The sequence below is a fragment of the Micromonospora sp. NPDC049048 genome (assembly GCF_043197615.1).
GTDB lineage: Bacteria > Actinomycetota > Actinomycetes > Mycobacteriales > Micromonosporaceae > Micromonospora.
In genome coordinates, this window is the sequence record NZ_JBICTM010000001.1 from 112,629 (window position 1) to 337,253 (window position 224,625).

General features: G+C 74.0%; 213 protein-coding genes, 1 tRNA gene, 3 pseudogenes and 1 riboswitch (2 of these 218 running past the window's edge). Of the genes and pseudogenes, 131 read left to right on the forward strand and 86 right to left on the reverse strand.

Going from position 1 to position 224,625, the window contains the following annotated elements; all coding sequences use genetic code 11:
- The 6 genes from ACGFIG_RS00530 to ACGFIG_RS00555 all read left to right on the forward strand — a co-directional run.
- Window positions 1-503: the 3' portion of an adenosylcobinamide amidohydrolase gene (locus tag ACGFIG_RS00530; RefSeq protein WP_392997944.1), read on the forward strand. Its footprint begins 160 nt before the window's first position; the window shows 503 of its 663 coding nt (coding positions 161-663); its start codon lies beyond the left edge, outside the window; its stop codon occupies window positions 501-503.
- 56 nt (window positions 504-559) lie between these two features.
- On the forward strand, window positions 560-1,714 hold the full coding sequence (locus ACGFIG_RS00535) for a CapA family protein (protein ID WP_392997945.1): 1,155 nt from the start codon (window positions 560-562) through the stop codon (window positions 1,712-1,714).
- A 61-nt stretch (window positions 1,715-1,775) separates the two neighbouring features.
- Window positions 1,776-2,564, forward strand: a complete 789-nt coding sequence (gene nth, locus ACGFIG_RS00540) for an endonuclease III (RefSeq protein ID WP_392997946.1) — start codon at window positions 1,776-1,778, stop codon at window positions 2,562-2,564.
- A gap of 55 nt (window positions 2,565-2,619) precedes the next feature.
- Entirely contained in the window at window positions 2,620-3,237 is a 618-nt protein-coding gene (locus ACGFIG_RS00545; RefSeq protein WP_392997947.1) for a TlpA family protein disulfide reductase, read from the forward strand.
- Window positions 3,238-3,364: 127 nt separating this feature from the next.
- Window positions 3,365-4,057 (forward strand): NUDIX hydrolase, encoded by a 693-nt coding sequence (locus ACGFIG_RS00550; protein ID WP_392997948.1) that lies wholly within the window; start codon window positions 3,365-3,367, stop codon window positions 4,055-4,057.
- Between the two features lie 63 nt (window positions 4,058-4,120).
- Window positions 4,121-5,299 (forward strand): MarP family serine protease, encoded by a 1,179-nt coding sequence (locus tag ACGFIG_RS00555; RefSeq protein WP_392997949.1) that lies wholly within the window; start codon window positions 4,121-4,123, stop codon window positions 5,297-5,299.
- Window positions 5,300-5,302: 3 nt separating this feature from the next.
- Here the strand turns inward: ACGFIG_RS00555 and ACGFIG_RS00560 are convergent, their stop codons facing one another.
- The 3 genes from ACGFIG_RS00560 to eccCa form a co-directional block, all read right to left on the reverse strand.
- Window positions 5,303-6,070, reverse strand: coding sequence for a phosphatase PAP2 family protein (locus ACGFIG_RS00560; RefSeq protein ID WP_392997950.1), 768 nt, complete (start codon window positions 6,068-6,070; stop codon window positions 5,303-5,305).
- 48 nt (window positions 6,071-6,118) lie between these two features.
- Entirely contained in the window at window positions 6,119-7,525 is a 1,407-nt protein-coding gene (gene mycP, locus ACGFIG_RS00565; RefSeq protein WP_392997951.1) for a type VII secretion-associated serine protease mycosin, read from the reverse strand.
- 74 nt (window positions 7,526-7,599) lie between these two features.
- Window positions 7,600-11,562, reverse strand: coding sequence for a type VII secretion protein EccCa (gene eccCa, locus ACGFIG_RS00570; RefSeq protein ID WP_392997952.1), 3,963 nt, complete (start codon window positions 11,560-11,562; stop codon window positions 7,600-7,602).
- Window positions 11,563-11,663: 101 nt separating this feature from the next.
- Between eccCa and eccD the strand changes: the two genes are divergently transcribed.
- Window positions 11,664-13,064 carry a type VII secretion integral membrane protein EccD gene (gene eccD, locus ACGFIG_RS00575; protein ID WP_392997953.1) on the forward strand — a complete coding sequence of 467 codons (1,401 nt, stop codon included), beginning with the start codon at window positions 11,664-11,666 and terminating at the stop codon, window positions 13,062-13,064.
- 34 nt (window positions 13,065-13,098) lie between these two features.
- Here eccD and ACGFIG_RS00580 read toward each other — a convergent pair whose 3' ends face one another.
- Entirely contained in the window at window positions 13,099-13,605 is a 507-nt protein-coding gene (locus tag ACGFIG_RS00580; RefSeq protein WP_392997954.1) for an inorganic diphosphatase, read from the reverse strand.
- 633 nt (window positions 13,606-14,238) lie between these two features.
- On the opposite strand from ACGFIG_RS00580, the gene dacB reads away from it, so the two are divergent.
- The 4 genes from dacB (at window position 14,239) to ACGFIG_RS00600 (ending at window position 19,587) form a co-directional block, all read left to right on the forward strand.
- Window positions 14,239-15,669, forward strand: a complete 1,431-nt coding sequence (gene dacB, locus ACGFIG_RS00585) for a D-alanyl-D-alanine carboxypeptidase/D-alanyl-D-alanine-endopeptidase (protein ID WP_392999358.1) — start codon at window positions 14,239-14,241, stop codon at window positions 15,667-15,669.
- Window positions 15,670-15,800: 131 nt separating this feature from the next.
- On the forward strand, window positions 15,801-16,871 hold the full coding sequence (locus ACGFIG_RS00590) for a zinc-dependent metalloprotease (protein WP_392997955.1): 1,071 nt from the start codon (window positions 15,801-15,803) through the stop codon (window positions 16,869-16,871).
- A 10-nt stretch (window positions 16,872-16,881) separates the two neighbouring features.
- The gene (tilS, locus tag ACGFIG_RS00595) at window positions 16,882-17,874 is read left to right on the forward strand and encodes a tRNA lysidine(34) synthetase TilS (protein ID WP_392997956.1); all 993 of its coding nucleotides are present in this window, start codon (window positions 16,882-16,884) and stop codon (window positions 17,872-17,874) included.
- Window positions 17,875-17,946: 72 nt separating this feature from the next.
- Complete coding sequence (locus ACGFIG_RS00600; protein ID WP_392997957.1) at window positions 17,947-19,587, forward strand: gamma-glutamyltransferase family protein; 1,641 nt, start codon at window positions 17,947-17,949, stop codon at window positions 19,585-19,587.
- Window positions 19,588-19,659: 72 nt separating this feature from the next.
- Here ACGFIG_RS00600 and ACGFIG_RS00605 read toward each other — a convergent pair whose 3' ends face one another.
- Window positions 19,660-20,619: a GlxA family transcriptional regulator gene (locus tag ACGFIG_RS00605; RefSeq protein ID WP_392997958.1), complete on the reverse strand. Its 960-nt coding sequence runs from the start codon at window positions 20,617-20,619 to the stop codon at window positions 19,660-19,662.
- Window positions 20,620-20,769: 150 nt separating this feature from the next.
- On the opposite strand from ACGFIG_RS00605, the gene ACGFIG_RS00610 reads away from it, so the two are divergent.
- The 4 genes from ACGFIG_RS00610 to folE all read left to right on the forward strand — a co-directional run bounded on the left by ACGFIG_RS00610 (window position 20,770) and on the right by folE (window position 24,804).
- Entirely contained in the window at window positions 20,770-20,907 is a 138-nt protein-coding gene (locus tag ACGFIG_RS00610; protein ID WP_392997959.1) for a hypothetical protein, read from the forward strand.
- A 101-nt stretch (window positions 20,908-21,008) separates the two neighbouring features.
- Window positions 21,009-21,584, forward strand: coding sequence for a hypoxanthine phosphoribosyltransferase (gene hpt, locus ACGFIG_RS00615; RefSeq protein WP_392997960.1), 576 nt, complete (start codon window positions 21,009-21,011; stop codon window positions 21,582-21,584).
- A 491-nt stretch (window positions 21,585-22,075) separates the two neighbouring features.
- On the forward strand, window positions 22,076-24,100 hold the full coding sequence (ftsH, locus tag ACGFIG_RS00620) for an ATP-dependent zinc metalloprotease FtsH (RefSeq protein WP_392997961.1): 2,025 nt from the start codon (window positions 22,076-22,078) through the stop codon (window positions 24,098-24,100).
- A 38-nt stretch (window positions 24,101-24,138) separates the two neighbouring features.
- A complete protein-coding gene (gene folE / locus ACGFIG_RS00625) occupies window positions 24,139-24,804 on the forward strand; it encodes a GTP cyclohydrolase I FolE (RefSeq protein ID WP_121401600.1) in 666 nt (221 codons plus the stop codon).
- Window positions 24,805-24,848: 44 nt separating this feature from the next.
- On the opposite strand, the gene ACGFIG_RS00630 is transcribed toward folE, so the two are convergent.
- Both ACGFIG_RS00630 and ACGFIG_RS00635 read right to left on the reverse strand, forming a co-directional pair.
- Window positions 24,849-25,637 carry a hypothetical protein gene (locus ACGFIG_RS00630; protein WP_392997962.1) on the reverse strand — a complete coding sequence of 263 codons (789 nt, stop codon included), beginning with the start codon at window positions 25,635-25,637 and terminating at the stop codon, window positions 24,849-24,851.
- Complete coding sequence (locus tag ACGFIG_RS00635) at window positions 25,634-28,180, reverse strand: FtsK/SpoIIIE domain-containing protein (RefSeq protein ID WP_392997963.1); 2,547 nt, start codon at window positions 28,178-28,180, stop codon at window positions 25,634-25,636. The genes ACGFIG_RS00630 and ACGFIG_RS00635 overlap by 4 nt, the downstream gene beginning before the upstream one ends.
- Window positions 28,181-28,375: 195 nt before the next feature.
- Here ACGFIG_RS00635 and ACGFIG_RS00640 point away from each other — a divergent pair, with 195 nt between their 5' ends.
- Window positions 28,376-28,930, forward strand: coding sequence for a hypothetical protein (locus ACGFIG_RS00640; protein WP_392999360.1), 555 nt, complete (start codon window positions 28,376-28,378; stop codon window positions 28,928-28,930).
- 5 nt (window positions 28,931-28,935) lie between these two features.
- Here ACGFIG_RS00640 and ACGFIG_RS00645 read toward each other — a convergent pair whose 3' ends face one another.
- From ACGFIG_RS00645 to ACGFIG_RS00675, 7 genes are read right to left on the reverse strand one after another with little or no spacing between them, the layout of a single operon-like run.
- Window positions 28,936-29,535, reverse strand: a complete 600-nt coding sequence (locus ACGFIG_RS00645) for a hypothetical protein (protein WP_392997964.1) — start codon at window positions 29,533-29,535, stop codon at window positions 28,936-28,938.
- A gap of 13 nt (window positions 29,536-29,548) precedes the next feature.
- A complete protein-coding gene (locus ACGFIG_RS00650) occupies window positions 29,549-30,718 on the reverse strand; it encodes a M23 family metallopeptidase (protein ID WP_392997965.1) in 1,170 nt (389 codons plus the stop codon).
- Window positions 30,715-31,272, reverse strand: coding sequence for a hypothetical protein (locus tag ACGFIG_RS00655; protein ID WP_392997966.1), 558 nt, complete (start codon window positions 31,270-31,272; stop codon window positions 30,715-30,717). Before ACGFIG_RS00655 ends, ACGFIG_RS00650 begins: the two co-directional genes overlap by 4 nt.
- On the reverse strand, window positions 31,269-33,227 hold the full coding sequence (locus tag ACGFIG_RS00660; protein ID WP_392997967.1) for an MFS transporter: 1,959 nt from the start codon (window positions 33,225-33,227) through the stop codon (window positions 31,269-31,271). The genes ACGFIG_RS00655 and ACGFIG_RS00660 overlap by 4 nt, the downstream gene beginning before the upstream one ends.
- Window position 33,228: 1 nt before the next feature.
- Window positions 33,229-36,585, reverse strand: a complete 3,357-nt coding sequence (locus tag ACGFIG_RS00665) for an ATP-binding protein (RefSeq protein ID WP_392997968.1) — start codon at window positions 36,583-36,585, stop codon at window positions 33,229-33,231.
- A gap of 49 nt (window positions 36,586-36,634) precedes the next feature.
- Window positions 36,635-36,997: a hypothetical protein gene (locus tag ACGFIG_RS00670; protein ID WP_089003089.1), complete on the reverse strand. Its 363-nt coding sequence runs from the start codon at window positions 36,995-36,997 to the stop codon at window positions 36,635-36,637.
- A gap of 13 nt (window positions 36,998-37,010) precedes the next feature.
- Window positions 37,011-37,325 (reverse strand): hypothetical protein, encoded by a 315-nt coding sequence (locus ACGFIG_RS00675; protein WP_392997969.1) that lies wholly within the window; start codon window positions 37,323-37,325, stop codon window positions 37,011-37,013.
- Window positions 37,326-37,665: 340 nt separating this feature from the next.
- On the opposite strand from ACGFIG_RS00675, the gene folP reads away from it, so the two are divergent.
- From folP to ACGFIG_RS00710, 7 genes are all read left to right on the forward strand, one after another.
- Entirely contained in the window at window positions 37,666-38,598 is a 933-nt protein-coding gene (gene folP, locus ACGFIG_RS00680) for a dihydropteroate synthase (protein ID WP_392997970.1), read from the forward strand.
- On the forward strand, window positions 38,595-38,960 hold the full coding sequence (gene folB, locus ACGFIG_RS00685; protein WP_392997971.1) for a dihydroneopterin aldolase: 366 nt from the start codon (window positions 38,595-38,597) through the stop codon (window positions 38,958-38,960). The genes folP and folB overlap by 4 nt, the downstream gene beginning before the upstream one ends.
- Window positions 38,957-39,484, forward strand: coding sequence for a 2-amino-4-hydroxy-6-hydroxymethyldihydropteridine diphosphokinase (folK, locus tag ACGFIG_RS00690; RefSeq protein ID WP_392997972.1), 528 nt, complete (start codon window positions 38,957-38,959; stop codon window positions 39,482-39,484). Before folB ends, folK begins: the two co-directional genes overlap by 4 nt.
- A gap of 73 nt (window positions 39,485-39,557) precedes the next feature.
- A complete protein-coding gene (locus tag ACGFIG_RS00695) occupies window positions 39,558-40,046 on the forward strand; it encodes a DUF3180 domain-containing protein (RefSeq protein ID WP_392997973.1) in 489 nt (162 codons plus the stop codon).
- 114 nt (window positions 40,047-40,160) lie between these two features.
- Window positions 40,161-41,372 carry an ABC transporter permease gene (locus tag ACGFIG_RS00700; protein ID WP_392997974.1) on the forward strand — a complete coding sequence of 404 codons (1,212 nt, stop codon included), beginning with the start codon at window positions 40,161-40,163 and terminating at the stop codon, window positions 41,370-41,372.
- 52 nt (window positions 41,373-41,424) lie between these two features.
- Window positions 41,425-41,739, forward strand: coding sequence for a hypothetical protein (locus tag ACGFIG_RS00705; RefSeq protein WP_392997975.1), 315 nt, complete (start codon window positions 41,425-41,427; stop codon window positions 41,737-41,739).
- Between the two features lie 60 nt (window positions 41,740-41,799).
- On the forward strand, window positions 41,800-42,297 hold the full coding sequence (locus ACGFIG_RS00710) for a hypothetical protein (RefSeq protein ID WP_392997976.1): 498 nt from the start codon (window positions 41,800-41,802) through the stop codon (window positions 42,295-42,297).
- A gap of 12 nt (window positions 42,298-42,309) precedes the next feature.
- Here ACGFIG_RS00710 and ACGFIG_RS00715 read toward each other — a convergent pair whose 3' ends face one another.
- Window positions 42,310-43,302, reverse strand: a complete 993-nt coding sequence (locus tag ACGFIG_RS00715; RefSeq protein ID WP_392997977.1) for an ABC transporter ATP-binding protein — start codon at window positions 43,300-43,302, stop codon at window positions 42,310-42,312.
- A 2-nt stretch (window positions 43,303-43,304) separates the two neighbouring features.
- On the opposite strand from ACGFIG_RS00715, the gene ACGFIG_RS00720 reads away from it, so the two are divergent.
- From ACGFIG_RS00720 to ACGFIG_RS00735, 4 genes are all read left to right on the forward strand, one after another.
- Window positions 43,305-43,988, forward strand: a complete 684-nt coding sequence (locus ACGFIG_RS00720) for an ABC transporter permease (RefSeq protein WP_392997978.1) — start codon at window positions 43,305-43,307, stop codon at window positions 43,986-43,988.
- Between the two features lie 164 nt (window positions 43,989-44,152).
- Window positions 44,153-44,884: an ABC transporter permease gene (locus tag ACGFIG_RS00725; RefSeq protein ID WP_392999362.1), complete on the forward strand. Its 732-nt coding sequence runs from the start codon at window positions 44,153-44,155 to the stop codon at window positions 44,882-44,884.
- A gap of 251 nt (window positions 44,885-45,135) precedes the next feature.
- On the forward strand, window positions 45,136-46,140 hold the full coding sequence (locus tag ACGFIG_RS00730; RefSeq protein ID WP_392997979.1) for a glycine betaine ABC transporter substrate-binding protein: 1,005 nt from the start codon (window positions 45,136-45,138) through the stop codon (window positions 46,138-46,140).
- 166 nt (window positions 46,141-46,306) lie between these two features.
- A complete protein-coding gene (locus ACGFIG_RS00735) occupies window positions 46,307-48,034 on the forward strand; it encodes a hypothetical protein (RefSeq protein ID WP_392997980.1) in 1,728 nt (575 codons plus the stop codon).
- 174 nt (window positions 48,035-48,208) lie between these two features.
- On the opposite strand, the gene ACGFIG_RS00740 is transcribed toward ACGFIG_RS00735, so the two are convergent.
- Together ACGFIG_RS00740 and ACGFIG_RS00745 are read right to left on the reverse strand one after the other, a co-directional pair.
- On the reverse strand, window positions 48,209-49,378 hold the full coding sequence (locus tag ACGFIG_RS00740) for an NADH-quinone oxidoreductase subunit D (protein WP_392997981.1): 1,170 nt from the start codon (window positions 49,376-49,378) through the stop codon (window positions 48,209-48,211).
- Window positions 49,375-50,514 carry an SAM-dependent methyltransferase gene (locus ACGFIG_RS00745; protein ID WP_392997982.1) on the reverse strand — a complete coding sequence of 380 codons (1,140 nt, stop codon included), beginning with the start codon at window positions 50,512-50,514 and terminating at the stop codon, window positions 49,375-49,377. The genes ACGFIG_RS00740 and ACGFIG_RS00745 overlap by 4 nt, the downstream gene beginning before the upstream one ends.
- A 191-nt stretch (window positions 50,515-50,705) precedes the next feature.
- Here ACGFIG_RS00745 and ACGFIG_RS00750 point away from each other — a divergent pair, with 191 nt between their 5' ends.
- The 11 genes from ACGFIG_RS00750 to ACGFIG_RS00800 all read left to right on the forward strand — a co-directional run bounded on the left by ACGFIG_RS00750 (window position 50,706) and on the right by ACGFIG_RS00800 (window position 64,454).
- The gene (locus ACGFIG_RS00750; protein ID WP_392997983.1) at window positions 50,706-51,659 is read left to right on the forward strand and encodes a Rossmann-like and DUF2520 domain-containing protein; all 954 of its coding nucleotides are present in this window, start codon (window positions 50,706-50,708) and stop codon (window positions 51,657-51,659) included.
- Between the two features lie 29 nt (window positions 51,660-51,688).
- On the forward strand, window positions 51,689-52,537 hold the full coding sequence (gene panC / locus ACGFIG_RS00755) for a pantoate--beta-alanine ligase (protein WP_392999364.1): 849 nt from the start codon (window positions 51,689-51,691) through the stop codon (window positions 52,535-52,537).
- Between the two features lie 31 nt (window positions 52,538-52,568).
- Window positions 52,569-52,994 carry an aspartate 1-decarboxylase gene (gene panD / locus ACGFIG_RS00760; RefSeq protein ID WP_392997984.1) on the forward strand — a complete coding sequence of 142 codons (426 nt, stop codon included), beginning with the start codon at window positions 52,569-52,571 and terminating at the stop codon, window positions 52,992-52,994.
- A 190-nt stretch (window positions 52,995-53,184) separates the two neighbouring features.
- On the forward strand, window positions 53,185-54,066 hold the full coding sequence (locus ACGFIG_RS00765; RefSeq protein ID WP_392999366.1) for a septum formation family protein: 882 nt from the start codon (window positions 53,185-53,187) through the stop codon (window positions 54,064-54,066).
- Between the two features lie 157 nt (window positions 54,067-54,223).
- Window positions 54,224-55,918 (forward strand): L-aspartate oxidase, encoded by a 1,695-nt coding sequence (locus ACGFIG_RS00770; RefSeq protein ID WP_392997985.1) that lies wholly within the window; start codon window positions 54,224-54,226, stop codon window positions 55,916-55,918.
- The gene (gene nadC, locus ACGFIG_RS00775) at window positions 55,915-56,811 is read left to right on the forward strand and encodes a carboxylating nicotinate-nucleotide diphosphorylase (protein WP_392997986.1); all 897 of its coding nucleotides are present in this window, start codon (window positions 55,915-55,917) and stop codon (window positions 56,809-56,811) included. Before ACGFIG_RS00770 ends, nadC begins: the two co-directional genes overlap by 4 nt.
- A 32-nt stretch (window positions 56,812-56,843) precedes the next feature.
- Window positions 56,844-57,602, forward strand: a complete 759-nt coding sequence (locus ACGFIG_RS00780; protein WP_392997987.1) for a type III pantothenate kinase — start codon at window positions 56,844-56,846, stop codon at window positions 57,600-57,602.
- A 130-nt stretch (window positions 57,603-57,732) separates the two neighbouring features.
- The gene (gene lysS / locus ACGFIG_RS00785) at window positions 57,733-59,241 is read left to right on the forward strand and encodes a lysine--tRNA ligase (protein ID WP_392997988.1); all 1,509 of its coding nucleotides are present in this window, start codon (window positions 57,733-57,735) and stop codon (window positions 59,239-59,241) included.
- Window positions 59,242-59,350: 109 nt separating this feature from the next.
- Complete coding sequence (locus ACGFIG_RS00790) at window positions 59,351-59,701, forward strand: Lsr2 family protein (protein ID WP_392997989.1); 351 nt, start codon at window positions 59,351-59,353, stop codon at window positions 59,699-59,701.
- Between the two features lie 463 nt (window positions 59,702-60,164).
- Complete coding sequence (locus ACGFIG_RS00795) at window positions 60,165-62,696, forward strand: ATP-dependent Clp protease ATP-binding subunit (RefSeq protein WP_357722695.1); 2,532 nt, start codon at window positions 60,165-60,167, stop codon at window positions 62,694-62,696.
- Between the two features lie 1,104 nt (window positions 62,697-63,800).
- Window positions 63,801-64,454, forward strand: a complete 654-nt coding sequence (locus ACGFIG_RS00800; RefSeq protein WP_392997990.1) for a C39 family peptidase — start codon at window positions 63,801-63,803, stop codon at window positions 64,452-64,454.
- A gap of 154 nt (window positions 64,455-64,608) precedes the next feature.
- Here ACGFIG_RS00800 and ACGFIG_RS00805 read toward each other — a convergent pair whose 3' ends face one another.
- Window positions 64,609-65,508: an A/G-specific adenine glycosylase gene (locus tag ACGFIG_RS00805; protein WP_392997991.1), complete on the reverse strand. Its 900-nt coding sequence runs from the start codon at window positions 65,506-65,508 to the stop codon at window positions 64,609-64,611.
- Between the two features lie 143 nt (window positions 65,509-65,651).
- Between ACGFIG_RS00805 and ACGFIG_RS00810 the strand changes: the two genes are divergently transcribed.
- The 3 genes from ACGFIG_RS00810 (at window position 65,652) to ACGFIG_RS00820 (ending at window position 67,619) form a co-directional block, all read left to right on the forward strand.
- Window positions 65,652-66,164, forward strand: coding sequence for a glycine cleavage system protein R (locus ACGFIG_RS00810; protein WP_392997992.1), 513 nt, complete (start codon window positions 65,652-65,654; stop codon window positions 66,162-66,164).
- Window positions 66,161-66,745 carry a peptide deformylase gene (locus ACGFIG_RS00815; protein WP_392997993.1) on the forward strand — a complete coding sequence of 195 codons (585 nt, stop codon included), beginning with the start codon at window positions 66,161-66,163 and terminating at the stop codon, window positions 66,743-66,745. The genes ACGFIG_RS00810 and ACGFIG_RS00815 overlap by 4 nt, the downstream gene beginning before the upstream one ends.
- A 148-nt stretch (window positions 66,746-66,893) precedes the next feature.
- Entirely contained in the window at window positions 66,894-67,619 is a 726-nt protein-coding gene (locus ACGFIG_RS00820; RefSeq protein ID WP_392997994.1) for a hypothetical protein, read from the forward strand.
- Between the two features lie 61 nt (window positions 67,620-67,680).
- Here the strand turns inward: ACGFIG_RS00820 and disA are convergent, their stop codons facing one another.
- The 4 genes from disA to ACGFIG_RS00840 all read right to left on the reverse strand — a co-directional run bounded on the left by disA (window position 67,681) and on the right by ACGFIG_RS00840 (window position 72,284).
- The gene (gene disA / locus ACGFIG_RS00825; protein WP_392997995.1) at window positions 67,681-68,862 is read right to left on the reverse strand and encodes a DNA integrity scanning diadenylate cyclase DisA; all 1,182 of its coding nucleotides are present in this window, start codon (window positions 68,860-68,862) and stop codon (window positions 67,681-67,683) included.
- 142 nt (window positions 68,863-69,004) lie between these two features.
- On the reverse strand, window positions 69,005-70,459 hold the full coding sequence (gene radA / locus ACGFIG_RS00830) for a DNA repair protein RadA (protein WP_392997996.1): 1,455 nt from the start codon (window positions 70,457-70,459) through the stop codon (window positions 69,005-69,007).
- Between the two features lie 88 nt (window positions 70,460-70,547).
- Window positions 70,548-71,300 (reverse strand): hypothetical protein, encoded by a 753-nt coding sequence (locus tag ACGFIG_RS00835; protein ID WP_392997997.1) that lies wholly within the window; start codon window positions 71,298-71,300, stop codon window positions 70,548-70,550.
- A 138-nt stretch (window positions 71,301-71,438) separates the two neighbouring features.
- Complete coding sequence (locus ACGFIG_RS00840; RefSeq protein WP_392997998.1) at window positions 71,439-72,284, reverse strand: UbiA family prenyltransferase; 846 nt, start codon at window positions 72,282-72,284, stop codon at window positions 71,439-71,441.
- Between the two features lie 45 nt (window positions 72,285-72,329).
- Here ACGFIG_RS00840 and ACGFIG_RS00845 point away from each other — a divergent pair, with 45 nt between their 5' ends.
- From ACGFIG_RS00845 to ACGFIG_RS00860, 4 genes are all read left to right on the forward strand, one after another.
- On the forward strand, window positions 72,330-73,103 hold the full coding sequence (locus tag ACGFIG_RS00845) for a methyltransferase domain-containing protein (protein WP_392997999.1): 774 nt from the start codon (window positions 72,330-72,332) through the stop codon (window positions 73,101-73,103).
- A 44-nt stretch (window positions 73,104-73,147) separates the two neighbouring features.
- Window positions 73,148-74,314 carry an acyl-CoA dehydrogenase family protein gene (locus ACGFIG_RS00850; protein ID WP_392998000.1) on the forward strand — a complete coding sequence of 389 codons (1,167 nt, stop codon included), beginning with the start codon at window positions 73,148-73,150 and terminating at the stop codon, window positions 74,312-74,314.
- 99 nt (window positions 74,315-74,413) lie between these two features.
- Window positions 74,414-75,472, forward strand: coding sequence for a type III polyketide synthase (locus ACGFIG_RS00855; protein ID WP_392999368.1), 1,059 nt, complete (start codon window positions 74,414-74,416; stop codon window positions 75,470-75,472).
- Window positions 75,473-75,503: 31 nt separating this feature from the next.
- Window positions 75,504-76,259 carry a hypothetical protein gene (locus ACGFIG_RS00860; RefSeq protein ID WP_392998001.1) on the forward strand — a complete coding sequence of 252 codons (756 nt, stop codon included), beginning with the start codon at window positions 75,504-75,506 and terminating at the stop codon, window positions 76,257-76,259.
- 30 nt (window positions 76,260-76,289) lie between these two features.
- Here ACGFIG_RS00860 and ACGFIG_RS00865 read toward each other — a convergent pair whose 3' ends face one another.
- Entirely contained in the window at window positions 76,290-76,985 is a 696-nt protein-coding gene (locus tag ACGFIG_RS00865; protein WP_392998002.1) for a hypothetical protein, read from the reverse strand.
- A gap of 328 nt (window positions 76,986-77,313) precedes the next feature.
- On the opposite strand from ACGFIG_RS00865, the gene ACGFIG_RS00870 reads away from it, so the two are divergent.
- From ACGFIG_RS00870 to ACGFIG_RS00885, 4 genes are read left to right on the forward strand one after another with little or no spacing between them, the layout of a single operon-like run.
- Window positions 77,314-77,799: a CarD family transcriptional regulator gene (locus tag ACGFIG_RS00870; protein WP_007073334.1), complete on the forward strand. Its 486-nt coding sequence runs from the start codon at window positions 77,314-77,316 to the stop codon at window positions 77,797-77,799.
- A 55-nt stretch (window positions 77,800-77,854) separates the two neighbouring features.
- Window positions 77,855-78,550, forward strand: coding sequence for a 2-C-methyl-D-erythritol 4-phosphate cytidylyltransferase (ispD, locus tag ACGFIG_RS00875; RefSeq protein WP_392998003.1), 696 nt, complete (start codon window positions 77,855-77,857; stop codon window positions 78,548-78,550).
- A gap of 16 nt (window positions 78,551-78,566) precedes the next feature.
- Complete coding sequence (gene ispF / locus ACGFIG_RS00880; protein ID WP_392998004.1) at window positions 78,567-79,049, forward strand: 2-C-methyl-D-erythritol 2,4-cyclodiphosphate synthase; 483 nt, start codon at window positions 78,567-78,569, stop codon at window positions 79,047-79,049.
- A 10-nt stretch (window positions 79,050-79,059) separates the two neighbouring features.
- Window positions 79,060-80,088 carry a tetratricopeptide repeat protein gene (locus tag ACGFIG_RS00885; protein WP_392998005.1) on the forward strand — a complete coding sequence of 343 codons (1,029 nt, stop codon included), beginning with the start codon at window positions 79,060-79,062 and terminating at the stop codon, window positions 80,086-80,088.
- On the opposite strand, the gene ACGFIG_RS00890 is transcribed toward ACGFIG_RS00885, so the two are convergent.
- A complete protein-coding gene (locus ACGFIG_RS00890) occupies window positions 80,085-81,251 on the reverse strand; it encodes a homogentisate 1,2-dioxygenase (RefSeq protein ID WP_392998006.1) in 1,167 nt (388 codons plus the stop codon). The two genes, ACGFIG_RS00885 and ACGFIG_RS00890, sit on opposite strands and share 4 nt — an antisense overlap.
- A 94-nt stretch (window positions 81,252-81,345) precedes the next feature.
- Between ACGFIG_RS00890 and ACGFIG_RS00895 the strand changes: the two genes are divergently transcribed.
- The 6 genes from ACGFIG_RS00895 to ACGFIG_RS00920 all read left to right on the forward strand — a co-directional run bounded on the left by ACGFIG_RS00895 (window position 81,346) and on the right by ACGFIG_RS00920 (window position 86,092).
- A complete protein-coding gene (locus ACGFIG_RS00895) occupies window positions 81,346-82,221 on the forward strand; it encodes a hypothetical protein (RefSeq protein WP_392998007.1) in 876 nt (291 codons plus the stop codon).
- Window positions 82,222-82,297: 76 nt separating this feature from the next.
- The gene (gene fahA, locus ACGFIG_RS00900; RefSeq protein ID WP_392998008.1) at window positions 82,298-83,497 is read left to right on the forward strand and encodes a fumarylacetoacetase; all 1,200 of its coding nucleotides are present in this window, start codon (window positions 82,298-82,300) and stop codon (window positions 83,495-83,497) included.
- A gap of 178 nt (window positions 83,498-83,675) precedes the next feature.
- The gene (locus ACGFIG_RS00905) at window positions 83,676-83,885 is read left to right on the forward strand and encodes a DUF397 domain-containing protein (RefSeq protein WP_392998009.1); all 210 of its coding nucleotides are present in this window, start codon (window positions 83,676-83,678) and stop codon (window positions 83,883-83,885) included.
- Window positions 83,886-83,987: 102 nt separating this feature from the next.
- Window positions 83,988-84,464, forward strand: a complete 477-nt coding sequence (locus ACGFIG_RS00910) for an SRPBCC family protein (RefSeq protein WP_392998010.1) — start codon at window positions 83,988-83,990, stop codon at window positions 84,462-84,464.
- Window positions 84,465-84,537: 73 nt separating this feature from the next.
- The gene (locus ACGFIG_RS00915) at window positions 84,538-85,791 is read left to right on the forward strand and encodes a PQQ-binding-like beta-propeller repeat protein (RefSeq protein WP_392998011.1); all 1,254 of its coding nucleotides are present in this window, start codon (window positions 84,538-84,540) and stop codon (window positions 85,789-85,791) included.
- Between the two features lie 58 nt (window positions 85,792-85,849).
- Window positions 85,850-86,092 carry a hypothetical protein gene (locus ACGFIG_RS00920; protein ID WP_392998012.1) on the forward strand — a complete coding sequence of 81 codons (243 nt, stop codon included), beginning with the start codon at window positions 85,850-85,852 and terminating at the stop codon, window positions 86,090-86,092.
- Between the two features lie 49 nt (window positions 86,093-86,141).
- On the opposite strand, the gene hisC is transcribed toward ACGFIG_RS00920, so the two are convergent.
- From hisC to hppD, 4 genes are read right to left on the reverse strand one after another with little or no spacing between them, the layout of a single operon-like run.
- Window positions 86,142-87,245: a histidinol-phosphate transaminase gene (gene hisC / locus ACGFIG_RS00925; protein ID WP_392998013.1), complete on the reverse strand. Its 1,104-nt coding sequence runs from the start codon at window positions 87,243-87,245 to the stop codon at window positions 86,142-86,144.
- Complete coding sequence (locus ACGFIG_RS00930) at window positions 87,242-88,273, reverse strand: RDD family protein (protein WP_392998014.1); 1,032 nt, start codon at window positions 88,271-88,273, stop codon at window positions 87,242-87,244. The genes hisC and ACGFIG_RS00930 overlap by 4 nt, the downstream gene beginning before the upstream one ends.
- 22 nt (window positions 88,274-88,295) lie before the next feature.
- Complete coding sequence (locus ACGFIG_RS00935) at window positions 88,296-89,021, reverse strand: RDD family protein (protein ID WP_392998015.1); 726 nt, start codon at window positions 89,019-89,021, stop codon at window positions 88,296-88,298.
- Window positions 89,022-89,032: 11 nt separating this feature from the next.
- Entirely contained in the window at window positions 89,033-90,238 is a 1,206-nt protein-coding gene (gene hppD, locus ACGFIG_RS00940) for a 4-hydroxyphenylpyruvate dioxygenase (protein WP_392998016.1), read from the reverse strand.
- A gap of 213 nt (window positions 90,239-90,451) precedes the next feature.
- Between hppD and ACGFIG_RS00945 the strand changes: the two genes are divergently transcribed.
- From ACGFIG_RS00945 to ACGFIG_RS00955, 3 genes are all read left to right on the forward strand, one after another.
- Window positions 90,452-90,940: an Lrp/AsnC family transcriptional regulator gene (locus ACGFIG_RS00945; protein WP_392998017.1), complete on the forward strand. Its 489-nt coding sequence runs from the start codon at window positions 90,452-90,454 to the stop codon at window positions 90,938-90,940.
- Between the two features lie 139 nt (window positions 90,941-91,079).
- Window positions 91,080-92,504 (forward strand): PQQ-binding-like beta-propeller repeat protein, encoded by a 1,425-nt coding sequence (locus tag ACGFIG_RS00950; protein ID WP_392998018.1) that lies wholly within the window; start codon window positions 91,080-91,082, stop codon window positions 92,502-92,504.
- 67 nt (window positions 92,505-92,571) lie between these two features.
- Complete coding sequence (locus ACGFIG_RS00955) at window positions 92,572-94,239, forward strand: fumarate hydratase (RefSeq protein ID WP_392998019.1); 1,668 nt, start codon at window positions 92,572-92,574, stop codon at window positions 94,237-94,239.
- 58 nt (window positions 94,240-94,297) lie between these two features.
- Here ACGFIG_RS00955 and ACGFIG_RS00960 read toward each other — a convergent pair whose 3' ends face one another.
- Together ACGFIG_RS00960 and ACGFIG_RS00965 are read right to left on the reverse strand one after the other, a co-directional pair.
- Entirely contained in the window at window positions 94,298-96,118 is a 1,821-nt protein-coding gene (locus ACGFIG_RS00960; protein ID WP_392998020.1) for a hypothetical protein, read from the reverse strand.
- Window positions 96,119-96,308: 190 nt separating this feature from the next.
- Window positions 96,309-98,708, reverse strand: a complete 2,400-nt coding sequence (locus tag ACGFIG_RS00965) for a hypothetical protein (protein ID WP_392998021.1) — start codon at window positions 98,706-98,708, stop codon at window positions 96,309-96,311.
- A 153-nt stretch (window positions 98,709-98,861) separates the two neighbouring features.
- On the opposite strand from ACGFIG_RS00965, the gene ACGFIG_RS00970 reads away from it, so the two are divergent.
- Window positions 98,862-100,271, forward strand: coding sequence for a class II fumarate hydratase (locus ACGFIG_RS00970; RefSeq protein ID WP_392998022.1), 1,410 nt, complete (start codon window positions 98,862-98,864; stop codon window positions 100,269-100,271).
- A 62-nt stretch (window positions 100,272-100,333) separates the two neighbouring features.
- Here ACGFIG_RS00970 and ACGFIG_RS00975 read toward each other — a convergent pair whose 3' ends face one another.
- The gene (locus tag ACGFIG_RS00975) at window positions 100,334-100,876 is read right to left on the reverse strand and encodes a CGNR zinc finger domain-containing protein (RefSeq protein WP_392998023.1); all 543 of its coding nucleotides are present in this window, start codon (window positions 100,874-100,876) and stop codon (window positions 100,334-100,336) included.
- Between the two features lie 75 nt (window positions 100,877-100,951).
- Here ACGFIG_RS00975 and ACGFIG_RS00980 point away from each other — a divergent pair, with 75 nt between their 5' ends.
- Together ACGFIG_RS00980 and ACGFIG_RS00985 are read left to right on the forward strand one after the other, a co-directional pair.
- Window positions 100,952-101,914 carry a DMT family transporter gene (locus ACGFIG_RS00980; RefSeq protein WP_392998024.1) on the forward strand — a complete coding sequence of 321 codons (963 nt, stop codon included), beginning with the start codon at window positions 100,952-100,954 and terminating at the stop codon, window positions 101,912-101,914.
- 94 nt (window positions 101,915-102,008) lie between these two features.
- Complete coding sequence (locus ACGFIG_RS00985) at window positions 102,009-103,697, forward strand: S8 family serine peptidase (protein WP_392998025.1); 1,689 nt, start codon at window positions 102,009-102,011, stop codon at window positions 103,695-103,697.
- A 125-nt stretch (window positions 103,698-103,822) separates the two neighbouring features.
- Here the strand turns inward: ACGFIG_RS00985 and ACGFIG_RS00990 are convergent, their stop codons facing one another.
- Window positions 103,823-105,031, reverse strand: a complete 1,209-nt coding sequence (locus ACGFIG_RS00990; RefSeq protein WP_392998026.1) for a hypothetical protein — start codon at window positions 105,029-105,031, stop codon at window positions 103,823-103,825.
- Between the two features lie 124 nt (window positions 105,032-105,155).
- On the reverse strand, window positions 105,156-105,803 hold the full coding sequence (locus ACGFIG_RS00995; protein ID WP_392998027.1) for an IclR family transcriptional regulator: 648 nt from the start codon (window positions 105,801-105,803) through the stop codon (window positions 105,156-105,158).
- Window positions 105,804-105,866: 63 nt separating this feature from the next.
- Here ACGFIG_RS00995 and cysS point away from each other — a divergent pair, with 63 nt between their 5' ends.
- Both cysS and rlmB read left to right on the forward strand, forming a co-directional pair.
- Window positions 105,867-107,282 (forward strand): cysteine--tRNA ligase, encoded by a 1,416-nt coding sequence (gene cysS, locus ACGFIG_RS01000; protein ID WP_392998028.1) that lies wholly within the window; start codon window positions 105,867-105,869, stop codon window positions 107,280-107,282.
- The gene (gene rlmB / locus ACGFIG_RS01005) at window positions 107,282-108,415 is read left to right on the forward strand and encodes a 23S rRNA (guanosine(2251)-2'-O)-methyltransferase RlmB (protein WP_392998029.1); all 1,134 of its coding nucleotides are present in this window, start codon (window positions 107,282-107,284) and stop codon (window positions 108,413-108,415) included. The genes cysS and rlmB overlap by 1 nt, the downstream gene beginning before the upstream one ends.
- A 58-nt stretch (window positions 108,416-108,473) precedes the next feature.
- On the opposite strand, the gene ACGFIG_RS01010 is transcribed toward rlmB, so the two are convergent.
- Window positions 108,474-109,565, reverse strand: coding sequence for an ABC transporter ATP-binding protein (locus ACGFIG_RS01010; protein ID WP_392998030.1), 1,092 nt, complete (start codon window positions 109,563-109,565; stop codon window positions 108,474-108,476).
- 333 nt (window positions 109,566-109,898) lie between these two features.
- Between ACGFIG_RS01010 and ACGFIG_RS01015 the strand changes: the two genes are divergently transcribed.
- Window positions 109,899-109,975 (forward strand) — tRNA-Thr (locus ACGFIG_RS01015).
- A gap of 110 nt (window positions 109,976-110,085) precedes the next feature.
- Here the strand turns inward: ACGFIG_RS01015 and ACGFIG_RS01020 are convergent.
- The gene (locus ACGFIG_RS01020) at window positions 110,086-110,313 is read right to left on the reverse strand and encodes a hypothetical protein (protein WP_392998031.1); all 228 of its coding nucleotides are present in this window, start codon (window positions 110,311-110,313) and stop codon (window positions 110,086-110,088) included.
- Window positions 110,314-110,410: 97 nt separating this feature from the next.
- Here ACGFIG_RS01020 and ACGFIG_RS01025 point away from each other — a divergent pair, with 97 nt between their 5' ends.
- The 3 genes from ACGFIG_RS01025 to ACGFIG_RS01035 are packed head-to-tail and all read left to right on the forward strand — an operon-like array spanning window position 110,411 to window position 112,042.
- The gene (locus tag ACGFIG_RS01025) at window positions 110,411-111,130 is read left to right on the forward strand and encodes a TetR/AcrR family transcriptional regulator (RefSeq protein ID WP_392998032.1); all 720 of its coding nucleotides are present in this window, start codon (window positions 110,411-110,413) and stop codon (window positions 111,128-111,130) included.
- Window positions 111,131-111,153: 23 nt separating this feature from the next.
- Window positions 111,154-111,567, forward strand: a complete 414-nt coding sequence (locus ACGFIG_RS01030; protein ID WP_392998033.1) for a helix-turn-helix domain-containing protein — start codon at window positions 111,154-111,156, stop codon at window positions 111,565-111,567.
- Window positions 111,568-111,622: 55 nt separating this feature from the next.
- Window positions 111,623-112,042 (forward strand): VOC family protein, encoded by a 420-nt coding sequence (locus ACGFIG_RS01035; protein ID WP_357713243.1) that lies wholly within the window; start codon window positions 111,623-111,625, stop codon window positions 112,040-112,042.
- Window positions 112,043-112,139: 97 nt separating this feature from the next.
- Here ACGFIG_RS01035 and ACGFIG_RS01040 read toward each other — a convergent pair whose 3' ends face one another.
- Window positions 112,140-112,640, reverse strand: a complete 501-nt coding sequence (locus tag ACGFIG_RS01040) for a hypothetical protein (RefSeq protein ID WP_392998034.1) — start codon at window positions 112,638-112,640, stop codon at window positions 112,140-112,142.
- A 183-nt stretch (window positions 112,641-112,823) separates the two neighbouring features.
- Between ACGFIG_RS01040 and ACGFIG_RS01045 the strand changes: the two genes are divergently transcribed.
- Window positions 112,824-115,217 carry a M4 family metallopeptidase gene (locus tag ACGFIG_RS01045; protein WP_392998035.1) on the forward strand — a complete coding sequence of 798 codons (2,394 nt, stop codon included), beginning with the start codon at window positions 112,824-112,826 and terminating at the stop codon, window positions 115,215-115,217.
- A 123-nt stretch (window positions 115,218-115,340) separates the two neighbouring features.
- Complete coding sequence (locus tag ACGFIG_RS01050) at window positions 115,341-116,114, forward strand: enoyl-CoA hydratase/isomerase family protein (RefSeq protein ID WP_392998036.1); 774 nt, start codon at window positions 115,341-115,343, stop codon at window positions 116,112-116,114.
- A 229-nt stretch (window positions 116,115-116,343) separates the two neighbouring features.
- Here the strand turns inward: ACGFIG_RS01050 and ACGFIG_RS01055 are convergent, their stop codons facing one another.
- The 4 genes from ACGFIG_RS01055 to ACGFIG_RS01070 all read right to left on the reverse strand — a co-directional run bounded on the left by ACGFIG_RS01055 (window position 116,344) and on the right by ACGFIG_RS01070 (window position 120,458).
- The gene (locus ACGFIG_RS01055; protein WP_392998037.1) at window positions 116,344-116,787 is read right to left on the reverse strand and encodes an HNH endonuclease; all 444 of its coding nucleotides are present in this window, start codon (window positions 116,785-116,787) and stop codon (window positions 116,344-116,346) included.
- A 296-nt stretch (window positions 116,788-117,083) separates the two neighbouring features.
- Window positions 117,084-118,268, reverse strand: coding sequence for a hypothetical protein (locus ACGFIG_RS01060; RefSeq protein ID WP_392998038.1), 1,185 nt, complete (start codon window positions 118,266-118,268; stop codon window positions 117,084-117,086).
- Between the two features lie 70 nt (window positions 118,269-118,338).
- The gene (locus ACGFIG_RS01065) at window positions 118,339-119,871 is read right to left on the reverse strand and encodes an FAD-dependent oxidoreductase (RefSeq protein ID WP_392998039.1); all 1,533 of its coding nucleotides are present in this window, start codon (window positions 119,869-119,871) and stop codon (window positions 118,339-118,341) included.
- A 95-nt stretch (window positions 119,872-119,966) separates the two neighbouring features.
- The gene (locus tag ACGFIG_RS01070) at window positions 119,967-120,458 is read right to left on the reverse strand and encodes an MSMEG_6728 family protein (protein WP_392998040.1); all 492 of its coding nucleotides are present in this window, start codon (window positions 120,456-120,458) and stop codon (window positions 119,967-119,969) included.
- A gap of 100 nt (window positions 120,459-120,558) precedes the next feature.
- On the opposite strand from ACGFIG_RS01070, the gene ACGFIG_RS01075 reads away from it, so the two are divergent.
- Window positions 120,559-122,337 (forward strand): NAD-binding protein, encoded by a 1,779-nt coding sequence (locus ACGFIG_RS01075; RefSeq protein ID WP_392998041.1) that lies wholly within the window; start codon window positions 120,559-120,561, stop codon window positions 122,335-122,337.
- A 3-nt stretch (window positions 122,338-122,340) separates the two neighbouring features.
- Here the strand turns inward: ACGFIG_RS01075 and ACGFIG_RS01080 are convergent, their stop codons facing one another.
- On the reverse strand, window positions 122,341-123,579 hold the full coding sequence (locus tag ACGFIG_RS01080) for an APC family permease (RefSeq protein ID WP_392998042.1): 1,239 nt from the start codon (window positions 123,577-123,579) through the stop codon (window positions 122,341-122,343).
- 9 nt (window positions 123,580-123,588) lie between these two features.
- Window positions 123,589-124,356 carry a phosphatase PAP2 family protein gene (locus ACGFIG_RS01085; protein ID WP_392998043.1) on the reverse strand — a complete coding sequence of 256 codons (768 nt, stop codon included), beginning with the start codon at window positions 124,354-124,356 and terminating at the stop codon, window positions 123,589-123,591.
- Between the two features lie 112 nt (window positions 124,357-124,468).
- Here ACGFIG_RS01085 and ACGFIG_RS01090 point away from each other — a divergent pair, with 112 nt between their 5' ends.
- A complete protein-coding gene (locus ACGFIG_RS01090) occupies window positions 124,469-125,680 on the forward strand; it encodes a DUF4032 domain-containing protein (protein WP_392998044.1) in 1,212 nt (403 codons plus the stop codon).
- 5 nt (window positions 125,681-125,685) lie between these two features.
- On the opposite strand, the gene nagA is transcribed toward ACGFIG_RS01090, so the two are convergent.
- The 3 genes from nagA to ACGFIG_RS01105 are packed head-to-tail and all read right to left on the reverse strand — an operon-like array spanning window position 125,686 to window position 128,641.
- The gene (nagA, locus tag ACGFIG_RS01095; protein WP_392998045.1) at window positions 125,686-126,795 is read right to left on the reverse strand and encodes an N-acetylglucosamine-6-phosphate deacetylase; all 1,110 of its coding nucleotides are present in this window, start codon (window positions 126,793-126,795) and stop codon (window positions 125,686-125,688) included.
- Window positions 126,795-127,667 carry an ROK family protein gene (locus ACGFIG_RS01100; protein WP_392999370.1) on the reverse strand — a complete coding sequence of 291 codons (873 nt, stop codon included), beginning with the start codon at window positions 127,665-127,667 and terminating at the stop codon, window positions 126,795-126,797. The genes nagA and ACGFIG_RS01100 overlap by 1 nt, the downstream gene beginning before the upstream one ends.
- A 44-nt stretch (window positions 127,668-127,711) precedes the next feature.
- Window positions 127,712-128,641 (reverse strand): SIS domain-containing protein, encoded by a 930-nt coding sequence (locus ACGFIG_RS01105; RefSeq protein WP_392998046.1) that lies wholly within the window; start codon window positions 128,639-128,641, stop codon window positions 127,712-127,714.
- Between the two features lie 195 nt (window positions 128,642-128,836).
- Between ACGFIG_RS01105 and ACGFIG_RS01110 the strand changes: the two genes are divergently transcribed.
- The 19 genes and pseudogenes from ACGFIG_RS01110 (at window position 128,837) to ACGFIG_RS01200 (ending at window position 141,867) form a co-directional block, all read left to right on the forward strand.
- A complete protein-coding gene (locus ACGFIG_RS01110) occupies window positions 128,837-129,622 on the forward strand; it encodes a DeoR/GlpR family DNA-binding transcription regulator (RefSeq protein WP_392998047.1) in 786 nt (261 codons plus the stop codon).
- Between the two features lie 133 nt (window positions 129,623-129,755).
- The gene (locus tag ACGFIG_RS01115; RefSeq protein ID WP_392998048.1) at window positions 129,756-130,766 is read left to right on the forward strand and encodes an ATP-binding cassette domain-containing protein; all 1,011 of its coding nucleotides are present in this window, start codon (window positions 129,756-129,758) and stop codon (window positions 130,764-130,766) included.
- Window positions 130,763-131,779 (forward strand): ABC transporter permease subunit, encoded by a 1,017-nt coding sequence (locus ACGFIG_RS01120; protein ID WP_392998049.1) that lies wholly within the window; start codon window positions 130,763-130,765, stop codon window positions 131,777-131,779. The genes ACGFIG_RS01115 and ACGFIG_RS01120 overlap by 4 nt, the downstream gene beginning before the upstream one ends.
- Before the next feature lie 147 nt (window positions 131,780-131,926).
- A complete protein-coding gene (locus ACGFIG_RS01125; protein WP_392998050.1) occupies window positions 131,927-132,484 on the forward strand; it encodes a DUF3263 domain-containing protein in 558 nt (185 codons plus the stop codon).
- 290 nt (window positions 132,485-132,774) lie between these two features.
- Window positions 132,775-133,467, forward strand: coding sequence for a hypothetical protein (locus tag ACGFIG_RS01130; protein ID WP_392998051.1), 693 nt, complete (start codon window positions 132,775-132,777; stop codon window positions 133,465-133,467).
- Window positions 133,464-133,856: a phage holin family protein gene (locus tag ACGFIG_RS01135; RefSeq protein WP_392998052.1), complete on the forward strand. Its 393-nt coding sequence runs from the start codon at window positions 133,464-133,466 to the stop codon at window positions 133,854-133,856. Before ACGFIG_RS01130 ends, ACGFIG_RS01135 begins: the two co-directional genes overlap by 4 nt.
- A gap of 22 nt (window positions 133,857-133,878) precedes the next feature.
- Entirely contained in the window at window positions 133,879-134,550 is a 672-nt protein-coding gene (locus tag ACGFIG_RS01140; protein ID WP_392998053.1) for a DUF3618 domain-containing protein, read from the forward strand.
- On the forward strand, window positions 134,519-135,418 hold the full coding sequence (locus ACGFIG_RS01145; RefSeq protein ID WP_392998054.1) for a hypothetical protein: 900 nt from the start codon (window positions 134,519-134,521) through the stop codon (window positions 135,416-135,418). Before ACGFIG_RS01140 ends, ACGFIG_RS01145 begins: the two co-directional genes overlap by 32 nt.
- A gap of 194 nt (window positions 135,419-135,612) precedes the next feature.
- Window positions 135,613-136,122 carry a GNAT family N-acetyltransferase gene (locus ACGFIG_RS01150; protein ID WP_392998055.1) on the forward strand — a complete coding sequence of 170 codons (510 nt, stop codon included), beginning with the start codon at window positions 135,613-135,615 and terminating at the stop codon, window positions 136,120-136,122.
- A 278-nt stretch (window positions 136,123-136,400) separates the two neighbouring features.
- Window positions 136,401-136,814 carry a hypothetical protein gene (locus tag ACGFIG_RS01155; protein WP_392998056.1) on the forward strand — a complete coding sequence of 138 codons (414 nt, stop codon included), beginning with the start codon at window positions 136,401-136,403 and terminating at the stop codon, window positions 136,812-136,814.
- 2 nt (window positions 136,815-136,816) lie between these two features.
- Window positions 136,817-138,028, forward strand: coding sequence for an SRPBCC family protein (locus tag ACGFIG_RS01160; protein ID WP_392998057.1), 1,212 nt, complete (start codon window positions 136,817-136,819; stop codon window positions 138,026-138,028).
- A pseudogene (gene gvpJ / locus ACGFIG_RS01165) lies at window positions 138,025-138,240 on the forward strand (gas vesicle protein GvpJ); the annotation flags it as partial. The gene ACGFIG_RS01160 and the pseudogene gvpJ (ACGFIG_RS01165), both read left to right, overlap by 4 nt.
- A gap of 218 nt (window positions 138,241-138,458) precedes the next feature.
- Window positions 138,459-139,214, forward strand: coding sequence for a GvpL/GvpF family gas vesicle protein (locus ACGFIG_RS01170; protein WP_392998058.1), 756 nt, complete (start codon window positions 138,459-138,461; stop codon window positions 139,212-139,214).
- 3 nt (window positions 139,215-139,217) lie between these two features.
- Window positions 139,218-139,592, forward strand: a complete 375-nt coding sequence (locus ACGFIG_RS01175; RefSeq protein ID WP_392998059.1) for a gas vesicle protein GvpG — start codon at window positions 139,218-139,220, stop codon at window positions 139,590-139,592.
- Window positions 139,552-139,902 (forward strand): gas vesicle protein, encoded by a 351-nt coding sequence (locus ACGFIG_RS01180; RefSeq protein ID WP_392998060.1) that lies wholly within the window; start codon window positions 139,552-139,554, stop codon window positions 139,900-139,902. Before ACGFIG_RS01175 ends, ACGFIG_RS01180 begins: the two co-directional genes overlap by 41 nt.
- Before the next feature lie 46 nt (window positions 139,903-139,948).
- Window positions 139,949-140,101: pseudogene (gene gvpJ, locus ACGFIG_RS01185) on the forward strand (gas vesicle protein GvpJ); the annotation flags it as partial.
- A 154-nt stretch (window positions 140,102-140,255) separates the two neighbouring features.
- Window positions 140,256-141,194, forward strand: a complete 939-nt coding sequence (locus ACGFIG_RS01190) for a GvpL/GvpF family gas vesicle protein (protein ID WP_392998061.1) — start codon at window positions 140,256-140,258, stop codon at window positions 141,192-141,194.
- Window positions 141,191-141,445: a gas vesicle protein gene (locus tag ACGFIG_RS01195; RefSeq protein WP_392998062.1), complete on the forward strand. Its 255-nt coding sequence runs from the start codon at window positions 141,191-141,193 to the stop codon at window positions 141,443-141,445. The genes ACGFIG_RS01190 and ACGFIG_RS01195 overlap by 4 nt, the downstream gene beginning before the upstream one ends.
- The gene (locus ACGFIG_RS01200) at window positions 141,442-141,867 is read left to right on the forward strand and encodes a gas vesicle protein K (RefSeq protein ID WP_392998063.1); all 426 of its coding nucleotides are present in this window, start codon (window positions 141,442-141,444) and stop codon (window positions 141,865-141,867) included. The genes ACGFIG_RS01195 and ACGFIG_RS01200 overlap by 4 nt, the downstream gene beginning before the upstream one ends.
- An 82-nt stretch (window positions 141,868-141,949) precedes the next feature.
- Here the strand turns inward: ACGFIG_RS01200 and ACGFIG_RS01205 are convergent, their stop codons facing one another.
- Genes ACGFIG_RS01205 through ACGFIG_RS01235 form a run of 7 tightly spaced genes read right to left on the reverse strand, consistent with a single transcriptional unit; the run spans window position 141,950 to window position 150,365 of the window.
- On the reverse strand, window positions 141,950-144,259 hold the full coding sequence (locus tag ACGFIG_RS01205) for an AAA family ATPase (protein WP_392998064.1): 2,310 nt from the start codon (window positions 144,257-144,259) through the stop codon (window positions 141,950-141,952).
- A gap of 22 nt (window positions 144,260-144,281) precedes the next feature.
- The gene (locus tag ACGFIG_RS01210) at window positions 144,282-144,830 is read right to left on the reverse strand and encodes a hypothetical protein (protein WP_392998065.1); all 549 of its coding nucleotides are present in this window, start codon (window positions 144,828-144,830) and stop codon (window positions 144,282-144,284) included.
- Window positions 144,831-144,884: 54 nt separating this feature from the next.
- A complete protein-coding gene (locus tag ACGFIG_RS01215; protein ID WP_392998066.1) occupies window positions 144,885-145,643 on the reverse strand; it encodes an ATP/GTP-binding protein in 759 nt (252 codons plus the stop codon).
- Window positions 145,621-146,079 carry a DUF742 domain-containing protein gene (locus ACGFIG_RS01220; RefSeq protein WP_392998067.1) on the reverse strand — a complete coding sequence of 153 codons (459 nt, stop codon included), beginning with the start codon at window positions 146,077-146,079 and terminating at the stop codon, window positions 145,621-145,623. The genes ACGFIG_RS01215 and ACGFIG_RS01220 overlap by 23 nt, the downstream gene beginning before the upstream one ends.
- A complete protein-coding gene (locus ACGFIG_RS01225) occupies window positions 146,076-146,546 on the reverse strand; it encodes a roadblock/LC7 domain-containing protein (protein ID WP_392998068.1) in 471 nt (156 codons plus the stop codon). The genes ACGFIG_RS01220 and ACGFIG_RS01225 overlap by 4 nt, the downstream gene beginning before the upstream one ends.
- Window positions 146,543-149,215 carry a nitrate- and nitrite sensing domain-containing protein gene (locus tag ACGFIG_RS01230; protein WP_392998069.1) on the reverse strand — a complete coding sequence of 891 codons (2,673 nt, stop codon included), beginning with the start codon at window positions 149,213-149,215 and terminating at the stop codon, window positions 146,543-146,545. Before ACGFIG_RS01230 ends, ACGFIG_RS01225 begins: the two co-directional genes overlap by 4 nt.
- On the reverse strand, window positions 149,202-150,365 hold the full coding sequence (locus tag ACGFIG_RS01235) for a hypothetical protein (RefSeq protein WP_392998070.1): 1,164 nt from the start codon (window positions 150,363-150,365) through the stop codon (window positions 149,202-149,204). Before ACGFIG_RS01235 ends, ACGFIG_RS01230 begins: the two co-directional genes overlap by 14 nt.
- Window positions 150,366-150,725: 360 nt before the next feature.
- Between ACGFIG_RS01235 and ACGFIG_RS01240 the strand changes: the two genes are divergently transcribed.
- Both ACGFIG_RS01240 and ACGFIG_RS01245 read left to right on the forward strand, forming a co-directional pair.
- The gene (locus ACGFIG_RS01240) at window positions 150,726-153,590 is read left to right on the forward strand and encodes an alpha/beta fold hydrolase (protein ID WP_392998071.1); all 2,865 of its coding nucleotides are present in this window, start codon (window positions 150,726-150,728) and stop codon (window positions 153,588-153,590) included.
- The gene (locus ACGFIG_RS01245; RefSeq protein WP_392998072.1) at window positions 153,587-154,462 is read left to right on the forward strand and encodes an ABC transporter permease; all 876 of its coding nucleotides are present in this window, start codon (window positions 153,587-153,589) and stop codon (window positions 154,460-154,462) included. The genes ACGFIG_RS01240 and ACGFIG_RS01245 overlap by 4 nt, the downstream gene beginning before the upstream one ends.
- Here ACGFIG_RS01245 and ACGFIG_RS01250 read toward each other — a convergent pair.
- On the reverse strand, window positions 154,459-154,740 hold the full coding sequence (locus tag ACGFIG_RS01250; protein ID WP_392998073.1) for a DUF4232 domain-containing protein: 282 nt from the start codon (window positions 154,738-154,740) through the stop codon (window positions 154,459-154,461). The genes ACGFIG_RS01245 and ACGFIG_RS01250 overlap by 4 nt on opposite strands.
- 441 nt (window positions 154,741-155,181) lie before the next feature.
- On the opposite strand from ACGFIG_RS01250, the gene ACGFIG_RS01255 reads away from it, so the two are divergent.
- A complete protein-coding gene (locus ACGFIG_RS01255; RefSeq protein ID WP_392998074.1) occupies window positions 155,182-156,105 on the forward strand; it encodes a hypothetical protein in 924 nt (307 codons plus the stop codon).
- A gap of 85 nt (window positions 156,106-156,190) precedes the next feature.
- Here the strand turns inward: ACGFIG_RS01255 and ACGFIG_RS01260 are convergent, their stop codons facing one another.
- A complete protein-coding gene (locus ACGFIG_RS01260; protein ID WP_392998075.1) occupies window positions 156,191-156,943 on the reverse strand; it encodes a hypothetical protein in 753 nt (250 codons plus the stop codon).
- 164 nt (window positions 156,944-157,107) lie between these two features.
- On the opposite strand from ACGFIG_RS01260, the gene ACGFIG_RS01265 reads away from it, so the two are divergent.
- The 4 genes from ACGFIG_RS01265 (at window position 157,108) to paaN (ending at window position 162,080) form a co-directional block, all read left to right on the forward strand.
- Window positions 157,108-157,539, forward strand: a complete 432-nt coding sequence (locus ACGFIG_RS01265; RefSeq protein WP_392998076.1) for a DoxX family protein — start codon at window positions 157,108-157,110, stop codon at window positions 157,537-157,539.
- A 119-nt stretch (window positions 157,540-157,658) separates the two neighbouring features.
- Window positions 157,659-157,794, forward strand: a riboswitch (SAM riboswitch).
- Between the two features lie 10 nt (window positions 157,795-157,804).
- Complete coding sequence (thrC, locus tag ACGFIG_RS01270; RefSeq protein WP_392998077.1) at window positions 157,805-159,091, forward strand: threonine synthase; 1,287 nt, start codon at window positions 157,805-157,807, stop codon at window positions 159,089-159,091.
- 243 nt (window positions 159,092-159,334) lie between these two features.
- A complete protein-coding gene (locus ACGFIG_RS01275; RefSeq protein WP_392998078.1) occupies window positions 159,335-160,354 on the forward strand; it encodes a GNAT family N-acetyltransferase in 1,020 nt (339 codons plus the stop codon).
- A 52-nt stretch (window positions 160,355-160,406) separates the two neighbouring features.
- Complete coding sequence (paaN, locus tag ACGFIG_RS01280; protein ID WP_392998079.1) at window positions 160,407-162,080, forward strand: phenylacetic acid degradation protein PaaN; 1,674 nt, start codon at window positions 160,407-160,409, stop codon at window positions 162,078-162,080.
- A gap of 51 nt (window positions 162,081-162,131) precedes the next feature.
- Here paaN and ACGFIG_RS01285 read toward each other — a convergent pair whose 3' ends face one another.
- On the reverse strand, window positions 162,132-162,665 hold the full coding sequence (locus ACGFIG_RS01285; protein ID WP_392998080.1) for a GNAT family N-acetyltransferase: 534 nt from the start codon (window positions 162,663-162,665) through the stop codon (window positions 162,132-162,134).
- 210 nt (window positions 162,666-162,875) lie between these two features.
- Here ACGFIG_RS01285 and ACGFIG_RS01290 point away from each other — a divergent pair, with 210 nt between their 5' ends.
- From ACGFIG_RS01290 to groL, 3 genes are all read left to right on the forward strand, one after another.
- A complete protein-coding gene (locus ACGFIG_RS01290; protein WP_121656584.1) occupies window positions 162,876-163,079 on the forward strand; it encodes a cold-shock protein in 204 nt (67 codons plus the stop codon).
- Between the two features lie 325 nt (window positions 163,080-163,404).
- Window positions 163,405-164,427, forward strand: coding sequence for a hypothetical protein (locus ACGFIG_RS01295; protein ID WP_392998081.1), 1,023 nt, complete (start codon window positions 163,405-163,407; stop codon window positions 164,425-164,427).
- Window positions 164,428-164,701: 274 nt separating this feature from the next.
- Complete coding sequence (gene groL / locus ACGFIG_RS01300) at window positions 164,702-166,324, forward strand: chaperonin GroEL (RefSeq protein WP_392998082.1); 1,623 nt, start codon at window positions 164,702-164,704, stop codon at window positions 166,322-166,324.
- A gap of 57 nt (window positions 166,325-166,381) precedes the next feature.
- Here the strand turns inward: groL and ACGFIG_RS01305 are convergent, their stop codons facing one another.
- The 3 genes from ACGFIG_RS01305 to ACGFIG_RS01315 form a co-directional block, all read right to left on the reverse strand.
- Window positions 166,382-166,579 carry a hypothetical protein gene (locus ACGFIG_RS01305; RefSeq protein ID WP_392998083.1) on the reverse strand — a complete coding sequence of 66 codons (198 nt, stop codon included), beginning with the start codon at window positions 166,577-166,579 and terminating at the stop codon, window positions 166,382-166,384.
- Between the two features lie 80 nt (window positions 166,580-166,659).
- A complete protein-coding gene (locus ACGFIG_RS01310; RefSeq protein WP_392998084.1) occupies window positions 166,660-167,586 on the reverse strand; it encodes a GNAT family N-acetyltransferase in 927 nt (308 codons plus the stop codon).
- A 46-nt stretch (window positions 167,587-167,632) separates the two neighbouring features.
- Entirely contained in the window at window positions 167,633-170,176 is a 2,544-nt protein-coding gene (locus tag ACGFIG_RS01315; protein ID WP_392998085.1) for a S8 family serine peptidase, read from the reverse strand.
- A 77-nt stretch (window positions 170,177-170,253) separates the two neighbouring features.
- Here ACGFIG_RS01315 and ACGFIG_RS01320 point away from each other — a divergent pair, with 77 nt between their 5' ends.
- Together ACGFIG_RS01320 and ACGFIG_RS01325 are read left to right on the forward strand one after the other, a co-directional pair.
- Window positions 170,254-172,071, forward strand: a complete 1,818-nt coding sequence (locus ACGFIG_RS01320; protein ID WP_392999372.1) for a glycerol-3-phosphate dehydrogenase/oxidase — start codon at window positions 170,254-170,256, stop codon at window positions 172,069-172,071.
- Window positions 172,072-172,160: 89 nt separating this feature from the next.
- Complete coding sequence (locus ACGFIG_RS01325) at window positions 172,161-172,685, forward strand: hypothetical protein (protein WP_392998086.1); 525 nt, start codon at window positions 172,161-172,163, stop codon at window positions 172,683-172,685.
- Between the two features lie 82 nt (window positions 172,686-172,767).
- Here ACGFIG_RS01325 and ACGFIG_RS01330 read toward each other — a convergent pair whose 3' ends face one another.
- Entirely contained in the window at window positions 172,768-174,168 is a 1,401-nt protein-coding gene (locus ACGFIG_RS01330; protein WP_392998087.1) for an FAD-binding oxidoreductase, read from the reverse strand.
- A 67-nt stretch (window positions 174,169-174,235) separates the two neighbouring features.
- Here ACGFIG_RS01330 and ACGFIG_RS01335 point away from each other — a divergent pair.
- A pseudogene (locus ACGFIG_RS01335) lies at window positions 174,236-174,451 on the forward strand (DUF4031 domain-containing protein); the annotation flags it as partial.
- 259 nt (window positions 174,452-174,710) lie between these two features.
- Here ACGFIG_RS01335 and ACGFIG_RS01340 read toward each other — a convergent pair.
- Window positions 174,711-175,352, reverse strand: coding sequence for a metal-dependent phosphohydrolase (locus tag ACGFIG_RS01340; RefSeq protein ID WP_392998088.1), 642 nt, complete (start codon window positions 175,350-175,352; stop codon window positions 174,711-174,713).
- A gap of 97 nt (window positions 175,353-175,449) precedes the next feature.
- On the opposite strand from ACGFIG_RS01340, the gene ACGFIG_RS01345 reads away from it, so the two are divergent.
- Window positions 175,450-176,688, forward strand: coding sequence for an aromatic acid exporter family protein (locus ACGFIG_RS01345; protein ID WP_392999374.1), 1,239 nt, complete (start codon window positions 175,450-175,452; stop codon window positions 176,686-176,688).
- A gap of 20 nt (window positions 176,689-176,708) precedes the next feature.
- Here the strand turns inward: ACGFIG_RS01345 and ACGFIG_RS01350 are convergent, their stop codons facing one another.
- Window positions 176,709-178,100, reverse strand: a complete 1,392-nt coding sequence (locus ACGFIG_RS01350) for a PLP-dependent aminotransferase family protein (RefSeq protein WP_392998089.1) — start codon at window positions 178,098-178,100, stop codon at window positions 176,709-176,711.
- Here ACGFIG_RS01350 and ACGFIG_RS01355 point away from each other — a divergent pair.
- On the forward strand, window positions 178,099-179,037 hold the full coding sequence (locus ACGFIG_RS01355; RefSeq protein ID WP_392998090.1) for a DMT family transporter: 939 nt from the start codon (window positions 178,099-178,101) through the stop codon (window positions 179,035-179,037). The two genes, ACGFIG_RS01350 and ACGFIG_RS01355, sit on opposite strands and share 2 nt — an antisense overlap.
- Before the next feature lie 63 nt (window positions 179,038-179,100).
- Entirely contained in the window at window positions 179,101-180,549 is a 1,449-nt protein-coding gene (locus ACGFIG_RS01360; protein WP_392998091.1) for a PrsW family intramembrane metalloprotease, read from the forward strand.
- Window positions 180,550-180,613: 64 nt separating this feature from the next.
- Here ACGFIG_RS01360 and ACGFIG_RS01365 read toward each other — a convergent pair whose 3' ends face one another.
- Entirely contained in the window at window positions 180,614-180,781 is a 168-nt protein-coding gene (locus ACGFIG_RS01365) for a hypothetical protein (RefSeq protein ID WP_165947924.1), read from the reverse strand.
- Window positions 180,782-180,879: 98 nt separating this feature from the next.
- On the reverse strand, window positions 180,880-181,218 hold the full coding sequence (locus tag ACGFIG_RS01370; RefSeq protein ID WP_088998164.1) for a co-chaperone GroES: 339 nt from the start codon (window positions 181,216-181,218) through the stop codon (window positions 180,880-180,882).
- A gap of 88 nt (window positions 181,219-181,306) precedes the next feature.
- On the opposite strand from ACGFIG_RS01370, the gene ACGFIG_RS01375 reads away from it, so the two are divergent.
- A complete protein-coding gene (locus ACGFIG_RS01375; protein ID WP_392998092.1) occupies window positions 181,307-182,674 on the forward strand; it encodes an AI-2E family transporter in 1,368 nt (455 codons plus the stop codon).
- 5 nt (window positions 182,675-182,679) lie between these two features.
- Here ACGFIG_RS01375 and ACGFIG_RS01380 read toward each other — a convergent pair whose 3' ends face one another.
- Window positions 182,680-184,854, reverse strand: a complete 2,175-nt coding sequence (locus tag ACGFIG_RS01380) for an ATP-dependent DNA helicase (RefSeq protein ID WP_392998093.1) — start codon at window positions 184,852-184,854, stop codon at window positions 182,680-182,682.
- Window positions 184,855-184,989: 135 nt separating this feature from the next.
- Between ACGFIG_RS01380 and ACGFIG_RS01385 the strand changes: the two genes are divergently transcribed.
- A complete protein-coding gene (locus ACGFIG_RS01385) occupies window positions 184,990-185,496 on the forward strand; it encodes a DUF402 domain-containing protein (protein ID WP_392998094.1) in 507 nt (168 codons plus the stop codon).
- 87 nt (window positions 185,497-185,583) lie between these two features.
- On the opposite strand, the gene sigJ is transcribed toward ACGFIG_RS01385, so the two are convergent.
- Window positions 185,584-186,540, reverse strand: a complete 957-nt coding sequence (gene sigJ, locus ACGFIG_RS01390; RefSeq protein WP_392999376.1) for an RNA polymerase sigma factor SigJ — start codon at window positions 186,538-186,540, stop codon at window positions 185,584-185,586.
- 435 nt (window positions 186,541-186,975) lie between these two features.
- On the opposite strand from sigJ, the gene ACGFIG_RS01395 reads away from it, so the two are divergent.
- From ACGFIG_RS01395 to ACGFIG_RS01405, 3 genes are all read left to right on the forward strand, one after another.
- Window positions 186,976-188,010, forward strand: coding sequence for a PPK2 family polyphosphate kinase (locus tag ACGFIG_RS01395; protein ID WP_392998095.1), 1,035 nt, complete (start codon window positions 186,976-186,978; stop codon window positions 188,008-188,010).
- A 143-nt stretch (window positions 188,011-188,153) separates the two neighbouring features.
- Window positions 188,154-188,780, forward strand: coding sequence for a DUF47 domain-containing protein (locus tag ACGFIG_RS01400; protein WP_088998168.1), 627 nt, complete (start codon window positions 188,154-188,156; stop codon window positions 188,778-188,780).
- A 4-nt stretch (window positions 188,781-188,784) separates the two neighbouring features.
- Window positions 188,785-189,789: an anion permease gene (locus tag ACGFIG_RS01405; protein ID WP_392998096.1), complete on the forward strand. Its 1,005-nt coding sequence runs from the start codon at window positions 188,785-188,787 to the stop codon at window positions 189,787-189,789.
- A 59-nt stretch (window positions 189,790-189,848) separates the two neighbouring features.
- Here the strand turns inward: ACGFIG_RS01405 and ACGFIG_RS01410 are convergent, their stop codons facing one another.
- A complete protein-coding gene (locus ACGFIG_RS01410) occupies window positions 189,849-190,817 on the reverse strand; it encodes a Gfo/Idh/MocA family protein (protein ID WP_392998097.1) in 969 nt (322 codons plus the stop codon).
- 71 nt (window positions 190,818-190,888) lie between these two features.
- Here ACGFIG_RS01410 and ACGFIG_RS01415 point away from each other — a divergent pair, with 71 nt between their 5' ends.
- Window positions 190,889-191,722 (forward strand): NUDIX domain-containing protein, encoded by an 834-nt coding sequence (locus tag ACGFIG_RS01415; RefSeq protein ID WP_392998098.1) that lies wholly within the window; start codon window positions 190,889-190,891, stop codon window positions 191,720-191,722.
- A 73-nt stretch (window positions 191,723-191,795) separates the two neighbouring features.
- On the opposite strand, the gene ACGFIG_RS01420 is transcribed toward ACGFIG_RS01415, so the two are convergent.
- The 8 genes from ACGFIG_RS01420 to ACGFIG_RS01455 all read right to left on the reverse strand — a co-directional run bounded on the left by ACGFIG_RS01420 (window position 191,796) and on the right by ACGFIG_RS01455 (window position 199,521).
- A complete protein-coding gene (locus ACGFIG_RS01420; protein ID WP_392998099.1) occupies window positions 191,796-192,209 on the reverse strand; it encodes a VOC family protein in 414 nt (137 codons plus the stop codon).
- 150 nt (window positions 192,210-192,359) lie between these two features.
- Entirely contained in the window at window positions 192,360-193,136 is a 777-nt protein-coding gene (gene pstB, locus ACGFIG_RS01425) for a phosphate ABC transporter ATP-binding protein PstB (RefSeq protein ID WP_392998100.1), read from the reverse strand.
- 20 nt (window positions 193,137-193,156) lie between these two features.
- The gene (pstA, locus tag ACGFIG_RS01430; protein WP_392998101.1) at window positions 193,157-194,245 is read right to left on the reverse strand and encodes a phosphate ABC transporter permease PstA; all 1,089 of its coding nucleotides are present in this window, start codon (window positions 194,243-194,245) and stop codon (window positions 193,157-193,159) included.
- On the reverse strand, window positions 194,242-195,333 hold the full coding sequence (gene pstC, locus ACGFIG_RS01435; RefSeq protein WP_392998102.1) for a phosphate ABC transporter permease subunit PstC: 1,092 nt from the start codon (window positions 195,331-195,333) through the stop codon (window positions 194,242-194,244). Before pstC ends, pstA begins: the two co-directional genes overlap by 4 nt.
- 50 nt (window positions 195,334-195,383) lie before the next feature.
- Window positions 195,384-196,487, reverse strand: a complete 1,104-nt coding sequence (gene pstS, locus ACGFIG_RS01440; protein WP_392998103.1) for a phosphate ABC transporter substrate-binding protein PstS — start codon at window positions 196,485-196,487, stop codon at window positions 195,384-195,386.
- Window positions 196,488-196,751: 264 nt separating this feature from the next.
- A complete protein-coding gene (gene mshD / locus ACGFIG_RS01445) occupies window positions 196,752-197,678 on the reverse strand; it encodes a mycothiol synthase (RefSeq protein ID WP_392998104.1) in 927 nt (308 codons plus the stop codon).
- 93 nt (window positions 197,679-197,771) lie between these two features.
- Window positions 197,772-198,653, reverse strand: coding sequence for a polysaccharide deacetylase family protein (locus ACGFIG_RS01450; protein WP_392999378.1), 882 nt, complete (start codon window positions 198,651-198,653; stop codon window positions 197,772-197,774).
- A 148-nt stretch (window positions 198,654-198,801) separates the two neighbouring features.
- The gene (locus ACGFIG_RS01455; protein ID WP_392998105.1) at window positions 198,802-199,521 is read right to left on the reverse strand and encodes a winged-helix domain-containing protein; all 720 of its coding nucleotides are present in this window, start codon (window positions 199,519-199,521) and stop codon (window positions 198,802-198,804) included.
- A 245-nt stretch (window positions 199,522-199,766) separates the two neighbouring features.
- On the opposite strand from ACGFIG_RS01455, the gene ACGFIG_RS01460 reads away from it, so the two are divergent.
- From ACGFIG_RS01460 to ACGFIG_RS01485, 6 genes are all read left to right on the forward strand, one after another.
- On the forward strand, window positions 199,767-200,825 hold the full coding sequence (locus tag ACGFIG_RS01460; RefSeq protein WP_392998106.1) for a hypothetical protein: 1,059 nt from the start codon (window positions 199,767-199,769) through the stop codon (window positions 200,823-200,825).
- 81 nt (window positions 200,826-200,906) lie between these two features.
- Window positions 200,907-201,695 (forward strand): DUF2993 domain-containing protein, encoded by a 789-nt coding sequence (locus ACGFIG_RS01465; protein ID WP_392998107.1) that lies wholly within the window; start codon window positions 200,907-200,909, stop codon window positions 201,693-201,695.
- Between the two features lie 183 nt (window positions 201,696-201,878).
- On the forward strand, window positions 201,879-201,956 hold the full coding sequence (locus tag ACGFIG_RS01470; protein ID WP_311202345.1) for an Ms5788A family Cys-rich leader peptide: 78 nt from the start codon (window positions 201,879-201,881) through the stop codon (window positions 201,954-201,956).
- Window positions 201,957-202,157: 201 nt separating this feature from the next.
- Window positions 202,158-203,006, forward strand: a complete 849-nt coding sequence (locus tag ACGFIG_RS01475) for a sulfurtransferase (protein WP_392998108.1) — start codon at window positions 202,158-202,160, stop codon at window positions 203,004-203,006.
- 3 nt (window positions 203,007-203,009) lie between these two features.
- Window positions 203,010-203,333, forward strand: coding sequence for a DUF1416 domain-containing protein (locus ACGFIG_RS01480; RefSeq protein WP_392998109.1), 324 nt, complete (start codon window positions 203,010-203,012; stop codon window positions 203,331-203,333).
- Window positions 203,334-203,420: 87 nt separating this feature from the next.
- Window positions 203,421-204,278 carry a hypothetical protein gene (locus ACGFIG_RS01485; RefSeq protein WP_392998110.1) on the forward strand — a complete coding sequence of 286 codons (858 nt, stop codon included), beginning with the start codon at window positions 203,421-203,423 and terminating at the stop codon, window positions 204,276-204,278.
- A 123-nt stretch (window positions 204,279-204,401) separates the two neighbouring features.
- Here ACGFIG_RS01485 and ACGFIG_RS01490 read toward each other — a convergent pair whose 3' ends face one another.
- Window positions 204,402-204,776 carry a DsrE family protein gene (locus tag ACGFIG_RS01490; RefSeq protein ID WP_392998111.1) on the reverse strand — a complete coding sequence of 125 codons (375 nt, stop codon included), beginning with the start codon at window positions 204,774-204,776 and terminating at the stop codon, window positions 204,402-204,404.
- Window positions 204,777-204,788: 12 nt separating this feature from the next.
- Between ACGFIG_RS01490 and mtfM the strand changes: the two genes are divergently transcribed.
- On the forward strand, window positions 204,789-204,893 hold the full coding sequence (mtfM, locus tag ACGFIG_RS01495; RefSeq protein ID WP_030327764.1) for a small membrane protein MtfM: 105 nt from the start codon (window positions 204,789-204,791) through the stop codon (window positions 204,891-204,893).
- A gap of 96 nt (window positions 204,894-204,989) precedes the next feature.
- Window positions 204,990-205,583, forward strand: a complete 594-nt coding sequence (locus tag ACGFIG_RS01500) for an FABP family protein (RefSeq protein WP_392998112.1) — start codon at window positions 204,990-204,992, stop codon at window positions 205,581-205,583.
- On the opposite strand, the gene ACGFIG_RS01505 is transcribed toward ACGFIG_RS01500, so the two are convergent.
- Window positions 205,564-206,448 carry an aminotransferase class IV gene (locus ACGFIG_RS01505; protein WP_392998113.1) on the reverse strand — a complete coding sequence of 295 codons (885 nt, stop codon included), beginning with the start codon at window positions 206,446-206,448 and terminating at the stop codon, window positions 205,564-205,566. The genes ACGFIG_RS01500 and ACGFIG_RS01505 overlap by 20 nt on opposite strands.
- Window positions 206,449-206,518: 70 nt before the next feature.
- On the opposite strand from ACGFIG_RS01505, the gene ACGFIG_RS01510 reads away from it, so the two are divergent.
- From ACGFIG_RS01510 to ACGFIG_RS01530, 5 genes are all read left to right on the forward strand, one after another.
- Window positions 206,519-206,947 (forward strand): Fur family transcriptional regulator, encoded by a 429-nt coding sequence (locus tag ACGFIG_RS01510; protein WP_392998114.1) that lies wholly within the window; start codon window positions 206,519-206,521, stop codon window positions 206,945-206,947.
- Window positions 206,944-208,056, forward strand: a complete 1,113-nt coding sequence (locus ACGFIG_RS01515; protein WP_392998115.1) for a YgfZ/GcvT domain-containing protein — start codon at window positions 206,944-206,946, stop codon at window positions 208,054-208,056. Before ACGFIG_RS01510 ends, ACGFIG_RS01515 begins: the two co-directional genes overlap by 4 nt.
- A gap of 92 nt (window positions 208,057-208,148) precedes the next feature.
- On the forward strand, window positions 208,149-208,991 hold the full coding sequence (locus ACGFIG_RS01520; RefSeq protein WP_392998116.1) for a 3-keto-5-aminohexanoate cleavage protein: 843 nt from the start codon (window positions 208,149-208,151) through the stop codon (window positions 208,989-208,991).
- A gap of 245 nt (window positions 208,992-209,236) precedes the next feature.
- Window positions 209,237-210,196 carry an asparaginase gene (locus tag ACGFIG_RS01525; RefSeq protein ID WP_392998117.1) on the forward strand — a complete coding sequence of 320 codons (960 nt, stop codon included), beginning with the start codon at window positions 209,237-209,239 and terminating at the stop codon, window positions 210,194-210,196.
- 146 nt (window positions 210,197-210,342) lie between these two features.
- The gene (locus ACGFIG_RS01530) at window positions 210,343-211,086 is read left to right on the forward strand and encodes an SDR family NAD(P)-dependent oxidoreductase (protein ID WP_392998118.1); all 744 of its coding nucleotides are present in this window, start codon (window positions 210,343-210,345) and stop codon (window positions 211,084-211,086) included.
- A gap of 98 nt (window positions 211,087-211,184) precedes the next feature.
- Here ACGFIG_RS01530 and ACGFIG_RS01535 read toward each other — a convergent pair whose 3' ends face one another.
- Both ACGFIG_RS01535 and ACGFIG_RS01540 read right to left on the reverse strand, forming a co-directional pair.
- Window positions 211,185-211,982: an alpha/beta fold hydrolase gene (locus ACGFIG_RS01535; RefSeq protein WP_392998119.1), complete on the reverse strand. Its 798-nt coding sequence runs from the start codon at window positions 211,980-211,982 to the stop codon at window positions 211,185-211,187.
- A 106-nt stretch (window positions 211,983-212,088) separates the two neighbouring features.
- Complete coding sequence (locus tag ACGFIG_RS01540; RefSeq protein WP_392998120.1) at window positions 212,089-212,730, reverse strand: GNAT family N-acetyltransferase; 642 nt, start codon at window positions 212,728-212,730, stop codon at window positions 212,089-212,091.
- Window positions 212,731-212,960: 230 nt separating this feature from the next.
- Between ACGFIG_RS01540 and ACGFIG_RS01545 the strand changes: the two genes are divergently transcribed.
- From ACGFIG_RS01545 to ACGFIG_RS01560, 4 genes are all read left to right on the forward strand, one after another.
- Window positions 212,961-213,590, forward strand: coding sequence for a helix-turn-helix domain-containing protein (locus ACGFIG_RS01545; protein WP_392998121.1), 630 nt, complete (start codon window positions 212,961-212,963; stop codon window positions 213,588-213,590).
- A complete protein-coding gene (locus ACGFIG_RS01550; protein WP_392998122.1) occupies window positions 213,587-214,360 on the forward strand; it encodes a hypothetical protein in 774 nt (257 codons plus the stop codon). Before ACGFIG_RS01545 ends, ACGFIG_RS01550 begins: the two co-directional genes overlap by 4 nt.
- A 70-nt stretch (window positions 214,361-214,430) precedes the next feature.
- Window positions 214,431-214,745 carry a DUF2516 family protein gene (locus ACGFIG_RS01555; RefSeq protein WP_392998123.1) on the forward strand — a complete coding sequence of 105 codons (315 nt, stop codon included), beginning with the start codon at window positions 214,431-214,433 and terminating at the stop codon, window positions 214,743-214,745.
- Entirely contained in the window at window positions 214,742-215,632 is an 891-nt protein-coding gene (locus ACGFIG_RS01560; protein ID WP_392998124.1) for an alpha/beta fold hydrolase, read from the forward strand. The genes ACGFIG_RS01555 and ACGFIG_RS01560 overlap by 4 nt, the downstream gene beginning before the upstream one ends.
- Before the next feature lie 22 nt (window positions 215,633-215,654).
- Here the strand turns inward: ACGFIG_RS01560 and ACGFIG_RS01565 are convergent, their stop codons facing one another.
- Window positions 215,655-216,347: a DNA polymerase beta superfamily protein gene (locus ACGFIG_RS01565; RefSeq protein WP_392999380.1), complete on the reverse strand. Its 693-nt coding sequence runs from the start codon at window positions 216,345-216,347 to the stop codon at window positions 215,655-215,657.
- Window positions 216,348-216,423: 76 nt separating this feature from the next.
- Between ACGFIG_RS01565 and ACGFIG_RS01570 the strand changes: the two genes are divergently transcribed.
- A complete protein-coding gene (locus tag ACGFIG_RS01570) occupies window positions 216,424-217,338 on the forward strand; it encodes an SDR family oxidoreductase (RefSeq protein ID WP_392998125.1) in 915 nt (304 codons plus the stop codon).
- Here the strand turns inward: ACGFIG_RS01570 and ACGFIG_RS01575 are convergent.
- On the reverse strand, window positions 217,329-218,360 hold the full coding sequence (locus ACGFIG_RS01575) for a helix-turn-helix transcriptional regulator (protein WP_392998126.1): 1,032 nt from the start codon (window positions 218,358-218,360) through the stop codon (window positions 217,329-217,331). The genes ACGFIG_RS01570 and ACGFIG_RS01575 overlap by 10 nt on opposite strands.
- 223 nt (window positions 218,361-218,583) lie before the next feature.
- On the opposite strand from ACGFIG_RS01575, the gene ACGFIG_RS01580 reads away from it, so the two are divergent.
- Window positions 218,584-219,375 carry an EI24 domain-containing protein gene (locus tag ACGFIG_RS01580; protein ID WP_392998128.1) on the forward strand — a complete coding sequence of 264 codons (792 nt, stop codon included), beginning with the start codon at window positions 218,584-218,586 and terminating at the stop codon, window positions 219,373-219,375.
- Between the two features lie 9 nt (window positions 219,376-219,384).
- Here ACGFIG_RS01580 and ACGFIG_RS01585 read toward each other — a convergent pair whose 3' ends face one another.
- The 6 genes from ACGFIG_RS01585 to ACGFIG_RS01610 form a co-directional block, all read right to left on the reverse strand.
- Window positions 219,385-220,281: a GNAT family N-acetyltransferase gene (locus tag ACGFIG_RS01585; RefSeq protein WP_392998130.1), complete on the reverse strand. Its 897-nt coding sequence runs from the start codon at window positions 220,279-220,281 to the stop codon at window positions 219,385-219,387.
- Window position 220,282: 1 nt separating this feature from the next.
- The gene (locus tag ACGFIG_RS01590; RefSeq protein ID WP_392999382.1) at window positions 220,283-220,684 is read right to left on the reverse strand and encodes a RidA family protein; all 402 of its coding nucleotides are present in this window, start codon (window positions 220,682-220,684) and stop codon (window positions 220,283-220,285) included.
- Between the two features lie 61 nt (window positions 220,685-220,745).
- Window positions 220,746-221,750, reverse strand: coding sequence for a LacI family DNA-binding transcriptional regulator (locus ACGFIG_RS01595; protein WP_392998132.1), 1,005 nt, complete (start codon window positions 221,748-221,750; stop codon window positions 220,746-220,748).
- A gap of 19 nt (window positions 221,751-221,769) precedes the next feature.
- Window positions 221,770-223,140 carry a GH1 family beta-glucosidase gene (locus ACGFIG_RS01600; RefSeq protein WP_392998134.1) on the reverse strand — a complete coding sequence of 457 codons (1,371 nt, stop codon included), beginning with the start codon at window positions 223,138-223,140 and terminating at the stop codon, window positions 221,770-221,772.
- Window positions 223,137-223,970, reverse strand: coding sequence for a carbohydrate ABC transporter permease (locus tag ACGFIG_RS01605; protein ID WP_392998136.1), 834 nt, complete (start codon window positions 223,968-223,970; stop codon window positions 223,137-223,139). The genes ACGFIG_RS01600 and ACGFIG_RS01605 overlap by 4 nt, the downstream gene beginning before the upstream one ends.
- Window positions 223,967-224,625 carry the 3' portion of a carbohydrate ABC transporter permease gene (locus ACGFIG_RS01610; protein WP_392998138.1) on the reverse strand. The gene runs 352 nt beyond the window's last position, so only the last 659 of its 1,011 coding nucleotides appear in the window; its start codon lies beyond the right edge, outside the window; it ends in the stop codon at window positions 223,967-223,969. Before ACGFIG_RS01610 ends, ACGFIG_RS01605 begins: the two co-directional genes overlap by 4 nt.

The window sequence follows — 224,625 nt, forward strand, 5'->3', positions numbered from 1 at the left end:
CGTACGACCGGGACGACCCCGCCGACCACCTGGCCGAACTGGCCGACCGGCTCCACCTCGACGGGCCCGGGGTGGGCCTGCTGACCGGGGTGGACGTCGCCGAGGTCGTGGCCCGGACGGACACCGGCGTGCGGGTCTGGGCGACGGTCGGCCTGGGCACCCCCGTCTGGGCGGCGGAGCCCGCCCCGGCGGTGCTGGCCCAGCGGGTCGGCACGGTCAACATCGTGGCGTACGTCCCGGCCCGGCTCGGCGACGCCGCCCTGGTCAACGCGGTCGCCACGGCCACCGAGGCGAAGGCGCAGGCGATCGCGGAACTGGGCGTGCCGGGCACCGGCACCCCGACGGACGCGGTCACCGTGCTCTGCCCGGTCGACGGCCCCGAATCGGCGTACGGCGGACCGCGCTCGACCTGGGGCGCGCCGCTGGCCAGGGCCGTGCACGCCGCCGTGACGGCCGGCGGGGCGGGCACCGTGGTCCCGTGGTCGGACCGACCGGCGGGCTGACACACCGTCCGATCGGCCCTCGTTTCGGTGTTCCACACCCGATAAGGTCGCGCTCGATGTACGCTGCCGCCTCCCCTCCCCGCCGTCGCGCCGCACTCGGCCTCGGCGCGCTGCTCGCCGTCCTGCTCGCCGCCGGCTGCGGGGGGCCCGACTCCGGGTCCGACGCGGTCTGGCAGCCCGGCGCGGGTGGCGGTGGCACCGGTGCCCCGGACCGCTCGGGCCAGCCCGAGAAGCCCGCCGAGCAGTCCATCTCGCTCTCGGCGACCGGCGACATCATCATGGGCAACGCGCCGAACCGGCTGCCCCCCAACGGCGGGAAGGGCTTCTTCGACTCGGTGCAGAAGGCGCTCGCCGCCGACCTGGTGATGGGCAACCTGGAGGAGCCGCTCACCGTCGACACCGGCACCGGCAAGTGCGGGCCGAACTCGACCCGCTGCTTCCAGTTCCGGGCCCCGCCCGAGTACGCCGCACACCTGCGCGACGCGGGCTTCGACCTGCTCAACCAGGCCAACAACCACGGCTACGACTTCGGCCCGAAGGGCTACGAGAACACCCAGAAGGCGCTGGAGAAGTACGACCTCGCGCACACCGGGGCGCCCGACCAGATCACCGTGGTCGACGTCAAGGGGGTCAAGGTCGCGGTCGCCGGCTTCTCGTCGTACGTCTGGTCCAACAGCCTCACCGACATCGCCGCGGCGAAGAAGGTGATCGCCAAGGCGGCCGGCATGGCCGACATCGTCGTCGTGCAGGTGCACATGGGCGGCGAGGGCTCCGAGAAGACGCGGGTGCGGCCGGGCACCGAGATGTTCCTCGGGGAGAACCGGGGCGACCCGGTGAAGTTCTCCAAGGCCATGATCGACGCCGGGGCTGACCTGATCGTCGGACACGGCCCGCACGTGCTGCGCGGCATGGAGTTCTACAAGGGCCGGCTCATCGCGTACAGCCTGGGCAACTTCGCCGGCGGGGGCAACTCGCTGAGCAACGCCGGCCGGCTCGGCTGGGGCGGGGTGCTGAAGGTGTCGCTGAAGCCGGACGGGAGCTGGGAGGGCGGCTCGTTCGCCTCGACGTACATGAACTCCATCGGCAAGCCGACCATGGACAAGGACGACCGTGGGCTGGGCCTGCTGAAGCAGCTCACCAAGAGTGACTTCCCGGAGACCGGCGCCGTCTTCGACGACTCGGGCAAGATCAGCGCGCCGCAGGGCGGCTGACCGGGGGCGTGCGGCGCGTGGGCCCGGCCGGGCGTCGGTCGGGCGACGTAGGCTGGCCGTCGTGACCACGAGTTCCTCCGGCTTCACCGAGACCGACCTCGGGCGCACCCGTCGCGCCCGGCGGATCGGCCGGGTGCTGACCGACACCCACCCCGACGCGCACTGTGAACTGGACCACTCCAACCCGCTGGAGCTGGCCGTCGCGACGATCCTCTCCGCGCAGTGCACGGACAAGAAGGTCAACGAGGTCACTCCGAAGCTCTTCGCCCGCTATCCGACCGCCGCCGACTACGCGGGGGCGGACCGGGCCGAGATGGAGGAGCTGATCCGGCCCACCGGCTTCTACCGCAACAAGACAGACTCGCTGATCAAGCTCGGCCAGGCCCTCGTGGAGCGGTACGACGGCCGGGTCCCCGGCAAGCTCGCCGACCTGGTGACGCTCCCCGGCATCGGCCGCAAGACCGCCAACGTCATCCTCGGCAACGCCTTCGACGTCCCCGGGATCACCGTCGACACCCACTTCCAGCGGCTGGTGCAGCGCTGGCGGCTGACCGCCGAGACCGACCCCGTCAAGATCGAGCACGCGATCGGGGCACTCTTCCCCCGGCGCGACTGGACCATGCTCTCGCACCGGATCATCTTCCACGGCCGGCGGGTGTGCCACGCCCGCAAGCCGGCCTGCGGCGCGTGCACGCTGGTCAAGCTGTGCCCGTCGTACGGCACCGGCCCGACCGAGCCGGCGGCGGCCGCGAAGCTGCTCAAGGGCCCCCGGGCCCGGGACCTGGCGGTGGCGGCCGGGGTCGACCCGGAGCTGGTGCCGGTCCAGGCCGTCGTGGCGGAGGCACCGTGAGCGCGAGGAGCGGGCGGCTGTCGCGAGCCCCGCGGTCCCGGAACACGGTGAACCGATGAACCGCCGGCTCGCCGCCCTGCTCGTACCCGTGCTGCTGGCCGCCGCCGGGTGCACCGCCGGCGCCGAGGAGAAGGAGCCCGGTCCCTCCGCCCGGCAGAAGGCCGCCGCCAACCGGCCGTCGCCGTTCCAGGACTGCGCCGCCCTCGACACCCCGCCCGCGTCCGCCCCGTCGGCGTCCCCGTCCGGGGGCGAGGCGCTGCCCGAGCTGACCCTGGAGTGCTTCACCGGTGGCGCCCCGGTCGCCCTGCGGGACGTACGCGGCCCGGCGGTCATCAACGTCTGGGCCTCCTGGTGCCCGCCCTGCCGCAAGGAGCTGCCCGCCTTCCAGCGGCTCAGCGACCGGGCCGCCGGCCAGTTCCGGGTGGTCGGCGTCAACAGCGGGGACAGCCGCGAAGCTGCCCAGTCCATGGGCGAGGACTTCGGCGTCCGCTTCCCCGTGCTGATCGACCAGGGTGAAGGACTCAAGCGGGAGCTGAACCGCAAGGGCATCCCCCTGACCGTCCTCGTCGACGCTCAGGGCCACGTCCGGCACATCGACTCCACCGGCGCCCTCGACGACGCGCGCCTGGCGGAGCTGGTCCGCCAGCACCTCGGCGTGACGGTGCCGGCATGAGCCGCGCGGCGGGAGGCGGGCGTGCCGGCGTGAGCCGCGCGGCGGGGCACGGGCCTGCCGGCATGAGCCACGCGGCGGGGCACGGGGCTGCCGGGGTGCGCGGCCGGTGGGGCGCGGGGGTGCGGGCGTGAGCCGGCAGCCCCCGGGCTGGTTCGACCCGCTGCTGACCCGGCTCGGCACCGCGCGCAGCGAGGACTTCACCCGGCTGGTCACCCCGGAGAGCGGGGGGCGGGAGAGCGCGGTGCTGGTGCTGCTCGGCGAGGAGCCCGGCACGGGCCCCGACGTGCTGGTCCTCCAGCGGGCCGCCACCCTGCGCAACCACGCCGGCCAGCCCGCCTTCCCCGGCGGCGCGGCCGACCCCGAGGACGCCGACGCCCGCGCGACCGCCCTGCGCGAGGCGAACGAGGAGGTCGGCCTCGACCCGGCCAGCGTCACCGTCATGGCGGAGCTGCCGAAGCTCTGGATCCCGGTCAGCGACTTCGTGGTCACCCCCGTGCTGGCCTGGTGGCACGCCCCGCACCCGGTGCACTCCCGGGAACCGGCCGAGGTGGCGCACGTGACCCGGCTGCCGGTCACCGAGCTGGTCGACCCGGCGAACCGGATGCAGGTCCGCCACCCGAGCGGCTGGGTCGGTCCGGCCTTCTCGGCGCGCGGGATGCTGGTCTGGGGCTTCACCGGCGGGGTGCTGGCCACCCTGCTGGAGATGGGCGGCTGGGCGCGCCCGTGGCCGCGCGACCGTGTCGTGGAGCTGCCGCCGAGCGGGGCCGCCCCGGCGCCCTCGGCCGGCACCGACGCGGTCGACGAGACCCCGGTGCGTTGACCGGACGGTCACCTTCCGCAAGCGATGGTCATCTCGCGGGCCCGGTGCCCGTACGCTTGACGCGTGTCCGCCGTGGATCTCGTACTGCTGCTGCTCATGCTCGTGTTCGCGATCAGCGGATACCGCCAGGGCTTCGTCATCGGGGTGCTGTCGTTCTCCGGCTTCTTCCTGGGCGCGCTCGTGGGCCTCCAACTGGGGCCGCTACTGGCCCAGCAGTTCGTGGACAGCGGCACGAGGGTCCTGATCTCGCTGGTGGCGATCTTCGGGCTGGCGGTGGTCGGCCAGGCGATCACCGGCTGGCTCGGTTCCCACCTGCGCAAGACGATCACCAGCGACGTCGGCAGGCGGATCGACGACGTCGGCGGGGCGTTCGTCTCGCTCTTCGCCGTGCTGCTCGTCGCCTGGCTGGTCGCGGTGCCGCTCGGCTCGTCGTCCGTACCCTGGCTGGCCTCCTCGGTACGCAACAGCGCGCTGCTCACGGTGGTCGACCGGGTCCTGCCCGACCAGGCGCAGCAGCTCTCGACGGCGCTGCGGGACACCGTGGACACCAACGGTTTCCCCGACGTCTTCGGCGACCTGGCACCCACCCGGGCCCGGCAGGTGTCCCCGCCCGACCCGGCGCTCGCCGGCTCCCAGGTGGTCGTCAACAGCCAGCGCTCGGTGGTCAAGGTGCTCGGCTCCGCCCCGAGCTGCTCCCGCCGCATCGAGGGCTCCGGCTTCGTCTACGCCGACGACCGCGTGATGACCAACGCGCACGTCGTCGCCGGCACCCGCTCCACCGTCGTCGAGCTGAACGGCGACCGGTACGACAGCAAGGTGGTCGTCTACGACCCCGACCGGGACCTGGCCGTGCTGCACGTGCCCGGGCTGCCCGGCCCGTCGATGCGGTTCGCCGCCGGCAACGCGGGCAGCGGCGCGGACGCGATCGTGCTGGGCTTCCCGCTCGACGGGCCGTACAACGCGCAGTCGGCGCGGATCCGGGACGTCGACCGGATCACCGGGCCGGACATCTACTCCTCGGGCAACGTGACCCGGGAGGTCTACACCATCCGGGCGCTCGTGCAGAGCGGCAACTCCGGCGGCCCGCTGGTCTCCTCGAACGGGCTGGTACTCGGCGTCATCTTCGCGGCGGCGGCCGACGACCCGAACACCGGCTTCGCGGTGACCGCGGCCGAGGCCCGCCCGGTCGCCCTCGCCGGCGCCGAGCGCACCCGCGCCGTCGGCACCGGCGACTGCACCTGACCGTCAGCTTCCCTGCGCCGGTCCCGGGCCCTTCGGCGGTGCCGGCCGGCCGGGCGGGGTGGCCCGCCAGACGGTGAGGACGGCGGCGGTCGCGGCCACCACGGCCGCGCCGAGCAGCCAGCCGGCCAGCACGTCGCTGGTCCAGTGCACGCCGAGGGCCACCCGGCTGAACCCGGTGACCAGGGCGAGCAGCAGGGCGGCCGTCCACACCACCCGGCGCGGGGCCGGGCGGGCGTGCGGGAGGAACACCACCAGCAGCACCCCGGCGGCGAGGGCGGCGTTGAGCGCGTGCCCGGACGGGAAGGCCAGGCCGGGCGCCTCGGCCACCGGATCGGGCAGTTCCGGCCGGGACCGGCCGAAGAGCAGCTTGAGTAGCGGGCCGAGCAGGCCGCCGACCGTCATGGTGACGGCCACCCAGACCGCCAGCTGCCGGGCCCCGCGGCGGAGCAGCCAGAGCACCAGGACCAGGGCACCCGCGCGCAGCGGCATCGGGGCGAACACCTCGGTCCAGAGGGTCATCAGGCTCACCCAGGCCGGGTGGTCGGCGGCGTGCCCGGCCAGCGCGTCGGTGACCGCCGTGTCGAGTCGGCGCAGCGGGGGCCAGGCTCCCAGGACCAGGACCGCCAGCAGCGTGAACGGCACCGCCACCAGGAACACGGCGGCCGCCGCGAGGGTCAGCCGCAGGCCCCGGGGGCCATCCGGGTGCAGCCGACGGCCGCGCCATGAGGAGCGCGGCGGGGCGGCGAGGGTACGCGGGCCGGGTGGGCTCATGACAACTCGTCGTACCCGGGACGCGACCCGCTCAGACCCGCTTCCGGCTCAGCGTGACGGTGGCGGCCGCCGCCACGTCCCGGCCGGCCGTCGTGGCGAGCCCAGCGGGGTCCACTGGCGGAACCGGCGCACCGTCAGCGCCGCCCCGGTCAGCAGGGCGACGAAGAACGCGGCCCCCGTCCAGAGCTGCTCCGGCGTGGTGTCCTGGTGTGCACCCGCCGGCTGCGCCGCCCACCGGGACTCCTGGCGCGGCACGGTGAAGCCGAGCGGGTCGCCGTTGACCCCCGCGATGTCGGGCTGCGCCGCCGCCGGCGCGGGACCGAACCCGACCACGCCCGGCGAGGAGTCGTCGTCCAGCGGGTTGCGGCCCACCGGGCTCACCTCGGCGTTCAGCGCGGCGACCGGGTCGACCATGCCGTACCCGAAGCGGTCGTCCCGGCCCGTCGGGCCGATGTCGCGGGCGGTGGTGAGCAGCCGGTTGACCACGTCGCCGGCGGACATCTGCGGGTAGCGGGCCCGTACCAGCGCGGCCGTGGCGGCGACCAGCGGAGCTGCGAAGCTGGTGCCCTGCACCCGCCAGTAGCCGCCCGGCCGGGCCCCGACCAGGCCGGTGGCGGGGGCGGTGAGCACGGTGGCCCGTCCGGTGATCGAACCGGACCAGAGGTTGTCGCTGTCGCGTTCCGACCCGGCGACCGCGATGACGCCCGGCTCCCGGGCCGGGTACCAGACCTTCGCGTTGGACGAGGTGCCCAGGTTGCCGGTGCAGGCGACCACGACGACGTCCCGGACGAAGGCGTAGTCGAGCGCCGCCGCCAGGGCGGGGCTGTCGCCGCTGCCGCCGAGGGACAGGTTGATCACGCGGGCGCCGTTGTCGACGGCCCAGCGCACCCCCTTGGCGACGATCAGCGCGTCGTCGTAGCGGTTCTCGGCGTCGAGGACGCGTACCGGAAGGATCCGGGCGTCCGGCGCCAGGCCGACGGCCCCCCGCTCGTCGTCGTTGCGGCCGGCGATCAGCCCGGCCACGGTGGTGCCGTGGCCGACCGGATCGGGGTCGCCGGCAGCCCCGTCGGGCGCGACGAGGTCGAGGCCGGGCAGCACCTGGCCGGCCAGGTCGGGGTGGTCGGCGTCCACACCGGAGTCGATCACCGCGACGGTGACCCCCTTACCGGTCGAGCTGCGCCACGCCGTCCTCGCCTGCAACAGGTCGAGCTGCCACTGGTCGTCGCGGACCTGGTCGGGACGCTTCCTGCCGTCGGGCGCCGCGAGCGCCACCCCGACGGCGGCCGGCTGCTGGAGGACGGGTCGGGCGGTGGGCTGCCGAGGGGCGGCGTCGGCGGCCGTGACCGGGACCGCGACCGATACCGCGGCGACGGCCACACCGAGCAACGTACGTCCGGCGATCCGCCGAGCCGCTGGCGGACAACTGTGCCGCACGGTCGTCACATCCTCAGGCATTCATCGCGACGCAAACATGACGATCGGAGATTACCGGTTCCCGGAGGTCCTGCGGGGCGTTCTGGGGACACCGGTCACGGCGGGGGCAGATGGGCCAGCTGGACCAGGCGTACGCCCTCGCGCCGGGTGACCAGCCGGCCGCGTCCCGGGGGCAGCGGGCCGGGCCGGACCGGGCCGACCAGCGCCCCCTCCTCCGGACTGCCCGCCATCACCAGGCCCGAGGTGGACAGTTCACGCAGGCGCTGCACGAGCGGCTCGTACTGGGCCCGGCCGGCACCGCCCGAGCGGCGGGCGAGCACCAGGTACAGCCCGACGTCGCGGGCGTGCGGCAGGTGCTCCTCCAAGGCACGCAGCGGGTTGGCCGGCCCGCTGGCGACCAGGTCGTAGTCGTCGACCAGCACGAACAGCTCCGGCCCGGACCACCACGACCGCTGCCGCAGCTGCGCGGGCGTGACGTCGGGCCCCGGCACCCGTCCCGCCATGTAACCGGCGGCGGACTCGATCAGGTCGGTGGTGTGCGCCGCCGCGGAGCCGTACCCGATCAGGTGCGGCGACGCCGACTCGGTGAGGTCCACCAGGCTGCGGCGGTAGTCGACCAGGATGACCCGGGCCTGCTCCGGGGTGAACCGGGCCATGATCGAGGTGGCCAGCGCGCGCAGGAACGACGACTTGCCGCACTCGGCGTCGCCGAAGACCACGAAGTGCGGCTCGGTGGCGAAGTCCAGCACGACCGGACGCAGGTCCGCCTCGGCGATCCCCACCGGGACGCGCAGGCCGGTGGTCGCGGTCAGGTCCAACTCGGCGTACGGGAGCACCGGCGGCAGCAGCCGCACCGGAGGCGCGACCGGCCCGGTCCAGCCCTCGGCGGCCCGCTTGACCAGGTCCGCGGTGTCCCCCGTGGAGGCGGCCAGCTGCGGCAGGGCGGTGAGGAAGTGCAGGCTCTCCGCCGTGACGCCCCGGCCGGGGGTCTTCTCCGGCACGTTCGTCGCCGCCCGGCGGGCCACCAACGAGTCGGCCGGGTCGCCGAGGCGCAGCTCCAGCCGGGAACCGAAGAGGTCCCGGATCGCCGGCCGGAAGTCCAGCCAGCGCACCGCCGTCGCCACCACGTGCACCCCGTACGACAGTCCCCGGGTGGCCAGGTCGGTGACGAGCGGTTCGAGGTCGTCGTACTCGCCGCGCAGGGTGGCCCAGCCGTCCACCACCAGGAACACGTCGCCGAACGGGTCGGTGCCGGGCTGGCCGGTGCCCGCCAGCGCGGCCCGGCGCTGCCGCCAGGCGGCCATCGACTCCACGCCCAGCTCGGCGAAGTGCCGCTCCCGGTCGACCAGCAGGGTCGCGATCTCGCCGACCGTACGCCGCACGGCCGTCGGGTCGGCGCGGCCGGTGACCCCGCCGACGTGCGGCAGGTCCCGCAGCGCGGCCAGCCCGCCGCCGCCGAAGTCGAGGCAGTAGACCTGTACCTCGGCCGGGGTGTGGGTGAGCGCCAGGGCGCAGATCAGCGTGCGCAGCGCGGTCGACTTGCCGCTCTGCGGACCGCCGACCACCGCCACGTGCCCGGCGGCGCCGTCCAGCGCCAGCCAGAGCAGGTCGCGGCGCTGCTCGAAGGGCTTGTCGACCACCGCGACCGGCACCTGGAGCGCGCCGTGCAGCTCGGGATTGCCGAAGGTGAGGCCGCGCGCCGGGTCGGCGCCGACCGGCCCGAGCAGCTCGTCCAGCGCCGGCGCCGGGCCGAGCGGCGGGAGCCAGACCTGGTGGGCGGGCGGCCCCTGCCCGGCCAGCCGGTCGACCATCAGCTCCAGCAGGCTCTCCGTGCCGCCCTCGTCGGCGGTGGCGGGCAGGGCGGGCGGCCCGACCGGCTCCGGCCTGGGCACCAGGTGGGTGGAGAAGGCGAGCAGTCGCGGGGCCCCCGTGCCGCCCGCGCCCGGCGTCGCGCCGCGCCGGCGCAGCGCCCCCGAGACGTACGCGGCCTTGAAGCGCACCAGCGGCTCGGTGCCGAAGCGCAGGTAGCCGTGGCCGGGGGAGCGGGGCAGCTCGTGCGCGTCCGGCACCCCGAGCACCGTGCGGGACTCCAACGCCGAGAAGGTCCGCAGCCCGATCCGGTACGACAGGTGGGTGTCGAGCCCGCGCAGCCGCCCCTCCTCCAGCCGCTGACTCGCCAGCAGCAGGTGCACGCCGAGCGACCGGCCCAGCCGGCCGATCTGCACGAACAGGTCGATGAAGTCGGGCTTGGCCGAGAGCAGCTCGGAGAACTCGTCGCAGATCAGCAGCAGCGACGGCAGCGGGGCGAGCGGGGTGCCGGCGGCGCGGGCCCGCTCGTAGTCGCGCAGGCTCGCGAAGTTGCCGGCCCGGCGCAGCAGTTCCTGGCGGCGGACCAGCTCGCCGTTGATGGCGTCGACCATCCGGTCGACCAGCGGCAGCGCGTCGGCCAGGTTGGTGATCACCGCGGCGGTGTGCGGCAGCCGGTCGAAGGAGGCGAAGGTCGCGCCGCCCTTGAAGTCGATCAGTACGAAGTTGAGCTGCTCCGAGCTGTGCGTGGCGGCCAGCCCGAGCACCAGCGTGCGCAGCAGTTCGGACTTGCCGGAGCCGGTCGCCCCGATCAGCAGGCCGTGCGGCCCCATCCCGTCCTGCGCCGACTCCTTCAGGTCCAGCTCGATGGCGCCGCCGTCGGTGCCCACCCCGATCGGCACCCGCAGCCGTTCCCGGGCGGACCGGGGCGCCCACCCCTGCTCGGCGGTGAAGCTCTCCGGGTCGCCGAGGCCGAGCAGCTCGGGCAGGCCCAGCTCGGCGCCCGGCGGGGCGTCCGGGCCACGTGCCGTGGTGGCCAGCCGCAGCGGGGCCAGCCGCCGGGCGACGGCCTCCGCGTCGACGAGGTCCAGCCGGTCCGCCGTACCGACCTCGGCGTGTCCCTCCGCCGAGTGGGAGTGCAGCCGGCCGCCGCGCAGCTCCAGCAGCAGCGCGAAGCGGTCCAGCAGGCGCGGCGGCGGGGTGTCCAGGTCGATGATCGTGACGGCGTCGATGCCCCCGTCGCCGGTCAGGTCGGTGGCCCCGGTCAGGTCGCCCCCGTCGAGCACCACCACCACGTGCGGGCCGTCGGTGGCCGGGCCGGCCGGGCTGAACCGGGACCGGCTCGCCAGCACCTCGTCCAGCAGCCCTTCCAGCTCCGTCCCCGCGCTGGTGACCAGCCGGACCGGGCCGAGCGCGTCCGTGCGGGTGGGGTGGTGGGCGTGCGGCAACCACTTGACCCACTCCCAGGCGGCCCGCCGTTCCGGCCCGGCGCAGACGGCGACGAGCAGCTCGTCGGGGGCGTGGAAGACCGCGAGCTGGGCGAGCATCGCCCGGGCCAGCGCCTGGGCGGCGGGCCCGTCGCCGGCCGGCCCGACGTCGCGGACGAAGACCCGGGCGAAGCTGCGCAGGGAGAGCGCCACCGGCAGGTCGGGCACCACGCAGTACGCGTCCAGGAAGCGGCGCAGCGCGCCGGCGGTCATCGGCTCCAGCTCCTCCAGCGGGCGGGTGACCGGAGGGACCAGCGGGGTGGCGAGGGTCTGCGGGCCGACGGCGACCCGGACCACCGCGAAGTCGGGGTCGGTGGGGCGGCGTTCCCAGACCCGGTGGCTGTCGACGGTCGACCAGAGCCGGCCGGGATCCGGATGCCGGTAGTAGAGCCCGGCGCGCTGCTGCCCGGCGGTCTGCCGCACCCGGCGCCGCAGCACGGTCAGGTGCCGCAGGTAGTCGCGCCGGGCGGCCATCATCTCCGACTTCTTCGGGGTGCCGGAGGCGCTGCCCCACGACGTCACCAGCATCGCCAGCGAGGAAAGCCCGAACATCCCGCCGACCACGTACGAGTAGGCGCCGCCGCCGCGGCCGAACATCATCGCCATCGCCACCGTGCCGCCCAGCATCGGCAGCACCATGAGCAGCTGCTGCCAGCGCCCGCCGGCGACGGCGGGGATCTCCGGCGGCGCGTCCACCGGCAGCTCACCCACCGGGATCTCCGGCGCCGGGCGGCGAGGTGGTCGCTTGATGACGACAGTGGACACTCGACCTCCTGACAGCGCTCGGTAACCCGAGCCTGGCTCATGGTAGGTAAAGTCCTGTCGTCCGCGCAGCCACCAACCCCGCCAAACATGGAGATCAGTCGATGAGTATCGGGCTGGCCCGGGTCACCATCAACGCCCCCCAGCGGCGGGTGGACGTCGCCCTGCCCGAGCAGGTGCCCCTGGCCGAGCTGCTGCCCGAGGTGCTGCGGCACGCCGGCGAGGGGCTGGCCGACGACGGCGAGCGGCACGGCGGCTGGGTGCTGCGGCGTACCGACGGGGCGGTCCTGGCCACCGCCCAGGCGCTGCTGCCACAGGGCGTACGCGACGGCGAGGTGCTGCACCTGGTGCCGGCCCGCGCGCAGTGGCCCGAGCTGGAGTACGACGACGTGGTCGAGGCGATCGCCGACGGGGCCCGGCGGCGCGGCGGGGCGTGGTCACCGGCCGCCACCCGGGCCGCCGCCCTGGCCGGGGCCGCCGTGCCGCTGGCCGTCGGGCTGCTCGCCGTGGCGGCCGGCGGCCCGGCGCACGAGGCGGCCTGGCCGGCCGCCGCCGTGGTGGCGCTGCTGCTCACCCTCGCCGGGGTGGTGGCGTCCCGCGCCCACGCCGACGGGTCAACCGGCGCGACCCTGGGCGGCTACGCCCTGCCCTACGCCGCGGTGGCGGGCGCCCTCGCGGTCGCCTCCGGCGACCCGGTCGGGCCGGTCCCGGGGCTGCGCTGGGTCGGCGCGCCCGAACTGCTGGCCGGCTCCGTGGCGCTGCTGCTGGTGTCGGTGCTCGGGCTGGTCGGCGTCGCCACCCGGCTGCGGGTCTTCGTGGCGGGTGCCACCGCGGGGCTCGCGGGCGCGCTCGCCGCGCTCGGCGCACTGCTGCTCAGCCCGGCCGGTACGGCGGCGGTGCTGCTCTGCGTGCTGGTCTTCGCCGTGGGGGCGGTACCGCTGCTGGCCATCCGGCTCGGCAAGGTGCCGCTGCCCCCGATCACCCTGCCCAGCAGCGAGCCGGGCGGCGCCGACCGGGCCCGCGACCTGCCCGACCGGGACCGGGTCTACGCGGCGGTGGCCCGCACCGAGGAGATGCTCACCGGGATGCTGCTCGGGCACGCCGTGCTCGCGGTCGCCGCCGCGGTGGTGTTGAGCCTCTCGGGCGGCACGGCCGGCCGGCTGCTGGTGGCGGTCGCCGCAGCCGTCCTGCTGCTGCGCTCCCGGCTCTTCGTTGCTCTGCGCCACCGGGTGCCCACCGTCGCCGCCGGCCTCGCCGGGTACGCCGTGCTGGGCGCCGTGCTCGTCGAGCGGTCCGGTCCGGCCGGCCGGCTCGCGCTGGTCGTGGGCGGGCTGGCGCTGGCCCTCGTGGCGGTGGCCGCCGGCACCACGTACGCCCGCCGGCCGGTCTCCCCGTACGTCGGCCGGATCGCGGACCTGACCGACACGGCCCTGGTGGTGTCGGTGGTGCCCGTCGCCTGCGCGGTGCTCGACCTGTACGAACGGGCCCGGGGGCTGCTCGGCTGAGCGGCCCCCGGGCCCGTCGGTGGTCGGTGCCGGGTCAGTGCGTGGACTCGCCGCGCGCCTCGGCCTCCTTGGCGCGCCGGTACGACGCCGCGATCTCCGCTTCGGCCTCGATGCGCCCCACCCACGTGGCGCCCTCGACGGACTTGCCGGGCTCCAGGTCCTTGTAGACCTCGAAGAAGTGCTGGATCTCCAGCCGGTCGAACTCGCCGAGGTGGTGGATGTCGCGCAGGTGCTCCTGGCGCGGGTCCTCGTAGGGCACGCAGAGGACCTTGTCGTCGCCGCCCTTCTCGTCGGTCATGCGGAACATGCCGATGGTGCGGCACCGGATCAGGCAGCCGGGGAAGGTGGGCTCGGGGACCAGCACGAGCGCGTCCAGCGGGTCGCCGTCCTCGCCCAGTGTGCCCTCGATGAAGCCGTAGTCGGCCGGGTACTGCGTGGAGGTGAAGAGGGTACGGTCCAGCCGGATCCGGCCGGTCACGTGGTCGACCTCGTACTTGTTGCGGTGACCCTTGGGGATCTCAACCGTCACGTCGAAATCCATCTGCACGCTCCCTCGTTTGCCCACGCTGGCCAACGGAAACCAGCGGCACGCCGCCCCCGCACGGGTGAATGCCCACCCGCAGGCTCCGGCCGCCGCATAGTGTTCGGACCGAAGTAGTGTCACCCAAGCAGATTTTCGCGGGGCGAGGAGGGGGCCGTGGGGAGGGAAGATTCACACTACCGTCCGGACACCGATGCTGGACGGGGTACCGGGCGATCTGCTTCCGGCGGCGCGACCGGCCGGTTCCCGGTGCCCGACGCCCATCTTCCCCGCCCGGCCGCGTCCCCCGGCGCCGCCGACCTGACACCCGGTCCGCCCCCGGCCAACGGCGCCCCGGCCGGCCCCGGTGGTGCGGCCGGTCCCGGCACCCCGGGCGGCCCCGGCGGTCCGGCCGGCCCGGGCGGCTTGAGCGGTCCCGGCGTCGTGAACGGTCCTGGCGTTCCGGGTGGTCCCGGCGTCCTGAGCGGTCCCGTTGGCCAGGTCGGCGCGACCGGCCCGTCGGGCCAGGAAGCTCCGCCGGGGTCGACGGATCTCTGGGCCGCCGCCGCGACCCGGCCCGCTGGCGGGCCACCGGGCCCAGGTGCCCCGGAGCCGCCCGCGTCGCCCGCGCCGGCGCCCCGGCGTCGCCGGGCCCTGCCCCTCGTGCTGGCGGCGGTGCTCGTGCTGGTGCTGGCCGTCGTCGGGATCGCCGTGGTCCGCCCCGGACCGGTGGCGGACTGGCTGGGCGACGGGTCCGCCGGCCGGGACACCGCCGCGCCGGCCGCGGAACCGGCGCCCGTGGCGGTGCTGGCCGGCGCGGACGCGAACGCCCCGATGCCCACCCCCGAGGGTGTACGCGCCGCGCTCGCCCCGCTGGTGGACGTGCCCGCCCTCGGCGACCGGGTGCACGTGTCGGTGGCCGACGTGACCACCGGCCAGCCGCTCTTCGGCCGGGGTGAGGACGACGGCACGGTGCCGGCCTCGGTGACCAAGCTGGTCACCGGCGTGACGGTGCTCGCCGCGCGGGGTCCGGCGTACCGCATCCCGACCCGGGTGGTGGCCGGTGCGGCACCGGGCGAGGTGGTGATCGTCGGCGGCGGCGACCCCACGCTGGCGGTCGACAAGAACGGCTTCTACCCCGGCGCGGCCCGCCTGGACGACCTCGCCGGCCAGGTGCGCGACGCCCTCGCCGGCACGAAGCCGACGAAGGTGACGGTCGACTCGTCGCTCTACTCCGGTCCGCTCTTCGAGCCGGGCTGGGACGACGACATCCCCACCGGCGGCTACGGCGGCGCGATCACGGCGCTGATGACCGACGGGGCCCGCAGCGACGTGACCCGCGCGAAGAAGGACGCGGCGGCCGGCAACCACTGGGCCGAGCGGGTGGCCCAGCCCGACCTCGCGGCCGGTCGGGCGTTCGCCCGGCTGCTCGGCCTGCCGGCCGGTGCCGTCGCCCGGGGCACCGCCCCCGCGGCGACCACGTCCTCCGCCACCGGCGCCCCGGGGCCCGGCGCGGAGCTGGGCAGGGTGGAGTCGCTGCCGATGGTCCGGCTGGTCGACATCATGATCAGCGACAGCGACAACATCATCGCCGAGGCGTTGGCCCGGCAGGTCGCACTGGCCCGCAACGAGCCCGCCTCGTTCGTCGGCGCCGGCGCGGCGATGGACGCGGTGGCGGGGGAGCTGGGCCTGCCGGCGGACGAACTCACCCTCGCCGACGGCAGCGGCCTGTCGCGCAGCAACCGGATCAGCCCTTCGCTGCTCACCGACCTGATCGCGCTCGCCGGCGCCGGCAGCCGCCCCGAACTGGCCGCGATCTTCGGCGGCCTGCCCGTCGCCGACTGGTCCGGCACCCTCGCCGACCGGTACGAGACGGCGGCGACGAAGGCCGGTGCCGGGGTGGTCCGGGCCAAGACCGGGACCCTGACCAAGGTGCACGCCATCGCCGGCCTGGTCAGTACGGCCGACGGACGGCTGCTCACCTTCGCGGTGCTCACCGACGCGGTGCCCCCCGACGGGCTGACGGCGGCCCGGGGCGCACTGGACCGGATCGGTGCCGCCCTGGCCGGCTGCGGCTGCCGCTGACCGGCCCCCGGACGGGCCGCCGTGCCGGTCGCCGGGCACGTGAGGGCCGGGCGCCGGCAGGCGTGGGCACCGGCGTCGATCGCCGGCGCGAGCCCGGGCCGGGGTGTCGCGGCGCGGGTACGGTGGGGTGCATGGCGCAGTTCGTGGACTGGGATCTGGCCGCCGCGACCGCGGGGGCGCTGAGTAAGTCGGGCCCCCGGGTGTCGTACACCGAGGCCACCGACGTGGTCGCTGAGCTGCGGCGGTTGACCGACGAGGCGGCGGGGCACGTCGCGGACTACACGGGCCTGCGCTCGCAGGTGTCCCACCCGCCCGTACGGGTGGTGGACCGGCGGGACTGGGCGGCGACCAACATCGCCGGGCTCCGCGAGGTGATCACCCCGCTGGTCGGCCGGCTCACGAAGGACAAGCAGCCGGGCGCGCTCACCGAGGCGATCGGCTCCCGGGTCACCGGAGTGCAGGCCGGCACCGTGCTGGCGTACCTCTCCGGCCGCGTCCTCGGCCAGTACGAGGTCTTCTCCGCCGACCCGGGGCAGCTGCTGCTGGTCGCGCCGAACATCGTCGAGGTGGAACGCAAGCTGGGGGCCGACCCGCGGGACTTCCGGCTCTGGGTCTGCCTGCACGAGGTGACCCACCGCACCCAGTTCACCGCCGTGCCGTGGATGCGGGCGTACTTCCTCAGCGAGGTGCAGGCCTTCGTGGACGCGTCGTCCAGCGGCGGCGAGCACCTGCTGGAGCGGCTGCGCCGGGGCGTGGCCACGCTCTCCGACGCGATCAAGGACCCGGAGAGCCGCACCAGCGTGCTGGACATCGTGCAGACCCCGGCGCAGCGGGCCGTGCTGGACCGGCTGACCGCGCTGATGACCCTGCTGGAGGGGCACGCCGAGTTCGTCATGGACGGCGTGGGCCCGCAGGTCGTTCCGAGCGTCGAGCGGATCCGGGCGGCGTTCAACCGGCGCCGGGAGGCCGGCAACCCGCTGGAGAAGGCCATCCGCCGGCTGCTCGGCATCGAGGTCAAGATGCGCCAGTACGCCGAGGGCCGCAAGTTCGTGCACGGCGTCGTGGACCGGGTCGGCATGGAGGGCTTCAACAAGATCTTCGGCTCGCCGCTCACCCTGCCCCGGCTGGAGGAGCTCGGCGACCCGGACGCCTGGGTGGCGCGGGTGCACGGGCCGGTCGGCCCGGCCCCGACCGTCGGCTGACCGTACGCCGGTGGCCGCGCTCGCCCCGCCGGTGGCCGCGATCCGCGTCGCGGTCCGCCGCGCGCTCGCCGACCTGCCGCCCGGCGGCCCGGTGCTGGTCGCCTGCTCGGGCGGCGCGGACTCGCTCGCGCTGGCCGCCGCCACCGCGTTCGTGGCGCCCCGGATGGGCCGCGCCGCCGGCCTGGTGACGGTCGACCACGACCTCCAGGAGGGCTCGGCGCGGCGGGCCGCGGCGGTGGTGACGTGGGCCCGCGAGGTCGGCCTGGCGCCGGTCGAGTCGGTGCGGGTCGAGGTGGCCGGCCGACCGGGCGGGCCGGAGGCGGCGGCCCGCGAGGCCCGTTACGGGGCGCTCGCCGAGGTGGCCGACCGGCTCGGGGCGGTGGCCCTGCTCACCGGGCACACCCGCGACGACCAGGCGGAGACGGTGCTGCTCGCGCTCGCCCGGGGCGCGGGCCCGCGCGGCCTGGCCGGGATGCCCGCCCGGCGGGACCTCGACGGGGTGCCGCTGCTGCGCCCGCTGCTGGAGGTCAGCCGGGAACAGACCCGTACGGCGTGCGCGGTGCTCGGGCTGAGCCCCTGGGAGGACCCACACAACGCCGACCCGTCGTACGCCCGGGCCCGGGTCCGGGCCGACCTGCTGCCCGCCCTGGTCCGCGCGCTCGGGCCGGGGGTGCTGGACAACCTGGCCCGTACGGCCCGGCTCGTGGCGGCGGACAACGCCGTCCTCGACGAGTTGGCCGACGCCGCGCTGGCCGGCGTCCGGCACCCCGACGGCGGGCTCGCGGTGCGGGCGCTGGCCGAGCTTGCGCCAGCGGTACGCGGCCGGGTGCTGCACGCCTGGGCCCGCGAGCTGGGCGCCCCGCCCGCCGCCCTGTCGCACCGGCACGTGGCGGCCCTGGAGGCGCTGGTCACGGGCTGGCGGGGGCAGGGGCCGGCGCACCTGCCGGGCGGGCTGCGGGTGCTCCGCCACGACGGCCGGCTCACCGTCGCCGGGTCCCGCTGATCCGCTGGCGCCGTGGCCCCGGGGGCCGGTTCCGGGGCCGCGGGATTCGCCGGCAGGCGGTAGACATGGCGCATGGCGTACCCCCGACAGCCGCTCTTCGCGCCGCAGGGCGCGGTGGCGACGAGCCAGCCGCTGGCCGCGGCCGCCGGCCTGGCCGTGCTGCGACGCGGCGGCAACGCCGTCGACGCGGCCCTGGCGACCGCGATCACCCTGACCGTGGTGCAGCCGCCGTCCAACGACATCGGCGGCGACCTGTTCGCGATCGTCTGGGACGGCGAGCGGCTGCACGGCCTCAACGCCTCCGGCCGGTCCCCGGCGGCCCTGACCCGCGAGCTGGTGCTCGCCGCGACCGGGGGGCGCGGCGCGGCCCCGGTCGACGCGCTCGGCGGCGCCCAGTGGGCGGGGCCGGCGATGCCCGCCCGGGGCTGGCTGCCGGTGACGGTGCCCGGCGCCCCGGCGGGCTGGCGCGACCTGCACGACCGGTTCGGCTCGCTGCCCTTCGCCGACCTCTTCACCGACGCGATCGGCTACGCCGAGCACGGTCACCCGGTCTCCCCGGGGGTGGCGGCGATCTGGTCCCGCGCGCTCGCCGCGCCCGGCCCGACCGGGGCGGAGTTCGACGAGTTCGACCGGCTGTTCGCGCCCGGCGGGCGGGCCCCCCGGGCCGGGGAGCGCTGGCGCAACCCCGACGCGGCCCGGACCCTGCGGCTGATCGCCGACACCGGGGCCGAGGACTTCTACCGGGGCGGCATCGCGGAGGCGCTCGCCGCGCACGCGGCCCGCACCGGCGGCCTGCTCACCGGCGACGACCTGGCCGGGCACGCCTCGACCTGGGTGACCCCCGTGTCCGCCCGCTACCGCGGTCACGAGGTCTGGGAGCTGCCGCCCAACGGGCAGGGCCTGGCGGCGCTGCTGGCGCTGCACATCCTCGACGGGACCGACCTCGCGGGGCTGCCCCTCGCCGAGCGGCTGCACCGGCAGATCGAGGCGATGAAGCTCGGCTTCGCCGACGCGCACGCCCACGTCGCCGACCCGCAGCGGGTTCCGGTGCCGACGGAGGCGCTGCTCTCCCCGGCGTACGCGGCGACCCGCCGTGCCCTGATCACCGAGCGGGCCGGGGAGCCGACCGCCGGCGATCCGGAGCGCGGCGGCACGGTCTATCTCTGCACCGCCGACTCGGGCGGGATGATGGTCAGCCTGATCCAGTCGACCTACCTGGCCTTCGGCTCGCGGGTGGTGCCGCCCGGGCACGGCTTCGCGCTGCAGAACCGGGGGCTCGGGTTCCGCCTCGACCCGGCCCACCCCAACGTGGTGGGGCCGGCGAAGCGGCCGTACCACACGATCATCCCCGGCTTCCTCACCCGCGACGGGCGGCCCGTGGGCCCGTTCGGGGTGATGGGCGGGCACATGCAGCCGCAGGGGCACGTGCAGCTGGTCTCGGCGACCCTCGACGGCGGGCTCGACCCGCAGGCGGCGCTGGACGCGCCGCGCTGGTACTGGCACGCCGGCCGCTCGGTGCTGGTCGAGCCGGAGCTGGTGGCCACCGCCGAGGGGCGGGCCGCGGTCGCCGAGCTGCGGGCCCGGGGTCACGAGATCGCCGTCGCGCAGGAGCCGGCGGTCTTCGGGCACGGGCAGGCGATCTGGCGGCTGCCGGACGGCGGTCACGTGGTCGGCTCGGAGCCCCGGATCGGTGGCGGGATGCTCGGCTGGTGAGCGGACGGCCGCCCCCGTCGTGCCGTCGGCCCCGCTGACGGTCACCGTGGTCCGTCGCCGAGGGCCCGGGGCTCAGGTCTCCACGCGCTCGCGGAAGGTGGCCCGGTAGGTGTGCGGGGTGGCGCCGACCCGGCGGGCGAAGTGGTGCCGCAGCGCCGCCGAGTCGCCGAACCCGGCCCGGTCGGCCACGGCCTCGACGCTGAGCCCGGTCTCCTCCAGCAGTCGCCGGGCCAGCAGCACCCGCTGGTTGGTCAGCCAGTCGTGCGGCGTGGTGCCGGTCTCGGCGCGGAACCGCCGGGCGAACGTACGCGGGGACATCTCCGCCCGCGCGGCCAGCTCGTCGACGGTGACCGGATGGTCCAGGTGCCCCATCAGCCACTCGAGCAGCGGCTCCAGGGTGGGCGCCTCGGGGGTCCTGGGGATGGGCGCCTCGACGTACTGCGCCTGCCCGCCGTCGCGGTGCGGGGGCACCACCATCCGCCGGGCCAGTCGGGTGGCCGTCGCCGAGCCGTGTTCCTGGCGGACCAGGTGCAGGCACGCGTCGATGCCGGCCGCCGTACCGGCGCTGGTCAGCAGCCGGCCGTCCTGGACGTAGAGCGAGTTGCACCGGACCCTGGCGGTCGGGTGGCGACGTTGCAGCTCGTCGACGTACCGCCAGTGGGTGGTGCACTCCCGGCCGTCGAGGAGACCGGCCTCGCCCAGCACGAACGCGCCGGAGCAGACGCTGAACACGTACGCCCCGCGGTCGGCGGCGCGGCGCAGCGCGGCGAGCACGGTGGCCGGTACGACGGTGCCCGGCTGGTGGGCGGGGACGGCGACCAGGTCGGCCTCCTCGATCGGGCCGAGGTCGGCGTGCGGGGTCAGGTGGAATCCCGACGAGGTGCGGACCGGGGCTCCGTCGGGGCTGCACACGTGGAACCGGTAGTCGGGGAACCCGTCGGCGGTGCGGTCGGTTCCGAACACCTCCGCGAGGACCCCGAGCTCGAACGTGGCGACCCGGTCCAGGGCGAGGACGGCGACCGATCTGAGCATGTGACGAGGGTAACCGCGACGATGGCAGGAAATCGAGGAGCAGTGGCATTCCTGCCACTGTCCGGGCGGCGGCCGGCGGCGGAAACTGGTTCCAGTCCGGTGCGCACCGGCGGCGAAAACCACAGCAATCATGCGAAAGCGAGCGCCGCCATGGAGATCCTGTTCTTCCTCTTCTTCCTGCTCATCCTCGCGCTGGCCTCGGTCGCCGGCCTCGGCGCCGACAGCCGGGACTCGGCCGACTGGAAGCCGTCCGACGACGGCCGCCGCTGGCGGTCGCGGGTCTGCTGAGGTGGTTCGCGCCCTTGGCGACCTTTGTGCAGGGCGGGGCTGCGCTCGAAAGGGGCGGCCCCGCCGACGGGGACCGTCGGGCGTACGGCAGGCTAGGAGCCATGTCTGACGGCTCCTGGTACGACGCCGACATCGACCACGTGATCATCTCCGAGGCGCAGATCCGCGAGAAGACCGCGGAACTCGCCAAGCAGGTCTCGGCGGACTACGCCGACGTCGATGACGGGCTCCTGCTGGTCTGTGTCCTCAAGGGCGCGGTGATGTTCATGGCCGACTTCGCCCGGGCGCTGGGCCGCAGCGGGCCGCCGGCCGAACTGGAGTTCATGGCCGTCTCCTCGTACGGCCAGGGCACCACCTCCTCCGGAGTGGTCCGCATCCTCAAGGACCTGGACCGGGACATCGCCGGCCGGCACGTGGTCGTGGTCGAGGACATCGTCGACTCCGGTCTGACCCTGTCCTGGCTGCTGCGTTACCTGGAGTCCCGTTCGGCGGCGAGCGTCGAGGTGGTCGCGCTGTTCCGCAAGCCCGACGCGGTCAAGGTGCCGGTGCCGGTGAAGTACGTCGGCTTCGACATCCCGACGGAGTTCGTGGTCGGCTACGGCCTCGACTTCGACGAGCGCTACCGCGAGCTGCCCTACGTCGGCGTGCTCAAGCCCGAGGTGTACGCCCGGGCCTGAGCCCTCCCGCGCGGGCCGTCACCTGGGCGCCGATCGAGCGGACGTTCAGCGGGCTCTCAGCGAACCGGACTACGGTGGAGGCCGGTGGCGTGGAGGCACCCTCCACGCCCGGCCCCTCGAACCGCGTGACCGGGCGGACGGGAGGTCGGGTGAGGAGCTCGCGTCACGCCGGCTTACCCGGTTCGCCCTACGCGTAATTGTCGGGCTCGCAGGCCCGATCCGCGCGCACGATGATCGGATCGTGCGCGTTCGCGGGGCTCGCAAGCTCGCTCGGTGCGCGCGCAACTGTTCCCTTTGTGCGCGACTGCGGGGCTCGCAAGCTCACTCCTCGCGTACACGGTGTACCGTCGAATGACCGCGGCGCGGCAGTTCGCGCCTCGGGGTCGAGCCGGCCCGCACGGCGGCTCCGGCCGCCGCCGCAGGCGGCGACACCATCAGACGGTCAGGACGTCGATCAGGAGGATGCGGGCGCCTCGGCGCTCGACAACAGCATGGAACGTACGCGTTTCTTCCGCCGACCGGTGGTCTGGATCATCCTGGTCATCCTCGGCGCCGTTGTGCTCAGTCAACTGTTCACCGCTGGTCCCAGCTACCACAAGGTGGACACTTCCGTTGCGCTCGACCAGCTCAACAAGGGCGGCATCGAGAAGGTCGTCTTCCAGGACAAGGAGCAGACGCTCCGGCTCGACCTGAAGGACAAGACCAAGTTCGGTGACACCGACACCGACCGGATCGAGGCGCAGTTCCCCTACGAGGTCGGCGGCCAGGTCTGGAACGAGGTCCTCGAGGCCAAGGCGAACAACCGGGTCACCGGCCCGGCCAACGTCGAGGTGTCGTCCGACAGCATCTGGGTGAGCCTGCTGGTCAACCTGCTCCCGATCGCCCTGCTGGTGCTCCTGCTGCTCTTCTTCATGTCGCAGATGCAGGGCGGCGGCTCCCGGGTGCTCAACTTCGGCAAGTCCAAGGCGAAGATGATCACCAAGGACACGCCGAAGACCACGTTCGCGGACGTGGCCGGCGCCGAGGAGGCCGTCGAGGAGCTGCACGAGATCAAGGACTTCCTACAGAACCCGGCGAAGTACCAGGCCCTGGGCGCCAAGATCCCGAAGGGCGTCCTGCTCTTCGGCCCGCCCGGCACCGGTAAGACGCTGCTGGCCCGCGCCGTCGCCGGCGAGGCCGGGGTGCCGTTCTACTCGATCTCCGGTTCGGACTTCGTGGAGATGTTCGTCGGCGTCGGCGCCAGCCGGGTCCGCGACCTCTTCGAGCAGGCCAAGGCGAACGCCCCGGCCATCGTCTTCGTCGACGAGATCGACGCCGTCGGCCGCCACCGCGGCGCCGGCATGGGCGGCGGTCACGACGAGCGCGAGCAGACCCTCAACCAGCTGCTCGTCGAGATGGACGGCTTCGACACCAAGGGCGGGGTCATCCTGATCGCCGCCACCAACCGGCCGGACATCCTCGACCCGGCGCTGCTGCGCCCGGGCCGGTTCGACCGGCAGATCCCGGTGGACGCCCCCGACATGGAGGGCCGCAAGGCGATCCTGCGGGTGCACGCCAAGGGCAAGCCGTTCACCCCCGACGTCGACCTCGACGCGGTGGCCCGGCGCACCCCGGGCTTCAGCGGCGCCGACCTGGCCAACGTGATCAACGAGTCCGCGCTGCTCACCGCGCGTAAGGACCAGCGGGCGATCACGAACGACTCCCTGGAGGAGTCGATCGACCGGGTGATCGCCGGTCCGCAGCGCCGTACCCGGGTGATGAGCGACCAGGAGAAGAAGATCACCGCGTACCACGAGGGTGGGCACGCGCTGGTCGCCTGGGCGCTGCCGCACGCCGCGCCGGTGCACAAGGTGACGATCCTGTCCCGCGGGCGGTCGCTGGGCCACACCCTGGTCCTGCCCACCGAGGACAAGTACACCCAGACTCGCGCCGAGATGGTCGACACCCTGGCGTACGCGCTGGGTGGCCGGGCCGCCGAGGAGTTGGTCTTCCACGAGCCGACCACCGGCGCCGGCAACGACATCGAGAAGGCCACCCAGCTGGCCCGCGCGATGATCACCCAGTACGGCATGAGCTCCAAGCTCGGCGCGATCAAGTACGGCACCAGCGGCGACGAGCCGTTCCTCGGCCGCAACATGGGCCACGAGCGGGACTACTCCGACGCCGTCGCCGCCGAGATCGACGGCGAGATGCGGGCGCTCATCGAGCTGGCCCACGACGAGGCCTGGGAGATCCTGGTGGAATACCGGGACGTCCTGGACAACATCGTGCTGGAGCTGATGGAGAAGGAGACCCTCTCCACCGCCGACATGGCCCGGATCTGCGCCCGGGTGGCCAAGCGGCCGCCGATGGCGCCGTACAACGGCTTCGGCAAGCGCCAGCCCTCCACCGAGCCGCCGGTGCTCACGCCAGCGGAGAAGGACGCGCTGAAGGTGCAGGCCCAGGCCGACGGCGCCGAGGCGACGGTGGGCGGCGGCAGCCCGAACAACTCCAACAACTCGGACGGTACGCACTGAGCACCGACCCGACGGCCAGTTCCCGGGACCACCGGGGACTGGCCGTCTCCGCAACCGAGCCGGACGGCGACGACACCCTCGACTACGTCGCCGCGCGCCTGATCAGCGGCAAGCTCACCGGTCGGCCCGTCGAGGAGACCATGGACCTCGGGCGGATCGAGAAGGCGGTCCGCGAGATCCTGATCGCCGTCGGGGAGGACCCGGACCGCGACGGGCTCCAGCAGACCCCGGCCCGGGTCGCCCGCGCGTACGCCGAACTCTTCGCCGGCCTCCGGGTCGACCCGGCCCAGGTGCTCAGCACCACCTTCGAGGCCAACCACGAGGAGTTGGTGCTCGTCCGGGACATCGACGTGATGAGCCTCTGCGAGCACCACCTGCTGCCGTTCCGGGGCAGCGCCCACATCGGCTACATCCCGGGGCCGGACGGCCGGATCACGGGCCTGTCCAAGCTGGCCCGGCTGGTCGAGGTCTTCGCCCGCCGGCCGCAGGTGCAGGAGCGGCTCACCTCCCAGATCGCCGACCTGCTGATGGAACGGCTCGCGCCGCGCGGCGTGGTGGTGGTGCTCGAGTGCGAGCACATGTGCATGGCGATGCGCGGCATCCAGAAGTCGGGCGCCAAAACCATCACGTCGGCCGTGCGGGGCACCCTCCAGCGCGACGCCAAGTCGCGCGCCGAAGCGATGGCGCTGATCATCCCCCGCTGACCGGCCAGGTCACCTCCCTACCGACCGGCTGACCCGTCGACCGGTCAGCCGGTCAGCATCGCGAGCAGCAGGCCCGCGCTGACCAGCACCGCCGGGACCAGGCACACCAGCGCCCCGAGCCGGGTCGTGCGCTCCACCCGTCCGCCCTCCGGCGGCGGGAAAAGCCGCCCGATGCCGATCCAGCCCGCCGCGAACGCCACCGCCGGCATCGGCAGCCCGCAGACCAGCGCGGCCACGCTCGCCGCCCCGGTGCCGGTCGCCACGAACAACAGCACCTGGATCGCCGGCACCAGCAGCGCCAACGGCCCGTACACCAGCAGGTTCCGCAGGCGCGGCGGCCAGGCGGCCATCCGGGGCAGCCCACGTGCGGAGAGCGTCGCGTCCGCGGCGTCCGCCCGGCCCCGGGCAGCGCGCAGCGCGGCCAGCACCGCCGCCGGCCCGCCCGCCATCGCCCGGGTCGCCTCGGTCACCTCCGGCGGCGTCGGGACCAGGGAGATCGGCGGTACGCCCCGCTCGCGCAGGAGAACCTCCTGCGCCGCCAGCCGGGTCCGTACGGCGGTCAACTCCTCGCGGGCGGCCTGCACCGACCGGGCCTGCTCGCCCGCGGCGGTGGCCGCGTCGCGGCGCACCCCGTCGAGCTGCCGGGCGGCGGCGAGATACTCGGTCCAGGCGACGGACACGGCGTCGACGCCCCCGACGGATCCCGCCGGCCCGGCCCCGCCGGTGCGCTCCCCGTCGGCCGCCACGGCCTCGACCGCTGTCGGACCGGCACCGGAGCGTTGCCGCCCCGGCGCGACGCGCCCGGTCGTGTGCGGGGTCCCGACGCGGCTCATACCGGCTCCTCCTCGGCGAACGGGACCAGCACGGTGCCCTGCCCGCCGGGGCCGTCCCAGAGCACCGCCCGGCCGGGGCGGGGCCGCCACTGCACCTGACGGCCGAAGACCGACGCGAGCTGCGCGCCCGGCAGGTCCACCACGGCCACGGCGGCGAGCTTGTCCACCTCGCCCTCGGGCTCCAGCAGCGCCGCGAACGACGGCACCGTCCGCCAGCGGCCCAGCAGGTGCCGGCCGGCGGGCGGTCCCTCCCGCAGGAGCGTGCGCAGCCGCTCAGGGGGCAACTGCTCGGGCGTCGGCACGTCCAGTCCGAAGACGACCAGGTAGGCGGGCACGGCGTCGTCCACGGCGGCGAGCAGGCCGGCGAGGTCCACGCTCTCCACCGGGTGCCGCCCGGCCAAGTCGGCCGCCAATGCCTCGGCCACCGACCGGCAGTCCTCGTCCGGCGCGGCGAGCACGAAGCGGGCGCTCCCCGGGGGGTGGTGCGCCGCCACGCTGCGAGCCGCGGTGGCCAGCAACCGGGTCGCCTCCGGCCCGGGGCCGAGCACGGCCAGGTTCCGCCCCGGGGCCGGCCCGAGCGACACCGAGACGGTGCTGCGGGGCACGTCCACAGCCCGGCCGAGCAGGGCCGCGGGGCCGGGGGCCTGCCCGGCCAGCGCGGCCCGGTACCGGGGATCGTTGCGCAGCAACGGGCGGGCATAGCCGGCGAAGACCACCGGCGGGGTGGCCCCCTCCGGGCGGGCCGACCAGAGTCGGTGCCGCAGCTCCTCCACCGTGTCGGGATGGTCCTGCGGGTCCGGGAACCGGACCATCCGTTCGTGCCCCCGGATCGCGCCCCGGGGCCCACCGAGCCCGCCGGCGGTGTTCACCACCGCGCTGCCCACCGGCAGCCCGGCGGCCGAATCGTTCGTCGGCTCCAGCACGGAGCTCCCGCCAGGCAGCGCCACCCGCACCGGGAACTGCCCCAGCACCGAGTCCCGGTCCGTACGCGAGCCCAACCCCAGGTCGCCCTCGCCGGCCAGCACCAGGTGCACCCCGTACGCGCGGCCCGTGCGGGCCAACCCGTCCAGCCGTGCGGCGGCGTCGGCGGCCAGCCGGTCGCGCTCGGCGAAGAGCAGCGGGAGGTTGTCGAGCACGCAGACGACCCGGGGCATGGGCCGGTGCTGTCGCAGCTCGGCGAAGCGCTGGCCACCGGCCCGGGCACCCGCCTCCTCGCGTCGCCGCACCTCCGCCGACAGCTCGTCGAGCAGACTCAGCACGTACTCCCGGTCGGCGGCCATCGCGGCGGCCCGCACCTGCGGGATCCACGACCGGTCCCGCTCGGTCTGGAGGAACTCCACGAAGGACTCCGCGTCGGCGAGATCCGCCAGGTAGAGGACCAGCTCGTCGGGGCCGTAGCGGGCGGTCAGGCCGAGCAGCGCGGACGTGAGGAAGGTGGAGCGGCCCGCGCCCGAACGGCCGCTGACCAGCCAGTGCGGCGTCAGCTCCGTGAAGCCGAGCGACACCGGACGGCCCCCGGCATCCCCGACGGTCGTGCTCAGCCCACCCACGCCGCTCGTCGTCCACAACTCCTCGTCGGCCGACGGCAACAGATCGGTCAGCGTGAGCCGGGAACCCGCCTCCACCTGGTCGGCCAGCCGCCGGCAGACCGCGTCGACGAGTTCGGTCGGCGGGTCCGCCTCGATGAAGACCGGCGAGTTGAGCCCGCCCGGAGGATCGGCGCCCGGGCCGGCGAACGCCCCGCCCGGCGGATCACCCAGCAGCGCGTAGGCCGTGCGGACCGCCAGGGTCGTCGCCCACGGCAGCGGCTCCCGGACGTCCGCCGGCGGCCAGCCCGCCACGACGAGGTGCAGGCCGGCGGACCGGCCCGGCTCCGCCAGGGTCTCGATCCGGGCCAGATCGGTGGGTCCGGTCGACTCGGGCAGCGCGGCGATCACCAGCAGCAGCGTCCGGTCGTGCCGGCGACGCCCGCTCGTGCCGGGGGTGACCCACTGCTCGGCCTCCGTGAGCACGGCCCGCAGACCCGTCACGTCCAGCGCCGGGGGTGGCAGCAGCCCCGCGTCCGCGAGCGGCGCGAACGGCGCGAGGGCCGTGCCGGTGGCGTCCACCGCGCGGACCAGCAGCGCCCCGGCCGGGGTCGCCGCCAGCAACCGCAGCAGTACGCTCCGCAGCAGTCCCGCCACCCGGGGATCCCGGGCGTCGACGTCCATCGTGAGGTGACCCGTGCCGAGCAACGGCACCAGCGCGGGAAACCGGGCGTCGTCCAGCGGCGCCGCCGTCCCGACCCGGACGAAGGGGGGCGGACCCTCACCGGCCGGTGTGGTCGGTGCCGTCGCCTCCAGGGGGGCGCCCGCCCAGCCGGGGGCCAGCACCGCCGCCGCAGACCGGAGGCGGTCGGCCAACTCGTACTGGCGGCGCTGGTCGGCGGGGGCGGGCCGGGTGTCGTCGAGGACGCTCGCGGCGGCGGTCGCGGTGGCTGCGGCCCGCCTGTGCAGTGCGGCGGCGCGGTTCGTACGTCCCTTCGGACCGGCCACCGCGTCCACCCCCTCTGCCCGAGGTCGGCAACCCCTCCCCGCGCAGAGACCGTAACCCAGCCGAGCCGACTCGTCCGGGATGCGCGGCGGCACTGCGCCGGGGATGTCGTGGATCTCACCGATGGGCAGTGGTCCGTCACGATCCGCTGGATCTGAGGCATTGGGTCTGCCGCGTCCAGCCGCTAGCCTCAGGGGGTGGAATCAGTGCAGCCCCCCGCCGGTTCCCAGGTCTCCCGCGTACCGGCGCAACGGCCTCCCTCCGACCGCCTGGCGCCGCCTTCGCCGGCCCCGGCACCGGAGCGGCCACGGCGGCGGCTGCGCACCTTGCTCACGGTGGTCACGAGCCTCGTCGTGGCACTCTGCCTCGGCGGGGTGGCCGCCGGATACGTGCTCTACAACCGGGCCGCGACACCTGACCGTGGTTCTCCGGACGTGGCGGTCGTCAACTACCTGCAAGCCGCGCTTGTCTCACGTGATCCAAATCGCGCCGTTCTCTTCACCTGCGATGGCTCGTTGCAGTCAATCGAAGATCTGCGATCCCAGCTCGAACGACGCGAGAGGGACTTGGGGACGAGCTTCTCGATCAATATCGAGAATGTCGTGGTCGTCATGAACGGCTCATCATCGGCCACGGTTACGGCGGTTATCCGTCGCAGCGCCTCCGTGGACGGGGTGCAACAGAGCCTCACCGACCCGTGGCGTTTCGAGGCGCAGGACAGAGATGGGTGGCGGGTGTGTGCCGGAGCACCAGCGAGCTGAACTTGTTATTCGATCCAGAGGAGATGGACCGGGACCTCCAGTGTGGTCGGTGACTGCCCTCGCCAGGCCCAGCGGTACCAGTCCACCTCCGGCGTCACCCGGACGCAGATGTCGCCATCCGCGCCGGAGTAGGTCTCGGTGACGGCTCGCAGATCCCGGTATTCCACGGAATCCACGACATGCACCACGCGCCGTCCTGCGACGGCGTCCGACTCGAAGACCGGGGTCGGCATGCGGTGCGTCGGGGCGTCCAGGGACACCAGGCGGACGCCCGTCTCACGTTCCGCTGGGCCGTCCGGCCGTGTCCCCACCGTCTCCACCCAGACCCGTTCCACGGGGACCAACGGGGCGAAGACCTCCACCTGGTCGGACTCCGCCCGGTACCACTCGTGCTCGGGGATTACCGGCACGTAGGTCCGGCTGCCCTGCACCACCCGGTCGTCGGCGCGAAGGTCGCCGCGCCAACCGTGTCCGGGCAGGCCGACCAGCACGCGTTGCCCGCGGAGTTCGACGCGGCCGGTGGCCGGCATGATTTCGATCGGCCGGGGGGGCCTGGGAGCCCAGTCCGGATGGTCGGCGAACGGGTCGGGAAGCGGCTCGTTCATGACGGCGAGCGTCTCATCCCACGCTCTTGAGCGGCGCGCCGCGCGATCGCATGAACGGCACCGGGTTGATCGCGCCCCGGCTGCTCCGATCCTCGTCCTTGTGTACCTCGAAGTGCAGGTGCGGACCCGAGGAGTTGCCGCTGCTGCCCACCTGGCCGATGACGGTACCGGCCTCGACGAGTTGGCCGACCCTGACACTGGGCCTGCTGACCATGTGGCAGTAGCGGGTGATGAAGCCGCCAGCGTGCAGGACGTCGACGAACCAGCCGCAGCCGCCCTTGTCCGGCCAGCCGTCGACGTTGCAGGTGCGCCGGCCGCTGTTGTCCGGGTCGCAGCGTGACACCAGGACCCGTCCGGTGGCAGCCACCCGGATGTCCGTGCCCTTCGGCGCGGCGATGTCGACCCCGTTGTGCCCGGGTCGCTTCGCGGTGCGGAATCCCGAACCGACGCCGCCCGGAATGGGAGCGGTCCATCCCGAGGCGGCGATCTGTCCCTTCTCGGCGTCGTCGCACTTCCGCTCGCCATCGATCAACGCGATCCGGGCCGCCCCGCCAGCCAGCGCGTTGACGATCTGCGCGGCCACGTCCTCGTGCTTGGCGTACGCGTCCGGGAAGGCGCTGATCTGCACGGCCTGCGCTGCTCTGGTCAGCGACATCGTCTCCCAGTCGGGCACCCGGACGAGTTTCTCGTAGAACTTCCGGGCCGCGTACTCGGGTGTCATCCGCTGCGCCACGGTGCCCCAACTGGCGCGCTGCTGGAAAAGACCGACAGAGTCGTGGTCTGCGCCGACGCCTTCGTTGGGCAGATTCCCGGACTCGCCGACGGTGCGGTTTGCCAGATTTAGAAGCCTGGATTCCTGCATGGCCGTCGCCACGGCGATTACCCATCCGCGGGGAGGCACCTTCATCTCCTGTCCCACCTTGATAATCCTCGCGGCGTTGCGGAGCTGACGTTCGCCATACTTCGATATCCGAGGCATGTCGCCTACTACGCTTACCTGATAGTTCTCCTTACAATCCTGACCGGTCAACGTCATGCCGGTGCTGGACTCGCCACCGAGTTCCGTGAGGAAGAAGGCACCCACGCCGCCGGTGCAGCAGAGCAGGGCGAGCGTCGCTGTCAATCCGGCGGCCAGCGCGCCGAGTCGGAGTCGCCGACGGCGGGGGCGTACCTCGTCGCTCATGCCTGCTCCCAGTCCACCGCGTCCACCAGCCACCGACCGTCGGGTGCCACCAGTTCGAGGCGGAGCCGTCCCGTGTCCAGCGGAACCAGCACCTCGACGAAGTTCTCCGCTCGGGGCCGGAGCGTGACGTCGCCGTTCACCTGCCCGGCTGGCACCCCCGAAGGGTCCACGCCGGCCAGCTTGTCGATCAGCGCCGGGGTCGACAGGGGACGCAGGTCCTCCTGCCACCGCTCCGCCGTGATGCCCGGCTTGCCGAGCCAGGCGGTGACGAAGCGCGCGGCCGTCTGCTCCGGTGTTAGTTCGCCAGGGCGGGTGACCGGGGAAGGCGGAGCACCCGTCGAGAACGCCCCGTCGTCACCGGCGGTCGGGGCGACGGTGGTGATCGGTCGGTCGGGGCGGTTGCTGAGCCCGGAGGTGGGATCGCCGGGCCCGGAGACCAGCCGCGCCGCTCCGATGATCCCGAACACGAGTACGGCGATGCCGATCGCGATGCCGAGCCGGGATCGGAGTACCCGGGTGACGAGAAATTCGATCGCTCGCCGCACCGCACTCACCGCGCCTCGGAGCGGATCCGGGGAGCGGGCCGGTCAGGCGTGCGTTCCGCAGACCCGGGACGGTAGATGGCGAACGAGGGGCTCTCGTCCGGCACGTCCGGCTCCGTCCACGTGGCGGGCTGCCGCCGCCGGGGTCGGGGCGCAGCCGGGCTGGAGGTGCGCCGGTCCTCGGATGGCGCGGCGTCTTCGGTGGCCTGCTCGCGGCCGTCAGGGCGCTGCCGATCCTGCCCACCGGGGGCGGTGGCTTGCCCACCACGGGTGGCGGCGTGCGTCGGATCCTCCCGCCGGGCCTCGGGTCGAAGGGTGGGCTGCTCCGCCACGACGCCACGACGCCGGCCCATCGCCGGCTCGGCCGTGCCACCGGGTTCCGCGACGTCGAGCCGGGCGGCGGTACGCATGTCCCGGAAGAAGCGTCGGTGCCACGAGCCGGCCGAACTGACCGCCTCGCTGCTGTCCTTGCCGCCGAGTTGGGTGATCCGCCGGTAGGGGCGTAGCAGCAGCCAACCGACCACACCGCAGAGCCAGACCAGCACCACCTGGAGCCAGCCGGGCAGGGTGGGGGTGCTCATGATGAGGTCGACCGCGAAGAGATAGATGGCGGCCCCGGTGCCGAAGATGGCGATGTTGAAGACGGCGGCGACCACCGCGTTGGCCAACCGCCGCAAGCCGGCGCTGGCCGGACGCATCAGGCCCACCGTGCCGAGGATCGGCGCGGCGATCACCGCCCAGCGGAAGATCAGGAAGCCCAGCAGCACCAGCAGCGAGGCGGTCAGGTCGAACATGGCGAAGAGCACGGCGGCCAGCACTGCGATGAAACCGGCACCGACCCGGTCCATGTCCCGGACGCCCTGGAGATACTCGTACGCCTCCGGATCCTCCTCCTTGATCTGCTCAGCTACCTTCATCCACTGCTGCTGCTTCGCCTCAATGGTGGCTTGACGTGTCGCAGGGTTCGCACGGAGTGACTGCGCCTCGCCCCAGGTCAGCGACCGGGCGTCGTAAAGGGCTGGTCCGTATTTCTTGGCAGTCTCGCTGTCTGCCGATCCGAGGACTCCCCGTAGCCAGTTTCGGTACAGCATGGATTCGGTAGCGGTGTCGCTGGCTCGCACAGCAGGCGGACGATTGTCCTTGCAGCGTTCTGGGTCGGGGTCGATGCACCGGCCTGGCGCAGGTTCCTTCACCTGTGGCCCGACCGCGTCATGCACTACGCCCAAGGTGGTGACGAGGGTGCCGTCGGCGATGTTGGCCGACTTGACCGGCCAGGCGGCCAGGGCGGTCACCGCCACCATCACCAGCAGTGCCCAGCCTGCCGTGGTCATCGCGTTGCTCATGTCGGACTGGCGGGAGCGCCAGAGCAGGTACAGACCGACCACGCAGAGAGTGACGATGCCGAAGACGCTGAACACCTTCTGGTAGACGGCCTTCGTCGCCTGGTCCACCAGCGGGTCGGCCCAGCCCCACATCGAGCGCGGGTTCCAGGCGCGTTCCCGCAATGCATTGGAGGCACCGATTATCGCAGTGGCGATCATGAACTCGCCGTTAGCGACGGTGGTGGTGAACTTGTAGTCCGGGTGCAGCACGGTTGAGGCACAACCGATGTCGTATGTCGTGTAGCTGTACCCGGCGTATCCGTAGAGGCTGTATCGGCCGGTGATGCCGGCGGAGGATTCGGGTGGAGAACTGGCAAACCAGCCAGCTAGACCTGCATCGGGAGCCCCGGGGGTTGGTGGCTCAAGACACTCCGCCCGAGCGGCCGATACGTCCTGGAGCTTGGCGACGCAGGCGCGGAAGTCGGCCTGCCACTCCGGGGTGGTGCAGAGGTCGGCCTTCGCCTGGGCGGTCAGCGGGGCGGGGCCGGCTGCCGTGGCGCCGACGGCCGGCCAGCCGATCGTGGCCCCGGCGAGTACGCCGAGCGCGAGCAGGAACGCCGCCAACCGTGCCCGGGCCCGCGCCATGTCACGCCTCCATGTTCGGCAGGATTGCCGGCAGTACCCCGGCCGCCGCGGCGATCGCGGCGGGGGTGGTGTCGAGGTGGTCCAGCAGTCCGTCGACGTACGAGACGTCGACCCGGACCTTCTGCACTCTGCCGTCGACGTCCCGCATCACGAACTCCCGGAAGCCGAGCCGGGTCGCGCTGGTGGCGTCGGCGGCGGAGAGGGAGGCCAACGTGGCCTCGTAGCCGTCGTCGACCGGCACCCGCAGCAGCCGGAGCGCTTCGGAGGCGATCTCCGCGTCCTCGGCGATCCGGCCCACGAAGACGGTGGAGACCAGGTTCTGCACATCGAGGCCGAGGATGTCCTTCGGGTTCTGGGAGGCCACCAGCGCGGCGAGGTTCCACTTGCGGGAGTCGCGCGCGAGCCGGACCAGGAACGACCGTCCGGAGCGCCACCCTTCCATGAAGTGCGCCTCGTCCAGCCCGACCAGCTTGCGCGACGACATCGAGCCGCCGTAACAGCGGCGTACGGCGAGCCGGTGCGCGGTGTGCAGCATCGGCAGGGCCAGCGACTCCTCGGCGGACCAGTATTCGCGCTCGATCTTCAGGTCGGGCAGTCGCAGCCCGGCCATGGTGATCACCGTGAGCGCGGCGTCCGCGCCCAGCAGTCCCTCCGGCGGCCGGCCGAAGAAGAGCATGGCCAGCGGCATCTCGGCGGTGTCCAACAGCAGGTTGGCCAGTTCCCTGCCGGCGTCGTCGTCGACCTGGCTGAGGCAGGCGACCACGTCGTCCAGGGTCGACGTCTCCTCCGCCGGCACCTGGCGTACGGCGTGCCGGAAGAGGGTCGCGGTGGACGCCTCCCGGGCGACCTGCGGGGGCACCAGCATCATGCAGATGTCCTGCACCAGCATCCGCCGCTCGGCGCGGGCGTTGGAGACCGCGATCTCGAACTCGCGGTCCCCCGAGGCCCCGGTGCCGAACTCGCTGCGCAGCGGCGTCGGGATGAGCGAGTACGGGGCCAGGGTGCCGTGCTCGGAGCCGGTCAGGTTCAGCACGCGCGCGTACGGCCGCAGTTCCGGCATGGCGCAGAGCCGGGCGAGCGGGCCGGACGGGTCGAGCAGCGTCACCTGCACCCCGCGTCGGGCCGCGAGGTAGCCGAGCGCGCCGAGCAGGGTCGACTTGCCGCCGCCCGGTTCGGCGACGAAGACGGCGAGCCCGGAGCGTTCGCGTACCTCCATCGGGAAGTGCAGGTCGAGGAAGACCGGCCGGCGGCAGGTGCCGGCGGTGCGCCCGATCAGGTCGCCGCGCCGGTCGCCGACGGTGGAGGCGGCCTGGGGGAGCGCGGCGGCGAGCAGGTTGACCGGCATCCGCCGGACGTAGCCGGTGTTGGCGATGGGTTCGCCGGGGATGAACTCGCGGGCCAGCCAGTCCTGGTTCTTGGGGTGTTGCAGCGAGATCCGCAGCTCGCGGGAGTAGAGCTGGATAAGCCGGCGGGCCCGCTCCAGGCACTCCTCGCGGTTGCGGCCGCCGACGGCGATCCGGTGCCAGCCGTGCGCGCGGGCGGAGTCGACCGGCAGCCCGGTCGTCATCTCGTCACCGATCACCAGGGCGCGCTTGGCGAGCCGCTCCAGCTCGGGCGGGGCGTCGATGCCGTGCTCGGCGTAGTCGAGCTGCTGGGAGCGGATCATCCGCAGCCGGTGTTCGAGGTTACGGAAGGAGTCGCCCGAGCCGAGGATGTCGACGCGGGTGGAGAGCTCCATCGGCCACGGCAGCCGCTCGTGGAAGTGCAGCCAGGGCTCGTGTCGCTCGGGGATCTCCAGCGGCTCCATCCGGCCGACCGCCAGCACGGCGACGTGTCGTTCCTCGCCGGTCATCCGGTTGACCAGCTTCACCGTGGAGCCGTACGGGGTGCGGTAGCGCTCGACCTGCTCGGTGAGGGCGAGCAGGTCCCCGCGTTCCCAGCGCCCGTCGGTGAGCGGGGACAGCTCCCCGGGCGGCGCCATGCACAGCGCCACCGAGCGGTAGAGCAGCCACTCCAGCTCCTGTGCGGTGACCCGCCGGCCGCGCATGCCGAACGCGCCCAGCACCTCGTCGAACTGCTCGACGGTGCGGCCGAGCTTGCGGCGCTCGCCCTCGGCCACGCCGCGGCCGAAGGTGCGCAGCACCCGCTCGCTGAGCGAGTCGCCGAGGGACCGCCGGGCGAAGGTGACGCCGAGGTAGGTCTGCCCCTCGGCGTGGTTGACCGAGAGCAGGTGCCGCTGCGCGGCGACCAGGTGGTCGCCCCAGCTGGCGGTGCCGGGGACGTCGGGCAGCGGCGCGGCGGTGTGCGCGTCGACGGTGCGGGCCCACTCGTCGGCCGGGAAGGGCCGGGTGGTGCGTCGCAGGTGCAGCCGGAAGCCGGCCAGCCCGGCGTACTGCTCGGAGATCGCCGAGAGCAGCGCCTCCCGTTCCGCGTCCGGCCGGAACGCCCAGCGCACCTCGGGCAGCCAGTACCAGGCGGTGACGGTGTTGGGGGTGAAGGTCAGGTGGCCGGCGATCTCGGTGATGGCCAGCTCGACCGCCGGATCCCGGTCGCCGAACTTGATCTTCGGTGGCTTGACCCGGACGGGCTTGGTGGGCTGGCCGCGCCGGCCGGCGGAGCGCTGCCGTGGCGCAGCGACCTCCCGGCCGGTCCGCTCCGGCTGGCGCTCCCCGCCGGGGCGGGACGCCAGCGGGGCGGCCGGTTCCGGCGCGGTCGGGGCGAGTGGCGCCGGCCCGGGGGATACGGCGTGGGCCGGCGGCGGTGCCGTCGGGGCGGCCGTCGTGTCCTGCGCCGGTGGGCGGGTCGTCGGCAGCCGGTCCCCGGGCTGGTGGGGCACCCGGGACCTGGCCGGCCGGGTGGGCGGCTCGTGGGTGGCCGGAAGCTGGTCGACGGTCGGTGCCGCCTGGGCGGGCGTCCGGTCGATGGCGTCGCCCGGGTGGCCCCGGTCGGCCCGGTGGCCTGCCCGTACGGGCGGCGGGGTGGGTACCGGCGGGAGCGCCGCCGGGGCGGCCGGTTGCGGCGGGGCGGCGGGGTGTTCCCGCCCGCTGCTCCGCTGTGGGGGTGCCGCCGGTCGGGGCGCGCCGGGGCGCGTACCACCGAACAGGTCGAGGAAGGGCGAGTCGATGTCGGCGCTGTCGCTGGCGGCGGGCTGCGGCTCGGCCGGCGGCGTCCGGCGTGGTGCCGGACGGGGTGCCTGGAAGACGCCCACGCCGCCGTGCCCGGGTGACGTCACCAGGGCCGGGTCGAGGGCGACCTCGTCCGCCTCGGGATCATCCACGTAGTCGAACGACCGCGCACGGTTACCGTGCGGGACGGCCGGACGCCCTGCCGGGGAACCCGGCGTGGAACTGCGATTCATGCGACCGCCTCATCCGCGTCGTTCGACTGCCTGGTCGGGGTGCGACCGGTCATGCCAGTTCCTCCCGGATCCTGATCCGACTGCCGACCAGGCGGGGATCCCGCTGCTCCGCGGCCGGCTCCCGGGTCCGCCGCCAGTCCGTCAGCGCGGTGCGGATCACCATGCGCGCGGGCCGGTCCGGGTCGACGTACCGGAAGATGAACGAGGTGCTCACGATGGCGAGCGCGATCTCCCAGGCCGGGAAGAGCTCGACCTGCAACGTGAACAGCCAGTGGATGAACATGTAGAGGGGAACGAGCAGCATGAACAGCCCGTACTGGGCGTACGGCAGGTGGACGGGAAGGGTGTAGCCGGGCGGCCCGAGGTAGACCAGGCGAGCCCGGTAGATGTCGTCGTCGGTGCGCAGCCGCATCTCGTGCCCGCGCCTATTCGAAGATCAGGTCGATCAGGTAGTCGCCGATGAAGAAGAGTGTGGCGGCTCCGGCGATGAAGGCGAGCCCGACGATCGCGATCGCCGAGCTGGTGAGGACCTTGGAGATCTCACCCCGGCTGGCCCGCCCGATGAAGATGACGCCCAGCACGGCCAGCAGGATCGGTGCGATCTTGCTGGCGAAGAACGTGACGACACCCTCGGTGTCGATGCCCTTGGGCGCGGGCTCGGCGAGTGGAGTCGACGCCAGGGCGGAGAGCGTGTGGGTGGCGGCGGACGTCGCCGTCTCCATCAGCTCGATGGCGATCACTGGAACCTCCCCAAGTCGCGGCCGGCGGCGCGCGGTGGTGCAGTAGGCATGCCTGGCGGGAACGGTGCTCCCTGTGCAGCGTCGGCGACCCTGCGTTCGTCACCCACCACCGAGGGTGGCGAGTTTTGGGCGGATTTTCCCGCTTCGGCCCTCCCTCCAAGCTTCGCCATCTCGATGCCGGGCAGTTCCAAAGCGTACGGGCACCCACTGTTTGCGACAAGCCGCGAAGAGTCTGCCCGATCCGCCCCGGACGACCGATCGTACACCCGTTCGAATCCGCATGTCATCGCCCTCGACCCGGCCCGCCCGGAGCGGTCCAGGCGACCGGTACCGTCTAGCCGTGACCGATCTGGTACGGGCCTCGGCCCCGGTGGTGATGGGCGTCCTCAACGTCACGCCCGACTCCTTCTCCGACGGCGGACGGTACGCCGACCTCGACGCCGCCGTCGGACACGGCGTCCGGCTGCGGGCCGACGGCGCCCACCTGGTGGACGTCGGCGGCGAGTCCACCCGGCCCGGCTCCGACCGCGTCGACGCGCAGACCGAGACGACCCGGGTGGTCCCCGTCATCCGGGAGCTGGCCGCCGCCGGTGTGCCCGTCAGCATCGACACCACCCGCGCGCGGGTCGCCGAGGCGGCCCTCGCCGCCGGTGCGGCCGTGGTCAACGACGTCTCCGGCGGCCTCGCCGACCCCGACATGGCCCGGGTGGTCTCCGACGCCGGCTGCCCCTGGGTGCTCATGCACTGGCGGGGCCACTCCCGACAGATGGGGGAGCTGGCCCGCTACGCCGACGTGGTCGCCGAGGTACGCGCCGAGCTGGGCCGCCGCGTCGACGAGGCGCTGCGGGCCGGGGTCGACGCCGACCGCATCGTCGTCGACCCGGGGCTGGGCTTCGCCAAGACGGCCGCGCACAACTGGGAGCTGAGCACCCGCCTGCCCGAACTGCTGAGCCTCGGCTTCCCGCTGCTCTTCGGGTCCAGCCGCAAGTCGTACCTGGGGCGGCTGCTGGCCGGTCCCGACGGCACCCCCCGCCCCACGGACGGCCGCGACGTGGCCACCGTCGCCACCAGCCTGCTCGCGGTGGCGGCCGGTGCCTGGGGCGTACGCGTGCACGACGTCCGGGCGACCGTGGACGCCCTCGCCGTCTGGCAGGCCACCGGCGCGCCCCGCCTGGCCCCCGCAGCCGACCCGATCCTGGCCCCCGCCGCCACCGGAGGAACCCGGGGCGCGGTCGGGGCGGACCTCACCCGCGAGCACGGAGGAGACCGATGACCGACCGGATCCAGCTGACCGGCCTGCGGGCGCACGGGCGGCACGGGGTGTACGACTTCGAGCGCGAGCAGGGGCAGGACTTCGTCGTCGACGCCGTGCTGGAGATGGACCTCGCTCCGGCCGCCATCTCGGACGAGGTGGGCGACACCGTCCACTACGGCGAACTGGCCGAGCGGTTGGTGGCGGTGGTGACCGGCGAGCCGGTCAACCTGATCGAGACCCTCGCCGACCGGCTGCTGGCCGTCTGCCTGGCCGATCCCCGGGTCGAGGTCGCCACGATCACCGTGCACAAGCCGGAGGCGCCCGTCCCGCACGCCTTCACCGACGTGGCCGTCACGATGACGCGGCGGCGCGACCGGTGACCCGCGCCGTGCTCTCCCTGGGCAGCAACCTCGGCGACCGGCTGGCCCACCTGCGCGGTGCCGTCGCCGCGTTCGGCGACAGTGTGCTGCTGGTCTCCGGTGTCTACGAGACTCCACCGTGGGGGGACGCGGACCAGCCCGCGTACCTCAACGCCGTGCTGCTCGCCGAGGACCCGGCCGCGGGCCCGTACGACTGGCTGGAGCGGGCCCGGGCGGCGGAGCGTGCCGCCGGGCGGACCCGCGACCCGCAGCGGCGGTTCGGGCCCCGGACCCTGGACGTGGACGTCATCGCCGTGTGGAGCGACGGCGACGAGCCGGTGCTCAGCGACGACCCCGAGCTGATTCTGCCGCACCCCCGGGCCCACCTGCGGGCCTTCGTGCTGCGGCCGTGGATCGACCTCCAGCCGTACGGGCGGCTGCCCGGGCACGGTTGGCTGACCGACCTGCTCAACACCGCTCCGGTGGCCGAGGACGCGCTGGATCTGCGCCCCCGGCCGGATCTGGCGATAGAGTCGACGGCATGACCCAGTGGAGCCGGCCGGCATGACGCAGGCGCAGTCCCCAGGACCGGGCGGAGCAGGCCCGGAGCGGTCCCGGATGGGTCCCACCCGCATCTCCACCCTGCTGGTGGCCGGCCTCGGGGCCGCCGCCGTGGCCTGGTTGCTGATCAGCACCCTCTACTACGACTACCTGCCGGAACTGCCCTGGCTGCCGGTCGTCACGCTCGCCGCGCTGGCCGTGCTGGAGGCGTACGCCGCAATCAACACCAGGGGGCGCATCGAGCGCAGGCCGGGCCGCGAACCGGTGAACGCCCTGCTGGTGGCCCGGTTCGTGGTGCTGGCGAAGGCCTCCGCGCTGGCCGGCGCGATCTTCGCCGGGTTCTACGCCGGGCTGACCGGCTGGCTCTTCGTGGAGCGCACCGACGCCGCGATGGGCGACCGGCCGATCGCCGGCGCCGGGCTGCTCGCCGCCCTGGCGTTGGTGGCGGCGGCGCTCTGGCTGGAGCGTTCCTGCCGGGTTCCGGAGCAGGAGGACGACGAGGACCGCGAGCCCGGCGGCCGGGAGGGCCGCCCCGGCGCGCGCTGATTCCGAGGGGTTACGCCCGGCCTCCCGCGCGGGTACCGTGCCTGCGACCGAGAGCAACGCCGCCCCGGTCCGCCGGCGCGTCGGGCCTGGGGTGGCCACGTGGGAGGCGGCGTCATGCGGTACGACGAACCGGGGCGTGAACCGTCCCCCGAGCCCTCGTCCGGCATCCCCGCCTCGGTCCTGGAGAACGTCTTCGACGACCCCGCGCACGGCGAGCCCGGCCGCGACCGGTTCGGCGTCCACGTCGTCTGGGAGCTGCTGCTCCTGGCCGGGCTGGGTCTCCTCACGTATCTGCTCTGGGCGGAGGACCCGGCCGCGCTGCGCGGCGACGGGCTGCGTTCCCTGCTCCTCGACGTGGTCGTGCTCGGGCTGCTGGCGCTGGCCGCGGGGCTGACCCTGCGTACCGCCGCGGTGAACCTGGCCGTCGGCCCCGTCGCGGTCGCCGCCGCGCTGCATGTGGCCGAGCAGGGCGACCGGGGCGTCAGCGCCGCCGCCGGCCCGGCCCTGCTGGTCGCCGCGCTGGGCGGGCTCGCCCTGGCGCTGGTCGTGGTGGTGCTGCACGTTCCCGGCTGGGCCGCGTCCCTCGCCGCCGCCGCCGGAGTGATCGTGTACATCCAGCGGCGCTCCGCGGCGGTCCTGCCCCAGGGCGACTACGACCCGGAGCGCGCTGCGTTGTACCTCTTCGTCGGGTTCGCGGCCGTCGCGGTGCTCGGCGGCCTCTTCGGTTCGGTGCGGGCCGTCCGGCGGGTGGTCGGCCGGTTCCGCCCGGTCGTGGACCCGGCCCGCCGCCGGGGCGCGGTGGCGGCGGTGGTCACCACCGCCGCGCTCGTCGGCTCCACGGTGCTGGCCGCGCTGGCCGGCATGCTCGTCGCCAGCCGGGACATCGCCCCGGTCGCGCCGAACCCCGGGCTCGACTGGACGGTGCTCGCGGTCGGCCTGGCGCTGCTCGCCGGCACCAGCGCCTTCGGCCGGCGCGGCGGCGTCTTCGGCACGCTGCTGGCGGTCTGCCTGGTCACGGTCTTCCTCGCGTACGCGCGGGCCCGGGGCTGGACGGTGAGCCGGTGGGCGGTGGGCGCGGCGGCGATCGGCGTCGGGCTGCTGGTCACCCGGCTGGTCGAGACGTACGGACGGCCGGCGACCGGTGCGGCGGAGCCGGTGTTCTCCGGGGACGGGCGGTTCGGCGTGGGCTGGACGGCGCCGTCCGCGGACCCGGTGGGCGACTGGCCCCCCGCCGTGCCGAGGCGGTCCCCGGAGAGCCCCGTGGACCCCTGGCGCGACCCCGGCTGGGAGAGCGGCCCGCGCCGGTGGGACGGCGGCGACCGGTGAGCCGTGCCGCGTCCACCGGGCCGGGAGTGATCTCGGCGGTTAGGCTCGCGGAATGACCGACACACCATCGACCTCGGCCGGCCCGTCGTTCGAGGAACTCGACGCGCTGTCCACTGAGGAGCTGCGGGAGCGGGCGTTCGCGGTCGCCCGGGAGCATCGCGACGTGCGCTTCTTCTGGTCCGTGCTGCGGCACCTGCCGAACGCGGACGAGGCCGCCGCCCTCGACGGCGCGCCCAACTCCGTCGGCCCGACGATCGACGAGGCCGCGGCCCTGTGGCGGGAGCTGACCGGGCACGGCTACGAGGAGTCGGCGCCGCTGCTGCGCGCCGCGTTCATCGACTACCTGATGAAGCACCCGCGCCGGTGACGTCGACCGACGGCCCCGGGCAGGTTTGCCCCCCGCGGTCCGCCGGGAACTGAGCCGATCATGGCGCTCACCAACCCGTCGCGGACGGGCGGTCGCTACGGGACGGCGGCGGGCACGGGGGCGCTCGCGGCGCTCCTGCTGGTGGCCGTGTGCGGCAGTCCGGCGTACGTCGGCTGGGCCGCCGGCACCGACCCGAACTCCGCGGGCGGCTGGTACCTGCAACTGCTCTCCTGGCCGGCGTGGCACTTCGGCGGCGACGGGGCGACCGGCGGCCTGCTCGTGGCGAACCTGCGGGCCGTCCTGCTGGTCATCCTCGCGGCACTCTTCCTCTATCTGCTGCCCACCTCGCAGGTGGCCCGGGTGCAGGGGTCGGGGACGCAGTTCTTCTCCGGCTGGGCCGCGTACGTCCTGGCCGGCGGCTTCGCCTCGCTGCTCGCCGCCTTCCTCGGCCCGGAACCGTCGCTGCTCACGGCGATCCAGGCGGGCGGCGCCGGCGCGACCTACGGCTTCCTCTCCGGTTGGGTCATCGGCGCGGCCAGCCTCGGCGGACGCGCCTGAACCCGCCGCCCCTCAGCGTCCGGGCCCGCCCAGTTCGAGCAGCCGCGCCCGGCTGAGCACGCCGACGGGCCGCCCTTCGTCGGTCACCACGACCCGGTCGGCGGCCGAGGTCAGCAGCACCCCCAGGGCGTCGTACGCCGAGCCGCCGAGCGGCATCGTCGGCAGCTCGGCCACCCCGGTCTCCGGCAGCGGTTCGACGGACTCGCCGGTGACCGGGGTCACCGCCAGCCGGCGGATGCCCCGGTCGGCGCCCACGAACTCCCGCACGAAGGGCGTGGCGGGCGCGCCGAGCACGGCGGCGGGGGTGTCGTACTGCTCCAGCCGCCCGCCCTCGGAGAGCACCGCGATCCGGTCGCCGAGCCGGACCGCCTCGTCCAGGTCGTGGGTGACGAGCACGATGGTCTTGCGTACCTCGGCCTGCAACCGGAGGAACTCCTCCTGCAACCGGGTACGCACGATCGGGTCGACGGCCGAGAAGGGCTCGTCCATCAGCAGCACGACGGGGTCGGCGGCCAGCGCCCGGGCCACTCCGACCCGCTGCCGCTGCCCGCCGGAGAGCTCGTGCGGGTAGCGGCGGCCGAAGGTGGCCGGGTCGAGTCCGACCAGCTCCAGCAGTTCGTCGACGCGGCGGCGGCTGCGCTGGCGCGGCCAGCCGAGCAGCCGGGGCACGGTGGCGACGTTGGCGCTGACCGTCTGGTGCGGGAAGAGGCCGACGTTCTGGATCACGTAGCCGATCCGGCGGCGCAACCGGACCGGGTCCACCCGGGTGACGTCCTCGCCGCCGAGCAGGATCCGGCCGCCGGTCGGCTCGATGAGGCGGTTCACCATCCGGAGCACGGTGGACTTGCCGCAGCCCGACGGTCCGATCAGCACGGCCAGCTCGCCGGCGGCGATGTCCAGGCTCAGCTCGCGTACGGCCTCGGTGCCGTCGGGGTAACGCTTGTGGATGCCCTCCAGCACGATCGACGCCGCGCGCGGCTCGGGGCCCTCCGGGGTAACGTCCACACATGTCCTTCCGCCTGAGCTACCGGGCCGACCCGGGTAACCCCTGGTTCTCCTGGCAGTACGTGCGGGACAACTCTGACACGATCCTCGCCGCCGTGCGGGAGCACGCCTCGCTGACCGCCCGCGCGGTGCTGATCGCCGCCCTGGTCGCGCTGCCGCTGGCGGTGGCCGCGTACTGGTACCGCTCGCTCGCCGGGCCGGTCCTGGCCCTCACCGGCGTGCTCTACACGGTGCCGTCGCTGGCGCTCTTCGCGTTCATCGCCCCCTATCTGGGCATCGGCGCGCTGACCGCGCTCAGTGTGGTGGTCCTCTACGCGCTGCTGGTGATCGTCCGTAACGCCGTCGCGGGGCTCAACCAGGTGCCCCCCGAGGTCCGCGAGGCGGCCGAGGGGATGGGGTACGGCCGTTGGGGTCGGCTGTTCCGGGTCGAGTTGCCGCTGGCACTGCCGGGCATCCTCACCGGGCTGCGGCTGGCCACCGTCTCCACGGTGGCCCTCGTGACCGTGGGCGTGGTGATCGGGCGCGGCGGTCTGGGGCAGCTGATCTTCGCCGGGTTCCAGAACAACTTCTACAAGGCGCAGATCATGACGGGAACGCTGCTCTGCGTCCTGCTCGCCCTGGTGCTCGACCTGGTCCTGGCGGGTGCGGGCAGGCTGCTGACCCCCTGGCTGAAGCGGGCCCGGTGAGCGCGAGGAACGTAGCGCAGCGGAGTCCCGCGGTCGCGAGCGGAAGGTGGGCTCGGTGAGCGCGAGGAACGTAGCGCAGCGGAGTCCCGCGGTCGCGAGCGGAAGGTGGGCTCGGTGAGCGCGAGGAACGCAGCGCAGCGGAGTCCCGCGGTCTTGGACGGAGGATTGGCTCGGTGAACCCGGTCGAGGCGGCGCTGGTCTGGCTCAACGACCCGCTGAACTGGACGAACCCGGGCGGCATCCTGGACCGGCTCGGCGAGCACCTGTCGATGTCGGCGGCGGCGGTGGCGTTGGGCTGCCTGGTCGCCTGGCCGATCGGGCTCTGGCTCGGGCACTCCGGCCGGGGCGGCGGGCTCGTGGTGCTGGTGTCCAATGTGTCCCTCGCCGTACCCACGCTCGCCCTGCTCACCATCCTGCCGCTGACCTTCCTCGGTTTCGGCCGGCCGTCGGTGGTGGTCGCGTTGGCCGTCTTCGCGGTGCCGCCGCTGCTGGCGAACGCGTACACGGGGGTGCGGCAGGCCGATCCGGAGGCCCGGGACGCGGCACGCGGGATGGGCTTCTCCGGGTGGCAGTTGCTGCGCCGGGTCGAGCTGCCGCTGGCGGTGCCGTACCTGGCGGCCGGGTTCCGCACGGCGGCGGTGCAGGTGGTGGCGACCGCCGCGTTGGCGTCCTTCGTCAACGGCGGCGGCCTGGGCCAGATCATCCGGGCGGGCTTCGGGCTGGACATCGCCGCCGGTGGCGGTCAGATCCTCGCTGGCGGCGTGCTCGTGGCCGGGCTCGCCATGCTGCTGGAACTGGTGCTTGCCCTGGTCGAGCGCCTGGTCACGCCGCGCCCGCTGCGGGGCGACCGTCGCCGGGCGCGCCGCCGCGCCGCGCAGGCGGTGGCCGGAGGCTGAACGCCTCCGCCGCACCTGGACGCCGTGCCCGATCGACGGGTGGATGCGGAATCCGACTCACCTCCGGTGACGATCCGGTGACAAACCGGCTCCCGAGTTGTCGGTGCCGTGTGGAAGATGTTGGGGTGGGAAATGCGGGCGACGCTTGAGTCAGCCGCCCGTGGGACACAGCGGGCGGCCGGAAGGAGATCGCCCGTCGGACACGCGGCCGGCCCGGCGGGGCCGCGCCGGGACACGGAAGGCGGGCACTGATGCGCGCGCGTACACGCCTGGCCGTCGGTGCGGTGGGAGCCCTCGCCGCGGCGGGGCTGCTGACCGGCTGCGGTGACGCCGGCTCCTCCGGCACTGACGCCCCCGAGCAGGCGGCGTCCGGGGCCGGCTGCGCGCCGGTCGCCGGTGACCAGCTCGTCGTGCTCGACGACGACAAGAAGCTCCAGAACACGGACAACGTCATCCCGGCGGTCAACGCCGACGCGGCCAACCCGCAGCTCCTCGCGGCGCTGGACAAGGTCTCGGCCGCGCTCGACACGCCGAAGCTGATCCAGCTCAACAAGGCCGTCGACGTCGACCGCAAGACGGCGCAGAAGGCGGCCGAGGAGTTCGCGGCGACCAACGGTGTCACCGCGGGCATCGCCAAGGGGCCCGGCGGGCAGATCGTGATCGGCGCGGCCAACTTCACGGAGAACCAGATCCTGGCCGAGCTCTACAAGATCGCCCTCACCGCGGCCGGCTACGACGCCAAGGTGCAGCAGATCGGCAACCGGGAACTCTACGAGCCGGCCCTGGAGAAGGGCGAGATCCAGGTGATCCCGGAGTACGCGGCGACCATGGCCGAGTTCCTCAACACCAAGGCCAACGGCAAGGACGCCGCGCCGGTGTCCTCGCCCGACCTCGACAAGACCGTCGCGGCGCTCAAGGCGGCCGGCGACAAGGTGGGCCTCGTCTTCGGTACGCCGGCCGCAGCGCAGGACCAGAACGCGTTCGCCGTGACCAAGGCGTTCGCCGACAAGTACGGCATCCGTACGCTCTCCGACCTGGCCGCCAAGTGCTCGGGCCAGGCCACGGTGCTGGCCGGGCCGCCGGAGTGCCCGCAGCGGCCGAAGTGCCAGGCGGGGCTGGTTCAGGTCTACGACTTCAAGGCGGGCTCGTTCAGCTCGCTGGACCAGGGCGGTCCGCAGACCAAGAACGCGCTGAAGACCGGGGCCGCGAGCGTGGGCCTGGTGTTCTCGTCGGACGGCGCACTGGCCGTCGGCTGATCCTCCCCGGCCGCCGGTGGCACGGACCACCGGCGGCCGAGCGGTGGACCGCTGCCCCGCCCGCAGCCGGTCCGTCCAGCAGGCGGCGGCGCGACTGTGGACGCCGCCGCCGGATGCCCCTGCTCGCCATTCCCGGGCGGGGAAACTCTCGGTAGGCTGCGGACCCATGCCAGCCCCGGTCACCCCCGCCGACAAGCGCAGCGCGTCGATGCTCACCATGCTCTTCTGGGCCGGTGTCGCCCTGGCGCCGGTGGCCGCGTTGATTCTCCTCGTCGCCGACGGCAACGGTCCGCTGCGGTTCGCCGCCGTGCTTGCCATCCTGGCCGTCGTACTGATCGGCCTGTCGATCGCGTTGCGCGTCGACGGCGCGGGTCCGGCCCGGACCGAGGAGCTGCTGGACGAGATCGAGCAGCTCCGACACGAGTTGCGCGGGGAGATCGTGGCCGCCGCCCAGCGCGGCAACCAGGCACTCGACCACGCCCAGCGGGCCCAGGAAGAGGTGACCGCGCTGCGTCGGCGGCTGGACGCCAGCAGCGCCGCGCTGGCCGGGGTCGACGCCGCGCCCGGTACCGGCCGGGCCCGGGCCTCCGTCGACGACGCGGTCGCCGGTCGGGGGCGGGTGCCGGATCAGGACGACGCGGTGCCCCGCCGGGGGCGTGCCGACCGGGACGACGAGGAACGGGTCCGCAGGCCGCAGCCGACTCCGCGGACCGAGCGGCCGGCCCCCGGCGCGTACGGCACGGACGGGCCGTCCCCGGGAGCGGGCGGCGGGTACGGCGCGGACCGGTCGGCCGCCGGCGGAACGGCGGGGGTGTACGGGGCGGCCCGGCCGGCGGAGCCGGGGAGCCAGCCCGGCGCCCGCCCCCTCGGGGTGGTGCGGCACACCGAGACCGTGCACGTCACCACCCGGCACACCGTCGTCGACGGCTCCGCGTCCGTGCCCGGCGACCGGGGTGCCCGGTACGGCGGCGGGTACGCGGGCGGCTGGTCGCCCGCGCCGGAGGAGCGGCCGTGGTCGGGCGAGCCGGACGACCGCCCCTGGGCCGGCGACGGGCACGACGACCCGGGCGACCGGTCCCGCCACGACGACCGGCCCCGGTACGAGGAGGGGGCGCGTCATGGCGACCGGCCCCGCCATGAGGAGCGGGCCCGTCACGGCGACGGGGCGCGACCGGGCCCCGGGAGCGCCGCCCGGGAGGGCCGGACGGCCCAGCCCGGCGACCGGGGATGGTCGAAGCAACCCGGCGACCGGGAGTTGTCGGAACCGCGCGACGAGCGGGAGTGGGGCCGGCACGACGAGCGGGGGCAGCGGTGGGACGACCGGGGCGGGCCGGGCAGGGGTGCGCCGGCCGCACCGCCCGGCCACGAACGGCCGTATCCGCCCGCCGAGGCGGGAGCGGAGGACGGGGAGTACTGGTCGCAGCTACGCGCCGGGGACCGGTGGGCTGCCGTACGGGACGACGAGCGGGGTCGGGAGCTGCGGGTCGGGGAGCGGCGTGCCGAGGTGCGCACGGACGCCACCGGCACCGAGTACCGCGTCGCGGACCGCTGGGCATCGGTGCGGCGGGACGAACCGCGCCGGGCGGGAGAGCGCGCGGACGACGGGTGGCGCGGCGGCTGGCCGGAGCCGGCCGACGCCCCGGCCCTGCCGGCCGGCGGGGTGCCGGTGCCCGACGAGTGGCGTCCACCCCGCCAGCGGGGACAGCAGCCCGAGGCGCGGCACGACGCCCGCCAGCCGGAGGCGCACCGCGCCCGTCGGGCGGAGCCCGAGCCGGAGCGGTACGGCTACCCGCAGGAGCGGTACGGCCGGCCGCCGGAGGAGCGGTACGGCTACCCGCCGCAGGACGACGAGCCCCGGGCGGGCGGTGCCCGCAACCCCGACCGCTGGCGCTGACCCCGGCGGCGGCCCGTCAGGATCGGCCGTCGCCGTCCCGGCCAACCGTCCCGAGCCGGCGCAGCCGGTCAGCTCTGCGAGCCGGCCAGTGCGCCGCCGTCCGGCGAACGGGTCCAACCGGGAGCCAACCCGGCGAACGCGACCGGGAGCCGGCCGTCCAAGGGCGGGCCGGGGTCACTTGTCGATGTCGCCGACCACGAAGAACATCGAGCCGAGGATGGCGATCAGGTCCGGCACCAGGCAGCCGGGGAGCAGGGTGGCCAGCGCCTGCACGTTCGCGTACGACGCGGTGCGCAGCTTCAACCGCCAGGGCGTCTTCTCGCCCCGCGAGACCAGGTAGTAACCGTTGATGCCGAGCGGGTTCTCGGTCCAGGCGTAGGTGTGCCCCTCGGGGGCCTTGAGCACCTTCGGCAGCCGGGTGTTGATCGGCCCGGTGAGCCGGTCCACCCGGTCCAGGCACTGCTCGGCGAGGTCGAGCGAGGCGTACACCTGGTCGAGCAGCACCTCGAAGCGGGCGTGGCAGTCCCCGGCGGTCTTCGTCACCACCGGCACGTCGAGCTGGTCGTAGGCCAGGTAGGGCTCGTCGCGGCGCAGGTCGAGGTCGAGGCCGGAGGCCCGTGCGACGGGCCCGGACGCGCCGAACGCGGCGGCGTCGGCCGCGGAGAGCACCCCGACGCCGACCGTGCGGGCCAGGAAGATGTCGTTGCGCCGGATGAGGTTGTCCAGGTCGGGCATCCGCCGGCGGACCTCGGCGATGGCGGCCCGCGCCCGGCCGGTCCAGCCGGCCGGCACCTCCTCCTTGAGCCCGCCCACCCGGTTGAACATGTAGTGGATCCGGCCCCCGGAGACCTCCTCCATGACCGCCTGGATGGTCTCCCGCTCGCGGAACGCGTAGAACATCGGCGTGATCGCGCCGATCTCCAGCGGGTAGGAGCCGAGGAACATCAGGTGGTTGAGCACCCGGTTCAGCTCCGCGAGGGCCATCCGCAGCCAGGTGGCCCGCTCCGGCACCTCCATGCCCATCAGCCGCTCGACGGCGAGCACCACGCCCAGCTCGTTGGAGAAGGCCGAGAGCCAGTCGTGCCGGTTGGCCAGCACGATGATCTGCCGGTAGTCGCGGACCTCGAAGAGCTTCTCCGCGCCCCGGTGCATGTAGCCGACGATCGGCTCGCAGGCCACCACGCGCTCGCCGTCGAGCACCAGCCGGAGCCGGAGCACGCCGTGCGTGGAGGGGTGCTGCGGCCCGATGTTGAGCACCATGTCGGTGCCGAGCTGTTCCCCGCCGGCCCCGGTGCCGACGGTCAGCTCGCGGAGGTCGCCGGCGTCCGTGGTCATGCCCGTCATCGTGCCATGAACCGCCCGGGGTCGACGCCGACCGGTTGCCGCAGCCACCAGTGCCCGCCCAGCCCGGCCGGGTCGGTCAGTTCGGCCACCGCCGACGCGGCGGCGAGCGCCCGCACGTACCCGGCCGGGTCGCTGGCGGCCAGGCTGAGCGGGGGTCGGCCGCCGTCGGCCCCGAGCGCCCGCAGCGCCTCCCGCTGCGACCCCAGGTCGTACGCGCACCGCGCGACCCGGGCGCCGGCGGAGGCGACCGAGTCGACGGCGACGTGCGCGGTGACGTCGCGGCTCCCGTCCGGCACCGGCGGCACCTGCCGCCCGCCCCGGTATCCGGTCAACGTCCCGTCCACGGGCCGGCCGTCCCGCAGGTGCCCGTAGTCCACGGCCAACGCCAGCCCCCGGTCGACGTGGCCCACGGCGTGCGCCCACGCCTCGTCGCGGGTCCGGCCGATCTCGGCTCTGACCGCTGTCAGGGGTTCCGGCCACCATCGGGTGAGCCAGTCCGTGTCGGCGGCATCGACCGGGTCGCCGACGGTCTCCGCGCCGGTGGCCGGGTCGACCAGCAGGTAGCGCCAGCCCTCGGCGGTGTGCACCGCCACGTCGAGCGGCACGTTGTCCAGCCACTCGGTGGCCACCAGCAGCCCGGTGATCCCGTCGGGTATTTCGTCGAGCCAGTCGATCCCGTCGGGCAGGTCGGCCGGTCGGGGCGCCTTCTCGACCGCGGTGAGGCGTACCCGGGAGGCGAGCGGAACCGGCGTGGAGGGCGCGGGACCGGCGGACGACGGGCCGGACGAGGCCGGGGGCCGGGCGGCGGCCGGGGGAGTCGGGGTCGCCGGGGAGCCCGTCCGCGCAGGGATCAAGCCTGACCGCCCGGGGCGGGCGGGCTCCCCGGCGACCTTCAGCGCGGCGGAGAGCGCGCGGAGCAGCTCGCCCCGCCCCGCGCCCACGTCGACCACGCGGAGGTCGGCGGGGTGGCCGAGGGCGGCGTCGACCCGCTCGACGAGCCGCAGCAGCGCGTCGGCGAAGGCCGGGGACGCGTGCACGCTGGTGCGGAAGTGGCCGGCCGGCCCCGGCCCGGAGACGAAGAAGCCGCCCGGCCCGTAGAGGGACCGTTCCATCGCGTCCCGCCAGCGCTCCGACATCAGTCCGTTCCTCGTGCGGCGTGGGTCACCGGCCCGACCCTACGGTCAGCCGGTCGGCGCGGACGTTCCATCCCCGGGCGTGCCGCCGGTGCCGTCGGTGAACGTTTTCACACATCCTTGTCCCGGTTCCGTAACCCCGGCGCATACTTGCCATCGACCGGTACCCCTTCTCGAGGACTGGATCGTCGCCCATGAGCGCACCCCTGCGCCCGCGCCCGGCCGCCCCTGACGGGGCCGCCGCCCCGCCGGCTGCCACTCCCCGTCTCCTCACCGTCGGTGTCGTCGGCTCCGGCCGGGTCGGTGCCGTGCTGGGCGCCGCCCTCGCCGCCGCCGGCCACCGGGTGGTCGCCGCCACGGCCGGCTCCGGCGCCTCCCGGGCCCGGGCGGCGCTGCTGCTGCCCGGCGTGTCCCTCCGCTCCGCCGCCGCCGTGGCGCGGGCGGCCACCGACCTGCTGCTGGTCGCCGTGCCCGACGACGCGCTCGCCGGGGTGGTCACCGCGCTGGCCGACGGCGGCGCGCTGCGCCCCGGCCAGGTGGTCGCGCACACGTCCGGCGCGCACGGGCTGGCCGTACTCGCCCCCGCCGCCGCGGTGGGCGCCCGACCGCTCGCCCTGCACCCCGCGATGACCTTCACCGGTACGCCGGACGACCTCGTCCGGCTGGCCGGCATCTCGTACGGGGTGAGCGCCCCGCCGGAGCTGCGCCCCCTGGCCGCCCGGCTGGTCGCCGACCTCGGCGGGGTGCCGGAGTGGGTCGGCGAGGCGGACCGGCCGCTCTACCACGCGGCGCTGGCACACGGCGCCAACCACCTGGTGACCCTCGTCAACGAGGCGGCCGACCGGCTGCGCGACGCCGGGGTCACCCAGCCGGAGAAGGTGCTCGCCCCGCTGCTGCGCGCCGCCCTGGAGAACGCGCTGCGCCTCGGCGACGACGCGTTGACCGGGCCGGTGTCCCGGGGCGACGCCGGTACGGTCGAGCGCCACCTGGCCCGGCTCGCCGCGACCGCCCCCGAGTCGGTCGCGCCGTACCTGGCCCTGGCCCGGCGTACGGCCGACCGGGCGATCGCCGCGGGCCGGCTGCGGCCGGCGGACGCGGAGTCGCTGCTCGGCGTGCTCGCCGGCGACCGGCGGGAGGTGGCCGCGTGACCGGGCTGACCGTGGACGGAGGGGACCGCGTGACGGAACTGGTGCACGGCCGTGCCGAGCTGGCGGCGGCGCGCGACGGGCTCAAGGGCACCGTGGGTGTCGTGATGACGATGGGCGCGCTGCACTCCGGGCACGAGACGCTGCTGCGGGCGGCCCGGGAGCGGGCCGACCACGTGATCGTCACGATCTTCGTCAACCCGTTGCAGTTCGGCCCGAACGAGGACTTCGACCGCTACCCGCGCACCCTCGACGCCGACCTGGAGATCTGCCGGCGGGCCGGCGCGGACGTGGTCTTCGCACCCTCGGTGGCCGACATGTATCCGGACGGCCAGCCCCGGGTCCGGGTCGACCCGGGCCCGCTGGGCGAGGACCTGGAGGGGCAGAGCCGCCCCGGGTTCTTCCACGGGGTGCTCACGGTGGTGCTGAAGCTGCTCCAGCTCACCCGCCCCGACCTGACGTTCTTCGGCGAGAAGGACTACCAGCAGCTGACCCTGGTGCGGCGGATGGCCCGGGACCTCGACGTGCCGGTCGAGGTGGTCGGGGTGCCGACCGTGCGGGAGCCGGACGGGCTGGCGCTGTCCAGCCGCAACCGCTACCTCTCCCCGGCCGAGCGGGAGGCCGCGCTGAGCCTGTCGGCGGCGCTGCGGGCCGGGGCCGGAGCCGCCGACGAGGGCGGTGACGCGGGGGCCGTGCTCGCCGCCGCGCACGCGGCCTTCGGCGCCGGTACGCCCGGGGCGCGCCTCGACTACCTGGTGCTCACCGACCCGGACCTGGAACCGGGGCCGGTCGCCGGGCCGGCGCGGCTGCTCGTCGCCGCCTGGGTGGGCGCCACCCGGCTGATCGACAACGCGCCGATCCGGCTCGCCCCCCGTTCCTGAACCACCGCTACCCTCCGCGAAAGGCATCCCGATGCTGCGCACCATGCTCAAGTCGAAGATCCACCGGGCCACCGTGACCCAGGCCGACCTGCACTACGTCGGCTCGGTGACGGTCGACGAGGATCTGCTCGACGCCGCCGACCTGATCCCCGGGGAGCAGGTCGCGATCGTGGACATCACCAACGGGGCGCGGCTGGAGACGTACGTGATCCCGGGCGAGCGGGGCAGCGGCGTGATCGGCATCAACGGTGCCGCCGCCCACCTGGTGCACCCGGGCGACCTGGTCATCCTCATCTCGTACGGGCAGATGGACGACGCCGAGGCCCGCGCGTACCGGCCGCGGGTGGTGCACGTCGACGCCGCGAACCGGGTCGTCGAGCTGAACACCGACCCGACCACCGCCGCCCCCGGCACCGCGGGCGCCCCGATCCCCAACCCATTCGCCGCCGCCGTCTGACCCGCCCGATCCCGCCGTCACCCGCGCCGTGCGAGGGCTCTGTCACGGTTGGTCCCCTTCGTGACCTCGGGGACCGGTCGGGCGTCGAAGTGGGCGCCCGTGCGGTCTGTCACCGGAAGGTCATCCCTGGGTAGTCTGGTTGCCCGTCGACAGGCGCGGGTGGCTGGGGGAGGCCGCGGTGCGACGTGCGATGACCACCCTGCTCGCGGCCGTCGCCGCGGCCGTTCTCCTGGCCGGGTGCGCCGGGTCCGGCGGGCTGGACGGTGACCTGGTCGACGACTGGGCGGCCCCGCCCGCGCCCGGACCCTTCACCCCGGCCGCCGGGGTGTGCCAGGTCGCCGACTTCGCCGACGTCGTGACCCTGGCGGCGTACGCGCCGGTGGACTGCGCCGTTCCGCACCGCGTCGAGACCGCGCACGTGGGCGCCTTCCCGGCCGAGCGGCCCGCCCCGCCGCCCGGTGGGTCGGCCGAGCTGCGGGGCGCGTTCGCCGACTGCGACACCCGGGCGAGCGCTTACGTGGGCGCCGACTGGCGGGCTGGACGGCTGCGGCTGGCGGTGGCGGTGCCGTCCGGGCCGGGCTGGACGGCCGGCGCCCGCTGGTACCGGTGTGACCTGACCGAGGTGAGCACCGCCGAGGCCGCCGCCACCGTGGTGGTGCGCACCGGCAGCCTCCGGGACGCGCTGCGGGGGCCGTCCCCGTTGCGGCTGGGCTGCCAGCAGGCCCGCTCCGTCGGCGGGTCGGTGCGGACGCTGCTCCCGGTCGACTGCGCCAGCCGGCACGACGCCGAGTTCGTCGGGGTGTGGCGGGCACCCGACCGCCCGTACCCGACCCGCCCCGCCGACTGGGCCCCGCTGTACGCCGGTTGCCGCTCGGTGCTCGGCCGCTACGTGGGGGTGCCCGACGACGCCGACCTGCGCTTCCGCAGCGGCGTGGTGGTCCGTCCGCCCGGGGCGGGCCGGTGGCGCGTCGGCGACCGGGGCGTGCGCTGCTACCTCTGGCTCGACGACCGTACGGTGACCGGCTCGCTGCGGGGCGCGGGCCCGGCGGCCCTCCCGGTCCGGACGCGGTAGCGCGCCGGCCCATCCGGACGACCCGGACGCGTGGCGGCACGGCGGCCCGCACGCGTGGCACCGGCCGGCCTGCCCGGCCCGGTCCGGACCCCATGGCCCAAACCACTCGTCCCGCCCCCGCCGCCCCTCGCGAGGGTGCTTCGGGTTGACTGTGGGCATGGAGCTTCCGACCGTCGACCTTCCGGCGCTGCCCAGACTGCTGGCCGCCCCCGCGCCCGGCTGGGTGGAGACCACCGACGTCATCGTGGTCGGATCCGGGGTGGCGGGCCTGACCGCCGCACTGCACCTGCGCGAGGCGGGGCTGCACGTCACCGTTGTCACCAAGGTCAATATCGACGAGGGGTCGACCCGCTGGGCGCAGGGCGGCATCGCCGCCGTGCTCGACCCGCACGACACCCCCGCCGCGCACGCCTCGGACACCGAGATCGCCGGCGTCGGGCTCTGCGACCCGGCGGCGGTGCGGGTACTGGTCGAGGAGGGCCCGACCCGGCTGCGCGAGCTGATGCGGATCGGGGCGGAGTTCGACCGCAACGCGGACGGCTCGCTGATGCTCACCCGCGAGGGCGGGCACCGGGCCGACCGGATCGTGCACGCCGGCGGCGACGCCACCGGGGCCGAGGTGCAGCGCGCCCTGCACGCCGCCGTCCGCCGCGACCCGTGGATCCGGCTCGTGGAGCACGCGCTGGTGCTGGACCTGCTGCGCGCCCCCGGGGACGGCCCGGGCGGGCTCGGCCCGGCCTGCGGCATCACCCTGCACGTGCTCGGCGAGGGCAGCGAGGACGGCGTGGGCGCCATCCTGGCCCGGGCGGTCGTCCTGGCCACCGGCGGCATGGGCCAGATCTACGCGGCGACCACCAACCCGGCCGTGTCTACCGGCGACGGGGTGGCCCTCGCGATGCGGGCCGGCGCGGCGGTCACCGACGTGGAGTTCGTCCAGTTCCACCCGACCGCGCTGATCACCCCGGCTTGCGCCGGTGCGCCCGGCGCCGGGCACGCCCAGCAGCCGCTGGTCTCCGAGGCGCTGCGCGGCGAGGGCGCGCACCTGGTGGACGGCGACGGCAAGCGGTTCATGGTCGGGCAGCACGAGCTGGCCGAGTTGGCGCCCCGGGACGTGGTGGCCAAGGGCATCCACCGGGTGCTGCTGGCCACCGGCGCGGACCACGTCTTCCTCGACGCCCGGCACCTGGGCGGCGACTTCCTGGCCCGGCGCTTCCCGACCATCGTCGCGTCCTGCCTGGCCATCGGGGTCGACCCGGCCACCGACCTGATCCCGGTCGCCCCGGCCGCCCACTACGCCTCCGGCGGCGTCCGCACCGATCTGCGCGGCCGCACCTCCATCCCGGGCCTGTACGCCTGCGGCGAGGTCGCCTGCACGGGCGTGCACGGCGCGAACCGGCTGGCCAGCAACTCGCTGCTGGAGGGGCTCGTCTTCTCCCGGCGGATCGCCGAGGACATCGCCGCCGGGCTGCCCGAGCAGGTCCAGCCGGCGCCGACGGGGGCCTGGGTGGGCGGCGAGGGCTGGGTGGTGCCGGCCGAGGCGACGCCGACGCTGCAACGGGCGATGACCCGGGGCGCGGGCGTGCTCCGCTCGGCGGACACCCTCGCGGGGACCGCCGAGACGCTGACCGGGCTCGGCGAGGGCCGGGGCCGGCCCCGGACGGCCGACTGGGAGGCGACGAACCTGATCACCGTGGCGTCGACGCTGGTCGCCGCCGCGTACGCCCGCCGGGAGACCCGGGGCTGCCACTGGCGGGAGGACTTCCCGACGGCCGACGAGCTGTGGCACGGCCACCTGGTCGGCGCGATCGGGGCGCAGGGCCGGCTGACGCAAGCGTGGGAGGGGACCCGATGACGGAGTCGACGGAACGGGCACTGCGGGACGCGGGCCTCGACCCGGCGCAGGTGCGGCGGGTGATCGAGGGCGCGCTCGCCGAGGACCTGGGGCCGGACCTGCTGGACGTCACCAGCGTCGCCACCATCCCGGCCGGCCAGACCGACACCGCCGACCTGGTGGCCCGCGCCGACGGCGTGGTGGCGGGGCTGGCCGTGGCGGCGGCCGTGTTCGAGACGGTCGGCGAGGCGACCGGCGCCGGCCGTACGGTCGAGGTGTCGGTGGTGGCCCACGACGGCGCGCGGGTGGCGCGCGGCGACGTGCTGGCCACGGTGACGGGCCCGACCCGGCTGCTGCTCACCGCCGAGCGGACGGCGCTCAACCTGCTCTGCCGGATGTCCGGGGTGGCCACCCACACCCGGGCCTGGGCGGACGCCCTGGCCGGCACCAAGGCGATGGTGCTGGACACCCGCAAGACCACCCCGGGCCTGCGCGCCCTGGAGAAGTACGCGGTGCGCGCCGGCGGCGGCACGAACAAGCGGATGGGCCTGCACGACGTCGCGATGATCAAGGACAACCACAAGTTCGCGGCGGGCGGCATCACGGCCGCCTTCCGCCGGGTCCGGGAGGCCTTCCCGGACGTGCCGGTGCAGGTCGAGGTGGACACGGTCGCCGAGGCGATGGAGGCGGTCGAGGCCGGTGCGGACTTCCTGCTGCTGGACAACATGACCCCGGAGATGCTCACCGAGGTGGTCGCGTCGGTGGGGGACCGGGCGGAGCTGGAGGCGACCGGCGGGCTGACCCTCGACGTGGCGGCGCGGTACGCGGCGACCGGCGTCGACTTCCTCTCCGTCGGGGCCCTGACGCACTCCTCGCCGATCCTCGACATCGCCATGGACCTGCGCACCGGGTGAACCTGCGGCCGACCGTTGTCTAGGCTGCGTGCGTGCTGCTCTGCATCGACATCGGAAACACCAACACCGTGCTGGCGACCTTCGACGGCGACAAGCTGGTGCACTCCTGGCGAATCAAGACCGATGCGCGGTCGACGGCCGACGAGCTGGGCCTGAAGTTCCGGGGCCTGCTCGCCGGGGACGCCGTGGAGATCACCGGGGTGGCGGCCTGCTCCACGGTGCCGGCCGCGCTGCGCTCGCTGCGTAACATGCTGTCCCGCTACTACGCGGACCTGCCGAGCGTGATCGTCGAGCCGGGGGTACGCACCGGTGTGCAGCTCGCCATCGACAACCCGAAGGAGGTGGGCGCCGACCGGGTGGTGAACACCCTGGCCGCGTACACCCTCTACGGCGGGCCGTCGATCGTGGTGGACTTCGGCACCACCACCAACTTCGACGTGATCAGCGCCCGGGGCGAGTTCCTCGGCGGCGCCTTCGCCCCGGGCATCGAGATCAGCTTCGACGCGCTCGCCGCCCGGGCCGCCCAGCTGCGGAAGGTGGAGGCGACCAGGCCCCGCTCGGTGATCGGCAAGAACACCGTCGAGTGCCTCCAGTCCGGGCTCTACTTCGGTTTCGCCGGGCAGGTGGACCGGATCGTCGAGCGGATGGTCGAGGAGATCGGCGAGGTGAGCGCCGTGATCGCCACCGGTGGGCTGGCCTCGCTCGTGATAAACGAGTGCCGCACGATCACCCACCACGAGCCGATGATCACCCTGATCGGCCTGCGGATGGTCTACGAGCGCAACGTCTGACCCGGGCGTCGCCGGGCCGGGGCGTAGTGGGGCCGGTCATGCGGGGCGGTTATCCCGTAACGCCCCGCTGGAGGCTTGAGTACGCTCGGGGCCTGACCCCGCCCGAAATCTCCTTCTGAGGAAGCGTGCCGTGACCGAGCAGAACCCCGTGCCAGTCGATCCCGCCGACGACCTTCCCGAGCAGATGAAGGTCCGCCGGGAGAAGCGGGACCGGATGCTCGCCGAGGGCGTCGAGCCGTACCCGATCGGATTCCCCCGCACCAGCACGCTGGCCGACCTCCGGCAGAAGTACGCCGACCTGCCGACCGACACCGCCACGGGCGACCGGGTCTCGGTGACCGGCCGGGTGATCTTCGTACGCAACACGGGCAAGCTCTGCTTCGCCACGCTGCGGGACGGCGACGGCACGGAGTTGCAGGCCATGCTCTCCCTCGACCGGGTCGGCGCCGACCGGCTGAACGACTGGAAGCGCCTGGTCGACCTCGGTGACCTCGTCGGGGTGACCGGCGAGGTGATCACGAGCCGGCGCGGCGAGCTGTCCGTGCTGGCGGAGCAGTGGGCGGTCACCGCGAAGGCGCTGCGCCCGCTGCCGGTGGCGCACAAGCCGCTCAGCGAGGAGGCGCGGGTCCGGCAGCGCTACGTGGACCTGATCGTCCGGCCGCAGGCCCGCCAGATGGTACGCACCAGGGCCGCGGCCGTACGCAGCCTGCGCGACTCGCTGCACGCCCGGGACTTCATCGAGGTGGAGACGCCGATGCTGCAGCTGCTGCACGGCGGCGCGGCGGCCCGGCCATTCGTGACCCACAGCAATGCGCTCAACACCGATCTGTATCTGCGAATCGCACCGGAACTGTTTCTCAAGCGGGCCGTCGTCGGCGGCGTCGACCGGGTCTTCGAGATCAACCGCAACTTCCGTAATGAGGGTGTCGACTCTTCGCACTCGCCGGAGTTCGCGATGCTCGAGGCATACGAGGCCTACGGCGACTACGACACCATGGCCGAGCTGACCCGGAATCTCGTACAGCAGGCGGCGGTCGCCGTCGGCGGCTCGACCGTGGTGACGCACGCCGACGGCCGGGAGTTCGACCTGGGCGGCGAGTGGCGGTCGGTGACCCTCTTCGGGTCGCTTTCCGAGGCGCTCGGCGAGGAGGTCACGGTCCGCACCGAACGGCCCCGCCTGGTGGAGTACGCCGACAAGGTGGGCCTGGCGGTCGACCCGAAGTGGGGGCCGGGCAAGCTGGCGGAGGAACTGTTCGAGGAACTGGTCGTGCCGGGCCTGACGGCGCCCACCTTCGTCCGCGACTACCCGGAGGAGACGAGCCCGCTGACCCGGGCGCACCGCAGCGAGCCCGGACTGGCCGAGAAGTGGGACCTCTACGTGCTCGGTTTCGAACTCGGGACCGCGTACTCCGAGCTGGTGGACCCGGTGGTGCAGCGGGAGCGGCTGGTGGCCCAGGCCCAGCTCGCCGCCCGCGGCGACGACGAGGCCATGCGGCTGGACGAGGACTTTCTCCGGGCGATGGAGTACGGAATGCCGCCGGCCGGGGGTATGGGAATGGGAATCGACCGGCTGTTGATGGCGCTGACCGGCCTGGGAATTCGGGAAACCATCCTCTTCCCCCTGGTTCGCCCCGAGTAGTCGCGCATCTCCGCCGGGTCGTTCCCGCATCCTATTGACGCGGCAAGCGTCGCGCAGGTTATCGTGCTCTCAGTTTGCAGGATCACCCTGCTCGAAAGGAATGTGGGACGTGGCCAAGCAGATCATTCATAAGCTGGTCGATGACCTGGACGGCGGGGACGCTGACGAGACGGTCAAGTTCGCCCTCGACGGCGTTCAGTACGAGATCGACCTGTCGGGCCCGAACGCCGAGAAATTGCGCGACGTATTCGCCCCGTACATCGCCCACGGCACCAAGGTGGGTAGGGGCGGGGTCGTCGTCGGCGGTCGGGCCGCGCGCGGTCGGGGCGGCGCCACCGCCGACCGGGAGCAGAACAAGGCGATCCGCGCCTGGGCCAAGAAGGCCGGCAAGGACATCTCCGACCGGGGCCGGATCCCGCAGGAGATCGTCGACGAGTACCACGCGAAGGCCGGTCACTGACCGGGAGCGTCGACGGGCGACACCGACGCCGGGCCGGAGCACGACTCCGGGCCGGCGTCGCCGTATCCGCCCGGGACCGCCTCCGAGCGGGAAGAATTCCGTCCCGGCGGTAGTTGTCCACAGGCGGTGGAGAATCTGTCCACAGCCTGTGGACAGGCTCCCCGGCGGCCCGGATCCGGGCGGCGCCAGCACCGGCGCGACCCGTGTGACGGGTTCCGCGACCGGGTGCGAATTTCGCTCTGCGCGTACAGGCGGGGGTACCGGAACACCCCCTGAGCGCGGACGGTTGAGCAAAACGACGCGTACACGGCCTCCGGCGGGGACACACGACCTCAGCGGAGTCGGTTCGCGGCGATAGAGTAAGGAGGCACGGACGCCCGTCCCGGTCGTCCGCGCACCGGCCCCGCCACGACTTCTTGACCATCAAGATCGAGTGCGCACGGCACGTGAGGAGCACGAGGGCATGTTCGAGCGGTTCACCGACCGAGCGCGACGGGTTGTCGTCCTGGCCCAAGAAGAGGCCCGGATGCTCAACCACAACTACATCGGTACGGAGCACATCCTGCTGGGCCTGATCCACGAGGGTGAGGGCGTCGCCGCCAAGGCTCTGGAGAGCCTCGGCATCTCCCTGGAGGGTGTGCGGCAGCAGGTCGAGGAGATCATCGGCCAGGGTCAGCAGGCGCCGAGCGGGCACATCCCGTTCACGCCGCGGGCCAAGAAGGTGCTGGAGCTGTCCCTGCGCGAAGCGCTGCAGCTCGGCCACAACTACATCGGCACGGAGCACATCCTGCTCGGGCTGATCCGCGAGGGTGAGGGCGTCGCCGCCCAGGTGCTGGTCAAGCTCGGCGCCGACCTCAACCGGGTCCGCCAGCAGGTGATCCAGCTGCTCTCCGGCTACCAGGGCAAGGAGCCGGCCGCGGCGGGCGCCGCGCCGGGCGAGGCCGCGCCGTCCACCAGTCTCGTGCTGGACCAGTTCGGCCGCAACCTGACCCAGGCCGCCCGCGAGGGCAAGCTCGACCCGGTCATCGGGCGCGAGAAGGAAATCGAGCGGGTCATGCAGGTGCTCTCCCGCCGTACCAAGAACAACCCGGTCCTGATCGGTGAGCCCGGCGTCGGCAAGACCGCCGTGGTGGAGGGGCTGTCCCAGAAGATCATCAAGGGCGAGGTGCCCGAGACGCTGAAGGACAAGCAGCTCTACACGCTCGACCTCGGTGCCCTGGTCGCCGGTTCCCGCTACCGCGGTGACTTCGAGGAGCGCCTCAAGAAGGTGCTGAAGGAGATCCGCACGCGGGGCGACATCATCCTCTTCATCGACGAGATCCACACCCTGGTCGGTGCGGGTGCCGCCGAGGGCGCGATCGACGCGGCGAGCATCCTCAAGCCGATGCTGGCCCGTGGCGAGCTGCAGACCATCGGCGCGACCACCCTCGACGAATACCGCAAGCACCTGGAGAAGGACGCCGCCCTCGAGCGCCGCTTCCAGCCGATCCAGGTGGGTGAGCCGTCGCTGGCCCACACCATCGAGATCCTCAAGGGCCTGCGCGACCGCTACGAGGCGCACCACCGGGTCTCGATCACGGACGCGGCCCTCGTGGCGGCCGCGACGCTGGCCGACCGTTACATCTCCGACCGCTTCCTGCCGGACAAGGCGATCGACCTGATCGACGAGGCCGGTGCCCGGATGCGGATCCGCCGGATGACCGCGCCGCCAGACCTGCGTGACTTCGACGAGCGCATCGCCCAGGTGCGTCGCGACAAGGAGTCCGCGATCGACGCGCAGGACTTCGAGCGTGCCGCCCAGCTGCGCGACAAGGAGAAGCAGCTGCTCGGCCAGAAGGCCCAGCGGGAGAAGGAGTGGAAGGCCGGTGACCTGGACGTCGTCAGCGAGGTCGACGACGAGCAGATCGCCGAGGTGCTCGGCAACTGGACCGGCATCCCGGTCTACAAGCTGACCGAGGAGGAGACCTCGCGCCTGCTGCGCATGGAGGACGAGCTGCACAAGCGCGTCATCGGCCAGGAGGACGCGGTCAAGGCGGTCTCGAAGGCGATCCGGCGTACCCGGGCCGGCCTGAAGGACCCGAAGCGTCCGTCGGGCTCGTTCATCTTCGCCGGCCCGTCCGGTGTCGGTAAGACCGAGCTCTCCAAGGCGCTGGCCGAGTTCCTGTTCGGCAGCGAGGACGCCCTCATCCAGCTGGACATGTCCGAGTTCCACGACCGCTACACGGTCTCCCGGCTGGTGGGTGCTCCTCCCGGCTACGTCGGCTACGACGAGGGTGGCCAGCTGACCGAGAAGGTGCGGCGTCGGCCGTTCTCGGTGGTCCTCTTCGACGAGATCGAGAAGGCCCACCCGGACGTGTTCAACACGCTGCTCCAGATCCTGGAGGACGGTCGGCTCACCGACGGTCAGGGCCGGATCGTGGACTTCAAGAACACGGTCATCATCCTGACCACCAACCTGGGCACCCGCGACGTCGCCAAGGCGGTCTCGCTCGGCTTCCAGGCGTCGGAGGACTCCGAGTCCAACTACGACCGGATGAAGCAGAAGGTCAACGACGAGCTCAAGCAGCACTTCCGTCCCGAGTTCCTCAACCGGATCGACGACACCATCGTCTTCCACCAGCTGCGCCAGCAGGAGATCCTCTCGATCGTCGACATCATGATCCAGCGGATCGAGGGCCAGCTGCGGAACAAGGACATGGGCCTGGAGCTGACCGACAACGCCAAGAAGTACCTGGCGAAGAAGGGCTTCGACCCGGTGCTCGGTGCGCGTCCGCTGCGTCGCACGATCCAGCGCGACATCGAGGACAACCTGTCCGAGCGGATCCTCTTCAACGAGCTGACCCCGGGTCAGATCGTGGTGGTGGACTGCGAGGGCGATCCGGAGAACATCGACAAGTCCAAGCTCGTCTTCAAGGGCGCGGACCGGCCGGCCACCGTGCCGGACGCCGTCCCGGCCGACCTCGGTGGCACCGCCGCCGCAGGCGCGGACGAGTAGGACCGAACAGCAAGAGGGCGGCGGCCCGGTGGTACATGCCACCGGGCCGCCGCCCCTTTTCGGTCGCCACACCGCCCGACCTGGTGCTCACCGACGTGACGCACCGAGCCTGGCCCCGCCCCGCGCCCCACCTCTGGTCCCGGCCCCGCCTCATATCCGGGGCGGACCCCGCCGCGCGCCCGGGCCTAGGCCGCCCACACCCCGGGCCCCGCCTCGCCCTACACCCTGGGCCCCGCCTCGCCCTACACCCCCGCCCCGCCTACACCCCCGGGCCCCGCCCCGCTCACACCTGTGGCCTGACGCCGGGCTTGGTGCCTGGCATCGGGCCTGGGCTGCCTGGCATCGGGCCTGGGCTGCCTGGCACCGGGCTTGGGCTGTCTGGCACCGGGCCTGGGCCTGGGCCTGGGCGCACCCTGCTATCTGCCCTGTCGAGCTGATGTCGCAGACGATTCAGCGGCCTCCGATCCGCGCCGCCTCCGTGTGCAGGCGGCCAGCGAGGCCACGCACCGACGTCGACGGCAGCAGGCTGTTCCGCGCGCCGTATCGAGCTGATGTCGCAGACGATTCAGCGGCCACCCGATCGGCCAGCCTTCGTCGTATCTGCGAGCGAGGGGCGCGGTTGGTTGATTGGTCGAGTCGTTTACGACATCAGCTCGACAGTGCGATGCCGGCGCATCCGCACCCGCGACCGACCGCGATCAAGCTGCGACGTATCGAGCGTAATGTCCGGTTGGCGATGCCCGGTACTGCGCCGAGTTGTCGGCAGCGTCCCGGGGCGTCCCGTGGTCGGGGCCACCCCGACGGCGGAATCGCGGGCGGGCCCGGGTCGTTGAACATGGCATACCCCCGGCGCTCCCCGCACACGAGCGGCCTGGTTTTCCTCGCTGGCCCGATCGGCCCGCCGGAATGGATGACCGGGCCGGGTCGTTGAGACCCCCGGACGCCCGAGCAGGCGTCACCACCGACGCCCCAGCAGGCCTTTGAGATACCCCCGGACGCTCGAGCAGGCCCCGCCGCCGCAGCGATCCGTTCTGACTTCCCCCTCCGCGACCACACCCCCCCTTGGTGTGTGTCGCGTACCCCCGATCGAAAGGTGCCCCCATCATGCGTACCGACATCTTCCGCACCAGCGCCCTGACCGTCGCCGGGCTCGCCTTCGCCGGCGGCGCCATCGCCGGCCCGATCACCGCCGCACACGCCGCCTCCCCCACCGACACCCGACCCGCCACCGCCGGCAAGGACCGCAAGCACGGCGAGCGCGAACTGGGCGTGCGCTACGAAGCCCAGCCCAACTTCTACTACTGCGGCCCCGCCGCCGCCCGCAACGCCCTCAGCGTGCAGGGCAAGAACATCGACGTACACGGCATGGCCCAACGCATGGGCACCACCGAAGCCGGCACCAACTCCATCAACGACATCACCCCCGTCCTGAACAAGGAAACCGGCAAGGACGCCTACCAGTCGGTGGAGATCCGCGAGGCGAAGGCCGACGACAAGCAGACCGACAAGCTCCGCACCGACATCGTCACCGCCATCGACGAAGGCCACGCCATCGTCGCCAACATCGCCGGCACCGCCACCGACACCGACGGCACCACACACTCCTTCGAAGGCGGCCACTACATCAGCGTCGTCGGCTACCGCGACAACGGCAACACCGTCACCATCGCCGACTCCGCCAACCCCGACCAGGCCTCCTACCGCATGAACATCGACAACCTCGCCGACTGGATCGCCACCCGCGGCTACACCTCCTGACCCACCCGCAAGACCACGAAAGGGCCGGCCCCCGATCACGGGGACCGGCCCTTTCGGCGTGCACAGGAGGCTTCGTCCCGCACCCGGGCCACCTCCGGCGGGCGCGACAGCCAGGGCCCGTACCGTCGGGGATCCGTGCGCCCGGCGAAGGCCGTCAGGCCAGCGGGACCGGTGGCCCGTCGCCGACGAGGCGGAACGAGGATTCGCCGACCGGTTCCACGAGACCGTCGCGTACGAGCCCGGCGAGGGCCCGGGACCGCTGGACGTCGTCGGCCCACACCTGGTCCAGCCGCTGGTGCGGCACCGGCGCGGTCGCCTCCCGCAGGAGGCCGAGCAGCAGTCCGCGTACCTGGCGGTCGGTGCCGGCGTACCGCTGGGGGCGGCGGGTCGGACCCGCGGGGGCCTCGCGGCCGGACGCGCGCCAGGCGCAGACCGACTCGACGGGGCAGGCGCCGCAGCGGGGTGAGCGGGCGACGCAGACCACCGCGCCCAGCTCCATGAAGGCGGCGCTGGCCAGGGCGGCGGCGGCCGGTTCGGCGGGGAGCAGTTCCTCGGTGGCGACCAGGTCCGCCGGGCGGGTCGCCGGCCCGGCGTCCGGTTCGCCGGCGATCGCCCGGCACACCACCCGGCGTACGTTGGTGTCGACCACCGGGTGCCGCTGGCCGAACGCGAACGCGGCCACCGCCCGCGCCGTGTACGTGCCGACGCCCGGCAGGGCCAGCAGTTGGTCCAGCCGGTCCGGGACCCGGCCCCCGTGGCGCTCGACGATCGCCAGCGCGCACTCCCGCAGCCGTACCGCCCGGCGGGGGTAGCCGAGCCGCCCCCACATCCGGATCGCCTCGGCGGGGCTGTCCGCCGCCAGTGCGGCCGGCTCCGGCCAGCGCGCCAGCCAGGCCTCCCAGGCCGGAACCACACGGACGACCGGCGTCTGCTGGAGCATGACCTCGCTGACCAGGATGGCCCACGGGCTCACGTCGGGCCCGCGCCACGGCAGGTCGCGGGCGTTCTCCTCGTACCACCGGCTGACCAGGGTGGCGAAAGTGGGCTCAGTCATCGCGCCGCCGATGATGTCACGCGGCCCACGACCGCCGTGGCGCGGGCGACGAGAGGCGACGGGGACCGCTTACCGTCCCGCTGGCTGGGCGTACGGGCGGGGCGCTGCGGGGAGGGCGCGCGTGGATCGTGCAGAATGCCCGGATGAACGAGCTCGCGATCACCGTCATCGGCCGGGACCGGCCGGGCATCGTGGCCGACGTCGCCGAGGTGCTCGCCCGGCTCGGCGCGAACCTCACCGACAGCACGATGACCCGGCTGCGGGGTCATTTCGCGATGACCCTGGTCTGCGTGGGCCCGGCCGCCGCCGACGTCGAGGCCGCGCTGGCGCCGCTCTCCGCCGACGGCCAGCTGCTGGCCACCGTACGCGCCGTCACCCCCGACGGTGAGACGGCTTCCGCCGGCGAGCCGTACGTGATGTCGGTGCACGGCGCGGACCGGATGGGCATCGTGGCGGCCATGACCCGGGTGCTGGCCGACGCCGGCGGCAACGTCACCGACCTGAGTACCCGGCTGACCGGCTCGCTCTACGTGGTGGTCGCCGAGGTGGAGTTGCCGCCCGGCACGGCCGACGAACTGGCCGGGCGGCTCACGGCGACGGCTGCGGAGCTGGGTGTCGGGGTGACCCTCCGGCCGGCCGATCCGGACCTGCTGTGACCGGCGCCGGACACGACCCGGAGGCCGGGGCGTACGTCGGCCTCGGCGACTGGACCCCGGAGTCCCTGGCCGTGCCGGGGGAGGTGCGGCCGGTGGTTTCCGCGCCGGAGCAGGTGCTCAGCCGGCCCGGCGACGAGGTGGACCCGACGGCGGCGGAGACGGTACGGCTGGCCGCCGACCTGATCGCCACCATGCGGGTGTCGCCGGGCTGCGTGGGACTGGCCGCCCCGCAGGTCGGCGTGGGGGCGCAGGTCTTCGCGGTGGACGTGACCGGCCACCCGAAGGCGGTCACCGTGCACGGCACCTTCGCGCTGTGCAACGCGCGGGTCGTCGAGGCGAGCCGGTGGAAGGTGGCCCGCGAGGGGTGCATGTCGGTGCCCGACCTGACCGGGGACGTCAAGCGGGCGAGCCGGCTGGTGGTGGAGGGCGTGCTGCCCGGCTCGGGCCGACCCGTACGGCTGGTGACGGACGGGTTCGAGGCGCGGGCCCTCCAGCACGAGATCGACCACTGCGCCGGCCTGCTCTTCCTCGACCGGGTCGCCGGCGCCCACGCCATCTACCAGCGCAAGGTGTACCTCTGAGTGGCGGCGGCGCGGCGACCCAGCGTCGCCGGTAGGACACGGTCGGCAGGCGGAACCGTCGCAAGTGGAGGTCGAGTGGGGTGAGCCGTGGAGGACTCGGCGCGTCGCGCGGTGCTGGCGTGCCCCGCGCCGCTACGGTGGGGGCATCATGCGTCTGACGGTCGGCCCCCTGCCCCCCGCCGTTTACTGGCGGCGTCGCGCCGTCGTACTCGGAGCGGGGCTTCTCTTCCTGATTGTCCTGCTCTATTCGTGCACCGGTTCGGACCGGAACGCGAAGAGGGGCGGTGACGCGCAGCCCACTGCGGGCGCGACGTCACCCGGTGCCTCGCCGGAGCCCACCGGCTCGGTGCTCACTCCGCAGACCGGCGGCCCCGCGTCGGGCGCGCCGGGTGGTGGCCCCGCCGCCGGCGACCCGTCGGACGGCCCGGTCACCACGGACTCGCCGCCGGTGGCGCCGGTCGTACCGGCCGCCGATGACGGTGCCTGCACGGACGCCGAGATCACGGTGACCCCGGTGGCCCAGCCCTCCTCGGTGGTCCGGGGTGCCGTGGTGGACCTCCAGCTCAAGATCAAGAATCGCTCCGAGCGGACGTGCAGCCGCGACGTCGGCGCCTCCGCGCAGGAGCTGTTCATCAAGTCGGGGGCCGAGAAGATCTGGTCGTCCGACACGTGCGGCACCGCCCAGGGTTCCGACGTGCAGTCCTTCACGCCGGGCTTCGAACGCTCCTACCAGGTGGGCTGGAACGGCCGCGACACCACCAAGTGCGCCAACGGGCTGGCGGCGGGCCCCCACCCGCAGGCAGGGACGTACCAGGTCTTCGCCCGGGTCGGCACCAAGCTCAGCGAGCCGGTCAAGCTCACCGTCACCGACTGAGCGACCCCGTCACCGACTGGGCGATCGCGGCCCCGCCGGTCGGGCGCGGCGTAGGGCCCGGTCAGACGTAGCGTTCGAGGATCGACGCCTCGGCGAGCCGGGAGAGCCCTTCGCGGACACCCCGGGCCCGGGCGTCGCCGACCCCCTCGACGGCCTGGAGATCCTCGACCGTGGCCCCCAGCAGGCGCTGGAGGCTGCCGAAGTGCACGACGAGACGGTCGACCACGGTCACCGGCAGCCGGGGCACCTTGGCCAGCAGCCGGAAGCCGCGCGGGCTGACCGCCGCGTCGAGCGCGTCGGACGCGGCCGGGTAGCCGATCGCCTTGGCCACCGAGACCAGGTCGATCAACTCGGTCGCGCCGAGCAGATCCAGCTCCACCAGCGCCTCGTCGAGGGTGCGGGACTTGCGGCCGGTCGGCAGGTAGTCCCGGATGACGAGGGTGCGGTCGGCGTCGACGCCGGCCATCAGCTCGTCGAGTTGAAGGGCCAGCAGGCGACCGTCGGTGCCCAGTTCCACCACGTAGCCGGCGATCTCGTCGGCGATCCGGCGGACCATCTCGAGCCGCTGCACCACGGCGACCGCGTCCCGTACGGTGACCAGGTCCTCGATCTCCAGCGCGGAGAGGGTGCCGGAGACCTCGTCCAGCCGGAGCTTGTAGCGCTCCAGCGTGGCGAGCGCCTGGTTGGCGCGGGACAGGATCGCCGCCGAGTCGTCCAGCACGTGCCGCTGGCCGTTGACGTAGAGGCTGATGATCCGCATCGACTGGCTGACCGAGATCACGGGAAAGCCCGTCTGCCGGGCGACCCGTTCCGCCGTGCGGTGCCGGGTGCCGGACTCCTCGGTCGGGATGGTGGGGTCGGGCATGAGGTGCACGGCGGCCCGCACGATGCGGGTGCCGTCGCTGGAGAGCACGACGCCGCCGTCCATCTTGCACAGCTCCCGCACCCGGGTGGCGGAGAACTCGACGTCGAGCGGGAAACCGCCCGTGCAGAGGCCCTCGACCACCTTGTCGTAGCCGAGGACGATCAGCGCGCCCGTCCGGCCGCGCAGGATGCGCTCGAGGCCGTCGCGCAGAGCGGTGCCCGGGGCCATCAGGGCCAGGTTCGCCCGCAGCGGGTCGCCGGCGCCTCCGGCGCCGCCGGTCACGCTCACGCTGATCGGGCGGGCGGGGGAGCCCACGGCGCCGGTGCGGGCGTGGGGTGTCGCGCCGGCAGGCTTGGCGGTGTCGCGGTCGATCGGCACGGGCACAGTCTACGGACTGCCCTGCGGTGGGTGCTGTCGTGGTTACTGTGATGTGTCACGATGTCCCGCCACGCCCGGACCGTGGGCCGGCGTCCGAGCTGCCCGGTATCGGAGTATGCGTGCCGCCGTTGGTCACCCACGGTCACTCCGCCGACGCCCGGGCGACGGCCTGGAGCGCCGCGCGGACGTCGGTCACCTCGATCACCCGCATGTGCTCCGGCGTCACGCCGGTGCTGTCGGGACCGCAGCCCGTCGGCACCAGGGCGAGCCGGAACCCGAGCCGGGCCGCCTCGGCCAGCCGACGCGGCACCGCGCCGACGCGGCGTACCTCGCCGGTCAGGCCGACCTCGCCGATCGCCACCAGGTGCGGCGCGATGGCCAGGTTGAGCCCGCCCGAGGCGACGGCGAGGGCGACGGCGAGGTCGGCCGCGGGCTCCACCACCCGGATGCCCCCGACGGTGGCCGCGAAGACCTCCCGGTCGTGCAGGGTCAGGCGCTCGGTGCGCCGCTGGAGCACGGCCAGGACCATCGCGAGCCGGGCCGAGTCGAGCCCCGAGACCGTCCGCCGGGGCGAGCCGGCCACGGTCGCGCCGATCAGCGCCTGCACCTCGGTGACCAGGGCCCGGCGCCCCTCCATCGCCACCGTGACGCAGGTGCCGGGCACCGGCTCCGAATAACGCGTCAGGAAGAGCCCGGACGGGTCGGCCAGGCTGCTGATGCCGCCCTCGTGCATCTCGAAGCAGCCCACCTCGTCGGCGGCGCCGAACCGGTTCTTGACGCCGCGCACCATGCGCAGCGACGAGTGCTTGTCGCCCTCGAAGTGCAGCACCACGTCGACCAGGTGCTCCAGCACCCGGGGACCGGCGACCTGACCGTCCTTGGTGACGTGGCCGACCAGCACGGTGGCGATGCCCCGCTCCTTGGCCACCGCGACCAGGGCGGCGGTGACCGCCCGCACCTGGGTGACCCCGCCCGACACGCCCTCGGCGTTGGTGGTGGAGATGGTCTGCACCGAGTCGAGCACCAGCAGGCCCGGCTTGACCGCGTCGAGGTGACCGAGCACCGCGGCGAGGTCGCTCTCGGCCGCGAGGTAGAGCTGGTCGTGCAGGGTGCCCATCCGCTCCGCACGCAGCCGGACCTGGCTGACCGACTCCTCGCCGCTGACCACCAGCGAAGGGCTGCCGGCGCCGGCGGCCCACTGCTGGGCCACGTCGAGCAGCAGGGTGGACTTGCCGACGCCCGGCTCACCGGCGAGCAGCACCACCGCGCCGGGGACCAGGCCACCGCCGAGGACCCGGTCGAGCTCGCTGACCCCGGTGGGGCGGGCCCGTGCCGGCGCGGCGCTGATGGTGGCGATCGGCCGGGCGGGCTCGGCCGGCATCCGGGAGCTGACCACCTTGCCGGAGACCGTCGGGCCGGTGACCGTGCACTCGACCACCGAGCCCCACTCGCCGCACTCCGGGCACCGCCCGACCCACTTCGGCGGCTGGTGCCCGCAGGCGTCGCACTCGTAGGCCGGCCGGGGCTCGCGGGCGGCGGCGCGGCCGCGCCCGCCGGCCCCACCGGCACGGGAGGAGGTCGATCGGGAGGTGGTCACACCGGGACGTTAGTCCCCCCGTACGACGAAGACACCGCCGGCGTGGTGGTCGCCACGCCGGCGGTGTCTCCGGTCGAAACGGGGCGGGTCAGTGGCCGCCCTCCTCCTGGCCCTCGTAGCCGCCCAGCCGCTCGGTGATTTGCGACGGCGGCGCGGCCGGGGTGAGCGGCACGGCGACGGGCGCCGGGCCGGTGACCGTCTGGCCGTTGCCGAAGTCGAAGGTCACGACGACGTTCTGCCCGGAGCGCAGCGACTCGTTCAGGCCGATGAGCCGGAGGACCCGACCGCCCTCGGTGTTGAGCCGCACGTAGCTCTGCGCCGGGATCTCGATCCGGGCCGGCTCGCCGGCCGGCGCGGCGGGGCTTGCCGGGGCCGGGCTCTCCGGGGCGCCCGGGCTGACCGATTCCGAGGGGCTCTCCGAGGCGCCCGGGCTGGGCGACTCCGACCCGGACGGCTCGGGCGACGGCGACTCGGACGCCGACTCGCTCGGGGACGCCGACGGGCTGGCGGTGGCGCCGGCGCCGGTGATCACCACCTCGCGGGCGCTGTCGGTGGTCACGGTCACGGTCACCGGGTTCGGCGAGTCATTGTAGAGCACGGCGCTCAGCACGGCGTCGGCACCCGCCCGGTAGCCCTCGGTGCCGGGGAAGGCGACCAGCAGGCCGCGGACCGCGTACTCGCCGTTGCCGGCCGACAGGTTGACGCCCTGGACCGACGGCTCCTTGTTGGCGGTCTCGGAGACCTGGCCGGCGCCGCAGCCGGACAGCAGCAGCCCGGTCGCCGCGGCCATCCCGGTCAGCAGCAGGGCCGCCCGCCGGGAACCCCTGATCGAGCGCGTCACGTCGGTCCTCCTCGTCACGATGCCACCCGGTGCTCACGCCGGGCGTGGTGGCCCTGCCCGCGCGGACCGCGCTCCAGGGTAGTTGGGCCTGATCCGGGCCCGCACGCCGACCCGTACATGCCACCCGCGGGGCGGGCCCTACACCAGCCGACCGCTCGTGACCAGCAGGACGACGTCGATGACGGCCACGAGCATCACGGCCCGGAAGGCGGCCACCTGCCGACCCCCGGACCGGGCGGCGGCGCGCCCGCCGTACCAGCTCAGCGGCGGCACCACGACGGCGGCCGCGACCGCCGCGAGGCCGGCCCCCGACGGCGGCCCGGGCGGCCCGAGGACCAGCGTGACGGTCGCCGCGAGCAGCAGCAGCGCGGCGGCGGCCCGGCTGCCGGCGGGACCGAGCCGGTGCGGCAGCCCGCGCACCCCCGTGCGGGCGTCGTCGGCCAGGTCGGGCAGGACGTTGGCGAAGTGCGCCCCGGCGCCCAGGCAGGCCGCGGCGGCGACCAGCCAGACCGGCGGGAGCACCGCCCCGGGCAGCGCCAGCACGACGAAGGCGGGCAGCGAGCCGAAGGAGACCGCGTAGGGCAGCACCGAGACGGGGGTCGACTTCAGCGGCCAGTCGTAGAGCAGCGCCGAGACCAGCCCGAGGGTGGCGCAGAGCGCGGCGGTCGCTCCGGTGGCCAGCGCCAGGGCCAGCGCCGGGGTGGCGAGCGCGGCCACCGCCGCGGCCACGGCCGTCACGCGCCGGCCGACCTCGCCGGCGGCGACCGGTTTGTCGGTACGCCCGACCGTGGCGTCCCGGTCGGCGTCGAGCGCGTCGTTGGCCCAGCCGACGGCCAACTGGCTGGACGCCACGGTGAGCACCACGGCGACGACCCCGGCGGGCCGGTGCCCGACGCCCCAGGCCAGCAGCCCGGCCACGGTGGTGACCGCGGCGGCCGGCTCGGGGTGACTCGCCCTGACCAGCCCTAGCACCGATGGCGACATAGGGGAAGTCTGGTCGTTACCGGGCAGTCGTGCCACGCTCGATCCATGCCGGACGCTGGCCGTACCCTGCCACGCAACGATCCGCGCCAGTACGACGACCTGGCCGGCGAGTGGTGGCGGCCGGACGGCGTGTTCGCGATGCTGCACTGGCTGGCCGAGGCCCGCGCGGCGCTCGTGCCGGCGGCGTCGCGCCCCGGTGCCCTCCTGGTCGACCTCGGGTGCGGCGCCGGGCTGCTCGCCCCGCACCTGGCCGGCAAGGGCTACCGGCACGTCGGCGTCGACCTCACCCGGTCGGCCCTGGAACAGGCCGCCGAGCACGGGGTGATCGTCGTCAACGGCGACGCGACGGCCGTGCCGCTGGCCGACGGTTGTGCCGACGTGGTCGCCGCGGGCGAGTTGCTGGAACACGTGCCGGACTGGCGGCGGGCGGTGGCCGAGGCGTGCCGGCTGCTGCGGCCCGGCGGCCTGCTCGTCCTGGACACGTTGAACGACACGGCGCTGAGCCGGCTGCTCGCCGTACGGGTCGCCGAGCAACTGCCCACCGTGCCGAGGGGCATCCACGATCCACGGTTGTTCGTGGACGCCCGGGCGCTGGTGGCCGAGTGCGCCCGGCACGGCGTCGACCTGCGTGTGCGGGGCGTCCGGCCGGGGGTGCCCGGCCTGCTCGGCTGGCTGCTCCGCCGGATGCGCGCCGCCGCCCGTCCGTACGCGACGCCGGGCGACTCTCCCCACACGGCGGCTGCCGGCCCCACGCCACGGATCGTGCCGACCTGGTCGACGGCCGTGCTCTACCAGGGGCGTGGCACGCGGAGCGGATAGCGGTGCCCGTCCCTGGGTAGGGAGAGGGCCGAGAAGGGGGCTGTATGACGCAGCACGCGCTCCAGGCGGCTCGCCGCCTGGCACCGAGGCTGGCCGCCCGGGCGGCGGAACACGACCGGGACGGCTCGTTCCCCGTCGAGGACTTCCGGGACCTGCGCGAGGCGGGGCTCTTCGGCCTGATGGTCCCCACCGCGCTCGGCGGGATGGGCGCCACCTTCGCCGAGTACGCGGCGGTCGCCACCGAGCTGGCCCGGGGCAACGGCGCGACCGCCCTGGTCTTCAACATGCACGCCTCGGTCACCGGTGCGCTGGGCGCTGTCACCGAGGAACTGGCCGAGGCGCTCGGGGTGCCGGACGAGGCGCTGGCGGCCCGGGACCGCCTGCTCTCCGCCGCCGCCCAGGGCTCCTGGTACGCCGTGGCGATGAGCGAGCGCGGCGCCGGCGCCCGGCTGTCCCAGCTCAGCACCGTCTACGAGCCGGTCGACGGCGGTTGGCACCTCAAGGGCAGCAAGACGTTCTGTTCCGGGGCCGGGCACGCCGACGGCTACCTGGTGGCCGCCCGCAGCGCCGTCGACCAGTCGGTCGTCTCGCAGTTCCTGGTGCCGGCCGGCGACGGCCTGACGGTCGAGCCCACCTGGGACTCGCTGGGCATGCGCGCGACCTCCTCGCACGACCTGCACCTGGACGTGCGCGTGCCGGCCGACCGGCTGCTCGGCGGCGTGGAGGGGCTGGCCCTGGTGGTCGCCCAGCTCATGCCGCACTGGCTGGTCGCCAGCTACGCCGCCGTCTACGTCGGGGTGGCCCGGGCGGCGGTCGACGCGGCGGCCGAGCAGCTGAACGCCCGCAACCTCGCCGGCCTGCCGGCGGTCCGGTCCCGCCTTGGCAGGGCCGACGCGGCCGTGGCGGCGGCCCAGCTGGTGGTCGCGGAGGCGGCCCGTCGGGTGGACGAGGCCCCGGGCGACGCGGAGACGAACCGCTGGGTCTGGCGGGCGAAGCTGCTCGCCGGCACCACCGCCGCCGAGGTGGCGGCGTCCATGCTGGAGGCGGCCGGCACGTCCGCGACCCGGCGGGGACATCCGCTGGAGCGGCTCTACCGGGATGCCCGCTGCGGCTCGCTGCACCCGGCGACGTCGGACGTCTGCGCGGACTGGCTCGGCATCGCCGCGCTGGGCGGGGACCCGGACCGCGACGCAACGGTTCCTCGTTGGTGAGCGTGGGGAGTCCGCCGGGGCGGCGGACGCGCGGGCGCACGCAACGGGGGCCCGTCCAGGGGCGGGGTCGGCCGCCCGGTGCGCAAGGCCGGACGAGAGGTGGGCATGGTGGCCGTACCGGTGATCGCGGGGCTGGGGACGGCGCATCCGCCGTCCGCCGCGCAGGACGACCTGTGGGAGGGCTTCTTCTCGAAGCACTTCTCCGGCAGCACGCGCGCGCTGGCACAGCGGATCTTCGCGCACTCGGGGGTCACCCGCCGCCAGGCGGCCGTGAACCCGTTGCTGGAGGACGTCTCGGACTGGCCGACGGAGCGCCGGATGCGCCGCTACCTGGTGGAGGCGCTGCCGCTGGGCAAGGAGGCGGTGGGCCGGGCGTTGACCGCCGCCGGCCTCTCCGCCGGCGACATCGGGCTCTTCGTCGTCTGCTCGTGCACCGGCTACGCCACCCCGGGGCTGGACATCCTGCTCGCCCGGGACCTGGGCATGGCCCCGGACACGCAGCGCATGTTCGTCGGGCACATGGGCTGCTACGCCGCCCTGCCGGGGCTGGGTGCGGCGGGCGACTTCGTCACCGCCCGGGGCCGGCCCGCGCTGCTGCTCTGCGCGGAGCTGACCAGCCTGCACATCCAGCCCTCCAGCGCCCGCGTGGACACCCAGCAGATCGTCTCCCACGCGCTCTTCTCGGACGCCGCCGTCGCCGCCGTGGTCGTCCCTGACGGCCGGGGGTACGCGCTGCGCGAGGTCATCTCCGTGACGGACACCTCGACGGCCGACCACATGACCTGGGACGTCACCGACACCGGGTTCCGGATGGGGCTGTCGCCGAAGGTGCCGCAGGTGCTCTCCACGCACGTACGGGGCCTGGTCGGAGGGCTGCTGGCCCGGCACGGTACGACGCTGTCCGAGGTGGACGGATGGGCGGCGCACCCGGGAGGCCCGCGCATCCTGAACGTGGTCGAGCGGGAGCTGGCCCTGCCGCCGGAGGGACTGGCGGCGTCCCGGGCGACGCTGGACGAGCACGGCAACTGTTCGTCGCCGACGGTGCTGCTGATCCTCGACCGGCTGCGCCGGGCCGCGTCGCCGCCCCGCCGGGTGGTGATGCTGGCGTTCGGCCCCGGCCTGACCCTCTACGCCGCCCTGCTCGAACGACAGGGGTGAGGCGGTCGCGAGATGCGATTACTCTTCGGTAATGGACGCCGATGCGGCAGACCGGCCAGGTGCCGGTGAGCACGCGACTCCCGTCGGGCCCGACGACCGGCTGCGCACCGCCGTGCTGGCCGCGGTGGGGCTGGTCGCGCTGATCGGCGGCGGCTGGTGGTGGCAGGCCGAGGCGCCCCGTACCGGTCTCGTGGCGGACTCGTCGGGCGGCTCGCCGGCCGTCCAGCCGGAGGCGAGGGTCCGGGCCGTCGTGCCGTCTGAGGGATCCGGGCAGCCCGTCAATTTCTGGCTGGTCGATCCGGGCAGCGGTGTCGCGTTCCGGACCGATCCGCGCAGCGGCGTGACGCTCCGGGTGGATCCAGGCACGGGCGCGGTGGTCCAGGTGGATCCGCGCGGCGGCGCGGCGGCGCGGGTGGGCGCCGGTGACCCGGAAACGCGCCGTGCCGGGAGCGGGCGACGTCAGGACAGCGGCGGGCGTCGAGCGCTGGACAGCTTCCCCGACACGGTCTGGAGCGTCCAGGGGCTACTTCGGCCGACGGGAGGGATCGTCAAGCAGGCCTCCGCCGAGCGCGGGGCCCGTCATCTGCTCCAGTACCGCTGCGTCGGCCCCGGTGAGCTGCTGATCGTGGTCGACGGGGCGTGGGCGGCGGACCCGATCACCAGCGCCTGCGACGGCTCGGTCACGGCGACGGAGGTCACCGGCAGGGGCGGGCCGTTCCAGGTCTCGCTGTCGAGCGCCAACGCCGAGCCGCTCCGGGTCGAGGCGCAACTCGTCGCCCTGGGCTGACTGCGCGGTTCTTCCCGCCGAACGGGCGGCTCAGGCGGCGAGACGGGCCAGGTCGGCGCGGTAGTCCTCGGCGGAGCGGATCTCGGGCACCACCCCGACGAGGACGCCGGACCGGTCCACCAGCAGCGCGGTGGTGGCGCCGGCGCGGGCCGGCAGGTGCAGGAAAGCGCGCAGCCCGCCGGCCGGGTCGGCGAGCGGTCGTACGGTCGCCCCGCCCGGCGGCGACGTGACGCGTACGGGCCGGTCGTCGGCGACGGTGACGATCGTGACGCCGGCCGGTGCCAGGGCGGCGGCGGTGGTCACGTCGTCCGGGCAGGGGCAGCCGTCCACCAGGATGATCATCGCTGGCACCAGTCCACGCAGGGGCACCGGCGACTGCCCCGCGTCGACCAGGTCCAGCGCGGGCAGCGGTCGACCGACGGATCCGGCCGGCGGCGCGTACGGGCCGGGGGAGGGCTCCGGGGCGGACCGGCCGGACCGGGGCCAGGTGACCGCCGCGAGGCCGGCGAGAGTGGTCAGCACCGCCACCAGCAGCACCAGCAGAGGCAGGGCGAGGGGTGACCGCGCCACGGCACGTGGGACGGAGTGGCGGGGCGTCCCGCGCAGCTCGCGTCGGAGTTGTTCGGCCTCGGCCGCCAGGGCGGAGGCGTCGTCCGGTACGACCACCCGACCCCACTCCGGCGGCAGGTCGGGCAGCCCGGGGCCGTCTGCGTCGGGCTTGCCCATCGGGGACCCCCAGGACGTCTCGGCGAGCGGACAGCGGCTCGACCTCCAGCGTCCCGCACGGGGCCGGCTGCCGCTACACCTGGGCGCGTACCCGCCCGGCCGGCTACCATGGGAGGAGCGCATAGCCCTTGATCTCGACGTTCGCGTCACTCGTACCGGGACGTCATCTGAGCGTTACGGAGCGTGGTCAAACCACTGGTTTGGCGGCCTGTCAAGCTGAAGAAAGACCTCTCACAGGGCCCCTGAGCTGCGCCAACGGTCAGGACAGCGGTGAGACATCGGTGCCTGAGCGTGTTACCCTAGACACAGCGAAAGGGGTTTCGAACCTATGGTTTTCAGTGTCGGCGAGACCGTTGTTTACCCCCACCACGGGGCCGCACTCATCGAGGCAATCGAGACTCGGGTCATCAAGGGCGAGCCCAAGCAATACCTCGTCCTGAGGGTCGCACAGGGTGACCTGACGGTCCGGGTGCCCGCCGAGAACGCCGAGATCGTGGGTGTGCGCGAGGTGGTCGGCGAAGAGGGCCTCGGCAAGGTCTTCGACGTGCTCCGTGCACCGCACACCGAGGAGCCGACCAACTGGTCGCGGCGTTACAAGGCGAATCTGGAGAAGCTGGCCTCCGGTAACCCGCTGAAGGTCGCCGAGGTCGTGCGCGACCTGTGGCGTCGGGAGCGGGAGCGGGGTCTCTCCGCGGGTGAGAAGCGCATGCTCGCGAAGGCCCGCGACATTCTGGTCGGCGAGGTCGCGCTGGCCGAGAAGAGCACCAAGGACGAGGCGGAGACGCTGCTCGACAAGGTCCTCACCGAGGCCTAGTCCCCACAGCATCGTCGTACCCGATTCGTAGCGAACAAACACCGAGGACCGCGACGTGACCGCGCAGCTCAATCCGTGCGGTGACGTCGCGGTCCTCGTGCCTGCGGCCGGTGCCGGCGTACGGCTCGGCCCCGGCCGCCCCAAGGCGCTGCGGCTGCTCGGCGGGGAACCCCTGCTGGTGCACGCGGTCCGCCGGCTCGCCGCCGCGCCGTCGGTGCACACCATCGTCGTCGCCGCCCCGGCCGCCGAGGTGACGGCGGTGCGTGACCTGCTCGCCCCGGTCGCCCCGGTGACCGTGGTGCCCGGCGGCGCCGAGCGGCAGGCGTCGGTGGCCGCCGCCCTCGCGGCCGTGCCCGCCGGCCCGGAGATCGTCCTCGTGCACGACGCCGCCCGGGCGCTGACCCCACCCGAACTGGTGGAGTCCGTCGCGGCGGCCGTCCGCGCCGGGCACGACGCGGTGATCCCGGTGCTTCCCGTCGTCGACACGATCAAGGAGGTCGGCGCCGACGAGGTCGTCCTCGGCACCGTCGACCGTTCCGCCCTGCGCGCGGTGCAGACCCCGCAGGGTTTCCGCCGGGCGGTGCTGACCGCCGCGCACGCCGCCGCCGGTGACCCGCTCACCGACGACGCCGGCCTGGTTGAGAAGCAGGGCGTCCCGGTGGCCTGCGTCCCCGGCTCGGAGTACGCGCTGAAGGTCACCCGCCCGTTCGACCTGGCGCTGGCCGAGCACCTGCTCGCCACGGGCGCCTGACGCGTACCCTCTTCGCATGATCGTTCCCCGGGTGGCCATCGGCACCGACGTGCACGCCTTCGAGGCGGGCCGGCCGTGCTGGGTGGCCGGTCTGCACTGGCCCGACCAGGACGGCCTGGCCGGGCACTCGGACGCCGACGTGGCCGCGCACGCCGCCTGCAACGCGCTGCTCTCGGCGGCCGGCCTCGGGGACCTGGGCGCCAACTTCGGGGTGGGCCAGCCCGAGTGGGCCGGCGCGTCGGGCGTCGCCCTGCTCACCGAGAGCGCCCGCCGGGTGCGGGCCGCCGGCTTCGAGATCGGCAACGTCTCCGTGCAGGTGGTCGGCAACCGGCCCAAGATCGGCCCGCGCCGCGAGGAGGCCCAGCGGGTGCTCTCCGAGGCGGTCGGCGCACCCGTCACGGTCTCCGCCGCCACCACCGACGGCCTCGGCTTCACCGGGCGCGGCGAGGGCCTCACCGGCATCGCGGTCGCCCTGGTGTACGACGCCCCGGCCGCCTAGGCTCGCCGCGATGTCCAGCGACGCCGCCTCCGACCGGTCCGCCGCCGACGGCTACCTCCAGCGCGCCCAGCTCCTCGCCGAGCTCGGCCGCTACGACGAGGCCGCAGCCGAGGTCTCCTACGCTGTCGCCCTGGACCCGGCCGACGCCGGGGCGCTGACCATGCTGTCCCGGGTCCACCTCGCGGCCGGCCGGCCGACGGAGGCGCGTACCGCCGCCGACGCCGCGGTCGCCGCCGCCCCGGAGAGCGTCCCGGCACTGGTCGCCCGGGCCCTCGCCCTCGGCGATCTGGAGGAGTACGCCGAGGCGGCCCGCACCGCCGACCGGATCCTGGCGCTGGGCCCCGACGACGCGTACGCGCAGAGCAGCGCGGCGGCGATCCTGGCCGGCTCCCGCAACGGGCAGCCGGCGCTGAACGCGGCCTGGCGCGGGGTGGAGCTGGCCCCCGAGAACCCGCAGGCCCACCTGGTGCTCGGGCTGGTGGCGGCGAACATGCAGATGTTCGACCTGGCCGAGCGGGCCTACCGGGAGGCGCTGCGGCTGGACCCGCAGCTCGCCGAGGCCCGGCACGACATCGGCGTGCTGCGGCTGGAGCAGCGGCGCTGGAGCGAGGCGCTGGAACACCTGGCCGAGGCCGCCGCGATGAGCCCCGGCCGGGTCGACTCCGGACGGACCATCTCGCTCGGCCTGCGGCAGCTCGTGATCTACGCGGCGGGCTGGACGATGATCACCGCCGTGCTGATCGCCTGCATGGCGCCGGGCAGCGGCGGGGTGTCCCGGTTCGCGGCGGCGTTCGCGGCGCTCGGCGGGGCCCTGGTGTTCTGGCGCTTCGCCGCCCGGCTGCCCGGCCTGTCCCGGACGATCCTGCCGAGCCTGCTCCGCTCCGACCGCGTCCTGGCGCTGGCCGTCTACGCGGCGGCCGTCGCGCCGGCGCTGATCCTCCTCTACGCCCTGGTCGGCACTCCGTGGCCGCTGGTCCTCGCCATCGTCGCCGCGGCCGCCGCCGAACTCGCCGTGCTGTCCCGCACCGCCACCGTCTAGGGGCGGCGGGCCCACGTCCAGGCGTAGCCGTCGTCCTCGCACGCGGCGGCGGCGTCGCAGAGGTCCAGCGGCCGGAAGGTGTCGACCATGACGGCCAACTCGTCGAAGAAGTCCGCGCCGATGGAGCGCTCGGCGGCGCCCGGCTGCGGGCCGTGGGTGAAGCCGGACGGGTGCAGCGAGATCGAGCCCTGCTCGATGCCGGAGCCGCGCCGGGCCTCGTAGTTGCCGCCCGTGTAGAAGAGCATCTCGTCGGAGTCGACGTTGTGGTGGTTGTACGGCACCGGGATCGCGTCCGGGTGGTAGTCGACCTTGCGGGGCACGAACGAGCAGATCACGAAGTTCGGGCCCTGGAAGGTCTGGTGCACGGGCGGCGGCTGGTGGATCCGGCCGGTGATCGGCTCGAAGTCGTGGATGGAGAACGCCCACGGGTACATGTGGCCGTCCCAGCCGACCACGTCGAACGGGTGGTTCGCGTAGACGTGGCGCGTCCAACCGCGCCGGTGCCGGACGAGCACCTCCACGTCCTCGCCGTCGACGAGCAGGGGGGTGTCCGGTCCCCGGACGTCGCGCTCGCAGTACGGCGCGTGCTCCAGGAACTGACCGCGTACCGAGAGGTAGCGCTTGGGCGGACCGACGTGGCCCGCCGCCTCGACGGCGAGCAGTCGGGTCGGCGCGTCGCCGGTGGGCACCAGCCGGTGGATCGTCGAGGTGGGGATGACGACGTAGTCGCCGGGCACCGCGTCGAGCACGCCGAACGGGGACTCGACCCGCAGGGTGCCCGACTCCACGTACAGGCAGTGGTCGCCGGTGGCGTCCCGGAACAGCGGGGACGGCCGGTCCGCCAGCACGTACGCGATGCGTACGTCGTCGTTGGCGAGCAGGTACTGCCGGCCGAGCACCGGGTCGGCGCCGGTGCCGTCGAGCTTGTGGGTGCGCAGGTGCCGGGGCTTGAGCGGCAGGTTCGGCACCCGGGTGAACGCCGGCGGGGTGAACTCCTCGGCCGCCACGATCGCGGTCGGCGCGTGCCGGTGGTAGAGCAGGGACGAGTCGGAGGAGAAGCCCTCCTGGCCCATCAGCTCCTCGGCGTAGAGGCTGCCGTCGGGCTGGCGGAACTGGGTGTGGCGCTTGCGCGGCACCTCGCCGACGCTGCGGTAGTAGGGCATCTCGCCTCCCGGTTCGTCCCGTCCACCGATCCAAAGCGTCCGATAATCGGACGCTGTTGTCCGTTCCTTGTAGCGTCCCGTACATTCTTGTCTCGTGTCAACGCAGGTGCCCGCGCTTCTCGACGGCCTCGTCGACGACGCCGCCGTCTTCCCGCCCGGCAACGCGCCGCTGCCCGACGCCGTCGCCGCGCACCGACGGCACCGCGCCGCCTGGTACGCGGACCTGGTCGGCCCGCTCCTGGTCCCGGCCACCCGGCTGCCCGAGCTTGCGGGCCTGCTCGGCGCCGACGAGCGGATCGCGGTCGGCGTGATCGGCGACGTGCCGCTCGACCGGCTCGACGAGGTGCGGGCCACGGCCGACCCGCGCATCCACGTGCGCCTGGTGGAGGCGGCGGTCGCCAAACGCGGCGAGGACCCGCTGCCCGGCCTGACGGAGCTGGTGGCGCTGGCCCGCCGCGCCGGTGGTGCCGGGCCGGCCGCCCTCGACGCCGTCCACGCCGAGCTGCCGCTCACGTTCGGGCTGATGGGGGCGCTGGACGCCCTCGCCGCCGCCCGTGCCGACGGCGTGCCGATCGCCGCGAAGTTCCGCACCGGCGGGCTGGCCGCCGAACTGTTCCCCACCCCGGCGGAACTCGCCGCCGTGATCTGCGCCTGCCGGGACCGGGACGTGCCGTTCAAGCTGACCGCCGGGCTGCACCAGGCGGTCCGGCACCTCGACCCGGAGACCGGGTTCACCCACCACGGCTTCGTCAACGTGCTGGCGGCGACGCTGGCCGCCGCCGGGGGCGCCACCGTGGCGCGGGTCGCCGAGCTGCTGACGGCGGCCGACCCGCGCCCCCTTCTCCAGCACGCCGAGGCCGGGCTGGACGCGCCGCGCCCGCTGTGGATCGGCTTCGGCTCGTGCAGCATCCTGGAGCCGCTGACCGATCTGATCCGGCTGGGGCTGGTGAACGGGGGTTTTGCGGCATGAGCGGGCGGCAGCGAGCGAATCGTCAAGGCAGGTCGGTGGTGCCTCAGGGCGGCACGGAGCGAAGCGGAGGATCGACATGAGCTGGGTGACGGGTGCGGAGGGTTCGCCGTACGGGGTGGCGAACCTGCCGTACGGGGTGTTCCGCCGCGCGGAGGGCGCCCCGCGCGTCGGCGTACGCATCGGGGACTTCGTGCTCGACCTGGCCGGCGCGGAGGAGGCCGGCCTGGTGCTGGCCGCCGGGGCGCTGGGCCGGCCCACCCTCAACGACTTCATGGCCCTCGGACGCCCACAGTGGACGGCCGTCCGCCAGCGGGTGACCGAGCTGCTCACCGACGCCGTTCACCGGCCGGCGGTGGAGCCGCTGCTGGTGCCGCTGGCCGAGGTGCGGATGCAGCTGCCGTTCGAGGTGGCCGACTACGTCGACTTCTACTCCTCCGAGCACCACGCCTCCAACGTGGGCCAGATCCTCCGCCCCGGGCAGCCGCCGCTGCTGCCCAACTGGAAGCACCTGCCGATCGGCTACCACGGCCGGGCCGGGACGGTCGTCGTCTCCGGCACCCCGGTGGTGCGACCGAGCGGGCAGCGGGCCACCCCGCAGGGCCCGGTCACCGGGCCGTCCGTACGCCTCGACATCGAGGCCGAGGTCGGCTTCGTGGTCGGCGTGCCGAGCCCGCTGGGCGACCGGGTCCCGGCCGACGACTTCGCCGACCACGTCTTCGGCGTCGTGCTGGTCAACGACTGGTCGGCCCGCGACATCCAGGCCTGGGAGTACCAGCCCCTCGGCCCGTTCCTGGGCAAGTCCTTCGCCACCTCGGTCTCGGCCTGGGTGACCCCCCTGGACGCGCTGGCCGACGCCTTCGTCCCCGCCCCCGACCAGGACCCACCAGTCGCCGACTACCTGCGTGACGTGCCGCACCTCGGGCTGGACCTGCGCCTGTCGGTGCAGTGGAACGGCGAGCGGGTCAGCGAGCCGCCCTTCGCCACCATGTACTGGACGCCGGCGCAGCAGTTGGCCCACCTGACCGTGAACGGCGCCTCGCTGCGCACCGGCGACCTCTACGCCTCGGGCACCGTCTCGGGCCCGGAGCGGGGACAGGTGGGCTCGTTCCTGGAACTCACCTGGGGCGGCAACGAACCGGTGAAGTTCGCCGACGGCGGGACCCGCACCTTCCTCGAGGACGGCGACACGGTGACCATCACCGCCACCGCGCCCGGTCCGGACGGCACCACCATCGCCCTGGGCGAGGTGACGGGGAAGGTCCTCGCCGCCCGCTGACCCACCTTCCGATCATCGACGGTCCCCGGTCGCACAGTTGGTGCGACCGGGGACCGTTTCTGCCGCGTTGATCGTCGCGGATTCCGTTGCCATGCCGCGCCGGGGTCGGGCCGGATGCCCCCGTCCGGTTCCGGACCCGGCCGCCGGTTGGCGCACCGACGACAGGAAGGTGACGACGATGAACGATCTCCCGGGCGCGGTCTGGCGCACCAGCAGCCGCTCCAACGACCAGGGCCTCTGCGTGGAGGTGGCGGACAACCTGGTCGAGGCCCTCGGCGTGGTGGGCGTACGCGACTCCAAGGACCAGGCGGGCCCCACGCTGGCGGTCAGCCCCCCGGGGTGGACGGCCTTCGTCGGCGCGATCCGGGCCGGCCAGTTCGGTCGCTGACGGCTCGACCGAGCCCGATCGGGGCTCCCGGCGGTGGAATTTCCGCTCCGGGGGCCCCGCCGCGCGCTCACCCGGCGTACCGTCGACGCCACGGGAGGTGGCATGTCGACGGTGGCGGTCACGGAGTTCGTGGAGGCGCACGACGTCGACCTCTGGCGGCTGCTGACCGATCTGACCACCCGCACCCGGCGCTTCACCGGGCCGGTGGAGGTGCTCACCTCCGGCCCGTTCGGCCCGGGCACCGCGTGGCGGGAGACCCGTGTGCAGCCCGACGGCACCGCGCTGGTCGAGGAGTTCGTCGTCATCGAGGCCGAGCCGCCCCGACGGCTGGTGCTGGGTTCCCGGGGCGCCGGCGTTGACTACCGCATCACCTGGGCGCTGCGCCCGGTCGAGCGGCGTCGCCGGGGCTGCACGGCCGTCACCGTGGAGCAGGAGTCGGTGCCGACCGCCCCGTACGGCCGGGTGGTGGCCCTGCTGCTCGGCGGGCTGGCGGCCCGGGCGGTCGAGCGCGCGCTGCGACAGGATCTCGCCGACCTGGCCGCCGCCGCGGCGGCGGACGGCGCGGCCGAGGCGGCCTGAGACGCCCCGCCGCCGGTGACCTGACAGGGCCCGGACCGGCCCCGCTGGGTAGGGTGCCGGGCGGAGGTGCGCCATGGGGTTCCCGAACGGCCGGCGGCGGATCGCGGTGGCGGTCGCGGCGCTGCTCGCCACCGTCGCCGTCGCGGCGACGGTCTACCGGGTGCTCGCCCCCGCCGAGGTCAGCACGCCCGCCCGCGCCGAATATCCGTCGGCCGCGTCCCCCGCCGCCGGCGTGGTCGGCCGGCTCCCGGTCGCCCCGCTCATCGTGGACGGCCGGCTGCGGGTCTACGCGGCCCACCGCCAGGTCTACGCCGACCGGCCGGTCGACGGCCGGCACCGGACCACCCCGTACTGGTCGTACCGCCGCTGGCCGGCGACCCTCGACGGGGTCGTGGCGAGCGGGACGACGGTGGTGACCCGCTGGTCGGACGGCGAACTGGTGGCGCTGGACGCCCGGACGGGCCGGGTCGCCTGGCGCGCGGACGGGCCGGCGCCGGTCGGGGAGCGGGCGGTCCGCCGCACCGGCGCGGCGACGGTCTGGGACCCCCGGGGGATCGTCCTGGCGCCCGCGCCCGACGGCCGGCAGGTGGTGGTGGCGTCCGGGGCGCAGCGGTTGCGGGCCGTCGGCCTTGCCGACGGCCGTGAGCTGTGGCGGGCCGACGTGGACTCCGGGTGCCGTGACGTGGTCGGCAGCACCGCGTCCGGACAGCTGGTCACTGTGGACGCCTGCGCGGGGCCGGCGGTGCTGGAGTTCCGCGACGCCGGCACGGGCGTGGTGGGGGCCCGCTGGCGGCCGGCCGGAGCCGGCGAGGAACTGGTGGCGACCCCGCTGGGCTGCGCCGCCGGCCGGGCCGGGTGCACCGCTCTGCGGACGTCCGCACCGGGCGACGACGCGGGTCGGGGTTGGCTGCTCGGCGCCGGTGAGCCCGCCGCCGCGCCGGCCCTGGACCGCCCGGACGCCGCGCTCGTCGACGGCACGGCCGTGGCGGTCGTGGACGGGGTGGTGGTCGGCCGTTCGGCGCGTACGGGCGCGGAACTGTGGCGGCGTCCCGGGCCGTCGCAGGTGCGGCTGCTCGCCGTCCAGCCCGACCGGGTGCACCTGCTGACGACGACGAACGACCTGCTGACACTGGATCCGGCGACAGGGGCGCAGTTGTCCTTCTTCGCGTTGAACGCGGGCTCGGACGGGGTCGGTTGGGCACCCGGCGCGGCGTACGCGGCCGACGGGTTCGTGGCTGTGGAGCGGCTCCGCGAGCCGGTCGATCCGACGGGGGACGACCAGCGCTACTACTTGACCTCGGAGCCGCTGATCCTCGCGTCGACGTGAAACGCCGGGCCGGTCCGGCTGCTCGACAAAACGGACATAAGTTATTTATAGTCCCACTGTGCGTCTCCTGGCGGCCCTGTTGGGCGCGATTCTCATCCTCGTCACCGCCTCGCCGGCCGACGCGGCGCCGTCCCACCGGACGGTCCGGCTGGCGCGGACGGTAGGGGTGGACATCACCGTGCCGGCCTCGGTCGACTTCGGCAACGGGTTCACCGGTGGCGCGCTCACCAGGCAACTGGGCGCGGTCGAGGTGCGCGACGTACGCGGCCCGACCGACCTCAACTCGGTGGAGGCCGCCTGAGAGTCCGGTCCGGTCCGCGAGGGGATGGCGGACCGGACCGGCGCCCGCCTCAGGCCAGCGCGGCCTCGGCCGCCGCCAGGAAGGCGTCGTTCTCGGCCGGGGTGCCGATGGTGACCCGCACCCCGTCGCCCGCGAACGGCCGGACGATCACGCCCCGCGCCTCGCACGCCTTGCCGAAGTCCACGGCCCGGTCACCCAGCGGCAGCCAGACGAAGTTGGCCTGGCTGTCCGGCACGTCCGGAACGAGCTTGCGCAGCGCCTCCGTCACCCGGTCCCGCTCGGCGACCACGAGGGCGCACCGCCGTCGTACCTCGTCCTCCTGGGCCAGCGCGGCGAGCGCGCCCGCCTGCGCGGCCATGTTGCTGGAGAACGGCGTCACGACCTTGCGCACGGCCGCCGCCACCGCCGGCTGGGCGATGAGGAAGCCGATCCGCAGGCCGGCCAGGCCCCAGGCCTTGGAGAGCGTCCGCAGCACGACCACGTTCGGCCGGTCGAGGTAGGTGAGGCCGTCCGGCACCTCCGGGTCGGTGACGAACTCGCGGTACGCCTCGTCGATCACGACCAGCACGTCCTCGCCGACCGCGTCGAGGAACCGGTCCAGCTCCGCCCGGCGTACGGACGTGCCGGTCGGGTTGTTCGGGTTGCAGACCACGATGAGTCGGGTCCGGTCGGTGACGGCCGCCGCCATCGCCGCCAGATCGTGCCCGTGCCCGGCGTCGTTGGGCACGCGCACGCTGGTCGCGCCGCTGGTCGCCGCGATGATGGGGTACGCCTCGAAGGAGCGCCACGCGTAGAGGAACTCGTCACCGGGCAGGCAGGTGGCCCGCACGAGGTGCTCGGCCAGCGCCACCGACCCGCAGCCGGTGGCGATCCGGTCGACGTCCACGCCGTACCGCGCGGAGATCGCCTGGCGCAGCGCGAGCACGCCCATGTCCGGGTAGCGGTGCACGCCGGCCGCGGCCTCGGCGACGGCCTCCACCACGCCGGGCAGCGGCCCGTACGGCACCTCGTTGCTGGCCAGCTTGATCGCCTCGGGCAGGCCCAGCTCGCGGGCGAGGTCGGCCGGGCTGCGGCCGGGCACGTAGTTGGGCAGCGAGTCCAGGTCGGCGCGGGTCAGCCGCAGCTCCGGCTGGTGACGTCCGGGGTCGGTCATGGGGTGTCTCCCGAGGGGTCGGTGCGGTCGTCGGGGGTGCGGTCGTCCGGGGCGCGGTCGTCCGGGCTGGTGCGCCCGTCGGTGGTGCGCCCGTTCGTGGTGGTGCGGTCGGCGCGGGGGAGCTGGACCACCACGGTCTGCGCCCGCTTGTCGTGCAGCGCCTGCCGCAGCGGGTGGTCGAAAAGCGGGGAGAGCGCGTCGACGAGCTGGAGCAGCAGGCCCAGGCCGCAGCAGTACCAGAGCAGGGTGGGCAGGCCGAGGGTGTTCCACCGGCGCAGTGCCCGGCCGAAGCCGAGCGGCTCGTCCGCGCTCATCGGCAGCACCTTGACGCCCACCAGCCGCTTGCCGAAGGTCTGCCCGCCCGAGGCCATCGTGGGCACCTCGTACGCGAGCCAGAGCGCGGTGGCGATCAGCAGGATGACGACCTGGAGACCGCCGGCCTGTTCGCTGGGCTGCGGCAGGCCCTCGGTGGAGCTGTCACCGGCCATCGCCCGCCGGAACACCTCCCGCCAGTACGGCGTGACCTCCTGCACCAGCCGCCAGACGAACCAGCCGTTCACGACGGCGTTCAGCGCGAAGACGATCACGAAGTCGATCAACCGGGCGACGAGTCGGGCGCCGAACCCGGCCAGGGGAAGCCCGTGCGGACGGGGCTCCGGCGGTCGTCCGGGCCAGCCACCCGGCGGCCAGCCGGGCGGGGGACCCCCACCGGGCGGCCAGCCGGGCGGTGGGCCCTGCGGCTGGCCGGGTGCCTGCGGGTGGCCGGGTCCCTGCGGCGGCTGCCAGGGATAGTGCTGGCCCGGGTACGGCTGGCCCGGCAGCGGTTGCCCGGCTGCGGGGGCACCCGGTGCGGAGACCGGAGCCGGGGGTGACGTCGGGGCGGGCGCGGGCGGCGGCTCGGCCGGCGGCGGGCCCTCGGGCGGGACGTCGTCGACGGGGATCGGCGCGCCGATCCAGCCCTCGCCGTCCCAGTAGCGTCGGGTGTCCGGATCGGCCGGGTCGACGTACCAGCCCGGTTCGACGCTCATGGCCTGGCCTCGCTGCGCTCGCTCACGCAGACACCTTAACGACGACGGTACCGGCGAACTTGTCGTGGAGGCACTGCTGCCAGGGCTTGTCCCACAACTGCCAGAGCCCGTCGAGGTAGCTGAGGCCGGGCAGGAAGCCGGCCGCCACGTACTGCACGGCGTACCGCTTGCCGGCCATCCGCCGGTCCAGCGTGGCGGCCGGGTCGAGCGGCACGATCCGCAGCTTCATCACCTTCTTGCCGAAGGTCTGCCCGGTCCGCTTCATGTATTCGACGTGGTAGAGCCAGTAGAGCCCGAGCAACACCACCAGCAGGCCCAGTTCGAGCAGCAGGATCGGCAGCAGCAGGTCCGTCAGGAGCCACGCGGGGTCGGGCTCGGCGAGGGTGCCGTCCGGGTTGGTCCGGGTCATCTCGGGCGTCACGTTCCAGAGCAGGAGCACGACCGCCGGCAGGAAGAGGGCCATCCCCACCAGCGCGCTCAACGCGCCGTCGATCAGCGCGGCGAGCAGCCGGTCACCGAAGCTGGCCAACGGCTGCCCGCCCGGTCCGAGCGCCGGAGCCGGACGGGGCGGGCCGGCCCAGCCCGGGGGCGGTGGGGTCCAGCCCGGGGGCGGGACCTGACCGGGCGGGGCGTGCTGCGGCGGCACCGCGTACCCCTGGTTGGCGGGACCGGACGGCGGCGCGAAGCCGCCGGCGGCGGGCGGGGGCCCACCGGCCGGCGGCGTCGGGTACGTCGGAGGCTGCGTCACGCTCGTCAGTGTTACAGGTTGCCGCGCGCTTCCTGCTCCCGCTCGATGGCCTCGAAGAGCGCCTTGAAGTTGCCCTTGCCGAAGCCGAGCGAGCCGTGCCGCTCGATCAGCTCGAAGAACACCGTGGGCCGGTCCTGGACCGGCTTGGTGAAGATCTGGAGCAGGTAGCCGTCCTCGTCCCGGTCCACCAGGATCTTGCGGGCCTTCAGCTCCTCGATCGGCACCCGTACCTGGCCGATCCGGGCGCGCAGCTCCGGGTCGTCGTAGTACGAGTCCGGAGTGTCCAGGAACTCGACGCCGGCGGCGCGCATGGCGTCGACGCTGGCCAGGATGTCGTTGGTGGCCACGGCGATGTGCTGCGCGCCCGGGCCCTGGTAGAACTCCAGGTACTCGTCGATCTGCGACTTCTTGCGGGCGATCGCGGGCTCGTTGAGCGGGAACTTCACCTTGCGGGTGCCGTTCGCGACGACCTTGCTCATCAGGGCCGAGTAGTCGGTGGCGATGTCGTCGCCGATGAACTCGGCCATGTTCGAGAAGCCCATGACGCGCTTGTAGAACTCGACCCACTCGTCCATCCGGCCGAGCTCGACGTTGCCGACCACGTGGTCGACGGCCTGGAAGAAGCGCTTCGGCTGGAGGCCGGCGTCGATCATCGGCTGCCGGTCCACGATCGGGCCCCGGGCCACGAACCCGGGCAGGAACGGGCCGGTGTAGCGGGACCGGTCGACCAGGGTGTGCCGGGTGTCGCCGTACGTCGCGATGGCGGCCATCCGCACGGTGCCGTGCTCGTCGCTGACGTCGTGCGGCTCGCGCAGGCCGGTGGCGCCCTGCGCGGTGGCGTGCGCGTACGCGGCGTCGACGTCCGGCACCTCCAGTGCGATGTCGGAGACGCCGTCGCTGTGCTTCGTGACGTGCTCGGCGCCCTCGGCGTCCGGGCGGACCGCGCCGGTGAGCACGAACCGGGCCGAGCCGCTGGTCAGCACGTACTGGGCGTGGTCGCGGTAGCCCTGCTCCGGGCCCCGGTACGCCACGCAGGTCATGCCGAACGCGGTCGAGTAGTAGTGCGCGGCCTGCTTGGCGTTGCCGACCAGGAAGTGCACGTGGTCGAGGCCCTTGACGGGGAACGGGTCGCGGCTGATGTCGTGGTCGACGGCGCCGACGAGCACGTCGACGTCGATGTCGTCGATCGCCTGGGGTCGGTCGATCGCCTGGGTCATCGCGGTCTCCCTCACGTTCCGGTCGGCCTCGTGGCCGCCGCCGTCGGTCGTGTGCGTGGTGCTGCTGCTGGTGCGGTGCGGTGCGGTGTCGCAGCACCGTGGTGCTGTGTCGTGGTGCTGTGCTGCTGTGGCGAGGATCGCCGTGAAGTCCCGTACTGGGCAACTGTCGTGCCAATGCCTGGTCAGGTTGCGCATTAAGTAGGGTGCAACGGCATGAGTGCTGGTCAGGTTGTGCAGCTGGACGTCCTTGACGCGCGGTTGATCGAACTGCTCGCGGAGGAGCCGCGGATCGGGGTGCTGGAGTGCTCCCGGCGACTCGGGGTCGCCCGGGGCACCGTGCAGGCCCGGCTGGACAAGCTCGTCGAGCGGGGCGTCATCTCAGGCTTCGGGCCGGAGATCACCCCGGCGGCCATCGGGTTCGGGGTGACCAGCTTCGTGACGCTGGAGATCAGCCAACGGCACGGGCACCACCGGGTCGCCGCGCACCTGGCCGCGATCCCGGAGGTGCTGGAGGCGCACACCATCACCGGGTCCAGCGACCTGCTCTGCCGGATCGTGGCCCGGTCGAACACCGACCTCCAGCGGGTGATCGACCAGATCGTCTCGTACGAGGGGATCCGCCGCGCCTCGACGATCATCGCCCTGGCCGAGCAGATCCCGTACCGCACCCTTCCCCTGGTCCGCTCCGCCGCCCAGCGCTGAGCAGGGTGTGCGGAAGGGCCTCTTCCGGTACGAGAGGCGACAGGCGGGGGCCCTTCCATACACCCGGAGCGTGGAGAAAGGGCGGCGACACGGCGGCACGGGAGGGCGGCGGCGCGACGGTCGTCGCTACGGTGTGCGTGTGGCGAAGGCGGGCGGCCTCGGGGGGTGGCGTGGCGGGCTGCTGCTCGCGCTCGTCGCGGTCGTCGCGCTCGCCGCGACCGGAGTGTGGAACCCGTTCCCTGGGATGTGGGACTGGGTGAACCGGAGCCAGCCCATCTCCGAGCCGGACGTGGTCTGGCAGCAGCGCGTCGGCGGCACCCCGCGCAGCGTGACCATCGCCGGCGACACCGTCGTGGTCGAGCAGCGCACCCGCGTGGAGGCGCGCAGCCTGGCCACCGGCGCCCAGCTGTGGGAGCGCAAGGCCGACTGGTCCGCGGTGGCCGGCGGCGACCGTGACCCGGTCGTCGTCGTGGGCAAGCTGCTGGTCAAGGGGTACGAGGTACTGGACCCGGCGACCGGCGCCACGCGGCGGCGCAACGGCGACGCGGTGGCCGTCTGGACGTACCGCAACATGCTGCTCGACGCCCGCTGCGTCGACGCCACCGACTGCACGGTGAGCGCCTGGGACCCGCGCGGCACCGCCCCGCTCTGGACGGCCTTCGTGCCCGGCGTACGCAGCGGGCTGCTCGGCGACAACCCGGGGCTGCTCGACACCCGCCGCCTCGACGCCGTGCGGATCGACGACGAGGTGGCCGGTCCCGAGCCCGTACCGGCGTTGCTCGGGTTCCCCATCGACGGCCGGGTGCACGTCCTCGACACCGCCACCGGGCGGGTGCTCCAGGACGTCGAGCCCGGCCGCGACGAGCGGCTGTCGGTGATCGGCGGCCGGCTGCTGCGGATCACCGCCCGCTCGCAGGACGGCACCTGCTACTTCGCCATCTCCGGCCGGGACCCGGCGACCGGCCAGGAGACGTGGCAGCGCACCGGCATCAACCTGCGGACCGCCGACAACGCCGGCTGCGCGCAACGGGAGGACCCGCACGGCGCGCGCAACGTGCTGATCGGGGTGGCCCCGGACGCCCGCGAGGCGGTCCTCGACGGCTACGACGGGCGGCTGCTGCTGGTCACCAACGCCGGGGAGCGGCTGCTCGCGGTCGACGACCGGTACGCCCTGGTCCGGCCGGCCGACAAGCGCGCGGTCGTCGGCCGGGAGCTGGGCGCCGGGCGCGTACGGTGGACCCGTCCCGCCGGGGCGAAGGCCGGCGCCGCGCTCACCCCGTACGCGGCCGTGATCGCCGACGAGAAGCCGTCCCGGCTGGTGGCGCTGGACCCGCGCACCGGGCGGGAGCTGGCGAGCCTGCGTACCTCCGCGAACGCCCTCGCGGTCGGCCCGGGCGGCATGGTCATCGGCGAGGGGCGGGAGATCGGCTACGTCCGCTTCGGCGGCGCGCCGGGCGCTCCCATCCCGCCCCGGGACGGCGGCGTACCCGGGCCCGGCGGCACGGCGGGGGTCCCCGGGCCGGCGGACAGCTGCGGACCCAAGCGGGAACTCTGCCCCGGGTGAGAGCGTCGTCCCAGGACCCACCCGGCGGGTGGGACTGATCGACCCTTCTGCCCTAGGCTTTCGGCTCATGAGCAGTGCCGCCGCGTTCTCGTACGCTCCCTTGCTGCCGACCGGTCCGGACCAGACGGAATACCGCCTGGTCACCGACGAGGGCGTCGACGTCGTCAACGGCCCGGGGGGTCGTCGGTTCCTCACCGTGGAGCCGACCGCGCTCACCGCGCTGACCGCCGAGGCCATGCACGACATCGCGCACTTCCTGCGCCCCGCGCACCTGGCCCAGCTGCGGGCGATCATCGACGATCCGGCGGCCTCGCCGAACGACCGGTTCGTCGCGCTCGACCTGCTGCGCAACGCCAACATCGCGGCCGGCGGCGTGCTGCCGATGTGCCAGGACACCGGCACCGCGATCGTGATGGGCAAGCGTGGCCGGCACGTGCTCACCGACGGCAGCGACGCCGAGGCCGTCTCGCGCGGCGTCTACCAGGCCTACACCCGGCTCAACCTGCGCTACTCGCAGCTCGCCCCGCTGACCATGTGGGAGGAGCGCAACACCGGCAGCAACCTGCCGGCCCAGGTCGAGCTCTACGCGGAGGACCCGGACGGGCAGCCCGACGCGTACAAGTTCCTCTTCATGGCCAAGGGCGGCGGTTCGGCCAACAAGTCGTACCTCTACCAGGAGACCAAGGCGCTGCTGAATCCCACGCGGATGATGCAGTTCCTGGAGGAGAAGCTGCGGCTGATCGGCACCGCCGCCTGCCCGCCGTACCACCTCGCCATCGTCATCGGCGGCACCTCCGCCGAGTACGCCCTGAAGACCGCCAAGTACGCCAGCGCCAAGTACCTCGACGCGCTGCCCACCTCCGGCTCGATGACCGCGCACGGCTTCCGGGACCTGGAGCTGGAGGCGGAGGTGCTGGAGCTGACCCGCAACTTCGGCATCGGTGCGCAGTTCGGCGGGCGCTACTTCTGCCACGACGTACGGGTGGTGCGGCTGCCCCGCCACGGCGCCTCCTGCCCGGTGGCGATCGCCGTCTCCTGCTCGGCGGACCGGCAGGCGGTCGCCAAGATCACCCCGTCGGGCGTGTGGCTGGAGCGCCTCGAGACCGACCCGGCGCGCTACCTGCCCGACGTCACCGACGAGACCCTCGACGCGTCCGAGGTGGTCCGTGTCGACCTCAACCGGCCGATGGACGAGATCCGCGCCGAGCTGTCGAAGTACCCGGTGAAGACCCGGCTGTCGCTGACCGGCCCGCTCGTCGTGGCCCGCGACATCGCGCACGCCAAGATCGCGGAGCGGCTGGACGCCGGGGAGCCGATGCCGCAGTACCTGCGCGACCACGCCGTCTACTACGCCGGCCCGGCCAAGACGCCCGAGGGCTACGCGTCCGGCTCGTTCGGCCCGACCACCGCCGGGCGGATGGACGCGTACGTGGAGAAGTTCCAGGCCGCGGGCGGCTCCCAGGTGATGCTCGCCAAGGGCAACCGCTCCGCCCAGGTCACCCGCTCCTGCCAGCAGCACGGCGGCTTCTACCTCGGCTCGATCGGCGGCCCGGCCGCCCGGCTCGCCCAGGACTGCATCAAGCACGTCGAGGTCCTGGAATACCCGGAGCTGGGCATGGAGGCGGTCTGGAAGATCCAGGTGGAGGACTTCCCGGCCTTCATCGTGGTCGACGACAAGGGCAACGACTTCTTCGCCGAGGTCACCAAGCCGGTGCTGACGGTCGGTCGCCGCTGATCCCCGCGTACGCGAAAGGGGCGCCGGGCAGTGGCCCGGCGCCCCTCGTCTTCCTGCGTCAGCTCGCCCGGCTGGCGTAGAACGTGCCGCTGAAGGTCTCCGACACGATCCCGTCGCCGGTCCGCGTGTGGACGGTGATCCGGTGGATCCCGGCGGTCGTCGGGGTGTAGCCCACCGACGCCGACCCGTCAGGGCCCGCCGCGACCGTCACCGCCGGCCGACCGTCGAAGGAGTAGACGAACTCCGTCACCCCCGGCATGCCCGCCTGGAAGGCGAAGGTGCCCGGCGTGCCGGCGACCGCCCCCTGGACCTTGTTGATCGGGTACTCGACCGAGCTGACCGTGGGCTTGGTCGCCAGGTGGAACCGGTAGCTGCCCTCGCCGGACGGCAGGTCACCGGCCGTCCGGCTGCGGACGTACACGGTGTTGTAGCCCGGCTTCGTCGGCGTGATCGTGACCGTGGCCGTGCCGTCGGCGAGCGCCGGCACCGTCTGTTCCGGCCCGTCGTCGAGCCGGTACGTGTACTCGACGACGTCCTCCATGCGGGGTGCGAACGTCAGGGCGCGCGGCTGGCCGTACCCGGCCGTCGGGTTGGCGTCGGTGATCGTCGGGCTGGTGCTGCGCACCCGGAACACGTAGCTCGTGGCGGGGGAGCGGTTGCCCGCGAGGTCCACCGCCTCGACCGTGAGCGTGCTCGGCCCGTCCCGGTCGGGGGTGAGGGTGACGGTCGCCGAGCCGCCCGGGACGTCGGCCGCCACGTCGGTCGCCGGCTGCCCGGACACGCTGTAGCGGAATCGCACCGTGTCGGTGTCGCCGCCGGCCGAGAAGGTGAACTGGCCCGGGATGCCGGGACCGCCGTACCAGCCGTCGTCGGCCGGGTAGTCCGTGGAGCCGACCGTCGGCTGGGCGGGGCTGGTGGTGTCGACGGAGAACCGGCACTCCGCCGACCAGGCGGAGCTGGCGTGCTGGTCCGCCGCGCGGACCGCGAAGGCGTAGCTGCCGCCGTCGGCCATCGCGTCGGCGGGCACCGTGTACTGGAAGCGGCGTGGCGCGGCGAACGCCCCCGAGGTCCACTCCGTCCGCTCGTCGGGCCGGTCGACCGGCCACCACGCGAAGGTCGCCGTCACCTGCTCGACGAGGCCGGTCCCGTTCGCGTCCGGGTCGGTCACCTCGGCGGTGAGGGTCGGGGTGGCGGTGCCGGTCACCCGGTCGTCGGCGCAGTCCAGCCCGGCGACGGTGAGGGCGCCCGGCACGTCGGGGGCGGCGTTCGCGGTCAGCGAGATGCCCGGCGTCCGCAGCCGCCGGCCGTGGTGCTTGTTCTCCTCGTGGTCCCCGGGGACCCGGACCATCAGCGTGAGCGACTCCCGCCCGGCGTCGACCGCCTGCTGCACGGTCCGCGTGAGCGGCAGTTCGAGGTGGGCCGCCGGGCAGGGAGCGGCGGGGTCGAGGTCGCCGACCTTCTCCCGTACGGTCGGCGGGGCGTCCCAGGTCGGCGCGGTCGCCGGGGTGTCCGTGCGCCACAGTTCCAGCTCGCGCGGCCGGTCGCAGTCCGCGACCGCCGACTCCCCGGTGCGCAGCGTGGCGTCGATGATCTCCTTGCCCCGGTAGGGCGTGAGGTCGAAGGTGAGGTAGGCCCTGGTCGTGCGCTTGACCCCGGCGTTCTCCAGGGTGCCGACCGGGACGTCCGCCTCGGTGGCGGTGAAGGTCGCGCCCTGCTGCCGCGCGTCCGTGTAGCTCACGCTCGTCGGCGGGACCCAGCGGGTCGGTGCGGCGACGGCGGGTTGGGCGGTGACGACGACCGCCCCGGTGGCGGTCAGCAGTGCGGTGAGCCCCGTGGTGAGGAGCCGGCGCGGAGCGCGCCGGCGTCGTACGGCGGGCACGCCGATGGAACCCCGTTGACAGTGCAAGGTGGAAGACCCTCCGATGGAGTGCGAATACTTTTACGATCTTAAGTGCCTGGTCCCGGTGTCGGCCTCCGACTTTCGACCGTCCCCGGTACGCCGGCCGGACCCCGCCGCGTACGCGAGGGGCGCCGGGCCTGCTGCCCGGCGCCCCTCGACGTTGCCGTGGTCAGCTCCAGTCGATCCAGATGCCGTAGTACGCCTGACCGGAGACCACTCCGGCCGCCGTCCGGCTCCGGACGGTGATGTTGTGGCTGTACGGCGAGTCCGCCGTCCACGTCACCCTGGCCGTGCCGTCCGCGCCGACCGCGACGGTGCGCTCCGGACCGCCGTCGATGGAGTAGACGAACTCGGTGCTGCCGGCGAGTTGGCTGGTGAACACGAACTCGCCGGTCTGGCCGACCACCGCCCCGCCATGGGGGCCGAACACGTCCGAGGTGACCAGCGGGCTCTTCGGGTCGACCCGGAACGAGTAGTACTGGGCATCCGTGACGATCCCGCCGGCCGTCCTGGCCCGCACCTGGAGCTGGACCCAGCCGCCGAACCCGCTGTCGAGGCTCCGCGGCGTCCACTCGACGGTGGCGGTGCCGTCGGCACCGGCCTCGACCGTCCGCTCCGGCTCGTCCGTGAACTGGTAGACGTACGAGGTGACGCCGCTCGTGCCGGCGTGCGGCGTGAACGTGAACGTGCCCGGGATGCCGGGCCCGCCACCGGTCAGGTTCCGCGGGTACACCTGCGAATCCACCTCGGGGGCGACGGAGGCCGCGTGGAACGAGTAGTAGGTGGACTCCGACTGCGTCCCGGCCCCGGTCCGGCTGAACACCTCGAGGGTGTGGCTCGACGCGTCGCGCGGGGTGTAGGTGATCGTCGCGCCGCCGTCCGGGCCGGCCGGCACAGTCTGCGGGTCGCCGTAGTCGAAGCTGTAGACGTACTCGACGACGTCGTCCATCGCCGGCCGGAACACGAAGGTGCCCTCGGTGCCCGCCGGCGTACCGGGCCACCCGTTGTCCGGCCAGTTCGGGGAGCTGACGAAGGGCGACGTCCGGACGTACAAGTTGTACTCCGCGTCGCCGGAGGGCACGCCGCCGCTGGTGCGGCTGCGCACCCGCAGCGTGTTCTGGATCTGGGTGGGGGTCACCGTCACCGTGGCGACGCCGTCGGCGTTGGCCGCGACGGTGCGTTCCTCGCCGTTGAACCACCACACGTACTCGGTCACGTCCGCCATGGCCGGCGAGAAGGTGATCTCCCTCGGCTGACCCAGCCGGCCCTCCGGGTTGCCGTCGGTGATTCGGGGCGCCGTGTCCCGGACCCAGAACTCGTAGTTGACCGTGACCGACAGGTTGCCGGTCCGGTCCACGCTGTACACCTCGATCCGGTGCGGACCGGGACGCTTCGCGGTGTAGGTGAAGGTGGCACCGCCGCCGGGTCCGTCGGCGGCCACCTGCCCTGACCCGTCGTAACCCCAGTACTGGTAGCGGACGACGTCGTCGGAGCCGTTGGCGCCCACGGTGAACCGACCGGGGACGTTCGGCCCGATGACGGACTGTTGCGGGTAGGGCGGGAAGTCCGTCGAGACGACCGTCGGCTCCGCCGGCTTGCGGGTGTCGACCGTGAACCGGCACTCCGGGGACCAGGCCGAGGTGTCCCCGTACTGGTCGGCCGAGCGGACGGCGAAGGCGTAGTGTCCGCCGTCGACCAGCTGCCCCTGCGGCACGACGTACCGGAACCGGGCGGGCGCGTGCATCGAGCTGGGCCACGTGTACTCGGTCCGCTCGGCGGGCCGGTCCACCGGCCACCAGGCGAAGGTCGCCGTGACATGGTCGCCGCCGCCGGTCTCGTTGACGTCCGGGTCGGTCAGCTCGGCCTGGAGTTCGGGCGTGCTGGTGCCGACGAAGGTGGCGTCCGTGCAGGCGACGCCGCCGACGCTCAGCTTGCCGGGCACGTCCGGAGCGGCGTTGTGCTCCAGCGAGAGACCGAGGTTGGTGATCCGCCGTCCGTGTTTGAAGGACTCCTCCGCGTCGCCGATCCGGATCATGAGGGTCAGGCTGTCCTGCTGGCCGGCGACCGCGGTGGCGACGGTTTCGGTGATCAGCTTGGAGAGGTAGCTCCAGGGGCAGGGCGCCTCCGGCAGGCTCAGATCGGCGATCTTCTTCCGCGCGGTGGGGGAGTTCTTCCAGGTCGGCGGGGTGACGGGGGTGTCGGTCCGCCACAGCTCCAGCTGTCGCGGCTTGTCGCAGTTGTTGACCGACTGCTCGCCGGTGATGGCGCGGGCGCTGATGATGCGCTGACCGTGGTACCGGGTCAGGTCGTAGGTGAAGTACGCCCGGGACGTGTGCCGGCCGCCGTCCGGGTCCTTCCACGTGCCGACCGGCACGGTGCCGTCGGTGGAGGGGAACGTCCCGGTGGGGCGCTCGGCGTCCGTGACGGCGACGCTGGTGGGCCGGAGGAAGGTGAGGCCGGCCGAGGCGGGCTGTGTGGTGACGGCCAGCGCGCCGGTGGCGGTGAGCAGGGTGGCGAGGCCGGTGGCCAGGAGTCGGCGCGGAACGCGCCGGTGGCGTGTGACGGGCACGCCGGCGGAACCCCCGTTGCTGTGCACGTTGGAGCCCTCCATTGAAGAGGCAGAATTTTTGCGAGTTTAAATCAATTAGTTGGCGCCGGGCGCCGGACTTTCGGCCGAGCCGGACTCGGCGATCATCTGCGAGTCCCTCGTCGAGGCGGCAGGATGGTACGCGTGACGACTCCAGAGGCGACGGGCTACCGGATCGAACGCGACTCGATGGGCGAGGTGGAGGTGCCCACCGAGGCGCTGTGGCGGGCGCAGACCCAGCGCGCGGTGCAGAACTTTCCGATCTCCGGCCGGGGCATCGAGCCGGCGCAGATCCGGGCGCTGGCCCAGATCAAGGGGGCGGCGGCCGAGGTCAACGGCGAACTGGGCGTGATCGACGCGAACGTGGCCGCGGCGATCGCCGCCGCCGCGGCGCACGTGGCCGACGGCGGCTACGACGACCAGTTCCCGATCGACGTGTTCCAGACCGGGTCCGGCACGTCGTCGAACATGAACACCAACGAGGTCATCGCCACGCTGGCCAGCCGGGAGCTGGGCAGCGACGTGCACCCGAACGACGACGTGAACGCCTCGCAGTCCAGCAACGACGTCTTCCCGTCCTCGATCCACCTGGCCGCCACCGAGGCCGTCGCACGGGACCTGCTGCCCGCGCTGGCCCACCTGGCGGAGGCGCTGGAGGGCAAGGCGGAGGAGTTCGAGACCGTCGTCAAGGCCGGGCGTACCCACCTGATGGACGCCACCCCGGTGACCCTCGGGCAGGAGTTCGGCGGGTACGCCGCCCAGGTCCGCTACGGCATCGAGCGGCTGGAGGGGGCGCTGCCCCGGCTGGCCGAGCTGCCGCTGGGCGGCACGGCGGTGGGCACCGGCATCAACACCCCGCTCGGCTTCGCCGCGAAGGTCATCGAGAAGCTGCGCGGCTCGACGGGGCTGCCGCTGACCGAGGCGCGCAACCACTTCGAGGCGCAGGGCGCCCGGGACGCGCTGGTGGAGACCTCCGGGCAACTGCGTACGATCGCCGTCGGCCTCTACAAGATCGCCAACGACATCCGCTGGATGGGCTCCGGCCCCCGCGCCGGGCTGCGCGAGCTGCGCATCCCCGACCTCCAGCCGGGCTCGTCGATCATGCCGGGAAAGGTCAACCCGGTGGTCGCCGAGGCGATGCGGCAGGTCTGCGCCCAGGTCATCGGAAACGATGCCGCCGTCGGGTTCGCCGGCTCCCAGGGCGACTTCGAGCTGAACGTCATGCTCCCCGTGATGGGTCGCAACCTGCTGGAGTCGATCCGCCTGCTCGCCGCGTCCAGCCGGCTCTTCGCCGACCGTCTGGTGGTCGGCCTGGTCGCGGACGCCGAGGTCTGCCTGGCGTACGCGGAAGGCTCGCCGTCGATCGTCACTCCGCTCAACCGCCACCTCGGGTACGACGAGGCCGCCTCGATCGCCAAGGAGGCGCTGGCCAAGCAGGTCTCGATCCGCGAGGTGGTGATCTCCCGGGGGCACGTCGACTCGGGCAAGCTGACCGAGACCCAGCTCGACGAGGCGCTCGACCTGCTCCGGATGACCCACCCCTGACCGGCCCCGTCCCGGTCCTGCGCCGGCCTCGCCCGGGCTCCACGTCAAAGACCGGCGGGACGTCAGCGGGCGGCGGACCTGCGGGCGCGGTAGGCGGTGACGGCGGCGCGGTTGCCGCAGCCCGCGTCGCAGAATCGTCGGGACCGGTTCTTGGACAGGTCCACGAGCACGTTCTCGCAGTCCGGGTGGTCGCAGATACGCAGCCGGCGCAGTTCGCCGGTGCGTACGAGATCCGCCAGCGCCATCGCGGCCTCGACGGCCATCCGCGTCGCCAGCGGCGCGTCGCGCGGCACGGCGTGGATGTGGTACGGCTCGTCGTCGTGCGTGATGAGCTGCGGCACCGCGTGGTTTTCGCGCAGCAGCCCGTTGACGATGGCGACGATCCCCTCCGTGTCGGCGTACCAGACGTGCCGCAGTCGGGGTCGCAGGTCGCGTACCGCCCGTAGCTCGTCCTCGGTGTGCTCGTGCCGCCCGCTGTAGGCGTGGGCGGCGAAGAACGCGTCCAGGGCGGCGACGTCGGGCAGCCCGTCACCGTCGCGGCGGTCGGTGTTCACCAGCGCGGCAACGGCGGTCAGAGAGCATTCCGTGTCATGGGTGAAGAGCAACTTGACTCCTGTCGGAGTGCCGACCTAGCGTCATCAGCATAGTGGCAGTTTGCTCATGACAGTGGGAGTGGATCGATGCGTCAACCCGCCGCCGGGCTCGGTCTCGGCCTCGCCCTGCTCTCCGCCGTCACCTTCGCCACGTCGGGAACGTTCGCCCGGTCCCTCATCGACGCAGGCTGGTCGGCCGAGTCGGCCGTGATCGTCCGGGTCGGCGTCGCGGCGCTGGTGGTGGCGATTCCGGCGGTGCTGTCGCTGCGCGGCAAGTGGGACGTGCTGCGCCGCAACCTCGCCACCATCGGCGTGTTCGGGCTGCTCGGGGTCGCGACGGCCCAGGTCTGCTTCTTCAACGCGGTCCGCTACCTGCCCGTCGGCGTCGCGCTGCTGCTGGAGTACCTCGGCATCGTCCTGGTGGTGGGCTGGATGTGGCTGGCCCACGGGCAGCGCCCCCGTCGGCTGACCGTCGCCGGCTCGGTGGCGGCCCTCGCCGGACTGTTCCTCGTCCTGGACCTGACCGGCGCCGGCCGGCTCGACCCGGTGGGCGTGCTCTGGGGGCTCGGGGCGGCGGTCGGCCTCGCCGGCTACTTCGTGCTCGCGGGGCGGGTCGACGAGAAGTTGCCTTCCGTGGTGCTGGCCAGCGGCGGCATGGCCGTCGGAGCCGCCGTCCTGCTGTTGCTCGGCGCGGTCGGGGCGCTGCCCCTGCGGGTCGCCCTCGGCGAGGTCACCTTCGCCGGGCAGCGCACCAGTTGGCTGGTGCCGGTGGTCGGCCTGTCACTGGTCGCCGCCGTCGTCGCGTACCTCGCCGGGATCGCCGGCACCCGGATCCTCGGCGCCCGGCTGTCGTCGTTCGTCGGGTTGACCGAGGTGATGTTCGCCGTCCTGATCGCCTGGCTGGTGCTGGGTGAACTGCCCACCGTGGTGCAACTGGTCGGTGGCGCACTGATCGTCGCCGGCGTCGCCCTCGTGCGTGTCGACGAGCTGCGCACACCCCGCGCCGACGACCGACCGGAGTCGCGCGCCGCCGAGCCCGCCCTGCCGTGACGCCGAGGCGGTCGACGGCCGATGCCGCGGTGGCGGAATGCGCTGCGGTGTTGTCTGATGTCTCCCACGTCCCTCAACGAGAGGATCCGATGTGGTGAGCAAGCGCTTCACCGCCGGTGCCGTCGCGACCGCGACCGCGCTGGCACTCGCGGTGACGGGCATGAGCGTGCCGGCCAGTGCCGAGCCGACCAGTGCCCGTACCTTCACCGTCGTCGCCGAAGACGGTGTCTCCGCAGACGCGGCCATCGCCGCCATCCGGTCGGCCGGTGGCACGGTGGTCTCCCGGTCCGACGAGGTCGGCATGTTCCGGGTGACCAGTGACCGGGCCGACTTCGCCGCGAAGGCGACCGCCGCGTCGGCGCTGATCGGCGCCGCCGAACAGAAGGCGATCGGCCGCAAGCCGAAGCTCGACCGGGTCGAGCAGGAGCACCTGCTGGCCGCCGCGGCGGCCAAGGGCGGTGGTGCCAAGCGTGGCAAGAAGATGGACCCGCTGGACGACAAGCTCTGGGGCCTGGAGATGATCCGGGCCGACCAGGCGCGCAAGATCGAGCCGGGCGACCGCCGGGTCACCGTCGGCGTCCTGGACACCGGTGTGGACGCCAGTCACCCGGACATCGCGCCGAACTTCAACTGGGCGCTGTCCCGCAACTTCGCCCCCGACATCGTCGACGTCGACGGCGAGTGCGAGGTGGCGAGCTGCCTCGACCCGGTCGGCACCGACGACGGCGGGCACGGCACCCACGTGGCCGGCACCATCGGCGCCGCCGCCAACGGCTTCGGCCTCTCCGGCGTCGCCCCGAACATCTCCCTGGTCGAGCTCAAGGGCGGCCAGGACTCCGGCTACTTCTTCCTGGAGCCGGTGGTCAACTCCCTGCTGCATGCCGGGAGGACCGGTCTCGACGTGGTCAACATGTCCTTCTACGTCGACCCGTGGCTCTTCAACTGCACCGCCAACCCGGCCGACTCCCCGGAGGCCCAGGCCGAGCAGCGGGCCACCATCGAGGCCATGAAGCGGGCGCTGACCTACGCCCACAGCCGGGGGGTCACCCTCGTCGGCGCGCTGGGCAACAACCACGAGGACCTGGGCGACCCGCGGACCGACTCGTCGAGCCCGAACTACGGTGACACCGCGCCCTACCCGCGCGAGATCGACAACGACGGCTGCTGGAACATGCCCACCGAGGGACCGAACGTGATCAGCGTGTCGTCGGTCGGCCCGTCGGGCAAGAAGTCGGACTTCTCGAACTACGGCACCGAGCAGACCGCCGTGGCGGCGCCGGGCGGCTGGTTCCGCGACGGCTTCGGCACGGACACCTACCGCACCGACGCCAACATGATCCTCTCGACGTACCCCAAGAAGGTGCTCCAGGAGGAGGGCTCCGTCGACGCGGACGGCAACATCGTCGCCGGCTACGAGGAGAGCGTCTTCAAGGAGTGCAAGGCCAACGGTGAGTGCGGGTACTACACCTACCTGCAGGGCACCTCGATGGCGGCCCCGCACGCCTCCGGTGTCGCCGCGCTGATCGTCAGCAAGCACGGCAAGAAGGACCGCCAGGGCGGCTTCGGCATGGCGCCGAAGCTGGTGGAGCAGCACCTCTACCGCACGGCTGCCGAGCGCGCCTGCCCGCAGCCGCGCCTGGTGTCGTACGCCAACGAGGGCCGCGACGCCGAGTTCGACGCCTACTGCGCCGGCGGGCTCAACTTCAACGGCTTCTACGGCTACGGCATCGTGGACGCCTACGCGGCGGTGAAGACCCCGCTCAAGCCCAACGCCCGCCCGTAACGGCGGACGGCAGGGGCCCGGTCGACTCGTTCGGCCGGGCCTCTGGCATGTCCGGCGGAGGACGCCCGCGTCCGTACGAGCGGATGGTGCGCGACGACCGCCGGACGGTGCTGCGCCAGCCCCGGTCACGGGCGCCAGCCCCGGGCGCCGAGCGCGGCACGGACCTCGCGCAGGACGTTCGGGAAGTCGTGGCGCAGCCGCCTGCCGGTCACCGGCAGCACGAGCCAGCCGGCCCCGCCGAGCCGCGCGATCCGGTCGAGGTGCCCGCCACCGGCCTCGGCGTGCCGTACCTCCTGGACGACGGCGACGCGGTACGCCGGCCACGTCAGGTCGGCGTGCACGACCAGCCCGGAGGCGACCCGGACCGGGTGCCGGACGGCGGGACGCGGCAGCCCGGCCAGCGTCAGCCGTACCCGCAACTCGGACTCGGCCGGCGACCGGGCGCCGGGGTCCGCCAGCTCGAACACCCAGCGGGCCCGCCGACCGCCGGGCCGGTCGGCGTTGCGGTCGGCGACCTCGGCGAGGGCCTCGCGGCTCGTCAGCCCCTGCCGGAGCAGCGCGTCGACGATGCCGACCGCGCGCAGCGGCTCCAACCAGACCGCCGTCTCCCACGCCGCCGACGCCGGATCCGTGCCCACCGGCGGTCCGGCGGTCCGCAGGTCGGCCACCCGCAGGCCGCCCCCGGACGGGCGGGCCGCGACGCTCCGGTCGTCGGCCGGGCCGCGGCCGGGCGGGCCCTCGGCGGTGACGAGCCCGGATGGCCGGGCCGCGACGCTCCGGTCGTCGGCCGGGCCGCGACCGGGCGGGCCCTCGGCGGTGACGAGCCCGGATGGCCGGACCGCGACGCTCCGGTCGTCGGCCGGGCCGCGGCCGGGCGGGCCCTCGACGGCGACGAGCCCGGGTGCCCGGGCCGCGATGCTCGTGTCGACGAGGCCGGGCGGCCGGACCGCGACGCTCGACGGCGGCGGCGCGTACGGCGGTGACGTGGCCGGGCCGGTGGAGTGCACGCGCAGGCCCCGCTGCGGGCCGAGGCGCATCGTCCTCGGGACGAGGACGTGCACGTCGTCGGCGAAGGACGCGGCGTGCTCGACGCCGTGCAGGTAGGCCGCCGAAGGGCCGGCGACGACCGCCTCGGGCGGCAGCCGCAGGGCGGCGGCCCGACAGGCCAGGGCATGGTCGCGAGGGAGCCGGGCGTCGGCGTAGACGTCGTGGCGCAGGCGTAGCCAGGCCGAACTGCGCAGTTGGTGCTCGGTGACGAGCCCCTGTCGGATCGCGTCCGAGCCGCGGAAGACCTGCCAGGCCAGGACGCCGGGACGGTGCGGTGGAGATGGCATGTGGGCAGCGTGCCCGCCGTCCGGTACCGCGCGGCACCCCTGTGGACAACCGCGATCGTCCCGAGCGGTGCCGACTGTGGACAACCGGCACGGCGGCCCTCGGATGTGGTAGAGGAGCGTCCTCTCAGGAGAGGGCGGCGGCGATGGCGGTGGCGGCGGCGAGGACCTGCGCGCCGACCACCTCGGCGTCGAGCGGGGCCAGCGCCACCACCCCGACGCTCGCCTCCAGACCGGGCACGCCGAGCACCGGGGCCGCCACGCCGTACGCCCCGTGCTGAAGTTCGCCGGCGGTGCTCACCGGGCCGGCGGCGCCCGACCTGCCGGCGAGGATGGCCCGCCCGGCCGCACCGCGCTCCAGCGGGTGCCGCGCCCCCGTCCGGTACGCGACGTGGAACGACGTCCAGCTCGGCTCGACCACGGCCAGCGCGACCCCCTCGCCGCCCTCGACCACCGTCAGATGGGCGGTCGCGCCAGCCTGCTCCGCGAGGCGACGCAGCGCGGGCAGCGCCCCCTCGGCGAGCAGCGGTTGGGCGCGCCGGGCCAGGTGCAGCACCCCGGCGCCGAGGCGCAGCCGGTTGTCGCCGTCGCGGCGCAGCATGCCGTGCGCGGCGAGCGCGCCGACCAGCCGGTACACCGCCGCCCGGCCGACGCCCAACCGGTTCGCCGCCTCGGTGACGGTGAGCCCGCCCGGCGCGTCGGCGACCAGGTGCAGCAGCCGCAACCCCCGGTCCAGCGTCTGCGCCGTCTCCCCGCCCCGCGCCGTCGTCTCCACGACGAGCAGCGTACGACCCGGCTCCGGACGACCCAGAAATGCGGGGACGGCTACCCTTGTACGGTGACGCTACGCCTGTATGACACCGCCACCCGATCGGTGCGGGACTTCGTCCCGCGGGAAGCCGGCAAGGTGGGGGTCTACCTGTGTGGTCTCACCCTCCAGGCCCCGCCGCACATCGGTCACCTTCGCTCCGGCGTCAACTACGACGTGCTGCGCCGCTGGCTGCTCGCCACCGGCTACGAGGTCACCTTCATCCGCAACGTGACCGACATCGACGACAAGATCCTGGTCAAGGCGATGGAGCAGGGCCGGCCGTTCTGGTCGATCGCGTACGCCAACGAGCTGATCCTGACCGAGTCCTACCGGGCGCTCAACGTGCTGCCGCCGACGTACGAGCCGCGGGCCACCGGGCACATCCCGGAGATGCACGAGCTGATCGCCAAGCTGATCGCCGACGGGCACGCCTACCCGGCCACCGACGGCTCCGGCGACGTCTACTTCGACGTCTGCTCCTGGCCGGCGTACGGCTCCCTGTCGGGGCAGTCGCCGGACGCGATGCAGTCCGCCGGGGACGCCCCCGACCGGGGCAAGCGCGACCCGCGCGACTTCGCGCTGTGGAAGGGCGCCAAGCCCGACGAGCCGGCGGACGCCTACTGGCCGTCGCCGTGGGGGCGGGGCCGGCCGGGCTGGCACATCGAGTGCTCGGCGATGTGCTGGCGCTACCTCGGCGCCGAGTTCGACATCCACGGCGGAGGGCTGGACCTCACCTTCCCGCACCACGAGAACGAGATCGCCCAGTCGCAGGCCGCCGGGCTGCCGTTCGCCCGCTACTGGGTGCACCACGGGCTGCTCAGCATCGGCGGCGCCAAGATGGGCAAGTCGCTCGGCAACGCCCTCGACCTGACGTACGTCGCCTCGCTCGGGGTGCGCCCGGTGGAGCTGCGCTACTACTACGCCGCCGCCCACTACCGGTCCCGGATCGACTACTCGGAGGACGCGCTGCGCGAGGCCGCCGTCGCGTACCGCCGGATCGAGGGGTTCGTGCAGCGGGCCGTCGAGCGCGTCGGCGCGGGCCAGCTCGGCGAGTTGCCGGGCGCGTTCGCGGCGGCGATGGACGACGACCTGAACACCTCCGCCGCGTTCGCCGTCCTGCACGAGGTGGTCCGCGACGGCAACACCGCCCTGACGGGCGGCGACGATGTGACCGTCCGCACCGCGCTGGCCGCGGCCCGGGCCATGCTGGATATCCTCGGGGTCGACCCCCTCGACCCGGTGTGGACCGGTGGCGGTCGCGCGGACGACCTGCGCGGCGTGGTGGACTCACTGGTCGCGCTGGCCCTGGAACAGCGCGCACAGGCCCGCGGTCGCAAGGACTGGGCTGCCGCCGACGCCGTACGCGACCAGCTCAAGCAGGCCGGCGTGGTGGTCGAGGACACCCCCCAGGGCCCCCGTTGGACTATTGGAGAGCAGGACTGATGGCCGGCAACTCGCAGCGCCGTGGCCGGCGACTGACGCCGAAGGCGGGAGCCCCGAAGGGCTCCGGTGGCAAGAACAGGGACGCCCTCGCCGGGCGGGGCAAGACCCTGCCCGCCGACGAGCGGCCCTGGCACAAGGCCTACTCGGGCACCGAGAAGCTGCCCCAGCGCACCGCCTGGAAGCAGGACAAGGAGCGTCGGGCGGCGGCCGAGGAGGGGCGCGCCCCCAAGATCGGCCAGCCGGGCAGCAAGGACACCACCTGGGGCAAGGGCGGCGGCCGGGGCGTGCCGGCAGGCGGCGGGCGCGGCACGGGCGGCCGGGGCGCCAAGCCCACCGGTCGCAGCGGCCCCCGGGTCGCCCCGGGCCGCAAGTCCAACCCGTCCAAGGACACGCCGGAGCTGCTGGTCGGGCGTAACCCGGTGCTGGAGTCGCTGCGCGCCCAGGTGCCGGCGACCGCGCTCTACACCGCGCAGGGCATCGACGCCGACGACCGGGTCAACGAGATCGTCCGGACGGCCGCCGACCGGGGCATCGCGATCCTGGAGATCAGCCGGGCCGAACTGGACCGGATGACCGGCGGCGTGCTGCACCAGGGCGTCGGCCTCCAGGTGCCGCCGTTCGCGTACGAGCCCTTCGAGGACCTCGTCGCGGCGGCGCTGGAGCAGACCGCCCCGCTGTTGGTGGCGCTGGACGGGGTGACCGACCCGCGTAACCTCGGCGCGGTGATCCGCTCCGCCGCCGCCTTCGGCGCGCAGGGCGTCTTCGTACCGGAGCGGCGTGCCGCCGGGATCACCGCGACCGCCTGGCGGACCAGCGCCGGCGCGGCGGCGCGGGTGCCGGTCGCCCAGGTGACGAACCTGACCCGCTCGCTGAAGGCCTGCCAGGACGCCGGCTTCATGGTGGTGGGCCTGGACGCCGACGGCGAGACCGAGCTCTACGACCTGGAGGCCGCCGTCGGCCCGCTGGTCGTGGTGGTCGGCTCCGAGGGCCGGGGGCTCTCCCGCCTGGTCGGTGAGACCTGTGACCTCACGGTCAGCATCCCGATGGTCTCCGACGTCGAGTCGCTCAACGCCAGCGTCGCCGCCGCCGTCACCCTGGCCGAGGTGGCGCGCCGCCGGGCCGCCGAGGGCTGATTCCGCAGACACGGAAGGGGCGGTCCGCCGATGGCGGGCCGCCCCTTCTCGTCGTACGTCAGATGCGGTTGCCGGTGCCCGCGTTGAAGACGTGGCTGCGGCCCTCGCGCGGCTTGACGAACACGGTGTCGCCCATGTTCGGCATGCTGCGCCGGTCGGTACGGACCACGAAGCGCTCGTTGTTGCCCTCGAGCGCGGCGTGGCCGTAGATGTTGGCGTCCGAGCCGAGGTCCTCGACCAGCTCGACGACGACCGGCATGCCGCCCTCGGTCGGGCTGACCAGGTCGCAGTCCTCGGGACGGAAGCCGACGGTCACCTTGTTCTCGCCGCCGTCGGCGCGGGCCGCCTCGACCTGCTCCCGGGTGAGCGGGATGTGCAGGTCGGCGAAGGCGGCGCCCCGCTCGCTCAGCGGAACGGTCTTGATGTTCATGGCGGGCGAGCCCATGAAGCCGGCGACGAAGACGTTGGCCGGGGTGTCGTAGAGCGCACGCGGGGTGTCCACCTGCTGGAGCACGCCGTCGAGCATGACCGCCACCCGGTGACCCATGGTCATGGCCTCGACCTGGTCGTGGGTGACGTAGACGGTGGTGACGCCCAGCTTGGCCTGCAACGAGGCGATCTGCGTACGGGTCTGCACACGCAGCTTCGCGTCGAGGTTCGACAGCGGCTCGTCCATGAGGAAGACCTGCGGCTCGCGGACGATCGCCCGGCCCATGGCCACCCGCTGGCGCTGACCGCCGGAGAGGGCCTTCGGCTTGCGGCTCAGGAACTCCTCCAGCTGGAGCAGCGCCGCCGCCTCCTTGACCCGCCGGTCGATCTCGGCCTTGGAGGTCTTGCGCAGCTTGAGCGCGAACGCCATGTTCTCGTACACCGTCATGTGCGGGTAGAGGGCGTAGTTCTGGAAGACCATCGCGATGTCGCGGGCCTTCGGCGGCAGGTGGGTGACGTCCCGGTCGTCGATGTGGATCGAGCCCTGGTCGACGTCCTCCAGGCCGGCGAGCATGCGCAGGCTGGTGGACTTGCCGCAACCGGAGGGACCGACCAGGACGAGGAACTCGCCGTCGCCGATCTCCAGGTCGAGCTGGTTGACGGCGGGACGCTCCGTGCCCGGGTAGATCCGGGACGCCTTGGAGTAGGTGACCGTAGCCATGGTGGGGTGCTTCCTTTCACCGGCAGGAACGTGCCGGACGATCCGAGTGGAAGGAGCGGCCGGCCCGAGGAGCGGCCGACCCACAGGCAACCTCTCGATGATCGAGGTGTCGTCTGTGTCACTGCACGGTAAACGGGTTTCCGCCACCTGCCAAGGCGGGGCGCATCGGATGCGACCGACCGCATAGACATTCCGGGCAGTCGGGCACGGGGAGACATCAATCGACCGTCGATGTTGGTCCGACGCAGGGGGACAACGACGTTTCCGGTGGTCGGGGCGCCTGCCGAGGGGGAAATCCGGACGTCAGTCGCTATGCTGACCTCGGCACCACACGCCCCTGTAGCTCAGCTGGCCAGAGCACTCGCCTTGTAAGCGAGATGTCGCCGGTTCGATCCCGGCCGGGGGCTCCAAGTTTCATCATGCATTTCGCGCCTGGCGCGGTCGCGAGCCGGCCGGTTGGCGGCAGCGCTGAGCGCTTTGGCAACGCCCACCCGGATGAGCGGCGGTCGGCTGCCTGGTGTCAGGGACTCGTGTCGAAGTGGACCTCTACGTCGTAGATCAGGCGGAGGGGCCTGCCGTTGGTGACGCCGACGAAGACCGGTTCGGCGGCCGGAGTGCGGCCGTGGCGCCATACCTCGTTCCGGGCGGCGTTCCGGGACTCGTGGTGGTGTTTCCCCGCTCGGTGTAGGGCCAGGACCCGGCGGGCGGTCGTCGGGTCGGTGTCGAGGTGGATCCGCATCAGGGGCATGTCCGGGCCTCCTCCGTGGCGGGCGGCCGAGCGACCTAACGCACGTCGGGTAACTTATCGGTGTTAAGTTACCCGAGCACCGTACTAGGGTGGTCGGGTGAGCATCAACCAATTTGGTCGGGCGCCGCGCGAGGAGCCGGCCGGGCGGCCCGGTGCCGTCAGCTCGGTGTGGCTCCGGACGGACTCCGTCCGCCCGCGCCGCACGCCGCCGCTGAGCCGGCAACGTATCGTCGACGCCGCAGTGACCCTGCTCGACGGGCACGGCATCGACGGCTTGACGATGCGTCGCCTCGCCCAGCAGCTCGACGTCACCTCCACCGCGCTGTACTGGCACGTGAAGACCAAGGACGACGTGCTCGACCTGGCCGTCGACCAGATCTTCGGCGACGTACGGCTCCCGCGTGACGTGGGCGACTGGCGCGACGACGTGCGCGCGCTGGCCCGGGACTGGCGTGCGGTCATCCTCCGTCATCCCTGGGCGGCGAACCTGATCGGGCGTCCCATGCTCGGCCCCAACGTGCTCGCGCGCACCGAGTTCCTCCAGTCGGCACTGGTGCGCGGCGGTTTCTCGGACCGTCGACTGGCGGTGGCCACCCGCCTGCTCGCCAACTACGTCATCGGTGCCGCGCTCACCGAGGCCACCTGGCGCCAGACGGCCGATCCGCGCGCGCGGGCCGAGGCCCGGCGGCACATCACGGGGGATCCCGCCGCCTATCCGACGCTGACCGCCTCCGGCCATCTCGACGATGCCCGATGGAGTGACGACGAGCTGTTCGACCAGGGCCTCGACACCATCCTGGCGCCCGCGCCGAGCTAGCGGGCCCAGCGCGGCGACGCCCTATGCTGGGCGGCGTGAGCAGGGCGACGGAGGAGTCGAACCGGGCCATGCTGCGCGCCCGGGACGCCATGGACCGCGCGTACGACCAGCCGTTGGACATTCCCGCCCTGGCCCGGATCGCGTACGTCTCCGAGGCGCACTTCATCCGCACCTTCCGGGCGACCTTCGGCGAGACGCCGCACCGCTACCTCCAACGGCGGCGGGTGGAGCGGGCCATGTACCTGCTGCTGCACACCGACCGCGACGTCACCGACGTCTGCTACGCGGTCGGCTTCTCCAGCCTGGGCACGTTCAGCCGCACGTTCCGGCAGATCGTCGGGGAGTCGCCGTCGGCGTACCGTCGGCGCAAGGTGCCGTCCGCCGCCGTGCCGGTGTGTTTCACCAAGGCGTGGACCCGCCCCAGCAGCTTCGGGTAGCAACTGTCAGTTTTGGATAAGCAGCAGGTCAGTGTGGCCCCGTAGCGTTTCCGGCATGACGATGAACGCGATCAGCCGCTCCCAGATCTACGTGCTCGACCAGGACGAGGCCCTCGACTTCTATGTCGGCAAGCTCGGCCTGGAGGTCAACACCGACCAGGACCTCGGTTTCATGCGCTGGCTGACGGTGAACCTGCCGGGCGACCCGGAGCGCGAGATCCTGCTGGAGAAGCCGGGCCCGCCGGCGCTGGACCCGGCCACCGCCGAGCAGGTCCGTGATCTGCTCACCAAGGGGGCGCTGGGCGGGTACCTCTTCATGACCACGGACGACGCGCACAAGACGTACGAGGACCTGGTCGCCAAGGGCGTCGACATCACCGACGAGCCGATGGAGCGCCCGTACGGGATCGACTTCGGCATCCGCGACCCGTTCGGCAACAAGATCCGCATCGGGCAGATGTTCCCCAGGGGCTGACCTGCGACGGTCATGATCGGGAGGCGGGCGGCCGGCGGCCCCGCCTCCCGATCGCGTGTCCGGGGGACGATCGCGGGTCGGGTGCGGAGGGAGGCCCTCAGCCGGTGGCCGTGAGCAGAAGCTCCACCACCGCCCGGGTCGTCTCCGGTGGGGCGGCGTCGGTCGGGCAGTCCACGTAGCCGGTCTCGACGGGACCGACGGTCAGCCGGTAGTCGAAGGCGTCGTGGCAGGCAGTGGGGGCCGACGGACGGGCGGCCTCGGCGGCGAGCGCGGGGTCGGCGACGAGCCGGCGCAGCCGGTCCAGGTCGGCGCCGGAGAGCCGACCGGTACGCCGCGACCCGGCGCGGTCGGCCACTGTCCACCGTCCGTCGGGCTCCACCGTCACGGTGTCGCCGCGGCCGGCGAACCCGCCCGAGCGGGTCAGTACGACGCGCGTCGCCGCGTCCGCCGGCCCGGGCGAGGACGGTGCCGGGGGCGGCGCGGCGGACGTCGACCTGGGTTCCGGCCGGACGGGCCCCGGCGAGGCTGCCTGGTCCGGATCTGCCGTCGCGCAGCCGGAGAGGACCGTCGCCGCCAGCGCGATCTTGACGAACGCCATCGAAGCTGATCTCATGCCGCTCGGACGTGCGGCGCGGCGGCGCGGTTCCCACCGGCCAGGGTTCCACCGAACGGTCAGTGTCGGGGACAGAATTTGTTTCACCTCTTCTCTTTTGGGTCGTCACATCGTTATATCTACATGCGTGACTATCCCTGTCACGCATACCCCCGTTCAGGAGGGCACGTGAAAAGACCCATCGCCGCCGTCGGCACAGCCCTGCTCACCAGCGGCCTGCTGACCGGTGTCGCCACCCCGGCGCTCGCGGCACCCGTTACCGCCCCCGCCCCGGTCGGACCAGCCGCCGCCGCGGCGAGCGTCCTGCGGACCAACCCCGGTACCGTCCAGGGCACCAGCGCGGAGGCCTACCAGGTGCACAGCACCAAGGTGGACGCCAACGGCGCCGCGCACACCCGCTACACCCGGACCTACCAGGGCCTGCGGGTGTACGGCGGTGACTTCATCATCCACACGACCCCGAACGGCGGGTACGCCGGCTCCTCGGTCGGTCTGGACGCCCCGCTGACCCTGCCCACCACGGCGAAGGTTCCCGCCGCGGCGGCGAAGAAGGCCGCCCGCGCCGAGTTCTCCGGCACGCTCACCGCCGTGGGCGCCCCGGAGCTCTTCGTCGACGCCAGCTCCGGCAAGGGCCGGCTGGCCTGGGAGACCGTCGTCACCGGCTGGCAGCCGGACGGGCAGACCCCGTCGAAGTTCCACGTCGTCACCGACGCCACGACCGGCAAGGTCATCGGCTCGTACGACGAGATCGAGGCCGTCGCCGGCACGGGCAACAGCGTCTACTCCGGCAGCGTCACCGTGGACACCACGCTCTCCGGCAGCACGTACCAGCTGATCGACCCGACGCGTGGCAACGGCTCCACGTGCGACATGAACAACGGCACGTCGACGTGCACCACGTTCACCGACGCCGACAACACCTGGGGCACCGGCGCCGCCTCCAACCGGCAGTCCGCCGCCGTGGACGCGCACTTCGGCGCCGCCAAGACCTTCGACTACTTCAAGAACGTGCACGCCCGTAACGGCATCTTCGGCGACGGCCGGGGCGTGCCCAGCCGGGTGCACTACGGCAACAACTACGTCAACGCCTTCTGGGACGGCTCCCGGATGACGTACGGCGACGGCAGCGGCAACTCCAACCCGCTGGTCTCGATCGACGTGGCCGCCCACGAGATGAGCCACGGCGTCACCGAGAACGTGGTCCCCGGCGGCCTCACCTACTCCGGCGAGTCCGGCGGCCTCAACGAGGCCACCAGCGACATCTTCGGCAACATGGTCGAGTTCTACGCCAACACCACCGCCGACCCGGGCGACTACCAGGTCGGTGAGAAGATCAACATCAACGGCAACGGCACGCCGCTGCGCTACATGTACAACCCGTCGCTGGACGGCTCGTCGCACTCCTGCTGGTCCACCAGCACCAAGAACGTCGACGTGCACTACTCCTCCGGCGTGGCCAACCACTTCTTCTTCAACCTCGCCGAGGGCACCGGGGCCACCTCGTACGGCACCTCGCCGGTCTGCGGTTCCGCCCCGGCGGTGACCGGCATCGGCCGTGCCAAGGCCGAGAAGATCTGGTGGCGGGCGCTGGACGCGTACTTCACCTCCAACACGTCGTACGTGAACACCAGCAACCCGGCGAACACCGCCCGGGCGTACTCGCTGCGTGCCGCGACCGACCTGTACGGCAGCTGCTCGACCGAGTACAAGACCGTCCAGGCGGCCTGGACCGCGGTGAACGTGGCCGGCAACGACGCCCCGTGCTCGACCGGCAACGACTTCTCGGTCTCGCTCTCGCCGACCTCCGGCGCGGTGAACCCGGGCAGCTCGGTCTCCACCACCGTGGCGACCGCCACCACCAGCGGCTCGGCGCAGACCGTGACGCTGTCGGCCTCCGGCCTGCCGAGCGGCGCGACCGCCTCGTTCAGCCCGGCCTCGGTGACCTCGGGCGGCTCCTCGACCCTCACCATCGCCACCACGGCCGCCACGGCCCCGGGCACCTACACGGTGACCGTGAACGGCGCCGGTGCGGTCACCCGCAGCGCCACCTACACGCTGACGGTGAACGGCACCGGCGGCGGCTGCACCAGCCCGGGTCAGAAGCTCGGCAACGCGGGCTTCGAGTCCGGGGCCACCACCTGGACGCAGACCTCGGGCGTGATCGGCCAGCACGGCACCTCGCAGCCGGCCCGCACCGGCACGTGGAACGCGTGGATGAACGGGTACGGCAGCACCCGTACCGAGACGCTCTCCCAGTCGGTGAGCCTGCCGGCCGGGTGCACGTCGTACAACTTCAGCTTCTGGCTGCACATCGACACGGCGGAGACCACCACCGGCACGGCGTACGACACGCTGCGGGTGCAGGTGCTCAACTCCTCCGGGACGGTGCTGGCGACCCTCGCCACGTACTCGAACCTGAACAAGGCCGCCGGGTACAGCCAGAAGTCGTTCTCGCTGGCCGCGTACAAGGGCCAGACCGTGACCCTGAAGTTCACCGGTGTCGAGGACGTGTCGCTCCAGACGTCCTTCGTCGTGGACGACACGGCGCTCAACGTCTCCTGACGTAGCCGTACGGTCGCCGGGCCCGGCGACCACCCCGCCGGGGTGGTCGTCGGGCCCCCGCCGTTATGGTCGCCGCACCGACGCGTCGCCGATCCCGGCGGCCGGGCGGACGTCGAAGGGGTGGTGACGGTGGCGGACGCGGAACTCCTCGTCGAGGTGGCCGGGCCGGTGGCGACGGTGGTGATCCGCAACCCGGCGCGGCGCAACGCGATGACCACCGCCATGTGGCGGCGGCTGCCGGAGCTGCTCGACGGGCTGGAGGCCGACCCGGCCGTCCGGGCGGTGGTGCTCACCGGCGCCGGGGACACCTTCTGCGCCGGCGCCGACCTGGGCGACCTGGACGAGTTGCTGGACGCCGGCGACGCCAGCATCGCGGTCGCCGCCGAGGAACGACTCGCCGCCTTCGCCAAGCCGACCGTCGCCGCCGTCCGGGGCGCGTGCGTGGGCGGCGGCTGTCAGCTCGCCGTCGCCTGCGACCTGCGGGTCGCCGCCGCCGACGCGCGGTTCGGGGTGCCACCGGCGCGGCTGGGCCTGGTCTACCCGGCGCCGACCACCCGTCGACTGGCCCGGCTGGTCGGCCCGGCCGCGGCCAAGCACCTGCTCTTCACCGCCGAACTGGTCGACGCCGAGCGGGCGCTGCGGGTGGGCCTGGTCGACGAGGTGCTGCCGGCCGACCGGCTCGCCACCCGGGTGGAGGAACTCACCGCCGCCATGGTCGCCCGGTCGCAGCTCAGCGTCGCCGCCGCCAAGGAGATCGTCGACGGGCGGGCGGACGAGGACCGGATCGCCTGGTGGCACGGGCAGGTGCGGGCCAGCGGCGAGGCCCGCGAGGGCGTCGCCGCCTTCCACGAGCGCCGCCCGCCCCGCTTCGGCTGGACCCCGCCGACCCGGCACTGACCGGCGCTCTCCCGGCTCCGGCCGATCGTCAGGCAGCCGCACTTCCCGCGCCCATTCCAGACGCTGCAGGCCGGCTCGGTGCGGTTGCGCTCCGAGGTCGAGGCGTACATCCACCGCCGCCCTCGCCCGCCGGCCGGCGACGAGGCGGAGGGCTGACGAGGAGGGCCGGCGGGTGCCGCGCCGAGGGTCGTACCCCCGACGCGGCCCCCCGTTCCCGCCGGCCGGTCCGTCACCGCCCGGCCAGCGACGCCCAGCTCGGGGCCGCCGGCTCGCGCCGCAGCGGCATGCCCGCCTCGGCCGGCGTCCGGTCACCCTTGCGCTGGTTGCAGCCGTAGCAGGCGGCGGTCGTGTTCCGCCAGGTGTTCCGGCCGCCGCGCGAGCGGGGCAGGATGTGGTCGATGGTGCCGGCCGGCCCGCCGCAGTACGCGCAGCAGCGCCCGTCGCGGCGCAGCACGCCGGCGCGGGACCAGGCCGGACCGGCACTGAACCGCCACCGGGTCACCACGTAGCGGACGAGGCGGACCACCCGGGGGAGCGGGAAGATCCCGATCACGCGGTCGGGCTCGGCCTCGTGGATCTCGGCGACCCGCCGGCAGAGCATCCGGATCGCGTGCTGGACGGTGACCCGGTGCAGCGGGCCGAGGTCGGCGTTGACGACGAGTACGGCGTCCACCGGTGTCTCCCTTCGTGGCGGTGACGATCTGGACGGGCCGGACAGCGGAAGAGCCGCCCGGTCCGGGTGTGGACGGGCGGCTCGACGTCGTGCGGGCGCACGTCAGTCGGGCTGGCCGCCCCCGGGGTCTTCGGCACGGTGACCGCCGCGGACCGCCAGCGTCGCCGGACGTGCGGGCAGGCACGTCGGGCGAGGCCGCCGGGTGCCGGGGCGCGTCAGGAACGGCGTCGACGGCACACGGGTGACGTGCGGCATCGACATGACGAACTCCCGTTGCGGTGGTTGACCTTGCGCGATCACGGTAGGTCGGCGGGGGAGAGAGGAGCAACGGATTTCGATCGAGGCCCCGGCTCGTCGGGGCGGCGCTGCCGCCGGGCCCGGCCGGCGGCCCGCGCGGCGGCCAGGGGCCGGTCGATGCGTACGGCCATCCTGGCGGTCAGCTCGCTCTCCAGCAGCGGCCGGTTGACCTCGGCGGCGACCGCGAGCGCCGGCCCCGAGACGGTACGCCAGATCGCGGCCAGCCCGGCGCCCAGCCCGAGCAGGGCCACGGCGGCCCGGGTCACCGGCGACCCGGCGGCGGCCAGCGCGCTCACCCCCACGACGGCGAACAGCACGGCGAGCAGCGGTACGAGCACCGGCCAGAAGATCCCCCGCACGGCCTGCACCACGAGCTTCCGGTCCCGGACGATCAGGTTCCGGGCGACGATCGCGTAGTCCTCCTCGTCCAGCAGGTCCCTCGGGTGCAGCCCGCCGGTCAGTACGCCCTGCCACAGCTCGCCCTGGTTGCGCAGCTCGCGGGCCAGCTCGGGCAGTCCCGCCTCGGCCGGGTCGCCCATGCCCGCCCGGGTGACCGCCGACGCCCACGTCGACAGTGAGCGGCGGACCACCGCGGCCGAGTACGGGGGCAGCACGCTGGCCAGCTCGCCCAGCCAGCGGCCGATCTCGAACTGTCGGCCGCCGAAGCGGTGCGCCACCTGCCCGGCGTCGCCGTTGCGGACGGCGTCCCCGTACCGGACGGTGTCGGCGAGCGAGCGCCCCAGCCGGTACGCCAGCCCGACCCGCTGGTTGGTGGCCATCGTCCAGCGCAGCAGCTCGACGTTCAGGTCGTCGAGGGCGAGCAGCAGGGCGTCGCCGGAGCCGTCGGCCACCCGGTCCCGCGCGTCGACGGTGGTGGGCGCGGGGCCGACGCGCCGGGTCAGCTCGGCGATCTGGGCGAGCGCGACCTCCACGCCGTCCAGGTACATCTGCATGCGCCGCCGCCCCGACATCTCGGTCAGGTTGGACAGCTTCGCCGGTGCGCCCGCCGGCCGGTCGGCGTCGGGGTCGAGCAGTTCGGCGGTCCGGGCGTGGTGGTAGGCGTCCGCCATCCACCAGCCGAGCCGCAGGGCGGTCACGACGCAGGCCCGCTCGTCCCGGACCAACGGGTACGCGTCGTCCCGCGGCACGTCGGCGACGAAGCCGTCGTCCGTGCGCGGCGACATCCCGCTGACCTCCCGGCTCGTCCCAGACGATCAGCCTAGGGCAGCCCGGCGGTCGATTTGCCCGTTTTGCTCATCCTCGGCCGGCGAGCAGGCCCCGGGGCCGGATCGAGCGCACCGGCTCGGCCGCGCCGCCCTCGGCCCGCAGGATGTGGTTGGCCGCGACGATCCCGGTCGCCGCCGAGCGCTCCATCAGCGCGCTCGGGAAGTCCGTCCGGATGCCGTCGCCGGCCAGGTAGAGCCCGTCGGCGTCGGTGCGTACGCCCGGCCGCCAGGCGTGACTGCCGGGCGTGAAGGCGGGCGCCTGCGCCTCCACCCGGGCGCGCAGCTCACGGACCCGCAGCCGGGCCGCCTCGGGCCACAGCGCAACCAGCTCGACGCGCATCCGTTCTGCCAGCTCCTCGGCGGGCACGCCCGCGTCGCAGGCGTACGCGTGCAGCTCCACGACCGAGCCGCCGGTGCGCCGCGCCCAGCGGCGGGACTCGTTCTCCAGCCGGTGGTAGAGGGTCACCGAGTCCAGGGTGGGCTGTCGGGAGACCCCGCTGAAGACCGCCCGGTCGGCGGAGACGTCCCCGTCGCACCAGTAACGCGCCACCGCGTACGGCGGGCCGGGCCGGCCGAACGCGGGCATCCGCGCCACCAGCCGGGGCGCGTGCCCGACCAGGCCGGGGGAGGCCGCGACCAGCGCGGCGAGGGCCGGCGGGTCGACGGCGAGCACCACGTGCCCGGCCGGGTACGACGTGCCGTCGGCGGTCGTCACCCGCCAGCCGGCGCCCTCGCGGGTCAGGGCGGTGGCGGCGGCGCCCGTCACCACCCGGCCGCCGTGCTTCTCCACGTGCCGCGCCAGCGGCTCCCAGATCGCCGTCGCGTAGTCCTCGTCGGGGCAGTCGAAGGCCAGCCCCTCCGGGTTGCCGAGCAGGTAGAAGTGGAACTGGGCGATCATCTCCGCCGCCGACATCTCCGCCTCGTGGTTGAAGAACGAGTGGGAGAAGACCTCGAAGAGCATCGCGCGGGCCCGGTCCGGCAGCCGCAGCGAGGTGAGCAGCGCGTCGGCGGTGGTGTCGTCGAACTCGGCGTAGGTGCGCCGCGGGTCGTACGTGAGCAGCGGCAGCGCCGCGTCCCGGTCCATCCCGCGCAGGTCGCCCAGGCGCAGGCTGGGGCTGCGCAGCAGCAGCGCCAGCAGGTTCGCCGGCGGCGCGGGCGGCAGCCGGCCGAACTCCTCGGTCGGCCACCGCTCGCTGAGGATCGGGTAGCCCGGTACCGGCCTGAGGAAGCCCAGCTCCGGGTCGGCGCGACGCAGGACGGACCGCCAGTTGTAGTACTGCCGGAAGAACGCGTGGAAGCCGTGCTCGTTCATCTGCGCGGTGCCGTCGGCCAGCGTCTCCGGCCAGGCCCCGAGCCGGCCGCCGAGCGTCGGCGCGGCCTCCAGCACGGTCACGGCCACCCCGCGCTCGGCGAGCACCACCGCCGCCGACATGCCGGCGATCCCGCCGCCGACCACCACCGCCTCGACCGGGCCCGGCACGCGGTCGGCGCCACCACCGCCGGGGTCCACCTCGTGCTCGCGTACGCCGATGAGCCGGCCGACCACTTTCGACAGCGCCATGTGCACCCTCCCGCCGGATGTGCGTCCAGTCTGCCCCGAGGTGAAGGGAACGAATCCTTGCTTTCACCTCAGGCGTCAACAAGGTGCCCTGCTCCTCAGGCGGGCGGCGGGAGGCAGCGGCGCTCGCGGTCCGAGCCGGGCCAGACGTATTCCAGGTCGGGCGGGACGTCGTCGCCGAAGATCGGCCCGTAGTGCCCGGGGTCCTTGCGCAGCAGCGACGAGCGGTGGCTCAGGTGCAGCTCGTCGCGGCCCAGCCAGGGCGGCAGCTCCCCGGCCTCGGCCAGCTCCGGCTGGGTACGCACCCGGGTCACGCCGCACGCGGCGGCGAGGTCGACGGTCATCGTGGTGGCGCAGGTGTCGGCCCGTCCGGGCTCGCACCAGACCGCGCAGACGTCCAGCCCGTACCGGGTGAGGGCCTCCTCGTACCCGGCCCACATCTTCACCGCCGGATGGTTGCGCCAGCCGTACGTGGGCCAGGTCAGCCCGCGCAGCACCTGGATGGCCTCCACCCGCTGCTTGCCCAGCCGCTTCTGGTCCAGCGTCCGGGCGCTGGCGATGAAGTCCGGGTACGGCAGGAACGTCTGCATGCCGGTGCTCTACCCGGCACCGGTTGGGACATGCCGGCGCGACCAGCGTCCATGATCAGGGGGCTGCGCCCGCCGCGACCGGCTGACTACGATGCGGCGCATGGCGGAGCCCCTCCTGGATCGTGCGCGGCGTGCCGGCCGGCGGCTCCGGGTCAACGGGGACGTGCGGGCGCACTACGTGATCTGTGGTCGCGACGCCCTCGCCTACTGGGTGGTGCGGGCGCTGCTCGCCACCGAACTCCAGTCCGGCCGCGTCCGGATCACCCTGGTCGTGCCCGAACGACCGCGCTCGGACGAGCCCGACGGGCGCGACCTCCCGGGCGTCGAGGTGGTCCGCGCCGACCGGCTGGACGAGGTCACCTTCCGCCGGGCCGGGCTGGCCGGGGCCGACGGGCTGGCCCTGCTGCACCAGGACGACGTCGGCAACATGCACGCCGCGCTCTGCGCGCAGGAGGTCGAGCCCGGGCTGCGCCTGGTGGTGCGGATGTTCAACACCGGCCTCGCCAACGGGGTGCGGCAGATCTTCCCCGACTCGGCGGTGCTCTCCGACGCCTCCATGGCCGCCCCCGCCTTCGTGGCCGCCGCGCTGGGCGAGGTCGCCCCCACCCACTTCCGGCACGGCGGGCGCACCCTCTACGTGGCCCGCCGTGAGGACGTACACCCGGCCGACGTGGTCTGCGGGGTCGCCGACACCGGCGATCCGCAGCAGGTCCGGCTGCTCCCCGCCGACGAGGGCGTGGCCGACCTGGTGATCGCCGAGGCGACCGGGACGCCGCCCGGTACGGAGGTGGCCGCCCGCCGGCTGGTGCGGGCCCGCCGGCGTCGCCGCCCCCTGACGGTGCTGCTGCGCGCGGTACGCAGCTTCGCCACCCGCAAGATCGGCCTCGCGGTGATCGTGCTGCTGGCGGTGATCGGGGTGCTCGGCTGGCTCAACGGCTACGCCTCGCACCGGGGCTGGGCCGACTCGCTCTACCTCACCCTGGTGACCACGCTGACCGGGCAGGACCCGGATCCGGACAAGTCGGCCGCCGAGCAGGTCATGCAGGTGGTGCTCAACCTGGCCGGGCTCGCGCTGATCCCGCTGATCACCGCCGTCGTGGTGGACGGCGTCGTCAACGCCCGGCTGGCCCTGCACTCCGGCCGCATCCAGCCCGAGCGTTCCGGCCACGTGGTGGTGGTCGGGCTCGGCAACGTCGGCACCCGGGTGATGGCCCAGCTCTGCGACTTCGGCGTGGAGGTGGTGGCGATCGACAAGTTGCCCGAGCCGCGCGGTGGGGCGCTGGCCCGGCGGCTGGGCGTACCGCTGATCGTGGGGGACGCCGCGCTGGCGGAGACCCTGGAGTCCGCGTCCGTGGGCAACTGCCAGGCGCTGGTGGTGGTCAGCACCGACGACGAGACCAACCTCCAGGCGGCGCTCAACGGCCTGGCCGTCAACCCGGAACTACAGGTGGTGCTGCGGCTCTTCGACGGCCACTTCGCCGAACGCATCCAGCAGGCCTTCGGCATCGGCGTCTCGCGCAGCGTGTCCTACCTCGCCGCGCCGTCGTTCGCCGCCGCGCTGCTCGACCGCGCCGTGATCGCCACCATCCCGGTCGGCCGGCACGCGCTGCTGGTCACCGAGGTCTCCGTCGCCGCCGGGTCGGCGCTGGACGGCCGGCCGATCGCCGCCGTCGGGCGGACCGAGAGCGTACGCCTGCTGGCGCACGCCCGCGCCGGGCAGCGCCTCGACTGGGCGCCCGATGCCCGGCTGGTGATCGTCGCGGGGGACCGGCTGACGGTGGTGGCCCGCCGGGCGGGGCTGAACGCCCTGCTCCGCGAGGCCGCGTCACCCCCGTCGGAGGACCCGGTCACGCCCACGCCCCGCCAGCCGGAGGAGTGACCGTCAGCCCCTCCGGGGGCGCAGGGCGTACCAGAGGGCGCCGGCGGCGAGCGCGGCGGCGCCGGCGAGCACGCTGGCCGGCGGCAGGTTGACCGCGAGCAGCAGGCAACCGGCCAGCCCCAGCACGGCCAGCGCCCGCACCGGCAGCCGCCGGCCCGGGTCCCGGCCCAGCGTCAGCGCGGCGGCGTTGGTGATCGCGTAGTAGACCAGCACGGTGCAGCTGGAGAAGCCGATCGCGCCGCGTACGTCGCCCAGCAGCACGATCGCCACCACCACGGCGGCCACGGCCAGTTCCGCCCGGTGCGGCACCCGGTGCACCGGGTGGACGGCGGCCAGCGCCCCCGGCAGGTCGCGGCGGCGGGCCATCGCCAGCGCCGTACGCCCCACCCCGGCGAGCAGGGAGAGCAGGACCCCGGTCACCGCCACGGTCGCCCCGGCCCGCACCAGCCAGGCCAGGCCGGGCAGCCCGGCGGCGGTCACCACGTCGGCCAGGGGCGCGGCGGATGCGGCCAGCCGGTCGGCCCCGAGCACGCCCACCGTCACCACGGCGAGCACCAGGTAGACCGCCAGCACCACGCCCAGGGCGAGCGGGACCGCCCGGGGGATGGTCCGCTCCGGGTCGCGTACCTCCTCGCCGAGGGTGGCGATGCGGGCGTACCCCGCGAAGGCGAAGAAGAGCAGCCCGGCGGCGGTGAGCACGCCCCGCCCGCCGCCGCCGAGGTCGCCGGGCCGGTCGAGCGCGACGTGGCCGCCGACCGCGCCGGCCACCGCCACGAGGGCCAGCACCGCCAGCACCACGGCCACCAGGACCCTCGTCGCGGTGGCGGTCTTGCCGATGCCGCGCAGGTTCACGGCGGTCACCGCCGCCACCGCGCCGACGGCGACGAGCCGGGCCTGCCCCGGCCAGAGGTACGCCCCGATGGTCAGCGCCATCGCCGCGCAGCTCGCCGTCTTGCCGACCACGAAGCCCCAGCCGGCCAGGAAGCCGGCGAACGGGCTGAGCCGCTCCCGCCCGTACACGTAGGTGCCGCCGGACTCCGGAAGGCGGGCGGCCAGCCGGGCAGAGCTGGTCGCGTTGCAGAAGGCGATGAAACCGGCCAGTACGAGGGCCGCCAGCAGCCCGGCCCCGCCGGCCGCCGCCGCAGCGGGCGCGAAGACCACGAAGACGCCCGCGCCGAGCATCGAGCCCAGCCCGATGACCACCGCGTCCCCCGCGCCCAGCCGGCGCGCCAGTCGGTCCACATCCGGACCCTAGGGCGCGCAGATGAACGGACGGTTCCAGTTCCGCAGCATGCCCGGCAACGGCAGGTCGTCCCACGGCACCCGGTGCAGCAGCCGGTCGAGCAGGAGCCCCAGCAGCAGCCCGGCGACCGAGTCGGTCAGCCAGTGCCAGCCCAGGTACGTGGTGGTGCAGAGCACGACGACGGGCGGCACGACCCGGACCACGGTGACCAGCCGGGGCGGCACGGTGCGCCCGTACGTGCGCAGCAGCGGGGCGAGCAGCAGCGCGATGACGCCGTACCAGAGGATCGCGTTCGCGACGTGGCCGGAGGGGTAGGACTGGGCGAACCGCAGCGGCAGCTCGTCCTGGAACAACGGCAGGGTCTGCTCGGCGGGCAGGAAGGGCTCCTTGACGCTCGCGCTGGGCGCGGGTCGGGCGGTCCACACCTTGAGCGGGCCGATGGTGAGGTAGCTGAGGGCGAAGGCGAGCACCGGCGGCAGCACCGGGCGGACCGATCTCAGCCGCACCGCGAGCAGCACCCCGAGCCCCAGGGCGATCAGCGTCAACGGGGTGCCCTGGCCGAGGTAGTTGAGGACCACCGCCGTCCAGTGCGCGGCCGTCGGCCGATGTGCCTGCGACCAGTCGGCGATCGCGCGGTCGATCCCGAAGAACCGCTCGAAGGCGAGCGCCACGGTCAACCCGATCAGGGCGGTGAGCAGCAGTGCGTCGAACCACCAGCCGGCCGGCCGGACCGGCCGGAGCTGGACCCTTCCCCGTACCGCCGTGGTCTTCCGCACCCCCGTCACGCTACCGGCCGCGGTCGGACCCGGACCGGGTCGGGCCGGGGACGGCTGTGTGCCGAGCCACGAAGAGAGGCGCTCGATGGACGCACCCGGCAGACTTGTCGCCGTGCGGATCACCTCGGCCCTCGTGGACCCGGCGTTGCTCGATCTCCCCTGGTCGACCCCGCTGGAGGAGTGGCCCGCGCAGCATCTGGTGGCGCTGCCCCAGGGCATCTCCCGGCACGTCGTCCGCTTCGTCCGCCTCGGCGGCTACGTCTACGCGGTCAAGGAGACCGGCGAGCGGGTCGCCGAGCGCGAGTACGACCTGCTGCGCGCCCTGGAGCGGATCGACTTCCCGTCGGTGGAGGCGGTGGCGATCGTGGCCGACCGGCAGAGCGACGACGGGGAGCCGCTCGACCCGGTGCTGATCACCCGGCACCTGCAGTTCTCGCTGCCCTACCGGGCGCTCTTCTCGCACACCCTGCGCCCGGAGACGATGGGCCGCCTGCTCGACGCGCTGGCCGCCCTGATCGTCCGGATGCACCTGACGGGCTTCTTCTGGGGCGACTGCTCGCTGTCGAACACCCTGTTCCGGCGGGACGCCGGCGCGTTCGCCGCCTACCTGGTGGACGCCGAGACCGGGGCGCTGCACCACTCCCTGTCCAACGGGCAGCGCGGTGAGGACCTGGAGATCGCCCGGGTCAACATCTTCGGTGAGGCGCTCGACCTCCAGGCCGCCGGGTTGCTGCACGAGTCGATCGACCCGGAGGTGGTCTGCGAGGAGGTCGTACGCCGCTACGAGCGGCTGTGGCACGAGATCACCTACGAGCAGCAGGTCGAGCGGGAGGCCCGGCACGACATCGAGGGGCGCATCCGCCGCCTCAACGAGCTGGGCTTCGACGTCGCCGAGGTGGCCATGTCCACGATCGACAACGGGCGCTACCTGGTCCGGCCGAAGGTGGTCGACGCCGGCTACCACACCCGGCGGCTGCTGCGCCTGACCGGCCTGGACGCCGAGGAGAACCAGGCCCGCCGGCTGCTCAACGACCTGGACGCCTACCGGGCCGAGAGCTACCTGACCGACGAGCACCAGGCCGCGCACCGCTGGCTGACCGAGGTCTTCGAGCCGGTGGTCCGGGCCGTGCCCGCGCACCTGCGCCGCAAGCTGGAGCCGCAGGAGATCTTCGCGCAGATCATCGAGCACAAGTGGCTGCTCTCCGAGCGGGCCGGCCGGGACGTCGGGATGGCCCCGGCCGTGCAGTCGTACCTGGCCGACGTGCTGGTGCACCGCCCCGACGAGCAGGCGGTGCTCGGCGTCGAGGTGCCCACCGCCGGCTGAGCGGGTCACTCCACCCAGGAACCGCCGCGCATCACCCGGACCACATTCAGGTCGTCGTCCAGCACCACCAGGTCGGCCCGGAGCCCGACCTGGAGCGCGCCCAGCCGGTCGCCGAGGCCGATCGCGCGGGCCGGCGTGGTGGACGCCATCCGCACCGCGTCCGCGATCGGGATCCCGGCGGCCACGGCGTGCCGCAGCGCGGCGTCCATGGTCAGGGTGCTGCCCGCGATCGCGCCGTCGCGGGCCAGCCGGGCCACGCCGTCCGACACGGTGACCGTCTGGCCGCCCAGGTCGTACTCGCCGTCGGCCATGCCGGCCGCGGCCATCGCGTCCGTGATCAGGGCGGCGCGCTCGGGGCCCGCCGTGGAGGTGGCGAAGGACAGCATCCCGTCGTGCAGGTGGACGCCGTCGGCGACCAGTTCGCAGACCACGTTCGGGGCGTCCAGCAGGGCCACCACCGGGCCGGGCTCGCGGTGGTGCACCGGTCGCATCCCGTTGAACAGGTGGGTGCCGACGCTCGCGCCCGCGGCGACGGCCGCGCGGGTCTCGTCGAAGGTGGCGTCGGTGTGGCCGACGGCGGCGACCACCCCGTGCGCGGTGAGCAGCTTGATCGCCTCCAGCGCGCCGTCCCGCTCGGGGGCGAGGGTGACCATCCGCACCGCTCCGCCGCCCAGCTCGATCAGCTCGGCCAACTCGTCGGTGGACGGGTCACGCAGGTACTCGGGGTTCTGCGCGCCGCAGCGGGCTGCGGAGAGGTACGGCCCCTCGAAGTGGATCCCGGCCAGCACCCCGTCGGTGACCAGCGGGGCGAACGCCTCGGTGGCCGCGCGCATGAGCACGAAGGGCGAGCTGACGAGGCTGGCCAGCAGGGTGGTGGTGCCGTGCCGCAGGTGGAAGTCGGCGGCCTGCCGGGCCTGCTCGGCGTCGCCGGTGGTGAAGGTGTGTCCGCCGCCGCCGTGCGTGTGCATGTCGACGAAGCCGGGCACGATCCAGTGCCCGTCGCGCACGGACGGGTACTCGGCCACCGCCGTGATCCGACCCCCGTCCAGCTCCACGCAGCCCTGCCGGATCACGCCGGTCGGGGTCACCACCTTGCCGTTCACCCGAGTGGCCATCACATCTCCAGACTGTCGAGGGCGAGCAGGGCGGCGCCGAGGCAGCCGGCCTCGTCGCCGAGGGCCGCCGCGACCAGGCGCGGCTCCCGGTGGAACGTCATCCGCTCGTGCAGCGCGGCCCGGAGCGGGTCCAGCAGCCGCGCGCCGGCCCGGGCGAGCCCGCCGCCCAGCACGACGGCCTGCACGTCGTAGAGGGCCTGACCGGTGGCGAGGCCGTCGGCGAGCGCCTCGACGGCCTCCCGCCAGACGTCGGCCGCCAGCGGCTCGCCGGCCGCCGCCCGGTCCGCGACCTCGGCGGCGGTCGCCGTGACGCCGGCCAGATCCGAGTAACGCCGACCGATGGCGGAGGCGGAGGCGACCGCCTCCAGGCAGCCGGGGCGACCGCAGCCGCAGCGGGGCCCACCCGGACGTACCTGGATGTGGCCGATCTCGCCCGCGGCGCCGTGGGCGCCGGTGCGGGCCGTGCCGTCGACCACGTGGGCGGCGGCGATCCCGGTGCCGATCGCGACGAAGAGCACGTGCGCCACGTCGCGGCCCGCGCCGAGCCGCGCCTCGGCCAGGCCGCCGGCGCGCACGTCGTGGCCGAGCGCCGCCGGCAGTCCGAGCCGTTCGCGCGCCAGGTCCCGCAGGGGTACGTCCCGGAAGCCCACGTTCGCCGACCAGACGGCGATCCCGCGTGCCTCGTCGATCACCCCGGGCACCGCGATGCCGACCGCGACCGGGTCGAACCCGTCGGCGCGGGCCCTGCCGGCCAGCCCCTCGGCGACCCCGAGGACGGTGTCCACCACGGCGTCCGGGCCGCGCCCGGCTCCGGTGGGGTGCCGTTCGCTGTGCAGCACGGCGCCGTCGCGGCGGACCAGGGCGCACTTCATCCCGGTGCCGCCGACGTCCAGCGCGACGACGACGTCGGTCGACCTCACGCCAGGACCACGGAGCGGGTCAGGTGCCGGGGGGCGTCGGGGTCGAGGCCCCGGCTGGTGGCGAGCGCGACGGCGAACCGCTGCGCCAGGATCAGGTCGGCCATCGGGTCGACCGGCGTACGGCCGGCGGCCCAGCTGCCCAGCACGGTGCGGCAGCCGTGGGTGCGGCTGTGCACGAAGGCGGCCCCCGTCGCCGCCACGTCCTCCGGCAGCCCTTCGGGCAGCTCGCCGAACGCCCAGACCAGCCGGCCCGGCGCGGCGATCGAGATCGGCCCGTGCCGGTAGTCCATCGCCGGGTACGCCTCGGCCCAGAAGGTGGCCGCCTCGCGGCACTTCAGGGCGGCCTCCTGGGCCAGCCCGACCGTCCAGCCCCGGCCGAGGAAGGTGACCTGCTCGATCCGGGCCGGGTCGATCGGCAGCGGGGCGCGAACGGCCACCTCCGCGTCGGCGGCGAGCGCGTCGATGTTGTCGCCGAGGTGGGCGCGGAGCAGGGCCAGCGCGGTGGTGGCGAAGCGGGTCTGCACCACCGAGCGCTCGTCGGCGAAGGGCATGGTGACCGCCGCGTCGGCCAGCGAGGCGGCGGGGGAGTCGGGGTCGCCGACCAGGACGGTGGTCGGCACCCGTCCGCGCAGGGCGGCGATCAGCTCGGTGACCTCGGTGGTGGTGCCGGAGCGGGTGATCGCCACGAGCCGGTCGTAGTGCCGGTCGGCGGGGTACTCGGAGGCCTGGAAGGCGTCGGTCTCGCCCTGGCCGAGGTGCTCGCGGCGGGCCGCGTACGCCATCGCCATGAACCACGACGTGCCGCAGCCCACGACGGCGACCCGCTCCCCCGGGCGGGGGAGGTGGCCCGTCGCGGTGGCGGCGAGTCGCGCCGCCTCCCGCCAGCAGTCGGGCTGGCTCGCGATCTCGGCGTCGACGTACGACATGAGAACTCCTACGCAGGGGAGCGGTGCGCAATACGGCTCGTTAGAGCCGCCTTTCGCGCGCTATTCTGCGCGAAAGCGCCTGGCTGTGGCAACCAGCCCCGGCATCGCGCAGGCCAGGGTTTTGCGCCCTCGTAGTTTCGCGCACTACTGTGCACGCAATCAATCACCGACCGCGCAGTAACTGGAGGGCACGGGGTGGACCGGTACGCCAGATGGAACGCCCTGCTCGAGATGCTGACCGACAACGGCCGGGTCAGCGTCGAGGAGGCCGCCGGGCGGCTGGACGTCTCCCAGGCCACCATCCGCCGTGACTTCGACCAGCTCGCCCAGCAGCAGATGATCACCCGGACCCGGGGTGGCGCGGTGGCGAACGGCGTCTCGTACGACCTGCCGCTGCGCTACAAGACCGCCAAGCACTCGGCGGAGAAGCAGCGCATCGGCGCCGCCGCCGCCGCGCTGGTCTCGCCGGGCACCGTGGTGGGCCTCAACGGCGGCACCACCAGCACGGAGGTGGCCCGGGCGCTGGCCGTGCGGCCCGACCTGAACACCAGCGCCGAGGGTGCCCAGCTCACCGTGGTCACCAACGCCCTCAACATCGCCAACGAGCTGCTCGTCCGCTCCCGGATGAAGGTCGTGGTGGCCGGCGGCGTCGTCCGCCCGAAGTCGTTCGAGCTGGTCGGCCCGCTGGGCGGGGCCCTGCTGCGCGAGGTCACCCTGGACGTCGCCCTGCTCGGCGTGGACGCGATCGACCCGCAGCTCGGCGCCGCCGCCCACCACGAGGGTGAGGCGGCGATGAACAACCTGATGGTGGCCCGGGCCAAGCGGGTCGTGATCATCGCCGACTCGTCCAAGCTGGGCGGTCACGCCTTCGCCCGGATCTGCCCGGTGGACCGGGTGGAGACCCTGGTCACCGACTCGGGCGCCAACCCGGAGGTGGTGGAGGCGTTCCGGGCCGCCGGCGTCACGGTCGTCTGCGCCTGAGGTCACCTGCCCGGCCCGGCGCACAGGCCCGTCCCGACACCCGATCGGCGCGTCGGATGCATACCGGGTATTGCGTGCGGCTGCATACCGCGTATGGTGTCGCGTGTCATACGCCCATCGGGGGAGGTGCAGCTTGCCAGCTGTCCTGGAGATCGAAGGTCTCCGCAAGACGTACAAGAGCCGTCGGCGCGGCACCCGCAACGCGCTCGACGGTTTCGACATGCGGGTCGAGGAAGGACAGGTGCACGGCTTCCTCGGCCCGAACGGGTCGGGCAAGACCACCACGCTGCGTACGCTGCTCGGCCTGATCCGGCCCAACGGCGGCCGGATGGCGATCCTGGGGCACGAGGTGCCCGCCGCGCTGTCCGCCGTCGCCGGTCAGGTCGGCGCCATCGTGGAGAGCCCGCAGTTCTTCCCGCACTTCACGGCGCGCGACACCCTGTCCCTGCTCGCCGGCGCGGGCGACGTGCCGCAGCAGCGGGTCGACGAGGTGCTCGAACTGGTCGGCCTGCGCGACCGCGCCGGCGAGCGGGTCAAGACCTACTCGCTCGGCATGAAGCAGCGCCTCGCCGTCGCCTCGGCCCTGCTGAAGAACCCCAAGCTGCTGATCCTCGACGAGCCGGCCAACGGCCTCGACCCGGGCGGAATCCGGGAGATGCGCACCCTGATGCGCGGCCTCGCCGAGTCGGGGATGACCGTGGTGCTCTCCAGCCACATCCTCGGCGAGATCCAGCTGATCTGCGACTCGGTCACCATCATCTCGTTGGGCCGGCGCGTCGCCTTCGGGCCGGTCGAGCAGGTGCTCGCCGAGCACTCCTCGGGCGCGGTCCGGGTGCGGCTGGAGGCGGTCACCGACCTGCCGCTCGCCACCGAGGCGCTGACCCGCGCGGGCATCCGGGTGACCGGTCAGCCCGACCACCTGATGCTCGCCGGGGTCGACAAGCCGGCCACGGTGACCCGGCTCCTCGCCGAGCAGGGCCTCTACGTCAGCGAGCTGGCCCCGGTCGCCGTCGACCTGGAGAGCGTCTTCCTCGAACTGACCGCCACCGCGCCGGTACCCGGCCAGCACCGGCAGGTCGACCAGTCCACGAAGGTCGGTGGCGCGGGGCAGCCCGGTGCCGCCGGAGGAGGGTGGGGCGCGTGAGCCTCTACCGTACGGAGTTGCGCCGGCTCGTGAAGCGGCGCTTCACCCGCTGGATGAGCCTGCTGGGCCTGCTGGTGCTCGCGGCGGTGGTGGTCGGGGTCTTCTTCACCAACGAGAAGATCGACGCTGCCGTGGTGGCGAAGGCCGAACGCGCCGCCGAGCAGCAGTGGCAGCAGGACGTCCGGTTCAACGAGCAGTACCGCGCGGAGTGCGAGAAGGCGAAGGCCGCCGGTACCGGCCAGGAGGGGGAGTTCCCGGACGACTGCGCGAAGATCCAGCCGCCGCCGCGCGAGGCGATCCAGACGGACTGGTTCCTGCCCTCCACCTTCGACTTCCGCGAGAACTTCGGCGACACGCTGCTGCCGCTCGCGGCGATCCTCGCGCTGGTCGGGTTCGTCGTCGGGGCCTCGTTCGTCGGGGCCGAGTGGAACACCGGCGGCATGATGAACCTGCTGCTGTGGCGGCCGAAGCGGCTGACCGTACTGCTGACGAAGCTGGCGGCGCTGCTCAGCGGGCTGGTCGCCCTGGCGGTGCCCACGACGGCGCTGTGGTTCGGCAGCTTCTGGCTGGTCGCCACGTTCCGTGGCAGCACGGCGAAGATGACCTCCGGGGCGTGGCAGTCCTTCGCCCTGACCGGGCTGCGCGGGCTGGTGCTCGCACTGGTCACCGCGACCATCGGCTTCGCGCTCGCCTCGCTGGGGCGGCACACCGCGATGGCCCTGGGCGGGGTGATCGCCCTGATGGTCGTCGGCCAGTTCGGCCTCGGCATCCTGCTGGCGATGGCCGGCGTACGCTTCGCCGAGGCGTGGCTGCTGCCCACCTACGCCGTCGCGTGGATGCAGAAGAAGGTGACGCTGGAGGACTGGAACGCCTGCCAGGCCACCTACTTCGGCGAGTGCAAACCGGACACGATGGACATCACCTGGCAGCAGTCCTCGGTGATGATGACGGTCGGGTTCGTGGTGATCCTCGGCGCGGCCCTCTGGGCGATGCGCCGGCGCGACATCTCCTGACCGTGCGCGGTGCGACCGGCGGCTCTCCCCGGCCCCGGTCGCACCGCCCCCGTCGTCCGATGCGATCCGGGTCGTCCCTGGTTAGGCTGGTGTTCCCCCACCGGTCGGCGTCGTGGTGTGCCGTCCGCCAGCCCCACGAGGAGCGCCATGCAACCCGCCGACGCCGCCCCGGCCGCCATCGAGCCGCCCGCGCCGGCCGGGCCCGGGGCGCCCGCCGGGTCGAGCGCGGCGGATGAGAGCGACGCGGCCGCTGCGACCGGCGGGGAGCGGGGGGACGCAGGCGTCGTCCCCCAGCCACGCACCGCCCCGGTCGCCGGGGCGCGGGCCGTCCCGCATCCCCGCACGGCGGCGGAGCCGGACACCGCCGTGGCGGCACCCGACGACGCCCTGCCGGGTGACGACGCCGACAGCGACTACGACACCGATCCCGGCCCTGATCCCGGCGCCGGTTCCGCCGCGGTGGTGCCGCCGCACGGCGCGCTGACCGAGCGGGAGCAGGGCATCCTCGCCTTCGAACAGCAGTGGTGGCGGCACGCCGGTGCCAAGGAACAGGCCATCCGGGACACCTTCGGCCTCTCGGCCACCCGCTACTACCAGCTGTTGAACGCGCTGCTCGACAACCCGGCCGCCCTCGCCGCCGAACCCGTCCTGGTGGGACGGCTACGCCGGCTGCGGTCCTCGCGGGCCCGCAACCGCCGCCGCTGACCGCTGCCACACCCGCTGACGGCCGTCCTACCCGCTGACCGCCGTCCTACCTGCTGAGGGCTGTTGTTGCGTTGACGGGTCGCCGCCCGCCTTGCCCCGGTTCCGGCCGGCCGGTCCGGTGCCGTCGACGTGGTACCGCGCCCAGGCGGCCCACCCGCCCTGCCCCGGCCCCGGGGACGGCATGTCGGCGGGGCGTGCGGGTACGCGGGTGTCGTTCCGGGCCGCGTGCCGCGGCCGGTTCACGTTCCGGGCCGTGACCTGCGGCCCGGGGCCGACGGAGGGAGCGGGCGATGACGCAGATGAACCCGAGCCGGCCACCGGGCGGTGCGACCGGCACCGCACAGCAGGCCCGGCAGGAGGCGTCCCGGGTCGGGCACCACGCGGCCCAGGCCGGCGGTCAGGTCGCGCACGCCGCCGCCGAACAGGGCGGACAGGTGGCGTCGGAAGCCCGGCGGCAGGCGCACAACCTGACCGGCGAGGCCGGCACACAGTTGCGCGACCAGGCCCGGGCACAGCAGCACCGGGCGGCCGACGGGCTGCGCGGCATCGGGCGCGAACTCAGCTCGATGGCCGAGCGTAGCGAGGACTCCGGGATGGCCGGCCAGGCCGTCCGCCGGGCCGCCGATGCCGCCCAGCAGGCGGCGGGCTGGCTCGACGAGCGCGAACCGGGGGCGGTGCTCGACGAGGTGCGGTCGTACGCACGCCGGCACCCGGGCACCTTCCTGGCCGGCGCGGCCCTGGCCGGCATGCTGGTCGGGCGGCTCACCCGGAACATGACCGCCTCGGGCGACGGGGCGCGGGGCACGGGCCAGCCGTCGACCCCGCCCACCGGAGCGGGCACCCCGCCCCGGCCGCAGCCGTACGAGCGCACGGCCGCGGCGCCGTACATGGCCGAGGGGGCCTACACCGGGTCGGCCCGGGTGCGAAACGCCTCGCCGCCTGACCGGCCGGGTCCGGACATCCCGGGCGGGGTGGCACCATGAGTGCCCCCGAGAAGGAGCGGACGCAGTCGGTCGGCGAGCTGCTGGGCGACGTGACCCGGGACTTCTCCACGCTGGTCCGCAAGGAGGTCGAACTGGCCAAGGCGGAGCTGCGCGAGGAGGCGGGTCAGGCCGGCAGGGCCGGCGGCATGTTCGGCGGGGCGGCACTGGCCGGTTTCCTGACGGTGCTGTTCGTGTCGTACGCGCTGTGGTGGGGGCTGTCCAACGTGATGGACCAGGGCTGGGCGGCGCTCATCGTGGCCGTCATCTGGGCCGCCGTCACGGGTGGCCTGCTCGGCAGGGCACGCAGGGAGATGGCGCAGCTCCGCGCGGTGCTGCCCCGGACGCGGCAGACCGTGGGGAAGATGCCGGACGCGATGCGCGGCCGGTGAACCAGCCGGGAGGGAGCAGATCATGTCCAACGATCCGGACCGGATCCGGTGGGAGATCGAGAACACCCGGAACGAACTGAGCAGTGACGTCGACGCGCTGGCCGACAGGGTCAATCCGCGGCGGATCGCAGGTGAACGCGTCGGGCAGGCCCGCGGCGCGCTCACCCGGGCCAGGGAGAAGGTGATGGGCGTGCAGTCGGACGGGCACGGCGTCGCGCAGCGGATGTCGCACGCGACCGGGTCGGCGCGGGGCTTCGGTGAACAGTCCCGCGAGCAGATGTCGCACATGGCCGGGTCGGTGCGGGAGGAGGCCCGCTCGCTCGGGCAGCAGTCCCGGCGGCAGGCGGAGGGCAACCCCCTCGCGGCCGGGCTGATCGCCTTCGGCGCCGGGCTGCTCGTCTCGTCGCTGATCCCGCCCAGCCGGCCCGAACGGCAGTGGGCCGGGCAGGCCAAGGACATGGTCAGCGAGCACTCCGACCAACTGCGCGCGCGGGCCGGACAGCTGCGGGAACAGGCCAGCCAGGTCGGGCACGAGATGCGCGACAACCTGCGCGAGCCGGTGCAGCAGGCGGCTGGTTCGGTGGCCTCCACCGCCGCCGGTGGCGCGTCCGCCGTCCGGGAGCAGGGCCGGTCGGCCGCCCACCAGATGCAGGGGCAGGCGCATGAGACCGCCGACGACCTCCGTCGCCGCTGAGGCGACCCGGGTGGTCGGGGCGGCGCGGACGATGCGGGTACGCTCCGCGTCCGCGCCGCCGCCCGGCCGGCCGGACAACGAGGACCTGGTCTTCCGGTTCGGGCCGCTGACCGGCGTGCTGGACGGCGCGACCGTGCCGGAGGGCTTCGACACGGGCTGCGTGCACGGGCCGTCCTGGTACGTCCGGCACCTCGCGGCCCGGCTCGGGCTGGCGGAGGCGGTCCGCCCGACGGCGACGCTGATGAGCAATCTGGCGGCGGCGATCCTCGCCGTGCGGGCCGACCACGGCGGCGAGTGCGACCTGGACCACCCGGGCACCCCGTCGAGCACCGTCTGCCTGCTGCGCGACGGCGGCGACCATCTCGACTACCTGGTGCTCTGCGACAGTCCGCTGGTGCTCGACGCCGGCGGTCGCGTCAGCGTGGTCACGGACGACCGCCTGGACTCCGCCATGGCGGCCCTGCGGGCCACGGTCGCCGCCGCACCGGACGGCTCCGCCGACCGGATGACCCGGTTCCGGCAGGCGGTCGGGGTGCAGCGGGAACGGATGAACCGGACCCACGGCTACTGGGTGGCCGCCGCCGACCCGGATGCGGCGTTCCACGCGGTGACGGGGAGTCTGCCGCTGCGCGGGCCGGGCGCGGTACGCCGGGCGGCGCTGCTCAGCGACGGCGCGTCGGCCCTGGTGGAGCAGTTCGGCCTGCTCGACTGGACCGGGCTGCTGGACGTGGCGACCGCCGAGGGGCCGGAGGCGTTGATCGAGCGCGTACGCGCCGCGGAACGCGACCATGCGGACCGGTTGCGTCGCCACAAGCCCGCCGACGACGCGTCGGTGGTGCTCTGCGAGTTCGACGTCGACGGACGCTGACCGGGCCAGGTCGGGCGGCTTCCGCCCCTCGTCGACGGGCGACGCCGTTGCTGAGCGTTGCGCGGGCGGGCGGTTCGACAACGCGGAGTGAGATGGAACACGAGGCGGTCCGACCGGCCGGTACCTTCCGCCGGACCGCCAGTCGGGGCCCGATCGGGTGGACTCGGGCCGGTGGGGGCGGCAGACTGCGGCACGTGGCGGGAACGGTCCGGTTGGAGCCGGTGGACGAGGGAAACCTGGAGCCATTGCTCTCCGTGGCGGCTGCGGAGGCGGAGCCCGGCGACGTGATGCCGCCGGTGGAGGCCCCGGCGGGGTGGTCGCACGCCCGGCGGGAGGCGTTCCGGGAGTTCCACCGGGCGAGCTTCGGCGGTTTGGACGGCCCGACCGGCACCCGCATGTACGCGATCCTGGCCGGCGGCGAGGTCGTCGGCATGATCCGGATGAGTCGCCGTGCCGAGCCGGGCACCGTCGAGACCGGGATGTGGCTGGGGCGCTCGGCCCGGGGGCAGGGAATAGGCGCGGCGGCGCTGCGCGAACTGCTCAACGAGGCGGCGGCGGCCGGAATGCGACTCGTGGTCGCGGAGACGACAATCGACAATCAGGGTGCCGTCTCGGTGCTGAGGAAGTGCGGCGCGAAATTGCGCGAGGATGCCGGCAGGGTGCAGGCCGAAATGTGCCTCGATTGGGCGCTGCCGGCCGTGTGAACGCCATTCGTCGACTCTCTGCTTCCTGACGTTCTTCCTGCTCGTAGCGGCCTTGGTGTCCGCTTCGGCTGCTTCGTGGGAAGCATTCCTCCGACTCGGATAAGTGCCGCCGACAAAATCGCTCGGGTGTTTCGCCGATAGGTCAACGGGTACTGCCCGTCGGGTCCGATTGAACGGGACACCAGATGTGCGGTCCGGTGTGTGCTGATCCCCGGCGGCCACCTTTTTCTGACCATTGCCGTCAGGTGTCCGGCGCTGCGGGGAGCGAAGGAGAACTGATGAACAGCGGAGCACGAATCGGGCTCGCGGTCGGCTTCGGCTATCTGCTCGGCCGCCGGCGCAAGCTGCGTACCGCCCTCACCCTGGCCGCCGCGGTCGCGGCCGGTCGGGCCAGCCGGGAGCACGGCGGGCTGCTGAAGGCGGGTGGCAACCTGCTCCAGTCGTCCCCCCAGTTGAGCAACCTCGGCCGCCTCGGTGCCCCCCTCGCGGCCGCCTCGAAGGCGGCCGCGACCGCCGCCGCCGGCAGCGGCATCGACGCCGTCAGCGGCAAGCTACGCAGCTCCGCCGACACGCTGCGCCGCAAGGGCGGCGCCGGAGCGCCCGGCGGGACGTCGCCCGACGGCGGGCGGACCGACCGGGACGCCGACGGCGGGCAGCGGGAACGCGACGCCGCCGAGCAGCGGGGGCGGTGACCATGGCGGAGACGACGAACCCCGGCGGCCTCGGGGACAAGCTCCGGGGCCAACTCGCCGGCGAGGCGCGGAACCTGGCCAGCGCGATCGGCGAACGCGCGGTCCAGGTGGTGACCGAGCGGATCACGGGCGCGACCGGCCGGCTCAGCGACTACGCGAAGCAGGGCGGTGGGCCGGGCCTGATCGCCGCCGCCACCGGTGCGCAGAAGCTCGCCGAGGGCGGTTCACCGGTGAAGGCGATGGCGCATGCCGGGCTCGCCGGCGGTAAGGAGAAGATCATGTCGGCTCTCGGCAAGGGCGGTAAGGGCGGCAAGGGCGGCGGCAGGAAGCTCAAGGTCACCAACATCGTGGAGGCGATCGAGGTCGGCGTGCCGGTCCGGGTCGCGTACGACCAGTGGACCCAGTTCGGCGACTTCCCGAGCTTCATGAAGAAGGTCGAGGCCGTCGACACCGAGTCGGACGAGAAGCTGACCTGGAAGGCACAGGTCCTCTGGTCGCACCGCAGCTGGGAGTCCACCATCGTCCGGCAGATCCCGGACAAGCTGATCCACTGGCGCTCCAAGGGCGAGAAGGGCTCCGTCGACGGCACGGTCAGCTTCCACGAGCTGTCACCCGACCTGACCCGGATCCTGGTGGTGCTGGAGTACCACCCGCAGGGGTTCTTCGAGCACACCGGCAACCTCTGGCGGGCCCAGGGCCGCCGCGTCCGGCTGGAGCTGAAGCACTTCGTCCGGCACGTGATGACCCAGACCGTCCTCGACCCCGACTCGGTGCAGGGCTGGCGTGGCGAGATCGAGGACTCGCAGGTGGTGCGGGACCACGAGACCGCGCTGCGCGAGGAGCAGGAGGAGAGCCGGCGGCAGGAGGAGCGCGAGGAGCGCGGCCGGCGTGCGCCCGAGGAGGAACCGGGCGAGGAGCGCCGGCCCGCCGAGCGTGGCCGCCGTCGACCGCCTCAGCGCCGGCGCCCGGCCGAGGAGGAGGAGTACGAGGACGAGTACGACGAGGGCGACTACGACGACAGGTACGAGGAGGAGCCGGAGGAGGAGCAGCCTCCGCCGCGCCGCCGTACCCCCGAACGGGCCCGCCGCACGCGACCTCGGGAGGAGCCCGGGCCCCGGGAGGAACCCAGGTCCCGGGAGGAGCCCCGGGCCCGCCGTTCCCCGGAGGCGCCCCGGCGACCCGTGGTCCGTCGTCGACGGGAGGAGCAGGAGTGACCGTCGCGACGAGCGGGGGCCAGGCCGGCGCCGCCCTGGAACGCGGCGGGGCCGGGTCGAGCTTGGCCGACACCGTGGAGACCGTGCTGGACAAGGGCGTGGTGATCGACGCCCAGGTGTCGGTCGCCGTGGTCGGCATCCAGCTGCTGGAGATCAACGCCCGGGTCACCATCGCCAGCATCGAGACGTACCTGCGCTTCGCGGAGGCGGTCGACCGGTTCGACATCACCCCGAGGAACCAGAAGGGACTGCCGGACCTGATCGAGGGCGCCTCGGGGGCGGTCGGCGCCGGCAGGGCGGTGTCCGGGATCGGCAGGACGGTCGGCGCGATCGGCGGCGCGGTCAGGGACGCGGTCGGCGAGCTGGGCTCGGACGACCGGGACCGGGACCGTGAGCGGCCCCGGCGGCGGCGGAACGGGGAGCGCTGAGCATGGCCGAGGAGACCGGACTGTTCATCTACGGCATCGTGCCCTCCGACGTGGAGCCGACCCCGGACGCCGCCGGGGTCGGCGACCCGCCCGGCGAGGTGGCAGCGATCCGGCACGGCGAGCTGGCCGCGCTGGTCAGCGAGGTGAGCCTCACCGAGCCGATCGGCCGGCCGGCGGACCTGACCGCGTACCAGGAACTGGTGGACGGCACGGCGGCGGTGGCGCCGGTGTTGCCGGTGCGCTTCGGCACGGTCGTCACCGGGCCCGACGCGGTCGCCGACCTGCTGGACGCGCACCACGACCGGTTCGCCGCCGCGCTCGACGAGTTCGAGGGCCGGATCCAGTACCGGGTGCACGGGCGCTACGACGAGGCGCCCCTCCTCTCGGCGGTGCTGGCCGACAACCCGGCCGCCGCCGAGCTGGCGGACCAGGTACGCGGGCAGCCGGAGACGGCCACCCGGCCGCAGCGGATCCGGCTCGGCGAGATGATCAGCCAGGCGGTGGAGCTGCGCCGGGAGGCGGACAACCGGCAACTGGTCGACGCACTGGACCCGCTCGTCGTGGCGAGCGCGCCACGGGCGCCGAGCAACGAGCTGGACGCGGCGAACGCCGTCTTCCTCGTCGACCAGGACCGGGAGGACGAGTTCGTCTCGGCGGTCGAGGAGTACGCCGAGCAGCGCCGGGAGCTGATCCGGATGCGGCTGCTCGGCCCGCTCGCCCCGTACGACTTCGTCGGCGCCCACCAGCTGACGGGGTGAACGGTGGACATCCTGTGGGCGCTGCTGACCCTGCCGTACGCGCCGGTGCGGGGGCTGACCTCGGTGGTCAAGGTGGTCGCCCGGGAGGCGGAGTCGCGGCAGCACGACCCCGTCGACGTCCGGCGCGAGCTGGAGGCGCTGGACGCGGCGGCGGCCGCCGGCGAGATCAGCGCCGCGGAACGGGACCGGGGGCAGCAGCAGGTGCTGGAGCGGCTGACGGGCGGCGTACGACGGCCCGCGCGGGGTCGCAGCCTGGCCCGCAACGGCCCCGGCTCCCGTCGGGGCAACGAACGGGTGCGGCGGGTGCCGTACGGCGGCGGCGAGGGAGGTGAGCGCGATGGTGGATCTGATCCGCGGCGACGGCGGTCGGGCGCGTAGGGGCGAGCCCGTCGGCGACCGCTACGACGACGAGGAGGAGGAGTACTTCGAACCGATCTCGGCCGCCGAGGCGGCGCGCGAGGGGATGCGGCAGATCGTCGAGTTGACCGGCCGGGATCCCATGGGGACCACCTCGCTCAAGTCGTCGCGGGACGGCTGGATCGTCGGCGTGGAGGTCGTCGAGGACCGCCGTATCCCCAGCTCCATCGACCTGCTCGGCCTCTACGAGGTGGAGCTGGACCTGGAGGGCGCCCTGCTCGGCTACCGGCGGGTGCGGCGCTACCAGCGCGGGAAGGGCGAGGTGGGATGACGTGAGCGTGCAGCCGCCGCCGGTGGTGCAGAACTCCGGCCAGGTCCTGCCCGCCGGGCACGAGCCGGCAAATCTCGGCGACATCCTGGAACGCGTGCTGGACCGGGGCATCGTGATCGCCGGGGACATCCGGGTCAGCCTGCTCGACATCGAGCTGCTGACACTCAAGCTGCGACTGGTCATCGCCTCGGTCGACACGGCCCGGCAGATCGGCATCGACTGGTGGGAGCACGACCCGTGGCTCAGCTCCCGGGCGAGGCCGCCGGTGGAGCCCGGCCCACGGGATCCGGAGCAGGTGGAGGCGCAACGGCGCCCCCGGGTCGCCCGGGAGGCCGCCCGCAGGGAGGAGTGGGATGAGTTCGACGGCTGACCTGGTGTCCGACGCCGGACCGGCGGACCCCGGCGTCGGGGTGTGGCTGCACGGGGTGACGCGGGACGCCGACCCGGCCCTGCTCGCCACGACCGCCGGGATGGACGGCGCCGCCGTGCGTGCGGTGCGGGCCGCCGGCCTGGTCGCCGTCGTCAGTGCCGTGCCCCTGTCCGAGTACGGCGAGGAGGCGCTGCGCCGCAACCTGGAGGACCTGGCCTGGCTGGAGCGCGCGGCCCGGACCCACCATGCCGTGGTGGCGGCACTCTCCCGGGCCGGCGCGGTGGTGCCCGCCCGCCTCGCCACGGTGCACCACGACGACGCCCGGGTGGCGGGGCAGCTCGCCGCCCGCCAGGCCGAGCTGACCACCGTCCTGGACCGGCTCGCCGGCCGTGACGAGTGGGGCGTCAAGGGCTACGTCGTGCCGGGCGCGACGCCCCGGATCGAGTCTGTGCCCGGCGCGGCATCTCGGACCTCGGAGTCGGTGCCGGGCGCTGCGGCCGGGACCTCCGAGTCGGCCGGGTCCGGCGCTCCCGCCGGGACCTCGCCGCCGATCGGGTCGGGCGGCGGCGCCGGGGCGGCGTACCTGCGGCGGCGTCGGGCCCAGCTCACCGCCCGCGACGAGGGGCAGCGGATCGCCGCCGACGCCGCCTGCGCCGTGCACGGGGCGCTGGCCGGGCAGGCGGTGGCCGCCCGACGGCATCCCCCGCAGGACCGCCGGCTCTCGGGCGCACCCACCGCGATGGTGCTGAACGGGGCGTACCTGGTCGAGCAGTCGTCGCTCGCCGACTTCCACCGGCTGGTCGACGCGCTCGCCGACCGGCACCCGGAGATCCGGCTGGAGCTGACCGGCCCGTGGCCGCCGTACTCGTTCGCCGAGGAACGGCCCGCCGAGCCGGCGCTGACCGTACGGGAGCCGGCGTGACCACCGCGCTCGCGCCCAGCAGCGCCGACGACCCGCTGGCCTACCGGCCGGTGGCGCTGGTCGACCTGCTCGACCGGGTCCTCGCCACGGGCGTGGTGATCAGCGGCGACATCACCATCGCGATCGCCGACGTCGACCTGGTCCGGGTCTCCCTGCGCGCACTGGTCGCCTCCGTCGGGGCGCTGGCCCCGCCCGAGCTGCGGGACGCCGTCCCGGCCGACCCCCTCAGTCCGCCGGGAACGCCGGCATGACCGCCCCCGGCAACCACGCGGACGGCCCGGGCGGTGGGGCCGGCCCGGCGGGCGTGGGCAGCCCGGACCGCACCCGTCGGGACGAGGCGACCACGCTCGCCGCCGCGCTCGGCGACACCCGGTGGCAGCCGCCCCGGGTGACCCCGCTGGACCGCCGCCTGGCCGTCGACCGGGACTCCGTCGAGCGGGGGCTGGCCAGCCTCGTGCTCACCGTGATCGAGCTGCTGCGCCAGCTCATGGAGCGACAGGCGCTGCGCCGGGTCGACCTCGGCGACCTCACCGAGGAGCAGGTCGAACGGATCGGCACCACGCTGATGGCGCTCGAGGAGCAGATGACGGGGCTACGCGAGTACTTCGGCCTCGCCCCCGAGGACCTGAACCTCGACCTCGGGCCGCTCGGCCCCCTCCTGCCCACCGACTGACGGCCCGCCGACCAGCAGGCCCTCCCACCGGCCGGCCGCCGACCAGAAGGCCGCCGACTGGCCGGCCCACCGGCCAGGAGGCTCAGCCGGCCCGCTTCTCGGCGTACGCGGCGAGCCAGGCGACCTGGGCCGGGTCCAGGGACGGGCGGACCCGGGCGCGGGCCGTCGCCACGTGCGCGGCGGTGACCGTGGACGCGGTCAGCGACTCCCGCATCGCGGCGAGCGCGGCCTCCCGCACCAGCGCGGCGCAGTCCGCCGCCGAGAAGCCGTCAAGCTCCGCGCCCAGCGCCGCGAGGTCCACCTCGGGCGCCAGCGGCACGTTGCGCGCCGAGGCACGCAGGATCTCCGCCCGCGCCGGCCCGTCCGGTGGCGGTACGTAGACGAGCCGCTCCAGCCGCCCCGGACGCAGCAACGCCGGGTCCACCAGGTCGGGCCGGTTCGTGGCGCCGATCACCACCACGTTGCGCAGCGTCTCCACCCCGTCCAGCTCGGTCAGCAGCGCGGCCACCACCCGGTCGGTGGTGCCGCCGTCGCTGGCCTGGCCGCGTACCGGGGCGAGCGCGTCCACCTCGTCGAGGAAGACCAGGGTGGGCGCGGCCTCGCGGGCCCGGCGGAACAGCTCGCGGACCGCGCGCTCGCTCTCACCCACCCACTTCGACAGCAGCTCCGCGCCCTTCACCGAGAGCACGTTGGCCCGCCCCGAGCCGGCCAGCGCCGTGACCAGGTAGGTCTTGCCGCAGCCCGGCGGACCGTAGAGGAGCACCCCGCGCGGCGGCTGCACGCCGAGCCGGGCGAAGGTGTCCGGGTAGGTCAGCGGCCAGAGCACCGACTCGGTCAGCGTCTCCTTGACCTCCGTGAGGTCGCCGACGTCGTCCAGCGTCACCGAGGCCAGCTCCAGGGTGGAGGCGGCCATCGTGGTGGGGCGGACCACCTCCAGCGCGGCGGTGAAGTCGCTCATCGCCACGGTGGGCGTCTCCGCCGACTTCTGCCGCAGGGCCGCGCGCACCCCGGCCTCGCGGACCAGCGCGGCCAGGTCGGCGGCGACGAAGCCGGGCGTACGCCCCGCCACCTCGTCGAGCCGCACGTCGTCCGCGAGCGGGACCTGCCGGGTCAGCACCGTCAGCTGCTCCCGGCGCAGGGCCGCGTCCGGGAGCGGGATGCTGATCCGCAGCGAGAGCAGGTCCGGAGCGCGCAGCGCGGGGTCCACCGCCTCGGGCCGGCCGGTGGTGCAGACGACCGCCGCCCCCGCCCGTACGGTCTCGGCGACCACCTGCCGGAACACGGTCGCCACCGGCCCCGGCCCGTCCGCCGGGGCGAGCGCCTCCACGTCGGTGACCAGCAGCACCCCGGGGCCGTCCGCGCGTGCCTCGGCCGCCGCGGCGCGCAACCGCTCCGCGGCGGCCTGGTTCGTCAGCGCGGCCACCTCGGGTGCCCAGAGCGGGCTGACCCGGGCACCGACCCGGGCGGCCACGGCCCGCACGAGCGCCGCCTTCCCGGAGCCGGCCGGCCCGGCGATCAGTACGCCCAGCGAGACGGTCGTGCCCAGGCGCCCGAGCACCTCCCGGTGGTGGAAGCCGAGGTCCAGCAGCTCGGTGAGTTCCTCGGCCTGGGCCCGCAGCCCGGGCAGCTCGTCCACCGAGGGCGGGGAGTCGTCGACGCCGCCGGCGCTCCACCCGGTGGCGTCCACGGCGGGAGCACCGGGTCGTACGCCCACCGGGCCGGCGCCGGTGGCCCGCGCCCGCCCCGGGGCGGTCCCGTCCGGGGCGCCGGGCACGAGGCGACCCGCGCCGGGCCCGGTGCCGGCCGAGCCGTGGGTCGTCTGGCCGTGTTCCCAACCGACCACCGTGTCCATGGTGACCAGCGAGCCGGTGTCGGGCTCGGCGGCGACCACGGCGAGCAGCGTGCTGGTCCAGGCGTACCCGACACTGTTGGAGAGGCTGCGGCGGGCGGCCTCCACCAGGCTGCGGACCGAGGCGTCCGGCAGCACGTCCTGCGGCAGCAGCGACACGTCGTCCCCGGTCGTCACCACCTTGCCGAGCAGGGCCAGCCGGAGCATCTCGGGGGAGACCACCGCGGCGATCTGCGCCGGCCCGGCGAGCAGCACCCTGCGCGCCGGGGCGACCGGCAGGCGGCTCACCGTCACCTGGCCGCCGTCGCGGATCCCGAGGTTGCCCAGCATCAGGTCGTCCGCGTAGAGCAGCGCGGTGCTGGCGGTCCGCTCGGCGGGCGCGACGATGCCGGCGGTCACCCGCCGGCCCGCCAGCCGCACGGGGTCGCCGGGGCGCAGCGCCAGCGCGGTGAGCGCCTCCGGGTGCAGCCGGACGATGCCCCGTCGGGCGTCCAGGGCCGCCGGCCGCAGGCTCGCGGTCAGGGTCAGGTCGGGTTCCGCCACCGCCCGACCCTAGCCGCCGTGGTCACGTCGCGCCCGACCCCAGCGCGTTCCGTGATCCGCGGGACGTTTCGCGGTCGTCGAGCAGGAAGGGATCGTGGCGGATCAGCTCGGCCAGCCGCGCCGCCGGGTGGGGGGTCAACCCCTCCTGGGTCGGGGTCCAGGCCGGCACCGTCTTGACCGACATCGGCCACGCGGGTGGCGGCGTCGCGGCCTCCGCGTCGACCGTCACGCCGGCGTCGGTCCAGGCGACCCGCAGCGGGTACGCCTGCCCGTCGTGTTCGACCCGGATGCTGACGGCCGTGCCGGGATGGCCGGCGACCACCCGACGGACCGCCTCGGTGACCTCCGCCACGGGGTCGCGGGGTTCCCCGCCCCGCCGCGTGTCGGCCCAGCCGGGTCCGGCGTTGCGCGCCTCGTGGCGGGCCTCGGCACGGCCCGGCTCCGATCCGCCCTGCGCCTGCGACGCCCCGCCACTCTCCCCGTCCGTCGGCACCGGCTCGGCGGCCAGCCGCCGCAGCGCCTCCTCACGGCGCGCCATCCGGGCCAGTGTCTCGTCCAGTCCACCTCTCATCACGAACCACCCCTTCTCGTGAAACGGGTCGAACCGCCGCAACGGTTCAGGACTTCACTTCCTCTCCCGGGTGGCCCGCTCGAGTGCGCGGTCGAGGACGACCAGCAGGGCGTCCCGTACCGAGAGCCGGTCCCGGGCGTCGAACTGCACCAGGGGTACGTGGTCGCCGATGGCCAGCGCCCACCTGATCGCGTCGAGGTCGTGCGCCAGCCGGCCGTCGAAGGCGTTCACCCCCACCACGAAGGGTAGGCCGGACCGCTCGAAGAAGTCGATCGCCGCGTAGCAGTCGTCCAGCCGGGAGCTGTCCACCACGACGAGGGCGCCGAGCGCACCCCGGGCCAGGTCGTCCCACATGAAACCGAACCGGGCCTGCCCGGGCGTGCCGAACAGGTACAGCTTGAGGCTGCGGTCGATGGTCACGCAGCCGAAGTCCATCGCCACCGTCGTGGTGGTCTTCGAGGAACGTACGCCGGGGTCGTCGATGCCGATCCCCGCGGTGGTCATCTCCGCCTCGGTGGTCAGCGGGGCGATCTCGGAGATCGCACCGACCGTGGTGGTCTTGCCGACCCCGAAGCCGCCGGCGATGAGGATCTTGACCGGGATCGGTGGTGCGGCGGCCGCTGCGTGCCGGGGCACCGCGGCCACCCCGGTTGCCGGCTGCCGGGGTGGCGCCGGCTGCGGCTGCCGCCGCGGCAGTGGCGCCGACGCGGCCGGTTGCGGGCCCGTCGGGGAGCCGTAGCGGGTGGCGGCGCTGTTGGCGACGACCCCGCCCAGCGGGGCGACCGGCCATTCAGGAGATCGCACGGAGTCCATCAATCACTCGCAGGATGATGTCGGGGTCGAGGACGTCGGCGCTGTCGTGCACGTCGAGGTGGCCCGCGGCACGGAGGTCGCCGACCAGCACCCGGGTCACGCCGAAGTGCAACCGGGTCCGGGCGGAGATCTCGGCGACCGAGATCGGCTCGTCGCAGAGTGCGACGATCGCCTGCAACTCGGGCGCCAGCCAGGTCAGCGGCGCCGTCCGGTCGGTCGCCGGCCGGGCGGTCACCTGCGTCTCCAGCCCGATCGCCGGGTCGGCGCCGGCCACCCGTCCGGCGGTGAGCACGAACGGGCGCGGGCCGGCCGGCCCGTCCTCGGGCGTCGGGGGCGGCCCGGGCTGGCTGTCGTACGGGGACGACGCGCGCAGGTAGGGCCGGATCCGGAACGTGGGCTCCGGGTCCGGTCCCTCACCGGCGGCCTCGTGGGTCATTGCTGAGCGGCGTTCTTCAGCTCGGCGATCAGTTTCGGTGTGAGGGCGCCACCGGCCCGCCCGGCGAAGAGCGTCATCTCGTAGGCGACGGTGCCGAGGTTCGCCGACCGGTCGGCGACGACCCCGAGCACGGAGCCGCTGCTGATCGAGCTGATCAACAGGTAGCCCTCCGCCATGTCCACGACCACCCGGTTCAGCCCGCCGAGCGAGTACCAGCTCGCGGCGCCACCGGCGAGGCTCGTCATGCCGGAGACCACCGCGGCGAGCCGCTCCGCGTTGGAACGGTCCTTGATCGCCGACATGGCCATCAGCAGCCCGTCCGACGAGACGGCGATCGCCTCCACCACGCCGGCCGTGCTGGAGGTGAACGAGTCCAGCAGCCAGTTGAAGGTGCGCGCCTCCGGGCTCAGGTCACCGGCACCGGAATTCTGGTGGTCGAGGTTGTCGTGCAGGAAGGGGCTGGTCACCGTGATGTTCCCTCTTCGTAGCGGTGGTCTTGGCTGACTTCGGTCAGAGCGCGGGCGACGCCCGCCTCGAACTCGGTGAGGAGGTCGCGGACCTCGTCCGGGTTCTCCGGCGGGCTGTCGGGCTGTCGGGCCGGCGTGACGGTCAGGTTCGCCCCTGGCACCCGTCGGGTCAACCCGGCCGGCCCGGTGCCGCCCGGGGCGCCCCGGCCAGGTTCGGCCGGCGCGGTGCCGCCCGGCGTGCCCCGGCCCAGTTCGGCCCGTCGTACGCCCGACTCGACCGCCTCGACGAGGGCGCGGGCGGCCGCCGGGTCTGCGGCGGTGACCTCCGCCGGCCCGCTGCGCGGCGGGGCGGTCGGCGGCTCGACCGTGCGCAGGGTGGCGCCCGGCACCCGCTGCCGGATGCCCGCCGGGCCGGTGCCGGCCGGTGTCCGGGGGCCGTCCTCGGCCGGCTCCCCGCTGAAGCCGAACGCGTCCCAGGACGGGCCGGACTCCAGGCTGCGGGTGGCGCGACTGAGCACCGCCGCGTCGTATCCGGCCGGCGGGGCCTCCGGTGTCGCCGCGACCGCGGCGCGCGGTTGGGCGACCTGCGGAGCCGCCGCGACCGCCGCGCGGGACTGGGCGATCTCCGCCGCCACCGCCGCGCGGGGCTGCGCGGGCTGCGGCGCCCCGGCAGCCGCCACGCGGGATCGGGCGGGCTGTGGCGCCTCGACGACCGCCGCGCGGGGCTGGGCGGGCTGCGGCGCCTCGACGGGGGAGCGCGGGTCGCGGACGGGCACGGCGGCCCGGGCCACGGTCACACCGGTCCGCTCGGCGCGGTGGGTGACCAGCGACGTCTCCGGGACGTCCAGGTACGCGGTCACCCCGCCACCGCCGCCGGTCGGCGCCAGCCGCACCGTCCAGCCGTGCCGGCGGGCCAGCCGGCCCACCACGAAGAGCCCCAGCACCTCGGTCGGCGCGAGATCCAGCCGCTCGCGCCGGGTGAGCCGGGCGTTCTCCTCCGCCAGCCGCTCCTGCGCCATGCCGATGCCCCGGTCCACGACGGTGAGCCGGGCGCCGGAGCCGGTCGACTCGCCGCTCACGGTGACGCGGGTGTGCGGCGGGGAGAAGACGGTGGCGTTCTCCATCAGCTCGGCCACCGCCAGGACGAGGTCACCGACGGCACCGGGCGCCACCGACAGACCGGGCGGGACCTGCACGTCGACCCGGGTGTAGTCCTCGATCTCGCCGAGCGCCAGCCGGACCACGTCGCCGAGCGGCACCGGCGCCACGTGGGGGTCGGCGCCGGCGGAGCCGGAGAGCACCACCAGGCTGCCGGCGTTGCGGCGCAGCCGGCTGGAGATGTGGTCGAGCCGGTACAGGTGCTCCAGCCGGTCCGGGTCGGTCTCCTGCCGCTCCAGCCGGTCGATCAACGCGATCTGCCGGCCGACGAGGTTCTGCGTACGGCGGCCGACGTGGCCGAACATCTGCGCCACGTTGCGCCGGCCGGCGACCTGCCGTTCCACGAGGCGGGCGGCGGTGCTCTGCACCCGGTCGAACGCGCGGGCCAGGTCGCCGATCTCGTCGCGGGCCCGTACGTCGATCGGGTCGAGGCGTACCGGCGCGCCGCCCTCGGTGTCGTCGTCGGCGACCCGGGTCAGCTCCGCCTCGGCGACGCGGGCGACCCGGTCGGCCGAGCGGGTGAGCCGGGTCAGCGGCCGGGTGACGGTGCGGGCGACGGCCGCGCTGAGCAGCACCACCACGGCGAGGATCAGGACGGCGAGCACGCCGACCAGGTGCGCCTCGACGAGCGCCCGTTGCCGTTGCGCCCCCACCTCGTCGATGACGTCGGCGACGATCTTCTTCTCGATGAACTGCCCGAAGGTGATCATCGAGAGCACCGACGAGAAGAGGCTCTCGAGCGGGGTGTCCCGGACCGCGCCGGCCGGGTCCAGCGCGCTCTTGGCGAGGAAGTCCGGGCTGGTACGGGCCGCCACCGCCCCGTCGTTGAGCGTCACCAGCCGCAACTGCTCCGGTGTGACCATGTCGCGGAACCGCTGGCTGTCGACCCGGAGCGCCGCCATGCAGGCGACGTACGTGGTGGCCACCCGGGGGGAGTCGGAGGCCTTGACCAGCAGGAGCAGGGTGGAGCAGGCGCCCATCGCCTCGTCGACGCGGAGCAGCCCGTCCAGGGCCAGCACCTGCCGACCGGCCGGCGTGCCGGTGTCCACCCCGAACGACAGCCGCAGCGAGTCGATCAATGTCGTGCTCAGCGGCCCGTAGGCGGCCATGATCTGTTCCGGGGTGGCGGTTCCGGCGAGCACCGCGCTCCGCAGGTCGGTCAGCCCGCGTACGCCGTTGAGGGCCTCGGCGGCCTGCGGCGGCAGCAGGTCGCCCAGGGTGGCCCGCAGGTCGGCGACCCGGTCGTCCACGTTGGCCGTCCGCTGCATCAGGTCGGTGCGGGTGACCTGGCCGAGCAGCAGTCCGACGGAGAGGACCTGCTCCTGTTGCAGATCCTGCACGAGGCTGCCGACCCGGCTGGCGACACGGACCAGGTTGGCGGTGTCGCGAGCCTGTTGCGAGGCGGCCACCCGGTCGATCACCACCGGCACGGCGAGCCCCGCCATGGCGAGCAGCGGGATGACGACGAGCAGCGCGAGCTTGCCCCGGATCCGGAGACTAGTGAGCAGCATCGGCGGGCCCCCACTGCGTGCTCCCGGGCCGGCCCGCCCCCGTGGGCTGGAGCTCACGCGGTTCCGCGCCCCCGATGGCGGCCGGCTGCCACGGAGTGTCCTCCGGCCCGACCGCGCCGTCGTGTTCGTGCTCGGTCTCCCTGGTGCTCCGCCGGGCGGCGGCGAGCCACACCGCGCCCAGTGCCGCCCACAGCAGGATGGCCAGGACCCCGGCGGCCACCGCCAGCCAGCGGGCCAGGCTCAGCTCGTCGAGACGCTCGACGAGCAGGGCGTCGAGCTCGTCCAGCAGTACGGGTTGGAGCTGCCTGGCGGCGGACTGCGCGTCGACCCGGGCGCCGACGATCTCGCTGACCGCGATGTCGCGACCGGTCGACGCGGAGTGGGCGGCCAACGCCTCGATGGCCCGCTGGTAGGTGTCCAGCGGGGTCAGCACACTCGGGCCGAGGTCGGCGCTCTCCGAGTTGTCCACGGCCGCCCGCAGGTCGGTGACGAGGTCCCCGGCGGGGGTGAGGACGGCCACCCGGAGGGCGGCGATCTCGGCGGTGGTGCGGTTCCGGTCGGCGGCAGGCCGGCGGTCGGCGAGCACGGCCAGATCGGCCAGTCGCCCGGCCGCCACGACCCCCTCGGACAGGCCTCGGGCGGCGTGTTGGAGGAAGAAGGAGTCCGGCCGGGGGTCACGGACCAGCCCGGAGGTTTCCCGGACCTTGTTGTGCAGGGCCAGCAGCAGGTCGGCGGCCTCGCCGTACGCGGTGAAGGCAGCCTCCGGGTCGGCGGGCCCGCGGGCGCTCAGCGCCTCGATCTTGGCGCGGAGGCCGGCCCAGCGTTCCTCGGTGCGCAGCTCGTCCCCGATCCGCGCGTCGACGGATGCGGCGGCCTCGACCGCGCGGGTCAGCGCCGCGCTGTTGACGGGCCGGGCGGCGACGGCGGCGGACTGGGCGTCGGCCAGGGCGTGGGTGACGGGAGCGAGGGCGCGCAGGTACTCCACGCCGAGGCGTTCCCGGTCGGCCAGCTCCCGGCCGTCGGACGTGGACCGCCAGGTCTGTACGAACAGCAGCGCCATCGGCGCGAGCAGGGCGACGAGGAGCAGCAGCGGAAGTACGCGGCCCACCGCGGTGGGCCGCCGGCGGGCCGGCGGCGCGGGGACGGTCATGTCTGTCTCCTCCGGCGGGAGCACGGGGTAACGGGGGTGTCGGGTGGACGGCGAAGTCCCGTGCACCGGACCGGAAAACTAGTCGACCCGCAGGAGCTCATCGGTTGGCGAAACAGTCAGTTTCGCGTCATGGAGCCCGAAGTAATCGTCAGGTGTCGGATCGGGCACTCTCCGTGTCGGCGTAGAGAGTGACAAGGATGGATCGGAGTGGATTTCGGGCAAACATCGGAATGCACGTGATCCGAATTCATCCTCCTGGGACGGTCTGGACCGCCCGTTCGGGACGCCGATCGGATCATCCGGACAGACGTACGGAGGATCTCAGCCAACGCTCAGGATGCGGCCCGTACCGTGTGCCGAATGAGATCGCCGTTGTCGGCCGCGTGGATCCGGCGTGCCCTGCCCACCCGCCGGCGCGCCGTCGCCGCGACGGCGGTGGTCGTGCTGCTCGCCGCCGCCGTGACCTGGGCGGTGCTGCCGCAGGGGCCGGACATCCGCACCGAGGCGGCGTTCGTGAACGTCCCCTCCGGGCCGAACGGGGACGAGCCCGTCGACCTGGACACCACGCTCTACCTGCCCGAGGGCGCCTCGGCGGCCGACAAGGTGCCGGCGGTGCTGCTGGCGCACGGCTTCGGCGGCACCAAGGAGTCAGTCCGGGCCGACGCCGAGGAGTTCGCCGGCCGCGGCTACGCCGTACTCACCTGGACCGCGCGGGGCTTCGGCCGCAGCGGCGGGCAGATCCACCTGAGCCACCCGGACTACGAGGTTCGCGACGCCGCCCGGCTGCTGGACTGGCTCGCCGCCCGGCCCGAGATCCGCACCGACTCCGCCGGTGACCCGAGGGTCGGCGTCGTCGGCGGCTCGTACGGCGGCGGCCTGGCGCTGCTGCTCGCCGCGCAGGACCAGCGCGTCGACGCGATCGTGCCGATGATCACGTGGAACGACCTGTCCCGCTCCTTCCTGCCGGAGAACACCGGTAAGCAGCCCACCGAGGGCGTGTTCAAGTCCGGCTGGGCCGGCCTCTTCTTCGGCGGCGGCGGCAACGTCGGCTCCGGGCCGGCGGGGCTCTCCGGTGCCGACGCCGCCCAGCCCGAAGGGGCGCCCGTCTCCGCCGGCCCGCCCGGTCCGGGGCCGGGAGCCGGGCCGGGCACCGGTCCGGGGCGCGCCCCGGCGGGGGCCGCCGACCCCGCGTGTGGCCGGTTCGCCGCCGACATCTGCGCCGCGTACCTGCGGATCGCCACCACCGGTAGGGCCGACCAGGCCGCCGTGGACCTGCTGCGTCGCTCCAGCCCGGCCGGCGTGCTCGACCGGATCAAGGCGCCGACCCTGCTCGTGCAGGGCGCGGCGGACACCCTCTTCCCGCTCAGCGAGGCGGACGCCAACGCGCGCGGCATCGCCGCCGCCGGCACGCCCGTACGGGTGGCCTGGTTCACCGGCGGGCACGACGGCGGCGAGGGCCCGAAGACCGACTCGGACCGGGTGAAGTTCCTGACCGTGCAGTGGCTCGACCACTACGTCAAGGGCGAGGGCGCGGCCCCGGGCGACGACTTCACCTTCTCGCGCATCGCCGGCTTCGACGCCCTCGACCGGGGACTGGTGGCCACCGGCTACCGCTACGCCGACTACCCCGGCGTCGCCGGCACGGCCCGCCGGGACGTACCGGTCGCCGGTCCCGCCCAGCCCGTCGCCAACCCGCCGGCCGGCAATCCGGCCGCCATCTCCTCGGTGCCCTTCGCCGGCGAGCTGTCGTCGCTGCTCGGCGGCGTGGCGGGGGACATCCCCGGCCAGCACGCCCGGTTCGAGTCGGAGCCGCTGACCGGGGCGGTGGACGTCGTCGGCGCCCCGACGGTCGACGTCCGGGCCGCGTCGCCGACGGGGGAGGCGGTGCTCTTCGTCAAGCTCTACGACGTCGACCCCAACGGCGCGGCCACCCTGCCCAACGGCCTGGTCGCCCCGGTCCGGCTCACCGGGCTGCCACCGACGATCGACGCGGCGCGGCCGGTCACCGTCACCCTGCCGGCGATCGTGCGCCGGTTCGAGGCCGGGCACCGGCTGCGCGTGGTGGTGGCGACCTCCGACCAGGCGTACGCCACCCCCGCCGAGCCGGCCGTGCACACCGTCGCGGCCACCGGCGCGGTCAGCCTGCCGACCGTCGCCGGCGACCCGATCCCCACGGCCGCCACCGTGTGGCGCTGGGTGCTGGTCGGCCTCGTGGCCGCGATCGTGGTCGGGCTCGTCGTGGTCGTCACCGTGGTCCGCCGCCGGCACCGCCGCCAGGACAGCTCCGTGCATCCGACGTACGCGGGCGTCCCGCTCGCCGTGCGGCAGCTCCGCAAGGAGTACGCGGACGGCTTCGTCGCCGTCTCCAACGTGGACTTCGAGGTGCACCCCGGTCAGGTCGTCGGCCTGCTCGGGCCGAACGGCGCGGGCAAGACCACCACGCTGCGGGTGCTGATGGGGCTGACCCAGCCCACCGCCGGCGAGATCTACGTCTTCGGGCACCGGCTGGTGCCCGGGTCGCCGGTGCTGTCCCGGATCGGCGCGCTGGTCGAGGGGCCGGGCTTCCTGCCGCACCTGTCGGGGCTCGCGAACCTGAAGGCGTACTGGCGGGCCACCGGCCGGCCGGCCGAGGACGCGCACTTCGAGGAGGCGCTGGATATCGCCGGCCTGGGCGACTCCGTGCACCGGCGGATCAAGAACTACAGCCACGGCATGAAGCAGCGGCTCGCCATCGCGCAGGCCATGCTGGGCCTGCCCGAGCTGCTGGTGCTCGACGAGCCGACCGACGGGCTCGACCCGCCGCAGATCGCGGAGATGCGCCGGGTGCTCCAGCGCTACGCCACCGACGGCCGGGCGGTGCTGGTCTCCAGCCACCTGCTCGCCGAGGTGGAGCAGACCTGTACGCACGCGGTGGTGGTGAACAAGGGCCGCATCGTCGCCTCGGGCCCGGTCGAGGAGATCGTGGGCGAGTCGCCCAGCGTGCTCTTCGACGTGACCGACCCGGAGGCCGCCCGCGCGGTGCTGGACGGCCTGCACGGGGTGCGGGTGCTCCCGGACGGCGAGGGCCAGCTCGTGGTGGACACCAACGGCACCGCCCGCAGCGAGGTGGTCGCCGAGCTGGTCCGGGCCGGCATCGGGGTGGACCGGGTGGTGCCGAGGCGCCGCCTGGAGGACGCGTTCCTCGCCCTGGTGGGCGAGAACTCTCGGGGAAGCGGGGACCGATGATGGCGGGCACGTCACGCACGGCGGGCGCGGCGGCCGGCTACCGGCCGTCGGCGACCCTGCCGTTCGGCGCCGAGTTCCGGCGGCAGGCCTCCCGGCGGCGTACGCAGCTCGCGCTCGGGTTCATGGTCCTGCTGCCGTTGATCATCCTGATCGCGTTCCAGTTCGACACGGGCGACGACGACGACAACGGGCGCGGGGAGTTCGGCAGCCTGGTGGAGTTCGCCACGTCGGGCGGGCTGAACTTCACGCTCTTCACCATCTTCGTCTCGGCGTCGTTCCTGCTGGTCGTGGTGGTGGCGCTGTTCTGCGGCGACACGGTGGCCAGCGAGGCGAGCTGGGGCAGCCTGCGCTACCTGCTGGCGATACCGGTGCCCCGGGCCCGCCTGCTGACGGTGAAGCTGCTCGTCGCGCTCGCGTACTCGGCCCTGGCGCTGCTGCTGCTCGCCGGCACCGCCCTGCTGATCGGCACGCTGCGCTACGGCTGGGAGCCGCTGCGCAGCACGGTCGCCGCCCAGCTCGAACCGGGCGAGGGGCTGCTGCGGCTGCTGGGCGTGCTCGGCTACCTGGCGGTCGTACTCCTGGTGGTGGCCGGCCTGGCGTTCCTGCTGTCGGTGGTGACGGACGCGGCGCTCGGCGCGGTCGGCGGCGCGGTGCTGCTCTGGATCCTCTCCAGCATCCTCGACCAGATCACCGCGCTGGGCGCGCTGCGCGCGTTCCTGCCGACGCACTACAGCACCGCCTGGTTGGGGCTGCTGTCGACGCCGGTGCAGACCGACGACGTGGTACGCGGCGCGATCTCCGCGATCAGCTACGCGACGCTGTTCTGGGGGCTGGCGTTCTGGCGCTTCACCCGCAAGGACGTCACCAGCTAAGGCGCCGCATCGGTCGCCTTCTTCCAGGCGCTGACCCCGATCCGGCCCGTGTTGCCGAGGTCGATCGGCCCGTCCAGGCCCACCACCTGCGCGGCCTGGCCCTTGGCGGGCGCGATCTCCAGGCGTTCGCCGTTGGTGGCGACGACCGTCGAGTCGGTGACCAGGTTGCGCCAGAGCACGGTGGCCGCAGCCCGTTCGTCGGGCCGCAGGGTCAGCGGCCGGGGCGGGGCGTCGAAGCCCAGCGTGATCTCCTTGGCCCCGCTGTCGAGCTGCCCCATCTGCGGGACCGGCCCGGAACGGGGCCGCCGTGCGGCGCCTGTCGAGCTGAATCGCCTACGACATCACCTGTCCCGCTCTATCTCGGCGCGGCGAGAGCAGTTCAGTGATGGCGTGGTGCCGCTGAGTGAGAATCGGGTATGACCAATCCGCCCCCTGCGCCGCCCCCTGACCAGCCGCCCGCGTCGCCTCCTGAGCCGCCGTCATCCACAGCGCCGGCCACGCCGCCGTCGTCCACGGCGCCGCCCGAGCCTGCGCCTGCGTCGCCGTCCGCGCCGCCGTCCGCGCCGTCGTCCGCGTCTGCGCCCGTGCCGCCGTCTGCGTCCGTGCCGCCGTCCGCGCCTGCGTCGCCGTCCGGGTCGGCGACCGAGCCAAAAGCCTGGGCCGTGCTGGCCGATGAACGCCTGCCCGGCTTTCGCCGGCTTGCGCCGAAGCAGCGCGCGGTGTACGCGACCGTCGTCGCCGTCATCGTCGTGGTCGGCGTGCTCTTCGCCTACCAGGCCAATGTCCTTCTGGACCGGTCGACGGCCACCGATCGGGCCCGCTCGGACAGGCAGGCTCAGCAGGCGGTCGACCGCGAGCAGGCCGCGTTCGTGTCCACGGTCACGCCCCTCGACTACGACCGGGACCTGCCCGAGGCCTTCACCGTGCTGCTCGACCGGCCGCTGACCGAGGGCGAGCAGGCCGGGCTCACCGCCCTGACCGGCGACAGGTCAGAGGTGTGGGAGCTCCTCAAGCCGCTCGGCGGCCGGGTGGTCGAGCACGCGTCCTACGTTGCGCCGTTCGAGGACGGCAACGAGAACCGCGGTCATGCCCAGACGTTCGACCTGAACCTGAACAGCGATCGCGCCGCCGGACTCACGATCAACAACATGACCGCCGTCAAGGACTCGTGCCGCGTACCCACGGCGCAGACCGTCGTCACCCTTCCCCCGGCGGGCGCGGAGTCCCGGCAGGGGCTGCTGTGGGACCTGACCGGTGGGCCGACGGACGAGCCGCACGGCCCGTACGTCCTGGACGAGGGCGAGCCGCGGGAGGGCCAGCTGTACTTCCGCCGCAACGTCGTCGAACTGGGCAACGGTCAGTCGAACATGGCCTTCCGCATCCAGCCGGAGGTGTCCACCCACACCTGCGAGTGGCACATCGTCGCCTCCTACACCGACACGACCGGCGCCCACGAGCAACGCATCCCGAGCGGCGCCGGCACGTTCACCACCGAGGCCATCCCGTCGCAGCCCGTCCAGTACTTCGAGCGCCCCCCGACCTCGGGGTGGGGCTGCCTCGGCGCGGTGACTCAGCAGGATTGCCCGGCCACCGGATACATCCGGCTGCCGAAGCCACCAGCCCCCCGGCCGGTCCCCGACTGAGCCGGCGCCTGCCCGGCACGGCCGGAGCCCGCGCCGGCGGATCGGCCGGCGCGGTCCTGGGCCCGGTACGACCACCGGCGGGACGTCAGCGGGACCGGGGCCTGCGCGTGCGGGTGCGGGAGTCGGGGGAGTCCGGCTCGGTGCCGGAGTCGGCGGTGTCCCCGTCGCCGGGGGGCGTCGCGGTCACCCGGGCGTCGGTGTGGCTCAGCTTGGCCAGCGTCGTGCCCCTGAGCTGGTAGACGGCGGTACGCCGGATGCTCAGCTCCGCCGCCGGGCCGTCCGCGGGCCGGGTCAGGTAGACCACCGTCGCCCTGCCGCCGCTCACGCTGACGCTCTCCACCGGCGTACGGTCGCCGAGGTCGACCTGGGCCTGGTAGTCCGGCTCGCCCCTGACGTTGCGCCAGGCGGCGAGGGTGAAGAAGCGGCCGGTCCCGCCGCCGTCGAGCATGACCACGCCGACCGCGTCGCCCGCGCCGTCGCCGTCGAGGTCGCCGATGGCGCACGGCCGCTGCAACTCCACAGTCGTGCCGTTCCGGTCGGACCAGCGGCCGGCGGCGAGACGGATCGGGGCGGCGTACCCGCGGTAGCGGACCCTGCTGCTGCCGATCCGGGTGTTGCGCAGTTCGAGGCAGGTGAGCTGGTCGCCGGTGCGGCGGGGCGTCGGGGTGGCCCGGGTGGTCGCGGGGGCGGCGTCGACGTCGTCCCGCTTCGCGGCGGTGCCGGCGGGCCGGTCGGCGGAGCGGTTCCGCTTCTTCCGGTTGCCTGTGGAACAGGCGGTGGTGAGCGCCAGCAGGCAGGCCATGGAGAGCGCCACCACGGGGACGAGCTTGCGACGCATTCGCGCGTTCCTTTCCGTCGATGTGCCTGGCACCGTAGCGGGGACGCGCCAGGGGCGCCCGACCGCGTCGTGGGAGCGTTCCCACAGAGAGGGAATCAATCGACATGGCCGAATGGCTGTCGGCATTCTGGTGTCGTCCCGTCGTCCTGCTCGGAGGTGCCCTGATGTTCACTGACCGGATCGGTGGCCCGGCCCTGTCCCTGTTCCGCGCCGTCGTCGGCCTGCTCTTCCTCTGCCACGGCCTGGCCTCGCTGCTGGGGGTGCTCGGCGGAAACCGGGGCACCGGCGAGGCGGTCCCGTTCGGCGAGTGGCCGGGGTGGTGGGCCGCGCTGATCCAGGCGGTCTGCGGCGGGCTGGTGCTCGTCGGGCTGCTGACCCGGGCGGCGGCCCTGCTGGCATCCGGCTCGATGGCGTACGCGTACTTCGTGGTGCACCAGCCGGACGCGCTGCTTCCGCTGCGCAACGGCGGCGAGCTGGCCGTCCTGTTCTGCTGGTCGTTCCTGCTGATCGCCGTGTTCGGTCCCGGTCGGTGGGCGGTCGACACCCTGCTACGCGCCCGCCGCCCCGCCGCCGACTCCCGCTCCGTGGCCGTCTGAATCCGTACCGTGACAGAAGGCCGCCTGCGGCCCGGCGGCGACTGCGGGATCGCTCACAGCGTGGGATCGGCCGTCGATCCGGGCGCCTTCGGTGCTTAAACTCGCAGGTACAACTGCATACCTCATCCAGAGGGGCTGAGGGATACGGCCCGACGACGCCCCGGCAACCACCCCGCGCGCTCACCGCAGAGCGACCGGCGGGGCAGGTGCCAATTCCGTCCCCGCCGCAGGGTGCGATGCGGGGAAAGATGAGAGGACCCGCGACATGACGTCGACGTTCGCCCCCTCCGGCATCGACACCACCACCAGCCCCGCCCGTGCCCTGGTCTGCCGCGCCTGTTCGGCCCGCTACCCGCTCGCCGCCCAGCACGCCTGCTACGAGTGTTTCGGCCCGCTGGAGGTCGACTACGACGCCGCCGCGCTCGCGACGGTCACCCGGGAGCAGATCGAGGCGGGCCCGCAGAACATCTGGCGGTACGCGGCACTGCTGCCCGCCGGCCAGGACCCGGCCACCCGGGTCACCCTCGACCCCGGCTTCACCCCACTGGTGTCCGCCCCGCACCTCGCCGCCGAGCTGGGCATCACCGCCCCCCTCTGGGTCAAGGACGACAGCGCCAACCCGACCCACTCCTTCAAGGACCGGGTGGTCTCGGTGGCGTTGAGCGCCGCCCGCGCGCTCGGCTTCACCCGCTACGCCTGCGCCTCCACCGGCAACCTGGCCAACTCGGTCGCCGCGCACGCCGCGCGGGCCGGCGCGCCTTCGGTGGTCTTCATCCCCGGCGATCTGGAGCAGGGCAAGGTCGTCACCACCGCCGTCTACGGCGGCGAACTGGTCGCCATCGACGGCTCGTACGACGACGTGAACCGGCTCTGCGGCGAGCTGGTGGAGACGGACGAGTTCGAGGACACCGCGTTCGTCAACGTCAACGTGCGCCCCTACTACGCCGAGGGCTCCAAGACGCTCGGCTACGAGGTCGCCGAGCAGCTCGGCTGGCGGATCCCCGCGCAGGTGGTGATCCCGATGGCCTCCGGCGAGCTGCTCACCAAGATCGACAAGGCGTTCACCGAGCTGGTCGAGATCGGCCTGGTCGAGGCGCCGGCCGGCGGCTGGAAGGTGTTCGGCGCGCAGTCGGCCGGCTGCAACCCGATCGCCACCGCCCTGCACGCCGACACCGACACCATCACCCCCGTCCGGCCGACCGGCATCGCCAAGTCGCTCAACATCGGCGACCCGGCCGCCGGCATCTACGCCCTGGAGGCGGTACGCCGCACCGGCGGCTGGATGGAGTACGTCGACGACGACGAGATCCGCGCCGGCATCCGGCTGCTCGCCCGTACCACCGGCGTCTTCGCCGAGACCGCTGGCGGGGTGACGGTGGCCGTGCTGCGCAAGCTGGTCGAGTCGGGCCGCCTGGACCCGACGGCGGAGACCGTCGTCTTCAACACCGGCGAGGGCCTCAAGACCCTCGATGCGGTGTCCGGCCAGGTCGGTCCCACCCACCGCATCAAGCCCTCGCTGCGCGCCGCCCGCGACGCCGGCCTCCTCACCTGATCCGGGGATTCGCCGGGTAACTGGGTTTTCGCTGTGAGTGCGGAAAACGCGCCGACAAGGACTTGACGGCCGTAACCGGACGGCGCAAGATGCTCCGTGCGGGAGGGCGTTTCGCCGGAGACTTTCAGTTCTTGCGACCCAACGCCGGAGGCGTTGTGCGAGCGTCCCTCCCGACCAACCTCCCGATCGGGCCAGCGGTTAATTCGCTGGCCCGATCGTCGTCTGGCGGCGCACTCTCAGCCGATGAGCATCACCATCGCGCCGCTCGACGCCGCCGACCAGGCCGCGGTCGACGAGGCGTACCGGATCGGCGCGGCGGCCAACGAGGCCGACCTGCCGGACTTCCCGCCCTTCTGCCGGCGGCGCTTCGATGCGGCGGTCCGGCACCCGATGCCGGGCAACGAACCGCTCTGGGCGCTGGCCCGGCTCGACGGCGTGCCGGCCGGCTACCTCGCGCTGGACCTGCCGCAGCTCGACAACACCGAGAACGCCACGGCCGAGCTGGTCGTGCATCCGGAGCACCGGCGTCGCGGCGTCGGCCGCGCGCTGCACGAGCACGCCGTACGCCTGCTGCGGGAGCGGGGCCGCAAGCGGGTGGTGGCGATGGCCGTCACCACGCTGCCCGGCGGCCCGCCCCGCTCCGGCGCCGGCGCCGCCTTCGCCGCGTCCACCGGCGCCCGGCCGGCGCTGGCCGAGGTCCGCCGCCGGCTCGACACCACCCGGCTCGACCACGACGGCCTGGCCGCCGCGCTGGCCGGGGCCCGGTCCCGGGCGGCCGGCTACCGCGTCGTGCGGTGGCAGGGACACACCCCCGAGGAGTACGTCGCCGACATCGCCTACCTCGACGGCCGGTTGATGGCCGACGCGCCCCTGGGCGAGGTGGAGTGGGAGCCGGAGCGGGTCGACGCCGACCGGCTCCGGAGCACTGAGCGGGCGTTCGACGCGCGGGGGCGGCGGCGCTACCACACGGCCCTGCGCCACGAGGCGTCCGGACGGCTGGTCGCCTGGACCCTGCTCGACGTCGGCGCGTCGGCCGACTGGCACGCGTTCCAGCAGATCACCATCGTCGATCCGGACCACCGTGGGCACCGCCTCGGGCTGCTCGCCAAGGTCGAGAACCTGCACCACCTGCTGGCCCACGAACCGGCGGTACGCGCGATCGACACCTTCAACGCGGCCGAGAACGCGTACATGGTGCGGATCAACGAGCAGCTCGGGTTCCGCCCCGTCGACGGCTGGACCGACTGGCAGCTCACCATCTGAGTTGTGACACGCCCCTACTGATCCTGGTGCTTTCTGTTGCATGATGGCGGGCATGACGGAGACCCCGCACCCCCTGTACGACAGGCACGCCGACACCCTGACCCGGGCGCTGACCGCCATCACGGAGCGCGGGTACTGGTCCGCCTACCCCGAGTCGCCCAGCCCCCGCGTCTACGGTGAGACCGCCGCCGCCGACGGCAAGGCCGCCTTCGAGGCGTACCTCGGCGGCGACTTCCCCCTCGACCAGCCGGGCGCGACCGACCGGGTCGCCACCGAGACCAGCCCGTTCGGCGTCGAGCTGAACGTCCGCTACCCGCACGCCGGCGCCGACGAGCTGGTCGCCGCCGCCTCCGCCGCGCTGCCCGGCTGGCGCGACGCCGGCCCGCAGGCCCGGGCGGGGGTCTGCCTGGAGATCCTCGACCGGTTGCACAAGCACATCTTCGAGCTGGCCAACGCGGTGCAGTTCACCAGCGGCCAGGCCTTCGTGATGGCCTTCCAGGCCGGCGGCGCGCACGCGCTGGACCGCGCGCTGGAGGCGGTCGCCTACGCGTACGCGGAGATGACCCGGCACCCGGGGACGGCGGGCTGGGAGAAGGCGGCCGGCAAGGGCGACCCGCTGCGGATGACCAAGACCTTCCACGTGGTGCCCCGTGGCGTGGCGCTGGTGATCGGCTGCAACACCTTCCCGACCTGGAACTCGTACCCGGGGCTGTTCGCCTCGCTGGTCACCGGCAACCCGGTGGTCGTCAAGCCGCACCCGCGCGCGGTGCTGCCGCTGGCGATCACGGTGAAGTACGCCCGGGAGGTGCTCGCCGAGGCCGGCTTCGACCCGAACCTGGTGCTGCTCGCCCCCGAGGCGCCCGGCGAGAAGCTCGCCTCCACGCTGGCCCTGCACCCGGCCATCAAGATCATCGACTTCACCGGTTCCACCGAGTACGGCGACTGGCTGGAGGCCAACGCCCGGCAGGCGGCCGTCTACACCGAGAAGGCCGGGCTGAACACGGTGGTGATCGACTCCACCGACGACTTCGCCGGGATGTGCCGCAACCTCGGCTTCACCCTGACCCTCTACAGCGGCCAGATGTGCACGACGTCGCAGAACATCCTGATCCCCTCGGGAGGCATCGAGACCGACCAGGGGCACAAGAGCTTCGACGAGGTGGCCGGCGGGATCGCCGCGGCGGTCGCCAAGCTCACCGCCGATCCGGCGCGCGGGGTGGAGATGACCGGCGCCATCGTCAACGACGGGGTGCTGGAGCGCCTCGACGAGGTCACCAAGGTCGGCGAGGCGGTGCTGGAGTCGCGTACGGTCGAGCACCCGGCCTTCCCCGGCGCGGTGGTCCGCACCCCGACGGTGGTCAGGCTGGCGGCCGACGACGCCGCGACCTACTCGAAGGAGTGGTTCGGGCCGATCTCGTTCGCCATCGCCACCGACTCCACGGCGCACAGCCTGGAGATCCTGCGCTCCACGGTCGGCGAGAAGGGCGCGCTCACGGCGGCGGTCTACTCCACGGACGAGACCGTCCTCGACGCGGCCGAGGCGGCGGCGATCGAGGTCGGGGTGCACCTGTCCTGCAACCTCACCGGCGGGGTCTTCGTGAACCAGTCGGCGGCCTTCTCCGACTTCCACGGCAGCGGCGCCAACGCGGCGGCCAACTCCGCGCTCACCGACGGCGCCTACGTGGCCAACCGGTTCCGCGTCGTGCAGTCCCGCCGCCACGCGTGATCCGTCCGGCTGCCCGGGTCGGCCCACGGCCGGCCGGTCCGGGCAGCCGCGTCAGGCCTTGCGCCGCATCTGGAGTTCGGTGAGCACCGGCACGGTGGGGTGCGGGACGCGTACGCCGGTGTCGACGAAGCCCAGCCGCCGGTACGCCCGGTAGGCCCGGTCGTTGCCGACCACGACCTCCAGCATCAGTTCGGGCCGCCCGCAGGCCCGGGACCAGGCCGCGACCGCGTCGACGAGGTCGCCGAGCAGGCCGGTGCCCCGCCAGGGCGGGGTGACGTAGACGGCGTACACCAGGGTCAGCGCCGGCTCCCCGGGGGCCGCCGTGCCACCCGCGTGCCCGACGAGCCGGCCGCCCGGGTCCGCCACGAACTGCGCGGTGCCCACCCCGGCCGAGACGGACGCGATCCTGGCCGCGTAGTCCGCGTGCGGCCGGGCCGCCGCGTCGGCGAGGGTCTCGAGGAAGGCCAGCGGGGCGTCGGCGAGCATCTCCAGCCGCAGGGCCCGCATCCGGGCGGCGTCGCGGGGCCGGACCCGCCGGATCTCCGCCCGCCGCGCCTGCCCCGACCCGTCGGGCGTGCTCGTCATGACGCATGCGTACCACAGCGATGAACGCCGATGTCCACCGGTTGAAATATGCCCGATTTGTGGTCGTGCGCCGCCGTCACGCTTCGTGTAGCGTGCGATTTCGGTTACCGTTTCAGCGGCCATTGTCGATCGCCGAATCGGGCGTCCTCCGGTGCCGGCCAGCCCGGCCTCCGGGGTCGTGAAACGCTGCGCAGAGTGAGGAAGTGCACCGTGGCACAGGGCACCGTGAAGTGGTTCAACTCCGAAAAGGGCTACGGCTTCATCGCCGTCGACGGCGGGCAGGACGTCTTCGTCCATTTCTCGGCGATCGAGATGGACGGCTACAAGGCGCTGGACGACGGCCAGCGGGTCGAGTTCGAGGTCGCCCAGGGCCAGAAGGGCCCTCAGGCCGAGCGCGTACGCGTCATCGCCTGACCGCGCACTCCTCCGCCCACGCGTCGGTCGCCTGCGCCCCTCCCCGGCCATCGGTCCCGGGATGTCCGGCGGGTGACCCGGCGGTGCCGTCCGGTTCGGCGGGCCGATCGTGCCGGGCAGCGGTGTCGCGGTGGGGCGGGCTCCGGTGCGGTTGCGCCGGCAGGGGAGGATCGTGAGCCGTTCCAGCCATCGCTGAGGAGGGTTCATGTCCGACCAGCCGCCCCAGGCCGTGCCGTCTCCGGGAGATCCGAATGCCGGAGGGCCGGCCGTCCCGGCCCCGGACAGTTCCGTGGCCCCGGGCGGTCCGGTGGCCCCGGATGGTCCCGTGGCCCCGGGCGGCGGTGTGCCGGCCGGCCCGCAGCCGCCGCAGGACTGGGTCTTCCCGCCCACCGGCGGGTACCCGGTCGGCGCCGGCCCGTACGGCGGGCAGCCCTGGTACCCGGGTGCCCCGGTCGCCTACCCCGGGCAGCCCGTCCACGGCTGGTACCCACCGGCGTACGGCCTCGACCCGGCCGACCCGCTCGTCACCCCGCCCGGCGCCGGCGTCAACGGCTGGTTCAACCGGTGCGTCGGCGCCGTACGCCGGGGCTGGCGGCTGTTGCTGCCGATCCTGCTGCTCACGCAGGTGCTGCCGGCGGCCGTGGTCTCGGTGCTCTCGCTGGTCGTCGACCCCACCGCGCGGTGGGACCAGGCGATGGCCGAGGAGCCCACCACGCTGCCCGACACCTTCGTGACCGACCTGGGCGTCATGCTCTCCGTGGTGCTCGGCAGCGCCCTCGTCTTCGGCCTGGTGCAGAGCCTGGGCTGGGCGGCCGGCACCTGGGTGGTCACCCGGCAGGCGGCCGGCGAGTCGGTGAGCATGGGCGCGGCGCTGTCCCACGGGGCGCGCCGGGCACTGGGCCTGTGGGGCTGGACCCTGCTGATGAGCGTCATCATCGGCCTCGGCGCCTGCTTCTGCGTCATCCCCGGCATCTACTTCGCCTTCGCGCTCAGCATGGCCGGCCCGGTCTACCTCTTCGAGCGGCAGCACCCGATCGGCCGCTCCTTCCGGATGTTCCACGACCGCCTCGGCCTGCTGCTCGGCCGGGTGGCGCTGGTGGCGGCGGCGGTGATCATCGGCGGCGGGGCGGCCGGGATGGTGGAGGGCCTCGGGACGCTGCCGTTCGGCACCACCCCGCTGGACTCGCCCGGCACGGCGGTCGGCGTGCTGGTGGTGACGCTGCTGGGCGCGGTGCTGGCCCTGCCCACCCACCTCGCCCAGCTGGTCGGGCTGGTCGTCACGTACGCCGAGCAACGTGCCCACGAGGGGCCGGTGGACAGCGCGCGGCTGGCCGGCGAACTCGGCTGACCGGGCCCATCGTGCTTGCACTCGGCAGGGGAGAGTGCTAAACAAGTCATTGGCACTCGCACACCGCGAGTGCCAATGGTCGGGGCGGTAGGGCCACGGTCGCAGCGGCGTCCAGACGCGGTTGCGGCACATGGCCGGTCGTCGCGGGCTATCCGGCCCGGCCGAGGAGACGTCGTCGTCGCCAGGTGGCGACGTCCCAAGGTGCGTACACCAGGCGGCCCATCCGGGACACACACTCCGGGTGGCCCGTGAGTGTCCAGGAGGACAACGCCGTATGGCCAAGATGATCGCGTTCGACGAAGAGGCTCGCCGCGGCCTCGAGCGGGGCATGAACCAGCTCGCCGACGCCGTGAAGGTGACCCTCGGCCCCAAGGGCCGCAACGTCGTGCTGGAGAAGAAGTGGGGTGCCCCCACCATCACCAACGATGGTGTGAGCATCGCCAAGGAGATCGAGCTCGAGGACCCCTACGAGAAGATCGGCGCCGAGCTGGTCAAGGAGGTCGCGAAGAAGACCGACGACGTCGCCGGTGACGGCACGACGACGGCGACCGTCCTGGCCCAGGCCCTGGTCCGCGAGGGCCTGCGCAACGTGGCCGCCGGTGCCAACCCGATGGCCCTGAAGCGGGGCATCGAGGCCGCCGTGGCCAGCGTCTCGGAGGAGCTGCTCAAGCTCGCCAAGGACGTCGAGACCAAGGAGCAGATCGCCTCCACCGCCTCCATCTCCGCCGGTGACAACACCGTCGGCGAGATCATCGCCGAGGCGATGGACAAGGTGGGCAAGGAAGGCGTCATCACCGTCGAGGAGAGCAACACCTTCGGGCTGGAGCTGGAGCTCACCGAGGGTATGCGCTTCGACAAGGGCTACATCTCGGCCTACTTCATGACCGACCCGGAGCGCATGGAGGCCGTCTTCGACGACCCCTACCTCCTGATCGTCAACAGCAAGATCTCGTCGGTGAAGGACCTGCTCCCGATCCTGGAGAAGGTCATGCAGTCGGGCAAGCCGCTGCTGATCATCGCCGAGGACATCGAGGGCGAGGCCCTGGCCACCCTGGTCGTCAACAAGGTCCGGGGCACCTTCAAGTCGGTCGCCGTCAAGGCGCCGGGCTTCGGTGACCGCCGCAAGGCCATGCTGGCCGACATCGCCATCCTCACCGGTGGCCAGGTCATCAGCGAGGAGGTCGGCCTCAAGCTGGACGCCGTCGGCCTCGACATGCTGGGCCGCGCCCGCAAGGTCGTGGTGACCAAGGACGAGACCACCATCGTCGACGGTGCCGGCGACGCCGAGCAGATCCAGGGCCGGGTCAACCAGATCCGGGCCGAGATCGACAAGAGCGACTCCGACTACGACCGCGAGAAGCTGCAGGAGCGGCTGGCCAAGCTGGCCGGCGGCGTCGCGGTGATCAAGGTCGGCGCGGCCACCGAGGTCGAGCTGAAGGAGCGCAAGCACCGCATCGAGGACGCCGTCCGCAACGCGAAGGCCGCCGTCGAGGAGGGCATCGTCCCGGGTGGTGGCGTCGCGCTGGTGCAGGCCGGCAAGACCGCCTTCGACAAGCTGGACCTGGCCGGCGACGAGGCGACCGGCGCGCAGATCGTCAAGATCGCGCTGGACGCCCCGCTGCGGCAGATCGCCGTCAACGCCGGCCTCGAGGGTGGCGTCGTCGTCGAGCACGTCCGCAACCTCAACCCGGGTCACGGCCTCAACGCCGCCAACGGCGAGTACGTCGACCTGCTGGCCGCGGGCATCATCGACCCGGCCAAGGTGACCCGGTCGGCGCTGCAGAACGCCTCGTCGATCGCGGCGCTCTTCCTCACCACCGAGGCCGTCGTGGCGGACAAGCCGGAGAAGACCCCGGCCGCCCCGGCTGGTCCGGGTGGCGGGGAGATGGACTTCTGAGTCCAGCTTCACACGCCGGAAGGGGCGGGCCGCGTCAGCGGTCCGCCCCTTCCGCTGTCACGTCGGCAGTGGCCGTTGGTTGCGCCTCCGCTGCGCCCCGTCGTACGGCTGCGGGACCGGTACCGGCTCGTCGACCAGCGTCACCGGCTCGTCGGCCGGTTCGTCGACGCCGGCCATCTCCGCCTGCTGCTCGGCGTCGCCGTAGTCGAGCCGGTCGAACGGCAACGGGCCGGGGCGTTCGTCGTCCGTAATCATGGCTGCCTCCTCTACCGAAACGGTAGGGCGCGACGATCACCGATACGGGCGAATGGCGCTACATCCCGTTCGCCCTGTTGTCAGTCCCCGAGCGCCCTGCGGTACAGGAAGAAGACGCGCTCGATCCGGGCGCCCGCGCTGCCCGAGTAGAACGGGACCGGCCCGACCCAGCCGATCTGCGCCGCCGTCACCCCCGCCGCCCGCTGGTCGCGCAGGCACCGGCGCAGCAGCACCCCGCCGATCCCCGAGCCCTCGGCCGCCGGGGCGGTGCCCATCGGGCCGAACCAGCTCGGCCGGGACGACCCGTACGCGGCGAAACCGAGCACCGTGCCGTCGCGCTCGGCCAGGTGGCAGCCGGCCCCCTCCCGGCCGACCGAGCCGGCCAACTCGGCGTCCCAGGCCCCGCCGAACGTGGCACGGGCGAACTCGGCCAGCGCCGGCAGGTCGCCCGCCGCGGCACGGCGGACCGTCACCCCCTGCCCGGCCAGCCGCGCCTCCGCGGGCTCCGTCGGGCGCAGGGCGGGCGAGCCGTCGTACGACAGGTCGGCCGTCATGTTCCACGCCGTCCGGTCCTGCCGGTAGCCGAGCGCCAGCGCGGCGCAGATCGCCGGCGTGTAGCGCACGTCGATGCCGGGCCAGGCGTAGTAGGGCGGGTTGCCGGCGAGCAGCACCTCCACCGCGCCGAGGCCGGCGAGGGTCCGCTCGGCGTACGACAGCAGTGCCCGCCCCACGCCCCGTCGCCGGTGGGCGGGGTCCACCGCCACCAGATCCACGTGCCCCAGCCGGGCGTCCCGGGCGGCTACGGAACAGACCAGCACCCCGACCAGCTCCGCCCCCCGGTACGCGCCCAGCGCGACCACCGGCCGGTCGACGACCGCCCGGGTCCAGAGCGCGTCCACGACCTCCGGCGCCTCGGCCGCGTCCTCCGGCAGGTCCAGCGCCCGGCGGCACAGCTCCACCACGTCGGGCGTCCGGTCGGCGGTCAGCTCGACGATCTCCGTCTCCATGGCCGCCGACCATAGATCACCGGATGCGGGGGGAGGCAAGACCCGCTCACCCCTTGGCCGTCCGCACCGCCACATAGGCGTCGACCAGGCCGGCGCCGGTGATGTTCCGGTCGCCCCCGCACGTCTGCGTCGCCGACGCGTACGTGGCACCGGCAGGGGTCGCGGTGTCCCGCAGGATCTGCCGGGTGCGGGGCAGGTCGCCGACCAGCGTCGGGTCGGCCGACCACATCAACGCCACCACGCCGGCCACCTGCGGGGTCGCCATCGAGGTGCCGCTCAGGGTGGCGTACCCGCCGCCCGGCATCGCCGACAGCACCTCGTCGCCCGGCGCGACCAGGTCCGGCTTGGCCGCCCCCGGCACCGGGCCCCGCGACGAGAACAGGGTCACCCGGCGCTGCCGGTCCACCGCCCCGACGGTCAGCACGTCCGCGTACGGGGCGGGCGGGTCGGCGATCGAGCCGCAGTACGGGCCGGTGTTGCCGGCGGCGGCCACGACCAGGATGCCGGCGGCGGCCAGGGCGGCGGTCGCCGGTCGGAGCACGCCCGGGTCGCAGCCCTCGATCGGCGGGCAGCCCCACGAGTTGGTGAGGATGTGCGGGGCGCGCGCCGGGCGGCCGTCGGTGAACGGGTCCCCGCCCGGCGGGAAGGGCGCGAGCATGAACTGGAGGCAGTCCAGGTAGTACGCGGGGTTGCCGAGGTTGCGGTCCAGGTTGACGCAGCCGACCCAGCCGGCGCCCGGGGCCACTCCGACGCCGTCCCGGCCCACCGCGCTGCCCGTCGTGTGGGTGCCGTGGCCGCCCTCGTCGGTCGGCCGGCGGGTGCCGTTCCACGGGTCGTACCAGGAGTCGTCGCCGCCCCGGAAGCCGCCCGCCAGCGCGGGGTGTCCACCGTCCACGCCCGAGTCCGAGCTGCCCACCACGATCCCGGAGCCGTCCACCCCGAGCTGGGACCAGACCCGGTCGGCACCGATCATCCGGACGTTCCACTCCGGGCCGGCCGGCGCCGGTGCGGTGCCACGCGTGCGGCCGGCCGGGGCGGGCAGCGGTCGCAGCCGCTGGCTGACCAGCACCCGGGCCACCTCCGGCCGGCGCGACAACCAGGCCCGTACCGCCGGGCCGCCGTCCACCTCGACCGCGTTCACCAGGTAGTAGGGGGTGTGGTCGAGACGTAGCCGGCGCAGGTCGCGGCGCAGGTCGGCCTGGGTCCGCCCGGCGGTGGCGACCAGCCGCCGGTGGACCTCGGCGACCCGGGCGTCCCGGCCGGCCCGGCCGGTCGTCGCCGGGACGCCGGTGAGGTCGGCCTGCTCGCGCAGCACCACGAACAGCCGCTCGCCGTGCAGGCCGGGCTGGCCGGCGCCGACGGCCACCGCACCGACCACGACCAGCAGGACGCCGGCGGTCACCCCGGCGACCCGTCGGCTCGGCCGCCGAGGCCGGGTCAGCAGCACGCCGTACGCCACGGCGAGGATGGCCGCGACGGCGAGCCCGGCGCCGGCCGCGACCGCCACCCAGAACGGCACGTCGCGGGTGCCGGCCAGGACGAGGCTGATCTCCTCGGGATCGGTGAAGGCCAGCGGGCCGAGTACGGCGAGCCCGACCAGCCAACGGGTCGCGGGGCCCACGGCACCCGGAACTGCCCGCCCGCCCGACTCTCGGGCCGCGACGTCCGGCTCCCGGTCTGCGACGCCCGACTCCCGGTCTGCGACGTCCGGCTCCCGGTCTGCGGCGTCCGGCTCCCGGCCAGCGGCGTCCGGCTCACGGGCCGCGGCGCGCAGGGCCGCCAGCGCGAAGCCGGCCGGCGGCAGGGTCAGCAACAGGGGCAGTTGGGCCCCGGACTGCCCGACCCCGGCGGCGATCAGCAGCAGCGCGACCCCGGCGACCAGCCCGCCGACCAGCACCAGCCGGGCCGGCCGGGGTGGCTCGCCGACGGCGAAGCGGGACCAGAAGGCGCCGTCGAGCAGCGCCCCGGCCAGCACGCCCAGCGCGGCGGCGGCGACCCCGGCGAGCACCGTCTCCAGCAGTCCGCCGAGCGCTCCCAGCCAGACCCAGGGCAGCAGCAGCGCCAGTCCGCCGGCCACCCCGAGCAGCGTGGCGGCCGGCGCGGACCCCTGGGGCGTCGGGACGGGCCCGCGGGGCGTCGGGACGGGCCCGCGACGGGCCAGCGCCCGTAGGACGAGGGCGGCCAGCGCGGCCGTGGCGGCCAGCGCGGCGAGGTAGGCCTCCTGGTGCACCGGCGGGATCGCCCGGAGCAGCCCCAGCGCGCCGAGCACGAGCGTCGCCGCCAGCCAGACCCGGCCGGCGGCGCGGACCGCCACCGAGCGGGGCAGCAGGGCGAGCGCCAGGGCGGGCGCGCCGACCAGCAGCACGGTGAACAGCACCGTCACCGGCCAGAGCCAGGCCACGCGGTCCAGCCCGGAGAGCAGTACGACCTGGTCGGCCAGCCAGCCGCCGAGCTGCCCGACGACCACGAGCCCGACCGCCCAGCAGCCGGTCACCACCGCCGCGACCACCGGCCAGGGACCCGGCCGCCCCGGCGGGACCGGGGGGCGGGGGACGGGTTGACCGGCGGGGAACGGGGGACCGACCTCCATCCTGTGACAGTACGGCGCGGACGCCGTGTGCCGCCCGGGACGGCGACCGTTACCGTGGACGGGTGCGTGACCCCAACGTGTCCCGAACGACAGCCGGTCAGCTCTCCCCCGAGCGCCGGGCCGCGGATCTGCGCCGCCTGCGGGCCGAACGCTTCGACGTGCTGGTCATCGGCGGTGGTGCGACCGGGGCGGGCGCCGCCCTGGACGCGGCCTCGCGGGGGTTGAAGGTGGCGCTGGTGGAGGCGCGCGACTACGCCGCCGGCACCTCCAGCCGCTCCAGCAAGCTCATCCACGGGGGCCTGCGCTACCTGGAGCAGCTGGAGTTCCACCTGGTGCACGAGGCGCTCACCGAGCGGGGACTGCTCGCCACCCGGCTCGCCCCGCACCTGGTCCGCCCGGTGCCCATCCTGGTTCCGCTGCCCGACGGGCGGGGCGTGCGCGGCCTGCCCGCCCGCGCCTTGCGCCGCTCCTACTACGGCGCCGGCGTGGCGGCCTACGACGCCTTCGCCGGGGTGTTCGGTGGCGGGCGCGGCATGCCGTTGCACCGGCACCTGACCCGCGAGGGCGCCCGCCGGGTCTTCCCCAGCCTGCGCGCCGACGCGGTGGCCGGCGCGATCCGCTACTACGACGGGCAGGTCGACGACGCACGGCTGGTGGTGACCCTGGCCCGCACGGCGGCCAGCCTCGGCGCGACCGTGGTGAACAGCACCCGGGCGGTCGGGCTGATCCGGCAGGCCCGCGAGGTCACCGGCGTCCGGGTCCGCGACCTGGAGGCGCCGCCCGGCTCCCCGGACGCCGAGTTCGAGGTACGCGCCCGCACCGTCATCGCCGCCACCGGCGTGTGGAGCGACGACATGTCCCGGATGCTGAACGACGTCGGGCTGCGCCCCGGCATCCGCGTCCGGGCGTCCAAGGGCGTGCACCTCGTGGTGCCCCGCTCGGCGATCACCGGCGAGGCCGGGCTGATCCTGCGTACGGCCACCAGCGTGCTCTTCGTCATCCCGTGGGGCGGGCACTGGATCATCGGCACCACCGACACCGACTGGCGGCTGGACCGGTCCCACCCGGCGGCCTCCGCGCGGGACATCGACTACCTGCTGGAGCAGGTCAACACGGTGCTCGACCGGCCGCTCACGACGGCCGACATCGAGGGGGTCTACGCCGGGCTGCGACCGCTGCTGGCGGGCGAGGCCGACTCCACCTCCAAGCTCTCCCGCGAGCACGCCGTCTTCGAGCCGATGCTCGGTCTGCTGCTGGTGGCCGGCGGCAAGTACACGACGTACCGGGTGATGGCCTCCGACGTGGTCGACCGCGCCGCCCACCGGCTCGGTGCCGTACGCCCCTCCCGCACCGCCGACCTGCCGCTGCTGGGTGCCGACGGCTACGCCGCGATGTGGCGGGACCGGGCGGACCTGGCCCGACGGCACGGGGTTCCGGTCGGGGTGGTCGAGCACCTGCTGGAGCGCTACGGCACCCTCACCCGCGACCTGCTCGCGCTGATCGACGCGGACCCGCTGCTCGCCTCCCCGCTGGCCGGCGCCCCGGAGTACCTGGCCGCCGAGGTGACGTACGCGGCCCGGGCCGAGGGGGCACTGCACCTGGAGGACGTGCTGACCCGGCGTACCCGGATCTCCTTCGAGACGGCGCACCGGGGCCTGGAGTCGGCGGGCCACGCGGCCGAGCTGATGGGCGCGGTGCTCGGCTGGGACGAGGCCACCCGGGCCCGCGAGGTGGCGCACTACCGCGCCCGGGTGGAGGCGGAACGCCAGTCCCAGCTGATGCCCGACGACGCCACCGCCGACGCCGCCCGGCTCGGCGCGCCCGACGTACGGGGTTTCGCGGCGGACCGCGGGGCGGACGACGACCAGGCCGAACTGCCGTCCTCGTCCCGCTGATCGACCCGCCCCCGGTCACCCCCTAGGTTCGGTGTCCCACCCCGGCGAGCGGTTACGGCCGTCACCTGCGGTGGGATAGGTTCCGGCCCGTGCCCTCCGTCTCCTGGTCGCGCCCGTTCCGCCTGTGCGTCGTCGCCCTGGCGGTCGCCGCCCTCGCCGGCTGCGCGCTGCCCGGACGCGCCGACGACGGCCGCGCGCCGGCCCTCAGCGGGCGGTCGCAACCGGGGCCCGGTGGCGCGACGACGACCGGTGAGGGCGAGGTCAGCCTCCTCCAGCGGGTCGGCGCGAACGGTCCGCTGCGTAAGCTCACCGTGGGGCCGGACGGCAGGTGGGAGTGCGTCGACTGCGCCGGCGACGGCGTGACGTCGACCGGCGTGCTGGGCCCGGAGCACGTCGCCCGGCTCCAGGGGCTGCTCGCCGACCCGGGGCTGGCGGCGGAGACCGACCAGGCCCGGCGCTACCAGGTCACCTGCATCGACGCGTTGACCTCCAGCCTGCTCACCTCGGCCGGCCTCGTCACGTCGCAGGACTGCCCGGGTGAGGAGCACCCGCCGATCGCCCACGAGATCCTGCTGCTGCTCACCCAGGCCACCCCGGCCGAGATGACCGCCTGACGGCCGTGCCCGTCAGCGGGCCCATCGTGGCCGGGCCGCCGCTCGGGGACGACGGGAGACGACCGCTTGACGGCTGGGCCCGTCAGAGGACCTTGCCGGGGTTGAGCAGGCCGGCGGGGTCGAGGGCTGTCTTGATGGCCTGGTGTACGCGCATGCCGACGGGGCCGATCTCGCGGGCGAGCCAGTCGCGTTTGAGTAGGCCGACGCCGTGTTCGCCGGTGCAGGTGCCGCCGAGTTCGAGGCCGAGGCGCATGATCTCGTCGAAGGCGCGTCGGCCGCGTTCGAGGCTGGTCGGGTCGGCGCGGTCCACCACGATGTTCGGGTGCATGTTGCCGTCCCCGGCGTGACCCACCACGCCGATCGTCACGTCGCACTCGGCCGCGATCCGTGCGACCCCGTCGAGCAGCGCCGCCAACGCCGCCCGGGGCACCGCCACGTCGTCGATGACGAGGCCGCCGTTGCCGCCCGGGAAGGTCTCCGCCGCGAACTTCTCCATCGCCGGGTGCGCCAGCCGGCGGGCCTGCAACAGGGCCGCCGCCTCCACGGCGTCGGTGGCCGTGTAGACCTCGTCGGCGCCGGCCGCCGCGCAGACGGCGGCCAGGCCGGCCAGGTCGTCGGCCGCGCGGGTGCCGGTGTCGGCGGCGGCCAGCAGCAGCGCCTGCGCGTCGGTGCGCAGCCCCATCGGCCGGTACGCCTCGATCGCCCGCAGATGCGTCCGGTCGAGCAGCTCCAGCAGGCTGGGGGAGAGGCCCCGGGCGGCGATCTCGGCGACGGCAGCCCCGGCGGCGGCGGTGGTGGGGAAGACCGCCACCATGGTCAGCGACTCCGGCGGCGCCGGCCGCAGCGCCACCGTCACCTCCGTGATCACACCGAGCGTGCCCTCGGAACCCACGAAGAGCCGCGTCAGGTCGTAACCCGCAACCCCCTTGGCGGTACGCCGACCCGTACGCAACACCTCACCCGAGGCCAGCACCACCTCCAGACCCAACACGTACTCGGTCGTGACCCCGTACTTCACGCAGCACATGCCGCCCGCGTTGGTCGCGACGTTCCCACCGATCGTGGAGGACTCCCACGATCCCGGATCCGGCGGATACCACAGGCCCTGTTTCGCCACCGCCGCCGACAACGCCGCGTTCACCACGCCCGGCTGCACCACCGCGATCCGGCTCACCGCATCGATCTCCAGCACGGCATCCATCGCCACCATGCTCACCACCACCGCACCGTCGACCGCGTTCGCCGCGCCTGCCAGCCCGGTACGCGCCCCCTGCGGCACCACCGGCACCCCGTACCGCCCCGCGACCCTCACCACCTCGACCACATCGGCCGTACCGCGGGGGCGGACCACCACCAGGGGCGTACCGGAGGCGCAGAGGTCGGCCTCGTCCCGCTCGTGCATCCGCAGCAGGTCCGGGTCGGTCAGTACGGCGTCGTCGCCGAGCGCCGCCCGCAGGTCGTCGAGGAGGGGGGATCCGGGCATGTCGCCGAGGCTACGGTCGGTGCCGCGTGATCACCAACAGGTCCGCGGGGCGGGTAGTTTGGCCGACATGCTCTACGTGGACCGGCTTGCCTGGCCGTGGCGGGGGCGGCTCTGGTCCCACCTGATCAGCGACGTCTCGCCCGCCGAGCTGCATGTCTTCGCCGAGGCGCTGGGCGTGCCCCGCCGGGGGTTCGACCGGGACCACTACGACATCCCCGCCGACCGCTTCGCCGTGGCGGTCTGGCTGGGCGCCCGGGTGGTGCCGAGCCGCGAGCTGGTGCGCCTGCTCCAGCAGGCCGGCCTGCGCCGCCCCAAGCACCTGACCCGCCCACCCCGCCCCGCCGCGCCCCCAACCCACCCCGCCCTCCCCGCCCACCCTGCCCCCGACCTCCGCCCACCCCGCGTCGATCATGCAGTTGTGGTCCCCCAGAAGCCGCTGAGCGGCGCTTTTCGCCCACCACAACTCCATGATCGACACGTGCGTGCGGGCGGGGCGCGGGGCGGGAGTGTGGGGCCGAGGGCAGGGCAGAGGGTAGGCGGGGTCAGGGGAGGGGGAGGGCGGACAGCTCGCGGGTCAGGTTGGCGCGGGCCGGGGACTCCCAGCGCCGCGCCAGCGGCGGCAGCCGGAACAGCGCCGGCAGGTCGAGCAGCCCGGCCAGCACCCGGGCCCGGCCCGCCCGGAAGGCAGGCTCGGGCACGTGCGCGTACTCCCGGCGGACCGCCGCGGCGTAGCGGTCGTACGCCTCGGGCGGCGCGGCCAGGATCGCGAGGTCGGCGTCGCAGAGCAGCGCCCCGTCGACGTCGCCCGGGTCCACGGCGTGCCCGGCGGTGAGCAGCACCAGCCGGCGTACCTCCGCCACGGCGTCGGCCGGCAGGCCCACCCGGCCGAGCAGCGTGCCGGCGAGCGCCGCGCTGTCGCGCTCGTTGGCGTCGCCCCCGGCGCGCGGATCGTAGACGGCGTCGTGGCACCAGGCCGCGAGGCGCACCAGGTCCGGCCGCCGGGCGGCCGACGCGTGCGCGTCGACGACGTCGAGGACGGCCGTCAGGTGGTCGGTGTCGTGGTAGTGCCGGTGCGGCTCCCGCCAGCGGGCCAGCAGGTCCGTGCCGGCCCGGGTCAGCTCCGCGACGTCGGTCGCCCCGGCCCCCCGAGCCGCGGCCTGCCACCGGTGGAGAAGGTCAACCATCCGACCGAGTCTGCCGTACGGCAGCCAGTGCGAGGATTCACCCGGCCGGGTGCGGGTAGTCCCCGCCATGGCAGTGGCCCGGGACCGTCGACCCTCACTGGTGCGACGCGCCGTCCTGGGTGACCGGGCAAAGGAGGTCGAGGGGGAGCACCAGCTCGCCCAGACCATCGCGATCCTGCGGGAACGCGGCAGGACGGCCCTGCACGACCGCCTGCACCGGCTGCGGATGGCGATGGGCCTCGCCGTGCAGGCCGGCCTCGCCGCCGGGCTGTCCTGGCTGGCGGCGCACGAACTGCTCGGCAACCCGCAGCCGGTCTTCGCGCCGATCTCGGCGGTCGGTACCCTCGCCGCCTCGGTCGGCCAGCGGTTCCGCCGTACGGTGGAGCTGATCGTCGGGGTGGCGGTCGGGGTCGCCGTCGGCGACTTCCTCATCTACCTGCTCGGCACCGGCCCGTGGCAGCTCGGTCTCGTGGTCACCCTGGCCATCATGCTGACCATCTTCGCCGGCGCCAGCGTGGCCATCGTCATCCAGGCGGCGGCCACGGCGGTGCTGATCGTGACGCTCAGCCCGTCGACCGAGAACCTGGAGATCCCCCGGTTCATCGACGCGTTCGTCGGCGGGGGCATCGCGCTGCTGGTCACCGCGATCCTGCTACCGCTCAATCCGCTGCGGGTCATCAACCGGGCCGCCCGGCCCGCCCTCGACCTGCTCGCCGACCAGTTGGACAGCACCGCGAACGCCCTGCGGGACCGGGACCGGGACCAGGCCCAGGAGGCCCTGGACCGGCTCCGCAACAACCAGGAGGAGCTGTCCGCCTTCACGGAGGCGATCGAGGGGGCGAAGGAGACCGCGCTGCTCTCACCGGCCCGGTGGCACCGGCGCGACGAGCTCACCTACTACGCCGAGGCCGCCGGCCCGGTCGACCGGGCGATGCGCAACGCCGGCACGCTGACCCGGCGGGCGGTCACCCTGATCGAGGACGAGGAGCCGATCCCGGAGATGATGCCCGACGCGGTGGCCCACCTCGCCGAGTCGGTGCGCCTACTCAAGCACGAGTTCGCCGTCGGGGAGGAGCCGAAGCGGGCGCGGGAGCGGATGCTGCGCGCGGTCGGCGAGGCCGGCCATGCGTACGCCGAGGGGGTCGGCTTCTCCGGCAGCGTGGTGCTCGCGCAGGTGCGCACCACCGCCAGCGACCTGATGGTGGCCTCCGGCCTCAGCCAGGAGGACGCCAACCGCGGGGTCCGGCAGTCCTTCGGCGACCAGGAACGGCTGTACGGGCAGAAGGAGCGGGGAGATCCACAGCCGAAGCCGCCCACCAACCCGCCGCTCGGCTGAGCCGTACGCCGGCGCCCCGCTCAGTCCCGCAGGGCGCGGGCGAGGCGGCGGACGGCCTCGTCCATGAGGTCGGGCGGGGCGGCGGCATAGGTGAGGCGCAGGTGGGGGGCCGGGGGTTCGGCGGCGTACCAGGGGCGGCCGGGGAAGACGACGACACCCTCGGCGGCTGCGGCGCCGGCCACCGCCACGTCGTCGGTGCCCTCGGGCAGGCGGACCCAGAGGTGCATGCCGCCACGCGGGACCGGCTGCCGGGCGAGTTCCGGGAGCTGCCGGCGGAGCGCGCTCAGCAGCGCCTCGCGGCGGGCCCGCAGCGCCGTACGCAGGTCGCGGCGGTGGCGGGCCCAGGCCGGGGCGGTGACGAACTCGAGCGTGGCCTGTTGCAGCGGGCCGGCGACGAAGAAGTCGTCGAGCAGCCGGGCGGCCCGCAGCCGGACGCCGGCCGGACCGCGCGCGCCCATGGCGGCGACGCGCAGCCCCGGGGCGGTCGACTTGGTCAGCGAGCGCAGGTAGACGACGTGCCCGTCCGGGTCGTCGGCGGCCAGCGGTGGCGGGGCTTGGCCGTCGATGACGAGGTCGCGGGCGTAGTCGTCCTCGATCAGGAAGGCCCCGGCGTCGCGTACGGCCTCGGCGACCTCGGCCCGGCGGTGAGCTGCCAGGGTCGCGCCGTGCGGGTTGGCGTACAGCGGTTGGCAGTAGAACAGCCGGGCGCCGGTACGGGCGAACGCGGCGGCGAGCTGGTCCGGCCGTACCCCGTCGGCGTCGGCGGGGACGGGCACCACCCGTAGGCCGGTGGCCCGGGCGGCGGCCAGCGCGCCCAGGTAGGTCGGCGACTCGACGAGCAGGGTGTCCCCGGGGGCGGCGAGTGCCCGCAGCGCGGACGACAGCGCCGCCTGACCGCCCGGGCAGATCACCATGTCCTCGGCGCGCAGCCCGGCCCCGGCCTCGCGGGCGAACCAGGCGCGCAGGTCCTCGCGCCCCTCCGCAGGCCCGCGCTGCCAGGACGCGGGCTGCCGGGCGGCGCGGGTGATCGCGGCACCGAGCGCGGCGGCGGGTTGGAGCTCCGCGCCCAGGTAGCCGCCGGACAGCGGGATCGCCCCGGCGGGCGGTAACGCCAGCAACGCCTGCATCTCGTCCTCGCCGGGTCGACGGGGGCCGAGCGCCACGGTCTGCCAGGACAGGTCGGGGGCGCGCCACTCGCGGGGCGGGGCGGCCACGAAGGTGCCCCGGCCGGACCGTGTCTCGATCAGTCCCTGGGCCACGAGCTGCCGGATGGCCTCGGCGACGGTGACCGGCGAGGCGTGGTGCCGGGCGGTCAGCTCGCGTACCGAGGGCAGCCGCGTGCCGGGCTCCGCGACGGCCACCAGCCCGCGGAGATCTTGGATGACGCGGTCGGCTGCGTTACCGTCATTCATGACGGATAACAGTAGCGCTACTGTCAGGATCACGGTAACGGCGGACCGTACGGTCGGTCTCGCCCTCGGCGCGCTGGGTGTGCTCGCCTTCAGCATGTCGCTGCCCGCCACCCGCGTCGCCGTGCAGCAGTTGGATCCGTGGTTCGTCGCCTTCGGTCGGGCCGTCGGCGCGGCGCTGCTCGCGTGGGCCTACCTGCGACTCACCGCCGCCCCGCGTCCCACCCGCGCACAGTGGCGGCGGCTGGTGATCGTCGCCCTCGGCGTGGTCGTCGGTTTCCCGCTGTTCACCTCGCTGGCGCTCATGACCCAGACCTCCGCGCACGGCGCGGTCGTCATCGCCGTGCTGCCCGCCATGACGGCCGTGTTCGCGGTGCTGCGGGCCGGCGAGCGACCGCCGCCGCTGTTCTGGGTCGCGAGCATCGGCGGGCTGCTGGCGGTGCTCGGCTTCCTCGCGGTCAGCGGGGCGGTGGGCGCGGCCCTCTCCGCGCCCGACCTCTTCCTGCTCGCGGCCGTGGTGCTCTGCGGCCTGGGGTACGCCGAGGGCGGCGCGCTCGCCCGCGAGCTGGGCGGTGCCCGGACGATCTGCTGGGCGTTGCTGCTCTCGCTGCCGGTCACCGGGCCTGTCATGGTCGTCGCCGCGGTGGCCGCCCCGCCGCGCGCCGACGCCGTCGCATGGTCGGCGTTCGGCTACCTCACCGCGGTCTCCATGTTCCTGGGCTTCTTCGCCTGGTACGCGGGCCTGGCCCGGGGCGGCGTAGCGCAGGTCGGCCAGATCCAGCTCGCGCAGCCGGTGCTCACCCTGCTCTGGTCGGCGCTGCTGCTCGGCGAGGCCGTCACCCCCGGCTCGATCGCGGCGGCCGTGGCGGTGCTGGCGTGCGTGGTGCTGACGCAGCGCACCAGGGCCGGCGCGCCGGTGCCCGTGGCGGGCAGGCCGTGACGCCGCACGAGCCGCCGGGCCGTGCGGCCGGACCAGCCGGCCCGGGATGGCTACGCTGACCGCATGGCAGACATCCCGCCCGGCGCGCCCCTGCCGTCGCCGACCGCGCCCGCCGCCCCGCCACCCGGCGGCGCCGGGCCCCGGATGCCGCTGCGTCGGCTGGGGTGGCGTCGGGCCCTGGTGCTGGCCGGCACCGTCCTGTTCATCGCGGCGTGCGCGCTGTTCATGGTCTTCACCCTGGGCGAGAACCTCGGCGTCGAGGCGCTGCTGATCGGCCTGGTCGCCGCGATCCTCCCGGTCCCGGTGCTGGTGGGCTGTTTCCTCTGGCTGGACCGCTACGAGCCGGAACCCCTCAAGTACCTGATCTTCTGCTTCGCCTGGGGCGCGTTCGTCTCCACCGCGGCCTCGCTGACCGTCAACGAGTTCTCCGCCGGGCTCTTCGCCGACTGGGGGCTGCCGACCGCGCTGACCGCGGTGCTGGTCGCGCCGTTCATCGAGGAGTTGACCAAGGCCCTCGCGCCGATCCTGCTGCTGATCTTCCGCCGCCGGGAGATCTCCGGGATCACCGACGCCCTGGTCTACTGCGGGCTCTCCGCGATCGGCTTCGCCATGGTGGAGAACATCCTCTACCTGGGCGGCTACGGCTACGCCAGCGGCGTCGAGCGGTACGGGCCGGCGACCGGCACCCAGCAGGTCATCGCCATCTTCATCGTCAGGATCCTGCTCTTCGGCTTCGCCCACCCGCTCTTCACCTCCATGACCGGGGTGGGGCTGGGCATCGCCGCGCGCGCCGCCAGCCGGTGGGTCAGGGTGCTCGCCCCGCTGGCCGGCCTGCTGCTGGCGATGATGCTGCACGGCCTGTGGAACCTGCTGCCGACGCTCACCCAGGCCACCGGCCAGACGTTGATCATGCTGTACGGCTTCATCGGCGTGATGGTGCCGGTCTTCTTCGCGATGGTCGGGCTCGCCCTGTGGCTGCGGGCCTGGGAGGGGCGGCTCACCGAGCGGACGCTGCCCGACTACGTGCGGGCGGGCTGGCTCACCCCGCCGGAGGTGGCCGCGCTGAGCAGCCTGGGCCGGCGGCACGCGGCCCGGGTGTGGGCCAAGCGGGTGGCCGGCGACGGCGGGCTGCGGGCGATGCGCGGCTACCAGTTCGCGGCGACCCGGCTCGCGCTGCTGCGCGACGGCGTACTGCGCGGGCTGGACCGGCGACCGGCGGACCGGGAGCGCTCCGCGCGGGAGGAACGGGAGCTGCTGGAGGCGATCGGCGCGTACCGGTCGTTCTTCGTGGGCCGGGACCCGCAGGCGCCGGCGGGGATCTGGGACGGGCACCGCTACCACCTGCGCTTCCCCGACGGCACGCAGCGGTCGGTCGAGGCGCCGGACGAGCCCGTGGTGCCGATCCCGGTGGTGCTCGTCCCGTCGCCGCCCCCGGCTTACCCCCCCGGTTTCGGCCCGCCCGGCTGGTACGGGCAGCGTCCCCCGGCGCCGTGGCCGCCCGGTCACTCCTGACCCCGGCCCGCCCGGCCGCTCCCGAGCAGAGGACCGGGGCCGCCCGCGAGGTCGGCCCCGGTCGTCAGGTCATCAGGCTGGTGAGGAAGTCGCCGAGGCCCTGCGCCATCGCCATCAGTCCCGCCCCGATCGCCTTGAACATCTCCGCCGCGCCCTCCGGCCGGAAGGCCATGAAGTAGATCAGGAACGCGACGCTCCCCCAGAGCAGAATCTTCTTCACGAGTACCGGCATCGTCCCTCCCCAGGGCCGGTGGTGCGGCTGGCTTCCCGGCCGGGGGCGACGCAAACGGCACCGACGCCCTCATCCGGGCGGGTGCGGCGGGGGTGGGCTCAGAGGTAGAGGCCGGTGGAGTCGTTCTCGACCCGCTCGGCGGCCACGGCGTGCACGTCGCGTTCGCGCAGCAGCACGTACCCACGGCCGTGCAACTCGACCTCCGAACGGTCGTCGGGGTCGAAGAGGACCCGATCGCCCGAGACGATGGCGCGTACGTTCGGCCCCACCCCCACGGCGGTGGCCCAGGCGAGGCGCTTGCCCACGGCGGCGGTCGCCGGGATCACGATGCCGGCGGTCGAGCGTCGCTCACCCTCGCTGCCCTCCATCCGCACGAGCACGCGGTCGTGCAGCAGACGGATCGGCAGCCCGGAGTCGAGATTCTGGTCGGCGGTCACGCCGAAACGCTACCGTGTCCCGGTCGGCCTGCCATGGGGCGGTTACGCGCCAGGGGCAGGGGGCAATGTGTGGCGGACCTGCCCTACGGTGGCGTCGTCGGACATATCCTGTCCGCCCATTGGCACGGGTGGGCCGGTTTCACGCCAGGAGGTGCGCTTGAGCCGCTTCGAGCAGGTGCGCGGACGGCTCCGTCGCGCGTACGAGTCGGGCCGGCAGGCGGCGCGCGCACGGCGGGCGGCGACGGCCGACGGTCCCGAGGCGGCCGGCGTGGCCTCGCCGACATCCCCCGGGCCGGTCGCGGCGCCGTCCGCGACCGTGGTCGGCGCCCCGCCGCCCGGCGCGATGCACAACTCCACCGCCAGCCGCGACGACGCCGACGTGCCGCACGCGTTGCGGATCGCCGCCGCGTGGTCGTGGCGGCTGATCGTGATCGGCGTCGTCGCCTGGGCGCTGCTGAAGATCGTCGGCACCGTCCGGATCGTGGTCATCCCGCTGGCCGTGGCACTGCTGCTCTCGGCGCTGCTCGCGCCGGCGGTCGGCTGGCTGCTGCGGGCCCGCTTCCCCCGGTCCCTGGCGACGGCGGTGGTGCTGGTGGGCGGCCTGGCCGCGGTGATCGGCACGCTGACCCTGGTGGTGAACGAGTTCATCCAGGGCGTGCCGGAGCTGAGCAAGAAGTCCTCGGAGGGCGTCCGGCAGATCCAGGACTGGCTGAAGACCGGCCCGCTGCACCTCTCCGACGGCCAACTCGACAGGTACATCGAGGAAGGCCAGAAGTGGATCAACAACAACACCGAGCGGTTCACCAGCGGCGCCCTCTCCACGGCCGCCACGCTGGCTGAGGTGCTGACCGGCACGCTGCTGGTGCTCTTCGCCACCTTCTTCTTCCTGCGCGACGGCAACAAGATCTGGCGCTTCCTGGTCCGGCTGCTGCCGGTGGCCGCCCGCTGGAAGGTCGACGACGCCGGGCGGGCGTCCTGGGCGACGCTGGTCGCCTACGTCCGGGCGACCGTGCTGGTCGCCTTCATCGACGCGGTCGGCATCGGTGTCTTCCTGGTCATCTTCGACATCCCGTTCGCCTTCCCGCTCGCCGCGCTGGTCTTCCTCGGGGCGTTCATCCCGATCGTCGGTGCGACCCTGTCGGGCGTCGTCGCGGTCCTGGTCGCGCTCGTCGACAGCGGCCTGGTGACCGCGCTGATCATCCTCGGCGTGGTGGTCGGGGTGCAGCAGGTGGAGGGGCACCTCCTCCAGCCGCTGATCATGGGGCGGGCGGTGGCCATCCACCCGCTCGCGGTCATCATCGGCATCGCGGCCGGCGTGGTGCTCGCCGGGATCACCGGGGCGCTGGTCTCCGTGCCGCTGATCGCCGTGCTCAACACGGCCGTCCGCCGGCTCGCCGCCCGTACCGTGCCGGACACCCCGCCCGACGCGGTCGTGGTGGCCTCCCAGGCTCCCTGACGGCGTCAGGAGCTGGCGAGGCGCTCCAGGGCGCCCCGGGCGACCTCCGGCCGGGTGGTGTACCAGAACGGCGGCAGGGACCGGCGCAGGAACCCCCCGTAGCCCCGGGCGGTCTCCAGGCGCGAGTCGAGCACCGCCACCACGCCCCTGTCGCCCGTCGACCGGATCAGCCGCCCCACCCCCTGGGCCAGCCGGATCGCGGCGATCGGCACGCTGACGGCCGCGAAACCCGAGCCGCCGCCGGCGTCCACCGCCGCGGCCCGCGCCGCCGCCAACGGCTCGTCGGGCCGGGGGAAGGGCAGCCGGTCGATGACCACCAGCTGGCAGGAGTCGCCCGGCACGTCGACCCCCTGCCAGAGCGACATCACCCCGAACAGGCAGCTGGACTTCTCCTCCCGGAACCGGCGTACCAGCAGCGGGAGCGCCTCCTCGCCCTGGAGCAGGACCGGCAGGTCGGTCCGCGCGCGCAGCAGCTCCGCCGCCTGCTGCGCGGCCCGTCGGGAGGAGAAGAGGCCGAGCGTACGCCCGCCGAGCGCGCCGACCAGCGCGAGCAGCTCCTCGCCGGCCGCGTCGGGCAGCCCGGAGACGCTGGGCCGGGGCAGGTGCGCGGCGACGTACAGGATGCCCTGCCGGGGGTAGTCGAACGGCGAGCCGACGTCGAGGGAGCGCCAGCCCGGCCCCGAGGTCGCCGGTGCTCCGGCCGTGCCGGTCGCCGTGCCGCCGTCAGCCGATCCCGAGCCGACCGCCGGTCCGGTGCCGCCCGCCGATCCGGTACGCCCGGCGGAGCGGGCGGCCAGGGCGGCGGCGGCCGGTGACGGCGGGTCGGCCTTCGTCTCCAGGCCCAGCGCCCGGGCCACCGTGTCGAACCGGCCGCCCAGCGTCAGCGTCGCCGAGGTGGCGACGACGGTGCGCTCGTCGTACAGGTGGGTGGCGAGCGTGCCGGCGACCGAGAGCGGCGCGACCACCAGCGCCCGGCGACTGGTGTTGTCGTTCTTCTCCACCCAGGCCACGTCGTGGTCGGCCTCCTCCAGCAGCCGCTGCGCGGTGGCCGAGAGCTCGTCGAGCACCGCCTTGGCCTGCTGCTTGCGCACCGGGTCCGGGTCGTCGGACTTGACCTCGCCGATCGCGTCGAGCGCCGCCCTGGTGGCCGCGTCGAGCAGGGTGCACGCCTCGCGCAGCGCGGACGGCAGCCCCGAGGTGATCCGCCCGGCCGGCGCCTCGGCCAGCCCGACGGCCAGGGCGTCGCCGGCCGCGGTCAGCGACTCGGCGATGTCCGGCCGCAGCAGCGGGCGGGCCCGCTTCGCCGAGCGGTCGATCAGCTCCGGCACCAGCTCGGCCTGGGCGGCGGAGGAGACCCGGTCGGCCAGCTCGTGCGCCTCGTCGACGATGAGCAGCTTGTGCGGCGGCACGATGTGCCGGCCGGCGAGCATGTCCACCGCGAGCAGGCTGTGGTTGGTGACCACGATGTCGGCCTCCCGGGCGCGGGCCCGGGACGCCTCGGCGAAGCACTCCGCGCCGAACGGGCAGCGGGACGCGCCGACGCACTCCCGGGCCGGCATGGAGACCAGCCGCCAGGCCTGGTCGTCGACGCCCGGGTCCAGCTCGTCCCGGTCCCCGGTGTCGGTCTTCTCCGCCCAGTCGCGCAGCCGCTGGATCTGCTTGCCGAGCCGCCCCGCCTCGCCGAGCCACTTAGTGCCGCCGCCGGGGCGTGCCGCCGGGGCGTCGAAGAGGGTGTCCTCCGGCTCGTCCTCTGTGGAGTTGTCCAGCCGGGCCAGGCAGAGGTAGTGGTGCCGTCCCTTCAGCACCGCGAAGGTGGGCCGCCGGCCGAGCACCGGCTCCACGGCGTCGGCGAGCCGCGGCAGGTCGTGGTCGACCAGTTGGGACTGCAACGCCAGGGTCGCCGTGGAGACCACGACCGGGCCGTCCACCGTCAGCGCGGGGGTCAGGTAGGCCAGCGACTTGCCGGTGCCCGTGCCGGCCTGCACCAGCAGGTGTTCCCGCTCCTGCACGCACTCCTCGATGGCCGTCGCCATCTGCTGCTGACCGGGACGCGCCGCCCCGCCCGGCACCGCGCCGACCGCGGCGGCGAGCAGCTCGGCGCCGCTCGGCCGGGCGCCGCGTCGCCGTCCTGCGGTGCGGGACGAGGGGGCGGCGGAACCGGTGGCGAGGCGCGGAGTCACCGTGCGACGGTACCCGCCGTCCCCGACACCGGCCGCGCCGATCCGGACGTGGCGTCGTCACGGTACGGTCTCCGCCGACCGCGTCCGGTTACTTCCGTGCGGCGACGGATGGGCGATATCGGTTAGGGTGCGATCATGCCGAGCGACGTGGTCCGTGTGATCTACCGCAAGTACGACGGCAGCGCCCACCGCGACTACCCGGCCCGCCGCCTCGCCGAGGACGACCTCGGCGTCTGGCTCGGCGTGACCGAGGGCACGAAGTCCGTCTACCATGGCCGGCCGTCGGTCGAGCGGATCCCGTTCGTCCTGCTGGTGCCGCACCGCGCCTGGTGGACCGGCATGTTCAACCCGCCGCCCCGGACCAGCGAGGTCTACTGCGACATCGCCAGCCCGGCCCGCTGGGAGGACGCCGACACGGTCCACCTTATCGACCTCGATCTCGACGTGGTGCGCCGCCGGGCCACCGGGTTGGTGGAGCTGCGCGACGAGGACGAGTTCGCCGAGCACCGGGCCCGCTTCGGCTACCCGGACGACGTCGTGACGCAGGCCGAGGCGGCGGCCCGGTGGCTGCTCGACGCGCTGGGCGACGGCACCGAACCGTTCGCCACGTCGTACCGGAAGTGGCTGGCCCTGGTGGTCTGACCCGCCGGAGGTCCGTCACCCCGCCCGGGCCGTGACCCCGCTGCCCGGGGCCGTGACCCCGCCCGGGGCGTCACCCCACCCGGGCTGTCACCAGTGCGGCGGCCAACCGTCCCCGGCCGCCAGCGGCGGCAGGTCGCCCAGCTTCTCCGGGTTGAGCTGCTGGAAGATCCCGGTCACCCGACCGCCGTCCACCGCGAGGGCGGCGACCACCCGCAGCCGGCGGCCGTCCGGACGCGGGCTCTCCAGGTGCAGGCCCTCCACGCCGTCCACCAGCACCCGGCGGGCGCACAGCGTGCCGTCGTACCGGCCCGCCCGGGCGAACACGCCCAGGACGAAACGGGCCACCGCGTCGGCACCGCGCACCGGGCGCCGGGCCGCGGGGAAGTGACCGCCGCTGTCGCTGATGGCGACCACGTCGGGGGCGAGCACCCGCACCAGCGCGCCCAGGTCGCCCGACTCGACGGCGGTCACGAAGGCGACGAGCACCCGCCGCTGCTCGACCGCGTCGGCGGTGTGCCGGGGCGCGTCGGGCGCGTGCACCGCCCGGCGGGCCCGCGAGGCGAGTTGGCGGGCGGCGGCGTCGGTCGTGCCGAGCACCTCGGCGACCCGGGAGAAGGGCACGGCGAAGACGTCGTGCAGCACGAAGGCGACGCGCTGCTCCGGTGCGAGCCGCTCCAGCACCACCAGCAGGGCGGTGCCGACCTGATCGGCGCGGACCGCCCGCTCGGCGGGGTCGGGCGCGAAGCCGTCGGCTCGCGGGCCCTGGTCGAGCGGCGTCACGACGGGCTCCGGCAGCCACTGGCCGGGGTACGCCTCCCGCCGTACCCGCGCCGAGCGGAGCACGTCGAGGCAGATCCGGGCGCAGATGGTGGTGAGCCAGGCGCCGAGTTGCCGGATCTCGGCGCGGGCCGCCGGATCGGCCAGCGCGCCGGCGTACCGCAGCCAGGTCTCCTGCACGGCGTCCTCCGCCTCGCTGCGGCTGCCGAGGATCCGCTGGGCCACCGCCAGCAGCCGCCCCCGCTCGGCCTCGAACTCCGCCACCATCTCCCGCACGCTGCCCGCCTCCCCGCTCCCCGCCGCCGACTGCCCCCACCGCCCGCGATTCTCGCTCCCCGCCCCAAGCCTGCCGTCGATCATGCAGTTGTGGTGCCCCGCGTAACGGGCGAGGTAGCGGATTTCGCCCACCATAAGTGCATGATCGCCGGGCCGGGCCGGGCCGGGCCGGACCGGGCGGGGCGGGGCCGGGGCCGGGCGGGGCCGGGGCCGGGCGGGGCCGGGGCCGGGCGGGGCGGGGCCGGGGTGGGGCGGGGCCGGGGTGGGGCGGAGTGGGGTGGGCGCCGGGCGGGGCGCGGGGACGGTTGGCGGGCGGGTGGGGTGGGTTTGGGTGATGATCCGGGGATGCGAGAGGTCGAGGGGAGCGGCGTGGGCCGCAGTGCCGTGGGTCGGTCCGGCGGTGTCGTGGGGCCGGTCGGAGGGACGATGCGGAAGCTGCTTCGGGTGGCGCCCGGCGGGGCGGTCGATCTCGGGGCGGTCGATCCCCGGTCGACGCCCGGGTTGCCCGGGCCGGAGGTGACCGGCCCGCAGCGCAAGGAGTGGGCCCGCGGCCAGGTCACGCTGATCGGCGCGGAACTGGGCCGGCAACAGGAGATGCTCTTCGCCGACGCCAAGGCCCGGCAGTCGGGGCGACCGGCCGCTGCGGCCACCGGCGTGGCGGGGCCGGCTGGTGGTGTCGACCGGGCCGGTGCGGGGGGCGGCGCGGCGGGGCCGGCTGGTGGTGTCGACCTGGCCGGTGCGACCACCGGCGTGGACGGGCCGGCTGGTGGCGTCGACCGGGCCGGTGCGGCGGGTGGGCGTCGCGTGCTGCTGGTGCTCCAGGCGATGGACTGCGGCGGCAAGGACGGCACCATCAAGCGCGTGGCCGGCGCGATGAACCCGCTGGGCCTGCACGTCCGCTCGTTCGGTCCGCCGACCCCGGAGGAGCTGCGGCACGACTTCCTGTGGCGGATCCGCCGCGCGCTGCCGCCGCCCGGGTACGTCGGGGTGTTCAACCGCTCACACTACGAGGACGTGCTCGTGGCGCGGGTCGAGTCGCTGGTGCCCGAGTCGATCTGGCGGGCCAGGTACGACGAGATCAACGCGTTCGAGCGGGAGCAGGTCGACGCCGGGGTGGCCCTGGTGAAGGTGTTTCTGCACATCTCGTACGCCGAGCAGGGTCGGCGGCTGCTGGAGCGGCTGGACGAGCCGCGCAAGCACTGGAAGTACGACCCCTCGGACGTCGACGCCCGCGCCCGCTGGGACGACTACCAGGCCGCGTACGCCGAGGCCCTGAGCCGGTGCGGCACGGACGCCGCGCCCTGGTACGTCGTGCCGGCGGACCGCAAGTGGTACCGCGACTGGGCCGTGGCGCACCTGCTGCGTGAGACGTTCGACACTCTTGATCTCGGGTATCCGCCTGCCGGCTTCGACGTCCGGCGCGAACGGGAGCGGCTACTGGGACCCGAGAGAACGTCGTAGGTGAACGGCGGGTGAACGACTGGTGAATGTGGCCCGACCTGGGGGAGGCCGCCGACTTCCCGCTCTCGCCGTTTTCTAGCATTCCCAGGCGGGCACCCTCCGGGCGACCGTCACCCTTCCACCGACACGACGAGGTCCGTGCTGTGAAGTTTTCCTTCCGCCCGAACGAGGGCGCCTTCTACGAGCTCTTCACCAGGGCCGCGCAGAACCTGGTGAAGGGCACCGAGCTGCTCAACGAGCTGGCGCTCCCCGGGGTGGAGGTGCAGTCGGTCAGCGAGCGGCTCACCGAGGTGGAGCACGACAGCGACCAGATCACCCACGAGCTGTACAAGAAGATCAACTCCACCTTCATCACGCCGTTCGACCGGGAGGACATCTACCGGCTCGGGTCGCTGCTCGACGACGTGATGGACCACCTCGAAGCGGTCGGAAACCTCCTCTACCTCTACGGCCTGACCAAGCTCCCCTCGCTGCCCCGCGAGATGCACGAGATGGTCAACGTCCTGGACGCGCAGGCGAAGCTGACCGCCGACGCGATGCCCCGCCTCAAGTCGATGAAGGATCTCGAGGACTACTGGATCGAGTGCAACCGGCTGGAGAACGACGGCGACCAGGTGTACCGGATGCTGCTGGTCCGCCTCTTCTCCGGCGAGTACGACGCGCTGACCGTGCTGAAGATGAAGGAGGTGGCCGACGAGCTGGAGGCCGCCTGCGACGCCTTCGAGCACGTGGCCAACACCGTCGAGACCATCGCGGTCAAGGAGTCCTGATCCTGTGAGTCCCGAACTCATCGCCGTGCTGGCGGTGATCGCGGTGGCGTTGGCCTTCGACTACACCAACGGCTTCCACGACGCCGCCAACGCGATCGCGACCAGCATCTCCACCCGGGCGCTCACCCCCCGGGTGGCCCTGGCCATGGCGGCGGTCGGCAACTTCATCGGCGCCCACTTCGGCGCCGAGGTGGCCAAGACCGTCGGTAGCGGCCTGGTGAAGCTGCCCACCGGGCAGGCCAGCCTCGGCATCGTCTTCGCCGGCGTGATCGGCGCGATCGTCTGGAACCTGGTCACCTGGTACTTCGGCCTGCCGTCGTCCTCGTCGCACGCGCTGATCGGCGGCCTGGTCGGCGCGACCGTGGCCGCGTCCGGCACGGTGCTCTGGACCGGCATCGGGGAGAGCGTGATCATCCCGATGGTCCTCTCGCCGATGGTCGGCTTCGTGCTCGGCTACATCGTCATGATCGCCGTGCAGTGGATCTTCCGGAAGGGGCACCCGGGCCGGCTCAACCGTGGCTTCCGCTGGGCGCAGACCGCGTCCGCCGCCGCCATGTCGGTCGGCCACGGCATGCAGGACGCCGCGAAGACCATCGGCATCGTGGTGCTCGCCCTCTACGTCGGCGGCTACCAGGACGACCCCAGCTTCATCCCGGAGTGGGCGTTCTGGACCTCGGCCGCCGTGCTGGCCGCCGGCACGTACGCCGGTGGGTGGCGGATCATCCGGACGCTGGGTCGGAAGATCATCGACCTGAAGCCGCCGGAGGGCTTCGCCGCCGAGACCGTCGCCAGCGGGGTGCTCTACTTCAACGCGCTGGTCCTCGGCGCGCCGATCTCGACGACCCACACGATCACCTCGGCGATCATGGGCGTCGGCGCCACCAAGCGGCTCTCCGCCGTCCGGTGGGGCGTGGCCGGCAACATCGTCGGCGCGTGGATCCTCACCTTCCCGGCTGCCGGCTCGATCGGCGCCCTGATGTACTTCCTGGTCCGCCCCCTCTTCGGCTGAGTTGCAACGGAAGGCGCAGAGGAAGGGGCACCTCGCTCGGCGAGGTGCCCCTTCCTCCGTCAGGAGTAGTCGACGCCGATCTGGGCGCGGATCCCGTCGAGCAGCGCCATCACCTCCAGCGTGGCGGCGTGCGGGACCAGGGGGCTCTCCCGCAGGCCCTCGGCGAGGCAGCGCTGGACCTCGGCGGCCTCGTACTGGTAGCCGCCGCCGACCAGCTCGTCGGTGATCGTCTCCGGCTCGGCGCCGGCCCGGTGCAGGGTCGCCGAGCCGGGGCGGAAGAACGGCTCCGGCAGGTCGATCCGGCCGGTGGTGCCGGTGACCGAGGCGACCAGCGGGGTCGCCCCGACCATGCCGCAGCTCAGCGTGGCGACCGCGCCCGAGTCGTACCCGAGGACGATCCCGGTGTTCTCGTCCACCCCCTCGGGGCTCAGCCTCGCCCAGGAGCGGACGTGATCGGGCACGCCGAGCAGCAGGTGGGCCAGGCTGACCGGATAGACGCCGAGGTCGAGCAGGGCGCCGCCGCCGAGGGTGCGGGCCCGCATCCGGTGCTCCGGCGGGAACGGCCCGGCCACCCCGAAGTCGGCCCGGACGCTGGTCACCGTGCCGATCGCGCCGTCGGCGACCAGCCCGCAGAGCCGGCGTACGAGCGGGTTGGTCCGCATCCACATGGCCTCCATCAGGAAGACCCCGGCCGCGCGGGCGGTGTCGACCAGCTCGACGCTGGTCGCCAGGTCGAGGGTGAACGGCTTCTCCAGCAGCACCGCCCGGCCGGCCGCGAGGCAGGTCATGGCCGCCTCGTGGTGCGCGGCGTGCGGGGTGGCGACGTAGACGACGTCCAACTCGTCGTCCGCGGCCAGCTCCGCCCAGGAGGCGTACGCCCGGGGCACCCCGTGCCGGGCCGCGAACCGCTGCGCGCTCTCGGCGGTCCGCGAGCCGACCGCCGCGAGTTCGGCGCCCGGCACCAGGCGCAGATCCTCGGCGAAGCGGGCGGCGATGTGGCCGGTGGACAGGATCCCCCATCGAGTCATGCCGGCCACGCTAGCGAAGATCACCAGGCGGCGGCGGGGGCGATCCACCCGTCGGGAACTAGGCTCGACGCATGACGATCGACGCCGACGGCTTCCCCGCACCCCCGGCGCTCGTGGCGCACGCCCGCCGCTTCCGCGCCGAGGGGGCCACCCCGGCGGTACCCCGGGTCGCGGCCACCGTGCTGCTGCTCCGGCCCGCCGGCGACGACTTCGAGGTCTACCTGATCCGCCGGGTCGCCGCGATGGCCTTCGGCGGCATGTACGCCTTCCCCGGCGGCGGCGTCGACCCGTCGGACTCGCAGGCGCACCTGGACTGGGCCGGCCCGACCCCGGCCGGGTGGGGCGAGCGGCTGGGGCTGACCCCGGAGGCCGCCCAGGCGGTCGTCTGCGCCGCTGCCCGCGAGGTGTTCGAGGAGGCGGGGGTCCTGCTCGCCGGCCCCGACGCCCACACGGTCGTGGGCGACGTGAGCGGTGACGACTGGGAGGCCGACCGGGTGGCGCTGGAGCAGCGCCGGGTCGGCTTCGCCGACCTGCTCGCCCGGCGCGGGCTCACCCTCCGGTCGGACCTGCTGTTGCCGTGGAGCCGCTGGATCACGCCGGAGTTCGAGCCGCGCCGCTTCGACACGTACTTCTTCGTGGCCCTGCTGCCGGAGGGGCAGCGGACCCGGGACGTCTCCGGCGAGGCCGACCACACCCTCTGGGTCCGCCCGGCGGACGCCGTGGCGCGGGCGGAGGCGGGCGAGCTGACCATGCTCCCGCCCACCCTGATGAACCTGGCCCAGGTGGCGGTCGGCGGCGACCTGCCGGGTGTCGCCCGTGCCTCGGCCACCCGGGACGCCGCCACGCCCGTCACCCCCCGCCTCGACCTGCCCGAGACCGGCGAGCCGCGGTTCGTACTGGGCTGACCGTGCCTGCCCGGTGCGCGGCTCTGGCGCACCCGGGGCGTGCTTCCCCGGTCCTGCGCCCGGGGCGGCGACGCTAGGCCACGAAGACGCAGAACGGGTGACCGGACGGGTCGGCGAAGACGTACAAGGGCTCGTCGGGGTCTTCGGTCCGGTCGAGCAGCAGTTTCGCGCCCAGGGCCTCCGCCCGCGTACGCTGCCTCTCCAGCTCGGACGTGTCCGGGACCGTGAAGTCGAGGTGCAACTGCATCGGCACGTCGTGCCGGGGCCAGGTGGTCCGAGGCAGGCGGTCGACGAGCTGGAAGGCGAGCTGGGCCGCTCCGTCGGAGTCTCTGAGCACGAGCCAGTCGGGCTCGTCGGCCGTCCCGTCCGTCGGTGGTTCGTCGCCGGGCCGGTACCGCAGCCCGAGCAGTTCCCGGTAGAACTCGGCGAGTTCCCGTGGGTTCGTGCTGTCGAGCACGGTGTGCAGCAACCGGGGATATCCAGACATGCCCGTCCTCCGCAGCGACCGGTGGGCGTTTCCCGACCCGACCCTAGGGCAGATCCTCCGGTGCTGCCGGGTCTGGCACAGCGGGGGTGCGGGAGAGGAAGGACCCCTGCCCCGCAGGAGAGCGGAAGAAGGGGTCCACCGCCTCGCGGGTCAGCCGAAGCGGCCGGTGATGTAGTCCTCGGTCTTCTTCACGCCGGGGTTGCTGAAGATCTTCTGGGTGTTGTCGTACTCGATGAGGCGGCCCGGGTCGCCGGTCTTCTCGATCGAGAAGAAGGCCGTCCGGTCCGAGACGCGCGCGGCCTGCTGCATGTTGTGCGTGACGATGATGATCGTGAACTTGTCCTTGAGCTGGAACATCAGGTCCTCGATGGCCAGCGTGGAGATCGGGTCGAGCGCCGAGCAGGGCTCGTCCATCAGCACCACCTGCGGCTCGACGGCGATGGTCCGGGCGATGCAGAGCCGCTGCTGCTGACCGCCGGAGAGGCCGGCGCCGGGCTTGCCGAGCCGGTCCTTCACCTCGTCCCAGAGGTTGGCCGAGCGGAGCGCCTTCTCGGCCGCCTCGTCCAGGATCGACTTGCGGCGTACGCCGTTGAGCCGCAGCCCGGCCACCACGTTCTCGAAGATGCTCATGGTGGGGAACGGGTTCGGCCGCTGGAAGACCATGCCGATCATGCGCCGGACGGCGGTGACGTCCACGTCCCGGTCGTAGATGTCCTGGTCGTCGATGGTGAGGCTGCCCTCGACCCGGGCGCCGGGGAGCACCTCGTGCATCCGGTTGATCGACCGCAGGAAGGTGGACTTGCCGCAGCCGGACGGGCCGATCAGGGCGGTCACCGTCTTCGGCTCGACGGTCAGGTTGATGTTCTCGATCGCCTTGAAGGCGCCGTAGTAGGCGGAGACGTTCTCCGCCTCGATGCGCTTGGCCATGGTGGTGGTACCTCCGGGGTTCATCGGCCGAGCCGGTTGCGACGGGCCAGCAGCTTCGCCGCGACGGTCAGGATCAGCACGAGGGCGACCAGGGTGAGTGCCGCGGTCCACGCCCGCGCCGGCGCGTACCGGGAGGCGTCGCCGGCCTGCTGGTAGACGAAGAGGGCCAGCGACGACTGGTTGTTCTCGAACGGGTTGAAGTTGATCGCCGCGCCGCCGCCGGCGACGAGCAGCACCGGGGCGGTCTCGCCGGCCGCGCGGGCGATGGCGAGCATGACGCCGGTGACGATGCCCGGCAGCGCGGTCGGCAGCACGACCCGCAGGATGGTCTTCCACTTCGGCACGCCGAGGGCGTACGCCCCCTCGCGCAGCGGCGCCGGGACGAGACGCAGCATCTCCTCGGTGGAGCGGACCACGGTGGGCAGCATCAGCACGCTCAGCGCCAGCGCGGCGGCGAAGCCGGAGAAGCTGGGCCGCCCGTCGTTGAACCACGGCGAGACGATCAGCACCCAGAACGCCAGCACGAAGAGGCCGGCGACGATCGACGGGACGCCCGTCATCACGTCGACGAAGAACCGGATCGCGGCGGCGAACCGGCCCCGGCCGTACTCGACGACGTAGATCGCGCAGAGGATGCCGAGCGGGACGGTGATCAGGGCGGCGATGCCGACCTGCTGGAGCGTGCCGACGATCGCGTGGTACGCGCCGCCGTTCGGGTCCCGCGCGCCGATGTTGTTCATCGAGGTGAGGAAGAAGTCGCCGTCCAGGCGCTCGACGCCCTTGCTGACCAGCGTCCAGACCACCGAGGCCAGCGGCAGTACGGCCAGCACGAACGCCGAGTGGATCAGCGCGCTCCAGGTGCGGTTGCGGGCCGAGCGCCGCCCCTCGACGCGGTTCGCGGCGGCGAAGAGCCCGCCCAGGTAGAGCAGCGCGCCGAGCACCACGACCAGCACCGGGCCACCGGTGCCGGTGCCGTACACGAACGCGGCGGCGACCAGCAGCGCGGCTGCCGCGACGGCCGGCGCGGCGTACCTCGGCAGGCGCCGGGCCTTGAGGGTGGGCGGCTGCGCGGGCGGACGGGTGCGCTGCGAGGTGACGGTGGTGGTCATGCGGCCGACTCCGTGAACTCCCGGCGGCGGTGGATGATCGCCCGCGCCGTGATGTTGACGATCAGCGTGATGGCGAAGAGCACCAGGCCCGAGGCGATCAGCGCGCCCCGACCCGTGCCGTTCGCCTCGCCGAACGTGTTGGCGATGTTGGCGGCGATGGTGTTGCCGCCGCTCTCGACGAGATTGAACGAGATGTCGAAGGTGATGCCGAGGGTCATCGCCAGGGCGATGGTCTCGCCGAGCGCGCGGCCGAGGCCGAGCATCACGGCGGCGACGATGCCGGGCCGGCCGTACGGCAGCACCGCGGTGCGGATCATCTCCCAGCGGGTGGCGCCGAGGGCGAGGGCGGCCTCCTCGTTGGCGGTCGGGGTCTGCGTGAACACCTCGCGGGAGAGCGAGGTGATGATCGGCAGCACCATGATCGCCAGGACCAGCGCGCCCAGCATGATCGACTTCCCGAAGGGGCCGTCGCCGCCGAAGATCGGGATCCAGCCGAAGTACGTGTTCAGCCAGGCGGAGAAGTCCCGTACCGGGTTGATGAAGACGTCGCGGCCCCAGAGGCCGAAGACCACGCTCGGCACGGCGGCCAGCAGGTCGATCAGGAAGCCCAGCGCGGTGCCGAACCGGCGCGGCGCGTAGTGGGACAGGTAGAGCGCGATGCCCAGCGCCACCGGCACCGCGATGAGCAGGGCCAGCGCGGAGCTGAGCACGGTCCCGAAGGCGAGCGCCCCGATGCCGAACTTCGGCTCCGCGTCGTTCGGGAACCAGCCCTCGAAGGTCCAGAAGCTCTCGGTGTTGGCCGCCAGCGCCGGCACCGCCTTGGCGACCAGGAAGACCGCGATCGCCGCGATGATGACCAGGACGGTGGTCCCGGCGCCCAGGGTGAGGGCGCGGAAGGCCCGTTCGGCGCCGAAGGCCCGGGCCCGGGGCAGCGCGCCGCCGCCGCCCAACCCGGCTCCGCCCGGCGTACGGGTGCTGACTGCTGCCTCGGCCGGACGCGCCGAGGCACCGGCGGGCCGGTCGTGACCGTCGGTCACGCTGGTCCCGCCGGTGCCGGCGTGGGCCGAGCGGTGAGGGGATTCACCCATCTGCTCACTCGCTTCGAGGTCGAGGTGGTGGCGGTGTCGGTGCGGTCGGCTCAGGCGAGGTTCCTGACCGCGGCCTCGACCTTGGCGCGGACCGTCTCGGGCAACGGGGCGTAGCCCAGCTCGGTCAGGTCGGCCTGACCCTCGGTGCTCGCGGCGTGGCCGAGGAAGCCCTTGAGCAGCGGGAGCTTGTCGGCGGCGAGGCCCTTGGCGCAGACGATCTCGTAGGTCACCAGGACGATCGGGTAGGCCCCGGCCTCCTTGGTGTTGTAGTCGATCTTCATCTTGAGGTCGTCGCCCTGGCCGACCACCTCGGCGCCGGCGATGGTCTTGCCGGCCGACTCGGCGGTCAGCTCGGCGAACTCGCCCGCGCCGTTGCCGACCTTGGCGGTCTTCAGGCCGCCGTTCTCCGCGTACGACCACTCGACGTAGCCGATGGTGCCGTCCTGGTTCTTGATGGCGCTGGCCATGCCGTCGGACTTCGCCGCGCCGGTGCCGCCCGGGGCCTTCCACTCCTTGGCCTTGCCGAAGGTCCAGTCGGCCGCGGCGGTCTTGGTGAGGAAGTCGGTGAAGTTGTCGGTGGTGCCGGAGGAGTCCGAGCGGTGCACCGCGTTGATGGCGGTCGACGGCAGCTTGGCGTCGGGGTTGTCGGCCTTGATCGCCGGGTCGTCCCACCTGGTCACCTTGCCGGCGAAGATCTTCGCCAGGGTGGCCGGCTTGAGCTGGAGGTTGTCCACGCCGGAGACGTTGTACGCGATGGCGACCGGGCCGATCACCATCGGCAGGTTGATCGCCGTGCCACCGACGCACTTGGCGTCGGCCTGCGGCTGCTCCTCCTCCTTGAGGGCGGAGTCCGAGCCGGCGAAGTCGGCGGTGCCGGCGATGAAGGCCTGGATGCCGGCGCCCGAGCCGGACGGCTCATAGTTGATCTTGGCGCCGGAGCACTTCTGCTGGTACGCCTTGATCCATTCGTCCATCGCGTTCTTCTGCGCCGACGAGCCCTGGGCGTTCAGCGTTCCGGTGGCGCAGTCGGCGGTGGCCGACCCGGAGGTGGCGGCGCTGCTCGCGGGCTCGTTGTTGTCCGAGCCGCATGCGCTGAGAGCGAGCGTCGCGGTAAGAGCGAGGCAGGCGAGGGTGCCGTGCCGCTGGAGCTTCACCTGAGGGGTTTCCCTTCACGTCTGACTTCGCAACCCGGATTGGGGGCCCGGGGTGCCGGCGCTGACCGGCTGATCCAAAAGCTAGGAGCGCCAGGTAGCCGGTTCGCCGGTCGGAAGTGAACGTGGGGTGAACAGGTGCGGCAGTGCAGATGACCGCTCGCTGAGGGTGAGTTGTCCGTTAAGTGAACCCGGGTGCCCCACCCGGAGGTAGGGGCGTTCCCGGGCCGCGACGTCCCTTGCCGGAGGCCGCGACCCGGGCCGCCGTCAGGCCGACTGGTAGTTGACGTGCGCCGACCAGCGGGCGAAGCCGAGCCGCTCGTAGAGCGCCACCGCGGCGGTGTTCGACTCGTCGACGTAGAGCATGACCCGGTCCAGGTCCCGCCGGTCCCGCAGGTACGCCAGGCCGGCGGCGGTCAGCGCCCGACCCAGCCCGCCCCGGTGGGCCGAGGGGTCCACGCCGAGGACGTAGACCTCGCCGATCCGGGCCGAGCCGGGTCGTTCGTGGACCTTCGTCCAGTGGAAGCCGAGCAGCCGGCCGGTGGACCCGTCGACGGCGAGCAGGAAGCCCTCCGGGTCGAACCACGGCTCGGCGAGGCGTACCCGCAGGTCGGCCAGGGACCAGCGACCCTGCTCGGGGTGCGTGGCGAAGGCCCGCGCGTTGAGCGCCAGCCACTCCTCGTCGTCGTCGCCGGGCCGGAACGGGCGCAGCGTCACCCCGTCCGGCAGCGGCTGGTCGGGGATCGGGGCGGTCAGCGGCCGGCGCAGCTGCCAGAGCGCCCGGGCCCGGCGCAGACCCAGGTCGACGGCGAGCGCGGCGGCCGAGGGGTGATCGCCGTGCGCCCAGACCCGCAGCGGGCCGTCGGCCGCCGCCAGGACACCCCGGGCCAGCGCCCGTCCCGTCCCGCGCCGCCGGTACGCCGGGTGCACCACCAGCTCCACCCCGATCCCGCTGGCCGCGTCGGTGGTGTCCAGGTGCGCGTACCCGGTCAGCGTGCCGTCGTCCGCCCGGGCGGTCAGGTGCACCGCGGGCGCGTCCGGGTCGCGGAGCCGGAGCAGGACGTGCTCGTCGAACGGGTCCGCCCCGTCCGCGTCGCCGGCGGCCCGGGCGAGGGTCGTCACGTCGGCGATCTCCGTGGGGCTGAGGCGGTCGGCCCGGTCGACCCGGCCGTTGCTCGCTTCGGGGTTGCTCATGACGTCACCGTAGTCGGGTCGCCGCCCGGCGTCGTCGCGCTCGGCTCGGTGCCCGGCGCCGCCCTGACCGGCGTCAACGAGCGCGGTGACGGCTCACGTCGACCCGTCGGGCAGCGCCTTGACCTCGAACCGGCTGGTCAGGGCCGGCAGGATGCGGTGCAGCGCGTCCACGGTGCCCTGCCGGTCGCCGCCGGCGTCGTGCAGCAGCACGACCGAGCCGGGCACCACGCCCGCGATGACGGTCGCCGCGATCCGGCCGGCTCCCGGCACCTCCCAGTCCGCCGGGTCCACCGTCCAGTGCAGCGGCGTCATGCCGAGTTCCTGGGCCACCGACACCACCTGACCCGTCCAGGCCCCGCCGGGCTGGCGGTAGTACGCGATCGGCGCGTCGGGCGCCGCCGCCCGGATCGCCTCGCTGGTGCGCAGCAGGTCCGCCCGGATGGCGGTGGGCGACCGCTGGCCGAGCGTGACGTCGTGGTTCCAGCTGTGGTTGCACAGGGTGTGCCCGTCGGCCGCGATGGCCCGGACGAGGTCCGGGTGGCGCTGCGCGTTCTCGCCGACCACGCAGAAGGTCGCCCGCACCTGGTGCTCGCGCAGCAAGGCGAGCACCTGCGGGGTGTACTGCGGGTCCGGCCCGTCATCGAAGGTCAGCGCGACCAGCGAGGTGCCGCTCGTGGTCTGCGCGCCGAACGGCCCGTCGGTCGGGGCCGGCGACGGTGTGCCGTCGGGGCCACCGTCCTGTCCGGCCTCCGCCGGGCCGCTGCTCGGGCTGCCCTCCGGCGTGGGTCGGGGAGTGTCGTCCGCCCGTGGCTGGTCGGCGTAGTGCGGGCTGGTGGCACTGGTGGTCACGCTGGACCGGGACGCCTGCGGGTCGGGGACCAGGCTGCGCCCGAGGGCGTACGCGGAGCCGAGCAGCGCGGCGACCACCACCGCGACGATGCCGATGGTGCGCGCGGTAGAGGGATCTCGGATCAGTGGGCCCGTTCGTGCCGATCCGCCGCCGCCCCCGTGGTCGATGCGCACCCCAGTGCCCCCTTTTGTGTCGCAAACCCGGCAGTCAGAATAGAACCGACTGGCCGGGCAAAAGGGGCATATGCGAAATGGTCTGCGAGGAATGCGGGCGTCAGACCGGCAGGGGTGCGTGCTCGCTCTCCGGCAGGGAACGGGAGGGCGGTACGACGAACTTGTAGCCCACCTGCCGCACCGTGCCGATCATCGACTCGTACTCGGAGCCGAGCTTGGCCCGCAGTCGTCGGACGTGCACGTCGACCGTGCGGGTGCCGCCGAAGTAGTCGTAGCCCCACACCTCGCGCAGGAGCTGATCGCGGGTGAACACCCGGCCCGGGTGCTGGGCCAGGAACTTCAGCAGCTCGAACTCCTTGTAGGTCAGGTCGAGCGGGCGGCCCTTGAGCTTCGCGGCGTACGTGTCCGGGTCGATGGTCAACTCGCCGGCGCGGATCGAGCCGCCGGCACCGGAGACGGCGTCGCTCAACCGCCCGACGGCGAGCCGCAGCCGGGCCTCCACCTCGGCCGGGCCGGCGGCGGCGAGGATGACGTCGTCGACGCCCCAGTCGGCGTTGAGCGCGATCAGGCCGGCCTCGGTGACCACCGCGAGCAGCGGCACCCCGAGCCCGGTGGCGTGCAGCATCCGGCAGGTCGCCCGGGCCTCGCTCAGCTCGGAGCGGGCGTCGACCAGCACCGCGTCCGGGCTGGGGCCGGCGACCAGGGTGCGCACGTCGCGCGGCGCGGTACGGACCGAGTGCGGCAGCAGGTCGAGCGCCGGCAGCACTGCGGATGGTTCGCCTGCGCGCGCGGTCACCAGCAGCAGGATCTCCACGATCACCTCCGTCCCGGCGGCCGTCGGCCGCGCGCGACCAGCGCACTCCGCAGCGGGCGTGGCGCTGATGAACTTGCGTGGGTCCCGGCGTCGCTGACGGGGCGGGTAACGGGTTGAGCGTAACGGATCGCCCCGGTCGGACCTTCGCGTACTTTCGCGTTTGCCCGGCTTGCCCATGATCGTGCCCCAGGTTTTAACGTTGCCGAAACCGTGGCACGCGCGAGGGCCGGCGGGTCTGGCACGATCGGGGCGTGTTTCCCTCCAGCTCGCCCGAGACCGGCCGCGACCAGTGGCCTGACGGGCCCCGCCCGGGGCCGTCCGGCCCCTCCCGTGGCCAGCCGCCGGCGCCGCGCACCGGGCCGGCCCCCGACGACGACGAGCGCAGGGAGCGCAGCGGACCGCGCCGTGCCCGGCGGTCCGGCGACCCGGCCCGCCGGCCCGACGACGATCCGGACGTCGATCCGGACGAGGAACCGATCGAGCCGGTCGAGGTACGCCGGCCGCTCGCGCTGACGGTCGCCGGGTTCGCCGCCCTGCTCGGGGTCGGTCTCGTGCTCGGGGCGCAGACCTCCGGCCCGGGGCACCGGCTGCCCTTCGCGTTCGTCATCTTCGGCGTGCAGCTGCTCTTCGTGCTGGCCTGGACGATGGCCATCCGCCCGCCCGCGCTGCTGCTGGTCGCCGCCGTCAGCGTCGGCGCCGCGGTGGCGGCCGACTTCGCGGCCGTGCAGACGGACGTGGCCGGCCTGGCGCCGCTGGGCTACGTCGCGGCGGGCGGCTTCGCCCTCGGGGTGCTCGGGCAGCTCGTCCGGCGCGTCGACCGGGTGCGGGTGACCGACTCCCTCGGCAGCACCCTGCTGATCGTGGTCGGTGTCGTTTCCTTCGCCACGCTGATCGTGCTCAGCCGGATCCCGGCGGGCACCCAGGCCATCACGGTGTGCCTCACCGCGAGCGCGGTCGCGCTCACCGTCGCCCGGTTGACCGACGCGGTGGCCCCGTGGCCCCGGCTGGCCCCCCAGGTGCCCCGGGGCGCGGCCGGCGTGGTGGCCGGCGCGATGGTCGGCACGCTGGTCAGCGCCCTCCTCGGCAGCTACCTCGTGACGCCCTTCACCCCGACCCGGGCCGCGATCATCGGGCTGGTCGCGGCGGTCGCCGCCGTGCTGGCCGATCTCGCCGTCGGCTACGCCGAGGCGGGCCGGCTGATGGCGGGGGAGCCGCCGACCATGTGGGTGGCCCGGCACATGCAGGGGCCGCTCGGTGGCTTCGCCCTGGCCGCGCCCGCCGCGTACGCGATGTGCAAGCTCGTTCTCTGAGGCGGTGGTTGAGCTCTTCCCCGTCCGGGTACCACCGGTGGGCCGCTTCGCGGCATCCCGGCACTGACGACAGGAGGCGGCGTGGCGCACGACGAGACGTACGAGGAGCGGCCCCGGCGACGCGGGCGCAAGGTGCTCGTCACACTCGTCGTGCTGCTGCTGGTCCTGGGCGGCCTGGTCGTCGCGGCCGACCGGATCGCCGTCGGGGTGGCCGAGCGGGCCATCGCCGACCAGGTCAGCCAGGAGATCGCCAAGCAGGGTGCGCAGTCCTCGCCGCCGGAGGTGGAGGTCGGCGGCGTCCCGTTCCTCACCCAGGTGCTCGACGGCCGCTACGAGCGCATCTCCATCGTGCTGCGCGACGTGCAGGGCTCGGTACGGGGTGACGCGGTCGCGCTGCCGAAGCTCGACGTGGACGCCCGCAACGTGCGCGCCTCGCTCGACACCATCCGTTCCGGCCAGGGCGACGTGGTCGCCGAGACGGTCGACGGGACGGGCACCATCAGCTACGACAGCCTCGCCAAGCTGCTCGACCGGCCGGGACTGACCCTCGGCGAGCAGAACGGCCGGCTGGCCGTCACCGCCCCGGTCGACATCCTCGGTCAGCGGCTCACCGTGACCGGCACCGCCGACATCGCGGTCGGCAAGGAGGGGCAGGTGGCGCTGCGGTTCAACGACCTGAACGCCGAGGGCCTGCCGAACCAGCCGCTGGCCCGGACGCTGTTGAACAACTACGCGCGCAGCATCTCCATCGACGTGCCCCTGCCCGAGCTGCCGTTCCAGCTCGCCGTCCGGGAGGTCCGGCCGTTGCCCGAAGGGCTGGCCGTGACCGCGGACGCCAAGAACGTGCCGATCAACTCGGCCACCAGCTGACCGGGGCGACGTCCGCCGTCCCGCCGGACGGCTCGTCGGCCGCCCTCCCGCCAGCCGTCCCGCCGACCGCCAGCCATCCCGTCGGCCGCCGTCCCGCCCGTCGGCAGCCCGCCCGCCGGCCGGCATCCCGGATGCTGGTCAGCTCTGTGGCGTCTTCGTAGCTGGCTGATAGGCTCCCTGCTCATGGGGACGCTCCTCACCAAACGGCGCGCGGTCGACCTGTGCCGCGTGGCCACCTGCCTGTGTCGCCCCGTCATCTGACGGCGGGGCTGTCCTCGGCCGCCTAGCGGCCATCGGCACGCAGGAGCCTTTCTTCTCCCGTGCTCTCTTCCAACGCCCGGCAGCGGCGCCGTCGCACGAACCCGTGATCCGTCCATACGGTGGATCCCGCGCGTGGTGCGATTTCCTGACTTCGATGCCCCCGTGCTGGTTCACCATTCCTCATCACCAGGGAGTGATCTGATGAGTCGCGACACCGCACTCGTCTCGGCCGAGTGGGCCGAGAAGAACCTCGACGCCCCGGGCGTCGTCTTCGTCGAGGTCGACGAGGACACCTCGGCCTACGACACCGGTCACATCGCCGGCGCCATCAAGCTGGACTGGAAGACCGACCTCCAGGACCAGGTGCGCCGGGACTTCGTCAACAAGAGCCAGTTCGAGGCGCTGCTCTCCGAGCGGGGCGTCAGCAACGACGACACCGTCATCCTCTACGGCGGCAACAACAACTGGTTCGCCGCGTACGCGTACTGGTACTTCAAGCTCTACGGCCACGGCGACGTCAAGCTGCTCGACGGCGGTCGCAAGAAGTGGGAGCTCGACGCGCGCCCGCTGGTCCGCGACGCGGTGACCCGCCCCAGGACGCAGTACGTGGCGCAGGAGCCGGACAACTCGATCCGGGCCTTCCGCGACGAGGTGGTGGCCGCCATCGGCACGAAGAACCTGGTCGACGTGCGCAGCCCCGACGAGTTCGCCGGCCGGCTGCTCGCCCCCGCCCACCTGCCCCAGGAGCAGGCGCAGCGGGCCGGGCACATCCCCACGGCGATCAGCGTGCCGTGGTCCAAGGCGGCCAACGAGGACGGCACCTTCAAGTCCGACGACGAGCTGCGCAAGATCTACGCCGACGCCGGGCTGGACGACAGCCGCGAGACCATCGCGTACTGCCGGATCGGCGAGCGCTCCTCGCACTCCTGGTTCGTGCTCCAGGAGCTGCTCGGCCACCGCAACGTGAAGAACTACGACGGATCCTGGACCGAGTACGGCTCGCTGGTCGGCGTGCCGGTTGCGCTTGGCGACGAGCCCGGGGAGGCCTGAGCCATGACCGCACCCACCGCCGCCGGCTGCGCCGCTCCCGACCAGGCCGCCCCGCTGCCCGCGAGCCTGGACCTGGAGAAGGAGACCGTGATCACCGGGGTCGTCCGCTCCGACGCGGGCGAGGCCGTGCCGGGCGCGTACGTCCGGTTGCTCGACTCGACCGGCGAGTTCACCGCCGAGGTGGTGACCTCGCCGGCCGGCCAGTTCCGGTTCTTCGCCGCGCCGGGTTCCTGGACCCTGCGGGCGCTCTCCCGGCACGGCAACGGTGACGCCGCCGTCACCGCCGTCCGCGGCATCAACGAGGTCGCCGTCTCGGTCGCCTCCTGACCCCCGCCCCGCCGGTCGTCCCGTGGCCCGTCGCCTTCCCAGGTGGCGGGCCACGACCGTCTCCGGACGCCGTGACACGATGGCCCCGTGAACGGCGTGGAAGCGGCGGGGCAGGCCCCGCCTACCGGTCCGGACCGGCCGGCGGCCCCTCGACGGCGGTTGCCCTGGCTGCTCGTGGCCACCGTGGCCTGGGCGGTGCTGCTGGCGGCGCTGACCTGGACGTCGGTGCGGAACGACCCGCCGACCGTCCGGGAGCAGCGCAGCCTGACCGAGGCCGGCCCGGTCGTCGACCGCGCGGTCGGCGAGCTGGTCGCGGCGGCCGGCGACACGGCCGTGCTGACCCCGCCCGAGATCGAGCGGGGCTGCCGGGTCACCCCGTTCGCCGACGGCGCCATCCTGACCCGCGGGGTGGACGTGTTCGTCCCCGTGGGCCTGGAGCGGTCGCTGCTGGAGCGGGTCGCCGACCGACTCCCCGGGAGCTGGCGGGCCGGCGTCCGGATCACGTCGGAGGACGGCCCCCGGCTGCGCGCCGACGCGGGCGAGTTCGTGACCGTCTCCGGCGCGGTCGAGGCGGACGGTCTCGTCCGGCTGACCGCCGACACGGGCTGCCGGCCGGTGGGCGACGGCTACGCGGCACCGGCGGTCGGCGCCGACGGCGCGGAGAGCGAGGCCCTGGCCGCGGCGCTGCGGGCGCTCGGCGGCCCGCCCGGCTCGGCGCCCGAGCTGGTCGTCGCGCCCTGCCCCGGTGGTGGCACCGCCCGCACCGCCCGCGCCGGCGCCGTCGAAACCCCACCGTCCCCGGCCGACGCGCTCGGCGCCGTCGCCCGCGTCCCGCTGCTGAACACCGCCCAGGCGTACGCCTACCGGCACGGCACCGCCATGGTCCTGGCCGATCTCTCCGGCGACCGGGTCGTCGTCTCGGTCAACACCGGCTGTCCCGCCTGACCCGACGGTGAACGCCCGCCCGGCGGTCTGCGCCTGCCCGAGGGCCTGAGCCCGCCCGGCGGCCTGCACCGGCCGAGGGCCTGCGCCCGCGCGACGGGTCAGCGCCCGGCTGGGGTCAGCCGGTCAGTAGACCAGGGCCTGGGCCCCTTCGGCCATCGCCTCCTCGACGAAGGCCGCGGCACCGGCGATGCGGACGCCCGGCAGCACGTCGTCCGGCCCGATGTCCCGCCGGGCGGCGCACTGCGTGCAGGCGGTCACCGTGCCGGTGGTCAGGATCACGTGCAGCAGCTCGGCCAGCGGGGCCGAGTGCGGCAGCTCGAACTCCTGCGCCCGGCCGGGCAGCGCGAACCAGGTCGACTCCCCGGTGAGCCAGAGTGACACGTGCACTCCGGCGGCGGCTGCGGTGGCGGCGACGGTGAAGGCCTGGGCGCACCGCTCCGGGGCGTCGGCCCCGGCGGTGGCCTTGACGACGAGAGTGCGGGCCATGGGGCCCAGCATAGGATGGTCCCGATGGTTACCGAGATCGGGTTCGTCAGCCTGCTGGTCGCCGGCCTGGGCGGGCTCGCCGGTGGCCTGGTCTACCTGGCTGTACGCATATCGAGAGGACGCTGGTGAGCGCGAGGAGTGAGCCGGGTCTGCGAGCCCCGCAGTCGCGAACGAAGGTGGCTCGGTGAGCTGTCGTGGACACCGGCGGAGAGGCGGAGTGAACCGGTGAGCGACGAGAACCCCCTGCAGCCGCCGCCGTGGCTGAACGCGCCGCCGGTCGACCCGTACCCGTACGAGGAGAGCCACGACCTGCGCGTCGGCCCGAAGCTGCACCCCACGTTGGACGGCCTGCTGCCGTACGTCGGGGTGTGGCGCGGTCGGGGTCGGGGCGGCTTCCCCACCATCGAGGACTTCGACTTCGCGCAGGAGATCCGGATCAGCCACGACGGCCGACCGTTCCTGTTCTACGAGTCGCGCGCCTGGCTGCTCGACGAGCAGAGCCGTCCGGTCCGCCCGGCGGGTCGCGAGGTCGGCTGGTGGCGGCCGGTGATGGACGGCGACCGGGTCACCGACGAGCTGGAGGCGCTGATGACCGTGCCCACCGGCGTCATGGAGCTGCACATCGGCAAGCGCAAGGGCACCCAGATCGAGTTCGTCACCGACGCGGTGGTCCGTACGTCGACCGCCAAGGAGGTCACCGCCGGTCACCGCCTCTTCGGCATCGTCGAGGGCGCACTGCTCTACGCCCAGGAGATGGCGGCCGTCGGGCATCCCCTCTCCCCGCACCTCTCCGCACGCCTCACCCGGGTGGCGGGCTGACCCCTCCCTCGCCGACAGCGGGGGCGGGGAAGCCCAGGAGCGCCTGGAGGGCGGCGGTGTACGCGCTGCGGCGCAGCGGAACGGCGTCCAGGGTGCGGATCTCCGCGAGGCCCCGGACGGACGAGCTGAGCCAGACGCCGTCGGCGTTGCCCAGCTCCGCCGGGGTGACCAGGCGCTCCTCGGCGCGTAGGCCCAGCTCGGGGGCGTGCGCCAGGAGCCAGGCGGCGGTCACGCCCGGCAGGATGCCGGTTCCGGCGGCGGGCACCGTACGGAGGGTGTCGCCGGTCAGCCACACCAGGTTGGCCGTGGGCCCCTCCAGCGCGTACCCGTCTGAGGAGACCCAGAGCGCGTCGTCCACGCCGGCGCGGGTGGCCCAGCGGCGGGCGGCGGTGCTCACCGCGTACGAGGTGGACTTGATTCCGGTCGGCAGCCAGTCGAGTTCGGCGCGGGCCCGGGCCGTGACGCCCAGCGGCAGGGTCGCCACGGTGATCCCGTCGCGTCGGGCCGCCCGGGCGGCGGCCGGCACCTCGCCGAGCGTGGCGTAGACGGTCGGCGGGCCGCCGCCCTCCGGCCCCCGGGTGCAGACCAGCCGCAACGCCCCCTCGACCTCGGCGGGCCAGCCCGCGCGGACGGCGTCGAGCAGCCCCACCAGCACCTCGACGGCGGGCAGCGTCAGGTCGACGGCCGCCGCAGCCCGGGCCAGCCGGGCCAGGTGCTCGTCGCGTAGCCACGGCCGTCCGTCCCGCAGGTGCATCGTCTCGAAGAGCCCGTCGCCGTGCAGTACGCCCCGGTCGTCGCCGCGCAGCACCGGCTCGCCGGGCGGCACCAGCCCGCGCCCCGGTACGGCGATCCTCGACGCCACCATGACGGCCGAGCCTAGCGGCGGACCGGTCGACGCGGGCGGCGAGCGTGGCGGAGCGAACTATGATCGGACGGTGTCCGAATCCTCCCTCGCGGAAGTGCTCCGCGCCCGTGGCCTTCGGCTGACGGCGCAGCGGCAGTTGATCCTCCAGGCTGTGCTGGACCTGGGGCACGCCACCCCGGAGCAGGTGCACACAGCCGTCCGTGAGGTCGCCGCAGGGGTCAACATCACCACCATCTACCGCACGCTGGAGCTGCTGGAACGGCTCGGCCTGGTCACCCACACCCATCTCTCGCACGGCTCGCCGACCTATCACGCGGCCGGCGAGGACCAGCACGTCCACCTGGTCTGCCGGGAGTGCGGCGCGATCGACGAGATCGATCCGGAGCTGCTGAGCCCGCTCGCCGACCAGTTGGCGAGCCAGCGCGGGTTCCGGGTGGACATCGGCCACGTCTCGTTCTTCGGCGTCTGCGTCCGCTGCGAGAACGGGGACAGCAAGTGATCGACATCGCGGGCGCGGTGAGCGTCGAGAGCATCGACGAGGCCAGCCGGGACCAGCCCGAGCCGGCGCACGCGGCGGCCGGCGTGCGGGGCGTGGCGGCGCACTACGGCGACCCGATGCGCGAGCAGCGCACCCTCGACACGGCGGTCGGCCTGGTCGACCGCTCGCACCGGGGCGTCGTCGCGGTGCCCGGCGAGGAGCGGATCGGCTGGCTGCACACCCTCACCAGCCAGCACCTGGCGCAGCTCACCGCAGGCCAGGGCACCGAGCTGCTGGTGCTCTCCCCGCACGGGCACGTCGAGCAGCACGCCATGGTCGCCGAGGACGGCGTCACCACCTGGCTCGACACCGAGCCGGGCGCGACCACCGGCCTGCTGTCGTACCTGGAGCGGATGCGGTTCTTCAGCAAGGTCGAGCCGCGCGACGCCACCGCCGAGCACGCCCTGCTCTCCCTCGTCGGGCCGGAGGCCCCCGCCGCGGTGCAGACGCTCGGCGTGACCGGGCTGGCCGCACCCGACGTGGTCGCGGTGCCGGGCCCGAAGTTCCGTGCCGGTGAGCTGCCGCCACGGCCCACCGTGCTGTACGACGTGCGTCCGCTGCCCGTGGGCGGGTGGGCGCGCCGGGGCCCGCTGGGCGTGGACCTGCTGGTGCCCCGGGCCGCCATGGAGCAGGTGGTCACCGAGCTGCGGGGCAACGGGGTGCCGGTCGCCGGCCTGTGGGCGTACGAGGCGGTGCGGGTGGCCGCCCGGCGGGCACGGGTGGGGGTGGACACCGACCACCGGACGATCCCGGCCGAGGTGGACCTGATCGCCCCGGCCGTACACCTGGACAAGGGCTGCTACCGGGGTCAGGAGACCGTGGCCCGGGTGCACAACATGGGCCGGCCGCCGCGTCGGCTCGTACTGCTGCATCTGGACGGGGTGACCACCGACCAGCCGCCGGTCGCCGGCACGCCGGTGACCCTCGACGGCCGGGCGGTCGGTTTCGTCGGCACGGCCGTGCACCACCACGAGCTGGGCCAGGTCGCCCTGGCCGTGGTCAAGCGCAACGTCGCCGACGACGCCCGCCTGCTCGTCGGTGAGACCGCCGCCGCGATCGATCCGGCCTGACCGCCCGTCGGCGAAAGATTCTCTCCTTCGGGGCGCTGGGGCCGGAAAAGTTCCGGTCGACTGGCTGGTTGGCCTCGGTCTAGGATCCGGGCATGACGACAGGGACGTTGATCACGGTTGCCCCCACCGGCGCGGAGTCGGCCAAGGCCGAGGTGCCGGCGCTGCCGGTGACGCTCGACGAGTTGCTGCTGACCGCCAAGGAGTGCGAGGCGCTCGGCGCCGCCGTGATCCACGTCCACATCCGCGACGACGAGGCGAAGCCCACCCTGGACCAGGGACGGCTGCGGGAGACCGTGGCGGCGCTGCGGGCGGGCACCGACCTGATCGTGCAGCTCTCCTCCGGGGGCGCGGTGACCGACCCGGAGGCCGCCCGGCTCGCGGTGCTCGACGCCGGCCCCGACATGGCCTCCTGCACGATGGGCACGCTCAACTTCGGCGACGACGTCTTCCTCAACCGCTGGGAGTTCATCGTCGACCTGCACACCCGCATGCAGGAGCGCGGCATCGTGCCCGAGTACGAGATCTTCGACCTCGGCCACCTGACCGCCCTGCAACGGCTGCTCGGCAAGTACGGCCTGCCGGCGGGCGGGCACGTGCACGTCGACTTCGTGATGGGCGTGCCGGGCGGCATGTCGGGCACCACCTCGGCGCTGGTCGCCGCCCACCAGGCGCTGCGCGACCTGCCCGAGGGCACCACCTTCTCGGCCACCGGCATCGGCCGCAGCACGATCCCGGTCATGCTGGCCTCGCTCTCGGCCGGTGGGCACCTGCGGGTCGGTATGGAGGACACGGTGACGTACGCCAAGGGTCGCCCGGTCGAGTCCAACATGCAGCTCGTCGCCCGGGCGGTCGGCTTCGCCCAGCTCGCCCAGCGACCGCCGCTGACCACGGCCGAGGCGCGCGACCTGCTCGGCCTGCCGACGACCGGGCGGTAACCGCCCCGGCGGCCACCGGGCAGCTGGGGCGCCCTGTCGGTCGTCGGGTGGTCAGCGCCCGCCGGTCGCCGAGCGCTCGGTGCGGCTCTGTCGGTCGCCGGGCGGTGGGTGCGCCCTGCCGATCGCCCTGCCGGTCGCCCGGGCGGTAAGCAGCGACCGGGGTCGGCGCTGCTGTACAGCCGGTCGTCGACCGCCTGGTCACCCGCCCGCCGGGTGTGGCCGGTGGTGGCGGTACCGTCCACCTCGTGGGAAAGACGTACGAGGGCGGCGCGCCGCTCGCCGAGGTGGTCCGGTCGGGATTCGTCGAGGGTGTGCACCGGGGGTCGGTGGTGGTGCTCGACGCCACCGGCGCGACGGTCGCCGGTGCCGGGGACGTGACCTCGCCGGTCTTCCCGCGCTCGTCCAACAAGCCGATGCAGGCGGTCGGCATGCTCCGTGCCGGGCTGACGCTGGGCGATCCCGCCGACGTGGCGCTGGTCGCGGCCAGCCACGCCGGGGAGGACTTCCACCTGGCCCGGGTCGGCGCGCTGCTGGCGCGCGCCGGGCTGGACGAGTCGGCCCTGCACTGTCCGCCGGACCTGCCCGTGGGCGACGAGGCGCGGGCGGCCGTGCTGCGGGCCGGCGGCGGTCCCACGCGTACGCAGATGAACTGCTCCGGCAAGCACAGCGGGATGCTGCTGACCTGCCTGGCCGCCGGCTGGCCGCTCGACGGTTACTGGCGTCCGGAGCACCCGTTGCAGCAGCGGCTGCGGGACGCGGTGGAGGAGTACGCCGGCGAGCAGGTCGGGGCGGTCGGGGTGGACGGCTGCGGTGCCCCGGTGCTCGCCATCTCGCTGACCGGGCTGGCCGGGGCGTACCTCAGGCTCGTCTCGGCGGAGCCCGGCACCGTGGCGCGGACGGTGGCCGACGCGATGCGCGCGTACCCGGACCTGGTGGGCGGCACGCAGGCCGACGACAGCCGGCTCATGCGTGGGGTTCCCGGGCTGCTCGCCAAGGTGGGCGCCGAGGGGGTCATCGCCGCGGCGGTGCCCGGGGTCGGGGCGGTCGCTCTCAAGATCGACGACGGCGCGGGCCGGGCCCGGATGCCGGTGCTGGTCTCCGCCCTGCGCCGGCTCGGGGTGGACGCCCCGGTGCTGGCCGAGTACGCCGAGACGCCGGTCTTCGGCGGCGGCCTGCCGGTCGGCGCAGTCCGCCCCCTCTGGTAGCCCGAGCGGAGCCGTCACCCGTATCCCCTGGCCGGGATGACCTCGCCCATTGCTTGTCACCGGGCAGTGGGGCACTGGTACGGGTGTGGAAACGCGCCGTCCGATCACCGCCAGACGGCTGCTCTCCTGTCGGACAGGCTCTTGTCATGAACAACGCAATCGATGGCAAGGTGGCTCTGGTTACCGGCGGTGGTCGTGGCATCGGCGCTGCCGTGGCGCTGCGTCTGGCCAATGAGGGCGCCGATGTGGCGTTGACGTTCCAGGAGAATCAGCAACGCGCCGACGACGTGGTGGATCGGATCAAGGCTGCCGGACGGCGGGCTCTCGCCGTGCAGGCGGACAGCGGCGACCCGGCGGCCGTGGTCGACGCGGTCGACCGGGTCGCCGGCGAGCTGGGTCGGTTGGACATCCTGGTGAACAACGCCGGCGCGTTCCTGCTCGGACCGTTGGAACAACTGAGCCTGGAGGAGTTCGAGCAGACTGTCGCGGTCAACGTCCGGGCGCCGTTCGTCGCCTCCCAGGCTGCGGTGCGCCACATGTCGGCCGGTGGACGGATCATCAACATCGGCAGCAACGTGGCCGAGCGGGCGGTCTTCCCGGGCTTCTCGCTGTACGCGATGAGCAAGACCGCTCTGATCGGCCTGACCAAGGCGCTCGGACGCGAACTCGGCGGCAGAGCGATCACCGTAAATCTGGTCAACCCCGGGGCCACGGACACCGAACTGAATCCGGCCGACGGCCCTAACGCCGAGACGATCAACGGGTTCACCGCCCTCGGTCACTACGCGGACCCAGCCGATGTGGCCGCCGCGGTCGCGTTCCTCGCCAGCGCGGACGGGCGCTACATCACCGGGGCGACGATCAACGTCGACGGCGGTTTCACCATCTGATCACCGGCTCGCCGCCATCTGGTCCGCCGTTCGCATGGCTACGGCCCGTTCCCTCATCTGGAGCGGGCCGTACCGCACCGTCGTCGACGGTGCAGGTGTCAGGGCAGGAAGTCGAGCAGGGCGGCGTTGACCGGGGCGGGGCGCTCCAGCGGCAGCAGGTGGCCGGCGTCCGGCACGTCGGGCAGGCGGACGGCGTCGGGCGCCTCGGCGGCGATCCGGTCGGCGAGCCGGCTGATGTCGGGCACGTCGGCGGCGCCGGCACCGACCAGTACGGGCATCCGCAGCTCGCCGAGGCGGCCGATCGCGGGCGGGTCGAGTTCGGCGATGTCGACCGCGCTGAGCGCCAGCTCGGCGGCGAGCGCCCGCTGGTCCATCTCGCGGGCGAAGGCGAGCAGCTCCGGGTCGACGTCGGCGGGCTCGCGGTGCGGGCCGACCACCCAGAAGCGCACCTCACCGGCGGCGCTGGCGGCGAAGTCCTCCGGGTCGACCTCGCCCACCAGGCTCTCCCAGAGGTCGTTCGCCTCCTCCGACCATTCGTGGCCCGAGGCGGCGGTGCCGAGGAGGGCGAGCGCGCTCACCCGCTCCGGGTGGGCCAGCGCGGTGTCGATCGCGACGGCGCCGCCGAAGGAGCAGCCGACCAGGGCGGCCCGGGGCAGGTCGAGCGCGTCGAGCAGCCCGGCCACGTCGTCGTGGTGGGCGAACGGGGTCGTCGGCAGCTCGGAGTCCCCGTAGCCGCGCAGGTCGAGGGCGATCACCCGGTGCCGCGTGGCCAGCGGGCCGATCTGCTCCCGCCACATCCGCCGGTCCGCGATGCCGGCGTGCAGCAGGACGACGGGCGTGCCGCTGCCGGTGTCGTCGTACGCGAGCAGGGCGCCGTTCACCTCGATCTTGGTCACTGCGGCAAGGTACGCACCGGGAGGCCGGGGCGCAACCGCCTTGTGCCCGGCGCGGGCGTGAGGCGGGCGGGCCGGGCGCGCGGGCCGGGAGGTGCGGGGATCCCGGTCAGAGACCGAACATCGGCAGGCAGGCCGCCACACCGTGGACCGTCACGGCAGGCCGCTCCTGTCGGCTCCACTTCTCCCGCGTGAGCCGTAGGCGATCGGACACGACGGCCTCGTCACCGCGGGCGTCGACGGAGATGCCGTCGTGCTCGTAGCCGAGCTTGCGGGAGACCCCCTGGGACGAGTGGTTGTCCTGGAAGACCTCGGTGCGTGCGGCCTCGGCGCCGAGGTGGTCGAAGGCCAGCGTGAGCAGGCCGGCGCGGGCCTCGGTTCCGTAGCCCCTGCCCTGGTGTTCGATCCCGAGCCACGCCGACGTCGTGACCTGCCGGACGACCCGGAAGTCGCGTGCGCCGAGCGTGACCACGCCGAGCGGATCACCACGCCGGAAGACGCCGAGCCCGAGCCGCCACGCGGAATCACTCCACTCTCCGAGCCGGCCCCAGTGCCCCTGCAACACGGCGCGCGCCCGATCCTCCGGGCCACCGTCGGTCCACGGCGTCAGGAACGGGCGTTCGTCCGGACGGTGCACGCCCCGGCCCGCGAGGTGCGCGAGTTCCGCCAGCTCCTCCTCGCGGGGCAGGCGGAGCTCAAGCCGGGCGGTGGAGATGGTGAGGCCGTACAGGGGCCACAGGTCGACGAGCACGAACGTGATCGTGGCGATCGGGACCGCCGGTCGCCACCGGTTTACCGACGGCGACCGGTCTGCCGAACCCTGGCGGGCGTGGCCGGGGCGGGACGAGACGTCCCTGCGTGGGCGTGGCCGGGATGGGGTGAGACGTCCCCGCGCGGGCGTGGCTGGGGCGGGATGAGACGTCGCTAACTCTGGTTAGCGTTTTGCTTGCAGGAGCTAGCAGGGCGCGTTAGCGTCGGGTCATGGCCACTGGTAAGGACCTTCCCGACGTCGGCGGGTTCATTCGCGATCTGCGCCGCAACGCGAAGATCTCGCTCCGGCAGCTCGCCGAGCAGGCGGGGGTCAGCAACCCGTACCTCAGTCAGATCGAGCGCGGCCTGCGCAAGCCGAGCGCCGAGGTGCTCCAGCAGCTCGCCAGCGCGCTGCGGGTCTCCACCCCGGCGATGTACCTGCGGGCCGGGCTGCTCGACGACAAGGAGGGCCAGGGCGTGCTCGCGGCCATCGCCGTCGACCCCGACCTGACCATGGCGCAGAAGCAGTCGCTCACCCAGATCTACGAGACGTTCCGCCGGGAGAACGCGCGGCTCGCCGAGGCGACCGCGGCGGCCACCGGCGACACCGCCGCTGAGGGGCCGGCGACCGGCGACACCGCCGGCGCGAGAGTGCCGGATCCCGCCGAGGCGGCGCCCGACCTGGCGAACCTCGCCGCCACGGGCCCCACCACGCCCGAGGGCACCCCGACCGAGGCCGTTCTGGAGTCGGTCGCCGTCACCGAGGCCGGCCCCGCTCCCGCCCCGACCGACACCCCCGAGAAGAAGGCCGCCCGCAGTGCGGTCCGGAAGGCCGCCGACGCGGCCGAAGAGGAGAAGTGATGACCCAGCCGAAGACCAACCGCATCCCGGCCCCGCTCTACGCCGCCGCCGGTGCCGGGGAACTCGCCCTCCAGCAGCTACGCAAGCTCCCCGCCGTGGTGACCGACCTCGGCACCAAGGTCGTCGCCGACCTGGGCGGCAAGGCCGTCGTCACCGGCGTCGAGCTGCGCCAGAAGGCCAACGACACGCTGCGTACGGCCAACCTGACCGCCGTTGGCCTGCGCGAGAAGGCCGTCCCGACCGAGCTGGACCTGAAGCGCCTGCGCGAGGCAGCCGACCTGAACCGGCTGCGCGAGGCCGCCGACCTGGACAAGCTGCGTGAGGTCGCCGACCTGGACCGGCTCCGGGCGTTGGCGACCCGCAACGCCGCCGTCGTGGTCGCCGGCGCCCAGGCCGCGCAGGAGCGGGCGCAGGCCGCGTACGTCGCGCTCGTCGCCCGGGGCGAGCGGGTCGTCGGCGCGGGCGTGCTGGAGGCCGCCGAGACCGTGAACGCCGACATCGAGGCGACCGAGGCCGGGACCGTACCGGCCGAGGCGGTCGCGAAGCCGGCCACCGCGCCGGCCGTCACCGCCGAGACGTCGGCCCCGGCCGGCATCGCCGAGACGCCGACCCCGGCCGAGGTGGCCGAGGTGCTGGAGGCCAAGCCGGCCGCCGCGAAGAAGGCGACGACCCGGGCCACGAAGGCCACCAAGGCCGCCGCGAAGCCGGCCGCCACCCCGTCGGCGAAGCTGCCCCGGGCCACCAAGCGGACCCGCCCGGCCGCCGAGTAGTTCGTCACGCCGGTGAGCCCGGATGCGTCCTGTCGGACGTATCCGGGCTCACCGGCATAAGCTTGCCGACATGGCCTACGCCGCGCCGCTCTTCGCCTTCGATGTTCGCTACGTGATCGAGCTGATCCTGCTCGTCTTCGCGTTGATCGTGCAGGGCATCGCCCTGGTGCACGCCATCACCCAGCGTTCCGACGCCTTCGCTGCCATCGGCACCCTGCCCAAGGGTGGCTGGATCGGCATTCTCGCCGTCTGCCTGGTGCTGACCCTGCTCGGCTTCGGCCCGATCAGTCTCTTCGGGCTCGTCGGGATCGCCGCCGGGCTGATCTACCTGCTGGACGTCCGGGTGGGGCTGCGCGACCTGAGTGACGGCAAAGGGTTCTGGTGAGGGGTTTCCGCTGGCCGCCCCCGCCGGACGGCGGACCCCGCACCTGGGGGCCGGGCCCGGGCGCGCCGCGTACCGGGCGACCCGCCCTGCCGGAGCCGGAGACCGAGCTGGTCGCCACGCCCCACGGCGTACGCCTGGAGCAGCTCGTCACCGGAACGGGTGCCCCGGTCACGGTGTTCGCCCACGGGCTGGGTAACGGCATCGCCACCACCCGGCCGTTCGGCAGCGGGGTACGGGGTCGCAAGCTGTTCTTCCAGTTCCGCGGGCACGGCCGCTCCGACGCGCCGCCCGGCCCGTGGAGCTATCTGGACCTGGCCCGTGACCTGCGGGCGGTGGCCGACCTCGGCGGTGCCACCCGGGCCTTCGGCGCCAGCCTCGGCGCGGGCGCGCTCTGCCGGCTGCTCGCCGAGAGCCCGGAACGCTTCGAGCGGCTGGTCGTCTTCCTGCCGGCGGCGCTCGACCGGCCGCGCGGCGAGGTCGCGCGGGCCCGGCTGACCGCGCTGTTCGAGGCCGTGGAGAGCGGCGACGCCTCCGCCGTGGCCGACGTGGTCCAGGCCGAGCTGCCGCCCGCCGTACGCAACACCCCGGCCGGCTGGGCCTACCTGCGCCAGCGCCTCGACCAGCTCCTGCGCGACGGCCTCGCCCCGGGGCTGGCGAGCCTGCCCGAGCAGGCGCCGCTGCACGACGCCGCCACGCTGGCCGCGGTCACCGCGCCGACCCTGGTGATCGGCTGCGCGGGCGACGACCTGCACCCGGTCGAGGTCGCCGAGCAACTCGCGGCCGCGCTGCCCCGGGCCACCCTGCACGTGTACGACCGGCCCGGCGTCCTCTGGACGGAACGCGCCGACCTGCGCAGCCGGATCTCCGCCTTCCTCAACGAGGTCTAGCGGCGGCCCTGCGCCGGCGCAGCTACCCGCCCTGCCCCGGCGGCAGGTGGGCGGCGCGTACGTCGAGCAGCCAGCGCTCCACCGTCGCCTCGTCCGGGCGGTCCGGCAGCGGGGTGCGGACGCGGTCGAAGTCCCGTTCCGCCTCGGCGATGAGCGCCCGCGCCTCGTCCAGCGCGCCGCCCGCCACCCGTTCGCCGAACGCGCGGAACCACTCGGGGTCGGCGAGCCGGATCTCCAGCACGCCGGTGGCGTAGAGGATCCGGCCCTGGTGCACCAGCCGGGCCAGGTGCCGGGCGTGCTTGGCGGTGCGCCGCCGGGTGTCGGCGGAGAACGTGCCGTCGCCCCGGGACTCGAGTTTGCGGAACTGCTGACCCGCGTAGCCCAGGTAGGCGTCGCGGACGCGGGGCGCGCTGAGGAACGCCGAGCGGATGGCGATCAGCCGGTCGCCGAACTCCGTACGGGTCTCGTAGCAGTCCTGCGGCAACCAGGCCAGCTCGGTGGCGGTCGGGTTGCCACTCAACGCCAGGCGGCACCACTTCGCCGCCTCGTGCAGGGTGATGTCCGGGTCCGTGGTCACCACCGACTCACGGGGCGGGCGCAGGCCGTGGAACGCGACGGTGGGCGCGGCGAAGACGCCGATCCGGTCGACGTCGGAGCCCGGCCCGGCCAGCCCGTACGCGACCGAGCCGACGATCCCGGAGAGCAGCAGGTGCATGCCGGCGAGCATGCCGGACGACACCGCTTCGCGAAACCTGACTTCGGCTGTCAGGTATCGCTGACAGGCTCGCCGCATGACGAAACCGCTGACAGGGAAGATCGCGCTCGTCGCCGGGGCGACACGGGGCGCCGGCCGGCAGATCGCGGTGCAGCTCGGCGCCGCCGGCGCCACGGTCTACGCCACCGGCCGCAGCAGCCGGGCCGGCCGCTCCGAGATGGACCGCCCGGAGACCATCGAGGAGACCGCCGAACTGGTCACCGCGGCCGGCGGCAGCGGCATCGCCGTCAGGGTCGACCATCTCGTTCCCGAGCAGGTCCGCGACCTGGTCGCCCGCATCGACGCCGAGCAGGGCCGCCTCGACGTGCTGGTCAACGACATCTGGGGCGGCGACCCGCTGACCACCTGGGAGAAGCCGGTCTGGGAGCAGCCGCTGGAGGCGGGCTTCCGCAGCCTGCGCCTGGCGATCGACACGCACATCGTCACCGCGCACTTCGCCCTGCCGCTGCTGATCCGCCGCCCCGGCGGGCTGGTCGTCGAGGTCGGTGACGGCACGAAGGCGTACAACGACGCCCACTACCGGCTGTCGGTCTTCTACGACCTGGCGAAGACCTCGGTCAACCGGCTCGCGTACGTGTGGGGACACGAGCTGGGACCGCACGGCGGCACGGCCGTGGCGCTGACGCCGGGCTGGATCCGGTCCGAGGCGATGCTGGAGCACTTCGGGGTGACCGAGGAGAACTGGCGGGACGGCGCCGCCAAGGATCCGCACTTCCTCATCTCGGAGACCCCGGCCTTCGTCGGGCGCGCGGTCGCCGCGCTGGCCGCCGACGAGGACCGGGCCCGCTGGAACCAGGCGTCCGTCTCGGCCGGCGAACTGGCCCAGGTGTACGGGTTCACCGACGTCGACGGCAGCCGGCCGGACGGGTTCCGCTACATCACCGAGGTGGTGGAGACGGGCAGACCGGCCGACGTCACCGGCTACCGCTGACCCGGCAGCGGACCGGGCCCCGGCTGCCGACCGGGCCCCGGTCGCGTTTGCGGACCGGCGTAGTGGCGGGCCATCCGCTCGGCCGCCGCCGCCAGCCGCGTCCGCAGCTCCGGCGGGTCGAGCACCTCCACCTCCGGGCCCAGCCCGAGTAACTGGTGGTACGCGACGTCGACGGACTCGACGGGCAGCCGGGTCACCACCCAGCCCTGCGCGTCGGGGCCGTCGGCGGCGGCGACCGCCTCGTCGTACGCGAAGGGGGCGTCCGCCAGGTGCCGGAGCTGGCGCAGGCCGGCGGCGCTGAGCCGGACGGTGGCCCGCTCCCGCAGCATGCCCCGCTGGAACGCCTCGGCCTGCGCCCGCCAGTGCCCGGCCAGGTCGAAGTCCTCGTCCCGGTCGAAGGTCTCGTCGCTCACCTCGACACCGGTGACCCGGTCCACCCGGTAGGTGCGCACGTCGTCGCCGACCCGGCCGACCAGATACCAGACGCCGCTCTTGAGCACGAGCCCGTACGGCCGCAGGGTGCGCGCCACCTCGCGGTCGCCGCGCCGGTAGCGCAGCTCGACCACCCGGTCCCGCCAGACCGCGCCGGCCAGTTCGGTCAGCCACGGTGGCGGCCCCACCTCCCGGAACCAACCCGGCACGTCCAGGTGGAACCGTTGCCCGGTGCGGGCCGGGGCGTCGCGCAGCGCGGGCGGCAGCGCGGCCAGGACCTTCAGCTCGGCGGCGGCCACCGCGTCGGCGAGCCCCATGTCACCGGCCGGCCCGGGCAGCCCGGCCAGGAAGAGCGCCTCCGCCTCGTCCCTGGTCAGCCCGGTCAGCCGGGTCCGGTAGCCGCCGACCAGCCGGTAGCCGCCGGCCCGGCCCCGGTCGGCGTAGACCGGCACCCCGGCGGCGGAGAGCGCCAGCACGTCGCGGTAGACGGTCCGCTCGGAGACCTCCAACTCCCGCGCCAGCTCCGCCGCGGTCATCGTCTCCCGCGCCTGGAGCAGCAGCACCAACGAGATCAACCTGGCCGCCCGCACGCATCCATCCTGCCGTGCCCACCCGACGGTCCCCAGCCGGCGGTCCGCCTCCGCCGCGGCTTGACCCTCACGCCGCGGTCCGCGCGCTGCACCACCGGGATGACATCGGTCTGGTGCGACCGTCGCTGCGTACGACTGCCGGATACCGGCTCTACACCGCTGGCGATCTGGAACGCCTGCACCGATCGCCCTCCACGACCGGTTACAACTAGGCTCTGCGGTCGTGAACGCACCCCGCATCGCCGCGCCCGTGGCCGGCGCCGCCAGCCGGTTCTTCGGCGGAGTCGGCCTGCTCCTGCGCGGCCTCGGCCTCTACGTCCGCAGCCCCGGGCTGATGCTGCTCGGCGTCATACCGGCGTTGATCTCGGGTGCGCTCTTCGTGGCGGCGTTCGCCACCCTGGCGTACTTCGTCGACGATCTGGCCGCGCTGGTCACGCCGTTCGCCGACGACTGGTCGGCCACCGGGCGCAGCCTCGTGCGGGTGATCGCCGGGCTGGCCTTCCTCGGCCTCGGCGGCCTGCTCGCGGTGGTCAGCTTCACCGCCGTCACCCTGGTCATCGGCGACCCGTTCTACGAGAAGATCTCCGAACGCGTCGAGGAACGCCTCGGCGGCACGCCGAACGCCGTCGACGTGCCGTTCTGGCCGTCGCTGCGGCGCAGCCTCGCCGACTCCGTGCGGCTGGTGGGCCTGTCGATCCTCTTCGGCATCCCGCTCTTCGCCGCCGGGTTCATCCCGGTGGTCGGCCAGACCGTGGTACCGGTGATCGGGGCGGCGGTCGGCGGCTGGCTGCTCGCGGTCGAGCTGGTCGGAGCCCCCTTCTACCGGCGCGGGATGCGGCTGCCGGAGCGCCGGTCGATGCTCAAGGCGGACCGACCGACCACGCTCGGCTTCGGGGTGGCGGTCTTCGTCTGCTTCCTGATCCCGCTCGGCGCGGTGCTCGTCATGCCGGCCGCCGTCGCCGGGGCGGCCCTGCTGGCCCGCCGCTCGCTCGGCCAGTCCATCACGGAGGGCTGACCCGGGCCGTCAGGGCAGGTCGCGCAGGCAGGACCAGCTCGACCCGACCGGGCGGTAGCCGAGCCGTACGTTGATTGCCAGCATCGGCGCGTTCGCCTCGTCGTTCGAGGTGTAGGCGACGCGTACCCCGCCGGCTGCGGCCCGGTGCAGCGCCGCCGTCTTGACCAGGCGGGCCAGCCCGCGCCCCCGGTGCGCCGGCAGCGTGCCCGTGTAGTCCGACCACATCCGGTCGCCGTCGCGCTTGACGAGGCTGAACGCCACGATCTCGTCGCCGACCTCGGCCACGGTGCTGGCGGCGCGGTCCAGGCCCAGGTTGTCCCAGACCTCGGAGTACCAGTTCTCGTAGCTGATCGCGTCGGCGGGAACGTCCCCCGGTTCGTCGGCCGCCGTCGCCACCTCGGCCAGGTGGACCCGGCGCGGCTCGACGTCGGTCAGCGGCAGCAGCCGTACGCCTGACGGCGGCTCCGGCATCGGCGGGGCCGGCCGCAGGTCCAGCGCCGAGTAGCGCAGCTCCCGGCTCGGCGTGAAGCCGTGCCGGCGGGCGAACGGCAGCGACTCCGGCAGCGCCCAGGTACGCACCCGGCGCGCCCCGATGTCCCGCAGGTGCCCCAGGGCGGCGGTCAGCAGCGTGGTGCCGGCGCCCCGGCCCCGGTGCTCCGGGTGCACGTGCAGGGTGGAGACCTCCCCGACGTCCTTCTGCGAGGTCTGGGCGTTGCGGTACGCCGACGCCCAGCCGACCACCGTGTCGTCCACCTCGACGACGTACGCGGCCCAGTCCTCGCCGGGCGGGGGCTGGGCGATCATGCGCCGGGTCGACTCGACGCCGCGTACCAGGTAGGGGTGCACGAGCGCGCGCAGCGCCACGACGGCCGGCGCGTCGTCGGGGCGGGCGGTGCGGATCCGCACGTCAGGCCTCCGCGCGTACGGCGGCGACGGCCTCGACCTCGACGAGCTGGTCGGCGTAGCCCAGCACGGTCACGCCGAGCAGGGTGCTGGGCGGGTCGTGGTCGCCGAACGCGTCCCGGACCACCTCCCACACGGCCACCAGGTCGGCCTGCCGCGTCGACGCCACGTACACCGTGGTCTTGACGACGTCGGTGAGCCGAGCCCCGGCCGCCGCGAGGGCGGTCTCCAGGTTGGCCATCACCTGCCGGGCCTGGCCGACGGGGTCGCCGGGCGAGACGGTCCGCCCCTCGGCGTCGAGCGGGCAGGCGCCGGCGGTGTGGACGAGCCGGGCCGGCGGCTCGACCGTGGCCGCGTACGCGTACTCGGCGACGTCGGAGAGGGCGGGTACGCGGATCAGGTTCACGGTCACGCGCGCGACGCTACCGCCGGACCCCGCGCGCTTCGATCGGATTTCCGCCGGCCGGTCAGGCGGACTCGCGGACGATCAGCTCGGTGGGGAGCACCACGGATTCGATCGCCTCGCCGACGGCCAGCCGCAGCAGCAGCCGGGTCATCTGCCGGCCCAGTTCCACGATCGGCTGGCGGACGGTGGTCAGCGGCGGCTCGGTGTACGCGGCCGTCTCGATGTCGTCGAAGCCGATCACCGCCACGTCGTCCGGCACCCGCCGCCCCGCCTCGCGCAGCGTCCGCAGGGCGGCGTGCGCCATCAGGTCGGAGGCGGCGAAGACGGCGTCCAGGTCGGGGTGCTCGGCGAGGAGCTGCCGCATCGCCGTCGCCCCCGACTCGCGGGTGAAGTCGCCGGTCGCCACCAGCTCCGGCAGCCCGGCCTCGGCGACCGTGTTCCGGTAGCCGGTGAGGCGCTCGATGCCGGCCACCATGTCCTGCGGGCCGGCGATCGTGGCGATGCGGCGGCGTCCGCCGTCCAGCAGGTGCCGCACCGCCGTGGCCACGCCGCCCACGTGGTCGACGTCGACGTAGGGCACGTCGGCGCCGTCGAGCGGCCGGCCGCTGCACACGACCGGGATGCCCAGCCGGGCGAGCCGGCCGGGCAGCGGGTCCTCGCCGTGCAGCGAGGCGAAGAGCACCCCGTCGACGTGCCGTCCGGTCGTGTAGCGCTCGACCCGGTCGTGCCCGGCGGGCGAGCCGGCCAACATCAGCACGAGCTGCTTGTCGGCCGCCTCCAGCTCCTGCGCCGCGCCCCGGATGATCCCGGGGAAGACCTGGTCGTCGGAGAAGACCCGGGTGGCGGCCTCCGGCAGCACCAGGGCGATCGAGTCGGTCCGCTGGGTGACCAGGCTGCGGGCGGCCAGGTTCGGCACGTACCCCAGCTCGGCCACCGCCCGGCGGACCGCCTCCCGGATCGGCTCGGCGACCGTCGTGGAGCCGTTCACCACCCGCGAGACGGTCGCCCGCGAGACCCCCGCCCGCCGGGCCACTGCCTCCAGTGTCGGCCGCTGCGCCGTCGTCATCCCCGTTACCACCGCCTCGTCACAGCCCGTTCCGGGAGATCACCTCCTGGTACCACCGGGCGCTCGACTTCGGTGTGCGTCGCTGCGTCAGGTAGTCGACGTGGATGATCCCGAACCGTCGACGGTAGCCCTCGGCCCACTCGAAGTTGTCCAGCAACGACCATACGAGATAGCCCCGGAGGTCGACTCCCCGGGAGATCGCCTCATGCACGGCGCGCAGGTGCCCGTCGAGGTACGCGATCCGGTCCGCGTCCATCACCTGCCCGGCGCCGCCGGCGTCGGCCTTGTCGGGGAACGCCGCGCCGTTCTCGGTGACCATCAGCGGCACGCCGGGATAGTCGGTGGCGAGCCGCTCCAGCAGCCGGGTCAGCCCGGCCGGCTCGATCATCCAGCCCATGTCGGTCAGCGGCCCGGCCGGTGGGAGGAACTCCACCGCGCCCTCGGTGCCCGGGTAGGCGCTGCCGCCCGCGCCGTCCGGCCGGCCGGCGACGTAGGTGGGGGCGTAGTAGTTGACGCCGAGCAGGTCGATCGGGGCGGCGATCAGCTTCTCGTCGCCGTCGCGGACGAACGTCGGCTCGATGATGCGGGCCACGTGCTCCAGCACGTCGTCGGGGTAGGCCGCCCGCAACAGGGGGTCGAGGAAGATCCGGTTGTGCAGGCCGTCGACCAGGCGTACCGCCGCCGCGTCCGCGGCGCTGTCCGCGTCGGCCGCCCGCACGTCGGCCGGGTTGACCGTGATCCCGACCGTCCGCGCGCCGGCCGCGCGCAGCGCGCGGGCCGCCAGGCCGTGCCCCAGCAGCAGATGGTGTACGGCGGCGAAGGCCGCGCCCGGGTCCTGCTCGCCGGGGGCGTGCACCCCGTTGCCGTAACCGAGGTAGGCCGAGCACCACGGTTCGTTGAGCGTGGTCCAGGTGGAGATCCGGTCGCCGAGCCGGGTGTGCACCGCCGTGGCGTACGTGGCGAAGTGCTCGGCGGTCTCCCGGTTGGTCCAGCCGCCCCGGTCCTGGAGGGCCTGCGGCAGGTCCCAGTGGTAGAGCGTGACGATCGGGTCGATGCCCCGGGCCAGCAGCGTGTCGGTCAGCCGGTCGTAGAAGTCCAGGCCGCGCGGGTTGACCGGGCCGGTGCCGTCCGGCTGGATCCGGGGCCAGGCCACCGAGAAGCGGTACGCGTGCAGCCCCAGCTCCGCCATCAGCGCCACGTCGTCGGCGTACCGGTGGTAATGGTCGCAGGCTACGTCGCCGGTGTGCCCGTCGTGGACCTTGCCCGGCGTACGGCTGAAGGTGTCCCAGATCGACGGGCCGCGACCGTCGTCGGTGGCCGCGCCCTCGATCTGGTACGCGGCGGTGGCCGCACCCCAGACGAAGTTGTCGGGGAATCGCAGAGTGCTCACGCCTTGACCGCACCTTCCATGATGCCGCCGATGATCTGGCGGCCGAACAGGACGAAGACCAGCAACAGCGGGAGGGTGGCGATGGCCGTTCCCGTGAACACCTGGGACATGTCCGTGTAGTACCCGTCGGACAGGGTGCGCAGGGCGAGCTGCACGGTGGGGTTCTCCGGATCGTTGAGGACAGCGTACGGCCAGAGGAAGTCGTTCCAGGTGGTCATGAACGTGAGCAGCCCCAGTACGGCGGCGGCCGGGCGCAGCGCCGGCAGCACCACGTTCCAGTAGATCCGCGCGGTGTTGCAGCCGTCCACCCGGGCGGCCTCGATCAGCTCGGTGCTGACCGCCTGGCCCGCGTACTGCCGCATCATGAACACCCCGAACCCGGTGACCAGGGCCGGCACGATCACCGCCGGCAGCCGGTCGTTCCAGTTCAGCTTCGTCATCAGCAGGTAGAGCGGGATGACGCCGAGCTGGGTGGGCACCATCATCGTCGCGATGATCACCATGAGCAGCGCGTTGCGTCCCCGGAACCGCAGCTTGGCGAAGGCGAACCCGGCCAGCGTGGAGAAGAAGACCACCGAGACGGTGACCGTGGTCGCCACGATCGCCGAGTTGACCAGGCCGGCGACGAAGTACGCGTCGGTGTTGTTCAGCAGCCGGGACACGTTCGCGCCGAAGTTGCCGCCGGGGGTGACCGGGGGCGGCAGCTGGCCCATCGCGTCGTTGGAGCGGCTCGCCACCACGAACATCCAGTAGATCGGGAAGATCGACAGGACCCCGGCGGCGATCAGCGCGGCGTAGGTGAGCCGGCTGGCGGCCCAGAGGCGGGTCATCGCGCTCCCTCCCTCGACTTCGCGTCCTCCTTCGGGGGCTTCGCGCCGCCGAGCCGGCGCAGGAGCAATACGTTGATCGCCGCGACGATCGCGATCAGCGCGAAGAGCAGCCACGCCACCGCCGAGCCGTACCCGAAGTTGTAGTGGGGCGCGAAGGCGTTCTCGAACATGTACATGGTCACGGTCTGCGACTCCCGTAGCGTTCCGCCCCGGATCGGGTTGGTCCCGGAGTGGAACAGCCGGGGCTCGGTGAAGAGTTGGAGCCCGCCGATGGTGGAGATGATGACGGTGAAGATGATCGTCGGCTTCAGCAGCGGCACGGTGATCGACCAGAACTGCCGCGCCCGGCCGGCCCCGTCGATGGCGGCCGACTCGTAGAGGTCGCGCGGGATGGCCTGCATCGCGGCCAGGAAGATCAGCGCGTTGTAGCCGGTCCACCGCCAGTCGACCATCGTGGAGATGGCCACCCAGGACGCGAACCGGTTGGACTTCCAGGCGATCGCGTCGATCCCGACCAGGTCGAGCAGCCAGTTCACCATGCCGAACTCGCGGCCGAAGAGCACCCCGAAGACGATCGCGACCGCGGCGGTCGAGGTGATGTTCGGGACCAGGACCGCCATCCGGAACGTCGTCCGGGCCCGCAGTTGCCGGTTGA

Excerpts from the sequence above, each read along its gene's own strand:
- ACGFIG_RS00610 (WP_392997959.1), top strand. The coding sequence starts at position 20,770 with ATGGAGATCCTGTTCTTCCTCTTCTTCCTGCTCATCCTCGCGCTGGCC.
- ACGFIG_RS00765 (WP_392999366.1), top strand. The coding sequence starts at position 53,185 with ATGACCACCCTGCTCGCGGCCGTCGCCGCGGCCGTTCTCCTGGCCGGG.
- ACGFIG_RS00660 (WP_392997967.1), bottom strand. The coding sequence starts at position 33,227 with ATGGCGCGGGCCCGGGCACGGTTGGCGGCGTTCCTGCTCGCGCTCGGC.
- ACGFIG_RS01310 (WP_392998084.1), bottom strand. The coding sequence starts at position 167,586 with ATGGAGACGGAGATCGTCGAGCTGACCGCCGACCGGACGCCCGACGTG.
- ACGFIG_RS01565 (WP_392999380.1), bottom strand. The coding sequence starts at position 216,347 with ATGCACCTGCTGCTCTCCGGGATCGTCGGCTCGGTCGCGTACGGGCTG.
- ACGFIG_RS00990 (WP_392998026.1), bottom strand. The coding sequence starts at position 105,031 with ATGCCATCTCCACCGCACCGTCCCGGCGTCCTGGCCTGGCAGGTCTTC.
- panD (WP_392997984.1), top strand. The coding sequence starts at position 52,569 with ATGCTGCGCACCATGCTCAAGTCGAAGATCCACCGGGCCACCGTGACC.
- ACGFIG_RS01220 (WP_392998067.1), bottom strand. The coding sequence starts at position 146,079 with ATGACCCACGAGGCCGCCGGTGAGGGACCGGACCCGGAGCCCACGTTC.
- ACGFIG_RS01285 (WP_392998080.1), bottom strand. The coding sequence starts at position 162,665 with ATGACGAGCACGCCCGACGGGTCGGGGCAGGCGCGGCGGGCGGAGATC.
- ACGFIG_RS00745 (WP_392997982.1), bottom strand. The coding sequence starts at position 50,514 with ATGTCGGAGCGCTGGCGGGACGCGATGGAACGGTCCCTCTACGGGCCG.
- sigJ (WP_392999376.1), bottom strand. The coding sequence starts at position 186,540 with ATGGTGGCGGAGTTCGAGGCCGAGCGGGGGCGGCTGCTGGCGGTGGCC.
- ACGFIG_RS01305 (WP_392998083.1), bottom strand. The coding sequence starts at position 166,579 with ATGATTACGGACGACGAACGCCCCGGCCCGTTGCCGTTCGACCGGCTC.
- ACGFIG_RS01520 (WP_392998116.1), top strand. The coding sequence starts at position 208,149 with ATGACGACAGGGACGTTGATCACGGTTGCCCCCACCGGCGCGGAGTCG.
- ACGFIG_RS01355 (WP_392998090.1), top strand. The coding sequence starts at position 178,099 with ATGACGGATAACAGTAGCGCTACTGTCAGGATCACGGTAACGGCGGAC.
- ACGFIG_RS00870 (WP_007073334.1), top strand. The coding sequence starts at position 77,314 with ATGGTTTTCAGTGTCGGCGAGACCGTTGTTTACCCCCACCACGGGGCC.
- ACGFIG_RS01505 (WP_392998113.1), bottom strand. The coding sequence starts at position 206,448 with ATGGTGGCGTCGAGGATCGCCGTACCGGGGCGCGGGCTGGTGCCGCCC.
- ACGFIG_RS00730 (WP_392997979.1), top strand. The coding sequence starts at position 45,136 with ATGCGCGCGCGTACACGCCTGGCCGTCGGTGCGGTGGGAGCCCTCGCC.
- ACGFIG_RS00800 (WP_392997990.1), top strand. The coding sequence starts at position 63,801 with ATGCGTACCGACATCTTCCGCACCAGCGCCCTGACCGTCGCCGGGCTC.
- ACGFIG_RS01350 (WP_392998089.1), bottom strand. The coding sequence starts at position 178,100 with ATGAATGACGGTAACGCAGCCGACCGCGTCATCCAAGATCTCCGCGGG.
- ACGFIG_RS01365 (WP_165947924.1), bottom strand. The coding sequence starts at position 180,781 with ATGCCGGTACTCGTGAAGAAGATTCTGCTCTGGGGGAGCGTCGCGTTC.
- paaN (WP_392998079.1), top strand. The coding sequence starts at position 160,407 with ATGACGGAGACCCCGCACCCCCTGTACGACAGGCACGCCGACACCCTG.
- ACGFIG_RS00750 (WP_392997983.1), top strand. The coding sequence starts at position 50,706 with ATGAGCGCACCCCTGCGCCCGCGCCCGGCCGCCCCTGACGGGGCCGCC.
- ACGFIG_RS00705 (WP_392997975.1), top strand. The coding sequence starts at position 41,425 with ATGACCGACACACCATCGACCTCGGCCGGCCCGTCGTTCGAGGAACTC.
- ACGFIG_RS01570 (WP_392998125.1), top strand. The coding sequence starts at position 216,424 with ATGACGAAACCGCTGACAGGGAAGATCGCGCTCGTCGCCGGGGCGACA.
- ACGFIG_RS01265 (WP_392998076.1), top strand. The coding sequence starts at position 157,108 with ATGTTCACTGACCGGATCGGTGGCCCGGCCCTGTCCCTGTTCCGCGCC.
- ACGFIG_RS00930 (WP_392998014.1), bottom strand. The coding sequence starts at position 88,273 with ATGAGCGTCGAACCGGGCTGGTACGTCGACCCGGCCGATCCGGACACC.
- ACGFIG_RS01420 (WP_392998099.1), bottom strand. The coding sequence starts at position 192,209 with ATGTCTGGATATCCCCGGTTGCTGCACACCGTGCTCGACAGCACGAAC.
- ACGFIG_RS01075 (WP_392998041.1), top strand. The coding sequence starts at position 120,559 with ATGGCGGAGCCCCTCCTGGATCGTGCGCGGCGTGCCGGCCGGCGGCTC.
- ACGFIG_RS01200 (WP_392998063.1), top strand. The coding sequence starts at position 141,442 with ATGACCGCCCCCGGCAACCACGCGGACGGCCCGGGCGGTGGGGCCGGC.
- ACGFIG_RS00840 (WP_392997998.1), bottom strand. The coding sequence starts at position 72,284 with ATGTCGCCATCGGTGCTAGGGCTGGTCAGGGCGAGTCACCCCGAGCCG.
- ACGFIG_RS01555 (WP_392998123.1), top strand. The coding sequence starts at position 214,431 with ATGGCCTACGCCGCGCCGCTCTTCGCCTTCGATGTTCGCTACGTGATC.
- ACGFIG_RS01145 (WP_392998054.1), top strand. The coding sequence starts at position 134,519 with ATGAGACCGCCGACGACCTCCGTCGCCGCTGAGGCGACCCGGGTGGTC.
- ACGFIG_RS00600 (WP_392997957.1), top strand. The coding sequence starts at position 17,947 with ATGGCGTACCCCCGACAGCCGCTCTTCGCGCCGCAGGGCGCGGTGGCG.
- ACGFIG_RS01340 (WP_392998088.1), bottom strand. The coding sequence starts at position 175,352 with ATGGTTGACCTTCTCCACCGGTGGCAGGCCGCGGCTCGGGGGGCCGGG.
- ACGFIG_RS00735 (WP_392997980.1), top strand. The coding sequence starts at position 46,307 with ATGCCAGCCCCGGTCACCCCCGCCGACAAGCGCAGCGCGTCGATGCTC.
- ACGFIG_RS01065 (WP_392998039.1), bottom strand. The coding sequence starts at position 119,871 with ATGGCGCTGTCGAAAGTGGTCGGCCGGCTCATCGGCGTACGCGAGCAC.
- ACGFIG_RS01160 (WP_392998057.1), top strand. The coding sequence starts at position 136,817 with ATGGCGGAGACGACGAACCCCGGCGGCCTCGGGGACAAGCTCCGGGGC.
- ACGFIG_RS00955 (WP_392998019.1), top strand. The coding sequence starts at position 92,572 with ATGAGCAGTGCCGCCGCGTTCTCGTACGCTCCCTTGCTGCCGACCGGT.
- ACGFIG_RS01030 (WP_392998033.1), top strand. The coding sequence starts at position 111,154 with ATGCTGGGCGGCGTGAGCAGGGCGACGGAGGAGTCGAACCGGGCCATG.
- ACGFIG_RS00650 (WP_392997965.1), bottom strand. The coding sequence starts at position 30,718 with ATGAGCGACGAGGTACGCCCCCGCCGTCGGCGACTCCGACTCGGCGCG.
- ACGFIG_RS00845 (WP_392997999.1), top strand. The coding sequence starts at position 72,330 with ATGCCGGACGCTGGCCGTACCCTGCCACGCAACGATCCGCGCCAGTAC.
- ACGFIG_RS01215 (WP_392998066.1), bottom strand. The coding sequence starts at position 145,643 with ATGGACTCCGTGCGATCTCCTGAATGGCCGGTCGCCCCGCTGGGCGGG.
- ACGFIG_RS00850 (WP_392998000.1), top strand. The coding sequence starts at position 73,148 with ATGACGCAGCACGCGCTCCAGGCGGCTCGCCGCCTGGCACCGAGGCTG.
- ftsH (WP_392997961.1), top strand. The coding sequence starts at position 22,076 with ATGGAACGTACGCGTTTCTTCCGCCGACCGGTGGTCTGGATCATCCTG.
- ACGFIG_RS01010 (WP_392998030.1), bottom strand. The coding sequence starts at position 109,565 with ATGGCTACGGTCACCTACTCCAAGGCGTCCCGGATCTACCCGGGCACG.
- ACGFIG_RS01035 (WP_357713243.1), top strand. The coding sequence starts at position 111,623 with ATGACGATGAACGCGATCAGCCGCTCCCAGATCTACGTGCTCGACCAG.
- ACGFIG_RS00860 (WP_392998001.1), top strand. The coding sequence starts at position 75,504 with ATGGACGCCGATGCGGCAGACCGGCCAGGTGCCGGTGAGCACGCGACT.
- ACGFIG_RS00885 (WP_392998005.1), top strand. The coding sequence starts at position 79,060 with ATGTCCAGCGACGCCGCCTCCGACCGGTCCGCCGCCGACGGCTACCTC.
- pstC (WP_392998102.1), bottom strand. The coding sequence starts at position 195,333 with ATGGGTGAATCCCCTCACCGCTCGGCCCACGCCGGCACCGGCGGGACC.
- ACGFIG_RS00590 (WP_392997955.1), top strand. The coding sequence starts at position 15,801 with ATGGCGCAGTTCGTGGACTGGGATCTGGCCGCCGCGACCGCGGGGGCG.
- ACGFIG_RS00710 (WP_392997976.1), top strand. The coding sequence starts at position 41,800 with ATGGCGCTCACCAACCCGTCGCGGACGGGCGGTCGCTACGGGACGGCG.
- ACGFIG_RS00670 (WP_089003089.1), bottom strand. The coding sequence starts at position 36,997 with ATGCGGCTGCGCACCGACGACGACATCTACCGGGCTCGCCTGGTCTAC.
- ACGFIG_RS00545 (WP_392997947.1), top strand. The coding sequence starts at position 2,620 with ATGAACCGCCGGCTCGCCGCCCTGCTCGTACCCGTGCTGCTGGCCGCC.
- ACGFIG_RS01130 (WP_392998051.1), top strand. The coding sequence starts at position 132,775 with ATGACGCAGATGAACCCGAGCCGGCCACCGGGCGGTGCGACCGGCACC.
- ACGFIG_RS01360 (WP_392998091.1), top strand. The coding sequence starts at position 179,101 with ATGGCAGACATCCCGCCCGGCGCGCCCCTGCCGTCGCCGACCGCGCCC.
- ACGFIG_RS00910 (WP_392998010.1), top strand. The coding sequence starts at position 83,988 with ATGTCGACGGTGGCGGTCACGGAGTTCGTGGAGGCGCACGACGTCGAC.
- ACGFIG_RS00695 (WP_392997973.1), top strand. The coding sequence starts at position 39,558 with ATGGGTCCCACCCGCATCTCCACCCTGCTGGTGGCCGGCCTCGGGGCC.
- ACGFIG_RS00700 (WP_392997974.1), top strand. The coding sequence starts at position 40,161 with ATGCGGTACGACGAACCGGGGCGTGAACCGTCCCCCGAGCCCTCGTCC.
- ACGFIG_RS00970 (WP_392998022.1), top strand. The coding sequence starts at position 98,862 with ATGGTACGCGTGACGACTCCAGAGGCGACGGGCTACCGGATCGAACGC.
- rlmB (WP_392998029.1), top strand. The coding sequence starts at position 107,282 with ATGGCCGGCAACTCGCAGCGCCGTGGCCGGCGACTGACGCCGAAGGCG.
- thrC (WP_392998077.1), top strand. The coding sequence starts at position 157,805 with ATGACGTCGACGTTCGCCCCCTCCGGCATCGACACCACCACCAGCCCC.
- ACGFIG_RS01315 (WP_392998085.1), bottom strand. The coding sequence starts at position 170,176 with ATGGAGGTCGGTCCCCCGTTCCCCGCCGGTCAACCCGTCCCCCGCCCC.
- ACGFIG_RS00605 (WP_392997958.1), bottom strand. The coding sequence starts at position 20,619 with ATGCTCAGATCGGTCGCCGTCCTCGCCCTGGACCGGGTCGCCACGTTC.
- ACGFIG_RS00720 (WP_392997978.1), top strand. The coding sequence starts at position 43,305 with ATGTCCTTCCGCCTGAGCTACCGGGCCGACCCGGGTAACCCCTGGTTC.
- groL (WP_392998082.1), top strand. The coding sequence starts at position 164,702 with ATGGCCAAGATGATCGCGTTCGACGAAGAGGCTCGCCGCGGCCTCGAG.
- ACGFIG_RS01530 (WP_392998118.1), top strand. The coding sequence starts at position 210,343 with ATGAACAACGCAATCGATGGCAAGGTGGCTCTGGTTACCGGCGGTGGT.
- ACGFIG_RS01040 (WP_392998034.1), bottom strand. The coding sequence starts at position 112,640 with ATGGCGTTCGTCAAGATCGCGCTGGCGGCGACGGTCCTCTCCGGCTGC.
- folB (WP_392997971.1), top strand. The coding sequence starts at position 38,595 with ATGACCGACCGGATCCAGCTGACCGGCCTGCGGGCGCACGGGCGGCAC.
- ACGFIG_RS01545 (WP_392998121.1), top strand. The coding sequence starts at position 212,961 with ATGGCCACTGGTAAGGACCTTCCCGACGTCGGCGGGTTCATTCGCGAT.
- ACGFIG_RS00810 (WP_392997992.1), top strand. The coding sequence starts at position 65,652 with ATGAACGAGCTCGCGATCACCGTCATCGGCCGGGACCGGCCGGGCATC.
- ACGFIG_RS01100 (WP_392999370.1), bottom strand. The coding sequence starts at position 127,667 with ATGAAGTGCGCCCTGGTCCGCCGCGACGGCGCCGTGCTGCACAGCGAA.
- ACGFIG_RS00535 (WP_392997945.1), top strand. The coding sequence starts at position 560 with ATGTACGCTGCCGCCTCCCCTCCCCGCCGTCGCGCCGCACTCGGCCTC.
- ACGFIG_RS01240 (WP_392998071.1), top strand. The coding sequence starts at position 150,726 with ATGAGATCGCCGTTGTCGGCCGCGTGGATCCGGCGTGCCCTGCCCACC.
- ACGFIG_RS00820 (WP_392997994.1), top strand. The coding sequence starts at position 66,894 with ATGCGTCTGACGGTCGGCCCCCTGCCCCCCGCCGTTTACTGGCGGCGT.
- ACGFIG_RS01475 (WP_392998108.1), top strand. The coding sequence starts at position 202,158 with ATGAGTCGCGACACCGCACTCGTCTCGGCCGAGTGGGCCGAGAAGAAC.
- hppD (WP_392998016.1), bottom strand. The coding sequence starts at position 90,238 with ATGACCCAGGCGATCGACCGACCCCAGGCGATCGACGACATCGACGTC.
- ACGFIG_RS01180 (WP_392998060.1), top strand. The coding sequence starts at position 139,552 with ATGGTGGATCTGATCCGCGGCGACGGCGGTCGGGCGCGTAGGGGCGAG.
- ACGFIG_RS01210 (WP_392998065.1), bottom strand. The coding sequence starts at position 144,830 with ATGAGAGGTGGACTGGACGAGACACTGGCCCGGATGGCGCGCCGTGAG.
- ACGFIG_RS00580 (WP_392997954.1), bottom strand. The coding sequence starts at position 13,605 with ATGGATTTCGACGTGACGGTTGAGATCCCCAAGGGTCACCGCAACAAG.
- ACGFIG_RS00795 (WP_357722695.1), top strand. The coding sequence starts at position 60,165 with ATGTTCGAGCGGTTCACCGACCGAGCGCGACGGGTTGTCGTCCTGGCC.
- ACGFIG_RS01480 (WP_392998109.1), top strand. The coding sequence starts at position 203,010 with ATGACCGCACCCACCGCCGCCGGCTGCGCCGCTCCCGACCAGGCCGCC.
- mshD (WP_392998104.1), bottom strand. The coding sequence starts at position 197,678 with ATGAGCAACCCCGAAGCGAGCAACGGCCGGGTCGACCGGGCCGACCGC.
- mycP (WP_392997951.1), bottom strand. The coding sequence starts at position 7,525 with ATGCCTGAGGATGTGACGACCGTGCGGCACAGTTGTCCGCCAGCGGCT.
- nagA (WP_392998045.1), bottom strand. The coding sequence starts at position 126,795 with ATGGCCACTCGGGTGAACGGCAAGGTGGTGACCCCGACCGGCGTGATC.
- ACGFIG_RS01170 (WP_392998058.1), top strand. The coding sequence starts at position 138,459 with ATGGCCGAGGAGACCGGACTGTTCATCTACGGCATCGTGCCCTCCGAC.
- ACGFIG_RS01395 (WP_392998095.1), top strand. The coding sequence starts at position 186,976 with ATGCGGAAGCTGCTTCGGGTGGCGCCCGGCGGGGCGGTCGATCTCGGG.
- ACGFIG_RS00740 (WP_392997981.1), bottom strand. The coding sequence starts at position 49,378 with ATGACGGGCATGACCACGGACGCCGGCGACCTCCGCGAGCTGACCGTC.
- ACGFIG_RS01060 (WP_392998038.1), bottom strand. The coding sequence starts at position 118,268 with ATGTCGCCGCGCACGGACGACGGCTTCGTCGCCGACGTGCCGCGGGAC.
- ACGFIG_RS01330 (WP_392998087.1), bottom strand. The coding sequence starts at position 174,168 with ATGCCCGGATCCCCCCTCCTCGACGACCTGCGGGCGGCGCTCGGCGAC.
- hisC (WP_392998013.1), bottom strand. The coding sequence starts at position 87,245 with ATGACCGACCCCGGACGTCACCAGCCGGAGCTGCGGCTGACCCGCGCC.
- ACGFIG_RS01125 (WP_392998050.1), top strand. The coding sequence starts at position 131,927 with ATGCAACCCGCCGACGCCGCCCCGGCCGCCATCGAGCCGCCCGCGCCG.
- ACGFIG_RS00645 (WP_392997964.1), bottom strand. The coding sequence starts at position 29,535 with ATGAACGAGCCGCTTCCCGACCCGTTCGCCGACCATCCGGACTGGGCT.
- ACGFIG_RS01020 (WP_392998031.1), bottom strand. The coding sequence starts at position 110,313 with ATGCCCCTGATGCGGATCCACCTCGACACCGACCCGACGACCGCCCGC.
- ACGFIG_RS01190 (WP_392998061.1), top strand. The coding sequence starts at position 140,256 with ATGAGTTCGACGGCTGACCTGGTGTCCGACGCCGGACCGGCGGACCCC.
- ACGFIG_RS00865 (WP_392998002.1), bottom strand. The coding sequence starts at position 76,985 with ATGGGCAAGCCCGACGCAGACGGCCCCGGGCTGCCCGACCTGCCGCCG.
- fahA (WP_392998008.1), top strand. The coding sequence starts at position 82,298 with ATGAGCTGGGTGACGGGTGCGGAGGGTTCGCCGTACGGGGTGGCGAAC.
- ispF (WP_392998004.1), top strand. The coding sequence starts at position 78,567 with ATGATCGTTCCCCGGGTGGCCATCGGCACCGACGTGCACGCCTTCGAG.
- ACGFIG_RS01490 (WP_392998111.1), bottom strand. The coding sequence starts at position 204,776 with ATGCTGGGCCCCATGGCCCGCACTCTCGTCGTCAAGGCCACCGCCGGG.
- ACGFIG_RS01235 (WP_392998070.1), bottom strand. The coding sequence starts at position 150,365 with ATGACCGTCCCCGCGCCGCCGGCCCGCCGGCGGCCCACCGCGGTGGGC.
- ACGFIG_RS00630 (WP_392997962.1), bottom strand. The coding sequence starts at position 25,637 with ATGAGCCGCGTCGGGACCCCGCACACGACCGGGCGCGTCGCGCCGGGG.
- ACGFIG_RS00770 (WP_392997985.1), top strand. The coding sequence starts at position 54,224 with ATGGAGCTTCCGACCGTCGACCTTCCGGCGCTGCCCAGACTGCTGGCC.
- ACGFIG_RS01105 (WP_392998046.1), bottom strand. The coding sequence starts at position 128,641 with ATGTCGTACGTCGACGCCGAGATCGCGAGCCAGCCCGACTGCTGGCGG.
- ACGFIG_RS00805 (WP_392997991.1), bottom strand. The coding sequence starts at position 65,508 with ATGACTGAGCCCACTTTCGCCACCCTGGTCAGCCGGTGGTACGAGGAG.
- ACGFIG_RS01250 (WP_392998073.1), bottom strand. The coding sequence starts at position 154,740 with ATGGGGCAGCTCGACAGCGGGGCCAAGGAGATCACGCTGGGCTTCGAC.
- ACGFIG_RS01415 (WP_392998098.1), top strand. The coding sequence starts at position 190,889 with ATGACGATCGACGCCGACGGCTTCCCCGCACCCCCGGCGCTCGTGGCG.
- ACGFIG_RS01385 (WP_392998094.1), top strand. The coding sequence starts at position 184,990 with ATGCCGAGCGACGTGGTCCGTGTGATCTACCGCAAGTACGACGGCAGC.
- ACGFIG_RS00945 (WP_392998017.1), top strand. The coding sequence starts at position 90,452 with ATGAGTGCTGGTCAGGTTGTGCAGCTGGACGTCCTTGACGCGCGGTTG.
- pstB (WP_392998100.1), bottom strand. The coding sequence starts at position 193,136 with ATGGCCAAGCGCATCGAGGCGGAGAACGTCTCCGCCTACTACGGCGCC.
- eccD (WP_392997953.1), top strand. The coding sequence starts at position 11,664 with ATGAGTATCGGGCTGGCCCGGGTCACCATCAACGCCCCCCAGCGGCGG.
- ACGFIG_RS00915 (WP_392998011.1), top strand. The coding sequence starts at position 84,538 with ATGGGGTTCCCGAACGGCCGGCGGCGGATCGCGGTGGCGGTCGCGGCG.
- ACGFIG_RS01230 (WP_392998069.1), bottom strand. The coding sequence starts at position 149,215 with ATGCTGCTCACTAGTCTCCGGATCCGGGGCAAGCTCGCGCTGCTCGTC.
- hpt (WP_392997960.1), top strand. The coding sequence starts at position 21,009 with ATGTCTGACGGCTCCTGGTACGACGCCGACATCGACCACGTGATCATC.
- ACGFIG_RS01605 (WP_392998136.1), bottom strand. The coding sequence starts at position 223,970 with ATGACCCGCCTCTGGGCCGCCAGCCGGCTCACCTACGCCGCGCTGATC.
- ACGFIG_RS01070 (WP_392998040.1), bottom strand. The coding sequence starts at position 120,458 with ATGCAGACGTTCCTGCCGTACCCGGACTTCATCGCCAGCGCCCGGACG.
- ACGFIG_RS00905 (WP_392998009.1), top strand. The coding sequence starts at position 83,676 with ATGAACGATCTCCCGGGCGCGGTCTGGCGCACCAGCAGCCGCTCCAAC.
- ACGFIG_RS01135 (WP_392998052.1), top strand. The coding sequence starts at position 133,464 with ATGAGTGCCCCCGAGAAGGAGCGGACGCAGTCGGTCGGCGAGCTGCTG.
- ACGFIG_RS01470 (WP_311202345.1), top strand. The coding sequence starts at position 201,879 with ATGGGGACGCTCCTCACCAAACGGCGCGCGGTCGACCTGTGCCGCGTG.
- ACGFIG_RS00665 (WP_392997968.1), bottom strand. The coding sequence starts at position 36,585 with ATGAATCGCAGTTCCACGCCGGGTTCCCCGGCAGGGCGTCCGGCCGTC.
- ACGFIG_RS00980 (WP_392998024.1), top strand. The coding sequence starts at position 100,952 with ATGCGTCAACCCGCCGCCGGGCTCGGTCTCGGCCTCGCCCTGCTCTCC.
- ACGFIG_RS01140 (WP_392998053.1), top strand. The coding sequence starts at position 133,879 with ATGTCCAACGATCCGGACCGGATCCGGTGGGAGATCGAGAACACCCGG.
- ACGFIG_RS01595 (WP_392998132.1), bottom strand. The coding sequence starts at position 221,750 with ATGACGACGGCGCAGCGGCCGACACTGGAGGCAGTGGCCCGGCGGGCG.
- mtfM (WP_030327764.1), top strand. The coding sequence starts at position 204,789 with ATGGTTACCGAGATCGGGTTCGTCAGCCTGCTGGTCGCCGGCCTGGGC.
- ACGFIG_RS00560 (WP_392997950.1), bottom strand. The coding sequence starts at position 6,070 with ATGAGCCCACCCGGCCCGCGTACCCTCGCCGCCCCGCCGCGCTCCTCA.
- ACGFIG_RS00890 (WP_392998006.1), bottom strand. The coding sequence starts at position 81,251 with ATGCCCTACTACCGCAGCGTCGGCGAGGTGCCGCGCAAGCGCCACACC.
- nadC (WP_392997986.1), top strand. The coding sequence starts at position 55,915 with ATGACGGAGTCGACGGAACGGGCACTGCGGGACGCGGGCCTCGACCCG.
- ACGFIG_RS01260 (WP_392998075.1), bottom strand. The coding sequence starts at position 156,943 with ATGCGTCGCAAGCTCGTCCCCGTGGTGGCGCTCTCCATGGCCTGCCTG.
- ACGFIG_RS01155 (WP_392998056.1), top strand. The coding sequence starts at position 136,401 with ATGAACAGCGGAGCACGAATCGGGCTCGCGGTCGGCTTCGGCTATCTG.
- pstA (WP_392998101.1), bottom strand. The coding sequence starts at position 194,245 with ATGACCACCACCGTCACCTCGCAGCGCACCCGTCCGCCCGCGCAGCCG.
- ACGFIG_RS01410 (WP_392998097.1), bottom strand. The coding sequence starts at position 190,817 with ATGACTCGATGGGGGATCCTGTCCACCGGCCACATCGCCGCCCGCTTC.
- ACGFIG_RS01275 (WP_392998078.1), top strand. The coding sequence starts at position 159,335 with ATGAGCATCACCATCGCGCCGCTCGACGCCGCCGACCAGGCCGCGGTC.
- ACGFIG_RS01245 (WP_392998072.1), top strand. The coding sequence starts at position 153,587 with ATGATGGCGGGCACGTCACGCACGGCGGGCGCGGCGGCCGGCTACCGG.